We start from the raw sequence: 230686 nt of genomic DNA, 5'->3' as shown, positions 1-230686 counted from the left end.
TTTTATATTAGAGGATTTAACTGGAAAAGATGTATAAATAGTATCAGATTTATGATCTTGATACTCTACTTCCGCATCTGCAAGTGCAGTCTTTTCAACTGTTGACCATAAAACCGGTTTGAACCCTCTATATAAACTTCCTTCTTTAAGAAATTTTCCTAATTCTCTTACAATTTGTGCCTCAGCATCAAAACTCATTGTAGAGTAATAATTTTCCCAGTCGCCAATAACACCTAATCGTTTAAATTGACTTTTATGAACTTCAATCCATTTTTCTGCAAATGATCTGCATTCTTTTCTAAATTCAACGATTGGTACTTCATTCTTATTTTTTTTATTTTTTTTATATTGTTCCTCTATTTTCCATTCAATTGGTAAACCATGACAATCCCACCCTGGGACATATATAGAGTCCTTGCCATCCATTTGATGAAATTTTACTATTATATCTTTCAAAATTTTATTTAAAGCCGTACCCATATGAATATTACCATTTGCATAAGGAGGGCCATCGTGAAGAACAAATTTTTCTTTTCCTTTGCTAGAGTTTCTTAATTCATCATATAGATTAATCTTATTCCAATATTCTAAAATTTCAGGTTCTCTAACTGGTAGATTTGCCTTCATGGAAAAAGCAGTTTTAGGAAGATTTATTTGTGATTTGCTCATTTTGTTTTTTTTGCAATGCTTAAATCATTTTTGATTTGATTTTTTAACTGATTGACATTTTTAAATTTCTTCTCTTTTCTAATAAATTTTAAAAATTCAACTGATAAATACTTATTATATAGATTGCCAGAAAAATTAAATAAATGGACCTCTAATAATATTTTTTTTTGATTAAATGTAGGTCTATAACCTAAATTTGCTATTCCTTTTATATATTTAGTATTATTTTTTCTCAAAACTTTTACTGCATATACTCCGGGTTTAGCTAAAACATAATCCCCAATATCTATGTTGCATGTCGGAAAACCAATCTTTTTTCCAATTTGTCTTCCTTTTTGAACGATTCCTTCAATAGACCAATTCCTGTTTAAAAGCTTATTAGCCTCTTTTAAAAAACCTCTTTCTAAATAACTTCTTATTAAAGATGATGAAACTATCTTTTTTTTTAACAAAAGAGGCTTTGGTTTAACAACTTTAAAATTAAATCTTTTCTCATTTTGAATTAAAAGATTTACATCCCCTTCTCTTTTATTTCCAAATCTAAAATTATTACTCACAAATATAAATCTTGCATTTAATTTTTGCGATAAAATATTTTTTACAAAATTGATTGATTTTGTTTTAGAAAAAATTTTGTCAAATTGTTTTGTGATTATAAAATCAACACCTTGATTATTTAATAAAACTAATTTTTGATCAATGCTCGATAATCTAAAATTTGTTAGAGACCTATTAAAAAACATTTTTGGCATTGGATCAAAATTGATTACACCAATTTTTAAATTATATTTTTTTTTATATGATTGAGCTAATTTAAATAATTTTTGATGTCCTAAATGTACGCCATCAAAATTACCAATTAAAATTATTGATTGTTTATGATTTTTATTAATATTAAAATTTTTATATAGCTTTACCATTTCAAATCTGACTGAATATAGTTAACAACCGTCTCATATTCCTTTGCTATTTGTTCTATACCTTGATTCATTATCTCATTTCTATGAACACCATTAGATATTAACAATGAATCATAATTTAAAAGATTTGCACCTTTTATGTCTGTGTTCAAATTATCTCCAATTGATAGAATTTTTTTATTTTTATTATCTATAGATTGATTATAAACCTCAGCATAAGGTTTGCCAAAATACACAACTTCTCCACCCATTTTTTCAAATACCATTGCAACAGATCCTGCACATAATTCTCTTTCATTTCCTCTATCAACTATTAGATCTGGATTAGTGCAAACCATCTTTTTATTGATATGTTTTTCTAATAAATCTTTATAATATTTTAAATCCTCATCATATTCATCAAACAACCCTGAGCATAACAAATATTGACTATCATTTAGATTTATTGATTGATTGTTTTTAAAATCTTTAAACAAATCAAAATCTCTTGGTGGTCCAATATGAAAAAACGTATCATGATTGTGAAATTTTTTTAAATAATTAAGAGATGCTTCGCCTGATGTAAAAACATGATCTCTTAATTCGTTGTCCATCCCCATTTTTTCTAAAAAAATTTTTACAGCTTCGTTGGGTCTTGGTGCGTTTGTTAATAGAATAAATTTTTTGTTCAATTTTGATAACTCTTTTAAAACAAAGATTGCTTTTTCATGAAGTTTAATTCCATTATGCACCACCCCCCAAAGATCAATATAGAATAGGTCATAATTCTCAGCAATTGACTGTAAACCCTCATTATCTAAATTTTTTGTCATATTTTAAGGTATAAACCATAAAATCCTTAATTTCCTAGGATTTTTAGTAACTTATTTTTCAAATTATCTTGAAATAGCTTGGTCAGTATCTATATGAAGCTCATATTTAATAAGGAGAATTTATGAAGTTTAAACCGTTACATGACAGAGTATTAATCGAAGTTTTAGACAGCAGTGAAAAAACTGCTGGTGGAATCATTATCCCAGATACAGCACAAGAAAAACCACAAGAAGGTAAAGTAGTTGCTGTAGGTGGTGGGGCTAAAACAGAAGATGGCAAATTAATTCCAATGGATGTTAAAGTTGGTGACAAAGTTTTATTTGGCAAATGGTCAGGAACTGAAGTCAAAATTGATGGTAAAGAATACAGCATAATGAAAGAGTCTGACATTATGGGTATTTCAGGTAAATAATTTAATTTAAAGGAGAAAGTAAAATGGCAAAAATAATTAAATTTGATGCAGAAGCAAGAGCATCAATGATGAGAGGTGTCAATATTTTAGCTGATACCGTTAAAGTTACTTTAGGTCCAAAAGGAAGAAATGTCGTAATGGATAAATCTTACGGTGCGCCTAGAATTACTAAGGATGGTGTTTCTGTTGCTAAAGAAATAGACCTTGAAGATAAATTTGAAAACATGGGTGCTCAAATGGTGAAAGAGGTTGCTAGCAAAACTAATGAAGAAGCTGGTGATGGTACGACTACTGCAACTATTTTAGCTCAAGCTATTGTTAAAGAAGGTGTTAAGTATGTAACAGCAGGCATGAATCCAATGGATGTAAAAAGAGGAATTGATGCTGCTGTTGAAAATGTTAAAGAAAATTTAATTTCTTCAGCAAAAAAAGTAAAAGATAGTGATGAGATTGCCCAAGTAGGAACAATTTCTGCAAACGGTGATAAAGAAATTGGTACAATGATTGCAAAAGCTATGCAAAAAGTTGGTAACGAGGGTGTAATTACTGTTGAAGAGGCAAAAGGAATTGATACTGAACTTGATGTTGTTGAAGGTATGCAGTTTGATAGAGGTTATTTATCTCCATACTTTATTACTAACAGTGATAAAATGACAACTGAGTTAGATAATCCTTATATCTTATTACATGAAAGTAAATTAACTAACTTACAACCAATGGTTCCATTATTAGAAGCTGTTGTGCAATCAGGTAGACCTTTAATGATTATCTCCGAAGATGTTGAAGGAGAAGCATTAGCTACTTTAGTTGTAAACAAGCTAAGAGGTGGTTTAAAAGTTGTTGCTGTTAAAGCTCCTGGATTTGGTGATAGAAGAAAAGCTATGCTTGAAGATATCGCTATACTAACTGGTGGCCAAGTAATTTCACAAGATCTTGGAATTAAACTTGAAAATGTTAAACTTGAAGACCTTGGATCTTGTAAAAAGATTAAAGTTGATAAAGATAACAGTACAATTGTTAGCGGTAGTGGTAAAAAATCAGATATCGCAGCAAGATGTGATTCAATTAAAAAACAAGTTGAAGAAACTACTTCTGACTACGATAGAGAAAAACTTCAAGAGAGACTTGCTAAATTAGCAGGTGGTGTTGCAGTTATCAAAGTTGGTGGTGCAACTGAAGTTGAAGTTAAAGAAAGAAAAGATAGAGTTGAAGATGCTTTAAATGCAACAAGAGCCGCTGTTGAAGAAGGTATTGTAACAGGTGGTGGATGTGCATTGTTGTATGCTGCTCAAGATCTTGAAAAACTTAAAGTTAAAGGTGAAGATCAAAAAGCAGGTGTAGAACTTGTAAGAAAAGCACTTGAAGCTCCTATCAGACAAATTACTAAAAATGCTGGAGTAGACGGTTCAGTGGTAGTTGGTAAATTGTTAGAGCAAAAGAAAACTTCATACGGTTATGATGCTCAAAGTGAAGAGTATTGCGATATGTTTGCTAAAGGAATCATTGACCCAGTTAAGGTTGTGAGAACTGCTCTACAAGATGCTGCTTCTATTTCTGGACTACTAGTAACTACAGAAGCTATGATCGCTGACAAACCAGAAGAAAAAGATGCTGCAGGCGGAATGCCTGGTGGTATGCCTGGTGGAATGGGCGGTATGGGTGGAATGGGTGGAATGGGAATGTAATCCCACTCTTTTCTGAAAAGAATTTTAAAGGCCATCTTTTTAGATGGCCTTTTTTTTTGATTGAATGCTATAATTATAAAATGTCAAAAAGATATAGTGGAAAATCATTCAAAGACTCTAGTGTAAGTAAAAAACCAAAATTAAGTCTTAAGGAAAAGAGAAAACAAAAAAAAGAAAAGACTAAAAAATCTTAAGATTTAACTCTTTTTTTACTATGTTTTTTAAAGCTAAAGCTTTTAGGTCGGCTATTTCTACTTTTAAATTTTTTCTTTCCCTTAAAACCGAAGCTTTTTTTCTCAGAGTCTGAAGATGTATTTTCTGAGGGTTTTCTTCCAAAATATTTCGGATTATTTGTAAAGCCAGATGGTTTGGAATTATTTTTTTTTGTAAAACTTGATTTTGCTTTAAAGCCAAAACTTTTTTTCTCTCCATCTCTTGATGGTCTTTGTGATCTGTCCTTACTATAAGATTTTGGTTTATCTCTAAAACTTGATTTTCCTTTAAAGCCAAAACTTTTTTTCTCTCCATCTCTTGGTGGCTTGCCTGATCTACTTTTGTCATAGGATTTTGGCTTGTTTCTAAAACTCGAAGATCGATCTTGTCTTCCTTTTCCAAAAGATCTTTTTTCCTCTCTGGCTTTTCTTTTTTTGTTATTTGGACCCTTACCTCTTCTTTTGTTTTTTGAATCTCTTCTTAAGCCACTAGGTACTGCTTTAAAATTTGGATCAATTAACTTATTTATAGAATTCCACATTGATCTATCATCAGGTGTTAAAAAAGTTAAGGCAGATCCTTCAGATCCTGCTCTAGCTGTTCTTCCAATTCTGTGAACATAATCTTCTGGAACTTGTGGAAGATCATAATTAATTACATGTTGAATTAAAGGAATATCAAGACCTCTAGCAGCTACATCTGTTGCAATTAAAATTCTTTTTAAACCTTTTCTAAAAGAATTTATAACACGATCTCTTTTACTTTGACGTAAATCACCATGTATTCCATCTGCAGAATGACCTTCTTCCTTTAGACGTTTTACCATTTTATCCGCACTTCTCTTAGTTTTGACAAAAACTAAAATTGATCCTTTCCTTGCTAAAAATTGATCAATCAATTCATCATATTTATTCTCTTTAAAGACTTGGAGTGTTTCTTGTTTAATTTTAGCAATTGGAACTGAAGTTGCTCCAGTAGAAATTCTTTCAGGTTTATGTAAATATCTCTCAGAAATTCTTAAAATATTTTGAGGTAAAGTTGCGGAAAAAAGTAATGTTTGATGATCTTTTGGTACAAATTTTAAAACCATTTCGATTTGTGGAGTAAAGCCCATATCCAACATTCTATCAGTCTCATCTAAAACTAAATATTTTGTTGCTGATAAATTAAGGCTTTTTCTTTTTAAATGGTCATTAATTCTTCCAGGAGTACCAACTATTATTCTTGATCTATTTCCTAACTGTCTAAGTTGTTTTTGCATGGATTCGCCACCGATAAGTAAGGCTGTTTTAATATTTATCTTATCACTAATAATACTTTTAATTGCCTCCATCACTTGAGTAGCCAACTCTCTTGTTGGACACATTACTAATGCAAATGCATTTTTATCTAAAATTAATTTGTTAATTAATGGAATACTGAAGGCTAGTGTTTTTCCTGTACCTGTTTGTGCTGTTCCAAGTATATCTTTACCCTCCAACGCAGCTGGTATCGCCATACCCTGAATAGGTGTAGGTTTCGTAAAGTTCATTTTATTTAATGAATTTTTCAATGATTCTTCAATTTTTAATAATTTAAAATTTTCCATTTATTGATTAAAGGGTCAGGATATTGATTCTCTGTTATGTCTAACTTTAATTGGATATCTATATGTTTTTAAAACAATCACAAGCAATGAATTTTTAATTAAAGCCAATTTGTTAAGTAAATACTGACTTTTTTTAAGTTTTCAAATCAAAGAATTAATGTATAAGAGCCAGAATTTATGAGCAACAATATCAGAAACATCACCATCATTGCCCATGTTGACCATGGCAAGACTACTCTTATTGATAATTTAATGAAACAAAGTGGATCATTTAGAGAAAATGAGGTTGTTGACGAAAGATTAATGGACTCAGGAGAGCTTGAAAAAGAAAGAGGAATCACAATTTTGGCAAAACCCGCTTCTATAAATTGGAAAAACTCTAGGGTTAATATCATAGATACGCCTGGACACAGAGATTTTGCTGCGGAAGTTGAAAGGGTATTAAGTATGGCTGATGGTGCCTTATTGCTTATAGATTCAGCTGAAGGTGTAATGCCTCAAACAAAATTTGTACTATCTAAGGCGTTAAAACAAGGTTTAAAACCAATTGTAGTAATTAACAAGCTAGATAAAACAGATCAAAGAGCCAATGAAGTTTTAGATGAAACTTTTGATTTATTTGTAAGCCTAGATGCAAATGAAGAACAATTAGATTTTCCTGTATTATATGCAAGTGGTAGATCTGGATGGGCTGATACTGAGGTCGATGGTCCAAGAACAAATTTAAATCCCCTTTTAGATTTAATTGTAGAACATGTTAAGCCAGCTCAACTTGATAGAACTAAACCATTTGCAATGCTATCAACGCTTCTTTATGCAGATAGTTTTTTAGGAAGAAGCTTAGTTGGTAGAATCACTCAAGGAACTGCTAAAGCAAATCAATCAATTAAAGCAATTAATTTAAATGGTAAAAAAGTTGATGAAGGAAAATTGACTAAAATTTTTAGGTATGAAGGAACTAAAAAAGTTCCAATTGAAGTTGGTGAAGCTGGAGATATTGTGGTTGTGGCTGGATTGGAAAAAGCAAATGTCGCTGACACAATTTGTGATCCTGAAGTAGTTGAACCAATACCCGCAACACCTATAGACCCACCAACAATGTCAATTACAATAACAGTAAATACTTCCCCTCTAGCAGGAACTGAAGGTAAGAAATTAACTAGTACTCAAATAAGAGATAGATTGTTACAGGAAGCTCAAAACAACGTGGGTATTTCTTTCTCAGAAAATAATGGTAATGACTCTTTTGTTGTTAGTGGACGTGGTGAACTTATGTTGGAAATCTTGCTCACTCAAATGAGAAGAGAAGGATTTGAAATGACCGTAAGTCCTCCTAAGGTATTATATAAAACTGACGATAATGGAAATAAACTTGAACCAATTGAAGAAATAACAATGGATTTAGACGAAGAACATTCTTCAAAAGTTATAGATTCAATGAATAGAAGAAAAGGTAAACTTATAGATCTAAAAGATACTGGTAAAAATAAGAAAAGATTAATATTTCACGCACCAACTAGAGGATTAATGGGATACACAAGTAGATTTTTAACTCTCACAAAAGGAAATGGTGTAATTAATAGAATATTCCATAATTATGGTCCTTTTGAAGGAGATATGGAAGGAAGAAGAAACGGTGCTTTAATATCAATGGAAAAAGGTAAAGCAGTTGCTTTTGCTATTTTTAATTTACAGGCTAGAGGGGAGATGTTTGTGACTCACAATGATCCTGTTTATCCTGGTATGATAGTCGGTCTATCTCCAAAACCTGGTGATATGATAATCAATGTTATGAAAGGTAAAAAATTAACCAACATGAGAACGCAAGGAACAGATGAAAATGTTGTGTTAACCCCAGTTAGAAAAATGTCTATAGCAGAACAATTGAGTATGCTGAATATTGACGAAGCATTAGAAATAACGCCAGACTCGTGTCGATTAAGAAAAGCGATTTTAGATCCTCATGAAAGAAAAAAAAGTGAAAAAACTGGCGCTGCAGCCTAATTATAAATTTTATTCACTAAATATAAACCTAAAGCAACACAGGGACCTATTCCAAAAGCAAATAATAAAGTTCCAACTCCAACTGTGCCTCCTAAGTACCAACCAATTGACATAACCGTTATTTCAAGAGCTGCTCTTACTGAGGCAATTGGAAAGTTAGTTTTTTTTTGAAGACCTATCATTAAACCATCTCTTGGTCCTGCTCCTAAATTAGCGACTAGATAAATTCCACCTCCTATACCTACAGTTAGCACTGCAAAAGCTCCAAGTAATATTTGTGAAATAAAATTTTCTGGTGTTGGAACATATCTAATGCAAACATCAATCATTAATCCTATTATTAAAGCATTTAAAATAGTACCAATTCCAGGTTTTTGTTTTAAGGGAAACCAAAGCAACAAAACCATAATGCTTATTAAAATAGTCATAAGGCCAATGGAGAAACCTATGTTTAAGTATAAACCTTGAGCAAATACACTCCAAGGTGATGCTCCAGATGCTGAGACAATTAATAAACCTTCACCTAAACCAAATAAGGTCAAACCAAAACAGAGAAAAAAGAATGTTGAAATTTTTGGTTTTAAATTTAGTGGTTTTTCAGAACTCCATGAAACCTTTGGTATATTTTTAATTTGTAAAAACATTTTAATAAAATACTTCTTTTATTATCAAAGTCTATTAAACTAATATTTTGATGAAACAATTTTTATTATTAATATTTTTCTTTTTATACTCTTTCAATAGTACAGCTCATATGGGTCACTATAATAAGTATAATAAGATTGAAATGGAAATTTTAAAAGATGGAGAAGTTATTGGATATAATTATTATTTTTTTAAAAAAAATAAAAATGAAACAATAGTTTCAAATCAAATAAAGTTTACTGTAAAATTATTAGGTGCAACTTTATTTGAAATAGAAGGTTATGGAGAAGAAAAATATTTAAAAGATAAACTAATTTCATTTAACTCAAAAACCCGTCAAAATAAGAAAGAAAAATTTGTTAATCTCAAATTAAATAAAGATACTAATGAATTTGAAATAAAGGGATCATCATACTCAGGGAAAGCATCAACAGATAATATAGTGGGAAATTGGTGGAACCATAAAATACTTCAATCTATCAGTCAAATAAGCCCCATATCTGGAAGTATTAAAGAGCAAGTAGTCACATTTATAGGTAAAGAAAAACTAGATCTTTACGGAAAATCTTATGATGTTGAGCATTTCAAATTAACATCCAAAGATATGTCTATTCCAAAAAATAAAAGATTAAACTTTGATATCTGGTTTGATAAAAAACATGCTTTAATTATGAAAGTTACATATTCTAGAATGGGTGATTGGGAATATAGAGTTAAAAATTTTGAGTAAAATTATTTAATGATTTTTTTATAAAGATCATTAGCACTTAACCAACCTGCCTCTAGTCTAGGTCCTACAAACCAATCTGCACAAACACCTAAATTTATTGAAGGATCCCAAAAACTCTTCATTTTTAACGGACTTGAATTTGAAGAGTATTTCCATCCATGATTAAGTGAATGTAATATTTTTGTTTTTTTTAAACCGGTAAGTTTAAAGAAATGATTAATTAAAACTTGTGAATTTAGATCTTTGTTTTCTTTGTTTTTATTAATTTTTTTGTTTGCCCAAGTGTATGTACTTTGCAAAGTCCATAAATCAAAATTACTTTTAAATCTTTTTTTACTATTTTCTTTACCAGCCCAACCTAAAATTTGATCATCAAAGAAGTAACTGCTGATTTTACTTTTTGTTTTTTTGATTACAATCATCACAGTTATATTTGCATCCATTTTAACTCTTGATTTGATAAATGGACTTTTTATAAATTTTTTAGATAATTTATATAATTGTTCAAATGGACAAGTTAAAATGAGCTTATTGTAAATTCTTTTCTCTCCATTGGAAAAAGTTAAAAACCATTTTTTTTGTTTATAATCAATTTTTTTAAGCTCATGGAAATAATTGCATCTGATATTTTTTAAAAGATATTTACTGATATCATTATTACCTTTGCGACCAATTATTTTTTTATGATTTTTAATCTCTTTTTTACTTTTATTTAAAAATAAATGTTTACCACTCCAGTTTTTTAAAACCTTTTTTTTGATTAATTTTTCTAAGAATTTTTTAAATGCTAAAGTTTTAGGTGAGATATATTGAGTCCCATGATCAAATCCTTTTGTTTTATCAAGCCTTTTAAAAGATGCTCTACCACCAGGACCTCTAGCTTTATCAAAAAGATCGACTGAATGTTTTTTGTTTAAAAGATTTGCAATTGTTGCTCCTGAAATCCCTGAGCCAATTACACAAAAATTACTCATTTTCCAGCAACAGTCATGCCTTCAATCATTATAGTAGGTGAGTTAACTGAATATTTAAACTCTAAATCATTCGCTAATGTTATGTTTTTAAACATGTCATTAAAATTTCCAGCTATTGTTATTTCATTTACAGGATATTTAAATTCTCCATTTTCAATTAAGAAACCTGTAGCGCCTATAGAATAGTCGCCAGTTACTAAATTTGTTCCATGACCGATTGTTTCTGTAATATATAAATTTTTAGAATTAATTTTTAATAATTCTTCAAAACTCATTTTGCCATTTTCTAAATAAAGATTAGTACTACCACCACTTCTGCCATTTGATTTTAATTCTAGTTTTTTGCCATTATAAGTATCCACAAGATATTCTCTAAGAAATCCATTTTCTACTAACTTTAGAGTTTCTGATTTAACGCCCTCTGAGTCAAAATATTGTGAGCCCAATCCTTTAACTAAGTCTGGTTTATCAAATATATTAATTGTGTCAGAGAAGATTTGTTGGTCAATTTTATCTTTTAAAAAAGAAGTGCCTCTTGCAATAGCTGATGAGGATATCGCACTTGCAAAAGAACTCAGCAACCCTTTTGCAATTCTCTTATCAAATATTAAACTTATTTTATCACTTCCAATTTTTTTTGGACTAAGTTTTTTTATCGTTTGTTCAGCAGCAATATTTCCTAAATTTTTTGGCTTTATAATATCGTTTAAATGACATCTGCTTGTAAATTCATAATCTCTTTCCATGCTTTTTTCATCTTTAGCGACTGTCACACACGATGCGGTAAATGACGAAGATTTATAACCATTACAAAAACCATCACTATTTGCTAAAATAAAATTTCCTCTATTTTCTGAAAAACTAGACTCTGTATTTATAATTTTTTCATCTTTTGATGCTGTGTCTTCTAATTCTCTTAAATAATCTATTTTCTTATCATTATCTAAATGTGTTTCATCGTATAAATCTAATTCTTGTATTTCTTTTGCTAGCAAATCTTGATCGGGTAAGGAATTAAATTTATCTTCAGGTGTAATTTTTGTTGTTTCAATACATTTTTCAATCAAAGTTTTTAAATTTTCATCTAATAAATTTGATGAAGATATTGAAGATTTTTTTTTACCTACAAATGTTTGGATGCTTATAGCTAGACTGTCAGATCTATTAGACTCATCTAAAGCCTTATTTCTAAAATTCACAGTCTCTGATATGGAATTTCCAACAGTTACACTTGCATCAGTTGCGCCTAATTTTTTTGCTAAATCTAGGCAATACGATGCTTTAGACTTCAAATATTCTTGATCTTTAATCATTATCTAGAGTTTGGTTCCGCCGACAGTCATTTTATCTATTAAAATTGATGGCTGCGCTACTCCTACTGGAACACCTTGGCCAGCTTTTCCACAGGTTCCAATACCAGGATCCATCATCATATCATTTCCAACCATTGATACTTCTTTTAAAATTGATGGACCATCTCCGATCAAAGTTGCACCTTTAATTGGTGAACCAATTTTACCATTATTAATCTCGTATGCCTCAGTGCAATTAAAAACAAATTTGCCAGAAGTAATATCTACCTGACCTCCACCAAAACTTACTGCAAAAATTCCCCTATCAACTGATTTGATCATCTCATCTTGAGTATGTTGACCACTCATCATCATGGTATTTCTCATTCTTGGTAGAACGATATGTTTATAATTTTCTCTTCTTCCACTTCCAGTAGATTTAGTATTCATCAATCTTGCATTTAATCTATCTTGCATGAAATTTTTTAAAATTCCGTTTTCAATTAATACTGTTTTTTCAGTAGGTGTTCCTTCATCATCAATTGTTAAACTTCCTCTTCTTTTTCCAATAGTTCCATCATCAACAATAGTAACACCCTCACTTGCAACCTTTTGACCCATTAAATTATGAAAAGCTGAGGTTTTTTTTCGATTAAAGTCTCCTTCCAAGCCATGACCTATGGCTTCATGAATTAAAATTGCTGGCCATCCAGGGCCTAACACTACTTTCATTTCACCTGCTGGTGCTGGTTTGCTATCCAAATTTACTGAAGCAATTCTTAATGCTTCTTCACAAACATTTTTCCAATTATCATTTTTTAAATATTCATCATAAGATTGTCTTCCGCCAATACCATAAACGCCAGTTTCTTTTCTTCCATTTTTTTCAAGCATCACAGAAACATTAAATCTTATTAACGGTCTAACATCTGTTAAAGCTTCACCACCTGAACGTATAATTTCAATTGATTTTTGTTCTCCACTAAAACTTGCTGTAACCTGTTTAACTGAAGAGTCTTTTTTACGTAAATAATCATTAACTTTATTTAAAACCTCAAGTTTTGAGTCCAGTGATTTTTGTTCTATTGGGTTAATATCTTCATAAAATTTATTGTTAGTTTTTGGGATCTCATGATTATAAGTTCCTTTGCTTGACTTAAGAGTTGATTTAAGATTTTGTGAAGAATTTCTTAATGACTCTTTTGAAATTTCATTGGAATGAGAGTACGCAACCACCTCATTTGAAATAGCCCTAAATCCAAAACCTAAATCAGAACTATAATTTGAACTTTTAATTTTATTATCGTCCAATAAAATTGACTCTGATTTTGTGTCTTCTAAATACAATTCGCCATCATCACAATTCTTAAGTGTATCAGAGACAATATTATCTACATCTTTTCTGTTTAAATCTGATTTGTCTAGAAAATTACTCATGGTAAATACATAGTTATTTAAATATTATTTTCAATGGATGATTTTACGCATGTACAAAATAATCTTTATAGTTACTTAAATAAATTATGAAAGTTTACTTCAATAATTCTTGTAAAATTTGTAGGGCAGAAATTAATTTATACAAGAAAGAAAATATTAAAGAAATTGATTGGGTTGATATTACTAATAATTTAACTGCAGAAAAAGAAACACGTAAAAATGATAAAGATCTTTTAAGAAGATTACATGTTAAAGAAGGTGAAAAAATAATTGAAGGTGCAGAAGCTTTTCTTTTTGTGTGGAAAAAAATTCCAAAATATAAATTTTTGTATAAATTTTTTAAACTTCCAATAATTTTTACTTTATTTAAATATGGATATGAAATTATTGCTTTTTTTTTATATCTAAAAAATAAACATCAACTTAAAAGCTAGTTAATAAAAAATAACATAAATTTACTAAGTAAAGACATAGAAGCAATAAACATAATCATTACTATTGAATACATAAATGTAATTATTTTATTTTTTTTTCTTCTTAACCTAATAAAAGATTTATCATCTAAATCAGAAATATCTCTTTTGCCGACTACTTGGTAATCATAACTCCATCTCCAAGTTGAGTCTCCAAGTCTAGTATCTAAATTATTAAAGTACCTTATCCATGCAAGAGTGTATTGAAGTATTAAATACAAAATTACCATCACTAGAGTTCCAAAAAACATCTTAAAATAATACTTAATTAATTATGAAATTTTAATTGGTATTTTTGGCTCTTTTTCTTGCAATTAATTGGGTTAAAGAATCAACCATTGTGTCTGAAGCCTTAAAAATTTCATTATTTTTAAATTCGTGAGAAATATTTTTTTCTGGATTTGTTTTATCCTCAATAACTATTCCTTCATTAGGTGAATTATTTTTTATATAAATTAATAATAACCATTCATCATCAACGGACTCGTCCCATTTTACAAAAATCTCTCCTGTTTCAAATCTTCTATCAATGCATCTAAAAATAGACATATGTCTTGTAATGTGTCTTTTATTTAATTGAAAAACTAAACTACTGGCACTTCTAAAAAAACTTTCAAGAGCAAATTCAATTTTTTGTCTTGCTAAAGTATATTCTTTTTCTTTTTTTAATAATGTTTCTCTATCTTCATCACCTTGAATTTTAACACCTAAAGCCTCTACTCTTTCTCTTATCTTTTGATCTCTTATTATTCGGTACTTTTCTTTTAATTGTTCTATTCTTTTTTGTAGACCAGCATAGTCGTCTCTTTTTTCTTTTAGAGATATTTTCTCAAGTTTTTCTAATTCTTTAACTTCTCTTACTCTAAATTTATCAATCTGTTTTTCTAATCTTAATTGTTTTAAAAATTGTTTTTGTTTTTCTGCTTGTTCAATTCTTAATATAGCCTGCTCTTTTCTGAGAAATAACTTTATGTCCTTAGCTCTTTGCTTTTCTAATTTAACCTCATCTTTTAAAGCTTGCTCTTTTAATTTAACTTTTAATTCTTGTTCTTTTTGCCTTTCTTTTGCAATTTCAATTTTTTCCTGTCTCTCTCTTTCTTGTTTTTCTAATTTTAATCTTCTCTCTTCGTCTTTTTTGAGAATTTTATACTGAAAAATCGTTGATGCAATTTTATCGAAAAATGCTTGAATATATTTTTCAAAACTAAAATTTATTTTAAAATTTATCTCAGGTTTTAAAGAATTTTGGAAATTAATTACTTTTAAAATGAAATTTTGTTTTTTTGGAACTTTAGGTTTTGTTGATTTTTTTTTTAATCTTTTATTATTTTTTTTTAATCTTGATTTGATTTTTTTTACTTTCCTACTTTTTGATTTTATCTTTTTATTAGTTTTGTTCTTTACTCGATTTTTTGATGTTTTTAATTTTTTCGATTTTTTTTTCTTTTTTTTCATTTTCAAGAAAGCTAGTTCTATCAATAAATTATTGATAAATATAGTCTCTTGTGACAGGAGTTGATGTATAATTTTTTGTTAGTTGAAATTGATATACAACCTGATCTCCCCATTTGAATGCCATCTCGCATCCTGCTAAATAAAATTCCCACATTCTAAAAAATTTTTCATCAAACATTTGAATAATTTTTTCTTTGTTATTCATACAATTTTCTTTCCAGTGTCTAAGTGTATGAGAATAATGAAGTCTCAATACTTCAATATCAGCTACTATTAACCCCGCTTTTTCAATAGGTGTGGTTACCTCGCTCAAACTTGGAGTATAACCACCAGGAAATATATATTTGGTGATCCATGGATGCGGGTCTCTTGGTGGATTAACAGATCCTATGGTATGAATTAAGGATATTCCATCTTCATTAAGTAATTTATCAATTTGTTTAAAAAATTTTTTATAAAACTTTCTGCCAACATGCTCAAACATTCCAACGCTTACAATTCTATCAAATTTTTCATTAAGTTCTCTATAGTCTATTAATTTAAAATTTAACTGATTTTCTAAATTAAGTTCTTTTGCTTTTTTCCTGCAATAGTTCAATTGATTTTCAGACAATGTGATTCCAGTAACCTCACAGTTAGCGCTTTTGGCAATATCAATTGCCAAAGACCCCCAGCCACAACCAATATCTAAAACTTTTTGATTAGTTTTAATGTTAAGTTTTTTTATTATATGTTGAATCTTATTATTCTGAGCTTCCTCAAGTGTATCTGTTTCTTTTTTAAAATATGCACAAGAATATTGTCTCTTAGGATCTAAAAATAAATCGTAAAGATCATCTGAAATATCATAATGATGTGAAACATTCATTTTAGATTTCTTAATGAAATTAAAATTGGTTAAATATCTATAAGAACCTCTTAATCTATTTATCAAATAACTAAAAAAGTTGAGTTCATTCCTTCCAAAATTCATTAGTGCCAAATCTAAGAATTCACTTAAACTTCCATTTTCAATTATAATATCGCCATTTGTATAGGCTTCTCCAAAATATAAATCCGGATGTAATAATAGTTTGTAATGAAGTTTTTTATCTAAAATTTTAACTTTGATTGGTTTATTGTTTTTTGGCGATCCTATAATATAATTTTTAGAATTTGCGTCGACTAAAATAAAACCATCGTTCTTAAAAACACTATTTAAGAATCTTGCTAATTGCATTTTATGCTGCCATTAATGATTTAATTGAAAAATTAAATTTTTCTAAGCTCTTTATCAATTCATTTTCATCTTGGGAATTTAAAGTATTTAGAGGTGGCAACACATTCAAATAAGATTGGTTATATTTACCAAAGTAAGTATGAAGTCCTGAAATTAAATTATATTTTTCAAATGAAATTCTTACGTCGCATAATTTTTGATTATCAGTTTGCTCATTTTGAGCAATAAAATCATCATAAACTTTTCTTGCTAATTCAGCGGTAGCATTACAAGTTGCAGTTATAATTCCAGAACACCCTAATTCAAGACCTTTTAATAATTTTGACTCAGAGCCAGGTAAAATTGAAAAATTTTCTAATTTTAAATTTTCAAAAAGATTATAAGAACTATCTTTTACTCCAACAATTTGATCAGGAAATCTTTTAACTAATTTTTCAACACATTCTATACTAAATTTATAACCACATAATTTTTCAAAATTATATAGAATTATTTCGCTTTCAGGAATTGACTCAACTATTTTTGAATAAAAATTTATGACATCATTATCATCATATTTATAATATGCTGGTGGCATAATTAAAAATCTTTTAAAATCTAAAGATTTAGCAACATTCATTAAATTAATTGTTTCACCTAACGAATTTAAGCCAGTACCAATTATATATTTTTCTCTATACTTACTTGTGGATAGCTCATTTAATAAATTAATTTTTTCTGCAACAGGTATTAATTGAGCTTGCCCCGTACTACCAAAAACTGCCACACCATGACATCCTTGATCGATAACCATTTCAGCATGGTTAATTGTTTCTTTAACGTTTAATGTCAAATTTTTATTAATTACTGACATCGAAGCTGCATATACACCCTTAATCTTACTCATAAATAAAATTAGTCTAAAAAAAAAATTTAGTAAAGATTAAATAATTTAAGATAAATCTTTTAAAACTACTTCTTTTGCTTCATTGACTATTGCTGAAAGTCTTGCAGTTTCAGGTGAAATGTCGGGATGAATTTTCTTTTGTATATTGACATAAGCTTTATTTACCATTTCTTTAGTTAAATTTTCTGAGGGTTCTAAATTAAGTATTTTATAAGCTTCTAAAGTTGTCATTGAAGAAACGTTAGAACTATTTTTATTATTAAATGAAAATCTTCCAGTATTTCTTAAAGTTTGTATCAATCTATATAATGAAATTAATTGAAACAAAGAAAGACCCTTTAATTTCAACAAGGCTAAACTTGCAATTGTTAATGGTAAAGTTAATAAAAATTTACCTGCAATAGCAAATAAAACTGCAAAAATAATTAATCCTATAAAAAGTAATATTCTGAGGCTTTTAGATATTTTTTTTGAGTTAATACTGGCAAAAAATCTTAGGAAAAAATATAAAATAGTCAAAATTAACACTGTATAAATAATGATATTCATATAATTCCTTATTACATGAAAATACCATATCTAAGAAAAAAACCAGAATTAAAATCTTGTCATAATGTTACATGGGAAGACAATTATAGCTGGATACATCAAGAAAATATCTTAGAAGTTTTAAGAGATAAAGATAAACTTTTGCCAGAGGTAAGAGAATATTTGGAAAAAGAGAATGAATATACCGATCATCATTTAAATAATACAAAAACTTTGCAAAAAGATCTGTTTAACGAAATTAAAGGTCGAATTAAACTTGATGATGAGTCCCTTCCATACAAAGATCATACTTATGAATATTGGACTAAAACTACTGAAACTGGAAATTATTCAATTAAATTACGAAAAAAAATTGGTAGTGACTTAATTGAAGAAATTTGGAACGGAGATAATGAAAAAGAAAAACTAGGCGTTGAATATTTTGGTGTTGGAGATTTAGAGGTTAGCAATAATGATAAATATCTGGGTTATTCTTTAGACACGAAAGGTTCAGAATATTACACAATTTTTATAAGGGAAATCAAAACTAATAATATTATTACAAAAGAAATTTCTGAAACATCAGGTGGTGTTACTTTTAGTTTGGATGATAAATATATTTTTTATTCTAAACTTGATGAAAATCATAGAGCAAGAAAAATCTTTAGACATGAAATTGGAAAATTTAATGATGAAGATGAATTAATTTTTGAGGAAAAGAGTGAGGCATTTACAGTTGGTATTAGTTTAAGTTCTGATGAAAAATATTACTTTATAAATACTTCAGATCATAATACCTCAGAACAATATTATTTTGGGGTTGATGAAGAAAAACCTTCACCAAAATTGATAATGCAAAGAGAAAAAGGGGTAATTTATTCAGTAAGCTCTTGGGATAACAAATTTTATAATCATACTAATAAAAATGCAGAGGATTTTAAAATCGATGTAACTGATAGTTTGTCAGATCAAAAATGGGAAACCTTCATTCCAGCTAGAAATGAAGTTTTAATTGGAGGATGTACTTTTTTAAAAAATTGGATTATTCGATCTGAAACTTCTAATGCATTAGATAAACTGTTTGTAAGAAACATCACATCTGGCATCGAAGAAGAGCTAAAATTTTCAGATGAAAATATTTATGTCCCTGGTATTTCTTTAACTCAAAAAGATAGAGATACAGATGAAGTACATCTTGGATATTCATCTCCAAAAACTCCTTCTAGAGTTTATAAATATAATTTATCTAATAAATCAAAAAAACTTGTAAAAGAACAAGAAATACCTTCAGGGCATAATCCTGAAGATTATATAGTTGAAAGAATAGAGTACGAATCTCACGATGGTAGATTGGTTCCGCTTACAATAACCCGGCATAAACATACCAAAACTGATGGTTCGGCAAATTTATTACTTTATGGATACGGTTCATATGGAAATTCAATGAGTCCTGGTTTTTCTTCTACGAGATTAAGTTTAATCAATAGAAATATTATATGGGCCACAGCACATATCAGAGGTGGTATGGAAAAAGGAATGAAATGGTGGAAAGAAGGAAAACTTACGAATAAAAAAAATACTTTTGAAGATTACATCTACGCAGCAAAATATTTGATAAAAAATAATTACACATCTAAAGGAAAAATAATCGGTATGGGTGGGTCAGCTGGTGGATTATTAATGGGTGCAGTTGTAAATCAGGCACCAGAATTATTTTTAGGAATTATTATGGCTGTACCATTTGTAGATTCTTTAACAACTAATCTTGATCATTCTTTGCCTTTAACAGTTGGCGAATTTGATGAGTTTGGCAATGCAAAAGATAACAAAGAGCACTTTGACTACATATTTTCTTATGCTCCATACAACAATATAAAAAAAATGGATTATCCACATATACTAATTACTACTAGCTTAAGTGATAATAGGGTTTTGTTTGATGAGCCTGCAAAATTTACAGCTAAATTGAGAGAATATAAAACTGACAATAATTTACTTCTATTAAAAACTGAAATGAATGCTGGTCATGGAGGAAAATCTGGAAGAGATGGGGCCATAGAAGAAATTGCTATTGATTATGCTTTTGCATTAAAAATTGCTGAAAAAATTTAATTTTTTTTCAATCTTGAAATTTTTAAAATAATTACCATATAACTTTTGTAAGTCGCCTAATGGGGTTTACATAAAATAAACTTGCTTAACAAAGGAGAATATTATGACAAGTAAGGATCTATCTATCTTTAACTCACTAAGACCTTTTTCAATTGGTTTTGACGACATGTTTGACCAATTCGAAAATATGTTAGGAAATGGGAATTTGACAATGCAGTCAAATTATCCTCCTTATAACATCAGAAAAACTGGTAAAGATAATTATGCTATTGAAGTGGCTTTAGCTGGCTTTAACAAAAATGATGTTGAGGTAGAGTTTGAAGATAATTTATTAACTGTAAGAACTAAACAAGTTAATAAATCAGAAGAAAGTAATGTTGATGGAGAAATTATACATAAAGGTATCTCTCAAAGACAATTTGTAAGATCATTTACAATCGCTGATGATGTAAAAGTAAATGGTGCTGCATTAAAAGATGGTCTTTTAACAATATCTTGTGAAAGAATAATTCCAGAACATAAAAAGAAAAAACTTATTGAAATTAAATAAGTTAAACCTTGCTTGCGGGGATTTTTCCTCGCAAGTAATATTTTTAAAAACAACCGTTAGATACAAACCCTATAACAATGTTATCTGAATTTATTTCAAATCTTCTCTCGCAAGGGATTCCATATTTTTTTGTATTATAAATTAATTCAAAATTACCTTTTGCATTTTTAAAATCCTCATCAGGTTTTCCTAAATCCATTTGTAAAACGCTTGCAGGCTTACTAATATATTTGCTAAGTTTTTCATTTTCTTTTTCAACGATTGCATCTGTTTTATCTTTGATCGTTTGACAACCAGTAATCATTAAAAGCATTAAAAATGAAAATAAAATAAATTTACAGTTTTGCATAAATAGATAATAACAACTCAATTATGGCATAATTATAAACTTCTCAGTTGTAATTTGTGAATAAACAATAGTTTTAAAGGGTATTTATTATCAGAATCGCTTATTTAACTCATATTAGGAGGAAAAATGCTTGATAATTATTTTAATTATAAAAAACACAAAACAGATTTCAAAACAGAAGTAATAGCTGGAACAACTACGTTCTTAACTATGGCTTATATAATGTTTTTAAATCCATTTATCTTATCGGGAGAATTTGCCGGACCCGAAAAAGGTTTCTTTGATTTCGGCGCAGTGTATACCGCAACAATATTAGCGACAGCGTTAGCATGTTTTATAATGGCTTTTTATGGAAAAACTTGGCCTATTGGACTAGCACCAGGTATGGGAATTAACGCCTTTGTTGCTTTTGGAGTTTGTGCAGGAATGGGCTACACTCCCCAGGAAGCTTTGGGTGCAGTATTAGTTGCTGGTGTATTATTTTTAATTATATCTCTTACACCTATTAGAGCTTGGCTAATTAACTCTATTCCTAAAAGTCTTAAATTAGGTATTGGAGCTGGAATAGGATTGTTCTTAGCAATAATTGGTCTTCAAATAATGGAAGTTGTTGTAGATAATCCAGTAACATTAGTTCAACTAGGAGACTTAAGTAACCCTTTAGTATTATTAGGTTGTGCAACTTTCATTGCAATTATCGTATTAGAAAAAATGAATGTAAAGGGAAATATTATTATAGGAATTTTAGTATTTAGTATCATTGCGTGGGCAACAGGTCTTGCTAAATTTAATGGTATAGCAAGTTCGCCACCACCAATGACATATTTATTTGAGTTTGACTTATCAGCAGCAATGACTGCTGGAATGTCTACTGTAATATTTACTTTATTGTTCATTGACTTTTTTGATACAGCTGGAACGTTAACTTCAGTTGCAAACGTTGCAGGTAAGGTTGACAAACAGGGAAAAGTTCAAGACATCAATAAAGCTATGTTGTCTGATAGTGTTGGTACAGTTGCGGGTGCAATGATGGGAACTACAACTGTTACAAGTTATGTTGAGTCTGGAGCTGGTGTTAAAGCTGGTGGAAAAACTGGGATGACATCTCTTGTAATTGGTTTGCTATTTTTAGCGTGTATATTTTTTGCGCCTTTAGCAACAAGTTTACCAAAACAAATTGATGGTGCAGCTTTACTTTTTGTTTCAGTTTTATTTATTAGAAATATTACTGACATTGAATGGAACGATATATCAGAGTCAGCCCCCGCTATACTTGCAATGATTGCAATGCCTCTAACTTACAGCATTAGTAATGGTATTGCTTTAGCTTTTGTATCTTATGCTTTAATCAAGTTATTTACTGGAAAGTTTTCAAGCACTTCACCAGCAATTTGGGTTATTGCGATACTTAGTGTTATGAGTTTTGCGGTTGCTTAAAAATAATTTAATAGGGCTAGTTCCTTCTAGCCCTATTAGTTAATTCTTTTTAATAATTTCTTCAATAGATAATTCTTCATAGTGTTCAGTTGGTTGAACAATCCATGGGTCTCCATCTAATTTTACAGGACAAAAATCTGGTTCAAATGTAGATGATTTTTTTTTCCATAAACAAGCTGTTTTAACTTCTTTGATATAATCTTTTGTTGGGGCATAATTTTTTAACCACTCTATACTTTTGTTTAACGTTAAACCTGTATCTGAAAGATCATCAATCAAAAGAACTTTATTGTAATCTTTATTCTCAGCTAAAGAGCTAATTTCCCTAGCAAACATTAATTGACCTTGTTTGTCCTCCATCCCTTCTCCTGAGTAACTTTGAATAACAATATACGCGATGGGTAATTTTAATATTCTTGATAAGATATCGAGTATTGGTGCTGCACCTCTCATGATACCAACAAGAACTGTTGGCTTATATTCATTGTGTATTTGTATTGCTAATTTCTCAACAATTTTAGTATATTCTTCAAAGCTAATAATTAATTTATCTGCCATGAAATTTATTAACATAATTAAAATATTTTAAAAAGGAGTTATCATGAAAGGATATTGGGTATGTATATATGAAAAAATTCATAATGAAGAAAAGCTGAAAGACTATGCTTTAAAAGCTAAGCCTGCAGTAGAAAAGTTTTCTGGAAAATTCATAATTAGGGGTGGAAAAAATAGAACTAATGATGGAATTAACTCACCAAGAACTGTCGTTGTAGAGTTTCCTGATTATAATACTGCTATAGAATGTTATGACTCTAAAGATTATAAAGAAGCACACAATATTCTGATAGGTCACGCTGAGAGACACCATCAGATAGTTGAAGGTAGTTAATATTAATACTATTAAAAGGATATATTATGAAAGCTTATTGGATCAGTTTATATACAAAAGTTAAAAATCTGGACAATTTAAAAAAATACTCAGAAGTTGCAATACCAGTTATTAAAAGCTTTGGTGGAGTTCCCATTATTAGAGGTGGAAAACACGAAACATTTGAAGGAGATGATTTTTCAAGAACAGTTGTTTGGGAATTTCCAAGTTATGAAAAAGCTATCGAATGTCATAATTCTAAAGAGTATTTGGCTGGTTGGGATCTAGCAAAAAATACAACTGTTAGACATATGCAGGTAGTTGAAGGATTTAGTACTGAATAGGTTCAGGATCTATACTTCTCCACAAATACCAAGTTGCAACAGAACAATATGGAGAAAATCTTTTGTATAATAAATTCACATATTTCTCTGGTGGTAAATATTCTTTTTTATAATTTTTAGAGATTGCTCGCAATAAACCAATATCTTGTATAGGCCAAATATTTGATCGATTGTAAGTGAATAATAAAATCATTTCTGCAGACCATCTTCCAATTTGTCTAAGCTTAGATAAATATATTATTGCCTCTTCATCTGACATTTTTGGAATAAGTTTTGAGTCAAATGTTTTATTCAATGTTTGTTTGGCTAAGCTTTTAATACCTTTTGCTTTTTGTCTACTTAATCCACAACTTTTTAATTGAGTAACTGTTAACTTATAAACTGTTTTAGCATTAATTTTATTTTTACATTTTTTTTTAAATTTTAAAAATACAGAATTAGCAGCAGCTACACTAATCTGTTGACCTATAATACTTTTACATAATGAATAGAAAATATCTTTTCTTGAAGTAAGGGTAACTTCAGATGGTTCAGAATATTTTTGAATTAAATATTTCATAACTTTATCATTTCTAGATAAATATTTTTTTGCTGAACTCCAATATTTTGGTACTTTACTCATGTCTTGTTGTTGATGGAATTTTTTCTTTATAATGGATTTCTCTTCTCAAGATAATTAATGAAGAAAAAACTACTAACATAGCTCCTAACAATGTTTTTATAGTTGGAACTTCATCCCATATGAAGTAACCAAAAATTATTCCAAAAACTAATGCTAAGTATTTAAGTGGAGACACAAGCGAAACCTCTGATAACTTAAATGACTGTCCAAGCCATAAGTTTGCAAAACCTCCTAAAAAACCAATCATACAAAGTAATATTAAATCTTTAATATTTGGCATTACCCAGCCAAATGGTACTGTGAAAAGGCTAGCTAAAGTAATAGCAGCTGAAAAATATAAAGAAATTAGCCAGACTGGTTCTGTTGTTGATAATTGTCTAATTGCAATAGCAACATAAGATAAACCTAAACAAAAAATTATTGGATATATGTAGTATATATTTAAAGAATCAAAACCTGGTTCCGTAATTACTATAATTCCAATAAAACCAATTAGCACTGCCAACCATCTGTAAAAACCTACTTTTTCACTTAAAAAAAAAATTGAAAAAATTGTTGTAAAAATTGGAGCTGCAAAAGAAATACTTACAACTGTAGCTAATGGCAAATTACGTAAAGCAATAAATATGGCAATTAAAGCTATTAGTCCAAAAAGACATCTTAAAAAATGTAAACCAATTCTTTTAGTTTGATAAAAATTTTTTATTCTTTCTCTTGGCATTATGAAAAAATATATAATTACTCCAAAAAAACCTCGAAAAAACAAAACTTGTCCCAATGGATAATGTTCAGACCATTTTACAATTAAATCCATGACTGAAAATGCACATACAGACATAAACATGTACAAAAAGCCTAATTGATTTTTAGAGAGCATAGAATAACTTATAGATTAATTTACAGAATAATAAATGGAAATAGCAATTTTAGGTTTGGGATGTTTTTGGGGTCCAGAAATAAAGTTTAGTAAACTGGATGGAGTGATTAAAACTGAAGTAGGATATTGTGGTGGTAATAATGTTCAAACTAGTTACAAAGAAGTTTGCACGGGTGAAACAAATCATGCTGAAGTAGTAAAGTTAGATTTTGATCCTGAAATAATATCATATGAAGAAATAATAAAATATTTTTTTGAATTTCATGATCCAACAACTTTAAACTCTCAAGGTCCAGATTTTGGGACACAATATAGAAGTGAAATTTTTTACTTAAACGATAAACAGAAGATAATAGCAGAAAAAATATTAAATGAAGAAAATAAAAAATTATCTGGAAAAGTTGTAACTAAAATTTCAGTAGTCAAAAATTATTGTCCAGCTGAAGAATATCACCAAAAATATTTAGAAAAAAGATAAGATGTCCTTAGTCAGTTCAGATTGGTTAGAGAAGAACATTGATAATGTAAAAATAATAGATTGCTCATGGCACATGCCAAAAGCTCAAAGAAATGGTTTTGAGGAATATAAAAAAGATCACATACCCAATGCAATTTTTTTTGATTTAGATAAAAATTCAAAGATAAATACAGATTTACCACATATGTTGACCGATATTAATTCCTGGGAATTAATTATGAATAGTATGGGTATTTCAAATGAAGATGAAATAGTAATTTATGATAATTCAGATGTAATAAGTTCTTGTCGATGTTGGTATAATTTAATTTATTTTGGGCATGATCCCAAACTTGTTCATGTTTTAGATGGAGGCTTAAATAAATGGAAAATTGAAAATAAAATTACAAATAATGAAATAATACCCACAACAGTTTCGAATTATAAAGCTATTGAAAATAATAAATTAGTAAAAAATAAACAAGAAATAGATAAAAATATTACTTTAAATGAATTTATAGTTGTTGACGCAAGAAGTAGGGAGCGATTTGAAGGAAAAGTTCCAGAACCTAGAAAAGGTCTAAGAAGTGGGTCAATAAAAAATTCTTTTTGCTTACCTTTTTCTGAATTAATAAATGATGATCATACTTTTGTAAGTAAAGATAAAATCAAAGCCCAATTTAGGTTATTTAATTTAGATCTAAATCAAAATATTGTATTTTCGTGTGGTTCAGGAGTAACTGCAAGTGTATTGGCACTAGCTTATTCATTAATAAATGATAAGTATATGCCGACTATCTATGATGGTTCATGGTCAGAGTATGGAAAAAGTTAAAATATGAAAAGATCAACCAAAATTATATCAATAATATTAATCTTCTTTTTTATCATTGCAGCAGTAATCATTGCTAGAACAATGATTGGTAATCACTTTAAAAAAAAATTTAGCAAAAGACCCCCTCCAGGAATAATTGTAAAGGTTGTTGAGCAAAAATTATTTCAAAACACAATTGAAACCTTTGGTACCGCAGTACCAGCTCAGATAAAATCTTATAATATTGAAAAATATGAAATTTTAGAACCTATTAAATATAACACAAAAGTTAAAGCTGGAGATGTAATTGCTAAACTTAAGAATAGAAACATAGTCACTCCATTTGATGGAATTATTGGTAAGAGAGATTTTTCCAATGATATTGATGTATCAAAAAGTTCTATCGTATTAAATTTAGAAGACACCTCTGTTCTTTTTATTGATGTTGATATACCTGAAACATTTGCACCTTTTGTAAAAAAAAATCAAAATGCTGATATAAAATTTTCTGGAAATAATCTTAAAAAATATTCTGGAGTGGTTGAATCAACTGCAAGCAGAATTGATACCAATAAAAGATCATTGCCCGTAAGAATTAGGCTTGAAAATCCAAACAATGAACTTTTATCTGGCTCATTATTAGAAGTATCTATTAACTATAATGAAAGAAATTCATTAAGCATTCTAGATACCAGTCTTCTTATGGAAGGTAATAATGTTTATGTATATAAAGTTAATAAAGAAAATATTGTAAATAAAACTGAAATAGAAATTGGTTTAAGAAAACAAGGAATTGTAGAAGTAAAAACTGGACTTAAAAATGGTGATACAGTAGTCGCCGAAGGTCTGAAAAAAACAAGACCTAACGGAAAAATAAATCCAATTAAATATGGTTCAAAACCACAGTCTTCAAATTGGAATAAAAAAGACAAGGCAGATAAAATAGAACAGAAAAAAGGTAAGTTTGATTGGATTAAAAAATTAAATATATTTAAAAAATCTGATTCAAAAAAAGAAGAGAGTAAAAATAAATAATTGAATGTATATAACTGAACTTAGTATCAGAAGACCAGTTGTAGCTTGGGTTCTATCTTTAATACTTATTGTATTTGGTTTATTTGTTTATTCTGAATTACCAGTAAGAGAATTACCTGATGGTTTACAGCCACCAGTAGTCCAAGTAAAAGTTAATTATAAGTCTGCATCAGCTCCAATTATTGATCAAGAAATAACTCAAGTAATAGAAGATGTTATAGGAGGTGCAGAAGGTATAAAGAATATCGACTCTAAATCTGAAAATGGAAGAAGTAGTATTAACATTGAATTTGACACAGATATTGAGCTTGACGATGCTGCAAACGATATAAGAGAAAGAGTAGCAAGAATAGTCGATAATCTTCCCTCAGAAGCAGATGCTCCTCAGATATTAAAACAAGCAGCTGGTTTTACAACTACAATGTGGCTTTCAGTTTCATCGTCAACCTGGTCTGATTTAGAACTTGGTGATTATGCAGATAGGTATTTAGTGGACGCTTTTTCAAGTGTAAAAGGTGTTGGAAGAATTCTACTAGGAGGACTTAGAGAGCTTAGTGTTAGAATTTGGATTGACCCTATCAAATTAGCTGCAAATGATATGACAATTCAAGAAGTAGAAAATGCACTTAGAAATGAAAATATAAGCTTACCAGCTGGGACCTTGGAAGCAGAAAATATAGATTTAACAATTAATTTAGATAAGTCTTATACAAATATTGATGAATTAAAGTTTTTACCAATTAAAAAAACAAAAGATCAAATTGTAAGATTGTCAGATGTAGCAAATGTGGAATTAGGTCCTGTCTCAGAAAAAACATTATTTAAATCTCAAAGCAAAAATAAATTAAATCAAAAGACAGTTGGAATAGGAATTTACGCAAAAAGTGGTGCATCAACAGTTGAACTATCAAATGAAATTCAAAAAAAAATTAAAGAAGTTAAAAAAACTTTACCTGATAGTTTAAAGCTAGATGTTTCATTTAATAGAGCGACATACGTTAAAGCAGCTATAGATGAAGTTTATAAAACTTTAGCGATTGCATTTGTTTTAGTTGTAATAATAATTTATTTATTTTTGGGAAATATAAAAGCAGTGATTGTTCCTGCTGTAGCGCTTCCGGTGAGCTTAATAGCATCATTTTTAGGTATCTATCTATTTGATTTATCAATAAATATTTTTGTACTTCTTAGTTTTATACTTGCAATTGGAATTATCACTGATGACTCTGTTATTATGACTGATGCAATATATAGAAGAATAGAAAATGGAGAAAGTCCATTGATTGCTGCATATAATGGATCTAAACAAATTACCTTTGCGATAATTGCAACAACTTTAATTTTACTTGCTGTTTTCATTCCATTAATTTTTATTAAAGGAATATCTGGAACTTTATTTAGAGAAACAGCTATAGCTTTATCTTTTTCTATAGTTGTCTCATCATTTGTTGCATTAACGCTTTCACCAATGCTAGGAAGTAAGTTTCTAAATAAAAAAACAAGCTCTGGTTTTTTTGTTAGAAAATTTAATGTTTTTTTTCAAGGTTTTTCTAATTTTTATAGAGAAACATTAGATTATTGGTTAAATAAAAAGAAAACGATAATAACCTTCATTATTTTAATTATTGCAGGATCTGTTGCTTTATTCATGTTCACAACCAAAGAACTTCTTCCAAAAGAAGACAGGGGCGTTTATTTGGTTATTGGATTTACCGATGAAGGAAGTTCTTTCGATTACACACAAGAAAAAGCCCAGGTAGTAGAAAAGAGATTGCTACCATTGCTTCAAGCTGAGAATAGTCCTTATGAAAAATTTATAATGAGAGTTCCAGGATTTGGAAGCTCTGCAAATTCATTTAATAGTTTTATTATTATTGCTTTACTTGAAGACTGGAAAAAACGAGATAAAGATACAATGATAATAATGAGACAAGCTATAGGTAAAATAGTAACTGTCCCTCAAACTTTAGCATTTCCAATTTCACCTCAAGCCATAAGGGTATCTAATTACAATAAACCAGTCCAAATGGTAATTTTGGGAAGTACTTATGAAGAACTAGAAAGTATTCAAAATGACGTAATTAGTAAACTTAGAAGAAATAGAGGATTATCAAGAATTGAGTCAGACTTTAATAGAAATAAACCAGAGGTAAAATTAGTTATCAATAAAAATAAAGCTAAAGATTTAGGAATATCGACTAGATCAATTGGCCAAACATTAGAGACATTATATGGTGGCAAAAGAGTTACCACATTTAATAAATTGGGTAAAGAATATCCAATTATTCTTCAGCAATATCTCATTGATAGAAAAGATAAAGATAGTTTAAGTAAATTGTTTGTAAGATCTGGTACAACTGGAGAATTAATCTCATTGTCTAACCTAGTTGACCTAAGAGAAGAAGGATCAGCAAAAGTATTAGCAAGATATGACCGACAAAGAGCTGTAACAATTTCTGCAAATATAAATGAAAATTATTCTTTATTTGAAGCAATTGAATATCTGGAAAATATAATGGCAGATGTGGCGCCCACTAATCAAATTACTTGGAAAGGTGAGTCTGAAGAAGTTAAAGAGACAACAAATGAACTTTATATAATTTTTGCACTTGGTTTACTGACTGCTTATTTGGTAATGGCTGCTACATTTAATTCTTTTATTCATCCGTTTATAATTATGTTAACTGTACCACTAGCTGTTTTTGGAGGACTGGTATTTATTTTATTTTTAAATAGTTCAATAAATATTTTTTCTCAAATTGCTTTAGTAATTCTGATTGGTATATCAACGAAAAATAGTATTTTGATTGTTGATTATGCAAATCAAATAAGAACCACAGGAAAGAAAATAGAAGATTCGGTTAAAGAAGCTTGTGAATTAAGATTTCGACCTATTATGATGACATCTATAAGTACCATGATAGCAATGATTCCTTTGGTAATTGGAAATATTGGACCAGGTGCTGGAGAAGCCTCAAGGTTAGCCGTTGGAGCAACTATACTTGGAGGGATGATAATTTCTACTTTCTTTACACTATATGTAACTCCTACAATGTATTTAACACTTGCTCAAAATACAAAAAGAATAGACTCCGTTGATTTAGAGTTAAAAAAAGAATTATCTAAAAAATAATATATTTATTTTTACTTAGTGAACCACTGCACTCTTTAAGTTGATTTTTATAAATATTAGATTGTTTCTCAACTCTTTTTGCTAAATTAATTATTTTTTTATTCTTTTTATAATGTTTATAATTTCCCCATCCTTCATGATAAGCAACATACTGTTTAAAAGCATCAGTTTTAGATATTTTTAAAATAGAACTAGATTTACTGGTGTACCATCCTATGAAATCAACGCTATCTTTGAACCTAGCTCTTACTGCAAGCTTATTTCCTGTCTCTTTTTTATATTGTTCCCATGTACCATTAACTGCCTGAGAGTATCCAAATGAACTTGAGGGTCTTTTGTATGGAATTACTTTAAAAAGTTTTTGTCTAGGAGGTTTGGCAAGCCAATCAAAATCTGACTCCATTTTAATAAAAGCAAGCTGCAAATAAACTGGGGTTCCCCATTTTTTTTCTGATTTATTAGCATGTTTAAACCATAAATACCTTTCATTAAATATTGAACAACTATTTGATGTGTTTGACGGTACTGAAGAGCAAGCTGAAATAAAAAACAATACTATAAATAATAAATTAATTCTAAAAATTTTCATATAATTTTATTAGTAGTTATATTTTATAAATTAAATTAAAAGATTAACAAATGAGTTATTTAATTTTAGTAAGACATGGCCAAAGTATATGGAATCTTGAAAAAAAATTCACAGGTTGGGTTGATGTAGACTTGACCGAAAATGGTAAATCTGAAGCTATAAAAGCTGGTGAACTAATAAAAACGAAAAATATAAATATTGATATTTATTATTCATCTTACCAATTAAGAGCAAAAAACACCTTAAAATTAATAAAACAAACACTGCAAGATACAAAAGTTTCAAAAGAGGCTTGGCAATTAAATGAACGACACTATGGATCCCTGACAGGTTTAAATAAAGATGAAATGAAATTAAAACTTGGTGAAGAAAAAGTTCATCAATTTAGACGTTCGTGGGATTTACGACCAGACCCATTAGATAAAAAAAATCCTCACCATCCTATCAATATTGATGCCTACAAAGAAATACCAATTGATAAAATTCCAGACACAGAGTCTCTTAAAGATACTTATGAAAGAGTATTAGAGTTTTATACACAAGAAATTGAAAATGAAATTTCAAAAAATAATATTTTAATTTCTGCGCATGGAAATTCAATTAGAGCATTATGCAAATACTTATTTAAATTAGATGAAAATCAAATCTCTAAATTAGAGATTCCAACTGGAAATCCACTATTAATAAATTTAGATAAAAAGAATAATATTACTGATTGCAAATACTTAGACAAAGAAAGAGCTAAAGACCTTGTAGTTTTCTAAAAGTTTCAAGATCAGTTAAATGATAAAAATTATTATTAGTCTCAAATCCAAATAATTCTTTTTTTTCAATTAGATCATTCCATACATTTGTTATGGAAAATTTTTTATCTTTATATTTAGAAAGAAGTTTTTTATTCATAATTTGGCATCCTGTATAAATAAATTTACTCTCATTATTTTTTATAATCAAATTTTCTTTTAGATCAAAATCACCCTTTAAATTTTTATCAAAACTTAATTCTTTTTTTACTAATAAAAGTATATTTTTAAGTTTTTTTGAAAAATATATATCTTCCATTTCAATAATTTCATTGGCATAATTTTTTCCCCATATTGTGTCAGGATTAAATATTAAAACATTTTCTTCATTTGTATGTTTCATCATATTGCTTATGCCACCTCCTGTATCAAGAATATTCTCTCCATCATCAATAATTGTGATTTTAGGATTAAACTTTTTATGATTTATAAAGTCATGAATTTGATCTTTTAAATAAAAAGTATTAAGAATAATTTGTTGTATACCTAAATTTTCAATTAGATTAATACAAATTTCAAGCACTGCAATATTGTTTAATTTGATTAAAGGCTTAGGAGTTTCTAGTGTTAACGGATTTAATCTTTTCCCAAATCCTGCACATAAAATTAAAGCCGTATTAATTCTCATTTTACTTAGCAATAAATTTAGGAAAATGTGATGCTAATAACAACTTCAAATTATTTAAGTCTTTGTTTTTACTTAACCTGTTATCAATCATCTTCCAAGCATATGGAATAAGTTTTAAATATTTTCTTTTTTTATCTCTTTCAGCCAACCTCATAAATATTCCAATAATCTTTAGATTTCTAAGAACTGACAAAATATCAAAATCGTTCTTGAATTTATCTGCATCAATTTGTTTATTAGTTTTTAAATAATATTTGTACACTTTGTCTTTTAATGAATTGGGTGTTTTATATCTAACATCATCAATTAAAGAGGCTAAATCGTAGGCTTTGTTACCAAAAAGAGCATCTTGATTATCAATTAATCCAATTTGATTTTTGAAGTTTATGATTAGGTTTGAAACATGAAAATCTCTATGAACAAAAGTATTATTTTTAAAATTTAAATTTGATAATAATTGCTTAATTTCTTTATTAAATTTGTATTTAAATGAGTTGATTTTTTTTTTATTTAATCTTTTTGGTACATACCAATAACTAAATAACTTTGTTTCATCAAATAAAATCTTATTTTTATAATCTTTGATTAGGTAAAATTTATTTCTGAAATTTTTAATTTTTTTATCTTTAATTAATTGAATTTTATTTAAAGCATTAATTGCTTTTTTAAATATTATATATTGATTTTTTTTATTTTTTGAAAATATTTGATAAACAGTTTTTTTTCCTAAATCCTGTATTTCAATATAATTTTTTTTATAATTTTGACTTATTAGTTTAGGAGCTATTATGTTATTTTTGATTAAGATTTTATTAATTGAGTCATAAATTAATAAATTTTTAATTTTTTCTCTATTTGCAAATACTATAATTGAATTTTTTTTGGTGTTTCTGTAAAATTTTCTAAAAGAAGCATCTCCTTTAATTTCCTTAAAATCTTTTGAAAGTTTCATATTAAAAAATCAGTCTAAACCATCGATTTTTACAGATCTATTATTTAATTCATTTTCATAGTTAAATATTAAATCTATAGTCTTATCAAAATTTCCTTTACTAATTAACTCAGGCCATTCAATAAGTGTTATTGTATTTTGATTTTTATCAAATAGATCTAAATTTTTAACCTCAGATTCATCTTTTAATCTAAATAAATCATAATGTTTAATAATTAAATCATCTGCCTCATATTCATTAAGTATGTTAAAAGTTGGGCTTGTTACTTCTGTTGCTTGTAATCTTTTTTTCATTTGAAATTGATTAATTAAATATTTTACAAAAGTAGTTTTGCCCACCCCCATTTCTCCATATAAAAAAATTACTTCTCCACCTTTAAGATAATTAGAAAAATTTTTCGCTAATTCTTTGGTCGTCTCTTCTGATGATATATCTATTAAGCTATTTTTAATAGCGATAGGCATCTGGTTTGAAAGGACCTTCTGTCCCGACACTTATATAGTCCGCTTGTTCTTTAGATAATTTAGTAAGTTTAGCCCCAACTTTTTTTAAATGAAGGGTTGCAACTTTTTCATCCAAATGTTTAGGAAGAACATAAACTTTGTTTTCATAGTTTTTATGATTATTCCAAAGCTCTATTTGTGCAATTACTTGATTTGTAAATGAAGCACTCATTACAAAACTTGGGTGACCAGTAGCACAACCCAAATTTACTAATCTTCCCTCTGCTAATAGAATAATTCTTTTTTTACTTGGCAATTCTATTTCGTGAACTTGTGGTTTAACCTCTGTCCATTTATAATTTTTCAATGCCTCAACTTGTATTTCGTTATCAAAATGACCAATGTTACATAAAATTGCTCTATCTTTCATATCTCTCATATGATCAGCTGTAACTATGTCTTTATTGCCAGTTGCAGTTACAACAATATCTGCTCGACTAATAGCTTCTTCCATTAAAACAACTTCATAACCTTCCATTGCAGCTTGAAGAGCACAAATTGGATCAGCCTCTGTTACTAAAACTCTTGCTCCACTTTGTCTTAATGATGCAGCACTTCCCTTACCTACGTCTCCAAAACCTGCAACAATTGCAATTTTTCCTGACATCATAACATCTGTAGCTCTTCTAATTCCATCAACTAAACTTTCTCTACAACCATACAAATTATCAAATTTTGATTTTGTTACAGAATCATTTACATTGATTGCTGGCACTAAAAGTGAGTTATCTTTTTCCATTTTATTTAAAGCTTTGATTCCAGTTGTGGTTTCTTCAGAAACACCTTTAATATCTTTCATCAAATCTTGATACTCGTTATGCATGATTGCAGTTAAATCACCACCGTCATCTAAGAGCATATTTGGTTTCCAATCTGGCTTTCCAATTATAGTTTGCTTAATACACCATAAATATTCTTCTTCAGTTTCACCTTTCCAAGCAAAAACTGGTATACCTGCTTTAGCAATTGCTGCAGCTGCATGGTCTTGTGTTGAAAATATATTACAAGAAGACCATCTAACGTCAGCTCCTAGAGCAACTAGTGTTTCTATTAGTACCGCAGTTTGGATTGTCATGTGCAAGCATCCAATAATTCTTGCTCCATTTAAAGGTTTAGACTCTGAATATTCCTCTCGTAATGCCATTAAACCTGGCATTTCACTTTCTGCAATTGAAATTTCTTTTCTACCAAATTCAGCAGACGATATGTCTTTTACTTTAAAATCTTCCATGAGAGAACTTATATAACTAAGTGTTAATTAATCAATAAGAGATTACGAGGTTGGAAAACTAATTTCCATAATTGCACCATCACCATCAAGACGGTTTGATGCTACAATTTTACCATCATGCAAATCAACTAAATTTTTCACAATATTTAAACCCAGGCCTGAGTGTTCTCCAAATTTTTCTGGTCTATTACTGTAAAATCTATTAAATATTTTTGACGTATCTTTCTCTTTAAAACCTTGACCTTCATCAATAATTTTAATTATGATTTTATTATCAGTCGATAAAGAGACATCCACTAAAATCTCTCCACCTTTTTTGGTAAAAGAGATAGAATTATCTAATAAATTCGCAATTATTTGCTCAATTCTATTTTCTATACCATTAATGAAATACTCTTTTTTACCATCATTTTTATATTTTATATTAATACCTTTCTTGACATTATAAATACTATTGAAGTCGTCTACGACCGACTCAATTATTGGTTCAACATTAATTTTCTCAATCTTTTCATTACTTAAAGCTACTTCATCTTTTAGCATTTGAGAATAATCTGTAATTAACCTTTCAATTCTAAGAACATCATGACTAAGTATATTTAATAATTTTAATCTTTGATCTGAACTATTGGTATCTTTTAAAATTTCAGAAGCACTTTTCAATGACGCTAAAGGATTTCTAATTTCATGCACAAGATCTGTTGAAAAATTTTCTGCATGAGCTACTCTTTTTTGAAGTTCAGTTGTCATATCTTCCAAAGAATTAGATAGAAGTCCTAATTCATCATTTCTATTTTTTAAGTTATCAATACTTAATTTTTCATGGCTTTTTTCTTTAATATTTTTTGTATAACTTACTAAATTTTGTATTGGTTTAATAAAATATCTACTTAAAACAAAAGAAAATATTAAGATTACAAAACCCACTGAAATCGCCGTCCTAATAACAAATGCTTTTCGTTCATCTATTGCAACTTTAATATCATTAGCATTTTCAGTGATTAAAATATAACCAATATTTAAATCTTCCTTTGTTACATTTTTTATAGTTGTTAATTTAAACTGATTAAAATCTTCTTTTGCAAAAGTAAAAGGATCTCCATATTCGTCTGAACTTACATATTTTTTTAAAATTAATTCAAAAGAAATAAATTTTTTCTCATCAACATTTTTACTTTTATCTTTATTTTCTTTATTAATTTTTTTTTCATTCAAACTTTCAAATTCAATATCATTTAATCTTGTTGAAAATGCTCTTGGATCAAGATCTAATGTATCTGTGTCTCCAATTAAATTAAGGTCATTATCAAAAAAAATTACTCTATCTAAGTTTTGAAAAATAAATCTTGTAGAAAATAAAAATTTTCTAATATCTTCAGTGACAAACTTTACCTCTAATCTAAGTAAATTATCGACAGTATTGTTAATAATATTTATATGATTAATTGATTTTTTTTTAATTAAATTTGGCTGAATATTATTTAAATATATAATTGTAAATAATCCAATAATTGTAAAAATGATAAAATTTATGAATAAAAATTTTTTTAAAATTGATAAACTTTTTAAGTATATACTAAACATTAGCTAACATTCCATCTATATCCACTACCATATCTAGTTTCAATAGCTGAAAAATCAGGGTCAACTTTTTTAAATTTTTTTCTTATTCTTTTAACGTGACTATCTATAGTTCTATCCTCAATATCAACGTCTTCTCTATAAGCAATATCCATTAACTGAGCTCTTTCTTTAATAATACCAGGTCTTTTAGCTAATTCTTTAACAATTAAAAATTCAGTAGTGGTTAATTTATCAGGTAATTGTTTATCATTCCATTCACATTCAAGTTGAGAAGGATCCAATTTTAATCGTCCATGTGCTATCAAACTTTTATTTTCTTCTAATGTATTATTGGTATCATTTTTTCTTAACTGAACTCTAATTCTTTCGATCAAAACTTTAATCGAAAAACCTCCAGATTTTTTTACAAAATCGTCAGCTCCTAATTTTAAACCTAATAATTCATCAATTTCATCATCTTTTGATGTTAAAAAGATCACTGGTAATGAAGTTTTTTTTCTAAGTTTTTTTAAAAGTTCCTCTCCGTCCATTTTAGGCATCTTAATATCAATTACAGCTAAATCAGGAGGGGTTCTAGTAAGACCAATCAAAGCACTTTCACCATCTATATACGTTTGAACTTTAAAGCCTTCTTTTTCAAGAGCAATACTTAAACTTGTTAAAATATTTCTATCATCATCAATTAAAGCTATGGTTTGTTTATTCATTATTTATTAATATAAAAATACTAAATTGTTCTAATTTGGGCAAACTTATAAAATTAATGAAGCATACCCCAATTATCACCAACATTTATATCAACAGTTAATGGTATTGAGAAAGAATGATGATCGCTTTTTACAACGCTAGCCATTTCATCTTTAATTAGTTTGATCATTGTTTTCTCATTATTTTTTGGAACCTCAAATATTAATTCATCATGTATCTGTAATAACATTTTAGATTGAATATTTTTTTTATCAGATAATTTTTTATTCAATCTAATCATCGCTAGACGCATAATTTCTGAGGCAGAACCTTGTATTGGAGCATTAATTGCTGCTCGTTCCTGAAAATTTCGCACATTAAAATTTTTATCATTAATTCCATTAAAATGAGATCTACGACCAAAAATGTTATTTACATATCCACTTTTTCTACAAAATTTAATAGTGTCATTCATATAAATTTTAATCTCAGGAAATTTCGCAAAATAGGCATCTAAAAATTCTTCAGCCTCATAATTAGAAACATTAATTTGCTTTGCTAAACCATATTGTGAAATCCCATAAATAATTCCAAAATTTATAGCTTTGGCTTTTCTCCTTTGGTCCTGATCTACTTTTTTAATATCAACATTAAAAATCTGACTAGCCGTCAAAGAATGAATATCTTCATCATTCTTAAAAGCTTTTTTTAATTCTTTAACATCAGCTAAATCAGCTAAAATTCTCATCTCTATTTGATTGTAATCTGCTGAAATTAACAAATGATTTTTTCGTGACGTGAAAGCTTTTCGAATATCTCTACCATCTTCTGATTTAATCGGAATATTTTGTAAATTAGGATCACTGGATGCAAGCCTACCCGTTGTTGTTGCTGCCAATAAAAATGAAGTATGAACTCTTTTAGTATTTGGATTTATGTGTTCTGGAAGTGAGTCTGAATACGTATTTTTCAGTTTTGAAACTTGTCTCCAATCTAATACTAATTTAGGAAATTTATGGCCTTTAAATGCCAGATCTTCTAGAACACTTGCACTTGTTGCAAAACTTCCTTTTTTAGTTTTTTTTAACTCTGCGATTTTAAGATCATTATAGATTATTTCACCTAATTGTTTGGGTGATGCAATATTAAAATCCTTTTTTGATATTTTAAAAATTTCTTTTTCTAAATTTTTAATTTTTTTTTCAAATTTAGAAGAAAGTGTTTTTAAAAATTTATTATCTACTTCAACTCCTTCCATCTCCATAAAAGCAAGAATTTTTATTAATGGCTTTTCAAAAATTTCATAAATATTAATCATTTTTTCTAATTTCAAATTTTTTGAAAATTTTTTATACAACCGAAAAGTGATATCAGCATCCTCTGCTGCATAATCTTTAGCCCTTTCAATTTCTACATCACTGAAATTTATCTCCTTTTTTCCAGTACCTACTATTTCTTTAAAAGAAATTGTTTTATGACCTAAATGAATTTCAGATAGCGTATCCATATTATGTCGGTTTTTGCCAGCATCTAAGACATATGACATCAACATAGTATCTTCCATTGATGTCATCTCTATGCCTTGTTTAAATAAAACAATGAAATCAAATTTTATATTTTGACCAATCTTTTTTACACTTGGATCTTCCAATAAAGGTTTTAATTTTTTAATTACATCATTTTTATTAATACATTTTGAGGACTTGTGACCAATTGGAATATAGCAAGCCTTACCAACTTTTGATGACAAAGAAATTCCTACTAAATCTGCTTGATGAGGATCTAGTGAATTTGTTTCTGTATCCACTGCTAACTCACCTGTTTCCTCTGCTTCTTTAATCCATTCATCTATTTGTTTTATATCAGTGATTAAAAAATAATTTTTGTTACTAATTGGTTTTTGCTTTTCTATTAACTTGTCTTCAACAGTTTCACTTGATAATTTTGGCTCACCATAAGCTGATATCGCGGAGCTCAATAATCTATTAAACTCCATTTCTCTTAAAAATTTATATAGTTTATCCTTATCTATTTTTTTTAATTTAAATTCACTTAGGTCTCTATTAACAGGAGAGTCTTGTTTTAATGTTACAAGTTGTTTGCTAATTATAGCCTTGTCTTTATTTTCAATAAGAGTTTCTCTTCTTTTATTTTGCTTTATCTCATTAGCAGACTTTAAGAGTTTTTCTAAAGTTCCATATTTATTAATTAACTCGGCAGCAGTTTTTACTCCTATACCGGGAACTCCTGGGACGTTATCACTACTATCACCTGCAAGAGACTGGACATCTATTACTTTTGATGCATCAACTCCAAATTTATTAATTATATCTTCCTCAGAAATAAATTTATTTTTCATCGGATCAAATATACGAACATCTTTTTTATACAATTGCATCAAATCTTTATCTGATGAAACAATAGTAACTTTAGCTCCTTTTTTTAATATTTTTTCAGCATAAGTGGCTATTAGATCATCTGCTTCATAATTAGGGAGATCAACTGAAGGTAAATTAAAAGCTAATACTGATTTTCTAATATATTCAAATTGAGGAGCAAGATCATCTGGTGCTTCAGATCTATTTGCCTTGTAATCACTGTAAATTTCATTTCTAAATGTTTTTCTAGCTGAGTCAAAAATTACTGCAAAATGTGTTGGTTTTTGTAAATTTTGATCTGATTTGGAATCTTCAAGAAGTTTGAACAACATACTACAAAAACCACTAACTGCACCAGTTGGAAGTCCATCACTCTTTCTAGTTAAAGGTGGTAATGCATAATATGCTCTAAAAATATATCCTGAACCATCTATTAAATAAAAATGATCAGTTTTTTGAATTTTATTCATTAATTTAATTAAATATTACAGTGGTAAAAAAATCTGTATATAAAAAAATTGATTTTAATTTAGAGTATTTTTTATTGCTAGATTATTATTAGTATTAAGAGTATTATTTGATATGCAATTAACTAAAAATATCTCACAAATATCAATAATAAAATCTTTATTAGCTATAATACTTGGCTCAATTGCTTTGACCATATCAGCAAAAATTAAGATACCTTTTTATCCAGTGCCAATGACTATGCAAACATTTGTTGTATTGTTTTTAGGAATAAGTTTAGGATACAAAATTGGATTAGCTAGTATTGGATTATATTTGTTCGAGGGAATAATTGGACTACCAGTTTTTTCAAATTCTCCAGAAAAAGGTGTGGGATTAATTTACTTTACTGGACCTACAATGGGATATTTGATTGGTTTTCTAAGTGCTGGCTTTTTAGCCTCAAAAATAAATAATAAAGATAGTTTTTTATTAGTTTTAGGAAAGCTTATAATTGCAACTTCTACTATTTATCTTTTTGGATTGTTATGGCTTGGAATGCTTATTGGTTGGGATAAACCAATCTTTGAACTGGGAGCTAAACCCTTTTTATTAGCTGAAGTATTTAAAATTGTACTTTTAGCCCTAATTACAAAACAAATAGTAAAAATTAGAAATTTTATTATCTAGGTGATCTTTTAGATAGAATTCTTTGAAGAGTTCTTCTGTGCATTTTTAGTCTTCTTGCTGTCTCTGAAACATTTCTGTTACATAGTTCAAACACTCTGTGAATGTGTTCCCACTTTACTCTATCTGCAGACATTGGATTTTCTGGTGGAGCAGCTTTCTTATCAGGATCTGCTAATAAGGCTCTTTCAACATCTTCAGCATCAGCTGGTTTAGCAAGATAGTCTATTGCACCTTCTTTAATTGCAGCAACTGCTGTTGGAATATTTCCATATCCAGTTAACATAATTATTCTACTGTCATTATTCGTCATCTGGATTTGTTTCACTACCTCTAATCCATTACCATCGCCCAATCTTAGGTCTACTACTGCAAAACCTGGTTTCTTAGCTTTAACTGAATCCACACCTTTTTGTACACTTTCAGCTTGAAAAACCTCAAATCCCTTTTTTTCCATAGCTCTAGCTAATCTTTCTCTAAAAGGATTATCATCATCAACTATAAGAAGAGATTTATTATCAAAATCACTAAGGTTTTTAAGGGCAATTTGTTCTTTCATACCTTCTATATGGCTACTAACTTCTAAAATACAATACCTATTATTTGCTTTACTTTATTTACCTATAGGCTTAATAGGGGGAAATTTTAAAGTTTTTTCTAATAAAAGACTTTTTTTTGTTAAATTTTTTTTGGAGGCATTAATAATGCAAAAATTTAAATCAGTTGAAGAGTTAGTAAATCAACTGAAACCTGAAAAACCTGTATACTGTATCAGAAAGAATTCTATTCAATCTGCAACTAAATTTTTCAAAAATAAATTCCCAGGTAAAATATTGTATGCGGTAAAAACTAATCCTCATCCAGTAGTTATCAAGCAAATAATTGAAAGTGGGGTAGATCAATTTGATGTCGCATCTATTGAAGAAATCAAAGCTATCAGAAAATATAGTCAAACTGCCAAATGCTCCTACATGCATACTGTTAAAAGTAGAGAAAGTATTAAAGAAGCTTACTTTAAATATGAAATTAAAACTTTTTCACTAGACACTAAAGATGAATTAATAAAAATTATTGAAAGTACAAATAATGCTAAAGACTTAGAGTTATTTGTAAGAGTAGCAGTTTCCAATGAACATGCCGAAATAGATTTATCTAAGAAATTTGGTGCTTTGAGTTCTGAAGCTGCAGGTTTGTTGAGGCTTGTTAAACAATATTCTAAAAAGATTGGTTTAAGTTTTCATGTCGGATCTCAATGCATGCATCCAATTTCTTACGCTAAAGGAATTAGTGATATAGGAAATATAATAAAAAAAACAAAGATTATACCAGACTATATTAATGTTGGTGGTGGATTTCCAACTATTTATCCAGACTTAATACCTCAAACTATGGAAAACTATTTTAATGAAATTAAAAAAAGTTTAGATAATTTAAAACTTGAAAATTTACCAGAAATTATTTGTGAACCAGGAAGAGCTTTAGTGGCTGAAAGTGGTTCTACTATTATAAAAGTAAATTTAAGAAAAAAACAAAAACTATATATAAATGATGGAACTTATGGGACATTGTTTGATGCTGGTACTCCGAATATTGTATTTCCATCTAAGATGATTAAAGAGAATACAAACAAAATAATTTCTAAAAAGCTTACAGCTTTTGATTTCTTTGGACCAACATGTGATAGCATGGATTATATGAAGGGTCCTTTTTTGTTACCTAACAATATAAAAGAAAATGATTATATCGAACTTGGTCAACTTGGTGCTTATGGATTAACATTTAGAACTCAGTTCAATGGTTATTATTCTGATGAAATATATGAAGTGGAAGATCAACCTATTTTAACAATGTACGATAAAGACAGTAACAAAGCTACTTTGGTTGCTTAATGTCTGATAACAAAAACCTAGGTCATAACAGTAAAAAAGACTTTTTAAAAAATCCAGTTGAACATATTGATATTACTTCATTCGATGCTAGGAAGATAATTTCCTCAATGGAAAAAATGTCTTTTGTTTCAAGAGAAACGGCCAATGCTGCAAATATTTATAACGAAATGCTAAAAGATAAAGATTGCACTATATTTTTAACATTAGCGGGATCTACATCTGCTGCGGGCTGTATGAATATTTATAAAGATTTAGTTAAATACAATATGGTAGATGCAATAGTTGCAACTGGAGCTTCTATTGTTGATATGGATTTTTTTGAAGCACTTGGATTTAAACATTATCAAGGTTCTCAATTTCAGGATGATACCGAATTAAGAAATAATTATATTGATAGGATTTATGACACTTATATTGATGAAGAAGAGTTACAAATGTGTGATAAAATTATTTGTGAGATTGCAGATACATTAGAACCAAAAAGTTACACATCAAGAGAATTTATATTTGAAATGGGCAAATATTTAAAAAAAAATTCTAAGAAGAAAGACTCTTTAATTGAAATAGCTTACGACAATAATGTCCCAATTTTTTGTCCTGCTTTTACAGACTCTAGTGCTGGATTTGGTTTAGTAATACATCAAGAAAAAAACCCTAAAAAACATATGACAATCGATTCTATTAGAGAATTTAGAGAACTTACAGAAATCAAAATTCAATCTAAAGGCTCAGGATTATTTATGATTGGAGGAGGTGTTCCAAAAAATTTTATTCAAGACACTGTAATATGTGCTGAACTTTTAGGTAAAGAAGTTGATATGCATAAATATGCCGTTCAAATTACAGTTGCTGATAGCAGAGATGGTGCGTGTAGCAGTTCAACTTTAAAAGAAGCAAGTTCTTGGGGTAAAGTAGATATTACTAAAGAACAAATGGTATTTGCTGAAGCAACAAGTGTTTTGCCATTAATAGCTAGTGACGCTTACCACAAAGGTGAATGGAAAAACAGAGATAGAAAAAACTTTACAAAAATATTTAGATAAAATTGAAATATCTTTCTAATAAAAATGGATTTCTAGGAATTGATAACAAGGTCAATTTTAAAGAGAAAGTAGTTGTTGTTCCATTTGGCCTTGAAAAAACTGTCAGTTATGGTGGTGGAACTAAAAATGGACCAAAAGAAATTATTAAAGCATCACATCAAGTTGAGCTTTATGATGAAGAGCTAAATTGTGAACCTTACAAAAAAATTGGAATTAAAACTTTAAAACCATTTAAAATTGATAAAAATATCAAAAAAGCTCTAAATAAAATGTCCAAAATTAATCAAGAGATTTTGGATAAAAATCTTTTTCCAATTACTTTTGGTGGTGAACACTCAATTACCCCAGGATGTATTGATCCTTTTACTAAAAAATTTAAAGATATTTGTCTTTTACACTTTGATGCTCATGCAGATTTGCGTGAAAGTTATAATGAGGAAAAATTTTCACACGCTTCCGCTATTAGAAGGTGTTTGGATTATTCAAATGTTTCAGTAATTTCATTTGGAATAAGAAATATTTCACAAAGTGAAATTCCTTTTTTAAAAAAAAATTCCTCTAGAATAGATATATTTTGGGCAAAGGATAAAAGTAAATGGAATTTAAATAAATTTAAAAAATTAATTAAAAATAAAACAGTTTATCTTACTTTTGATGTTGATGGATTAGATTCGAGTATTATGCCCGCAACTGGTACTCCTGAACCAGGTGGATTACTATGGGATGAAACTTTAAATATTATTAAAATAGCCGCTAAAAATTCAAAAATTGTTGGAGCAGATATTAATGAACTAGCTCCTATAAAAGGATTCAATTCATATAACTTTCTTGTAGCAAAATTAGCTTATAAAATCTTATCGTATAAATTTTTACTTTAAGCTTTAACAGTTTTAAGAGTACCCAATAATAATCTAAAAGGTATTAGCATTATTAAAGCTACAAATATTTTTACCATTAAATCACCTAGAGATAATGTGATCCATGGAATTCCTGTTCCATAAAAAGATATAGAAAAAAATAAAAAAGTATCAACTGTTGATCCAATAAATGATGAAGTGAGTGGTGCAACAAACCAACTTTTTTTTCTTAGTTTATCAAAAATTTGTACATCTATTAATTGTGCAACTAAAAAAGCTGTTCCAGATCCAATTGCAATTCTTACAGAAATTAAATCTGTAAAATTAGTTGAAAATAGAAGAGTAAAACTAACACCTATCGCAAAACCAATATAAACAATTTTTCTAGCTATAAATTTTCCATAAGATCTATTTGCTAGATCAGTAATTAAAAATGCAATTGGATAAGTGAAAGCACCATAAGTTAGTATTTCTTCAAGACCATAATATTTAATTGGGAACTGAACTAAATAATTAGAAGATAAAACAACTACTCCCATAAAAAATGAGAGTAATAAAAACAGTTTATTCATTATGCAGTTTTAGCTACCGGTTTTTTCTTAAATGGTGATTTAATTAAAATCCCTTTTTTTAATTTTTTAAGTCTTGGCGATAAGTTTTTATTTTTAACAACTTTAAGATACTCATCAAAACTACCTTTTTTATCAACTGATCTTACACCTGCGTTGCTGACAGTTAGCTTTAAGCTTCTTTTCATTAGCTCACTTGTAAATTTTACTTTTTTTAGATTAGGCAAAAATCTTCTTTTAGTCTTATTGTTAGCATGACTAACATTATGACCCTTCATTGGGATTTTTCCCGTTAATTCGCATTTTTTTGACATAATAACAGTGCCTATATAAGGTGAGATCTTGAATGCGTCAAGTTTAATAGATTTAAGATAAGGTTTTATTTCCTATAATTTCTGTGAAATTCTTAACTCCATCTCTCAATAACAAATCTTTTAGATCTTTTTTTATAATACCAGCAACATTTGGACCTTTAAAAACCATTCCGGTGTACAGCTGAATAAGATCTGCACCAGCAATAAATTTATCGTATGCTGCCTGTCCAGAGTCAACACCACCTACTCCTATAATTTTTATTTTACCTTTCAATAATTTGTAAAATTTATTAATTAAAATATTTGATTTTGTCTCAATGGGTTTTCCAGATAATCCTCCCTTTTGATGTCTTTGAATATCAATTAGTATATCTCTTGAAGCTTCCGAAGTATTAGAAATAATAATAGCATCTATTTTATTTTCCAAAAGAATTTCTGAAATTAAGTTAATTTGGCTTTCATCTATATCTGGTGAAATTTTTACTGCTACTGGAATATCTGAATTTAAATCATTTTTTTCTTTTAGAATTGATTTTAATAATTCCTGTAATTTATTTTCTTCGTGAAAAGTTCGCAAATTTTCTGTATTTGGAGACGAAATATTTACTGTTACATAATCTGCAACTTCATGAAAAGTTTTTAAACCAATTAGATAGTCATTCAACCTATCATTTGAGTCTTTGTTGGGTCCTATATTAACACCAACTAATCCCAATTTATCTTTTGATTTTATACGATCATAAATAATTTTTGCTCCATGATTATTAAATCCTAATCTATTAATTAAAGCTTCATCTTCTACAAGTCTAAAAACTCTCGGTTTAGGATTTCCATACTGTTTTAAGGGAGTGATAGTGCCGACTTCTACAAAACCAAAACCCAGTCTAAATAAAGCATTATAAACTTCAGCATTTTTATCAAAACCAGCTGCCATTCCTATTGGATTATCTATCTCTTTATTAAATATTTTAGTTTTAAAAAGTGGATCATTTTTATGGTCATCAAATATATTTGAAACTAAATTTAATTTTAATGATTTAATTGCTAAAGTGTGTGCTTTTTCAGGATCTATTTTAAATATTAAAGATCTAATCTTTGAGAACATTATTTAAGTTTATTTATTAACAGCTCTTTAGTTTCTTTAACACCAAAAAAACTAATAAAAAATCCCATTCGAGGTCCATTTTCATCTCCAAAAACCACCTCATAAATCAATTTAAACCAATCTCTTAAATTTTCAGCATAACCATTTTCTTTACCAGTTGAATAAATCAGAGTTTGTATATCTTCTGGAGACATTTCATCTGTACATTTTTCTAAAGTTTTTACTAAAGCCTGCAAAGCCAATTTTTCATTTTCACTTGGTGATTTGTATTTTTTTTGAGCTTTAATAACGTCATTAAAATACTTAATTGCATGTCCAACAAGTCCATCAAAAATTGGAAATTTTTTTTCATCAATATCTGACTTGTATTTTTTAACAAATTTCCATAATAATTCTTTGCTATCAGCATTACTGGTTTCAACTAAGTTGAGTAGCATTGAAAATGTCATAATTATATCTTCATTTGGAATATTTCCATTATGCACGTGCCATACGGGATTCATTAATAACTGCAGTTCATTTTGTTTTTTTGATTTTTCAATACAGTCTAAATAATCATCAACAGCCTTGGGTACTATTTCATTATATAGTTTTTTAGCTCTCTTTGGATTTTGATACATATATAAAGACAAACTCTCTGGAGAAGCATAATTTAACCATTGATCAATGGTAATACCATTACCTTTTGATTTAGAAATTTTCTCGCCTTTTTCATCTAAAAATAACTCATAAGCAAATCCAGATGGATTTTTCTTACCGATTAAATTAATAATTTTTGTCGATAAAATTGCACTCTCAATTAAATCTTTACCATACATTTCAAAATCTATATCGAGTGCATACCATCTCATTGCCCAATCGACTTTCCATTGTAGTTTACAATTTCCATCTAAGATACTAGCTTCTAATTTTTTTCCTTTATTATCAAAAATAATTCTAGATTTTTCTTTATCGATTTCTAATAGAGGTATTTCTAAAACATGCCCTGTATCAGGACATATTGGTAGAAATGGGCAATAAGTTTGCTGACGTTCTTTGCCTAAAGTGGGAATTATAATATTCATAATTCCTTCATAATTATCTAAAATAATTTTTAATGTTGGATTAAAGAAACCACTATTATAGAGATCTGTAGAACTTTGAAAATTATATTTAAATTTAAAACTATCTAAAAAATTTTTTAACATTTCATTATTATGCTCTCCAAAACTATTAAATTTTTCAAAAGGATCTGGGACCTGCGTTAATGGTTTATGAAGATTATCATTTAGTAGTTTTTGATTAGGAACGTTTTCTGGAACTTTTCTTAATCCATCCATATCATCTGAAAATGTTATTATTTCAGTTGGTAAATCTATTAATTGATTTAAGGCATTAACCATCATTGATGTACGCGCTACCTCTCCAAATGTCCCTATGTGAGGAAGTCCGCTTGGACCATAACCTGTTTGGAGTGTGATCTTACCTTTTTTTTCAATAAAAGACTTTCTTTCACGAAGCATTTTTTTTGCTTCCACAAAAGGCCATGCACTTGTTTTGTCTAAATTTTCTTTTTTAATCATGAATAATTCTTATAAAAAATCTTAAATTAGCGATTTTATTAATTCTTATAGAGTTGAAATTTATTTACCATAAAATAATGTTCTTTCAAAATGTCTAATTATAAAACTGTTTTTTTTACACTTGGAATTTTGCAAATAATTCTAGGTGTATCAATGTTCATACCTATAATAGCTCAGTTTGTTTATTCTGAAGTGGACTCCTCATTCTTTGGTGCCTCAATAGTAACAATTGTCTTTGGAACTTTATTTTTTTTATCAAATCTAGATCATGATAAAAAATTAAATTTACAACAGGCTTTTTTATTAACAGCTCTATCATGGCTAAACATAGCAATTTTTGGATCTCTTCCTTTTATATTTTCAACTATTGAACTTACAATTACTGATGCTTTTTTTGAGAGTATGTCTGGTATTACTACCACTGGTTCTACAATTATCTCTAATTTAGAAAATACACCTAAAGGAATTTTATTATGGAGAGCTATCCTTCAATGGCTAGGCGGCATTGGAATAATTGTAATGGCAATTACACTTATGCCAATAATGAACGTTGGAGGTATGCAATTATTTAAAATATCAAGTAATGATTCATCTGAAAAGATACTTCCAAAGTCTAAAGAAATAGCATTAAGATTAATTTATATCTATTTTGGTCTAACTGTACTTTGTGCATTTACCTATTGGATATTTGGAATGGGAAAATTTGATAGTTTAACCCACTCTATGACTACAATAGCAACTGGCGGTTTTTCTAATTACAATCAATCTATAGGTTATTTTAATAGTGTCCCAATAGAAATATCATCAATGATATTTATCATTTTAGGAAGTTTACCTTTTATTGCCTATATTAAATTTATAAGTGGTGATAAAAAAATTTTTTTAAGAGATATTCAAATAAAAACTTTTATTAAAATTATCATTACAACTATTATTATACTTTCAATTTACCTATTACTAACTAATGGCAATGAATTTAGTTTAAGATCAATTTCTTTTAATACAATTTCAATTTTAACTGGAACAGGTTATGTAAGTGCTGAATTTGATGGATGGGGAAGCTTTCCTTTGACATTATTTTTTGCTTTAATGTTTATAGGTGGGTGTGCAGGATCAACTACCTGCGGAGTTAAAATTTTTAGAGTTCAAATTTTATATTTATTCATAACTAATCAATTAAAAAAAATTATTTATCCCAAAGGAGTTTTTGTGATTAAGTATGATCAAAATTCAGTTGATGATAAATTTATTGCATCCATAATTTCATTTATATATTTTTATTTCGTAATTTTCTTTATACTTGCTGCTATATTGTCATTAACAGGGCTTGATTTTATCACAGCAATTTCTGGAGCAGCTACTTCAATTTCAAATGTTGGTCCTGGTTTAGGGCCTATAATTGGTCCTAATGGAGATTTTTCATCATTACCAGATATCTCTAAATGGGTTTTAACGGTAGGAATGATTTTAGGTAGACTTGAGTTGTTTGCAATATTAGTGTTGTTTTTACCCTCATTTTGGAGAAATTGAATATGTCTAAAACAATATCATGGGTTGACTCTCTTTCTGTTTATAAAGACATTCGAATGCTTAGAATTTTACTTCTAGGCTCTATTAGTGGTTTTCCTTGGGTTCTAATTGCAAGTAGTTTGAGTCTTTGGTTAAAAGAAGAAGGACTAAGTAGATCTACAATAGGATGGGCAGGATTAATATTTGGTGTTTATGCTTTTAATTATTTATGGGCTCCGATTATAGATAGAATTCAAATACCATTACTAACAAAGAAACTAGGTCATAGAAGAGGATGGATAGTTTTAATGCAAATCATTATTTTACTAAGCTTGATAGTTTGGAGTGTAATTAATCCTACGGAAAATTTAGCGTTATTAATAAGTGTTGGATTAATCATTGCAATTGCCTCAGCAACTCAGGATATAACAGTTGATGCATTAAGAATTGAACAAATTAATGAAAATGAAGGAAAATCTATGGCGGCAGGAGCTGCAATGGCAGTTGTCGGTTGGTGGACAGGTTATAAGTTAGGTGGAGTTGTTGCATTATTCACAGCTGAGTATTTTGAAAATTTAGGTATCATAGATTATTGGCAGGCTACTTTTTTAATTTTAGGTGTTTTAATTATTTTAATGAATATTGGTTTGATGTTTGTGCATGAACCAATTGAAACAGATAGACAGGCAAAGCAAAAAGAAACTGATGAGTTAATTGGCAGAAAACTTGGTTCAAGTAATGTTATTACTAACTTTATTGCTTATATTACTGGAACTATTGGTGGTCCGATTATAAGTTTCTTTAGAAAAAATGGTTTTGCTATAGCTGCAGCAATCCTAGGTTTTGTTTTTTTATTCAAAATTGGTGAAGCATTCATGGGAAGAATGTCTATTGTATTTTATAAGGAAATTGGTTTCTCTAAAGGGCAAATTGCACTTTATTCTAAAGGACTTGGTTGGATTACGACAGTAGTTTTTACATTATTGGGAGGTTTGATGGCTATGAGAGCTGGAACGATAAAAACGATGTTCTTTGCTGGAGGATTAATGGCAATAACAAATATTTTATTTGCAGTTTTAGCTTGGACAGGAAAATCAGAAATTTTGTTTGCAATTGCAGTAATTGCTGATGATATAACAGCTGCATTTGCAACAGTAGCTTTTGTTGCATTTATTTCATTACTAGTAGATAGGACTTATACAGCAACGCAATATGCACTTCTAGCATCAATAGGTACTGCTGGAAGAACTACTTTAGCATCTTCATCAGGCGCATTGGTCGATTGGTTGAATGGAAACTGGGGTACATTCTTTATTTTAACAACAATAATGGTCATTCCATCTCTAGTTTGTTTATGGCTCATTAAAGATAAAATTAAAATTGGTGCAAAGTAATTTTTATTTCATAGGTAATTATTCTAATATCTATAAAAAACCTTCAAAATTATCTGAAGTTACATCTCAAATAATATGTGGTGAAGAATTTAAAATTTTATCAAAAAATAAAAATTGGATTAAAATTAAATTACTATTTGATAATTATGTTGGATATATTCAAAATAAACAATTCATTCAAAAAACTAATCTCAATTATAAAGTAAGTAATCTCAAAGCAAAAATTTTTAAAAAACCTAATATAAGAACAAAAAGTTATCTTACATTTGGATCAAAAGTATCAGCTTTAGATGAAAATAAAAATTATATCAAAATTCAAAAAAATAAATGGATAAAAAAAACAGATGTTAAAAAAATAAATCATAAAGAGAAAAATTTTATAAAAATTTTTAAAAAGTTTTTACAGGTTAAATATGTTTGGGGAGGTAAATCATATAAAGGTATTGATTGTTCAGCTTTATTACAAATATTTTTTTATTATAATAACTTATTTTATCCAAGAGACACCAAAGATCAAATAAAGTATTCGAGAGGAAAACTAAAAAAAAGAACATTTAAAAAAGGTGATATTATATTTTGGAAAGGACATGTTGCGATATGCTTGAATTCAAAAAAACTTATTCATGCTTATGGTCCTGAGAAAAAAGTTCTTATGATGCCAATAATAAAGACAATAAATAGAATTAGAGAAACAGCAAATTTAGAAGTAAAAAAAATAGCTAGAATTAATTTTTAATTTCTACCAAAGTCTGGTTTATCAATATCTTGTTTTAATTTAATAATTTTTGATCTAACTTTTTTAGTTTGAACAAGTTTTTTTAAAATAGACTTATCATTTTTAGTATTTATATCTATCTTAAATGCACTCAAATTTTTTATAAATAAATCAATTGCTTTTGAAATATTCTTCTGATTATTAAAAAATATATCTCTCCACATAATTTCATTTGAAGCTGCTATTCTGGAAAAATCTCTCAATCCTCCAGCACTATATTTGATTAGTTCAAAATTTTGTTCTTTTTCAAAATCTTGCGCTGACTTAACTAAATTATATGCAATCAAGTGAGGAAGATGGCTAGTTATTGAAAATATTTTATCATGTTTTTCAGTTGTCATCACTACAACTTTTGAGCCAATTTTTTTCCAAAATTTACTTAAAATATTTAAATGATTTTTTCTAGTATTTTGTTCTTTTATTAATACACACCATTTATCGACAAAAATATTTTCTTTACCGTGTTCTGGACCACTCACTTCAGAACCTGCTATTGGGTGACTTTGTATCCAATTCAAATCTTTCTTCAAAAATTTTTTAATAATTTTTGTAGTTTCAATTTTAGAGGAACCAACATCTGTAATTAATGTGGTTGGTTTTATAAATTTATTAATCTTAATTATAAGTCTCTTATATTCACTCATTGGAGTACAAAAAATTATAAGATCTGATTTAATTACCCCTTCTTTTAATGTTTTTACAATTGCTCCTGGTAGCTTCAATCTTTTTATTTTAGCAATATTTGATATCGATTTTTCATAAACAAATATTTTTTTTGCTAATTTTTTTTTATGAATACGTCTTAATAATGAAGAGCCTAATAATCCACACCCAATAATCAAAATATTTTTCATTTAATTTAAAACCTCTTTTACAGCACTTAAAAACTTTAAATTTTCTTTTTTAGACCCAATAGTTAATCTTAATTTATTATTAATATGATATCCATCTTTGGTTGACCTTAAAATTATTCCTTTATTTTTTAATTTTTCATATAAAAATTTTGCCGAATATTTACACTTTTCAAAATCAAGAAACAAAAAATTTGCAGAAACAGGATTTGAATAAATTTTATAATCCTCTAAAAATTTTTTAATCTTTTTAGCATATAATAAATTATGCTTAATTGATCTATTGATAAATTTTTTATCCTTTAATGACTCGGCTGCAGCTAATTGAGCAACTCCATTAATATTGAAAGGTGGTTTAATCACATTTAAAGCATTAATTATTTTTTTTGAACCATATCCCCATCCTACTCTTAAAGAAGCTAACCCAAACATTTTTGAAAAAGTTCTAAGAATGAAAACATTTTCTTTATTTTTAAATAAATCTAAACCTGAAACATAATCAGAATTCTTCATATATTCAGCGTAAGCATCGTCAATTACTAATAATATCCTTTTATTTAGCTTTTTTCGTAATTCTAAGACTTCTTTTTTTGTCAGATAAGTTCCTGTTGGATTATTTGGATTGGCAATAAAGACTACCTTCGTTTTTTTTGTAATTTTTTTTAAGATTTCTTCAATTGAAATTTTGAAATTTTTTTCTTTAGCAAATACAACTTTTGCGCCAACTATTTTAGTGTAAATCCTGTACATTAAAAAACTAAATTCTGGAAGCACTACCTCATCTTTTGGATTTAAAAATAACTGACAAATCATCTGGATAACCTCATCCGATCCTGCTCCACAAATAATTTTGTCTTTATTGCACTTATAAGATTTAGATATTGCTTCTTTTAAACTTTCAGATTTTCCATCTGGATATTTATCTAAAGTAAATTTCTTATTTGATATTAATTTTTTAGCTCTAGGACTCATACCTAAAGCAGATTCATTTGCTGATAATTTTATTACTTTTTTAAGTTTTTTAATTTTTGATTTACCAGGCTTATAAGCTTCAATATTAAATTTTTTAAACTTTAGAGTGCTCATTTTTTTATTTTATGAGCTCTTTATAGATAAAATTACAAATTTTTATAGAGAATAAGAGAATATTTTAAAAAATTGACATAATTATCAAGTTCTTGTAAAAAAATTATGCGCTGATTTAACTGAATTGCGAGCGCTTAAAAAAAACCGCTAAAATAGTTTTTTTTCTCTCAATTCAAATAAGTCTTTATTATGAACATTAAAAAAAATTTAAAAACATTAATTGTTAAAAATCCACTTAAATTAGATTGTGGAAAAACTATTAAAGATTTCCCAGTAGCTTACGAAACTTATGGTTCTCTAAATTCACAAAAAGATAATGCAATATTAGTATTTCATGCATTAACAGGTGATCAATATGTATCTGGCACAAACCCAGTAACTAAAAAAGATGGTTGGTGGAGCTATGCTGTAGGCCCTGATAAAGCTATAGATACAAATAGATATTTTGTTATTTGTTCAAACGTAATTGGAGGATGTATGGGTTCCTTTGGGCCTAGTGATTTAGATCCTGAAAATGGTAATATCATAGGAACGAATTTTCCTGTCATTACTATTAACGATATGGTTAACGCTCAGTACAATTTACTTGATCATTTTGGGATTGATAAATTATTTTCTGTAGCAGGTGGCTCTATGGGTGGAATGCAAGTTTTGCAATTTATAAGTAACTTTCCAGATAAATCGAAAACAGTAATACCGATTGCAACAACTTCAAGTCACTCAGCTCAAAATATAGCTTTTAATGAATTAGGAAGACAAGCAATCATGGCTGACAGCAATTGGAAAGAAGGAGATTATGGTTCTAATAATTCAAATCCAGGTAAAGGGTTAGCTGTTGCGAGAATGGCAGCACATATTACATATTTATCAAAAAAAGGTTTGCAGGAAAAATTTGGCAGAAAATTACAAGAAAGAGAAGATTTAAAATTTGGTTTTGATGCAGACTTTCAGATTGAAAGCTATCTAAGATATCAAGGCTCAGTCTTTGTTGATAGATTTGATGCAAATAGTTATCTTTATATAACTAGAGCTATGGATTATTTTGACCTAGCTAAACAATTTAATGGGAATCTGTCTGATGCATTTAAATTAACAAAAGCTAAATTTTTTATAATTTCTTTTACCTCAGATTGGCTTTACCCAACTCAAGAAAATAAAGATATTGTTATAGCTCTAAATTCTATCGGGGCTGATGTGGGATTTGTTGAAATAGAGTCGGATAAAGGACATGATTCATTCTTGTTAGATGTCCCAGATTTTTTAAATGCACTTAAAAACTTTTTGGATAAGTCATATGAAGAAAATTAAATATGAAAAATGAATTTAAAGTAATTGCTGATTTAATTGAAAAAGACAAAAAAGTTTTAGATGTTGGTTGTGCTGATGGAATTCTGATGAAATTTCTAAAAGATAACAAAAATGCAAATATAAGAGGATTGGAGATCTCAAAAGAAAAGGTTCAAGAATGTATTGCTAAGGGTTTAACTGTAATAGAAGGAAATGCTGAAAAAGACTTAAAGCAATTTCCAGATAAGTCATTTGATTATGTTATTTTAAGCCAGACACTTCAAGCTTTTTTAAATCCTGAGTTAGTTTTAAATGAACTTTTAAGAGTTGGTAAAAAAGCAATTATTACAATTCCTAATTTTGGTTACTGGAAAGTGAGACTTCACTTGCTGCTTAAAGGTACAATGCCAATTACCAAAACATTGCCTGATGAATGGTACAACACACCAAACTTACATATGTGCACCATTAAAGATTTTGTTCATTTTGTTAAATCTAGAAATATAAAAATTTTTAGGTCAATAGCACTAAATAAACTAAATGCGTCATTAATAAACGAAAGAAACTTAGAAATTAAAAATTTATCTGCAGATCTAGGAATATTTTTAATAGAAAAATAATATGCGAGTTGAAATCATACCGTGTCTAAAAGACAATTATAGTTATTTAATTATTGATGATAGCAACAAATCTGCCTGTGTAGTGGATCCAAGTGAAGCTGAGCCAATTATAAATTATTTAAAAAACAAAGACATTAATTTAAAATATATTCTAAACACACATCATCATTTTGATCATATTGGTGGTAATGAAGATTTAAAAAAAGAATTTAGTTCTATTGTAGTTGGTTTTAAAAAAGATTCAGAAAGAATTCCTGGTATAGATATTTTTTTAGAAGATGGCCAAATATGGGAAGCTGATAATTTTAAAGCTAAAATAATTCATGTTCCAGGACATACCACAGGTCATATATGTTTTAATTTTTTTCAAGAAAAGTTAGCTTTTACAGGGGACACTCTTTTTTCTCTTGGTTGTGGCAGGATATTTGAAGGAACTTATGAACAAATGTATGAGTCTCTTAATAAGATTAAATCTTTGCCTAAAGAAACTAAAATTTATTGTGGTCATGAATACACTCTCAGCAATTCAAAATTTTGTATGGAAAATGATCCTGATAACCAAAATTTACAAAAAAAAATTGAACAAATAAAAAAATTGACCTCGAATGGGCTCCCCACAATCCCAACTACAATAAAAGAGGAATTAGATTGCAACATATTTTTAAGAGCAAAAAACCTAGAATCTTTCTCAAAATTGCGCGATTTAAAGGATAATTTTTAGTTAATTCGACTTGACTAAAAACTTGCCAGAACTATATTGCGATAACTTAAATATAAATTCATACTATGTCTTACGCAGTAATAAAAACAGGTGGAAAACAGTACAAAGTTAAAGCTGGTGAAATTTTAAAAATTGAGAAATTACCAGATTCAAAACCTGATTCTAAAATAGAATTTAATGAGATACTTGCATATGGAGATGATAAAACTATAGAAATAGGTTCTCCAAATGTTGAAGGTGCAAAAGTAGAAGCTGATTTAATTAAAAATGGTAAAGATAGAACTATATTAATCTTCAAAAAAAGAAGAAGACATAATTCAAGAAGAAAAAATGGTCATAGACAAGAACATACAATGATTAGAATTAATAAAATTTTTTCTAAAGATGGTAAAGTTTTATCTGAAGCAGAAAAAATAGTTAAACCAACTAAAAAGGTTGAGGCTGAAGTTAAACCAAAAACTGAGGCTACAAGTAAATAAATTAGGTAAATTATGGCAACAAAAAAAGCAGGTGGATCATCGAGAAACGGACGAGATAGTGCAGGTCGAAGACTTGGTGTTAAAAAGTACGGTGGAGAAACAGTAATACCTGGAAATATAATTGTAAGACAAAGAGGAACTAAAATTTTTCCTGGTGAAAATGTAGGAATGGGAAAAGATCATTCAATTTTTTCAGTTGTAAAAGGCAAAGTTGTATTTAAAAAATCTAAAGCAGATAGAACTTTCGTATCAGTAAAACCCAATTAATAGTACAACTTAAATAGATGTTGTATTATGAAATTCCTAGATCAAGTTAAAATTTATGTTAAAGCCGGAGACGGTGGTGATGGTTCGCCAAGTTTCAGAAGAGAAAAATATGTCGAATACGGTGGACCTGATGGTGGAGACGGTGGTAAGGGTGGATCCATAATTTTGAAAGCTGAAGAAAATCTCAACACATTAATAGATTATAGATATCAACAACATCATAAAGCTCAACGAGGAGAAAATGGAGCTGGTCAAAATCGTACAGGTAAAGGAGGAAACGATTTAATACTAAAAGTACCTCTTGGTACTCAAGTATTTGAGGAAGATAATAAAACTCTAATATATGATTTTAATAAAAAAGGAGAAGAATTTGTTGCTGCTATTGGAGGTAAAGGTGGACTTGGAAATACAAGATTTAAAAGTTCAACAAATAGAGCTCCTAGAAAATTTACAAAAGGAACTATTGGTGAAGAGTTTACAATTTGGCTACAATTAAAAACTATAGCTGATATTGGTATAATTGGATTACCAAATGCTGGAAAATCAAGTTTGTTATCTGTTATAACAAATGCAAATCCTAAAATTGCAAATTATCGATTTACAACCCTTAATCCTAATTTAGGTGTAGCATCTTATGATGATAAAGAAATAACTATAGCTGATATTCCTGGCCTAGTAGAGGGGGCTCATGAGGGTGTCGGTCTTGGAATTCAGTTTTTAAAACATATTGAAAGATGTAAATCACTATTACATTTAATAGATATTACCAATTTAGATTTAAATGAGTCTTATAAACAAGTAAAAAATGAATTGAAGAATTACAGCTCAAAATTAATGGAAAAAAAAGAGCTTGTAGTGCTGAATAAAATAGATCTAATAGATGAAGATACAGTGAAAGTTGTTATTGATCATTTTTCTAAAGACAAAAATTGTGAGGTAATGACAATGACAACTTTAGACAAAGAATCTGTATCGAAGATTAAAGCAAAATTATTGTCATATGTATCTTAAAAATTCAAAAATAATTGTTATTAAAATTGGTTCTTCGCTTCTTGTTGATAGTAACAAGAGAATAAGAAAAAAATGGCTTTCTAGCTTTGCTAGCGATATTAAAAAATTAAAAAATAAAAATCAAAAAATTGTCATTGTAAGCTCAGGAGCTATAGCGCTTGGTTGTAAGAAAATGAACTTTAATAAAAAAACTATTAAACTTGATAAAAGTCAAGCCATAGCCTCTATAGGACAAATTGAGTTAATGAATCTTTTTTCTGAAACATTTACTAAGTTTAAATTGAATATCTCACAAATTTTACTAACTCTTGAAGATACAGAAGAAAGAAGAAGATCTTTAAATGCAAAAAGAACTTTTGAAAATTTATTTGATTTAGATTTTATTCCAATCGTTAATGAAAATGATACAATAGCTACGACTGAAATAAAATATGGTGATAATGATCGACTAGCATCAAGAGTTGCTCAAATAACTGATGCTGATACTTTAATACTTCTTTCTGATGTAGATGGATTATACACAAAAAACCCAAAAATTTTTAAAGATGCAAAATTAATAAGGAAAATAAATAATATAAAAAAAGACTTAAAAGAAATCTATATTAAGGGTGTAAATGAGTATGGAAGTGGTGGTATGCAAACAAAAATTGAGGCAGCAAAGATATGTCAATTATCTGGATGTAGTATGATTATAGCTAACGGATTATATCTAAATCCAATCTCAAGAATAATTGAAAAAAATAATTTTACTATGTTTAAACCTAAAGTTTCAAAACTTGATGCCAGAAAAAAATGGATAATTAGTTCGATCGCCCCAAAAGGAGCTATCATAATTGACGATGGTGCTAAACGAGCTTTAAAATCTGGAAAGAGTTTATTAGCAGCAGGTATTAAAAAAGTATCAGGAAAATTTAAGAAGGGTGACCATATTAAGGTTTTAGATAAAAAAAATTCTGAATGTGCCAGAGGTTTGAGTTCCTTCACATCTGATGAAGTCATAAAAATTATGGGTCATCACTCTAATGAAATTGAAAAATTATTAGGGTATGTTTCAAAATCAGAAGTCATTCATAAGGATGATATGGTTGAGATTTAAAATGAATAAATTTATGAATTTAATTGGAGTTAAAGCTAGAAATGCTTTGAAGATAAAAATAGATACTAAAATTAAGAATAAAGTTTTAAACGACTATGCTTTGTTACTTGATAAAGAAAAAAAAAATATTCTAATTCAAAACAAAAAAGATGTTAATCTTGCAAAGAAAAATAAGATTAAAGAAAATTTGATAAATAGGTTGAGCATCAATCCAATAAAGCTGAAGGGAATTCAAGTCTCTATTAAAAAAATTGTAAAATTAAAAGATCCTGTCAATGTAACTTTAGAAAAATGGAGAAGACCTAATGGACTAAATATTAAAAGAGTATCAGTTCCAATAGGTGTCATTGGAGTTATATATGAAAGTAGACCAAATGTTACGTCAGATATAGCTAGCTTATGTTTTAAATCTGGAAATCCAGTAATTCTTAAAGGTGGATCTGAGGCTATTAATACTAATAGAATTTTGGCAAATCTATTTCGTAAAGCTCTAAAGAAAAATAAAGTAAATGAAAATTATATTCAATTTATTGACTCCAAAGATAGAAAAATGGTCGACATAATGCTTTCTAAAATGGATAAATTTATTGATGTGATAATTCCTAGGGGAGGAAAAAATTTAGTTAAAAGAGTTCAAGATTTTTCTAAAGTTCCTATTATCGGTCATTTGGAAGGTTTGTGTCATACATACATTGATAAAGAAGCAGAATTAAAAATGGCTACAAATATCGTTTATAATGCGAAATTAAGAAATACAAGTATTTGTGGTGCAACAGAAACAATTCTAATGCATGAAAAGATTGTTAAAAAATTTTGTAATCCAATATTAAAAAAGCTAGAGGATAACAATTGTAAAATTTATGGAGATAATTTTATAAAAAAAAATTACTCAGGAACATTATATCCAGCTAAAGAAAAAGACTGGTCTACTGAATATTTAACTGCAGCCGTATCTGTTAAAGTTGTAAAAAATTTAAAACAAGCAATTAACCACATAAATCGATATGGGACTATGCACACAGATTCTATTGTTACAAAAAATAAAAAAACTGCTGCACAATTTATGACAAATATTAAAAGTTCTATTGCAATGCATAATACTTCTACTCAATTTGCTGATGGCGGTGAATTTGGTTTTGGAGGTGAAGTTGGTATATCAACAAATACTTTGCCACCAAGAGGTCCTGTCGGCCTAGAACAATTAGTTTCTTATAAATATGAAATTTCAAGTCAAGGAAAGATAAGAGATTAGGTTGAAAAAAAAAGTTAAAATTGGAATTTTAGGTGGATCTTTTGATCCAGCACATAAGGGGCATTTAGCAATCTCTAAAGAAGCAAAAAGAAGATTTGATTTAGAAAAGATTATTTGGGCGATAACTAAAAAGAACCCTTTCAAAGACGAAAGTAAAACAAATCTCTCAAAACGAATAAAAGATTGTAAAAAAATTATTAGACTAAATCCATTTATTAAAGTTAAATTTTATGAAGATATAATTAAATCAAATAAAACTATTGATCTTATCAACTATCTTAAAAAAAATGACGGTATTGAAATTTATTTTTTGATGGGAGCTGATAATTTGATAAATTTTCATAAATGGCATAAATCAAAATCAATTTTACAAAATTGTAATATTATAGTTTTTGATCGTCATGGATATAAAAAAAATTCTTTAAAATCAAAGACATTTAAAAGTTTAAACAAAGACAGCCTTACATTTGTTGAATTTAAAAAAGTCAACATTTCATCTTCTCAATTAAGAAAAATTTGATAGTCTGAACTCAATTAATGGATAAAATTTCAGATTTAAAAACAATCGTAATCAATACACTAGATATAAATAAAGCTGAAGATATTGTGACGATTGATCTTAAAGATAAAAGCTCAATGGCTGATTATATGATTATTGCTAGCGGAACATCTTCAAGACACATTCAATCTTTGTCAGAACAAGTTTTAGAAAAATTAAAAGATAGTGGTGTTAAGAATTCTAAAATAGAAGGTAAAGAAAGTAATGAATGGAAATTAGTTGATGGAATTGACTTAATTGTTCACATTTTTCATCCTGAAAAAAGAAAGTTTTATGAGCTTGAAAAAATTTGGTCTGAACTAATACCAAAAGAAAAAGTTAGTATATGAAAACTATTCAATTTTATTTAATTATTTTTCTTACTCAGTTTCTTTTTTTAAAACAAATAAATTCAGCTGAAATTGATATTTATAAAAAAATAGATTTATTTGGCGAGGTTTTAGAAAAAATAAACAAAGAATATGTTGATGAAATAAATCAGTCAGAAAGTATGGACTCTGCAATTAATGGACTTCTTCAGTCACTTGATCCTTATTCAGCTTACATGTCACCAGAAATTTTTCAGGAAATGCAAACAGAAACTAGTGGAGAGTTTGGTGGGCTGGGAATTGAAGTTAGTATGGAGGCAGGTGTTGTAAAAGTTATATCGCCTATAGATGATACTCCTGCATCAAAAGCTGGTATAAAAGCTGGAGACTATATTGTTAAAATTAACAACATTCAGGTTCAAGGAAAATCTTTAAGTGAAGCTGTTGATTTAATGAGAGGTCCAGTGGGTTCTGCAATTGAACTTACTGTTAGACGAAGAGGAGTTAAAAAAGCCCTAACATTTAATATAACAAGAGAAATAATTGAAGTGCAGTCTGTTAAGTCTGATCTATTAGACAATAATATCGGATATATTAGATTAACTTCTTTTAATGACAATAGTAGTCAGCAAATTAAGAAACAAATTAAAAAATTAAAAAAAAATGAAAACCTAAAAGCATTCATTCTTGATTTAAGAAATAATCCCGGTGGACTTTTATCTCAAGCTATTAAAATTTCAGATTTTTTTCTTGAAAATGGAGAAATTGTATCAACAAAAAGTAGAAAAAAATCAGAGAACAAAAGATGGTTTGCAAAAAAAGGTGACATTACAGATGGCAAAACTTTATTGGTATTGATTAATTATGGTTCTGCATCTGCATCTGAAATTGTTGCTGGAGCTCTGAAAGACCATAAAAGAGCTATTATACTTGGAGAAAGTAGCTATGGAAAAGGATCTGTGCAATCGATAATTCCTCTTAAAAACAAGGGGGCTATTAGATTGACTGTTGCAAAATATTACCTTCCTTCTGGAGACTCTATTTCTGAAGTTGGAGTAAGACCTGATATTGAGGTTAATGAAGAAGGTGATAATTTTAGAATTAAAACTGAAACCGATAATCAACTTAATTACGCAATAAAGTTATTAAACGGATAATATGAAAAAAAAATTAAGCGAATTACCGCTTAGAAGTGGTGTAGGAATTGTAGTTCTAAATAAACAAAATAAAGTATTTGTTGCTAAGAGAATAGATAATCCAAAAAATTTTTGGCAAATGCCTCAAGGAGGTGTAGATGAAGGTGAAAATTTTTTAAATGCTGCTTACAGAGAGCTAGAGGAAGAAACTAGTATAAAGAAAGTAAATCTAATTCAAGAATTAGAAGGAACTATAACTTACGAACTTCCTGATCGTTTATTAGGTATTATTTGGAAAGGTAAGTATAGAGGTCAAAAACAAAAATGGTTTCTGATGAGATTTAATGGTGAAGATAATGAAATAAATATCAAAACTAAAAATCCAGAATTTTTGGATTGGAAATGGATTGAGATTGATCAGCTAACCGAAGTTGTAGTTGATTTTAAATTACACGTTTACAAAGAAGTAAAGGAACAAGTTAAAAAAATTATTAATTAAGAGATTTTAATACTTCAATTTTTTGATCAACTAAATATTTAGATTGGTCATTAATTTCAGACTTGCTAGCCTCTTCTTCTGCTTGTTTAAGAAGATCTTGCTGTTTAGATTTATCTAAATCATTAAGATTAAATATTGAGCTTGTTAAAATAGATAAATTATTATTTTTGAATTCAACTATCCCATCTTCTACATAATAATTTTCATCACCCGATTTAGATAAAATTTTAATTATGCCTGGTTTTAAAAATGAGATTATTGAAATATGATCCTTAAGTATTCCCATTTCACCTTCAAAAGCAGGTACAACTACTTCCATCACATCTTCTTTAACTAAAAAAGATTTTTCCGGATTTACTATCTCAACTTTAAACTCTTCGCTCATTAAGCAGCTGCTTCTTTCTCCATTTTTTCAGCTTTTTCTATCGCTTCCTCAATAGTTCCTACCATATAAAAAGCGGCCTCTGGTAAGTGATCGTAATCTCCTTTACAGATTGCAGCAAAACCTTTTATAGTTGAGTCTAAATCAACTAATTTTCCTGGTGATCCTGTAAATACCTCTGCTACAAAAAATGGTTGAGATAAAAATCTTTGGATTTTTCTAGCTCTTGCTACTACAAGCTTATCTTCCTCTGAAAGTTCATCCATACCAAGAATAGCGATAATATCTTGTAAAGACTTGTAAGTTTGTAATACTTTTTGTACCTCTCTAGCGACTCTATAATGCTCATCTCCTACTATTCTTGGGTCCAAAATTCTTGAAGTAGAGTCAAGTGGGTCAACAGCTGGGTAAATACCAATCTCTGCAATCTGTCTTGAAAGAACGGTAGTCGCATCCAAGTGAGCAAATGAAGTTGCTGGTGCAGGATCAGTCAAGTCATCGGCTGGTACATAAATTGCTTGTACTGATGTGATTGATCCTTTGTTTGTTGTAGTAATTCTTTCTTGAAGGTTACCCATATCGGTTGCTAATGTAGGCTGATAACCAACAGCTGAAGGTATTCTTCCTAGAAGTGCTGATACCTCAGAACCTGCTTGAGTAAATCTGAAAATGTTATCAACGAAGAAGAGTACGTCTTGACCTTCTTGATCTCTAAAATATTCAGCTACAGTCAGTCCAGTTAAAGCAACTCTAGCTCTAGCTCCTGGAGGCTCATTCATTTGTCCATAAACTAATGCTGCTTTTGATCCCTCTCCATCAGTTTTTATAACTCCAGAGTCTATCATTTCATGGTAAAGATCATTTCCTTCTCTTGTTCTTTCACCAACACCAGCAAAAACTGAAAATCCACCATGTGCTTTTGCGACGTTGTTAATTAACTCCATAATTAAAACTGTTTTTCCAACACCAGCTCCACCAAATAATCCAATTTTTCCACCTTTTGCATAAGGTGCCAGTAGATCAATGACTTTGATACCTGTAACTAATATTTCAGTTTCAGTAGATTGATCATTAAATTCCGGTGCAGATCTGTGAATAGGCCAAGTTTCTTTTGTTTTAACTTCTCCTTTTTCATCAATCGGCTCTCCAATTACATTTATAATTCTTCCCAAAGTTTCAGGACCAACTGGTACTTGAATTGGTGCGTTGGTATTAGTAACCTCATCTCCTCTTTTTAATCCTTCAGTTGCATCCATTGCAATAGTTCTAACTGTAGACTCTCCTAAATGTTGAGCAACTTCTAAAACAAGTCTGTTGTCACCATTTTTACATTCTAATGCTGTTAAAATTTCTGGAAGATCTCCATCGAATTTTACGTCTACTACTGCTCCAATAACCTGTGTAATTATTCCTTTGCTCATAATTATAAACTCTCTGCTCCTGATATGATTTCTATTAGTTCTTTAGTAATTGCTGCTTGACGGCTTCTATTATACTCAATTGTCAACTTGTCAACCATTTCACCTGCGTTACGGGTTGCATTATCCATTGCACTCATTCTAGAGCCCTGTTCGCTAGCTGAATTCTCTAACATTGCCTTAAATATTTGTGTTGAAATATTTTTAGGTAATAAATTGCTTAAAATCTCATCCTCGTCTGGTTCAAATTCGTAACTATCCTCAGACTTGTCTTCTTCTGAAGTTTCTGTATTTAGTGGTATTATCTGTTGTGCCTGTGGAATTTGGGTTATCACATTTTTAAATTGGTTATAAAAAATAGTACATACATCAAATTCCTCATCTTCAAATTTTTCAATAACAATTTTTCCAACTTTCTCTGCATCAAAATAATTAGCATTTTTAGACTCTTTAAAAGATATATGAGAGATTATTTTATCACCATAAGCTCTTTTTAGCTGATCATTACCTTTGGAACCTACTGTTATAATTTTTAATTCTTTTCCCTCTTCAGATAATTTAGCAAAATAACTTTTAGCTTTTTTAATTATATTTGAGTTGAAACCACCGCATAAACCTCTATCTGATGTCATAACAACACAAAGATGTATTTGGTCTTTACCAGACCCTGATAGTAATTTTGGAGCATTTTCTTTATCTGAAATTCCACTAGACAAGTTTAAAATTATATTATTCATTTTTTCAGAATATGGTCTTCCTTTTTCAGCACTTTCTTGGGCTCTTCTAAGTTTCGCTGCTGCCACCATTTTCATAGCTTTTGTAATTTTTTGTGTAGATTTTACACTAGCTATTCTTTTTTTGAGGTCGTCTAGACTTGCCATAGTTTATTAAGATTTAAAATTTTCCTTTAATTGAGTAATTACTTCTACAAGTAAATTTTCCATATCGTCCTCAAGTTTTCCTGAAGCTAAAATAGAATCTATAATTTCAGGTTTATCAGACTTACATTTCTCAATTATTTTATTTTCAAACTCAGCAATATCTTTAAGTTCAATATCGTCTAAGTAACCTTTTACTCCACAAAAAACTGAAATAACTTGTTCAGCTACTGTCATTGGAGAGTATTGTTTTTGTTTAAGAAGCTCTGTTAATTTAGAACCTCTATTTAATAGTTGTTGAGTTGATGCATCTAAATCAGAACCAAATTGAGCAAATGCTGCCATTTCTCTATATTGAGCTAGCTCTAACTTCATAGATCCTGATACTTTTTTCATGGCTTTAGTTTGCGCTGAAGAACCTACTCTTGATACAGATAATCCAACGTTAATTGCAGGTCTAATACCTTGGTTAAAAAGTTCTGTTTCTAAGAAAATTTGACCATCAGTAATTGAAATTACATTAGTAGGAATAAATGCAGATACATCTCCACCTTGTGTTTCAATAATCGGAAGTGCAGTTAAAGAACCTCCGCCGTGCTCATCACTTAATTTAGCCGCTCTTTCCAGTAGTCGGCTATGCAGATAAAATACATCACCAGGATAAGCCTCACGTCCTGGAGGTCTTCTTAAAAGAAGGGACATTTGTCTGTAAGCAACTGCCTGCTTAGATAAATCATCATAAATTATTAAAGCATGCATACCGTTGTCTCTAAAATATTCACCCATTGCGCAACCTGTGTAAGGAGCTAAAAATTGTAATGGCGCGGAATCTGAGGCTGTAGCAGCAACAATTGTTGTATATTCCATTGCTCCAGCTTCCTCTAAAGTTTTTTGAATTTGTCTTACAGTTGATCTTTTCTGACCAATAGCAACATAAACACAATAAAGTTTTTGTTTTTCATCTCCTGACTCATTAATTTTTTTCTGATTAATGATTGCATCAATTGCAACTGCAGTTTTACCTGTTTGTCTATCACCAATAATTAATTCACGTTGCCCTCTTCCAACTGGAACTAAGCTGTCGATTGATTTTAAACCCGTTTGCATTGGTTCACTTACTGATTGTCTTGGAATAATTCCTGGAGCTTTAACTTCAACTCTACTTTTTTGAACACTTTTATCAAGTGCTCCTTTACCATCAATAGGATTACCTAGACCATCCACAACCCTTCCTAATAATTCTTTTCCAACTGGAGTGTCTACAATATTTCCAGTTCTCTTAACAACATCTCCTTCTTTAATATTTCTATCGTCACCAAAAATTACAACCCCAACATTTTCGCTTTCCAAGTTTAATGCCATACCCTTAGAACCATCTACAAACTCAACCATCTCACCCGCTTGAACATTGTCAAGACCATAAATTCTTGCAATACCATCTCCAACAGAAAGTACTTGGCCAACTTCGGTCACTTCTGCTTTATCACCAAAATTTTTGATTTGTTCTTTTAATATTTTTGTAACTTCTGAAGGATTTATTTCCATTTATGCCTCTATCATTCTATTTTCGATTTGTTGTAATTTATTTTTAATTGAGGTGTCCACCATAGTACTACCTACCTGTACTATTAAACCTCCTATTAAACTTTCGTCATGTTTGTAGTTTAATTTTATTTTAGAGCTAAAATTTTCTGTAAGCTCATCTGTAATTTTTGTAATTTCTTCACTAGTTAATTCTTTTGCAGATTTTAATTCTGCTTTAAGTTCACCTCTTTTTTTAGAACATGTTTCTAAAAAACTCTTTAATATTTGTTCCACATAAAAAAAACGTCTTTTAATAACTAGAAAACTTAAAAAATTTTTTAGTAAGTTTTCAAATTTATTATTGTCAGAAAAATTATTTATGAATTTTAAAAGATCTTCTTGGTTATTTGTTGGATCTTTAATTAAATCTGAGAAATCTTTACTTGCTGAAATTAAATCCAAAATAGATAATGATTGTTCTTCTACTTTTTCAAGCACATTATTTTCACTTGAAAGCTCGTATAAAGCTAAAGAATATCTTTCGCTTGAAGTTATCGAAAATCCTTTATTTTTGCTCAACTTATTACCTTTGTTATGTAGAAGATTATTTTAAAATCACGCTCTAATTAGCATATGAGTATAATGTCTTCAAGTAACACATTTGTTTAAAACACTATTTTTTATAAGGTTAATTGAAGTTTATTGGGTCGACATCAACTGAAAGTTTTATTCCTGATGAAAATTTGTAATTTGCGATAATTTTAGCGATTGAGTTCTGTAAATTAAGGGATTTTGAACCCCTAATTAGCATTCTTATTCTAAATTTTTTTTTAAGTCTAAAAATTGGTGCACTAACTGGTCCTAAAACTCTTCCCTTAATTTTTTTTTCAATAAAGTTTTTAAAATAAAAAGCTTCTTTTTCTAATCTTGCTTCATTGTCTCCTGTTAAGATTAATGAAATAAATCTTTGAAATGGAGGAAGATTGTTTTGTCTTCTAATATCTAATTCTCTATCAAGAAAAATATCAGGATTACTATTGGTCAAATCAGAGATCATTTTAGTATTTGTATTATAAGTTTGAAAATACACAGTTGCAGGTTTTCCTGTTCTTCCTGCTCGACCAGAAAGTTGATGGTATAACTGTAAATTTTTTTCAGCTCCTCTTAGATCATGTCCTTGTGAAGAAAGATCAATATCAACTACAACAATACAATTAAGGCTAGGAAAATGAAAACCTTTTGAAATTAACTGAGTTCCAACTAAAATTTGAACTTCATTATCAATTATTTTTTCTAATTTATCACTAGAACTTTTTTTATTCATTGTATCACTAGAAAAAATTTCAATTTTTTTTGATGGAAAATTTTTTTTAACTTCTTCAGATATTCTTTCAACACCAGGACCGCTAAAAATAAATTCACAATCACCCTCTTTTACGCAAGTTCTTTTTAAAGATGATTTAAAACCACAATAATGGCACAACAAATTATTCTTTTTTTTATGATAAACTAAATTAATTGAACAATTGGGACATGAGTAACTATTGAAGCATTTGTTACAAAGTACGTGTGGAGAAAATCCTCGTCTATTCAAAAAAAATAATACTTGATCGTTTTTATCAAGATGAAAATTTACTTTTTCAATAATTTTTTTTGATAACCATGATTGTTTTTCTAATTTTGTTTCATTGAGATTTATAATTTCATAATTAGGTAGTGATGCATTTTTATATCGCTTTTCTAATTTTGAGATAGTAAATTTACCCTTTTTAATATTTTCATAAGTTTCAATTGACGGAACTGCTGTTATTAAATTGATAGGGATATTTTCAAATGATGCTCTTGAGATTGCCATATCTCTTGCATTATAGGTAACACCTTCATCTTGTTTGTAAGATTGATCATGTTCCTCATCAACAATGATTAATCCTAATTTTTTAAATGGTAAAAATAATGATGATCTAGCACCTATGACAACTTTAATTTCTCCATTTGTAATTCCACTCCAAATAATTTCTTTCTTTTTCTTAGTAATACCTGAGTGCCAAACTGCTGGAGTGAAACCAAAGAATTCTTTGAATTTTTTTTCAAATTGACCTGTTAAGCCAATCTCAGGTAATAAAATTAATCCCTGAAATCCTTTATTTATAATGGCTTTTAGGGCCTCAAAATAAACCATTGTTTTCCCTGAACCAGTTGTTCCTTGAAGAACATGAACTCTAAATTTTTGATTGGAAACATTCATTTTTCTAAGAGATTTTTTTTGTTCCTCAGAAAGCTCAATTGCATTTGTTTTAATATTAGACTCAAAAATTTTGTATGCATCTTTTTGAATTTTCTCTATAGCATTACTACTTAACAAAACTAACTTTAGCGCCATTCCTTTTGGAATTATATTGTATTCAGAAAACCAGTTAAGAAATTTAATAGTTGTTTTTTTTAATGGAACTACATCTAATTTTTTTAAAACACTTTTGATTTTGAAATGTCTATTATTTTTTTTTTCAAATTCATCCCAAACAACACCTGTAATTTTAGATTTACCAAAAGGGACAACCACATAATCACCTATTTTTAAATCAAGATTACTTTCATAGGTAAAAGGATGGTTAAATATATTTGGTAAAAGAATCGGTACTTTCATATTTTAATAATATGAAAAAAAACTAAGAGTGTATCGCTCTTTTATCTACTGATAATGCTGCTTCTTTAACAGCTTCTGAAAATGTTGGGTGAGCATGACAAGTTCTTGCAATATCTTCAGAGCTAGCACCAAACTCCATTGCAACACCTATTTCAGCAATTAGTTCTCCTGCATGAGGGCCAATAATGTGTGCACCTAAAACTTTATCTGTAGTTTCGTCTGCTAAAATTTTAACAAACCCTTCTGCATCATCTATAGCTTTTGCTCTAGAGTTTGCCATGAATGAAAACTTACCAATTTTATACTTTATATTTAATTCTTTTAATTGTTCCTCTGTCTTACCAATTGATGCAACTTCAGGTGTTGTATAAACAACTCCAGGAATTGTATCATAATTAACATGGCCTGATTGGCCTGCAATATTTTCTGCAACAGCAATTCCTTCATCTTCTGCTTTATGAGCAAGCATTGGACCGCTTATCACATCGCCAATTGCATAAATATTATTAATATTAGTTTTAAATGTATTATCTGTTTTAATTCTTTTTCTTTCATCCAGTTTAACTCCAGCAGCTTCTAGGTTTAAACCATTCGTATTTGCTTTTCGACCAACTGAAATAAGAACAACATCACAATCAAAATTATTTTTATTTCCATCTTTGTCAACTGTTGAGACAACAGCGCCTGATTTATTATTTTTAATAGCTTCAACTTTATTTTGCATATTAAATTTGATACCTTGTTTCTTTAAAATCTTCATAAATTCCAATGAAATTTCTTTGTCCATGCCAGGAGTAATATGATCTAAAAATTCTACCACCTGCACTTCAGATCCCAATCTTGACCAAACTGATCCCATTTCTAATCCAATGTAGCCACCCCCTACTACAACCATCTTTTTTGGAACTTTGTCCAATTTCAATGCACCTGTTGAAGATACAATTACTTTCTCATCAATTTCTATACCAGGCAAAGATACTGGTACAGAACCTGTTGCTATCACAGTTTTTTCAGCTTCAATAATAGTCTCTTTATTTTGATCATCTTTAATTATGATCTCATTTTGAGATTTGAAGCTTCCAGTTCCTTTGTAATAAGTTACCTTGTTTTTCTTAAGCAAAAACTCGACTCCCTTAGTAAGTATAGTTACCGCTTTATCTTTACTTTTCATCATTTTTTCAAGATTTAGCCTAACTTCTCCAACTTCAATTCCTTTATTAGATAAATTTTGAACTTTATGAAATTCTTCAGACAAGTTTAGTAAACTTTTTGAAGGTATACATCCTACATTTAAACATGTTCCTCCAAGAGATCCTCTAGACTCAATGCATGCTGTTTTTAATCCAAGCTGAGCAAGTCTAATAGCACAAACATATCCGCCAGGCCCCCCACCAATTACAACTGCTTGAAATTTTTCCGACATTTAAATATCCAAAAATAACCTTCTAGGGTCCTCTAAATTTTCTTTTACCATTTTTAAAAATGAAACTGATTCTTTACCATCAATTATTCTATGATCATATGACAAAGCCAAATACATTATTGGTCTAATTTTAATTTCACCATCAACAACTATAGGTCTGTCGACAATATTATGCATTCCAAGTACACCTGATTGAGGAAGGTTTAATATTGGAGTTGATAACATCGATCCGTAAACTCCACCATTACTAATAGTAAATGTTCCACCTTGAAGATCTTCGATTGTTAATTTACCATCTCTTGCTTTTTCTGAAATATTTTTAATATTTTTTTCAATATCAGCAAACGATAGCTCATCTGCATTTCTCAATACTGGTACAACTAAACCCTTTTCTGTTCCAACCGCAAAACTAAGGTTGTAATAATTTTTATAAATTATTTCATCACCGTCTATTTCAGCATTAACTGCTGGGAAGTTTTTTAATGCTACAACACATGCTTTTACAAAAAATGACATGAATCCTAACTTTATTCCATATCGACTTTGAAAATCTTGTTGGTTCTCTTTTCTCATTTCCATGATATTGGTCATATCAACTTCATTAAAAGTTGTTAATAAGGCTGCATTTTCTTGAGCTTGTTTTAATCTTTTAGCTATTGTTTGTCTTAGTCTGGTCATCTTAATTCTTTCTTCTTGACCATACTTAACTTTTCTTTCTGCAGGCTGAGGATTAGCTCCCATTAAACTTATAAGATCACCCTTTAAAACTCTTCCATCTTTTCCTGAGCCTTGAACTGAATTAATATCTATTTTGTTTTCTATAACAATCTTTCTAACTGCTGGTGAAAGTGTTTGGCTTTCCGTATTAGTTTTAGGTTCTGATTTTTCTATTTTAGGCTTTGGAACTTCTTCCTCTGTAATTTCTTCAGTTAAGATTAAAGGTTCATCCTCTGTATTTTCTGTCTTTTTTTCCTCAAAAATTTTTGGCTCTTTTTTAGATGGATCTAATTTTATTACGTTGTCTTCTTTTTGATTGGGTTCTATTTTTTTAATTTCCTCTTTTTTAACCGAACCCACCGATCCATTTTCAGACACCAAGCCAAGCAATGCTCCAACTTCCACCACTGAACCATCTTTTGAATTTATTTCTGTTAATACTCCTTTAACTGGAGATGGCACTTCAAGATTAACTTTATCTGTTTCAAGCTCTACTATCGGCTCATCTGCTTCAACAGTATCACCAGTATTTTTAAGCCATTTTGCTACTGTTGCCTCAGTAATACTTTCTCCAAGAGCAGGAACTACAATTTTTTCACTCATTTATAATTATTCAAATACCTTATCAATTATTTCTTGTTGTTGAGAATTATGCCTCTTTGCATATCCAGTCGCTGGAGTTGCATCAGGGCTTCTTCCTATATAAGAAATTTCGTTATTTTTAGCCTTAATAGTGTCTAATGTCCATTGGATATAATCCCTTACTGAGAACCATGCACCCATATTTTTAGGCTCTTCTTGGCACCAAAAAAATTTAGCATTTTCTGCGTATGGTTTTAACTCTTTAACAAGTGTTTTTGCAGGAAATGGGTAAAGTTGCTCTATTCTAAACAAAATTACATCATCTTTTTTTAATTTTTCTCTAGCTTCTAATAAATCAAAATAAACTTTTCCTGAACATAAAATTACTTTTTTGATTTCAGAACTTTCTTTTAATTTTATAAAACCTTGAGTTTGTGGATCTATTGCATGGTCCCAAAGTATTCTGTGAAAAGTATTTGATTTGCTTAAGTCTTCTAAATTTGAAACACAATATTTGTTTCTAAGTAAAGATTTTGGAGTCATCATAATTAAAGGTTTTCTAAAATCTCTATGCATTTGTCTTCTAAGAGCATGAAAGTAATTTGCGGGAGATGTGCAATTCATCACTTGCATATTATCGTTTGAGCACAATTGTAAAAATCTTTCTAATCGAGCTGATGAATGCTCCGGTCCTTGACCTTCATATCCATGTGGCAATAACATTACTAATCCAGAAGCTCTTCTCCATTTTCTTTCTCCTGAAGCAATAAATTGATCTATCACAACCTGAGCACCATTTGCAAAATCTCCAAACTGTGCTTCCCATAAAGTAAGTGTGTTAGGCTCAACTAAACTATAACCATACTCAAACCCTAGAACAGCCAATTCAGATAAAAAGCTATCTACAACTTCAAATTGTTTTTGATTATTAGAAATATTATTTAAAGGGACATATCGAGTGTTATCCTTTTGATTTCTTAAAACTGAATGTCTTTGACTGAAAGTTCCTCTTCCAGAATCTTGTCCAACTAATCTTACTGGATAGCCTTCTTCTAATAGAGATCCAAACGCTAAAGCTTCAGCTGTTGACCAATCAATATTAGATCCACTTTTAACAGCTTCTTTTCTATTATTTAATATTTTTACTATAGTCTTGTGTAAATTTAATTCATCAAAAGATGAATTTATTTTTTCTGAAATCTCTAATAGCTTTTTGGTATCCGCACCTGTTACACCTCTTTTATCTTTCCCTTTTTCTGGTTTGTAAGCTGACCACGTACCTTCAAACCAAGCAATTTTTGGTTTATAATCTTTTGCATTTTTAAACTGATCATCAAGTAAGTTTTTAAAAATCTTAATTGAATTGTCTAGGCTTTCGCTTGATATAACATTTTCTTCAATAAGTTTTTTTCCATAAACTTTAGTTGTTGAGGGATGTGATCTAATTTTTTCATACATCAAAGGTTGAGTAAAAGATGGTTCATCTCCTTCGTTATGACCAAATCTTCTATAACAAATTAGATCTACTACTACATCTCTATTGAATTTTAATCTAAACTCTGTTGCTATTCTAGCCGCATAAACAACTGCTTCTGGATCATCTCCATTAGCATGGATTATTGGAGCATCGACCATCTTTGCTATATCAGAAGGATATGGAGAAGACCTAGCAAATCTTGGGCTAGTAGTAAACCCTATCTGATTATTTACTATTATATGAATTGTGCCACCAGTGTTATGTCCTGGTAGTCCAGACATCGCAAAACATTCAGCCACAACACCTTGACCAGCAAACGCTGCATCACCGTGAATTAAAATTGGTATTACCTTATTTCTCTCTTTATCTTTATGGAAATATTGTTTTGCTCTAGTTTGACCAAGCACAACAGGATTAACTGCTTCTAAATGTGATGGGTTATCAGTTAAACTTACATGAACCGAATTTCCATCAAACTCTCTATTAGATGAGGCACCTAAATGATACTTAACGTCTCCTGCCCCCTCGTCTGATGAAGTTCCAAACTCACCAGCAAACTCATTAAATATTCTTTTGTAAGATTTTTGTAATACGTTAGCTAAAACATTCAATCTTCCTCTGTGAGACATGCCAATCTTAACTTCTTTAACTTGAGACTGACCACTAATTTTAATTATTTGCTCTAAAGCAGGTATTAGACTTTCTCCTCCATCTAATCCAAATCTTTTAGTTCCAACATATTTTGTATGAAGAAATTTTTCAAAGCCCTCTGCTTGAATCAATTTATTTAAAATAGCTTCTTTACCATTTTTAGTAAAATTTAAATTATCATCTGATTTTTCAATTCTATCTCTAAACCATTTTCTCTCTGTTGGATTAGAAATATGCATATATTCATAACCAACTGGTCCACAATAAGTTTTTTTTAAAAAGGCTAACAATTCTTTAATGTTTGAGTTTTGTCTATTAGTTACTCCACCTAAATAAATATTTTTTTGATAATCTTTTTTTTTAAAACCAAAAGACTCTGGGTGAAGCTCATCTAAATAGTCTGATTTCATCAATTCAAGTGGATCTAGTTTGGCTATAAGATGTCCACGTTGTCTGTATGATCTGATCATTGAAACTGCTTTAATGGAGTCTTCATTAGATTTTGAAGAACTTGAACTTATGCCATTATTATTTGCAGCAATATCATTAGAATTTTGTTCTTCTTGGTCAATTTTTTTTTGAAGTTCATCAATATCTACTGTATTTTTTTTGGGGCCCCATGAAGGACCATTAATTTCTTTTGCAATAATATTTAACTCATCTCCAATACCTTCAAAATAATCTTTCCAACTATCTGGTAAATCAGCCTCCTTGTTTACAAACTTAAGATACATTCGCTCAATAAATGCACTATTAGATTTGTTTAAAAATGAAGTTTTTTCGTATTCAAGGTTTTTTGATGCTGACATCTGTTTATTTAATATAATCCTCTAATATTAATTTTCAATTTGACAATTTATTAAATAAAGTTTTTCCAATTATTGAAGGCGATTTTGCAACTGTTATGCCAGATTCCTCCATTTTTTTAATCTTATCTTCAGCGCCACCCTTTCCTCCTGAGATAATGGCTCCTGCATGTCCCATTCTACGTCCTGGAGGGGCTGTAATTCCAGCAATAAACCCAACTATTGGTTTTTTGATTTTATGATTTTTTACAAATTCTGCAGCTTCTTCTTCTGCAGTACCTCCAATTTCTCCTATCATTAAAATAGATTTGGTCTCTTCGTCGTTTAAAAACAAATCTAAACAATCAATAAAATTTGTTCCATTAACTGGATCGCCACCGATACCAATACAGGTTGATTGACCTAAACCATTCTCAGTTGTTTGCGCTACCGCCTCGTAAGTAAGAGTTCCTGATCTTGATACAATTCCAACCGATCCTCTTTTGTGAATATTTCCTGGCATAATTCCAATTTTACATTCGTCTGGAGTAATTATTCCTGGGCAATTTGGTCCAATCAATCTACTTTTAGAACCATTTAATTTTTGTCTTACTTTAAGCATATCCTGAACTGGGATACCTTCAGTAATACAAACAATTAATTCTATTGATGCATCAATCGCTTCTATAATTGCAGCTGCAGCAAATTTAGCAGGTACATAAATCATTGTTGCATCTGCACCAACGCTATCTTTTGCTTCGATAACGCTATTAAAAACAGGTCTATATAAGTGTTTTTGACCACCTTTTTTTGGAGTTACACCACCAACTAAATTAGTTCCATATTTAATTGCTTGTTCAGAGTGAAAGGTGCCATGTGCACCTGTAAAGCCTTGACAGATTACTTTTGTATTCTTGTTTACTAAAATAGACATTTTATTTAATTGCCTCTACAATTTTTTTCGCTGCATCATCTAAGTTCTCAGCTGAAATTAACTTTAATCCTGAGTTATCTAATATTTCTTTACCTTCTTTGAAATTTGTCCCAGCAAGTCTAACAACTAATGGAACACTAATATTTATTTCTTTAGCGGCATCTACCACTCCTTGAGCAAGTACATCGCATCTCATTATCCCTCCAAAAATATTAATTAAAATTCCTTTAACATTTTTGTCTGATAGAATTATCTTCAAGGCTGCTGAAACTTTTTCTTTTGAGGCACCGCCGCCAACATCTAAAAAATTAGCTGGCTCTTTTCCATATAATTTAATTATGTCCATAGTTGCCATAGCTAAACCTGCCCCATTAACCATACAACCAATACTTCCATCCAATTTTATATAAGCTAGATCGTGTTTGCTGGCCTCTATTTCTGTTGGATCTTCTTCATTTAAATCTCTTAACTCAACAATCTCAGGATGTCTAAATAAAGCATTTGAATCAAAGTTTACTTTTGCATCTAAACAAATTACTTTTTCTTCCTTGGTTAAGATTAATGGATTAACCTCAACCATATTTGCATCTGTGCTTATAAACATTTGATAAATTGATTTAATTAGCGAAATTGCTTGTATTTTTGCACTATCATTTAAGTTAAAAATTTTAATTATCTCTTCACAATCTTTGTCGGAAATTTCATTACCAATATCAACTTTAGTTGTTATGATTTTCTCAGGCAAGTTACTTGCTACTTCTTCAATGTCCATTCCACCCTGGTCACTAGATATGAAAGCTATTTTAGAACTAGCTCTATCGACTAAACAAGACAAATAAAACTCTTTATCAATATTTGATGACTCTTCGACATATAGTCTTTTTACTTCTCTTCCTTCAGGACCTGTTTGATGAGTAACTAAGATTTTTCCCATCATCTCTTTTGCTGCCTCACTTAAATCTTCAATAGTATCTAATATTTTTACTCCCCCTGCTTTTCCTCTTCCACCTGCATGGATTTGAGCTTTTAAAACATATTTTTTTGTATTTAGTGATTTTGCTTTTTCAACAAGATCTTCAACTGTAAGACTAAATACTCCTTCTGGTACAACTGCCCCATATTTTTTTAAGATTTGTTTTGCTTGATGTTCGTGAATATTCATTATTACTTAGAAAGATCAGGATCAATTTTAGATGCTGCTTCCCAAAGAGCTTTAACTGCATCTATTGAATGCATAAACTCTTTTTTTTCTCTATCGTCTAAGTCAATTTCTTCTATCTTTTCTACACCATCTTTTCCAATTATGACTGGAACGCCTGCATAAACGTTACTCACACCATACTCTCCATTTAATTGAACTGCGCATGGAAGTAATTTTTTTTCATCTTTTAAGTATGCCTCTGCCATCTGAACTCCTGAAGCTGCAGGTGCGTAAAAAGCAGATCCTTTTTCAAGATATTTGACTATCTCAGCACCACCATCTCTAGTTCTCTGATTTATTTCTTCTAATCTTTCTTGAGAAATTTTTCCCTCTTTTACTAAGTCAAGCAAAGGTTTTCCCGAAACTTTTGTAAATCTAGGCATTGGTACCATTGTATCTCCGTGTCCGCCCATCACCATTGCGTCTATTTCTTTTACTGGAACGTTTAATTCTAAAGAAAGAAATAATTTAAATCTTGAGCTATCTAAAATTCCAGCCATCCCAACAACTTTATTTGCTGATAAACCAGAAAATTTCTGAAAAGCCATTACCATTACATCTAATGGATTGGTAATACATATAACAAAAGCATTAGGAGCATTTTGCTTAATTCCTTCTGCTACCTGTTTAATTATTTTTAGATTTATCCCTAATAAATCATCTCTGCTCATACCTGGTTTTCTAGGAACACCAGCGGTTATAATGATCACATCAGAATCTTTGATATCTTTATAGTCATCAGTACCTGAAAATTTCACATTAAAGCCATCTACTGATGAAGATTGCGCAATATCAAGCGCTTTTCCTTTCGCTATTCCGCTTGCAACATCAAATAAAACTACTTCATCTACCAATTCTTTTGTTCCAATTAAGTGGGCTAGAGTTCCTCCTATTTGACCTGCACCAATCAAAGATATTTTGCTCATTTTTTTCCTTATTTCATTGTTGGCATTACAAATTCCGCATTTGAACGGATACCTGATGGCCATCTTGAGGTTACTGTTTTTAATTTTGTATAAAATTTAATTCCTTCCATACCATGCATTGCACTATCTCCAAATAAAGACCTTTTCCATCCTCCAAAGCTATGAAACGCCATTGGAACTGGAATTGGAACATTAATACCAACCATACCTACTTGAATTTTGCTTGCAAAAGTTCTGCCTGCATCTCCATCTCTAGTATAAATACTTACACCATTTCCATACTCATGATCATTAATCAATTTAGCTGCTTCCTCAAAAGTTTTTACTCTAACTACTGATAAAACAGGACCAAATATTTCTTCTTTGTAAACTCTCATATCTTTTGAAACATGATCAAATAAACATCCACCGATATAGAATCCATTTTCATAACCTTGAAGTTTTAAATTTCTTCCATCTACAACTAGTTTTGCTCCCTCTTCAACACCAAGGTCCACATAACTTTTCACTTTTTCTAAATGTTCCTTAGTAATCAAAGGTCCCATTTCAGATGTTTTATCCATTCCTGGGCCAACTTTTAAAGCTTCAGCTTTTTTTGATAATCTTGATACTAATTCATCACCTATATCTCCAACCGCGACAGCAACTGATTGAGCCATACATCTTTCACCAGCAGAACCATATGCTGCACCCATCAAACCATTTACAGCACCATCTAAATCACAGTCAGGCATAACTACTAAATGATTTTTAGCTCCACCTAAAGCTTGGACTCTTTTTTCATTTTTAGCTGAATTTTCGTAAATATATTTAGCAATAGGTGTTGATCCCACAAAACTTAATGCTGTTATATCTTTATTTTCTAAAATCGCATCAACAGACTCTTTATCACCATTAACAACATTAAACACTCCATCTGGAAGTCCTGCTTCTTTTAAGAGTTCTGCTAACTTAATAGCGCATGAAGGATCTTTTTCTGATGGTTTAAGTATGAATGTATTTCCACATGCTATAGCAAGTGGGAACATCCACATTGGTACCATTGCAGGAAAGTTAAAAGGTGTTATTCCAGCAACAACACCTAGTGGCTGTCTCATTGACCAGCTATCCACATTTGTTCCAACATTTTCTGAAAATTCACCCTTTAATAAATGAGGAATGCCACACGCAAACTCAACGACCTCTAGTCCTCTTGTTAATGAACCTTGGGCATCTTCATAAACTTTACCATGTTCAGAAACAATTAATCTTGTGAGCTCATCAGAGTTTTTTTCAATTAATTCTTTAAATTTAAACATTACTCTTGCTCTCTGAAGAGACGGTTTCGATGACCAAGTTTCAAAAGCTTTTTTTGCAACTTCAACTGCTTGATCTAGATCAGATTTTGAAGCAAGTCTTACTTCGGATTCTTGCTCACCAGTTGCTGGGTTATAGACTTTACCTTTTTGATCTGATGAACCAGGAATAATTTTTCCACCTACAAAGTGTTCTATTAATCTCATGAATACGGTCTTTTAAATCAAAAATTCTTGTTAGTCTATTTAAACATTGGCTGTAGCAATCATTTTTTTAATTTCTGCAATTGCTTTTGCTGGATTCAAGCCTTTTGGACAAGCACTTGTGCAGTTGAGAATAGTATGACATCTATAAAGTTTTAATTCATCAGCAACCTTCTTTAACCTAGCTTTTCTTTCCTCGTCTCTACTATCAATAATCCATCTATATGCTTGAAGCAAAACTGCGGGACCTAAATATTTATCTCCATTCCACCAATAACTTGGACAAGATGTTGAACAGCATGCGCACATTATACATTCATATGCACCATCAAGTTTTGCTCTTTCTTCCTTTGATTGGAAAATTTCAGTTGTATCTTTTGTTGAATTATTTTTTAACCAAGGTTCGATTGACTGATATTGTTTATAAAGACCATCAAGATCTCCAATTAAATCTCTTTTAACCTTTAAGTGTGGTAATGGATAAATATCTATATCACCATCTATTTCAGCATGTGGTGTTGTGCAAGCAAGACCATTTTTACCCCCCATATTCATCGCACAAGATCCACAAACTCCATGTGCACAAGATCTTCTATAGGCTAATGTTGGATCAATTTCATTTTTAATTTTATTTAAAATATCTAAAACTTTTGATGGACAATTATCCATATCAACTTCATATGTATCAATTCTAGGATTTTCTTCTGTAGAAGGATCCCATCTATAAACATTTACTTTTCTTATGTTTTTTGATCCAGTTTTGTCTTGATAGTATTTACCTTTAATTACTTCAGAATTTTTAGGTAAATTTATTTGAACCATTAATACACTCTTTCTTGTGGTGGAAAGTATTGTACTTCATTAGTTAACGTAGATTTGTGTACTTCTCTATAACTTATTTTTGTATTCTTGCCATCACACCAAGCTAGTGTATGTTGCATAAATTTTTCATCATCTCTTTTTGGATAATCATCTCTTGCATGAGCTCCTCTACTTTCTTTTCTGTGGTAGGCAGAATCAACTGTAGCTACAGCTTGTCTAATTAAATTGTCAAACTCTAAAGTTTCTACTAAATCTGTGTTAAATACTAACGATCTATCTTTAACTGAAATAGAGTCCATTCCATCATAAGTTTTTCTGATTTCATCAACACCTTCTTTAAGATTTTTTTCAGTTCTAAAAACTGCACATTTTGATTGCATTGTTTTTTGCATAGCAAGTCTTAGATCTGCTGTACTATTTTCACCATTTGCATTTCTAAGTTTATCAAACCTATCCAAACATTTTTGAGTTTCAGTTTCTCCAATTTCTTCATGGGGAGTTCCTGGTTTAATTAATTCTGCGGCCCTTTTAGCTGCTGCTCTTCCAAATACAACTAAGTCAATTAAAGAATTAGATCCTAATCTATTGGCTCCGTGAACGGAAACACACGCAGCTTCTCCAATTGCCATCAATCCAGGAACAGTTTTTTCAGAACCATTTACTGTCATAACTTCTCCTTTATAATTTGTTGGAATACCACCCATATTGTAGTGAACAGTAGGTACTACTGGAATTGGCTCTTTAGTAACATCCACATTTGCAAATAATCTTGCAGCATCAGTAATTCCTGGCAATCTACTTTCAATAATTTCTTTATCCAAATGACTTAAGTTCAAATGAACATGATCTTGATCTTTACCAACTCCTCTTCCCTCATTGATTTCAATTGACATTGATCTACTTACCACATCTCTTGACGCTAGATCTTTTGCACTTGGGGCATATCTTTCCATGAACCTCTCACCTTTTGAATTTGTAAGGTAACCTCCTTCGCCTCTAGCCCCTTCAGTAATTAAAGTACCGTGACCATATATTCCTGTTGGATGAAATTGTACAAACTCCATATCTTGTAATGGAAGTCCAGCTCTTAAAACCATAGCATTACCATCACCTGTGCACGTATGTGCAGAAGTTGCTGAGTAATAAACTTTTCCATACCCACCAGTAGCAATAATTACTGTATGCGCCCTAAATCTATGAATTGTTCCATCATTTAAATTCCAAGCTATTAATCCTTTGCACTCACCATCTTTCATTAATAAATCCAATGCAAAATATTCTATAAAAAACTCTGTATTGTGTTTTAAAGCTTGTCCATAAAGAGTATGTAGAATTGCATGACCTGTTCTATCAGCGGCAGCACAAGTTCTTTGAACTATCCCATTACCATAATTTTTTGTCATTCCTCCAAATGGTCTTTGATAAATCTTTCCTTCCTCTGTTCGACTAAAAGGCACACCATATTTTTCTAACTCAATTACTGCTTGCGGTGCTTCTTTACATAAATACTCAATGCTATCTTGATCACCTAACCAGTCTGCACCTTTTACGGTATCATACATGTGCCATCGCCAATCATCTTCTCCCATGTTTCCAAGGGCAGCTGAAATACCTCCTTGAGCTGCAGATGTATGGCTTCTTGTTGGAAAAACTTTTGAGATACACGCAGTTTTTAAACCTGCCTCACTCAAGCCAACAGCAGCCCTTAGGCCTGATCCTCCAGCACCTAATACTACAACGTCATATTCGTGATCTATAATTTTATAAGTACTCATTAATTTAGATTAAATAAAAATATAATTGTTAATAATGGGATAACTATAGCAGATAAAAATAATAGTCTGTTTGCGACATTTTTGATTTTATCATCACCAATATAGTCTTCAAATACCTCACTTATACTAAGTGCCGAAAAAAAATATGCAAAAATTATAAATAAGCTAAATAAAAATTTACTAGTTGAATTTGTAAAAAATTTTAAAACTTCTAAATAATTTTGATTATAAATTGCTATAAAATTCAAAATAAACCAAATCATTAAAGGTAACAAAATGATTGATGAGATTTTTAAGAAAATCCATTTTTTTGTAGCTAAATTCATTTAAATAAAATTTTTACCTATTAAATAAATTAAAATAGTCAAGGCAACAGAGCCAAAAATAACAGCTATTCCTGTTATTCGAGTTGTTTTTAATTCAAATCCATAACCCATGTCCATTATTAAATGTCTTATTTCACTTAGAATTTGAAAACTAAATGACCAAGCTAAACCAATAGCAAAAAACTTTCCTAATAAAGAATTAAAAAATAAATTTATAGTACTGTAACTTGAATCTCCTAAAATTAACATTGATGCCCAGATACAAATTAAAGTTATTGCTATAATATTGATTATACCAGTTATTCTATGAGAGATAGAAACTAAAGATGAAATGTGCCATCTATATATTTGTATATGAGGAGATAATGGGCTTTTATTTTCCATAGAAGTTATTTTTAATTAAATTTTCTGCTATCTCAACTGCATTTAAAGCTGCGCCTCTTAAAAGATTGTCTGAAACAATCCACATATTTAATCCATTATTTACAGTTTTATCTTCTCTTATTCTTGAAATAAAAGTTTCATCTCTTCCTTCGGCTTCTAATGGAGTTATATAGCCTCCGTCTGATCTTTCATCTACTACTCTACAACCCTTAAAGTTATCAAGAGCCTCTCTCACTTTTTCTAAAGTAAAAAGCTTTTCAAATTCAATATTAACTGACTCTGAATGAGAAACTAAAACAGGAAGTCTAACGCAGGTAGCTGTTAACTCTATTTTGCTGCCTAAAATTTTTTTTATCTCATTAGTCATTTTAAGCTCTTCTTTTGTATAACCATCGTCTGCAAAAACATCAATTTGGGGAATTGCATTAAATGCAATTTGCTTTGTAAAGTTTTTAGACTCAACTTTTTTTTTTTCTAAAATTAATTTTGTCTGATCAATAAGTTCATCCATTTGTGCTTTACCACCACCTGAAACTGATTGATAAGTCGACACAACTATCCTTTTAATTGTAAATAAGTCATGTAACGGTTTGAGCGCAATTACTAATTGTGCAGTTGAACAGTTTGGGTTTGCAATAATATTTTTTTTTATATTATTTAAATGATCCGAATTAACTTGAGGTACAATTAAAGGAACATCTGGATCCATTCTATAAAAACTGGAATTATCTATTACTAAAGAATGTTTGGCAGCTTTTTCAGCAAATTTTTCTGAAATTTTTCCTCCCGCCGCAAAAAAAGTTATTTTTGCTCTAGAAAAATCAAAAGTTTCAAGATTTAAAACTTCATGTTCATCACCAAGAAAATTTATCTTTGATCCCGCGCTTCTAGAAGATGCTAACAAGTATAAATTATCAATTGAAAGCTCTTTCTTTTCAAGAACTTCAAGTATTTTTCTACCCACATTACCAGTGGCACCAACGATCGCTATATTCATGATTATGTTAAAACTTATACTAAATGAAGGGTAAATCGCAAATATTTCCTAAATGAATTTTTTCATTTATCTCTATTTTAAATGAATTCTTTGAATTCCAATAAGGTTTATTGATCATTGCTATGCCAATAACTTTTTTAAATGTTGGAGAATAAGTGGCCGATCTAACAAAGCCAATGATATTATTATTGTCATCAAAAAGAGTTTTTTCACAATACATATCAATTTGATCATGATCAATTTTAACTCCCATTAGTTTTCTTTTGACACCTTTATCTCTAATTTTTTTTAATCTATCTTTTCCCAAAAATTCTACTTCACTATCTAAATTAGTGTATTTTTCAAAATTTGCTTCAAGAGGATTGTCTCTATTATCAAAATCATTTCCATATGAAAGAAGTGCTCCTTCAATCCTTTCAATCAGATTTGGACATCCTGGTTTTACATTAAATTCCAAACCAGCTTCAAACAAATAATCATAAAGCTCTTTTCCTGCTTCAGCATTTTCAACATAAATTTCAAAACCACCTTGCTTTGACCATCCTGATCGAGCGATAAAATGTTTCATACCTTTAAATTCAAAATAATCAAAATTAAAAAATTTTAACTGAGATATTTTTTCTCCAAAAACTTTTGACATTAATTTATCTGAAAGAGGACCTTGAACAGCTAAAATATTTACATCAGGTTCTTTTATATCAACATCAAATTTATTACCTGAAGCAAGTCCTTTTGCAAAAAAAATAACATCAGAGTCAGCAATAGATAACCACCATCTATTTTCAGCTAATTTGTTAATAATAGGATCATTAACTAAATTTCCTTGTCCATCAATTATGGGAGCATAGTAACATTTACCAACCTTTGATTTTGAAAGATCTCTACATGTCATCAATTGAACTAACTGAGCGGAGTCTTTTCCTGATATCTCAACTTGCCTTTCAGCGGCAACATCCCAAACTTGAACAAATTCTTTTAAATGATGATAATCTGCCTCTACCGAAACAAATGAAGCAGGCAGTAACATATGATTGTATACAGTGTAAGAGCTTACCCCTTGTCTTTCTATTCTATCTGTATAAGGAGTACTTCTAAGTCTTCGAGATTTAGCTATTGGAAATTTTTTCATTTTTTTAAAAATTCTAGGATCTTCTCTCTCATTTCAAAAGCTTTTTCAATCATTATCATATGACCACAATCATCTATCACACAGGTAATTGAATTATTAATTAAATTCGCAAATTTTTTTCCTACCTCAAAATTAACCATTTTATCATCAGATCCAAAGACTAACATTGAGGGACAATCTATTTCCTTTGCTGCAATTGAACCATTTGAATAATTATTGCATGCAACAAGATCGACTGCTAAAATTTCACTTATGTCTCTAGGAGACTGAATTATTTTTTCGACTGGATTACCTCCTATGAATTTTTTAGAGTCTTTAAATCCCCATTTCATCATTAGTTTAACAGATTCTGAATCACCATTTTTTGCAAGATCTATAAGATCTTGATTAACTGGCATTCGATATGACCCTCCGATAAAAACTAACTTTTTAAGCCTATTTTTGTATTTATGAGCATATTCTAATATTTCTAAACATCCTTGGGAGTGGCCAATAAGTATTACTTTTTTTAAATCTAGTTTTTTAAGTACATTTTCTATCCAATCAGCAATTTTTTCAATTGTATCTAAACAAGGGCCGTCTGAATTACCATGACCAGGTAAATCAAGTGATAAAACATTAAAATTTTTATTTGAAAAAAATTGTTCAGCTAAAGACCACACAATATGCGAAAGACCACTTCCATGAAGAAATATTATAGTATCCTTTTTACTATCAATACCTTGCCCAGCATCTGATGCATGAACATTTTTATTTTCTATCTGAAATATCAAGTAATTACCTAGAATTGTTTTCTTAATTCAAATTTTTGAATTTTTCCTGTGGATGTCTTTGGTAACTCACAAAAAATTACTTGTTTAGGTACTTTGAAACCAGCCAAAGTTTCTTTACAAAAATCAATTAATTCTTTTTCGGTAGTAGGCTTATCAGTGACCATTTCAATAAAAGCACATGGTACTTCTCCCCATTTTTCATCAGGTTTAGCAACTACTGCTGCAATAGAAACGGATGGGTGTTTTGAGAGTGTATTTTCTATCTCAATTGAAGATATATTTTCACCTCCTGAAATAATTATATCTTTTGACCTATCTTGTATTTTAACGTACCCATCTGGATGCATAACTGCTAGGTCTCCTGAGTGAAACCAGCCACCAGCCATCGCTTTGTCAGTAGCTTCTTTGTCCTTAAAATATCCTTTCATAACAACGTTTCCTCTTATCATAATTTCACCGATGGTTTTGCCATCACTTGGAACTTCTTTCATAGTTTCAGGATCCATAACTGTTACACCTTCTGTATTTGGATATCTCACGCCTTGTCTTGCCTTAATTTCATTTTGTTTATCCTCATCATATGCATTCCACTCTTCATTCCATGCGCATTGAGTAACATGACCATAAGTTTCTGTTAAACCATAAACATGCATTACTTCAAATCCAAGATCTTTCATTTTTTTAAAAATTATACTTGGTGGAGGAGCCCCAGCGGTCAAAACATGAACTTTTTGTTTTAATTTTTTTCTATCACTCTCAGGTGCGCCCGTAATCATATTTAGTACGATCGGTGCTCCACCAAAATGCGTAACGTTATATTTGTCGATTAATTCAAAAATTTTTTTAACGTCTATATTCCTTAAACAAATAGTTCTTCCATTTAGCATTGCAATTGTCCAAGGATAACACCAACCATTACAATGAAACATTGGAACTATAGTTAGAAAATTTAATCTGTTGGGCATATTCCAAGCAACTGCACTACCTGTTGACATTAAATACGAGCCCCTATGATGATAAACAACTCCTTTAGGATTTCCTGTAGTTCCTGAAGTATAACTTAACGATATTGCCTGCCATTCATCATCTGGCATTTTATAAAGATAATTTTCATCACCAGTGTTCAAAAAACTTTCATACTCTAAATCACCTATTTTTTCTAATTTAGACTGATCCGCATGTTTATCATTTATATCTATTACAATAATTTTTTTGTCTAAAATCTTTAATGCTTTTTTTACTTCCACATGCAGTTGTCTATCTACGACTAAAACTTTTGCCTCACTATGTTCTAAAATATAAGCAATTGTATTAGCGTCTAATCTAATATTTATTGTATTCAATACACCACCAGTCATCGGAACTGAGTAATGTGCTTCAAAAATTTCTGGCGTATTAAAAGCTAAAAAAGAAACAGTATCTCCTTTTTTAATGCCAATTTTTTCCAAGGCACTAGCAAACTTAGTGGCTCTTTTACAAACTTCGCTCCAAGTATAACTTCTATCTTCATAAACTATAGCCTCATAATTAGGATAAACATCTTTAGCTCTCTCTAAAAATGTTAAAGGAGTAAGAGGCACATAATTTGCAGAATTTTTATCTAAGTTTGTATCGTAACTACTCATAACTAATTAAATTTGAAATTCATTATATTTGAACTTCCAGATATTGCAGTTTTATAGTGATGTTCAGCTCTGGGCAAAACCTTATCAAAAAAGAATTTTGCAGTATTGATTTTATCTTCATAGAAATCTTTGTTTGTATCATAATCATTAAAACTGACTTCTAAGATTTTAATCCAAGAATAAGCTAATGAAACAAAACCAAGCGTTTTTAGATAATCATTTGCTGCTGCACTAACATCATCTTTTTCTTCTTTGCTCTTATCATTAATCCAATCAGTAAATTTTGATAAAATATCTAAATAATAGTTTAATTCTTTTGTAAAGATTTTGACCTTTTCATTTTTACTTTCACACTCCATCTTAATCATATTTAAAAAATTACCAATTATGTTACCGTTTTTATTTGATAGTTTTCTAAATACCAAATCCGCTGCTTGAACTGAATTTGTTCCCTCATAAATTGGAGTAATTCTATTATCACGATATAGTTGTTCAATACCTTGATCTTTTGTAAAACCATATCCACCATGAATTTGCATCGCATCACTTGTAATTTCAGTCGCTAGGTCAGTAAATAAAGATTTCACTACTGGTGTCATTAACGAAACATAATCAGAAGCTTCTTGTTTAATTTTTTCATCTGGATGATTAAGGCTGACTTCTGTTTGCTGAGAGAGCCAAAAACATAAAGCTCTTTCACCTTCAATGATAGATTTCATATTTAATAGAGATCTTCTTATATCTGCATGCTCAATAATAAAGTCTGCACCATTAGTTGATTTTGAATTATTTGTCTTTCCTTGTTTTCTTTCTTTGGCATAACTAAGTGAATTTTGATATGCTATTTCTGAAATTCCTAATCCTTGAACTCCAACTATTATTCTTTCTAAGTTCATCATAGTAAACATTTGGCTTAGACCCTTATTTTTAGGTCCAATCATATAGCCCACAGCTTCATCAAAATTTAAAACGCATGTTGCAGAACCTTTAATTCCCATTTTGTGCTCCACAGATCCAGTGCTTACCCCATTTCTAGGTCCAATAGTGCCATCTTCATTTACTATAAATTTAGGAACAAGAAACAAACTAATCCCCTTAGTTCCAGGGGGTGAGTCCGAAGCTCTAGCAATAACTAAATGAATAATATTTTCGGTAAGATCTTGATCACCTGAAGTAATAAATATTTTTTGTCCACTAATCTTATAAGTACCATCAGATTGTTCTACTGCTTTTGTTTTTAACATTCCTAAATCTGTCCCACAGACTGGTTCCGTTAAACACATTGTTCCGCTCCATTTACCCTCAACCATTTTTGGAAGATATTTATCTTTCATGTCTTCGGCTGCATGTCTTAAAATACAATTGTAAGCACCTATAGTTAGTTCACTATAAAGTTTAAAAGAAAGAGAAGTTGCAGACAACATTTCATCAAAAAATGCGCTAACTGTTTTAGGCATGCCTTGTCCACCATATTTAGGATCACATGATAAAGATACCCATCCATCTTCAATATATTTGTTATATGCCTCTTTGTATCCTGGAGGAGTTCTAACAACTCCATTTTCTAATTTAGCTGGATTTTCATCTCCAGCTACTGCTAATGGTAATATAAGATTTTGATTTATTTTAGCTGCTTCCTCTAAAATATCTTTAACTAAATCTAGACTAACTTCGTTGTATTTTTCCAGTTCATTATAGTTCTTGTTATCTCTTAATTTTTCATAGAGAAATAACATGTCTTCTACTGGAGCAGTATAATTTGGCATTCCGGGACCTTAGAATAATTCTAGAATTATTGCAATTTTGAAATTATCGCATCACCCATCGCTGATGTAGATGTCTCTTTCATTCCTTCTGACAAAATATCTTTAGTTCTTAGACCTTCATTAAGTACTGCTTGAACGGCTTTTTCCAGACTATCAGCTTCGTTATCAAGGTCTAATGAGTATCTTAGTGCCATTGCAAAACTTAATATTGATGCAATTGGATTAGCAATTCCTTTACCGGCAATATCTGGTGCTGAACCATGAATAGGCTCATACATCGCTCTCATTTCTCCGTCCTTGTTTTTTGCACCTAAAGATGCAGAAGGTAACAGCCCTAAAGATCCCGTTAGCATTGAAGCTTGATCTGAAAGCATGTCACCAAACAAATTATCAGTTACAATAACATCAAATTGTTTTGGATTTCTTAAAAGCTGCATTGCGCAATTATCTGCAAGCATATGACTTAGCTCTACATCTTTATATTCTTTATCGTGAAGTTCTTGGACTTCTTCTTTCCAAAGTTGACCTGCTTCCATTACATTTGATTTTTCACATGAGGTTACTTTATTAGATCTTTTTTTTGCTAAATCAAAAGCAATTCTAGCTACTCTAGTAATCTCACTAGTCGTATAAGTATGTGTGTTTATTCCTTTTCTTTCACCATTGTCTATTGGTTTAATTCCCCTTGGTTCACCAAAATAAATTCCACCTGTCAGCTCTCTAACTATCATTATATCTAAGCCTGATACAATTTCAGGTTTGAGAGTTGATGCATCAACTAATTGTTCAAAACATATTGCTGGTCTTAAATTTGCGAATAATTTTAATTCTTTTCTAAGCTTTAATAGTGCTCTTTCAGGTTTTTTTGAAAATTCAATATCATCCCATTTGGGGCCTCCAACAGCTCCTAGCATTACCACTTCACTTTCAAGAGCTTTATAAAAAACCTCATCAGTAATCGGCGTTCCATGTTTGTCATACGAACAACCGCCAACAAGAGCCTCATCTATTTCAAAATCTAAAGATTTTTTATCATTAAACCAATTAATGATTTTTTTAACTTCATTAATAACCTCAGGACCTATTCCGTCACCTGGCAATAAAAGTATTTTTCTTTTTCTTACTTTAATCATTAAAAATCCATGGTTTCTTATTTTTTAAGTTTGATTCAAAATTTTCAATTTTATCTGATTTCTTTAAAGAAAGAGCAATATCATCAAGACCTTCTAATAAACATTTTTTTTTAAATGGATCTACTTGAAATTTAATTTCATTATTTCCATAAACTATTTTTTCTTCATTTAAATCAACAGAAATTTCTTCTTTTCTATTTGCGTATTCTGACAATTCTTTAATTTTTTCTTCCTCTAAAATAATAGGTAAAATTCCATTTTTAAAACAATTGCTAAAAAAAATGTCTGCGTAGCTAGAACTAATAACACAAGTTATTCCAAAATCTAATAATGCCCATGGCGCATGTTCTCTTGAAGAACCACATCCAAAATTTTTACCAGTAATTAAGATTTTTGAATCATTGTATGGACTTTGGTTTAATACAAAATCACTAATTTCTTTACCTTGGTTGTCATATCTCATTTCAAAAAATAAATTTTTTCCAAGCCCCGTTCTTTTGATAGTTTTTAAAAATTGTTTTGGAATAATCATATCTGTATCGATATTTACTATTGGTAAATACGCAGGTATGCCTTTTAATGAATTAAATTTTTTCATTTAATTTTGATACTTTCTAACATCGTCTAAGCTTCCAGAAATTGCTGCGGCAGCCGCCATTCCAGGACTTACTAGATGAGTTCTTCCGCCTCTACCTTGTCTACCTTCAAAATTTCTATTTGAAGTAGAAGCACATCTTTCCTCAGGTTTCAATTTGTCGGCGTTCATTGCTAAACACATTGAGCATCCAGGCTCTCTCCACTCAAATCCAGAGGCTAAAAATATTTTATCTAAACCTTCTTGTTCTGCTTGTTCTTTAACTAATCCAGAACCTGGAACAACCATTGCATTTACATGTGATGATATTTTTTTATCTTTTAAAATTTTAGCAGCTTCTCTTAGGTCTTCTATTCTTCCATTTGTACAACTTCCTATAAATACTTTATCAATTTTAATATCTTTAGCTGCCATATCAGGTTTTAAACCCATATATTTTAAAGCTCTCTCGATAGAATTTTTTTTATCTTCGTCGTTTTCGCTCTGTGGATTAGGAACCTTACCATCGATTGTAATCACATCTTGAGGAGAAGTTCCCCAAGTAATCATTGGTAAAATTTCATTGGCGTTTAAGTTTATTTCTTGATCAAAGCTTGCATCAGTGTCAGTTTTAAGAGTATTCCAATAGCCAACAGCCTTTTCCCAATTATCTCCTTTTGGTGACATTGGTTTTCCTTTTAAATAATCAAATATCTTTTCATCAGGTGCTATTAACCCTGCCCTTGCACCACCTTCAATTGTCATATTGCAAATTGTCATTCTTTGTTCAACACTTAAAGACCTTATTAAATCACCTGAATATTCTATTACAGAACCTGTTCCTCCGGCTGTTCCTATTTTACCAATAATTTGAAGAATTACGTCTTTGGATGTAACTCCAAGAGGTAATTGACCATTAACATTTATTCTAAAATTTTTTGCTTTTTTTTGAACTAATGTTTGTGTAGCTAAAACATGTTCAACCTCAGATGTACCAATACCGAATGCTAAAGAACCAAAAGCACCATGTGTTGCTGTATGACTGTCTCCACAAACAATCACTGTTCCTGGTTGTGTGAAACCTTGCTCAGGTCCTATGATATGTACTATCCCTTGCCTTTTATCATCCATTCCAAAAAGTTGAATACCAAATTCTTTACAGTTAGCCTCTAAAGTATCTACTTGTATTTTTGACTCTTCATCAGCTATTCCTTTTGTTCTATTTGTTGTGGGTACATTGTGATCAGCTACAGCTAAAGTTAAATTAGGTCTTCTTACTTTTCTGTTTGTATTTCTTAAACCTTCAAAAGCTTGTGGACTAGTTACTTCATGCACTAAATGCCTATCAACAAAAAGTAATGCTGTTCCATCATCTTGTTGATCTACTAAGTGATCATTCCAAATTTTATCGTAAAGAGTAGTGGACATTGAAAAAAAATTATTTTTTTTCTGAAGTGCTTTCTGATTGTTGTTCTTCTTTAGTAGCTTCTGCTGCTGGAGCTTCTGCTGTTGGTGCTGCTTCTACTGCTGGAGCTACATTCTCCTCTGTGACAGTTTCTGGTTTTACGTCAACATCAATCCCGATTTTTTTTCTAATCTTTTCTGCAATTCTTGCTGATTTACCTGTTCTATCCCTTAAGTAATATAATTTAGCTCTTCTAACTTTACCTGATCTAATAACTTTAATTGAATCTATTAATGTTCCATATAAAGGAAAAGTTCTCTCAACACCTTCCCCAAAAGAAATTTTTCTGACCGTAAAAGAAGAGTTTAAATCTCTACTTTTTTTAGCAATACAAACACCTTCAAAATATTGAATTCTTTCTTTTTTACCCTCTGTTATTCTAACTCCAACTTTTACAACATCCCCTGGATAAAAATCTGGAATTTTTTTCTCAGAAAGTATTTTCTTAACATTGTGCTGATTTATTTCTTCAATTGTTTTCATAGCTATATTTATCAAATTAATTCTTCTTATATTTTTCCCATAAATCTGGTCTTCGGACGCGTGTTATAGCCTCAGATTGAGATAAACGCCAGTCTTTAATTTTGCTGTGATCACCTGATAATAGGACCTCTGGCACAGCTTTTTCCTCCCAAATTTGAGGTTTTGTGTACTGTGGATACTCTAATAACCCGTTTTCAAAACTTTCATCAACCTTAGAATTTTCATTACCCAAAATGCCAGGCAAAAGTCTAAGTACACTATCTATTACAACAAATGCAGCTGTTTCACCGCCTGACAAAACATAATCTCCAATACTTATCTCTTCAATATTTCTAGTAGCAAGCACTCTTTCATCAACTCCCTCAAAATGCCCACAAATTAGAGATATTGATTTTTCATCAGACAATTCTCGAGCATAATTTTGATCAAACTTTTTACCTCTTGGTGATAAATAAATTATTCTTCCACCTTTAATTTCATTTTGATCTAGTGATTTTGCTAAGACATCAGGTTTTAAAAGCATACCAGAACCACCGCCGTAAGGAGTATCATCAACCGTTTTATGTTTATCCTCAGCTGCGTCTCTAATGTTTACAATATTCAAGTTCCACAATTTTTTAGATAAAGCTTTTCCATAAAGTCCTTTTGATAAAGGTCCAGGAAAAACTTCTGGGTAAAGTGTAAATACTTGAGCTTGCCACATAAATAAAGTTTAAATTATTTTTGTTCCTCTTTAGGAGCTTCTGCTGCTGGTGCTGCTGCTGGTGCTGGTGCTGCTTCTGCTGCTGGTGCTGCTTCTGCTGTTGGTGCTGCTTCTGCTGCTGGTGCTGCTTCTGCTGCTGGAGCTTCTTCTTTAGGAGCTTCTGCTGCTGAAGCTTCTGTTTTTGGAGCAGCTGCTGGTGCTTCTTCACCTTCTTTTTTTCTTTCTTTTTTTGGAACTGCTTTTTTTGGATTGTTACCATTAGCAGGCATAGGCATTAATTCATTTTCACCTAGAATTCTTGCAACTCTTGTAGTTGGTTGAGCACCTTGACCTAACCAATACTTTATTCTTTCAGCCTCAAGACCTACTCTTTCTTTTTTATCTTTAGGCAAAAGTGGGTTAAAGAAGCCTACTTTCTCTATGAATCTTCCGTCTCTTGCAAACCGACTGTCTGCTACAACTACTTTGTAAACAGGACGTTTTTTTGTTCCCCCTCTTGATAATCTTAATTTTAACATTTGTTCTCCTTTATATTATTTTAATTGGTTAAATAGCTCTGGCGGTATTCCTTTGTCAGACATACCTTTCAGATTTCCTTTTGACATCTTTTTCATCATTTCAGACATCATTTTAAATTGCTTAAGCAATTTATTGATAGTGGCTGGATCTGTGCCAGAGCCATTAGCAATTCTTTTTTTTCTAGAACCTCCTATAATTTTTGGGTTCTCTCTCTCTTTTTTAGTCATTGATAAAATTATAGCTTCATTTTTTGTAATAATACTTTCATCAATTCCTGCTGAGTCCATTTGAGATTTCATCTTAGAAACTCCTGGCATAAAAGACATTATACCCTCGATACCACCCATTTTTTTCATTTGTCTAAGCTGTGTTAAATAATCTTGCATAGAAAATTGACCTTTTTTTAAATTCTCCTCTGCTTTTTTTATGTTTTCTTCACCTAGATCTTGAGCAGCTTTTTCAACAAGAGACACTATATCTCCCATTCCAAGAATTCTATTTGCTATTCTATCTGGGTGAAACACTTCAAGATTATCTATTTTCTCTCCAATACCTAAAAATTTTATTGGAACATTTGAAACATATTTCATACTTACAGCTGCTCCACCTCTTGCATCACCATCTGCTCTAGTCAAAATTATTCCAGAAAGACTAACTGTATTTTTAAATTCTTTTGCAACTGCTGCTGCCACTTGTCCTGTTAGCGAGTCAGCAACTAAAAACGTTTCTGTGGGTTTTATAACGCTTTCAATTTGTTTTATTTCACTCATCATTTGTAGATCAATTTGAGTTCTGCCAGCTGTATCAAATAAAATTATTTCAGCTCCATTAAGATTTGCTGCACTTATTGCTCTTTGACAAATGTCGGTTGGTTGTTGACCTTCTATTATAGGAAGAGTTAAAATATTATTTTGTTCTCCAAGTGATCTAAGCTGTTCTTGTGCGGCTGGTCTGTAAATATCAAGACTAACCATCATTACTTTTTTCTTTTTATTTGTTTCTAAATATTTTGCTAATTTAGCAGTAGTTGTTGTTTTTCCTGATCCTTGAAGCCCGACAAGCATCATAGGTACAGGTGGTACCGCATTAAGGTTTATTTCATTATTAGTTTCACCTAATAAATTTACCAACTCGTCATAGACAATTTTAACAACCATATCTCCAGGAGAAGTTGATCTAATGATTTCTTGTCCTAGAACCTTTGGTTTTACATTCTCAATAAATTCTTTAGCCACCTCAAGAGTAACATCGGCCTCCAACAAAGCCTGTCTAATACTTCTCAAACCCTCATCTACTTGTGCCTCATTAAGTGAAGGAGCCTTTTTTAAAGAAGAAAAAATTTCTTCGAATTTATTTGTTAAATTTTCAAACATATTTATTACGCACAGCAGTAATCGCACTAGTGGGCGAAGCCTCGCTGACTAGTGTCGATCTCTTTGTTTCCAAAGACACCGCAAAGTTAATGTTTTTGCGGAAACGACGACAACCTATAATAGAGGTTCAAAAAGTCAATAAATAAGTTAAATATCTATATATGGATATTAAAGCTTTTAAAATGGACGGTTTAGGTAATGATTTTGTGATCATAGACCAAAGAAGTCAAAATTATAATCTAAGTAAAGATCAAATAATTAAAATATGTGGTCGAGATTTCATTGGATGTGATCAGTTAATTTTCATTAAAAATAGTGGCAAAAAAGATGCTGAATTAGAATTTTACAATTCAGATGGTAGTATTTCTGGTGCTTGTGGGAATGGCACAAGATGTGTTGCTGAATTGTTGTCAAAAGAAAGCGATGATAAAGAAATTATACTTTGGACATCTTCTGGAACACTTAAATCAAAAATTTTAGGCAATAATTTAGTAGAAACTGAAATTGGTGTTGCAAAAACTAACTGGGATGAAATTCCGCTTAAAAAAGATTTAAACACAAAAAATTTGAATATTAAAATTATTAGTAAAAATAATAATGAGCATATTGGGGGAACTTCAATTAATGTTGGAAACCCTCATGTTGTTTTTTTTATAGATGATATCGAAGATTATGATTTAAAAAAAATTGGTCCTGAAATAGAAAATCACAATTATTTTCCAGAAAAATGTAATGTAACTCTTGCAAAAGTTATTAATAGAAATTTGATTAAAGTGAAAGTTTGGGAGAGAGGAGCAGGACTTACAAAAGCTTGTGGTACTGCAGCGTGTGCTACAGTTGTAGCTGCAAATATAAATGGATTAACAGATAAACAAGCTGATGTTGAATTTGCATTGGGCAAACTAACAATTTCTATTGATAAAGATAATAGTATCCATATGAAAGGGCCAGTCTCAGACATTAAAAATATTGAGATTAAAATTTAATGGGAATTTTTGATAACTTCAAATCTGGTTTTAAAAAAAGTGCATCAGCTTTTACATCCGGTTTAAGAGATATAGTTGTAAAAAAAGAAATTGATGACAAAACTTTAGATAGAATAGAAGAGTATTTAATTCAATCTGATGTTGGTGTTGTTGCAGCATCCGAAATTAAAGAAATAATTACAGATAGTAAAATTGATCCAAACAAAGATATTGCTGACGAAATTAGGACTATCTTAAAAGATTATATAATTTCATTGATGAAACCTCTTGAAAATAATAATTTTTTTAACAAGAAAGAAAAAATTTCTGCCACATTAATTTCAGGTGTAAATGGCGTAGGAAAAACTACGACTATTGGAAAAATCAGCAAAATATTAAAAGCAAATGGGAATAAAGTTATGCTTGCTGCATCGGATACTTTTAGAGCCGCAGCTATCGAACAATTAGAAAATTGGGCAAACAAAGTAGATGTTGAAATAACAAAATCTTCACAAGGTGCAGACCCTGCTTCAGTTGCTTTTAAAGCTATAGAGGAAGCAATTGCTAATAATTTTGATCAAGTTTTAATTGATACAGCAGGACGATTGCAAAATAAAAAAAATTTAATGGAGGAATATAAAAAAATTGCGAATGTTACAAAAAAAATGGACCCTGAGGCACCTCATGATGTAATTTTAGTTTTAGATGCAACTTCCGGCCAAAATGTGATTAATCAAGTTGAAGAGTTTAATAAAATTATTCCAATTACTGGTCTCATAATGACAAAATTAGATGGCACAGCAAAAGGAGGAATTCTTTTGGCTGTTGCTAAAAAATTTAAACTTCCAATTATAGCTTTAGGTTTAGGAGAAAAAGAAGATGATCTTCAAATTTTCGAGGCTGAAAAATTTGCTGAAGCATTTACACAAATTACTTAATCAAAGTGCTTGAAATTAAAGGTTTATAGAAGCTACACTTGTAATTATCATTAAAATTGTTGTGACCACAACTTTTAGCAATAGACGAAATTATAAAATTAAATTTTCCATTTTTTGGATAAAGTTCTAATTTTTTTTTACTAATATCAAACTTAAAGTTTTTATTTAAACTTTTTACTGCACTAATCATTACCAATGTCCTATTATCCTCTAAAAGATAATAGGCAAAATCATCAGGAAAAACTGGAAAACTATATTCTTTTAAAAAATATTTTGCTCTAGCCGGAAACCATTCGTAAGAAATTAAAGGAGAAGAGCTTTTTGTTTTATAATCATATATAAATAAGTCTTTAGGAAAATCATTTATATAGTTACTATTTTCACCTCTTGCTAAAATTGCTTTTTCTCTTGATTTAAAATACAAAGCGAAATTTTCATCATGTGAATTCATTTGGTCGATATGAAATAAATTATCAACCATAAGTTTATTATCTTGAGCAAATAGAGAATTTTTAAACAAAAATAAAATAACTGAAATTAAAAGTAATTTTTTCACACTTAAACATTAAAAAAGATTTTGTGTTATATTTGTTTAGAATGTGGCTTAATTTAAACTCTTAAAAAATACCTTTAAAGCTAATACAAGCTTTTCATCATATTCCATCATATGATCATCAAATTTTGTGAAATAAGAATATTTAGGTTCATTAGCTATTTCAAAAATTCTTTTACCCATCCAAAAAGGTACTATCTGATCAGCTTCACCATGCATTACTAGTACTGGAATATTTATGTTTTTAATTTTATTTTGATTATCATATTTATCTTTCAATAAAAGAGACACTGGAATATATGGATAAAAATTTTTTGCTGCATCAATCATTGAGGTAAAGGGTGTCTCAAGAACTAAACCCGCAAAGTTACTATTTTGAGCTATCTCTGTTGCAACTCCAGAGCCAAGTGACTCTCCATAAATCACAATATCTTTTTCAGTTAAGCCTAATTTCTTAAGCCATATAATTGCACTTTTAGCATCATTATAAAGCCCTTTTTCAGTAGGTTTTCCTGAATTACCACTAAAACCTCTCCAGGCTATTATTAAAAAATTAACATCCATATCTTTAAAATGATTTAATTTATAAATTCTATTTTTAAGATTCCCCGCATTGCCATGAAAATAAACAATTGTTTTAAAGTTCTTCAGATCTTTTTTATGAAACCAACCTAGTAAATCTATATCGTCTGAAGTTTTGATCTTAACTTTTTCTATTTCTACTTCCAACTTATCGCCAAAATAATTATTTTCTTGGGGGTGATACATTAAACTTCGCTGAAAAATAAAAAGTAAAATTAATACAGAAGCGTAAATAACAATAATTCCAATAATTAATTCCAAAAAAAAGTTCCTACGTTTTAGTTTCATAATTTTTTTTAGCTAGATAAACACCAATGAACACTAATACTGTACCTATATAATGAAAGGTTTCTAGTTTTTCATCAAAAAATATAAAACCATAAATTGCAGCGTAAATTGTAAAAACGTAAAGGGTGAAACCGGTTAATGATGCTCCGAGACTTTTTTGTGCTTGAGTATAAAGAGTAAAAGCAATTATTCCCGGAGATATTGCTGCAAAAACAACCCATAAAAAAAACTGTAAATTAAATGAAGTTCTCTGAACAACTACTTCTTCAATTATGTAAAAAGGAAGCAAACTAATTGCTCCAAAAAAAGCCACTAATGTAAATCTTTGAAATATCGGTAGCTCTGATTTCCAGTAAAATAGATATATTGAATAAAGAGCCCAACCAATAGCAGCAGCCAACATCCATAAATCACCAATAGTAAAATTCAGATTTAATAATAAATTTAAGTCACCTTTTATAATGATTGCAAAAACACCTATCAAACATGATATCAATCCAATAATTTTCATAAAATTAATTTTTTCATTAAAAAATATTGCTGAAATTAAAATGATGAATATAGGTGAAGAGGTATAAATAATTCCCATGTTTGTAACTGTTGTTGTTTCTCCTGCTAAAAATGGAAATGCACCACACACACCACAACCCATAGAACCTAAGAAGAATAATTTTTTAAATTCTTTTTTAATTATCTTAAAATTATTTATCAGAAGTGAAAAAGTAAAAGGCAGAAGTATTAAAACAACGACAGCCCACCTCCAGAAAGCTAATGAGATAGGAGGCACATATTCAACTCCTCCTCTAGCAACTATTAAATTAGATGCCATAAATATAGGTTGAATAAGTAAAAGTGAAAAAGCTAAAAAATTATTTTTTTTATTAAGCAACTTTTTATCAATTAAGAACTATTTTCTGTCAAAGAAAGCTTCATAGACCATCATAAAGATTGCAATAGCCATTAATATATAAACAGGCAATACATCAAAGAAACCTATCATTGAAGATCTAGTTAAAGTTGTTGCTAAACCAATTAGAAAAGATGCTGCAAGTATAGTGCCTAATAATGTTGTAAATTTTTGCATTTTATTTATTACATTCCTTTTCTAGCCAATTAGCAACACCTAAAAATCTATGATCATCGTAACGGGCTCCAACAAGTTGTACTCCTAAAGGCATATTATTTTCGCCTTGAAGCAGTGGTAAAGAAATACAAGGAGTGCCAAGATACGACCAAACCTTATTAAATTCTGCCGTGCCAGTACTTTTTAAACCTTTTGGGGCAACACCTGGACTAGAAGGTGTTAAAACACCGTGATAATCTTCGAATACTTCTTCATAAGAATCGTAGCTTCTTTTCATAAAATCTATTGCTTCAGCATAATCTTTAGCGGAATGTTTATTTCCTTTTACAATTGCATCCTGCATATACTTAGATAATTTTTTTTTATATTTTTTATAATAGAGACCAAAATTATTTGCTAAATCCGTTTCATGAATTATTTGATGATATTTATGGATATCTTTAAAATAAGATGGTGTATCAAAAACTTCTATATTCTTTTTAAATGATTTTATGAAATATTCAAAAGCGTCTCTAGATTTTTTTTCTATCAACTTCCAATTATCAGTTTTATAAAAAATAAATTTTGGTTCAAACAATGGTCCTTTTTTAGTTTCAATCAACATATCTTCACTTGAATAATGAATTGTGGCTTTATCCTGATTATCTTTTTTGATTAGAACTTTTGCAAGCAAGGCAACATCTTCTACTGATCTTCCAAAAACTCCTATGTGATCTAATTTTTCAGACGTTTTTAAAACACCATTTCTAGAAATTAATCCATATGTTGGTTTATATCCAACAACGCCACAATAAGATGCAGGTCTAATAACTGAGCCTCCAGTTTGAGAACCAATTGATAATGGTGCCATAAAAGATGCAACAGAAGCTGCAGATCCACTCGATGAACCTCCGGGAGTTCTAGTGTAATCATGAGGATTGGTAGTTTTTGAAGGGCCTAAAAAAGCAAGCTCTGACGTTGCTGTTTTACCCATAACAATTGCCCCCGCTGATAAAAGTAAATCTATTATTTCAGCATTTTGAGAATAAGATTTACCTTTTCTAATTGGTGTACCACACTCTGTTGGCATATCTATTGTGCCGATTATATCTTTTAGAGCTATAGGTATTCCATGCAATGGACCTGTTGGTTTTCCAGCTCTTCTATGATCGTCTGCCTCTTGTGCTTTTTCTAATAAAAGCTTTTTATCGAAGTAAACCCAAGCTTTTACATCTTTTTCAAACTTATTTATTCTTTCAATATACTTTTCACAAATTTCTACAGAAGTAAGTTGAGCATCTTTAATCTTAGATACAATTTCTTCAACTTTTAACGAAAATATGTCTGTCATTTTTAATCAGCAAATAATGTTTCTGGTAGCCATAAAGCTATACCTGGAAACATATACATTAAAAACATTGCAAAAATTACAATTCCTAAAAATGGCATAATTCCTCTAAATATTTCCATCAACTCAACATTAGTTTTTTGCACACCTTTTAAGTAATAGGCTGACATAGCCATCGGTGGAGTTAAAAAAGATGTCTGTAAATTTAGAGCAATTAACATTGCGAAAAAATATGGATTTACATTAAATACTTCTAATAGAGGTAAAAATATTGGAACAAAGATAATTAAAATCTCAGTCCATTCTAGTGGCCAACCTAAAAGAAAAATTATTATTTGAGTGATAACCAAAAATTGCCAAGTTGTAATATTAATTGAAGTAAAAAAATGTTCAAATACTTCGTGACCACCTAAATAAGAAAACACAGATGAGAATGTCCAAGATCCAATAAATAACCACATAATCATTGCGGTAGTTTTAGCAGTTAAAAAAACTGACTCTTTAAAATTTTGCCACTTAAGTGTTTTATAAAACCAAGACAAAAGTATTGCGCCAAAAGCCCCTGCTGCTGCTGCTTCTGCAGGTGTAGCAATTCCAGCTAAAATAGTACCTAAAACCAACATTATTAACCCAAATAATGGAACAAATGAAACTAATACTTCCTTCAAAATTTCTGATCTTGGTGGAATATCTTCTGCAGGCGGCCTAGGAGCTAGTGATGGATTTAACCATGCCCTTGTAACAGCATAAGCTATATAAAGACCTGCCAACATAAGGCCTGGAAAAATTGCTGCAGCAAATAATCTTAATGGAGATAATTGTGCGATTACTGAATAAACAATTAACATAATACTCGGTGGAATTAAGATGCCTAAACATCCACCAGCACAAATTATTCCTGAAGCAAACTTTTTATCATAACCAGCTTTAACCATTGCTGGCCATGCAAGTAGCCCCATTAAGGTAACTACCGCGCCAATAATTCCTGTTGCTGTTGAAAATAATGTACACGTAATTAATGCAGCAACTGCCATTGATGCTGGAAGTCTGTGAGCTGCTAATCTTATTGCAAAGAATAATTTTGCAACTATTCCGGCTCTTTCAACAAGATAACCCATAAATAAAAATAGAGGTACCGCTGTGAGCACGTTGTTATCCATTACCGTGTAAGTGTTTTGAACAAATAATTGGAAAATTCTATTATCAAATATGTGCTCCATCATGGTAGCATCGTAATAAGCGTAATAACCAAAACCAATTCCCATTGCCATTAAAGTAAAAGCAATCGGGAATCCTAAAAGCACAGCAAACAGGAATATTCCCATCATTAAAATTGCTACTTCTGGATTGGTTAGACTAATTAACATTGTTTTTATCCTCATCTTGAGCTGCTCTCATCAGTACTTGCTCAGTTTCTTCTGCAACAACCATCCTTGCTGGCCATTGACCTTCTTGAATACATATTATTGATCTGCACACTTCACTAATGCCTTGAATAATTAATAAAGTACCTGCAGCTGGTATCATGGATTTAACCATGTAAATTTGAATTTGTGCTGGGCTACTCCAGCTAGTTTCTTTGATTTTCCATGCAAGCGCCGCGTACTCGTATCCATAAAATGCTAAAGCAACAACACCTGGGAAAAAAAATATGAAATAAAGAACTAGATCTATCCATGCTTGGGTTCTTTGACTAAACAACCTATAAATAACATCACCCCTTACATGAGCTTCTGTTGCTAAACAATATGCACCAGACATCATAAGAATTGCACCATACATTTGCATGCTAAAATCAAAATTCCACAAAGTTGGCTTATTAAAAGCATAAGCCATAACTACTTCATAAACTGTTCCTCCCATCAAAATTACAATACACCACGAAAAAGCTTTTCCCATCGAGGTGCTTAATGTATCTGAAAATTTAATGAAAGATTTCATCATAGGAAAGTATATTAAGTTAAGCTAAAAAAAAAGGGGGTTTTCAACCCCCTTTTCTAAATATTTAAAAGTTAATTAAATTTTAACTTTTGCAATTGGACCAAACTCATTTTCATAAGCTAATTTGTAGTTCGGTTGATTCATCAACAGATACTTCATAGTTCTCTTAGCGTATGCTTTTTGCGAGTCTACTACCTTCTTAAAGAAAGCATCTTTACCTGAGAACTCAGCAATGATTTTATCCCAACCTTTTAATTGTTCTGCTAGGATAGCATCAGATGTTTGGTAAACATTTACCTTATGCTCATTCATCAATTTACCTAAGTCAGTAGAATATCTAACTAGTGCCTTAAAGTAGTTATCTGAGTTTGCGGCATAAGCAGCATTTTTCAAGATAGCTTGATGTTTAGGATCAAGGCTGTTTAGTCTCTTAGTATTCATAGGAATTTCAAACATTTCCTGAGATTGGTGGAAACTTCCTAAGTGATAATGTTTAGAGACGTCTTGCATTCCAAACTGTGAGTCTGATGTTGGGTTGTTAAACTCTGCAGCATCAATCAAACCAGTTTTCATAGCCGGCTGGATTTCACCACCAGGTAATTGTCTTACGACCATTCCCATAGCAGTTAAAACGTTAGTCGCTAGACCAACAGTTCTATACTTCATGCCTTTAACATCAGATACTTTTGTTACATTCTTTTTAAACCAACCAAATGGTTGTGCTGGCATCGGCATATGGAAGAAACCAGTATAGTTAAATCCTACACTTTTAACTGCTTCTTCGTATAATGCTCTTCCTCCACCATACTCCATCCATCCCATAACTTCTTGAGATGACATTCCGTATGAAGGACCAGTTCCAAAAAGTGAAGCTGCAGCATTCTTACCGTACCAATATGCAGTCACCCAGTGACCCATATCAACTACACCTGAACTTACTGCTTGTCCAATTTCTGAAGTTTTTACAATTGCTCCAACAGGTTGAAGATCAATTTTTAATTCTCCTCCTGACATGTCGCTAACCATTTTTGCGTAGTCTCCTGCCATTTCAAAAAAGATGTTTGCGCCTGAAGGCCAAGCTGCTTGCATCTTTAAAGTTAATGGAGCACCAAAAGCCACATTTGGCATTGCTACAGCTGTTGCTGCTGCTGCACCTGTTGCTGCTGCTGCTTTAAAGAACTTACGTCTTGAAGGTGTTTTTGCACCTTTTAATGATTTTTTACTTTTAATCATTTGTTCTCTCCTCTTTAATAGTTAATTAACTTCGAGAATAAAACATAGATTTTAAATAGAGTCCCTCTAAAAAGTTGGTCACATTGACCACATATAAACTTTTATACAATTTAGGGTTGAAATAAACTATCTGTTTACTTTATTTTTACAATTTCCAGTTTTAAAAAACTCATCAATATTATCTATTGCTAGATTGGCCATTGCTGTTCGAGTTTCTTTAGTTGCGCTACCTAAATGTGGAAGAATAAATGCACTTTTGTGTTTCAAATATCCAGGATTTAAATTTGGCTCATTTTTATAAACATCTAACCCAACTGCATAAACTTTTCTCCTATTGAGAGCGTCAATTAATGCTTCATCTTCAATTATATCGCCTCTTGCGACGTTCGTTACTACTGCACCTTTAGGTAGATATTCAATAGTATCCTTATTAATCATATCAACAGTTTCCTTAGAAGCTGGACAACAAACTGATAGAACATCCGACACGGAAAGAAGATCTTTCAAATTGTCATGATAAGTTGCACCATCTTCTTTATCCGCACTAAGCTTAGATCGATTGTGATAATGAATTACCATTCCTAAAGATTTTGCAACTTTTGCAATTTTTTGACCAATTCTACCCATACCTAGTATTCCAAGTCTCGCGCCAGTTAATTGTTTTCCTATTAAGTAATCTGCTGACCATTTCCATCCACCTTCTTTTGCACTATCAATTCCCTCTGCAGCTCTTCTACAAGCACCCAATATTAATAATACACCAATCTCTGCTGTAGCATCAGTAAGCACATCTGGAGTATTTGTTACTGCAATACCTCTATTTTTTGCTGCCTCTAAATCTATATTTCCAAATCCAACCGCAAAATTCGAAATGATCTTAATAGTGTCTGGAAGTTTTTTAATTGTATCGCTGTCTAATTTGTCTGTTAAAGATGACAATATTCCATCCTGACCTGCGCTTAACTCAATTAATTTTTTTTGAGAATATAATTCATCATTTAAATTAAAATTAGCCTCAAATGTTTCTTTGGCTTTATCTTCACAAGTTCTTAATAATTTTCTAGTTATTAGAATTTTTTTCATAAATTTAAGATTAATTTAAATCAAAAATCTTACCTGGATTCATGATGTTGTTAGCATCCAAGGTTCGTTTTATAGATTTCATAACAGGGATATTATCTGCATGTTGTTCTAGTAAATATTTTTTTTTATGAAGTCCAACTCCATGTTCACCCGTAATAGTTCCATTTAATTCTAGCCCTTTCTTAATCAACAAATCATTAAATTCTCTTATTTTATCGTACATCTCTTTTTTTGCTGGATCGTAAGGTAAAATTACATGAAAGTTACCATCACCTAAATGACCTACCATTGGAGCTCTAAGCCCAAATTTTTCAGCTTGTTCTTCCGCAAAATTCACACATTCTGTTATATTTGAAATAGGAACACATATATCTGTCGAATAAACTCTTCCATTTTTAATCAGAGCTTTAACGGAATAATATACGTCCCATCTCGCTTTCCAAAGTTTATTTCTTTCCTCTAAATCTTTAGCCCACTTGAACGAACTTCCACGATTATCTTTTGAAATTTCTTCTACAATTTTAATATTCTCTTGATTTGAAAGTTCTGAACCATGAAATTCAAAAAATAATGTTGGTACTTCTTCAACACCTTTTAAGTTTGAATAATTAATACTTATACCCATTTGTTCCTTATTAAGCATCTCAATCCTTGCTATTGGAACACCATATTGAATAACTTGTTGAGCAGTTTGAACAGCATTTTCTAAAGTTGGAAAATGACATACTGCAGCCATTATACTTTCTGGTATAGGAGATAATCTTAATTGAACTTCAGTAATTATACCCAATGTACCTTCTGAACCAATAAATAAATTTGTAAGATTATAACCTGCAGAGGTTTTTTTAGTCCTAGTTCCAGTATTTATAATATCACCATTTGCAAGTACAACTGTAAGTCCACTTATGACTGTTTTCATAGTGCCATACTTAACTGCCATGGTTCCTGAGGCAGAAGTTGCTGCCATACCTCCAAGCGCTGCATTTGCTCCAGGATCTATTGGGAAAAAAACTCCGTCTTCTCTCAAATAATCATTTAATTGTTCTCTTGTTACACATGCTTGTACCCTACAATCAAAATCTTCTACGTGTACACTTAAAATTTTGTTCATCTTTTCTAAACTAATAGTGATCCCTTTATCATTACCAACAACATTTCCCTCAAGTGAGGTTCCAGTACCAAATGGTACTACCGGAATTTTATTTTCATTACATAAACTTAATATCTTTGAAACTTCCTCGTTACTTTCTGGGAAAACTACTGCCTTAGATAAAATTGGGTCATAGGTATCTTCTCCTCGCGCATAAGTAGTTCTAGTTGACTCAGAAGTTGAGATTCTTTCATGAAGTAATTTTTTTAACTCTAATTGAACCTGTTCATTCATAATTTTTTAATATTAATAAATATAATTAAAAAATACAGCTTATTTAGAAAGCATCTTGCCTATATTTTCTAAGGCCTGCTGTATGTTTTCTCTAGATGCAGCAAAACTAAATCTTACATAATCTTGGCAAGTTTTACCAAATGCTGTTCCTGGAACTATAGCAACTCCAGCTTCATGCATAGCTTTTTTACAAAATTCAGCACCAGTCATACCTGTACCTTTTACTTTTGGAAATGCATAAAAAGCACCACCTGGTAAGCTACACTCTATGCCGGGTAGGTCATTTAAGCCTTTATGAATTAAATTTCTTCTTAAGGTGAATTTATCTAACATATCATTAATAGAGTCATCTGGACCATCTAGTGCTGCTATTCCTGCAAATTGTGCAGCTGCATTTACGCAAGATACGCTATTAATTAATAATTTATTTACATGTGCAACCATTTCTTTAGGCCAATAACTCCATCCTAATCTCCAACCAGTCATTGAGTAAGCTTTACTCCATCCTTCTAAAACTATTAACCTATCCTTTAATGCTTCATAATGAAAAAATGATGGCATTTCTTTATAATCAAAAATTTGTCTACTATAAATTTCATCACTTAAAATAGTAACATGTGGATGTTTTTCTAATTCTTTTGCAAAATAATCTACTACAGGTTTCTCAACAAAACTTCCTGTTGGATTGTTTGGGTTAATTAAAATTAACAATCTAGTTTTATCAGTAATAAGAGATAATATTTTGTCTGGATCAAACTTAAGATCTTTATCTTCAGTAAGATCATATGGAACCGGTGTTGAGCCAGTATAATTAATCATTGATTCATAAATTGGAAAAGCTGGCGTAGGATGAATTATTTCAGCACCTGGCTCTCCAAAACATTGAATTGCATAACTCATAGTTGGTTTTCCACCTGGCATAATTAAAATTCTTTCAGCGTCAATATCAGCGTTATATCTTTTTTTAATCCATCTTGTTACTGCTTGCCTACATTCAGGAATACCATTAGACATTACATACCCGTGATGTCCATCATCTAACGCTTTTTTTGCTGCTTCAACAACATGTTTGGGTGTTTTGAAGTCTGGTTGACCAAGACCCAAATGTATCATTGGATTACCTTTGGCCTCTAATGCTTTTGCTTCAGCTAATACACTAAACGCAGACTCTGTTCCTAAGTTTTCTAAATTTTTAGCTAATTTCATTTTAGTGTACCTCCTTTACTTTCTATAAATTAATTTTGAACTGTTTAATTCTTTTAAATTTTTACAGCCCATCAATACCATATTTCTATTAATTTCATCATGCATGTTTTGCAATAAATGTTCAACTCCTTGCTGCCCTCCTGCGGCCAAAGAGAACAGAAACATTTTACCAAAACTACATGCTGTAGCACCAGCAGCTAAGGCCTTTAAAACATGGGTCCCTCTCCTAACCCCTCCATCTAATATTATTTCCAATTTATCTCCCACAGCATCAGAAATAGCTTTTACTTGATCAAAAGGTGATCTAGATCCATCAAGTTGTCTTCCACCATGATTTGATATCATTATTGCTGTACACCCAATATCTATTGCTTTTTTTGCATCCTCAACTGACATCACACCTTTTAAAGCAAAAGGTCCATTCCATTTTTTTGCACAATACTCTGCATCTTTCCAGCCCATTGCAGGATCATATTGCTCATTTATGTATTCAATTACGGACTTTGCAATATTAGTTCCTTTATCTGTCTTTTTTTTAACATTAGATAATTCAAATTTTTTTCCGGTTAAATAATTAAAAACCCATTTTGGTCGCATAGCAAAGCTCATTAAGCTCTGAAGTGTAAGTTTTGGTGGAGTAGTAAATCCTGTTCTATGATCTTTTTCTCTATTACCTGCAACTAAAGTATCTACTGTTAAACACATAGCATCAAAACCAGATCTTCTAGATCTATCAATTAAATCGTCAGAAATTGATCTATCTTTATGAACATAAAGTTGAAATAATTTTGGACCACTAGAAATATTTGAAACCTCCTCAATAGTATTATTTCCCATAGATGACATACTATAAAATGTATTAAACTTTTCTGCAGCTCTTGCTGATGCTTGGTCTCCATCTGGATGATAAAGTCTTTGCATGGCTGCAGGCGAAAGAAAAATTGGCATATCTATTTTTCTTCCAAATAAAGTTGTAGATAAATCAGGTTTTCCAACACTAGCCAAAATATTTGGAACTAAATCACAGTCATTAAATGAGTCTGTATTTCTTCTTAATGTCGACTCGTCATCTGCACCACCATCAATATAATGAAAAATTGGAGAAGGTAATTTTTTTTTAGCTAATTTTCTAAAATCGCTAAAATTGTGACAATCTTTTAAATTCATTACTATCTTCTAAATCTTAGATTGTTTCTGTTTAGATCACTAATCTTTGTACAACCCATTAATTTCATGTCTCTTACTAATTCAGTTTTGTACTTTTCAATAGCTCTTTCAACACCTGCTTGTCCTCCAGCAGCTAATGCATAAAGATATAATCTACCACCAGAACAAGCCTTGGCCCCTAATGATAAGGCTTTAAGCATGTGTGTTCCTCTATGTATTCCACCTTCGCAAATTACATCGAGTTTATCACCTACAGCATCAACAATTTCAGCAAGTTGGTCAAAAGGTGACCTTGATCCATCAAGTTGTCTTCCACCATGATTTGAGACCATTATACCTGTGCAACCTATATCAACTGCTCTTTTTGCATCTTCAACACTCATAACACCTTTTAAAGCAAAATGACCTCCCCACTGAGAGCAGAGTTTTTCTGCATCTTTCCAGTTCATAGATTGGTCCAACATTGTAGAAAAATAATTTCCAATAGAAGTGTTAGTGTCGGTACCTTCTTTTACATAATCTTGAAGATGAGGTAATTCAAATTTTCCTTTTGTTAAATAATTTATCCCCCACATTGGCTTTGTGGCAAAACTAAATAAGCTAGATAATGTAAGCTTAGGTGGTGATGTAAATCCAGTTCTTAAATCTCTTTCTCGATTTCCTCCTGTTATAGTATCCACCGTTAATGCCATAACATCAAATTTAGCTGCTTTAGCTCTTTCTAAACAAGAGTCGTTTAAACCTCTATCTTTATGAAAATAAAACTGAAACATCTTTGGTGTATCAATCATGGAAGATATTTCTTCAACACTAACTGTGGCTAAAGCTGATACTCCAAACATAGTATTAAATTTTTTTGCAGCTTTACCAACTGCTCTCTCACCATCATAGTGAAATAATCTTTGCAAAGCAGTAGGTGCTAAATAAAATGGCAAATCTAATTTTTTTCCAAATATTGTTGTTGATAAATCAACGTTTTCCACACCTCTTAAAACATTTGGAACTAAGTCAACATCATCAAATGCACTCGTATTTCGTGCATAAGTTATCTCATCATCTGCAGCACCATCAATATAATGAAATATGGGTGATGGTAATTTTTTTTTAGCTAATTTTCGAAAATCACTAAAATTATGGCAGTCATTAAGATTCATAAATTTCTATTAGAAGTTTTTCAAAAAATTAAACATATAACTATTTGCCCCAGGGTTTTTATCTCCTAAACTTGCATTAGACAAATGATTATAAGAAAAACCAAATTTAGAGCTATCTGATAAATTAAGAGATAGTTGGACTTCACTTTTAAATTCAAGCATATGTCCAAGATCTTTACCTTCTCCTTCATGGTATAAACCTGGCGTAAAACTTGGTGTGATATTTAATGCCCCAATTTTATATTGAGCTTGTACACCGGTATAAACGTAACCTGCACTATCTTCTGTAATTAATATACCCGTGATAGGCGAAAGATTTCCTAAAAATGTATCTCTATTTAGATTTTCGTTTTGATGCTGGAAACCAACTAATGTTGATTGCTTACCATCGTCACTAAAATCAAACATGCCTGTATAAACATTATACTGATTATTTTGAATATTATTTTTCATTTCTTCAGCACTTATCGAAGAAACAAAAAATAAAATACAAATACTTAAACAAATTCTTTTAAACATCATAACATTTAAATTATTTTCTAATTTTAAAATTTTTAACAACTATTGCACCCCCAATTAAAAATATCAATATTGGTAATAACCACAAAATATAAGTATTTTTATTAAGTTCAGGATCATACAAAATCCATTCTCCATATTTTTCTTTAAAAAAGTCATATATTTGTTTTTCAGAGAAACCATCATTTAATTTTTTATCTACTAAAACTTTCATGCTATTCGCAAATTCAGAATCTGAGTCATAAACAGACTGACCCTGACAAATTAAACAACGTAAATTTTTTGTAATTTTAATTTTCATATCATCTGTATTTGCTCCAAAATGATTAAAAGAAAAAATTAAAAAAATGATAAAAAATAATTTTAATATCTTCATTTTATTAATAAATTAATTTCTTCAACTAGTTCTTTGTTAAGAGGTCCAATATATTTTTTAATTACTATTCCATTGTTGATTAAGAATGATTCAGGTACTCCAAAAGCGCCCCACTCTATTGCGTTAATTCCCTCTTTATCAAAAATTATTTCTTGGTATGGATTTCCAAGTTCATTCAAAAAATTCTCAGCATTCTTCTTTTTATCTTTATAATTTAATCCAATTATTTCTATCTTTTTATTTTTAGTTAAATCCATTAACAAAGGATGCTCAGTTCTACATGGAACACACCATGATGACCAAATATTCAATAAATAAAATTTATCTAATTTAAAAAGTTCAGATGAATTAATTTGTTTGTTCGAATAAAATAAGTTTGCAGAAAATAATGGAATTTCGTTATTAGATTTTTTTTTTGGAGTATAAATATTTGTATCCTGTAAAGCTTTATAAAAAACTACAAAAATAATTATAAATATTGCTGTTGTAGTTATTTTTAATATTTTATTATTCATAATTTTTTTTAAATAAGCTTAACAATCCACCAAAACTAATTAGCAAAACTGAAAGCCATATCCATAGCATAAATGGTTTAACTTGATATCTAACATTAAAATAATCTTGATTTTGAACGATATTAATCACTATAAATTTATCTGACATCATTGTTGTTTTAATATCTGCTTCACTAGTTACAATATTGGGCTGATTATAAATTCTTAATTCAGGAGATAAATTTTCTATAATACCCTTTGAATTTTCTATATTAAAATTTGCAATAATAGATTTAAAATTTTTTTCCTCTTTTTGCTCGATGCTTTTCAAAATTATTTTTGTGTTTAAATCTTCAAAAGTTTCACCAACTTTTAAGTTTGTAATGATTTCACTTGAAAATAAGCTGTTAAATAAAATACTTAAAATTAATAAACTAAATCCAAAATGAGCAATATTTTGAGAAATATTATTAAATTTCTTTATAAAAAAATCTCTAAAAGTAGTGAAAAATAGATAGGCGGCACTAGAAATTAAAATTGTATTGATAAGAAAGTTTGCCTCAAAAATTTTTAAGATAAAAAAAGATATTAAAACTGAAATTATAAGTAACAATATCAAAGAAAATTTATCCTCTAAATTTGACTTTACCCATTTCAATTTAGGCCCAATGGCCATTGCCAATAAGAATGGTATTAGAAAAGGTACTATTAACTTATGGTAAAATGGCGGTCCAACAGATATTTTTTGAGATGATAAAACATCAAGAAAAATTGGATAAACCGTACCAATTAAAACCACAGATAAAAAATACATCATAAACCAATTATTAATTATTATTGATGTTTCCTTGCTAAGCCATGAAAAATTATTTAATTCATTTTGTGTAGATTTATGAAAAAAGAAAAAAACAAAAAGTGAAATCAAGATTAAAGAGAATAGAAAAACTAAGATAAATAATCCTCTTCCTGGATCATTTGCAAATGTATGAACAGAATTTAAAATCCCTGATCTCACTAAGAATGTGCCACACATACTTAATGTGAATGTCGAGATAGATAAAATTATTACCCATGATGTTAAGATTTGTTTTTTTTCTAATACCAAGATACAGTGTAAAAGTGTTGTTAATGCTAACCAAGGCATTAATGATACGTTTTCAACTGGATCCCAGAACCAGAAACCTCCCCAACCTAATTCATAATAAGCCCAAATTGATCCTAACAAAATTCCTAATGTCAGAAAAATCCAAGAAATAAGAACCCATTTTTTTATATGTGATGCCCATTTCTTAGATACAATATTTAGGCAGGTAGCAGCTAAGGCTGAAGAAAAAATAATTGATGAACCGACATATCCTAAATACAAAATTGGTGGATGAATTGCTAAAGCTGGATCTTGTAAAATAGGATTTAACCCTAAGCCTTCTTCTGGTGTTGGGTATATATAATTAAATGGATTTGATGTTTGTATTAAAAAAATAAAAAAACCAATAATTATGATTTGCTGAAATAATAAAGTTAAAATCTTATATTTTACTGGTTGTTTTTTTGTTTTAACTAAAAATAAAAATATAAATAAAGTTAAAACAAGTAACCAGAGTAATAGACTGCCTTCATGATTTCCCCATGTACCTGATATTTTATAAAAAAGTGGTTTCGTTGTATGCGAATTATTAAATACTGTTTCGTTACTAAAATCAGAAAATACAAATGAAAAAACCAGACATAAAAAGCTTAAAGAAACTAAAATAAATTGTAAGAAAGTAAATGATAAAATTTTTGCATCTAAGTGTTCAGAAATTTGAAAATTTTTTATAGAAAAAAAAATTATAATTAAACCAACACATAATCCTGCAACTAAAGAATAATGACCAATAACACTTAATAACATTTATTAATTTCCTAGCGCTTCTTTTACTTCTGGAGGCATATAATTTTCATCATGTTTTGCTAAAATTTTAGTAGCAGAAAAAAAATTTCTGTCTTTTAAAAACCCTTCAGCAACAACACCTTTACCCTCTTCAAATAGATTTGGTATTGCACCTGAATAAGATACATTTATTTCATTTTTAAAGTCTGTAATAATAAATTTAACCTCATCAGCTTTGATTAGAATAGAGCTTTTTTTTACCATTCCTCCAACTCTAATTTTTTTATTTTCCAATTCAGATAATACTTTTATCTCCGAAGGTGATTGAAAATAAACTACATTTTCTTCTAAAGATTTTAAAATAAGAAATACCGTTAATATTAAAGTAATTAAAATAAGAAATATAAACAAGAACCTTAATTTAACTTTTCGACCATACATGGTTTAAAAGTTAATTCTTAATTGCGCCAGCTAAAATTTCTTTGTTTATTCTTTGAGTTTTTGCAGATTTAGCTTTTTTAGAGTTTAAAGATCCAAATTTAGCTACAAATTTATTTTGTTCCTTAACAAACTGAATTTTTGTAATTAAATATAAAGCTGAAAAACTTAAAAGAGTAAAACTGAATGCTGATAGCACATAAACTCCGTATCCATTCATAAAAAGTAATTCATTTATCATAGTCTATCTAGGCCTTTATTTTTAATTTTTATCAGTTCTGTATTATATTTCATTAAGAAAATTAGCAATGAAAAAAGAGCAAATGCCGCAGTCATTATCAATAGAGGAAAAAGCATTGATGTATGAATTGTACTTTTTGACAAAATATTGATTGATGCTGGTTGATGAAGTGTGTTCCACCAATCTACAGAATATTTTATAATTGGAACATTAATTATACCTAATATTGTAATAAAAGTTGTAATCTTAAAAACCTTTTCCTCAGTTTCATAAATTCTCCATGAAATTAAATACATTGCATAAAATAATGCCAAGATTAACATAGAAGTAATTCTGGCATCCCAAGCCCACCAAGTTCCCCATGTTGGTTTACCCCAAATTGCTCCTGTAACCAGTGCTATGATATTAAAAACAAATCCAGAAGGAGCTAAACTTTTTGCTATTAAAAAAAAATTCTTATTTTTAAAAATAAAACCACCAATTGAGAGCAAAGTAATAGATGAAAAAATTCCAAGAGAAATCCATGCAGAGGGAACATGCACATACATAATTCTAACTGCATCACTTTGTTTATAATCTTCTGGAGATAAAAATAATGCCTCAGTTAATCCAATAGAAAGAACAATTATAAATAAAAGTAAAACATATTTTGGTGCTTTAGATGTTATCTTAAAAATCTTATTAGGTTCAAAAAATTTAAACATATTTTTTTTTAATATTATTTGAGAGATATCTATTATGAAAAGGATTTCCGATCAAGAATGCAGAGGGATATAATGAATTGAAATTAACTTTTAACACTCTTGATCAGAATATGGATTAAATTTAACTAATTTGTGTGGCCTAGATTTGAACTAAATGTGGTTGAATAGTGATTTGCTTAATTTGAAAGCTTGAAATAAGTTGAGCCTTTTTTGCCAGAAAAAATCTCTTCAATTAAAGGGTGTTTTATTGGTTCATCAGAGTCATCCATTAACAAATTTTGCTCTGAAACATACGCTTCATAAGTAATTTCATCATTTTCAGCAAGCAAATGATAAAAAGGTTGATCTTTTCTAGGCCTAACATTTTTTGGTATAGACTGATACCATTCCTCAGAATTATTAAATTCGAAATCTACATCATATATGACACCTCTAAACTCAAAGTGTTTGTGCTTAACGATATCTCCTATTGAGAATTTTGCTTTTTGAATTGGCATTGATATTAGTATGGGTATTTAAATATAAAAATCAATGCTAAAAATATTAATGTTTTGTGATGTGGCAATATGTTAGTATTTTTAAAGTGAATAAATCTTTTTTAAAATTTGTTACTGATTTTGGACCTTTGGCTATATTTTTTTTCTACTATTATAATAGTGATAAAAATTTGTCAGTTGCAATTCCTCCACTTATAGTTGCAACTTTAATCGCTCTAGCCGTTGTTTGGTTTTTTGAAAAAAAAATTCCAACTATGCCGTTAGTCAGTGGAATATTAATAACTTTTTTTGGTGGGCTTACTATTTACTTTAATGATCCAGTTTTTATTTATGTAAAACCTACGATTATAAATATTTTATTTGCTTTAGCGTTATTTTTTGGAAAATATTTTACCAAAGAACCAGTCTTAAAAAAGATAATGGGTAAATCAATTCCTCTATCAGATTTAGGATGGGAACTTTTAAATAGAAGATGGATGTTTTTTTTCTTTGGTCTTGCAATTTTAAATGAGTGCATTTGGCGTACTCAAACTGAAGAATTTTGGGTTAACTTTAAAGTGTGGGGAATGTTGCCAATAACTATTATTTTTACAGGTTTTCAAATACCTTTAATTAATAAATATAAAATCGATGCGTAGTAATTTAAAATTAGTAGTAAATAACCCTCACAATCAGACTGAAGAAAAACAATTTTTTGAAAAAAATGAGCTTAAAATTATTTTAGATTTATACGCCAAAATGGTATCTGAAGGATCATGGAAAGATTATGGTTTAAGCATTTCAAGCAAACAGGTGAGTTTTAGTGTGTTTAGGAATGCAGCAGAGAATGCTTTATATAAAATTTGTAAAAATTTTAGGCCAAAAAATAAAAATCTTAAATATTTAATTACAGATACAAGTGGTAAAATTTTAAAAAATTCTTTTGATCTTAAAATATTATTAAAAAATACTAACTGGAAAAAATTACCAAAATAAAATTATCTTCTTTGACCAAATAATCTCAATAACATTATAAATAAATTAATAAAGTCTAAGTATAGAGTTAAGGCTCCCATTACGGCTTTTTTACCCATAATCTCACCCGTATCACTTACTGCATACATATTTTTTATCTTTTGAGTGTCATAAGCGGTTAAGCCTACAAAAATCAAAACACCTAAAATAGATATTACAAAGTACATCATTGAAGATTTCATAAAAATATTAACTATAGATGCAATTATAATTCCAATTAATCCCATCATTAAAAAAGAGCCTAGTTTCGTAAGATCTCTTTTAGTTGTATAACCATAAATGCTCATTGCACCGAAAGTTGCTGAACAAATAAAGAAAACTCTTGTAACACTCATTCCTGTGTAAATTAATAAAATGGATGATAAGGATAAACCCATTAATGCTGCAAAAACCCAAAAAGTTGTTTGAGCTTTTGATGCACTCATTTTATTAATTCCAAAACTCATATAAAACACAATTCCTAAAGGAGCTAACATCACTAACCATTTTAATCCCGACATATAAATTGCATTACCAACTGATGTTAGGCCCACAATAGATCCCGCATCATTTGTTACTACTGACATTTTAAATGTAAGAAGCGCAACTATTCCTGTTAATAAGATCCCAGTTGCCATGTAATTATATACTTTAAGCATGTAGGCTCTTAAGCCTTCATCCATTACAACTGCTGTTTGTTGAGCTGCTTTTGCTCTGTTTAATATTCCGTTTTTATCAAATTTCATAATGAGTAATATATAATAGTCTTTTACTAATTATTCAAGATGCCTTAGAAGATTAAAAATATCTGAATTATGCAAAAAGCTTTATGAATTACAAAAAACTAGGGAATACTAATCTTGATGTAAGTACAATTTGTCTCGGTACAATGACATGGGGAGAACAGAACACTCAAGAAGAAGGTTTTGAGCAAATGGATTATGCTTTAGATCAAGGAGTAAATTTTTGGGATACTGCAGAACTTTATGCTGTTCCACCTAAAGCAGAAACATTTGGTCACACAGAAATTATAATTGGTAACTGGTTTAAAAAAACGAAAAAGAGAGATCAAGTAATTTTAGCATCAAAAGTTGCAGGACCTATGAGAGCTTATTTGAGAGGTGGCGGAAATAATTACGGTTTAGATAAAATGACCGAAGCAGTAAATGATAGCCTTAAAAGACTACAAACAGATTATATTGATCTCTATCAACTTCACTGGCCGGAGAGAAATACTAATATGTTTGGAAGATTAGGTTATGAACATAAAGAAAATGGAAATTGGAATAAATTTGAGGATGTTCTTGGAAACCTAAAAAGGTTTGTAGATGACGGCAAAATCAGAGAAGTTGGATTATCAAATGAAACTCCATGGGGTGTTTCAAAATATTTGGAGCTCTCAAAAGATAAAAATTTGCCAAGAATGATGTCTGTACAAAATCCTTATAGTTTACTCAATAGAACTTATGAAGTTGGATTAGCTGAAATATCAATTAGAGAAGAAATTGGCCTGTTGGCCTACTCTCCTCTAGCAAGTGGATACTTATCAGGAAAATACAGAAATAATCAAATACCAAAGAATTCAAGAATAGAGCGAGATCCAAATTTTTGGACAAGATATGCAAAGCCTAATACTGAAAAAGCTGTAGATGCTTACTATGAAATAGCTAATAAGTACGATGTTAATTTAGCACAAATGTCGCTCAAATTTTTAGAAATCCAACCATTTGTAACTTCAGTTATCATTGGTGCAACTACAATGGAGCAGTTGAAAACTAACATAGAAAGTGTAAATGTTAATTTGTCTGATGATATCATTAAAGAAATTAATAATGTACAAACAATATATCCAAACCCATGTCCATAATTAAAAAAATTATTATTATTTTACCAATATTTTTTCTTAGCTTACTCGCACAATCATCTGCAGATGAAATAAAGAAAATCGGTAAATTTAAAGATTGGGAAGCAATGGTTGTTACTGAGGCAACTGGAAAAGTTTGTTTTGCACAATCATCACCCATCTTACAAGCACCGAAATCAAATAAAAGAGATGCTAAATTATTTATTGCTTTTAGACCTGCAGAAAAAATAATTAATGAAGTTAGTGTAACCGCTGGTTATGAATTTAACAAAAACAACTCGATAACAGCTGCTTCTGGTAAAAATAAATTTAAGTTTGATATTAAGGAGCAAGGTTTCGCATGGATTGCAGACACCAAGATTGAAAATAGAATGATCAAAAGAATGAAAAAAGGATCTAGAATTATGATTACCGGCTACAATCAAAAAGGTTCTCAAACAATAGATCATTATTCTTTATTAGGTTTTACAAAAGCTTATAACGCTACAAAAAAAGCTTGTAGTTAATTAATGAAATCAAAAAAGAAAATAGTGTTAGCCTATTCTGGGGGGCTAGATACCTCTATAATTTTAAAATGGCTTCAAGAAAATTATGATGCGGAAGTTATTTGTTATACCGCAGATGTTGGCCAAGAAATTAACAGAAAAAAAATTATCAAAAATGCAAAAAAATTTGGTGTTAAAAATATTATTATTAAAGATTTAAAAGATATATTTGTAAAAGATTATGTTTATCCAATGATTAGAGGCCACGCAATTTATGAAGGTGTTTATTTACTTGGAACATCAATTGCAAGACCACTAATCGCAAAAGACCAAATAAAAGTTGCAAAAAAATATAAAGCTTATGCTGTTGCACATGGAGCAACTGGAAAAGGTAATGACCAAGTTAGATTTGAGTTAGGTTATCATTATTTTGGACCAAAAATAAAAATTATTGCGCCTTGGAGAATTTGGAAATTAAAATCAAGAACAGACCTAATTAATTATGCGAAAAAACATGGGATAGCTATCCCTAAAGATAAAAAAGGAGCTCCTCCATTTTCAGTTGATGACAATCTGTTTCACACATCGACTGAGGGAAAAGTTTTAGAAAACCCAAAAAATTCTGCGCCTGAATTTATATTTCAAAGAACTACTTCACCAGAAAAAGCACCTAATAGACCAAGCTATGTAACTATCAATTTTAAAAATGGTGACCCACTTGGAATAAATGGGAAAAAATTATCTGCATCAAAACTATTAGAAAAACTTAATCAGCTTGCAGGTAAAAATGGAATTGGAAGAGTTGATTTAGTTGAGAATAGATTTATTGGAATTAAGTCTAGAGGCGTATATGAAACACCTGGAGGAACATTATTAATTCATGCACATAGAGCAATTGAATCTGTAACTCTTGATAAAGATACGATGCATAAAAAAGATCAAGTAATGCCAAGATATGCAGAACTTATCTATAATGGTTTTTGGTACTCTAAAGAAAGATTTAAACTTCAAAAAATTGTAGATCTTAATAAAAATAAAGTTAATGGGTCAGTTAAACTGAAACTTTATAAAGGAAATATTATCATTGAGTCGAGACAAACTAAAAGTTCGGCTTACTCAATGAAAAAAGTGTCTTTTGAAGAAAACAAAACATTTAACAAATCAAATGTTGAAAGATTCATAAATTTTAACAAGAAAAAACTGTAATTATTAAACTTAGGACAATTTGACATTTGTCCATAATATCAAATATTATAGTTATAAATGATGAAATCATTAAAAAACTGGATGATAGATGCTGCAAATATATTATTTGATGACAGCAAGAATGACCTTAGGTCTCTTCCTAAAACTGTAAGACTCCAAATTCTATTAGTTTTAAGTTTTATTTGGACAACAGTTTTTAGTTTATATGTTTTTTCATACACAACTTTTGCATTCGGCTGGGCAGGTCTTTATATTGCACATATTGGTTTAATATTTGCAGTTTACATGACTTTTAAAAATTTCCACAAAGCTGAGGCACAATCGAATAGTGTTTTTAAAACAAAAAATTTTGACCCATTTAAAATAATGGTAATTGTCTTCGTAATAGTTTTTATTTTTGTTTTCTCTAAGGGAATTGAAGTTTTAACAAGTCCTAATCCTAGCTCATACTCAATACCTTATGATGGACCATCAAAATCAGTATTTGAAAAGTGGCTACCATTTAGTAAAGATAAGTAATGGAAAAAATAGCAAAAAATTTACAGCTAATTTTAATGTGTATTATTTTAATAAGCACTGTAATTGCAGTTGGTATCGAAATTAAAAATATGTTTCTTAATCAATCGGTAACACTAGCTGATTTGCTTTTAATGTTTCTATATTTAGAGGTTCTTGCAATGGTCAGAGTATTTTGGGATCAACAATCAATTAGTATTACTCTACCCCTTTTAATTGCGATCACTGCTCTTGCTCGATTTATAATACTTCAAGGCAAAGAGATGGATCCAACTGCATTGGTGTATGAGGCTGTAGCTATAGTTCTTATTGCAGCTGCAATCGTCATATTAAGACTAAGACATAGTGATAAATTAGGTCTTAAAAAAAAAAAATCAAGATAAAATAGTATGATATTTGAAGCTTCGAGGGCTAAGGCCCTTGATAAATTAAATCATTTTGTTGAAAGTAATCTTTCTCAATATTCTAAATTAAGAAATTTTGATTTTGGTCCTGATAATAGATCAAATATTTCATGTTTATCTCCCTACATTACTCACGGGATTATAAGTGAATTAGAAGTTATCGATAAATCACTTAAAAAATTTTCATTTACAAAAAATGAAAAATTTATTCAAGAAGTTTTGTGGCGTGTTTATTGGAAAGGTTGGCTAGAATTAAGACCAAATGTTTGGTCAGATTTTTTAATGGAACTAAATAATCTTAGAAATGAATTTAAAGATAAACAAAATTATCTAGATGCAATTGAAGGAAAAACTGACTTAGAATGCTTTAATCAGTGGGTAAATGAGCTTAAAGAAAACAACTATCTTCATAATCACACTAGAATGTGGTTTGCAAGTATTTGGATATTTACTCTGGAATTACCCTGGCAATTAGGTGCTGAATTTTTTATGAAACATCTTTACGATGGGGATGCTGCATCAAATACTCTTGGATGGAGATGGGTGGCTGGAATTCAAACTCAAGGTAAACATTATTTGGCAAGTGAGTGGAATATTAAAAAATTTACTAATAATAGATTTAAAAATATTAAGTTAAATGAAAATGCTTTTCCTAAGATATCTGAGAAATCTTATTCTTTAGTTAAAAAAGAATTTAATAACCCACGAAATATAGATGAAAAAAATCTGTTAGTTTTTGAAAACAATCTATCTTTTGAAATCACTGACTTTAAGGAAAATAAATTTGAAAAAATTTATATAATTTCAAACAAAAATGAAAATAGATGCATAAAACTCAGTGAAAAATTAGTAAAATTTAAATCCCTTTTAATAGAGGATCAAAAACAAAGGTTAAAAGATAGATCTATTAATTGTGAAGTTATCGATATAAGTGAAATTAAAAATATTGAAAATTATTATTGTTTATATCCAACTGTTGGTGAAAATTTAGATTATCTAAGTTCAAATAATTTAAAGTTAAATTTTTTGTACAGAGATCTTGACCAACTTGCTTGGCAATTTTGCAACAAAGGTTTTTTTAATTTCAAAAATTATATTCCAAAAATAATTTCGAGCTTTAATTAAAACGAAAATATATTGTTCAAAAGTTTTCTACTATCCAATTGATATTAAAGTAAGATCATCACTTAATTTTCCAGGCCCAGAAATTTTAATTATTTTTTTAGTAATATCTGATAAGTGTCTTTTCGAGTCCTTTGTATAATTATCCTCAATAATCTTAATTGAACCATCTATGCCTATTTCTTTTCCTTCTTCATCTAAACTCTCTGATAACCCATCTGTGAAAACATAAAATTTATTTCCATTTAAAACTTGTTTATTGATTTTATAAATTGATTTATCTTTTTGAGAAATAACCCCCATTGGTGGTGCGTCACTACCAAAACTTTGGTATTCACCCTTCTCATTCCTAATTATAGCTGGTTGATGTCCACCATTTACCCATGTGATTTCATCTGAAATTAGATCATATTTTCCAAGCACACAGGTAACAAACATACCAGAAGTTTTAGTGATAAATAAATCATTGTTCATATGAAACATCATTTCATCTGGATCAACCTGGTCTCTTGACATTACTTCAAATAAAGTTGAAGCTTTTGCCATTACCATCCCTGCATGAACACCTTTACCAGCAACATCGGCTATAATAAAATAAATACTGTCATTGTGAGGATAAAAGCTAAAGAAGTCTCCTGAAACTTCTCTAGCAGCAATATTAATTCCATGTACAGGGTAATTTTGTAAATCTCTTTTTGGTAAGAAATTTTCTTGAACTTTTACTGCTAAATTTACTTCTTTAGATATTCTACTTCGCCATTTTTCTTTTTCTTTTTCACTAATCTCAAGCTTATTCATCAATTTATTATAATAAAGTCCAATTACACCTCCTGCTGTAAATGGATCTTGAGGCCCTCTAATAGCAAGATCTCCACTTTGAGATTGTTTTTCTAAAATTGAAATTAAATCATGTTCTACTGAAACCGCATTATGCTCAGCTATATTCAATCCTAACTCTTCTTGTAGAGGAGTAACTCTCAATGGATAAAAATAATTTAAAATTCTTAAAATTATATATGATCCGAAAAAAGAAAAAGCTCCTATTGTTAAAACTCCAATAAATTGTGCTTTTATTTGTTCTAGTCTTGTTAGATCTGTTCCTAAAATATTTAAATCACTAAAAAAACCTACCGCTAGAGTTCCCCAAACACCTGCTCCTAAATGAACTGGTACTGCTCCTACTACATCGTCAATTTCATATTTATTTAAAATCTCTGTAATTAGCACTGCTACTAGTGCTCCAATTATTCCAACAAAAATTGCAACTACGGTTGTCATTGAATTACACCCTGCGGTTATAGCTACTAATCCCGCTAAAGGACCTAGAACAACATAAAAAGGGTCTGGTTTTTTATAAATTATAAATGAAGTTCCTAAACCTGTTAACAAGCCAAACGCTGCAGCAAGAAAAGTATTTATTAAAATTAATGGAACAGCCTCATCCATTGCACCATTACTACCACCATTAAATCCAAACCATCCAAACCATAAAATTAAAGTACCAAGAACGGCTAAAGGAAAACTTGAGCCAGTAAATTTTCCTTTATTTGACTCAGAATATTTGCCAATCCTAGGACCAATAATTATTACCGCTGAAAGAGCAATCCATCCACCAACTGAGTGAACTATTGTGCTACCTGCAAAATCTACAAATCCTAAATTAGTTAACCAACCTGTCGACGTAACCTGATCTACTTCATTCAATAATTCTTTAGCACTATCAATATTACTTAAATAGCTCGAAGACCAAGCCCAATGACCTACAATTGGATAAATAATTCCAGTTGCTAAAATTGTAATTATTAAATAGCCATTAAATTTCATTCTCTCTGCAACAGCTCCTGAAATAATTGTAGCTGCCGTTGCAACAAACATTGCTTGGAAAACAAAATAAGTCATATATTCAGCGTTGGTTGTTTTAAAAAAGAACAAATCAGTTCCAAACAAACCATTATAACTTGAACCAAACATCAGACCGAAACCGAAAATCCAAAAAATAACGACTGAAACTCCAAAATCGGCTGCATTTTTTAATGCAACATTAATACTGTTTTTATGTCTAGAAAGTCCAGTTTCCATGCACATAAAACCTGCTTGCATAATAAAAACTAATATAGCGCAATCAATAACCCATAAGGTATCTACATAAGATTTTACATTTTCTAAATTTAAATTTTCCATAAAAAAAATATTTTATAATTTAATTTTTAATTTTATCATGTCCATATCTAAAACCATCTAATCATTCCAACAATTCCTGCTGTTGCATAAAAAAATTGTAATAATAATATTCCTTTGTGACCACCCCTATAAGCCCAAATACCAATTAAAATTGCTGATAAAAGTAATAAGCAGAAACCTAAAAATTCTATTCCAATATTTAGTGCAACAAATAATGAATATAAAATAGCAGTAACAACTCCTGCCCATTCAAAAAATTTATTCTTCATAATATTTTTTTAAAATTTTGATACAAGATCTTAGAATAGCTATTCATATCGGACATATTATCTTTTGCTGCGTTATCAAATTTTTCTAGAGCACCATCTCCCAACTGATCCTCAAGAGCTTTTTTATATTCTGGAACACATCCCCATTCATTGACTGTAGTATCTTTAATTTCTATATGAAATTGAATTCCATATGCGTGATCTTGATATTTAAAAATTTGATATTTAGTTATAGGTGATGAAGCCAGTAAAGTTACATCCTTATTATTTTCAATACCCTGAACCTCATAGGAATGCCATTGCAAACTTTTAATCTGATTTGGAAATTGTGAAAATAATCTATCTTCATCTTTTTGTTGTGAGAAATGAATGTCCATAATACCGATCTCTGCTGGAGTTGATTTCACTACCTTGCCTCCGACAACTTCACCTAATAACTGGCAACCTAAACAAAAACCAAGATAAGGTTTTTTTAAATTTATCACAAAATCTTTAATTGTTTTTTTTTCTTCAATTAACCAAGGATATTCTTTCTCCATAAAAGTATCCATTGGACCTCCCATGCAAAACATCCCGTCAAACTTACTAAGATCGTTTGGAATTTTTTCACCTTCGTCTAATTCTATGGTGGTTAAGTTGACCCTATCTGTTAACATCAAATCTTTAATGTAGCCAGGATCTTCAATTTTAATGTGTTGCAATACAATTATATTCACGAAAATCAGCTTAGCTCAGATCAATTCTCTAAACAAATTAAATAATATTATCTTGCGAGCTTTATAAAAATATCGCCCATACCTCCTTTTAGACTTTCTAAAGGAGTGTTGTTTCTTAATTCGCAAAATTTTCCTGTGACTTGATGACTTTTGACAAAATCTATCTCCTCTTTGTTACAATCTCTGCCTTTATGTAATAAACCTATAACTATTCGACCATTAAGATTATAAACTTGATCATTGTTTATTTTTTCTCCATCACAAAAATAATTCTTATTTACTTTATCTGGAAAATTTTTCTTGTTACAAGGATTTTTAATTGTGAATACGTAAAATTCTTTAAAACCATCTAAAAATTTATATTTCATTTTTTCAACTTCAGAATATTTCATGACATCACATGAACAAGGAATACAACATTTGTAGTAATCGCCACAAATTTTTTTGTTAGTTTTGCTTTCTTTGGCAAATAAAAAATCAGGTTCACTGTCAGGATCAATTAATGATCCTGAAACTGCACAATATAACTTATTAAATTCAGTAAAATCCTTAAAAGTAATTTCTTTGTCTATGATATATTTAAAAAACTTCGGCCCAGCAGCATTTCTATTTTGATCTGGAAATATTCTTGACCAGTCAGTTATTAATTCTTTATAATAATTTTTTTCATTTGCGAATGTTTCAAATTGAATTAATGCAAAAATAATTATAGTAAATTTAAACAAAGTTTTTTTCATTTTTGCTTAATAGTGATTGTTTGATTTAACGAAGTTATTTTAATTAAATCTTTAGTACCATTTGTCCATTTTACTTCTACTTTAAAATTATTTTCATTTTTTCTAATTCCATAATGTGCCACAGGCTCCATTTGGCACAGATAACCTGATCCAGCATCTATAGTTTTTGAATGTTTTCTTTGATTACTAATCAACGTAACAGTTGCTCCTCTTGCTGGAGCACCAAATAGATTAATCGGTTTTATTCTCAAATATTTGCTTTGTTTATCAACTTTTGCTTTATATAAAGTTAAAGGTTGTTCTTTACTTTCACCACGAGACACTATCAATTCTAGAATTCCATCATTATCGATGTCAGCAACTGCAGCACCTGTTCCATATCCATCAGCTTCAAGAGCTACTTCAAGTTTAATTTCTTCAAATATTCCATTCTCTTTTATCCTAAATAACTTGTTGGGCTCAGCTATATTATTCATAAAAATTTCATCATAACCATCATTATCAAAATCAGCAGAAATAATTGTTCGAATTCTAGAGGGTTTATCAAATTTACTGCTCCCTACATCTTTGAATTGATTATTTTCTAAAACATAAGCTCTGTGATATCCCTTCCAGTTTCCACTTATTATATCTAACCTACCTCTGTATAAAATATCTGAAAGTACAGTTCCTCTACCATTCTGAATCACATCATCTACACGAAAATCAAATGCTACATCTTCAAATACACCATCATTATTTTTTAAAAGATAATTTGCACCCCGCTCATTTGCTGCAAAAATATCAGATTTGTCTGTTAAAATATGACCTGAAACAACTGCCCTTCCACCCGTAACATTATTTAAATTTAAATTTTCTGCTTTATCTTTTATCTTTCCATCTTCAATTTCATAGAATCTTGTTGGTCCACCATAATTTGATACATAAAGACCATATCTTCCATTACCTTCTCTATCTACGCAAGCCACTGATCTTCCTGCTGTTAAATTTAAATCTTCCTTATTTTTTTCAATTTCAAACATATCTAAAAACTTATTTTCTTCAAAATCAATCAGTCTATCAGAATATTTTTTTTTTCCGCTGTAGGTATCAGTATTAAGAAAATATATTTCTTCATATCCATCTCTATCAACGTCACATGCAGCAACACCAATAGTTTTTCTAAATTTATCAGAAAATACATTTTTGTTTGCGATATTAATTAATTTTCCATTATCATAAGATAAAGCTAAATTAGCATAACCAAATCCAGTAACTAAAAATTCGTATTTGCCATCTTGATCCATATCTGTGACCGAGACTCCATAACTAAGTCTTTTAGAATTATTCTCAATTTTATAAGTTATATCTTCAAAAAAATCAGCATTAACAGTATTGGGCAATGATAAAATCGACAAAATTATTATTTTTTTAAAAAAACTTTTCATTTTTTATTTGAGCATCTTTTTGAGCAATATTTAACTTTATCCCAATTGATTTTCCATTTTTTTCTCCATTTAAATGGCCTATGACATACTAAACAAATTTTTGATGGCAAATGTTCTTTTTTCACTAAATTGTATTATGTTTAATAAATTTATCAGCTTCAGATAAAATCATTTTTTTTCTGTCATTTTTCATTTTATCAAAAATACGAACCATCATGGATAATCTTGGATTTGTTAAAAAAAATTTTCTATTTCGATCTATAAATCTCCAATACAATCCATCCATAATGTTGCACCACTCACCCTTTTTAAAATCCATCATCTTCATAAAATAACTTGAACCACAGATATATGGCTTTGTCGCAAAAATACCTCCATCGCTAAATAATCCCATTCCATAAACATTTGGAACCATTACCCAGTCAGATGAGTCAACAAACATTTCCATAAACCATTTGTAAACAATTGTGGGCTTAATCTCACAAAGGTTCATTATGTTAGATAAAATCATTAACCTTTCAATATGATGAGACCAACCGTGATTAACTGCATTTTTAATTGCATAATCTAATGGTGGTAGACCTGTAGTTCCTACATACCAAGAATTTTTCATTTTTCTATTTTGTTTGAAAAAATTTCCAGTTTCCATTTTTTCAGAATATCCTTGGTAAATACCTCTCATAAATTCTCGCCACCCAATGACCTGACGAATATATCCTTCAAGCGAGTTCATTCTAATTTTATTCTTTTTATGAAAATCTAAAATTTTTTGAATAATTAATTCAGGAGTGATCAAACCCAAGTTAATATAAGGACTAAGAGCGCTATGAAATAAAATATTATCTTTTTGGTTAACTGCATCTTCATAATCGCCAAATAAATTAGATTTTTCTTTTATAAAAAAATTTAAAAGTTTAACAACATCATCATATTCTGTTGCTAACCAAAAATTATCTGTACTTCCAGGATGATCTTTAAATATTTTTTCAATTATGGGTTTTAATTTTTTTGTATGGGTAGTCTCGTTTATTTTTGGAAATTTTGGAATTGAAATATCTTTAGGAAGTTTATTTCTGTTATCTTCATCAAAACTCCACTTACCCCCAATTGGGTTTCCATCTGCACCCATTAGTATTCCAGATTTTCGTCTGACTTCTTTATAAAATGTTGCCATAAAAGGTTTTTTAGATTTTCCTAAATAATTTTTAAACTCATCTCTAGAATTTAAAAACATGGGTGTTTGAACAATATTCCAATTGATTTTTTCTTTTTTTAAAAATTGTGTAATTTTTTTTTCAAAAAATTTGTCTTCTACTTCAAAACTTGAAATTTCAGTTATTTTTTTTTGAGTAATTTTTTTTTTTAATTTTTTTAAATAATCATCCTTAAAATCCTTATCTTCAATTTTAAGATAATCTAATTTAAAGTTATTTTTCTTTAAATTATCAGCATAAGAGCGCATAGAGGACAAAAATAATAAGATTTTTTGCTTATGATGTTTTTCATAAGTACATAATCCGTTATCTTCCGCCATAAAAAACACATGATCCTTTTTGAAGCGGTCTATGTATTTTAATGGAAATAATTGATTACCAAGTATAAAAAATAATTTCATAATTAAATATAGCTAATTAAATAATTTATGTCAGAAAAATATCTAATCTTTGGTGCGACAGGTTCTATTGGTTCAAGTCTAGCTGAACAATTAAAAAATTCTGGAAATGATATTCACTTAATTGCAAGAAATGAAAGTGAAGTAAGTTCTATTGCAGAAAAATTAGGATGCACATTTACAGTTGCTGATGTTTTGGAAGAAAGTTTTATTGAAAAAGTTAAAGCAGATGTCGCTGAAATAAAAGGAATAGCATATTGTGTTGGTTCAATTGATTTAAAACCATTAAGGATGGTGACCGAGCAAGATTTTAACAAATGTATGAAATTAAATCTTTATTCCGCTGTAGAAGCTATAAAAGGTTATCAAGAAAGTTTGAAAAAGAATAAAGGTTCAATCGTTCTATTTTCAACGGTAGCTGCTCAAAGGGGATTTACAAATCACGCAATAATTGCCTCAGCTAAAGCTGCTGTTGAGGGATTAACAGTGTCATTAGCTGCAGAATTTGCTCCTAATATTAGAGTAAATTGTGTAGCTCCAAGTTTGACAAAATCAAAAATCGCAGAACCAATGTTAAAAAATACAACTATTGCAGAAGGAATAGCCAAAGCCCATCCATTAAAAAGATTGGGAGAAGGAAAAGATTCAGCGGCACTTGCAAAATTTTTAATTACTGAAGATAGTTCATGGGTAACTGGCCAAATTATCGCTGTAGATGGAGGAAGATCAAAATTATCTTAAAAGAAAATGTATATTGCAATGAATAGATTTAAAATTGTTTTGGGTAAAGAAAATGATTTTGAAAATGTTTGGAAAAATAGAGACACTCATCTAGATGGTGTGAAAGGTTTTAAAAATTTTAATTTGATTAAAGGAGATACCAATGAAAATTATTCATTGTATTCTTCGCACAGCACTTGGGACTCTAAAGAAGATTTTATAAATTGGACTAAATCTGAAGCATTTCGCTTAGCACATAAGAATGCTGCACAACATAGGGACTTATATCTTGGTCCTCCAGACTTTGAGGGTTTCAAAGTTATCTTTTAACTTTTATGAAAATTTTTTTCATATTAGTTTTTTTTATTATTAACTTTCAATCTTTTGGTCTATCTGATGATTTTAATTTTAAAAAAATTGTCAATCTTAATAATCCTTGGGGATCCTCTTTTATTAATAATGAAGAAATAATAATCACTGAAAAAAGTGGAAAGATAAAATTAGTAAATGTTGTCTCAAAAAAAATAATAGAAATAAAACATAATCTTAATTTTCTTGAATACGGACAAGGTGGGCTATTAGATATTATCTATAAAGAAAATAAACTTTGGATTTCATATACTGAGGATAGAGGAAATTGGAAAACAAGTACTTCAATTGCAAAAGCAAAATTCCATAAAAAGGAATTAATTTTTGAAAATATATTTCAATCAAATCCACCTATAGACTCTGGTTACCATTTTGGCTCAAGATTAGCTATTAAAGATGATTATCTTTTCGCAACAACTGGTGAAAGAGGACAAGGTATGATTGCTCAAGATGGAACCAAACATCCTGGGAGTATAATTAGAATTCACACAGATGGTAGTATACCAATAGACAATCCAAAGTTTGAAGGTAAATCTAAATGGTTACCTGAAATTTATCAAATAGGCGTTAGAAATCCACAAGGTTTAACTATATCACCTTATGATGAAAAAATTTACATAAGCAATCATGGGGCAAAAGGTGGAGATTGGTTCGGTGAAGCAAAAAAAGGAGAAAATTATGGATGGAAAATTTTAGGATGGGGTGGAACAAATTATTCTGGAACCAAAATTGGACCAAAATGGAAACCAGGTTTTACTAAAGCAATTCAATATTGGGTACCTTCAATTGCTGCTAGTGCAATTACAATTTATAAAGGTAAAGAGTTTAGTGATTGGAATGGTCATGCTTTGGTAACATCACTTAAAGATAAATCTTTAAGAAAATTAATTATAGGTGACATCGAAAACGTAAAAGAGAAAATTATTTTTAAAAATGAAATTGGAAGAATAAGAGATATACAAGTTCATCCAAAAAATGGAAAAATTTATTTTTTAGCTGGGAACTATCTATGGTTAATGGAAAAAAAATAATGTTGGATAATATTGATATTAATTACTTATATTTATCCTCAATTTTATAATACTCATTAAATCCTACAATATCTCTTAATTCAGAAAATTTAGTTACATTTGTATTATAAACTTTATTTTTCATATTCTTTAAACATTCTTGCATTGTTTTTACTGAAGCGCTCATCAGCGTTAAAGGCATTACTGCAATCTTGTAACCAATTTGCTCTAGTTCATTTATTTCTAATAACGGTGTATCTCCATCTTCAATTAAATTTATCATGTGATGTCCAGGAACTTCTTTTATAATTCTCTTCATATCATCTTTAGATTTTACAGCTTCAATAAATAAAATATCAGCTCCAATTTCAGAAAATATCTTCATTCTGTTAATTGCATCATCCAGTCCTCTTGTTGCAATAGCATCTGTTCTAGCCATAATTAAAATGTCATTATCGCCATAATTTCTTGCATCTACAGCAGCTTTAATACGCGATTTTGCTTCATCTAAATCCACAACATCTTTTCCTTTAGTGTGTCCACATTTTTTTGGCCATTTTTGATCCTCTATCATTACTCCAGCTGCACCAGCGTCTGCGTAACCTCTAACAGTTCTAAATACGTTTACTGAATTACCATAACCCGTATCGCCATCAAAAATAATTGGAATGGATGTTGAGTTACAAATATTTCTTACTTGATCTACCATTTCAGAAAAAGAGATTAAACCAGTGTCAGGCATACCTAATCTAGTTGAAGAAACACAAAAACCTGACATAAAACCAACATCTAAACCCTCTTTTTCAATTAGTTTTGCAGATAAAGAGTCGAAGCATCCAGGCATTACAATCACGCCTTTTGCGTTAAGTTTCTCTCTTAATTTAGATGCCTTATCTTTTGATTTAATTTTAGAAAACATAACTATAATTTAAAAGGTATATATAAAGCTAAATCAGGAAATAAGTAAATAACAAAAACGGTGAACAACATTATTATTACAAATGGTATCACTCCTTTTGCAATTTCAGACATTTTAGCTTTTCCAATTGCTTGTAAAACATAAATATTTAAACCAACTGGTGGAGTAATTAAAGCACATTCAATCATTAAAGTAAAAATTATTCCAAACCAAATTAAATCTATATTCATCGCCGCTATTGAAATAGAAAAAATCGGCATCATAATTAATATTAACGATAAAGTTTCCATTATAAATCCAAGAATTAAAAGTGTTATGCAAACTACAAGTATAAACAAGCCTTGTTCATTTATATTTGTAACTATAAATGAAGATAACTCTTGAGGAATTCTATAAAGTGAAATTGCTTTTCCAAATATTTTAGCGCCAGCTATAATTATGAAAATAGTTACAGTTGTTTTCATTGTTTCAAGACCAGCCTCAATAAATCCTTTAAAACTTAATCTTTTTTTCGCAACCACATAAATAAATGATATCAAAAAACCTATACCACCAGCCTCAGTTGGGGTGTAAATACCAGCATAAATACCACCAAGCATTATGAATGCCATTAATAAAATTGGTAAGCCCTTTTTTGTATATTTTATTTTTTCTTCAAGAGTACTTTTTACATTAACAACTTCTTTATTAAAAAATTTTACATAAATTATTGAAAATATAATAAAGAATAATGCCAGAACAATTCCAGGTCCAATTCCTGCAAGAAACATGCTTAAAACTGACTCTTCTACGACAAAAGCATAAACAATCATTGGTATAGAAGGCGGAATTAATATCCCAAGTGTACCGCCAGCTGCCAATATGCCTAAGGTGAAATTTCTATGATAACCACGACTTATCATTGCTGGAAAAGCAACTGTTGAAATTGTGGCAGCGGTTGCAACAGATGATCCTGAAATTGCAGCAAAAATACTGCAAGAAACAATTGTTGCAATGGCTAATCCTCCAGGAAAATTTCCTACCCAACTTTGAGCAAATTTGAATAAATCTTCACCAACACCTGCTTTTAATAAGATATTTGACATCATTAAAAACATTGGAACTGCTAACAAGATGAAATTATCAGCAACACTATAAAAAGTTTGTGGGACCATTAAGGGAGAAATGTCTCCAAAAATCATTAATCCTAGACCGATAGTTCCTAATCCAAATGCAATTGGAACTCCCAAAAAAAGAATAAAAAATAGCAAAAATAAAATTAATGCTACAGTCATTTAAATAAGTCCTTTAAGAACAAATATATTTCCACAATCACTCGGATAACCAAAAAACCAAAACATAAAGGTATTGCAAATTCAGTTAAAAAAGATGGCACATCTAAAATTGTTGAGCTAGTTCTTCCTACTTTAAAAGAATCGTATGCAATTAACCACCCAAAGTACAAAACAAATAAACTAAATATTAAAACAAAAATAGCACTTATAAAATCTAAAACTTTTTGACCTTTCTCATTAAGCCTATCATACAAAACCGTTATTCTAATAAAATCCTTTTTATGAAATGTATATGTTAATGCTAAATATGTTGCCCATATTTGAAGAAATCTTGAAATTTCATTTACCCAAACAGTTGGTGAATTAAAAATATATCTCATTATTACTTCGTATGAAACTATGAAGCCAATAGTTATGAACAAAGCAGAAGCTAAGTAACCGGAATATTTTATAATTTTGTCGTAAATTTCCATATTAAAAAACCCCACATAAGAAATATGTGGGGTTTAATTTTGAATTAAAGTTTATTTGCTGCTTTTACAAGCTTATCTCCTACACCTCCAGAACCACCAGTTCTTGAAATATAGTCTTGTATTACTGATGATGAAGCTTTCTTAAGTGCTGATACTTCTGAGCTAGATAATTCAACAATGTTCATACCATTAGCTTTAGCTTCTTTGTAAGCGCCAGCTTCGATATTTGCCATATCATCTCTTACTGCTTTTTCAGCTACCTTTGATGCCGCTGCAATCGCATCTCTTTGTTTTTGAGTTAAAGATTTTAACCACTTATCATTTGCAACTACTATGAACTCAATATCACCATGATTAGTAACTGTTAAAGTATCCATCACCTGATAAAGTTTTCTAGATTTAACACCAGATACACCAGTCATACCTGCATCAACCGTATTTCTTTGATACGCTAAATATTGCTCTGATCCAGATATTAAAGCAGGTTTTCCACCTAGAGAGCTTACGAAAGCACCAAGCGTTTTACCAAAAACTCTAATTTTTTTATCTTTAAAATCTGCAGGCGATTTCATTGGTCCTCCATTAGAAAGCATAATCGCAGATCCATATGCTTGATAATATAAAGGCACAGCCCCTGTATTAGCTATTGCTGGATCTAAAATTTTTCTTATGTCTGATCCTGCACTAGTTGCTTTTCTAATTTTAGCTTCAGAGTCGAACAAGAACGGTAAATAAAAAATATCTACTTCAGGATTAGTTCCAGCAAATCTTGTTATAGATGCAACACCTGCTTCAATTGCTCCTGATCCCACAGCTTGTGGAACTTCTTTATCTTTGTAAAGTTGTGCAGAGTCATAAATTTCTACCGTTATGTCTGATCTAGCTTCTAACTCTTTTTTAAACACTAATAAATTTTGACCTAAGTGTGCTTTTAAAGGTAACTGAAGCGTTATTCTCATTTTTGTTTCAGCAAAACTTACGCTTGCTATAGATACAAAAATTAAAGAAAACATTATTTTTTTTAATATTTTCATATTTATCTCCTCATCGATTGTTAATTCTGACTATTAAAGTCGACTTTAAAAATAAATACAATAATAATAATTATCTATGAATTGGATAATTGTTACTATATTTGGGGCTTTTTTTCAGAACCTTAGATCGTCTTTACAAAAAAAATTAAATAAAGATCTTTCTACAGTTGCATCAACCTATGTAAGATTTGTATTTGCTTTACCTTTTGCTTCATTATTATTTTTTATTTATTTTAAAAATTTTGAAATAATTAATGAGATCTTATCCCAGACAAATTTTCTTTATTATGTAATTTTAGCGTCTATATTTCAAATTATATTTACCTTCGTCTTACTATATCTTTTTAAATTTTCAAATTTTGTAGTTGGAACCTCTTTAAGTAAAACCGAAGTAATACAAGTTGCCATATTCGAGTATATTATTCTAAAAGATAAATTAAATATTTTAGGTATAACTGGAATTATAATTGCTACCCTGGGAGTGATTATAATTACAATTAAAGATCTAAAATTATTTTTTAATAATTTTTTTTCTAAGACAACTCTTATAGGGTTAATATCAGGTTTATTTTTAGGTCTGAGCGTAGTTTATTTTAGAGCGGCCGCATTATCTCTAGAGAACTTTTCATCTAATTTTGAAAAAGCATTAAGCACTTTGTTTTTAGGTTTAGTAATTCAAACTTTTATCATAACGGTATATCTTTTAATTTTTGAAAGATCAGAATTTAAAAAATTATATAATAACAAATTAGAGAGTTGTTTAGCAGGATTTGCAGGATTTATGGCTACGATGTCGTGGTTCTATGCTTTTACTTTAATGCAAGCCTCTTTTATAAGAGCTTTAGGTCAAATTGAAATTTTTTTTAGTTATTTATCCTCAAAATATTTATTTAAAGAAAAACCAACATTTAGTGAGATTTTGGGAATTATAATATTTGTTAGCGGAGTTATTTTAATGTTAATTACTAAAGTAGATTAATCATTTAATAATTAGTTAAAGATATGGAAAAAAAACCTTATCATCACCTTCCAAATGGAACTTTCAGAAACCCTGAGGGATCTCCAATCTCAAGATCAAGTTCTGGAAAGTTTTCTTATAGAGATTTTAATAAAGAAAAAAAGAAGCTTGATATGACAGTACCAAAAGAACATATAATAAATAAACAAGAAGTTTTAAATAATTTAGAAAAATTTAAAAATGATGATTATATTGCTTGGATTGGTCATGCTACCTATTTAATTAAATTAGGCAATACGACATTTATAACAGATCCTGTATTTTCAAAAAATGCAGGACCATTAATTTTTGGTCCTAAGAGATTTACTGAACCAGCTTTAAATCTTAATGAAATTCCAAAAACAGATGTATTTCTATTAACCCATAATCACTATGATCATCAAGATATGTCTACAATCAGAAGATTTCCTTTCAAGGATGCAAAAGTATTAGTTCCTTTAAAGCTAGGAAAGTATTTTAAAAAATACAAAGATGTCAATGAAATGGATTGGTATGAGGAAATTAAAATTAACGATCATTTAAAAGTAACCTTCTTACCTGCAGTACATTGGTCAAAAAGAACTCTAACTGATACCAACAAAACTTTATGGGGTAATTTTTTAATACAATATAAGAATATGAAAATTTTATTTGCATGTGACACGGGTTATGGAAATATTTATAGAGAAATTGGTGAAAAATATGGTCCAATTGATATTACAATGATTAATATTGGCGCTTACGATTTTAGACCAATGTTTGATAAATCTATTTATCACACAACTCCTGAAGAAGCTCTTAATGTTGCACAAGATTTAAAAAGCAAAAAAGTATTGGGAATGCATTGGGGAACTTTTGTTTTATCTCTTGAACCTATAATGGAGCCTCCTATTCGATTTAAAGAAAATGCTGAAAAATTTGGGTTTAAAAAAGAAGATGCAATTACATTTAAAATTGGTGAAATTAACTCTTTAAAATCAATTCTTAAAAATTGATTTTAAGTTCCTTAAACATGCTTAAAAAATTAATCATTTAATAATTTATTTTTAGCTTTATCAAATTCTTCTTGTGTCAGTACTCCACTTTGACGAAGGTCATTAAGTTTAGTTAATTCGTCACTTAAATTATTATCTTGTGATGTTAAATTTTCATTATCTTTGGATTGTTCAGCTTCTTTTTCAGCTCTATTAGCTTCTTTTGATTTAAAACCATTCATAATAGCCATACCACCCAAATATAAAACAAAGGCCATAATAGGAATAACTAATACAAAAAAAATTATTTTTTCCATAAATTAATCTTCGTCTTCCTCTCTCCACTTTTTTTCATACATCAGATAGGCGGCATATATTACTGACACTACTCCTACTATCATACCATAATCAAATCCAGTTTGCATATCATACAAATACCAACCTAGTTGGGTTGCACCAATTGGTGGTATAGTAAGAAGCAAAAATATTAAACCGATTCTGTATGGATATTTAGGTTTTTTCATAACCTAAGTTAACAGATTTAATCAGTAGATTTAATTATTAAATTTGCGCTCTTTTGAAACAGTCAATAGTATTTTTCAGCAAACAAGCAATTGTCATTGGACCTACACCTCCTGGAACTGGAGTTAAGGCTTTAGCATTTTTTGAAACTTCGTCAAATGCAACATCTCCTACTAAGCCATTTTCTGTTTTATTAATTCCAACATCGATTACTATTGCATCTTTTTTAACCCAGTCACCTTTGACAAGTTCTGGAATACCTACAGCTGCAACAATTATATCTGCCTCTAAACATTCAGCTTTTAAATCTTTTGTTCTTGAATGAGTAATAGTTACAGTACAATTCTCTTTAAGTAGAAGTTGAGTCATTGGTTTACCGTTCAAATTTGATCTTCCAACTACAACTGCTTTTTTACCACTTAAGTTTGGTTCAATTTTTTTAATCATTAAATAACATCCAAGTGGAGTACAAGGAACTGAACTTTCATAACCTGATGATAAATTTCCAACATTCATTGGATGAAAACCATCCACATCTTTTGAAGGAATTATAGTTTCAATAACTTTTTGTTTATCTATGTGTTTTGGTAATGGAAGCTGAACTAAGATTCCAGAAATACTCTCATCGTTGTTTAGTTCTTCAATTTTTTCTAAAATAGTTTTTTCTTCAACTGTATCAGGATATTTTATCACCTCTGATTTTAAACCAACTTCGTTAGCTGATTTTTCTTTGTTACGAACATAAATTTGACTAGGAGCCATATCTCCAATTAAAATTACTGTCAGTCCAGGAACTTTATTATATTTATTTTTTAACTCAGATACTTCTAGTTTTAATTCTTCTCTAAGTTCTGCTGCTATTTTTTTTCCATCTATTAAAATCATATCTCTTTTTTTAAAAAATCATTGGTGCAATGTACAGCTTCATACACATTTCAATAAACCAAATCAATAAAAGAAGGATAATTGGTGATATATCAAGTGAACCTAAATTAGGTAAGAAACGTCTGATTCTGTATAAAATTGGGTCAGTAAACCGATAAGTAAATTCTAAAATTGAGTAAACAAATCTATTTTGAGTATTCAAAACGTTAAAAGCTATTAACCAGCTTATTAAAACGTTTGCAATTACAACATAAGAATAAAGTTTCAAAATTTGTAAAACTAAATAAAAAATTGCGATCATTTTTTTTCGACGTAAATCGACTGACTTGGAAATGCAAAAGATGCATTGTTATTTTCTACAATTTGTTTAATTTCAATCGCAAGTCTTTCTTTTACAGCAAGCATTTCATTCCAACTATCAGTTTTTGTAAAGCTACGCACATACATATCAATAGAGCTATCAGAAAATTTATCAATTCTAACTGCTACACCAATTTTTGTATCAAAGTCCTCACTTTTATTGATATATTCTTCAATTTCATTTCTTACAGTTTTTAATTGATCAACTGTTGTGTCGTACTGAAGGGTAATTATCCAACTGATTAACCAATTAGAAGTTTCGCTTACATTAACAACAGCATTTTCAGCAAATTGAAAATTTGGAATAATTGCAAGTGATTTATCAAATTTTCTTATTGTGGTTGATCTAAAACCGATTTTCTCAACAATACCCTCTATAATTCCTTCTACAGCAATCCAATCACCTATTTTAAATCTTTTTTCAACTAGTACTAAAATTCCAGAGATTAAATTTTTAAATAAATCTTGTGCACCCAACGCAACAGCAACACCAAACAATCCAAGTCCGGCAATAATTGGACCAATTTTTATTCCCCACAATTCAAGTACAGCAGCAAGCCCCAAAATGAAAATTAGAATTTTTAGAGATTTAATAATCCACCCAATTAACTCTCTTGTTAAAAGTTTATCTAGTCCACTTAAAATGTAGGAAATTGGTTCAATGATTTGATGAATTACCCAAAAAATTAAAATTGTGATTAAAGTTCTATTTATGGTATCTATAAATTCACGACTTTCGATAGAAAATGTCATATAATAACTTGCAATAAAAAAACCAAGAACTATTGGTAAAAATCTTGCTGGACCTTCTAAAGCACGAACAAAAGTATCGTCTAATTTATTAGTAGTTCTCTTAGAAATTATCTCTAATTTTTTTATAATAAGCTTACTTATTAACCCTCTGAAAATTAAGAAAATAAAAAAAATTCCAATTCCAATTAGTATTTGAAAAAAGTCAAGACCCAGAATTCCTTTATTCCAAACTGATAAAAATATATCTGAAAAATTATTTATTATTCCCATAGCTAAATTTTATATAACAAAAACTCCTCTTCTCCAGGATTAAAAAGAAAAATCTTCTTCCATTTAATTTCATTCAATATTGATGAGGTTTTTTCCCCAATACACATTAAATTTGTATTCATCCACAGGCTTTCTAATTGTTGTAACTTAATATAATTTAAGAAGCTTGCGGCACTATTTTGAGAATAAACATAAACAATATCAGGCATTTTTAGCTTTAATTCCTTAACAAATTCCTCATTAAAATTTTTATTATGCGAAGTTCTATAATTAACAATTCTTTTTACATTATACCCTACTTTCAACAATTGTTGATCAAGATCTGTAGAAACTGTTTCACCACTTATATAAATCAAGCTTCCATCTTTTTTGTCAAAATTTTGTAAAATTAATTCTTTTAAATTTTCAACGTTACCTTCGGCAGCAATCACATTCTGAAATCCATTATTTCTAGCTGTTTTTTCGGTAGCTTCTCCTACACAAAAACATAAAATTTTTTTATCAATACCTTTTAGATCTAAAAATTTAATAGCATTAGCACTTGTAAATATAATACCGCCAAAACTTGGGAAGTTTACTGAATCATAATTTACTTTTTCAACCACTAACAAAGGTAGATGTGATACTTGATGACCTAACGATTTAAATTTTAATATCATTTCTGAACAATCTTCTAACGGTCTTGTTAATAAAATATGCATATTATCTTTTATAAGAATTATTTGATTTTGTTTTCAATATTTCACCAAGTTCTTTACCAAGTTCCCTTGCGTCATTTATTTTTGATGATTTTTTTTCAAAGAATCTTTGTTTTCCATCTAAAGAAAAAAGTTCGGCCTGAAGAATAATTTTATCTTCTTCAATAATAGCATGTGTTCCAATAGCTGTTTCACAATCACCCTCTAAAACTTTTAAAACATTTCTCTCAGCATGAGCCATTGAAGAAGTCTCTTTATCATTAATCTCATCTAAAACCGAGATAATTTCGATATCGTTATTACGACACTGGAGAGCGATAATACCTTGTCCTGCACTTGGAATTATTTCCTCTATCGAAAATATTTCTGTAATTTTATCCTCAATTTCTAAAGACTTAATTCCTGCATAAGACAATATTATTGCATCATACAAACCATCATTAAGTTTTTTAATTCTCGTATCCACATTGCCTCTAATGAGTTTGCAATTAATATCTGATCTAATTTTTTTTATTTGAAATTCTCTTCTATAAGATGAAGTTCCTATTATTGAATTAATTTTTAATTCATTAAGTTTTTTTCCACTTTGCGCAATTAAAATTTCTCTTGGATCGTTTCTTTTTAGAAACGTATTGGTTCTTAAACCAACTGTCTCAATTGCCGGCATATCTTTAAGTGCATGAACAGCAATATCAATTTTTTTATCTTGCAGTTCTTTTTCTATATTTGTTGAAAATAGACCTTTTCCACCCACTTCAGATAATCTCATATCCTGAACTTGATCACCTTTTGTGGTTATTTCTTTAATAATAATATCTTCGTCTTTTATATTTGTGTTTTGTATAATTTTATCTTTAGCTTTTTGGGCATAAATTAAAGCCAACTTACTTCCTCTTGAACCAATGGTTATTTTTTTATTCATAAATAAATTTATTTCTTACTTGTATTGAGATTGTACAATTAATAAAAACTATTTGAATGAGTAAAAAACCCTTAATTTTAGGAATAGAGTCGAGTTGTGATGAAACGGCTGCATCTTTAATTACTGAAAATGAACAAGGAATTCCAATAGTTTTATCAAATATTATTTCTAGCCAAGTTGAGGTTCATAAAGAATTTGGTGGCGTGGTCCCAGAACTTGCGGCTCGATCACATATGGAAAAAATAGATTGGATTGTTGAAAAAGCAATTAATGATAGTGGAAGAAAGATTGAAGAAATTGATGCTGTAGCTTCAACAGCTGGTCCAGGGCTAATAGTTTGTTTATCAGTTGGTTTAAGTTTTGGAAAAGCTTTTGCTAGCGCATTAAATAAACCCTTCATTGCTGTCAATCATCTAGAAGGTCATGCATTAAGTCCAAAACTTAATTCAAAATTAAACTATCCATATTTGGTTTTATTAATTTCTGGTGGTCATTCACAATTTTTAAATGTTCAAGATCTTGGAAAGTACAAAAGATTAGGGACAACTATTGATGATGCTCTTGGTGAAGCATTTGATAAAACTGCAAAACTTTTAGGAGTTGAATTTCCAGGTGGACCACAAATAGAAATCATGGCTGAAAAAGGTGACTCAAATAAATATGACTTACCAAAACCAATTTTTAATAAAGGAGGTTGCAACTTATCTTTTGCAGGACTTAAAACTGCAATTTTAAAAATAACAAAAAATATTAAAACCGACCAAGAAAAATTTGACCTTGCAGCTTCTTTTCAAAAAACAGTTGAAGAAATATTATATAAAAAAACTAAAATTGCCTTTAATGAGTTTGAAAAACAAAATAAGTTAAAAGATAAAATATTTGTTGTAGCGGGCGGTGTTGCAGCTAATAAGAAAATTAGAACTATGTTAATTAATTTATGTAATGAGAACAATTATAAAGGTATATTTCCACCAATTGAATTATGTGGTGATAATGCTGCAATGATTGCTATGGTTGGATTAGAAAAGTTTAAGTTAAAACAGTTTAGTGCTTTGGATCACCCAGCAAAACCAAGATGGCCACTTGACGAAAAGGCAGCATTTCTAAAAGGTGCGGGAGTTCAGTTGTAATGCAATATTGGCTAATGAAATCTGAGCCCGATGTTTGGTCAATTAACCAACAAATAAAGGCTGGTTTAAAAGGTGCACCTTGGGATGGAGTAAGAAATTATCAAGCAGCTAAAAATTTAAAAAGTATGAAGAAAGGTGATCTTTGTTTTTTTTATCATTCAAATATTGGTAAAGAAATTGTAGGGATTGTAGAGGTAATTAAAGAAGCGTATTTAGATAAAACAGATAAATCTGGTCGTTTTGTTGCTGTAACGGTACGATTTAAAAAAAAATTATCTAATCCTGTGACTCTCGAAGATATTAAAAAAAACAAGGAATTAAGCCATTTATCACTAATAAAGCAAAGCAGACTATCTGTAATGCCTATAGACTCTAAAAGCTGGAAAATTTTAAATAACATGAGTAAAATTTGATTATAAAATTATCTCATGCCAACAAAAAAAAAGAAAAAAACTAAAGCTAAAAAGAAAGTTACAAAAAAAGTAACAAAAAAAACTAAAGTAAAAAAAAAAATAACTAAAAAAAAATCAAGCCCAGAATTAGTTATCAAGACAAAAAGTGAATGGGTAAAAAATAGCTTAGCAAACAAAAAACAATATCAAGATAAATACTCTAAATCGATTAAAAATAATGATGATTTTTGGAGAAAAGAAGGAAAAAGAATTACTTGGATTAAACCATACAAAAAAATTAAAGATGTAAAATATAGTAAAAAAGAAGTTAAAATTAATTGGTTTCAAGATGGAACTTTAAATGCTTCAGCAAACTGTATTGATAGACATCTAAAAGATAAAAAAGATAAAACGGCAATTATTTGGGTAGGAGATAATCCAAAAGATAGTCAAAAAATTTCATACAAAGAATTACATCAAAAAGTATCGAGAGCCGCAAATGGACTTAAAAAATTAGGTATTAAAAAAGGTGATCGAGTTACAATCTATTTAACAATGATTCCTGAGTTAGCAATATTGATGCTTGCTTGTGTTCGAATCGGAGCAGTGCATTCTATTATTTTTGGAGGATTTTCTGCAGAGTCGATTTCTGGTAGAGTTAATGATTGTAAATCAGAATACATCATCACAGCTGACGAAGGTGTTAGAGGTGGAAAGACTATTCCTCTAAAAGATACAACTGATGAAGCGTTAATGAGTTGCCCCAAAGTTAAAAAATGTATTGTTGTAAAACGAACTGGAAATTACATAAATTGGGATAATAAAAGAGACGTTTGGTATCATGAATTAATTAAAGATGTATCAAATAATTGTGAACCAGAAGAAATGAACGCTGAAGATCCTTTATTCATTTTATATACTTCTGGCTCTACAGGAAAACCTAAAGGTGTTTTACATACTACGGGTGGGTATATGGTTTACGCTTCAATGACACATCAATATATTTTTAATTATAAACCTAAAGATATCTATTGGTGTACAGCTGATATTGGTTGGGTAACTGGACATAGTTATATTATTTATGGTCCACTTGCTAACGGTGCAACCACAATAATGTTTGAAGGTATTCCAAATTATCCTGACACCTCAAGATGGTGGCAAATAATAGATAAATTTAAAGTTAATACTTTTTACACAGCTCCCACTGCCATCAGAGCTTTAATGAGAGAAGGAGACAAACCAGTTAAGAAAACATCTCGAAAATCTCTAAAATTATTAGGAACAGTTGGAGAACCAATTAATCCTGAGGCTTGGATGTGGTACTACAAAACAGTTGGAAATTCAAAATGCCCAATTGTTGATACTTGGTGGCAAACAGAAACAGGTGGAATAATGATTTCTCCACAAACCGGCGCAATTCCTTTAAAGCCGGGTTCGGCTACAAAACCATTTTATGGAATTAAACCAGTGTTAGTTGATAAAAATGGTAAAGAAATTAAAGGTGCAGGTGAAGGAAGACTTTGCATTGCTCAATCATGGCCAGGCCAAATGAGAACCGTGTACGGAGACCATCAAAGATTTATTGATACATATTTTTCTCAATTTGATGGAAAATACTTTACAGGTGATGGATGCAGAAGAGATAAAGATGGCTACTATTGGATTACTGGAAGAGTTGATGATGTAATCATAGTTTCAGGACACAATTTGGGTACTGCTGAAATTGAGAGTGCTTTTGTTGCTCATCCAAAAGTAGCTGAAGCTGCTGTGGTTGGATATCCACACGATATAAAAGGAAACGGTTTATATTGCTACGTAACTTTAAATGCTGGAGAAAGAGAGACAGGTGATCTTGAAAGAGATCTTAAGCTTTGGGTCAGAAAACAAATTGGACCTTTAGCTACTCCTGATTTGATTCATTTTACGCCAGGACTTCCTAAAACTAGGTCGGGCAAAATAATGAGAAGAATTTTAAGAAAAATAGCTGCAAACGAACATGAACAGTTGGGCGACACAACAACTTTAGCAGACCCAAGTGTTGTTGAAAGTTTGGTTGATAATAGAAAAAATATTTAGAACTGTATTAAATTTTTAAATTCATCTTTAATAATATCCCATTTTAATATCATCGAATTAAGAACAATCTTTCTATCTAAACTTTTAAGCTCTTCAGCAATAGGTGCCCATTTATACAATGATAAAGCACTTGGGTTAAATGGCAAATCTTTATAATAATTTTCAAAATTAATTTTTTGTAATCTTTCGTCAAAAGATTTTTTTGCTTCATAAATTATATCAAGAGGCATATTGTTAGATGTTTCGTCATCTAAAATTTTGTAAAAAATTTCTTTTGCTTGATTAGTATCGTTATAATTAAAATTAACTCTTAAATATGAAAATGTAAAAAAAGTAAGATCTTGTAATGCAACATAATAGATATTCCATTTAGCAAGATTAACGGAAGACATAAATACATCATTATCAAAATGCAGAACATATCTAGTTCCCATTCTAGTTTTTAAATAATTATATAGTGTTACTTGTGTAACCCAGGCGGATTTAGTTTGTATGAAATGCTCAAGATCATCTAAATTTTTAATTTTTTTTTTTGGAATAAACGCTTTAAATAAAGCAAACAAATAAACTTTAAAATCTTTAAAAGACAAGTCTTTTAATGATAATTTATATTTTTGCATAAAGATTTTATAAAAATTCCATTATACTCCAAAAAATGCCTAAATAATTCACTATTATGAACAATTTTTACACTTCCCAAAAGCTTCATAATGGTTATGGTTTTGATTAGTTATAACTAAAAAGAGAGGTTTAAATGTCAAACGCACAAAAACACTGGGAAAAATCCAGGTCATTGTTATTTATAACACTGATTATCTGGGCTGTTTTCTCAATGGGCATCTTCCTTTTCGGAGCTGAAATGAATGAGGTCACTGGACCTTTCGGTTACCCATGGACATACTGGTTTACATGTCAGGGTTCTCTTGGAATATTTGTAATTCTAATTTTCTGGTTTGCAAATAGACAAGAAAAGATCGATGAAGAGTTCGGCTTTACTGAGAGAGGAGATGATTAATGATTAAAGGTAAATTTATAGACAATTTGCCTAAGGTTTATGGAATCTATACCGGTGGATTTATAGGTTTTATAATCTTAATGGCAATTGGTGAGCAGATGGGTATGACTGCTAAAGCAATAGGTATCGCTTTTGTAGCTTTCACAATATTCATCTATGCATTAATCGGTTATCTATCAAGAACGGCACAAGCAGATGCTTATTACGTAGCTGGAAGGCAAGTTCCAACAGTATTTAATGGTATGGCAACAGCAGCAGACTGGATGTCTGGTGCATCATTCGTTGCAATGGCAGGTGGAATTTACTTTAAGGGTTATGGTTATATGGCTCTACTTGTTGGTTGGACTGGTGGTTATATATTAGTTGCAACTTTATTAGCACCATACTTAAGAAAATTTGGCTGTTACACAGTTCCAGATTTTATTGGTACAAGATACGGTGGTAATTTAGCAAGATTACTTGCTGTAGTAGTTTTAACAGTTGCTTCATTCACTTACGTGACTGCACAAATTAACGCTACAGGTACTATTGCATCTGTTGCCCTAGATATCGACTTTAAATACGCTGTATATGTTGGACTAATAAGTATTTTACTTTGTTCAATGTTGGGTGGTATGAGAGCGGTAACTTGGACACAGGTTGCACAATATATCGTACTAATCATAGCTTACTTACTTCCAGTATTCTGGATCAGTAACAAAATGGGTGCAGGTTTCTTCCCTCACTTTATGTTAGCTGATGAAGTGGCTAGAATTGGCGAGTTAGAACAACAGTTTGGGTTTGTTAAAAACTCTGCTGCTGATCTTGCAACAGTACCTAAAGGGTTAGCTGGAATAACTAAAGCGCACTCTGCAGTAAACGCTACACCTTGGGCATTTATTTCATTAGCATTAGCGATGATGATGGGAACAGCTTCATTGCCTCACGTTATGATGAGATACTTTACTACCCCAAGTGTAAAAGCAGCTAGAAAATCAGTAGGTTGGTCATTATTCTTTATCTTCCTTCTGTATTCTTCTGCGCCGATGTTAGCAACTCTATCTAAACTATCACTGATTGATCCAACATTATCTACTGGTATTATTGGTAAATCATTTGCTGAAGTTCAATCAATAGACTGGTTCCAAAATTGGAATCAAGCAAACTTGATGTTCATCAGTGACTTTAACGGCAATGGAACTCTTGAATTAAATGAGTTCTTTATGGGCGGTAAAGCAGTTGTGTTAGCGACTCCAGAAATAGCTGGATTACCATATGTAATCTCGGGTCTGGTTGCTGCTGGAGGTATGGCTGCTGCCATGTCAACTGCTGATGGTTTGATCTTAGCAATTGCTAATGCGATCTCTCATGACGTTTATTACAAAATGATAGATCCAAAAGCAGAGACTGCAAAAAGACTACTTGTAGCAAGAGCATTACTTGTTGTAATTGGTTTTGCTGGAGCAACTATTGCAGCAATGGAGATCCAAGGTATCTTAGGTTCAGTTATTTGGGCTTTTGACTTTGCGATGTCTGGATTGTTCTTCCCACTTGTACTAGGTGTATGGTGGAAAAGAGCTAACAGACAGGGTGCTATTGCTGGTATGGCTTTAGGTCTTGCATCTTCTATTTGGTACCTAGTTTGGGTGCGAAGTGGTGGAAGTGGATTCTTAGGTCTTACTCAGTTAACATTCGGTATCTTCGGAGCTGGTGTGAGTTTAGTATCTATGGTGGTTGTAAGTTTAATTACATCTGCACCAGATGCTGCAACTCAGAAAATGGTTGATGAAGTTCGTATACCAAGTGGTAAATCAATACTTGGTAAACAACACTAATAAATCTTAATTCTAGGGGCGATTAATTTCGCCCCTTTTAATTTGACATTTATTCCAATATAAATTTCTTAATGTCAGCAAATTTTCATCCTATTATTTATTTTATAGATTATTTTCTTGGAATAATTATGTGGACCCTAATAGGAAGAGTTGCAATGAATATTTTTCAAAAAGAAGACTCTGAGTTTTTTTTTATGAAAATATTCGTCAGATACACAAACCCTTTAATAAAATTATTTAATCCAATTACTCCATCTTTTATTATCAGACCATTGGTACCTCTATACGTTGCCTGGTTCTTCTATATGATAAGATTTTACTTTATGCCCTGGGTTTTAGGATATTCTGTGATGGGTATGTTGTCATTTCCTCTTGAAAGTGAAATTTCTAGACAAATTTATCAATTATTTAATTCAATTAGATTTTAAAAATTGATAATAATAAATTTATTAATCAATGAAAAAAATACAAATTTCACCTTCAATACTATCTGCTGATTTTAGTCAATTAGGTGTTGAAATTAAAAGACTTGAAGAAGGTGGTGCTGATATGATCCATGTTGATGTTATGGATGGTCACTTTGTTCCAAATCTTACAATTGGACCACCGGTTATTAAAGCTCTAAGAAAACAATGTGATCTCAAGTTTGATGTCCATTTAATGATTTCTCCAGTCCATAAATATATTGAGTCTTATGCTGATGCTGGAGCTGATATTATAACCATTCATCCAGAAGCAACTGATAATCTAGAAGCTTCAATTTTAAAAATTAGAGAGTTAAATAAAAAAGTTGGTGTTTCCTTGAACCCTGAGTCTAAAATTGATTTAATTAAAGGCTTTCTTGATAAAATTGATTTAATTTTAATAATGAGTGTCAATCCTGGATTTGGTGGTCAAAAATTTATGCCTGAAGTTTTAGAAAAAATTAAAGAACTTAAAAAAATTCAAAATAACAATAATCTTGATTTTGATATTGAGATTGATGGTGGAATTAATTTTGACAATTGTAAAGATGCAATTGAAGCGGGTGCAAATATTCTTGTTTCAGGAACAACAATATTTAAAAGTAATAATGGAGATATAAAAAAGAATATTAATTTATTAAAATTAAAATAAGTTAATGATTGTCAAAAAATTCTTAGATAGCTTTGTTCAAATCTATTTTAACCTTAAAAATTATATAAATAGAATTTATCAAAATTCTAATTTATATGACAAAAAAATTTCTAAAACTTACAATAATACTTTCAATTATAAGCCAAGTCCGCATCTATTATCATCAATAGTTAAATATCAAAAAAAAAAATATAAAATTGAAGACTTTTCACTAGAATCTATTTGGACCAACAATATTAATTTAAAAGATTATGAGAAATTAAATAATTTTTTTTGGTTTTTTAGCTTAGATTTAAAATCTTCAAAAAAAGCTGTACAATCCTTAATTGTTAATTGGATAAATAATAACAATAAATATAATAATAAAAGTTGGGACTTTGATCTTACTTCAAAAAGAGTGATATCCTGGTTATCAAATCATGAGTTAACATATGACGATGATGATAAAGAATTTAAAATAAAATTTGACTCTAGTATTCAAAAACAAACAAACCACCTTTTAAATGAAATAAAAAATTCAAAGGTGTTTGAAAATAAAATGATTGGATGCTCAGCAATTATTTTAACAGGTTTAGCTTACCAAAATAATAAAATTTACCTTGATAATGGTTTATCGTTTTTAAGAAAAATTATAAAAACTTCAATTGATAATAATGGATTTCCAAAATCAAGAAACATTAAGCAGCTGATTTATTATTTAAAGTATTTTATTTTAATTAGAGAATGGTTTAAGGAATCACAAAATACAATTCCAGAATTCATAGATGAAACAATTTATTATCTTGGTATAAACTATGCCTCTATATGGCAAAATATCAAACATGATATTTTATTTAATGGAAATTATATATCTAACAACGATGAATTTGATCAATATTTAAAAAGATTTAATTATACATTTAAAAATGAGAATAAAGAGACTGCTGGTTATGCAATTCTTAAAAATAAAAAAATTATATTAGCAATGGATATAGGACCAAGTCCAATTGGACCTCAATCAAATGATTATCAATCTGGTGCTTTATCATTCGAGATAATATCAAGTGGTAAAAAATTAATTAGTAATTCAGGCTACTTTTCCAATAAACAAAATAAACTTAATAAACTCTCAAAAAGCACCGCATTACAGAACACTTTAATAATCGAAGATTATTCTTCCTGTAGTTTTAAAAAATTAAAATCACTAGGCTATTTAGTTGATCAAGGTTTAAAAATTATGAATAAAAATATTGTGTTTGAAGATAATTATTGGAAAATTTCAGCTTCACATGATGGTTATCTTAAAAAATTTGGTTCTATTCATAATAGAGAAATAGAATTTTATCCCGAACAAACAAAATTTATCGGTACCGATAAAATAGTAAGAAAAAATAAAGATAAAGATGTAAAATTTGATATTAGATTTCATTTAAATCCTGACTCAAAAGTGATGAAAACACAAGATAATAAGTCAATACTAGTTGAATTAGAAAATGAAGGTTGGAAATTTAGCTGCGATAAATTTAATATAAATATTGATAATGGATTATATTTCGGTAATAAAAATTCATATAAAGAAAACCATAATATTTTTATATCAGGAATAACTCATGAAACAGAGCAGGTTATCAAGTGGGAGATTACACGGTTGTAATGAAAAAAATTAAAACAGCTTTAATATCAGTTTCGGATAAAAAAAATTTAAAACCACTTCTCAATATTTTAAAAAAAAATAAGATAAAAATAATTAGTTCTGGTGGTACCTATAAAGAAATAAGAAGATTAAAATATAAATGCTTAGAAGTTTCTGAATTTACAGGTTCACCAGAAATTTTAGATGGGAGAGTTAAAACACTTCATCCTAAAATTCATGCTGGAATTTTAAATAAAAGAAATAACAAAAATCACTTAAAAGATTTAAGTAATAATAATTTTGAAAATATAGATTTAGTTATTGTAAATTTTTATCCATTTGAAAACACTTTAAAAAGTACCAAAAATCATAATAAAATAATTAAAAATATAGATGTTGGTGGACCAACAATGGTCAGATCTGCTGCTAAAAATTATATGGATGTAGCAGTTGTTACATCTTCAAATCAATACGAAGAATTAATTGAAGAATTAAAAAAAAATAATGGATCTACAACACTAGAGTTTAGAAAAAAATTATCAAGAATTGCGTTTACAGAAACTGCTTATTATGACTCAATTATTTCAAATTATTTGAATAAAATATCCAATATAACTTTTCCTGAAAAAAAAACTTTTCACGCAAACTTAATTGAAATACCAAGGTATGGTGAAAATCCTCACCAAAAAAGTGCTGTCTATTCGAAAGACTCCATCCTAAATATTAAACAAATCCATGGAAAACAATTAAGCTACAATAATTATAATGATATTTTTGCGGCATTAACAATTTCTAAATCATTACCAAAAAACAAAGGTACTGTAATTGTTAAACATGCAAATCCATGTGGGGTATCTATCAAAAAAAATCATCTTGAAAGCTATATTTCAGCTTTAAAATGTGATCCTGTAAGTGCTTTCGGTGGAATAGTATCTTGTAATTATAAAGTCAATAAGACTATCGCAAAAGAATTAAGTAAGCTTTTTCTTGAAGTGGTAATTGCAAATGATTTTGATGCTGATGCAATTAAAATTCTTAAAAGAAAAAAAAATATAAGGCTAATAGATGCATCAAACTATACATTAAAAGATGAGCTAAAATTTACATCTAAAAATGATGAAATATTAGTTCAATCTGAAGACGCAAATAGATTTAATATTAAAGATTTTAAAGTTGTATCCAAAAGAAAGCCGAGTCAAAATCAATGGATAAATCTTATTTTTGCTTTTAATATTTGCAGATATGTCAAATCAAATGCAATTGTTTTAGTAACTAATGAAACAACAGCTGGGATTGGTTCTGGTCAACCAAGTAGATTGGATAGCTGTCAAATTGCAATTGATAAAATGAATAAGTTTGTAAAAATAAAGGACGAAATGGTTGCTGCATCTGATGCTTTTTTCCCTTTTGTAGATGGTATAGAAAAATTAGTACAATCAGGTGTAACTGCAGTCATTCAACCCTCTGGATCTATAAGGGATAAAGAAATTATTAAATTTGCAAATGAAACCAATACCATATTAGTTTTTTCAAAAACTAGACACTTTAGGCATTAGTTAACTGATCAATTTTTGCAGCTAAAATAAAATCGTTTTCAGATAAACCTTCTATTGCGTGAGTAGTTATTTTAATTTCTGCATATCCCCATCCAAATGATATATCGGGATGATGCCCCTCATTCTCTGAGATTTCTCCTACTTTATTAATAAATTCTTGACTTTCTATAAAGTTATTAAAATTAAACCTTTTATTTAAAAAAAAATTTTGCTTATTATCTTTTGAAACATCCCACCCATCTACTTTCTTTTGATATTTGTGAATTTCCGATATATCGAAAGGAATAACGCCTCCTTCACACGGAACACACTTCTTATCTTTCAAATTACTCATATTTTAGCTCTTTAAGTTCATTAAAAAATTTATTCTTAATTTTATTTGAAATTTCCTCAGGTAAATTTTGTTGCCATTTATTTTTAAAACCTAAATTAAAAAAATTTGTTTTATTATCCTTTTTAAATATAGGACTTTCTTTAAATCCATGCAATTTCTCTTTTTGTTTGAGATTAGAAAAATTCGTTGAATTAATTGAATTCTCAAATTTTTTTTTATTTATTGGCTCATTTTTACCAGTTAGCTCCTCTATAAATGTAAGTATTTTCCAAAATTGATTATGTACGTCTTCTTCAAGATCTTCATATCTAATAAATAAAGTTTTAAATTCAAAATTATTTTTCCATGATTTATAGTGATTAGACCAACTTCCCAAAAATGAAAAATTACTTAAATTGCCATCAGGGTTTTTTATAGATAAAGAAGCATTTTCATCTATCATTTTACCGTACATCTCATTAAAATTCATCGTATAATGGTTGCACATTGAAGAAAGAACATTTCTTGGGTCTCTTACAATGTAAATTGCTCCTAGGGTTTCTGAAGATTTAGTAAATCTATAACCAAAGTATTCCTGTAAGGAATTATGAGTTTTTAAAAAAAAAATTTTTTCTTTATTAAAAAATTTCTTTTGATCGATTATCCAATTTTTTGCCGCTTCAACATAAGTATAAGATTTATTATCAGAGTATCTCAATGCTGGAAATTGATTAATGTTTAATAAAAGATCAAAATCAAATTTACCATCTTTAGAATAATAATAAGATGATAAAAATGATCTCAAGTAGGTATTTCCACTTTTGGGGTATGAGGATATCCATATTATCATAATCTATAATTTAGTGGAGCGGGCAAAGGGGGTCGAACCCTCGACCTTCTCGTTGGCAACGAGACGCTCTACCACTGAGCTATGCCCGCATATTTAAAGCTATTGTTAGACGTTTTTTTTTATTCAATCAATACAAATTAACATAGATATGATATATTTTTTAAAATTATGAAAAAAAATGAACTACCAAAAAAAATACCTATTTTCCCGTTAAGTAATTTTATTATATTTCCCAGAACAAGCGTTCCGTTAAATATTTTTGAGCCAAGGTATATTGATATGATCAACGATAGCATGAAATCAAACAAATTAATTGGTATGATTCAGCCTATGAGCTCAGTTAGTTCTGATAACATAAAACCAGATGTATATAAAATCGGTTGCTTAGGAAAAATAACTAGTTTCAAGGAAACTGAGGATGGTCGATATTTAATCGAGCTAAAAGGATTGATTAGGTTTGAAACTATTAATGAATTAAAAACAGATAAAAAATATCGAGAATTTGAGATAACTTTTGAAAAATTTGAAAATGATTTAGATGTAAAAAAAGAAGAACTTAAATTTACAGATTTAGAATTAATTTTTAAGGATTTAAAATTACTATTTGAAAAAAGGGGTTTTATAATTAATTGGAAAGAACTTGAAAAACAAAGTTTAGATGAGACCATAAACGCTTTAGCTATGGCTTCTCCTTTTTCTTTGGAGGAAAAGCAAGTTTTATTAGAGGCTAAAAATCTTGATATTAGAAAAAATAAAATAGCTGAAATTTTAAGTACTTATACATACGACTTATTTAATAATACTACCTTACAATAATTTAAAAAAATATTCCTTCATCTGCAATTTTTATGAACGCTTTATTTGCAGAAGAATTTTTTCCCAAAATTTGAATTGATTTACTTAAAACTGAATTTTTAGTTTTCCTTTCATAATTAAAAAATTCATGAATTAGATCAACCCCATTAGAAAAAATAAAATTTTTATATTTTACTTTTTTTTCAAATTCTTTATTTACAGAACTATCCAATTCTAATCCTAGATCTAATTTATTTTTAATTATGTTTAAAAGCATCTTTATATCTCTCATTGTCATATTAAAACCTTGTCCTGCAAGAGGGTGAATTTTATGAATTAAATCACCAAATGCTAAGATATTTTTGTAATAATAAGATCTCAAGTTGAGAGACTTTAATTCAAAATTTTCGATTTTATCAATTTTGTTTATTTTATATTTAAAATTATATTGTTTAATTAATTCATTTATATCATTTAATTTTTTAACTGAGTTATGGATAGAATATACAATCGAAGTTTCTTTATTTGATATTGGTAAAAATGCTATAGGTCCTCTTTTAGTAAATATTTGTATAGCTGTATTATTTAAAATTTTCTCATGACTAATAATAGTCGTATAAGCAGTACTGTCATATTCTTTTATAATTTTTTTACCAAAATATTTATTTGTAAAATTATTAAAATAATTACAATTAATAATTATATTATAATCTTTTAAAATAAATGAATTAACATTCTTAAAGTATCTTTTTTTAAAATATTTACTTTTTAGTAAATCTTTTTCTATTATTAGATTTAATTCATGATTTTTAATAATGGAAAAAATTTGATCATTATTTTTTTCAAAATTTAATAATTTTTCGTTTTTCAAATTATCTGAATATATTTCAATCTTTTTTAACTTCCAAAGAAGCTTATTGATATTAATGATATTTTTATTGAAAAAATTAATGTTACTTTTTGAAATTCCTAGAGTTCTTGAAAGACTTATTTTTTGATTTTTTTTTTGACATATAAGTTCAACATAAATATTTTGATTAACTAAAGCTTTAGCTAAAGTTAAGCTTGAAAGACCATGTCCAAGTATACAAACTCTCATATTATTTTTAATTTTAACAATAAAAATTAGATGATACAAAGTGATTAAATCGATTCATTTATATGAATATAAAAAAAACAGCAGATTTAGTGATTAATTTCACTATTAATAGACTAGCGGAGATTCTTGGGATTATTATTTTCATTTCAGGAGTGCTGTTGTTAGTTGCTTTAGTAAGTTATTCACCTGAAGATCCTAACTTTATTTTTCCAGAAAACACTGAAATAAAAAATTTGTTAGGTTTTCACGGTAGTTTTGTTTCTGATTTATTTTTTCAGTCTGTAGGGCTAATAGCATATTTACTATCATTTACTCTAATTTTTACTGGCATAAATATATTTATTAAAAAAGAATTTTTTTTAATGATCGAAAATATTTTTTTTGGAATTCTTTATTCTATTTTTGGTACACTTTTTTTATCTTTTTTTTATTCAAAAGATTTTGCTTTTTATATTAATGGTAATGGTGGATTTGTTGGTAATTACTTTAATCAAACGTTCTTAAATTCATTAATTCAAATTAATGAGAATATTTTTTATTATATTTTAATTTTGTTAGTCATATTTTTATTTTTAATAAGTATAAATTTTAGACCTATAATTTTTTATAATAATATTAAAAAAATCATAAGTTTTTTAACTAAAAGTAAAATTAAAAACTATACTGATAAAAGCGAAATAATTAATGAATATATACCACAAGATGAAATTAAAAATTTAATCCAAGAAGATCTGCCATTTATTAGAGCTGAAAATAAAAGTGAAAATAAGATTAAATTTAAGCTACCAGGAATAAGTTTGCTCAAAGAGCCTTCAAAAAAAGAAAGAGACAATTCAAGTAAAAACGAAACTCATGATCCAGAATTTCTAGAAAAAATATTAATGGATTTTGGTGTTAGTGGTAATATCAAAAAGGTTAGTCATGGGCCTGTCGTTACTTTAAACGAATTTGAACCCGCTGCTGGGGTAAAGGTTTCTAAAATTATAAATTTGTCTGATGATATAGCTAGGAACACTAGTTCAGAGTCAGCAAGAATAGCAACGATACCTGGAAGCAATACAGTCGGGATTGAGCTTCCAAATAACTCTAGAGAAAATGTTTATCTAAGTGAGATTTTAAATAATCCTGATTTTAAAAAAAGAGAAATTAAATTACCCATCGCTCTTGGAAAAAGTATTTCAGGTAAGCCAATAGTTGGAGATTTAGCATCTATGCCCCATCTTCTTATTGCTGGTACGACTGGTTCAGGAAAGTCTGTTTGTATTAATACTATTATTTTATCTCTACTCTATCGACACACACCAGAAAAATGTAAATTTATTTTAATAGATCCAAAGATGCTTGAACTTTCTACTTATGAAGGAATTCCTCATTTGTTATGTCCGGTAATTACTGAAGCTAAAAAAGCAGCATCTGTACTTGGTTGGGTAGTTAAAGAAATGGAGAGTAGGTATCGTTTAATGACAAAAGAAAGTGTCAGAAATATAGACGGTTATAATACTAAACACAAACTACCTATGCCCTATATTGTAGTGGTTGTTGATGAAATGTCAGACTTAATGTTAGTTGCTGGAAAAGAAATAGAAAACTATATTCAAAAACTATCACAAATGGCAAGAGCGGCTGGAATACATATTATAATGGCAACTCAAAGACCAAGTGTTGATGTAATTACTGGTACTATTAAAGCTAATTTTCCAACAAGAATTTCATTTCAGGTTACATCTAAAATAGATAGTAGAACAATTCTTGGAGAACAAGGAGCGGAACAATTACTTGGTAAAGGAGATATGTTATATATGTCTTCTGCAAATCGTATCGTAAGAATCCATGCCCCGTTCGTATCAGACAATGAAATAGAAAAAATAAACGCCTCCCTTAGATCTCAAGCAGAACCTGATTATGTGGATGAAATTTTAAACTTTGCTGATGAGAAAGAAATTGGTGATAGTCATAGCCAAGGTGATAAAGATGAACTTTATCAGCAAGCATTGGAAATTATTCGATCAGAAGGTAAGGCATCTACCTCGTTTCTACAAAGAAAGCTTCAAATTGGATATAACAGAGCTGCGAGAATTATTGACATGATGGAAGCTGATGGAATTGTTAGTAAAGCAAATCATGTCGGTAAAAGAGATGTACTTTAATGTTTAAGTACATTTTAATTTTAATTTTTTTTGTTTTAATTTCAAATTCTAAAGCAGAAATAAAAGAAAAAATCATTGAAAATTTACAAAATGTTGAAAATTTAAAATTTAAATTTGAACAAAATATTAATGGAAAAATAGAAAATGGAATTTGTACAATTAAATATCCAAAAAAAATTTATTGTAAATATTCAAAAAATAACAAAATTTTAGTTTCTAATGGAAAATCTTTGGTAATTAAAACTGAAACAAGTTTTTATAGGTATTCTCTTAAGAAGACACCATTAAATTTAATATTAGATAAAAATTTTTTAATTAAGAAAATAAATTTTTTAAAAGAAAATATAATAGATAAAAATTTGATAAACTATACTATTGTAGAAAATGATAATGAAATTGATGTATTTTTCGATATCAAAACATTTAATTTAGTCGGATGGAAAACAAGAGATATTTATCAAAATACTAATATTACTTACCTTTCCTCAATAGAAACAAACAAAGAAATTACAAAAAATTTATTTAAAATTCCTAGTCAAAACTAAATTAATATAGTTTCAGATTTAAAAATTTTCATGCCTCTTGCAATATAATTTTTTAAAGCATTTTTATGATCTAAAGAACAAGTATGAACCCACACTCTATTTATTTTAATATCAAAAGATTTTCTAATTGCTTGTGATAGCAAATATGAACCTAGTTTTTTGTTCTGAAACTCTTCTAATAATCCAAAATAAGCAATCTCTACTTCTTTTTCATCACTATGAAATATTAATTCAAAATAACCTGCTAGATCATTTTGATATTTCAAGATATAGGTTTTTACTTTTTTACTTGAAACATAATCTATCCATTGAGCTTCTGTCCATACCAATCGGTCAGTCCATTTATGTTTCTTTCCTATGTTTTTGTAAAAAAATTTATTTAACTGAAAATTAATTGGTTCCAATAAATTTAAAGAACAATCTTTGTTAGGTTTTACAACCTCATTCAGATCTCTGATTGAATGTATTTCTAAATAATTTCTTTCAACTTCTTCTGTCACTCGACCATTTTTCCAACTTTTTCACCACCAAACAAATGAAAGTGTAAATGAGGAACCTCTTGACCACCATGATCGCTTATATTGGCTAAAGCTCTATATCCTTTGCCTACTTCTGTTGAAATACCTAGCTTTTTTGCCACTATATTGATGCCCTTTAGCAATCCAACCATCTCCTCTGATGAGGCTTTTAAAGTAAAATCATCAAGATCAATATATTTCCCTTTTGGAATAACTAATGCATGTATTTTCTTTTGAGGATTAATATCATGAAATGCTAAAACAAAATCATCTTCGTAAATTTTATTGCAAGGAATTTCTCCACGTAAAATTTTTGCAAAAATATTATTATCGTCGTAACTCATTTTTTTCTATTTTCTAATTCTTGCATTACTTCTTCAATTTTCACATCGTTAGCTTCCAGATACATTAGTAAATGGTAAAATACATCTGCAGCTTCATGTATTTTATTAGAATTTTCCTCTACTGCTTCGATCAATTCATTAACTTCTTCTAAAACTTTTGCCTTACTTAACGATTTGTCTGTAAGCAACTTATTAGTATAAGAACCTTCAACAGGAGAAGATTTTCTGTCTCTTGCAAGTTTAATTAAGTTTTCTAATGTATTAAGCATATTAAATTCTAACAGGAATTCCTTTTGAATCCAAATACTCCTTAGCCTCTTTTACAGAATGTTTGCCATAATGAAATATCGATGCTGCTAGAACTGCGCTAGCATTTCCAAATTTAATTCCGTCAACCAAATGATCTAAATTACCAACTCCTCCAGATGCAATTACCGGAATGTTTACTTCTAATGATATTTTAGACATAAGTTCAATATCATATCCAACTTGTGTGCCATCTCTATCCATAGAAGTAACTAAAAGCTCACCTGCCCCACTATCTTCCATTTTTTTTGCAAATTCTATGGCGTTAATCCCTGAATTATTTCTTCCACCATGAGTAAAGATTTCCCATCTATCTCCATTTTTTTTTGCATCTATAGCAACAACTATGCATTGTGAACCAAATTTTTTTGAGCTTTCTACTACTACCTCTGAATTTTGAACCGCCGCTGTATTAATTGATACTTTATCAGCCCCACAGTTTAATAATTTATTAATGTCATCAATGCTTCTAACTCCACCTCCTACTGTTAACGGAACAAAACATTTCTTTGAAGTTTTCTCTACTACATTATAGATAGTATTTCTGTTTTCATTTGAAGCTGTAATATCTAAAAAACAAATTTCATCAGCCCCTCCATCAGAATAAATCTTAGCTTGCTCAACAGGATCTCCGGCGTCCTTTAAATCGACAAAGTTTATTCCTTTTACAACTCTTCCATTTTTAACGTCCAAACACGGTATTATTCTATTTTTAAGCATCTAATTCCTTAGCTAATTCATCTAATTTAATATCTCCATCATATATAGCTTTTCCAACTATAATACCCTCAATGTTATTATTGTTTAATTCTCTAGCTTTTTTAATGTCATCTATTGAAGATACGCCACCTGATATTATCACTGGACAATTAGATGTATCAGCAACCTTAGTAGTTTCTTCAAAATTAGGACTTTGCTTCATCCCATCTCTATTAATATCAGTGTAAATCAATCTACTTGCTCCATATTGGTTCACTTCTTTTAAGTAGTCTAAAGTTAATTGATTAGAATTTTCCTTCCAACCAGATACGGATAAGTAACCATCTTTAGCATCTAAACCCAAAGCAATTTTATTTTGAAATTTCTCACACGCTTTTTTTAAAAAGTTTTTATCCTTAATGGCTGCACTTCCTAAAATAACTTTTTCTACGCCAGTATCAGTGTATTTTTGAATACTTTCAAAGTTTCTGATACCTCCACCTATTTCAATTTTAAGATCAAATTTAGCCACTATTTCTTCAATAATATCTAAATTCACTGTCTTTCCAGTTAAAGCACCATCTAAATCAACTATATGCAGGTTTTTAAAACCATGATCTTTATATTTGCTTGCTTGCTCAACTGGAGACATTTCATATTCAGTTTTATTTTCAAAATCTCCTTTGACCAACCTCACACATTTTTTATCTTTAATATCTATAGCTGGAAATATTTTCATTTATAATTTTATAAAGTTATCAATTATTTTTAATCCAATTTTATCACTCTTCTCTGGGTGAAATTGTGTTCCAAATATATTTTCTTTTTCAACAGAGCAAACAATATTTGATGAATAATCTGTTGTTGCTGAAATTACACTTTTATCTTCAGGTATAAATTCATAACTATGTACAAAGTACATATGAGAATTATTTTCTATATCTTTAAAAATTTTACTTTCCTTAACAATATTTATTTCATTCCAACCAATATGAGGAAGTTTGTATTTTCCATTTTGATTATCTATTTTTAAGACTTTTCCTGAAATCCAACCCAAACCTCTAGTTTCTTTTTCTTCATAACCAATGTCTGCAAACATTTGCAATCCAACACAAATTCCAAATAAGGGTTTTTTTTCGCTAATTACAAAATTATTTAATGTATCAACTAAACCGTCGATACTATTAAGTGCATCAACACAACTTTTGAATGAGCCCTGACCTGGTAAAACTATTTTATCGCTAGATTTAATTTTGTTTAAATCTGAAGTTACCTCTAAATTAACTTTATCTTTAGCAACTTCTTGAAAAGAGTTTATTACCGAGCTTATATTGCCCGAATTATAATCAACAATTGTGACATTCATTAAACTTATAGTGAGCCTTTAGTTGATGGAATGCTTTTTTTATTTCTAGGATCCATCTCTAAAGCATCTCTTAGAGATCTCGCTAAACCTTTATAACAAGACTCAATAATATGATGACTGTTATCCCCATAAATATTTTCAACGTGTAAAGTAATACCAGCAGATTGTGAAAAAGCTTGAAACCATTCTTTAAATAATTCTGTGTCCATCTCACCAAGTTTTTCAACTTTTAATTTTACTTTCCAAATCAAATAAGGTCTGTTTGAAACATCAATTGCCACTCTAGTTAAAGTTTCATCCATTGGAATTACTCTATGTGCATAACGTTTGATGCCAACAAATTTTTTAGCTGCTTTTTTTAAAGCTTCTCCAATCGCAATTCCTGTATCTTCTGTAGTGTGATGAAGATCAATGTGAGTATCTCCTTTAGCTTTAACTTTTAAATCAATTAAAGAATGCTTTGATAACTGTTCAAGCATGTGATCTAAAAAACCTATACCAGTGTCAATTTGGTATTTACCTTTTCCATCAATATTAACCTCAACATTGATGCTGGTTTCTTTAGTTTTACGAGATACTTTTCCTTTTCTAGCCATATATTTTAAGAGGTATACATATATAATCTTAGTATATCAATATCCCTATGAACACTTGAAGTATCAAAAATAGTTACCATTTATTGAATATGACAACGATTGTTTTAGTTAGAAAAAATAATGAAGTAGTTGTGGCTGGAGATGGACAAGTAAGTATGGGAAATACTGTAGTTAAAAGCACAGCTTCAAAGGTTAGAAAAATTGAAAAAAGAGATGTGGTTGCAGGATTTGCAGGATCAACAGCAGATGCATTAACATTATTCGAAAGATTAGAGGCTAAAATAGAAAAACATGCAGGAAATTTATCAAGAGCAGCTGTTGAATTAGCAAAAGATTGGCGAACTGATAAATATTTGAGAAGATTAGAGGCCCTTATGGCGATTGGAGATAAAGAAAATAGTTATATTATTTCTGGAACTGGAGATGTTTTAGAACCTGAAGGGGATGTCATAGGGATAGGATCAGGTGGGAACTATGCTTTAGCAGCTGGAAAAGTTTTAATAGAAACTGATATGAGTGCAGAAGAAGTTGCAAAAAAAGCTATCAAAGTTGCATCAGAAATTTGTGTTTTTACAAATGATAATATTAAAGTTTTAAAAATATAATGGAAAATTCAAACGTAACACCTCTAGTTCCAAAAGATAAAAATGCTAAAGAAGAGAGCTCTTTAGTGAGCTCATTATCTCCAAGAGAAATCGTATCAGAATTAGATAGATTTGTTGTAGGTCAAAATAAAGCAAAAAAAGCAGTTGCTGTTGCTTTAAGAAATAGATGGCGAAGACAAGCGCTTACAGGTGAAATGAAAAATGAGGTTTTGCCAAAAAATATTCTTATGATTGGACCAACAGGAGTTGGTAAAACAGAAATTTCAAGAAGACTATCTAAATTAGCTGAAGCACCATTTGTAAAAGTTGAGGCTACAAGATTTACTGAAGTTGGCTATGTTGGAAGAGATGTAGAACAAATAGTAAGAGACCTAATTGAAATTGCCATCTCAATGGAAAAGGTAAAAATGAGAAAAGGGGTTCATGCCCAAGCTCAAAAAGCAGCTGAGGAAAAAGTTTTAGATGCATTAGTTGGTAAAAAAGCAAGCCTTGCAACTCGAGAAAGCTTTAGAAAAAGACTTCGAAATGGTGATCTAGATGATAATGAAATTGAAATAGCTGTTAGTGATACTGGATCTGGTAACACTTCTTTTGAAATACCAGGAATGCCTGGGGCAAATGTTGGGATGATTAACATTGGTGAAATGATTGGAAAATCAATGGGTAATAAAGAAAAAAAGAAGAAAATGACAGTAAAAGAATCTCATGAAATTTTAATAAATGATGAGTCTGATAAATTAATAGAACAAGATAAAATTGTTAAAGCTGCAAAGTTATCAACTGAAAATAATGGAATAGTTTTCTTAGATGAAGTAGATAAAATTTCAGCCAGAACAGATCGTGTTGGTGGCGATGTATCCCGTGAAGGTGTGCAAAGAGATTTATTGCCTTTAATTGAAGGAACCACAGTAAATACCAAACATGGTCCTATTAAAACAGATCATATTTTGTTTATAGCATCTGGAGCATTCCAGCTTGCAAAACCATCTGATCTACTTCCTGAACTTCAAGGAAGGTTACCTATAAGAGTTGAGCTAGAAGCATTGACCAGTGAGGATTTTAAAAGAATTTTAAGAGAACCTGATTTCAGTCTAATTAAACAATATGTTGCTCTTTTAAAAACAGAAAATGTAGAACTTGAATTTTCAGATGATGGAATTGATGCAATTGCTAATATTGCATCAGAAGTTAACACTACTGTTGAAAATATTGGAGCTAGAAGACTTCACACCATTATTGAAAAAATTTTAGATGAGATTAGTTTTACAGCTACTGACAGGTCTGGTGAAAAAATTATTATCAATAAAGAATATATTGATAAAAACTTAGATAATTTAATTAAAGATACCGACCTTTCAAAATTTATTTTATAGATTTATGTTTTTTTAATAAAATATAAAAAGCCCCCTCACCACCATCCTCAATTTTTGCATCTTTCATTTCATAAATGATTTTCATCAAACTTTGATTATTTGAAATAAATTCAGGAACTGAATACTTGAGAATACTAAGATTTTTAGAAACATAAGGATCTTTTTCATTTTGTGAGTGAAGACCTTTGCCAGTGACAACTATTAGCTTATTTATTCCATCCTCGTACGATTTAGTTATAAAATTTTCAATAGATCTATTTGCTTCTTCAAGTGTATATCCATGTAGGTCTATAGATTTTGTTTTTAAAATTGTTTTTCTTTTAAATTTATTATCTTTATTGGGTAATCTTTCATCACCAGATATAAATTTTTCCCAGGCTTTTTTATCCTTGTCTGAGATATTATCTGTCAATTAAGTTAAAGTATTTACAAGTTGCCAGTTTGGATTTGGCGAAGTTACATCTCTTGAAAAGACCCAGGTATCATATATTTTTTTAATTTTTTCTGGATCACCTGAAATAATTTTTTTATCTTTATCTTTAATGCAGGTAATTACTTCTGCAATAAAATCCACCGTAACATTTAAAATTTTATCAATCTTTTTATGTTCTTTAATAGTTGCTGAATTAATACCTATAAAAGTTATTTCAGCATAATGCCCTCTTTCACTTCTTTCTTTCAGTGCATCATTAAATTGATCGTAAATTTCTTTATTTAAAAGAGGTTTGCTTGTTGTTAACTTATTATCATTGTCACTAAAATCGGTGATTATAGTTTCATAAGCTATTTTTGCGCCTTTAATAAATTCTTTCTGAGCATTTTCATCAAAAGTTTCATTATTAACTGGAGCTTGTTTCGCAACAGCTTCTTTTAAAATTTTATCAAATTGTGGAGCGGCTTTTCCCTCAAAACCAGTTCTTTTTCCAAGTATTCCTCTTAATCTTAAAAAAATAAACCCAGCAATCATTGCTAAAAGAATTATATCTATGTATTCAAAGCTGTAACTCATGACCTTATAGTAATTACTATGTTGATTAATTTCAACTGGCAATTTAGATTACGGACAAATGAACCCAATTTTATTATCTATAATACTAATACCTATTATTGAGATTTACCTTTTTATTAAAATTGGATCACAAATTGGTGCGATAACCACAATTTTGTTAATTTTTATAACAGCTGTAGTAGGTGTTTATTACGCAAAATACGAGGGTCTAAATACTCTCAAAGCCGGATTTTTACAATTAAGTAGAAACGAAGCCCCTGCATATGAGATAATTTCAGGTGCTGCAATTGCATTTGCAGCAATATTGTTAATTATCCCTGGTTTTGCGACTGATATTTTTGGATTCCTATTAATTTTTCCAATTAGTAGAAAATTTTTTTTTAGCAAGTTTGCAAAAAGATTTAATCATAAGAAAGAAAAAAATAATTTTATAGATGGAGACTTTGAAGATATAGAGGATGAAAATGACAAAAAATTATAAAATTCTAGGAAAATTTATTAAAGACATGTCTAGTGAAACGCCAGATGTAGAAACCTATATTTTTGTCAAAGACTATATTTCTAAATATCAACTTAACATAGATATAAAATCAAAAGCATTAAAAAATAAAATGGTTGAAATAAACACAATATTTAAATTTGAAGATAAAGAAGAAAATAAAAAAAAATCTTATTTTGAAATCAATTTTGCAACAATTATAAAAGTAGATGATGAAGTAAAACAAAAAAAAGAATTAGAGAAAATTATATTATGTGATGTTCAGGTTGAAATATATCCAGATCTCGAAAAATCATTTTTAAATCTTATAAATAATTCTGGTTATCCGGGTGTTAAATTTGAAAAAAAAATCAATTTTGAAGAACTTTATAATCAAAGATTCAATTAAAAATAATTTTTTTTTAAATGATTTTTTAAATATTCATTGTGTTTAAAAATTTCATCTTCGCTTGGTTTTACTACTTTTTTAAAATATGAAACTTTAGAACTATTTGAATTATCTGTTTCCGTATCAAGATTTTGAAAATTTAAAGTTGGTTCTTTTTGATCGATTAAATTGATATAAACTTTAGATAATAAATCACAGTCAATTAATGCTGTGTGTTGTGTTCTAATTGAATTGTCAATTCTATATCTTTTACAAAGAGCATCTAAGCTTACAGGAGAGCCTGGAAACTTATCTCTAGCTAAAATTAATGTATCTACTATCTCATTATTTATCTTTTTTTTTCCAAATATAGACAGTTCATTATTTAAGTGACCCAAATCAAACTCTGCATTATGAATTATTAATCTTTTATCTTTAATAAAAGCAAGAAACTGTTCACCAATATCGCTAAATTTTTTTTGTTCAGACAAAAATTCATCAGTATAACCATGTACTTCTAAAGCTTTTTCAGAAACTTTTCTCTCTGGGTTTAAATAACAATGAAACCTATTTTTTGTTGGTATTAAATTATCTAGTTCAATACATCCAATTTCAACTATTCTATGACCTTCTTTAACCGATATACCTGTCGTTTCTGTATCTAATACTACTTCTTTCATTTATGTTATTCTCTCAAGAACATTGTTTATTCCAGTTTTAACAGATTTTTTTCTAAAATCATTTTTAATAATAAAATGAGATTTCTTTTTTTTGTAATTAGAAGATAGCTGAATATCTTTGAACTTTTTAAAAATCTTTAAATTAAAATTTTTTCGTTTTTTTAATCTTTTTAAAATTTCAGATTTCTTTGATTCTACAAAAACTAAAATATCATTTTTATCATTTATCTTATTTTCTAACAAAAGAGGAATATCTAATATGACAATTTTGGCTTTATTGTTTTTTTTTAAAAAAAGTAACATTTTTTTTCTTACTTCTGAATGAACTATTTTAACAATCTTTTTTAAATTATTTTTATGATCTAAAATTGCAGTTGATATTTCTTTTTTATCAATAGGAAATTTGGATATATATGTTGGTAAAATTTTTCTTAATTTGTAAAATATTTTTTTATCTTTCTTATATAGTTCTGCTACTTCATAATCTGCATTAAAAACTGGATAACCAAAATTTATTGCCACATAACTTTTGCCTGAACCAATTTCACCTAGAATTCCAATTTTAATCATTAGTCTAAAAATTTAATAACCTCATCATTTACTGTTGGTCTAACTCCATGCCAAATATTAAAGGCTGAGATAGCTTGATAAATAAACATTAATTTGCCATTTTCAGTCATATTACCTAGTTTTCTTCCTGCCTTTAAAAAATTAGTTTCTTTCGGATTATAAATAACATCATAAAAAAATTTATTTTTACCAATTGATGAAAAATTCAGATTTATTTCATCATTTTTTCTAAGTCCTATGCTTGTTGCATTAATAATCATATCAAAGTCTGGGATCTCTCCCCATTCAACTATTTTTAATTCATCAAATAAGTTTTTTAAATTTTCAGCTTTTTCTCTAGTTCTATTTGCAATCGTGATTTCTGAAACCTTCATTTTATTTAAAGCATAAACAATAGATGGCACCACCCCTCCAGCTCCAAGGATAAAAATTTTTTTATCAGAAATATTATAATTTATCTTATTTATTCCTAGTTCAAATCCATCGATATCTGTATTGTGTCCAATTATCTTATCGTTTTCCAAATAAATAGTATTGACGGATTGAGTGCTTTCTGCTTCTGCACTAAGTTTGTCTAAAAAAGGAATTACAGCTTTTTTAAAAGGAACTGTAACATTTGCTCCATTAATTTTTTTATCTCTTATATTTAAGAATAATTTTTCTAGCTTATCTTCATTAAATTTTTCTTTTTCATAAATAGCATCAATATTATGATTTTTTATCCAATAATTCTGAAGTTTCGGCGACAGGGAATGTTCAATTGGATTTCCTATAACTAAATATTTTTTCATTGATTTGTTTTTAAATATTCTCTAATTTTTTTAACTGGTAAACCCATTATTGTGTCTTCATCTCCATTAATACTAACAAACAAACTTCTTCCCTCTCCTTCTATTTGATAAACATTATAAGCATACAGGGCTTCATCAGATATTTTTGACAAATATATTTTTAAATCTTCTTCTGTAAAATTTTTCATCGCGAGCTCAGCTTTATCAGTATAATTCCAGATCATTGATCCATTTTTTGAAATACAAACTGAGCTTATTAGATGATGTTTCTTTCCATTAAGTTTTTTAAGAATTACCAATGCTTGTTCTCTATTCACTGGTTTTGAAATTAATTCACCATCTAAATCGATAACACTATCGGCTCCTAACACAAGCTGGTCGCTTTGATTTAAACTGACTTTATTGGCTTTAAGCTCAGCTAAATTTTTCGATATAATTTCTGGCGAAGCCTTTTCTTTAATAAGGCTATCTTTAACTACATCTTCATCAACATTTGAAGGTTTGACCTCACAATTTATGTTATTTTTATCTAATATTTCTTTTCTAACTTTGCTTTTAGAAGCAAGAATAATTTTATTTTGCATTATTTAGATATATCTCATGTATTTTAATTATAGAAGCAGCTGTTTCTTCAACAGATTTTCTTGTAACATCTATTGATGGCCATTTATATTTTTGAAATGTTTTTTTTGCGTCTATAATTTCTTTTTTAATATTCTCAATACTTGTATATGTTTTGTTTTCGTTTTCTCTAAGAGAGCTCATACGATTTTTTCTAAGGTCAACTAACCTATCGGGTTCTGTATTTAACCCAACGACACAAGTTAATCCCGGATTGTCTTTAAGCTTTTTTGGCAATGAATTTTCATTTACCAAGGGAATATTAGATGTTTTAAATCCTTTGTTTGCTAAATAAATTGATGTTGGTGTTTTGCTTGTTCTACTAACACCGACTAATATAATATCGGATTTTTCTATATCATTAATCATGTTTCCATCATCATGATTCATTGTAAACTGAATAGCCTCTATCTTTTTATAATATTCTTCGTTTAAAATATATTGTCCGCTTGGCTCATGAGATGCTTCTTGATTTAAAATTTTAGAAAAGTTTACAATTAGATTTCCTAAAACACCGAAACAAGGAATTTTTTTTTCATTGCTTAAATTTGCCAAATGTTTTGCTAGGTTGGTGTCAACAATTGTATAAAGAATAACTGAATTTTTATTCTTTTCTGCATCCTCTAATATTTTTAAAATTTGATTTTCTGTTCTCGTGAAAGAATAGGAATGAACATTATATAGAATGTTAGTGAATTGTGCCTTTAAGGCTAAAAAAATTCTATCAAGAGTTTCTCCTGTTGAGTCTGAAATAAGATAAATTTGATATGTATTACTCATTAATAAATTGTTGATAAATTTGTAATATTTTAATTAAATTACACAATTTAAATATTGATTAATTATTGTTGTAAATTAAGGGTTTTATTAACATTTATATTCTTAAAGATAATATTATACATTAAATTTTATAAAAACTTAAAAAGCTTCAATTTGAATGATTTATCTTAATTTTAAATGTGATTAAGTTGTTAATAAAATGTTAATAAATACTTATCATCAATATTCACAAGACATAATACTAATAAAATAAATATATATAACTTTAATATGACACCTCTTCATCAAGTAATAAAAAATAAAAATACAAAAATAAAGCCCATCTGGATAATGAGACAAGCAGGAAGATACCTGCCTGAGTTTAGAGAAATTAGGAAATTAAATCCAGATTTTATAAAATTGTGTCTTAATGAGGATTTGTCGTCAGAAATAACCTTACAACCTTTAAAAAGATTTGATCTTGATGCTGCCATAATATTTTCAGATATTTTAATGTTACCATATGGATTAAATCAAAAGGTTGAATTTAAAAAAAATTTTGGACCAATACTTGGTCAAATCAATATCAACGAGATTTCTAAAATAAGTGAAACAGATTTTGTTGAAAAAATTTTTCCTGTTTATAAAGCCTTAGATAAAGTCAGCAACAATCAAATTACTAGCAACAAAAACACTATTGGATTTGTCGGTGCACCTTGGACTCTATTGGTTTATATGATTAATCAACAATCCCCAAAAAAAGATTTAAAACATGATTTTTTTGAAGACAAAAACTTAATTAAAAAAATTTTATCGATTTTGGAAAAATTTCTAATGATACATATCAAAAACCAAGTAAAAAATGGTGCTAACGTAATACAAATTTTTGATAGTTGGGCCGGTTTATTGCAAGGCAAAGATTTAGAAAATTATATTTATTTCCCAACTCTTAATTTAGTTAATTATGTTAAATCTTTAAATGTTCCTGTTATCTGTTTTCCAAGAGAAATAAAAAATTATAAAAAATTTTGTGAAGTTGTAAAGCCCGATGCGGTTAGTATTGATTATAACGTTGATCCAAAACAAATTCTAAAAGATATACAAATTCCAATTCAAGGTGGTTTAGATCCCAAAGTATTACTATCAGATAAAGAGAATCTTAAAAAAGAAACAATTAAATATCTAGATATTTTCAAAGATCACCCTTATATTTTTAATTTAGGGCACGGAGTTTTACCTGAAACAGACCCGAATATGATGGACCACTTGGTTAAAATAGTAAAAGATTATTAAGTGAAAAATAAACTAGATCATCCCTCGATAAAATTTGGTAAAACAGGAGTCTTAATTGTAAATTTGGGCACACCCGACTCAACTAGTTGGCTGGATATAAGAAAATATCTTAAAGAATTTTTATCTGATAGTCGCGTGATAGAAGTAAACCCTATTATTTGGCAAATTATACTTAACTTATTTATTTTAACTTTTAGACCATCAAAAACTGCAAAAGCTTATAAAGAAATTTGGATGAAAAAAGAAAATATTTCTCCATTGTTATATTATACAAAAAAACAAGCAGAAAAACTTTCCTCTTATATAAAAAAAGAAAATACAGTAATTGATTTTGCAATGAGATATGGAAACCCAAGTATTAAAAGTAAAATCTCAAAATTACACGAACAAGGTTGTGAAAATTTAGTTATTTTACCGTTATATCCTCAATATGCTGCTGCAACTACAGCAACTGTTTGTGACGAAGTGTATAGAGTGTTAATGAAAATGAGGTGGCAACCATCTCTTAAAATAATTCCTCATTATGAGTCTGATTCTTTATATATCGATGCACTTGTAAATTCTATTAACAAAAAAATTAGAGAGATAAATTGGAAACCAGATTTAATAATTGCTTCTTATCACGGTATTCCAAAAAAATATTTTGATAAAGGTGATCCTTATCATTGTTATTGTCATAAAACGACTAGACTCATTTCAGAAAAGTTTAATTCTATAGAAATAAAAACAACGTTTCAATCTAGGTTTGGACCACAAGAGTGGCTACAGCCTTATACAGACAAAACTTTAGAAAATTTACCCAAAGAAGGTAAAAAAAACATTCTTACAATATGTCCTGGTTTTTCTTCAGATTGTGTTGAAACTTTAGAAGAAATATTAATACAAGGCAAAGAAAGTTTCATTAATTCTGGTGGCAAAAATTTTGATATGATACCTTGCTTAAATGATAGCGATGATCATATTCTTTTACTAAAATCTTTAATTGAAAGAAGTATTTAATCATGAATACTTATCTACTTTTTAAATCACTTCATTTAATCTCAGTAGTTTCATGGATGGCAGGACTTTTGTATTTGCCAAGAATTTTTGTTTATCACGTAGAAAATATAGAAAAAAAACAAGCCACAGATATTTTTGAGGTGATGGAAAGAAAATTATATAATTATATCATGAGACCAGCAATGATACTAACCTGGTTATTTGGTATTGTCCTGATCTATTTAAATGGATTGGAGATTTTTTCTCAAATGTGGATGCAATTAAAACTTTTTTTAGTAATTTTATTATCAATCTTTCATGAACATTTGGGTAAATGTATGATTTCTCTAAAAAATAATACTAATAAAAAGTCAGCAAAATATTTTAGAATTATTAACGAAATACCGACAGCAACACTTATTTTTGTTATATTTCTTGTTATTTTTAAGCCAATCTAGGGTTGAAATAACATTTTGAGTATATATATTAGCTCTATCTATTTAGTCCTTACAAAATTTAATCATGAATATCCAAGAATTAAAATTAAAATCATCTGAACAACTTATTGCGCAAGCTGAGGAGCTTGGAATTGAAAACGCCAGTACATTAAGAAAACAAGAAATTCTTTTTGCTATCCTAAAAAAAGTTGCAGAGAAAGAGGAAATAACAGGCGCTGGTGTTCTTCAACTATTACAAGATGGATTTGGTTTTTTAAGAGCGATGGAATCTAATTATCTTCCAGGGCCTGACGATATTTATGTTAGCCCAAGTCAAATTAGAAAATTTGGTTTAAGAACGGGCGATACTGTTGAAGGACCTGTTAGAGCTCCTAAGGAAGGTGAAAGATATTTTGCGTTACTTCAGGTTAGTAAAATTAATTTTGAAGAACCAGAGAAAGCAAGACATAAAATTGCATTTGATAACTTAACGCCTTTATATCCAGATAAACAGTTGGTAATGGAAGTTGAAACAACAAAAGTTGAAAAAAAACCAGATTTGACACCAAGGTTAATTGATCTTGTTAGTCCGATTGGCAAAGGTCAAAGATCAATTATTATTTCACCCCCTAAAGCTGGTAAAACAATGATTTTACAAAGTATAGCAAATTCTATAGCTAAAAATTATCCAGAGTGTTACCTAATCGTTCTTTTAATTGATGAACGCCCGGAAGAAGTAACTGATATGCAAAGAACAGTGAATGGTGAAGTTATTAGTTCTACGTTCGATGAACCAGCACAAAGACACGTAGCTGTTGCAGAAATGGTTATTGAAAAAGCAAAAAGATTAACCGAACATAAAAAAGATGTAGTTATATTATTAGATTCTATCACGAGATTAGGAAGAGCTTACAATGCAGTTATACCAAGTTCAGGAAAAGTTTTAACTGGTGGTGTAGATGCTAATGCCCTTCAAAGACCAAAAAGATTTTTTGGTGCTGCGAGAAATATTGAAGAAGGTGGATCTTTAACAATTATTTCAACGGCCTTAATTGACACTGGTAGCAGAATGGACGAAGTTATTTTCGAAGAATTTAAAGGAACGGGTAACAGTGAAACAGTTTTAGATAGAAAAATTGCTGATAAAAGAATTTATCCAGCAATTGATATTACTAAGTCGGGAACGAGAAGAGAAGAGCTACTTTTTGAAAAAAATGACCTTCAAAAAATGAATGTACTTCGAAGAATAATTGCTCCTATGGGAACTATGGATGCTATTGAATTTATAAGTTCAAAACTAAAAGATACAAAAAACAATGCAGAGTTTTTTAACTCAATGAATAAACCAGCTTAATTTCAAATTAAAGTCATGAACTTTGTTGAAAAAGTAAAAAAACTTCAAAACTATTTTGCTGATGGTAATTTTAAAAGAGTAATCGAGGGTTGTGAAATATTAAATAAAAAATTCCCAGATAACTCATTCATTTTAAATTTATCCGGGATGGCATATCAAAGACTTAATAGAGATCAGAGAGCTATTAATTTTTTCGAGTTAGCCTTGAAAGCAGATAATAACAATATATCAGCAATGAATAACCTGGCTAACTCTCTTAAAAATACAGAACAATATTTTAAAGCAGAACAAGTTTATAAAAAAATTATAAAATTAAACCCAAGCTACATAAATGTTTATAATAATTACGGTAATTTAAAATCATCCATTAATGATATTGAGAAAGCTATAAATTTGTACAATCAAGGAATAAATATTGCTAAAGAAAAAAATATTAATTCTTTAGTTTTTTTAAATCACTTAGCAGTAGCATTTCAAAGCCTTAATAAATTAACAGAGACAATTGAGACTGTTAACAAAATTTTAAAAATAGACCCAAATAATGTTAATGCCCATCAAATTCTGAGCTCAATTAAAAAGTATTCTTTAACAAACGAAGAAACAATGAACCATATATCTCAAATGAAAAAAATTTTATCAGAAGAAAATTTTGGTGACGATCAAAAAGGAATAATTTCTTTTGCACTTGGTAAGGCATATGATGATTTAAAAGATTCAGATGAGGCTATAAAATTTCTTTCCATAGGAAATAAAATGATGCACAAAATAAGAAATTCAAATATTGCTGAAGAAATTAATACTATAAATGATATGAAAAACGCATTTGAAAATATTGATTTAAGCATTAAACATAAAAGTTTTTCAAATAAAAAAATCATATTTATTTGTGGAATGCCAAGGTCTGGCACAACTTTAGTTGAACAAATTATCTCTTCACATAAAAAAGTTTATGGAGCAGGTGAACTTCCATTCTTATCAAGTGTTGTTCATAATAATTTTTTTAACGACAGTAAACTAGATAAACGAAAAATTGCTGAACTTCAGAATTCTTCAAAAAATTTAGTTAATGATCAGTATTTTGAAAACATTTCTTTATTCAATTTCGATGAAAATGTATTAACAGATAAAGCTCCATTAAATTTTAAATGGATAGGTTTTATTAAGATTTTTTTTCCTAATTGTAAAATTATTCATTGTAAAAGAGATCCAAAAGATAATTGCTTATCTATATATAAAAATAACTTTTCATCACCCAAAATGAACTGGGCTTTTAACCAAAAAGACATCTCTAATTATCACAATAATTATAGTTCTTTAATGAAATTTTGGTATTCAAAAATACCAGAATTTATTCATACCATTGAATATGAAAAACTTGTATCTGACAAAAAAAATGAAATAGAAAAATTATTAGAGTTTTGCGAACTAGAATTAGATGATAATTGTTTTAATCATCATAAAAATAACAAAACACCAATTAAAACAGTTAGTATATCTCAAGCCCGTGAACCTGTTTATAGTTCTTCAGTACGTTCTAGTGATAATTACCAAGATCATTTAAAGGAAATGTTTGAAAATTTAATTTAAGTTTAGCCTTAGTTAACTTATAATTAAATTATAATGACAATTTATTCTCTATCAAGTGGTCCAGGTATTTCTGGTATTGCGATTATAAGGGTTTCAGGACCAGATACTTCAAATGTTTTAAAACTATTAACCAATAAAAGTTTGCCTAAACCACGAGTAGCAACATTAAGAAAGATCAATAAAATCAATACTTCTGAACTAATTGATGAGGGTATATTATTGTGGTTTCCTGCGCCTGAGAGCTACACAGGTGAAGATATGGCTGAAATACAGGTACATGGAAGCAAGGCAGTAATAGACGCTATTCATTCCTCTATTTCTAAAGTTGAAAATTGTCGCTTAGCAGAACCTGGTGAGTTTACGAAGCTTGCATTTCAAAATGGAAAAATAAATTTACTTAAAGCAGAGAGCATAGCTGATTTAATTTCAGCTGAAACTGAAATTCAAAGAAAGCAAGCAATTAAAATTATGAATGGAAAATCTGCTGATCAATTTAATTTTTTAAGAGAAAAGCTTTTGAAAATATTATCACATGTTGAGGCTAAAATAGATTTCCCAGACGAAGATCTGCCCAATGATATTTTAAAAGAAATTAAAAAAAGTTCAGATGAAGTTTTAATAAATATTAAGAAAATTTTAGATGATCAAAAAGTTGGAGAAAGAATAAGAGAAGGTTTTAAGATAGCAATTCTTGGACCAACCAATGCAGGTAAATCAAGTCTCCTTAATCATCTATCAAACAGAGATGTTGCAATAGTTTCAGAGATTGCGGGAACAACAAGAGATGTAATTGAAACACACCTAAACATAGATGGTTATCCAGTAATCGTTTCTGATACTGCCGGGATAAGAGATTCTAAAAACGAAATTGAAAAAAAAGGTATCAAATTATCTTTAAATAGAGCTGATGAAGCTGATCTAAAGTTGGTAGTTGTTGATGTTAAAAACCTTGATTTTACTGATGTTTTGATGGGATTGTTAGACCAAAATTCAATTTTGGTAATAAATAAATCAGATCTTTTAAAGGGAGATATCGATCCTGAAATAAAAAAATTTAATCATATATTAATTTCAATTAAAGAAAATTTAAATATTGATGAATTAATTTCAAAAATAAAAAAAAATTTAAAAAATAAATTTATAACAAGCGATGATATTTTAATTACCAGAGAACGTCATAGACAACATCTTGAACAGTGTTTAGAGCATCTAAATAATTTTAATAAAAAAAATGAAGTTGAGGACTTTGATAAAGCTGCAGAAGATTTAAGGTTGGCCACTAGGCATCTCGGTATGATTGTTGGAAAAGTAGATGTCGAAGAGATATTAGGTAGTATTTTTAACGATTTCTGTATAGGTAAATAATACTCTATTTTAATTACTTTAAGCTCACTTTTATTAAAAAACGTTTAAAATTTGAGCTTATTTGGACAAAAAATATACGCTCCTTGTAAATCTCATAATCAGTTATAAATTTAGCTTATGAAAAATGATTTATCATTTGATGTTGTAATAATAGGTGGTGGCCATGCAGGATGTGAGGCAGCTGCAGCTTCTGCACGACTAGGAGTTAACACTGCCCTATTCACTCATAAGAAAGAAACTATTGGAGAGATGTCTTGTAACCCAGCAATTGGTGGTTTGGGTAAAGGACATTTAGTACGAGAGATAGATGCCCTTGATGGTGTTATGGGTGAGGTTGCAGATAAATCGGGTATACAATTTAGATTATTAAATAGAAGTAGAGGTCCAGCAGTAAGAGGACCAAGAACTCAATCAGATAGATCATTATACCGCAAATATATGCAAGAAAAACTTGCAAACTACTGTAATTTAAACATTTTTTCTGATCCTGTAATAAAGTTTATTTTTGATAAAAATACAATAACTGGCTTTATGACTAAAAAGGGTAAGAAAGTTTTATGTTCTAAGTTAATACTAACAACGGGCACTTTTTTAAATGGTTTGATACATATAGGTGATGAAAGAACACCAGCTGGAAGGTATGATGAAAAACCCTCAACAGGATTAAGTGAACAATTAGAAAAATACAATTTTAAAATAGGTAGACTAAAAACAGGTACCCCTCCCCGACTTGACTCAAGAACAATTAATTATGAAAATTTAGAAGAACAGTTTGCGGATGATAATCCTTATTTTTTCTCTTTCCTAACAAAAAAAAATATCAATAAACAAGTTTCATGTCGTATGACTTATACTAACGATAAGGTTCATAAAATTATTGAAAAAAATTTATCTAAGAGTGCAATGTACTCTGGTAGCATTCAAGGTGTAGGACCCAGATACTGCCCATCTATAGAAGACAAGATAGTAAAATTTGCTGATAAGGGTCGACATCAGATATTTTTAGAGCCTGAAGGGCTAAATGACCATACAATTTACCCAAATGGCATCTCTACATCACTTCCAGCTGATGTTCAACAAGAAATATGTAATAATATCAATGGTTTAGAAAATGTATCTATTATAAGACCAGGATATGCCATAGAATATGACTATATAGATCCGCGAGAACTGTTTTTAACGCTTGAGGCCAAGAAAATTAGCAACCTTTACCTTGCAGGTCAGATTAATGGAACAACAGGTTATGAAGAAGCAGCAGCTCAGGGCCTTATAGCAGGGATAAATGCTGCTCTATCTCATAAAAAATTAGAACCCTTTATATTAGATAGATCTGATGCTTACATAGGGGTAATGATTGATGATTTAGTGACTAAAGGAGTGGCTGAACCATACAGAATGTTTACATCAAGAGCCGAATATAGATTAAGTCTGAGATCTGACAATGCAGATCAAAGATTAACTGCAAAAGGAATGGAAATTGGATTAATTGGCGATGTAAGAAAGACACTTTATCTAGATAAATTCGACAAAATTAACCAAATTAATGTAAAAATGGGTCAATCAACTATCTCACCTAATAAAGCAGATCAATTTGGTATAAAAATAGCAAAAGACGGTATTTTAAGATCTTCTAATGAAATATTAACCCAAAAAGGGGTTGATATGAATAAAATTAGAGAAATATGGCCTGATATACCTTATTTTAGCAAAGAAATTGATGAACAGGTTGAAATTAATGCTCATTATAGGGGTTATTTGAAGAAGCAAAAAGCTGATATTTTAGCATTTAAAAGAGATGAAAACCTTATAATTCCTGATAAAATAAATTATGACGGACTTTCAGGTCTTTCAAATGAGGTAAAAGCTAAATTTAAGGAAATAAGACCAAAAACAATGGGTCAAGCACTAAGAATTGATGGAATTACTCCAGCTGCCGTATATATTTTGTTGTCACACGTTAAAAGAAAGTCTATTAAGCATATAGCTTAATGGATCAAGAAATTTTAAAATCATATTCAAAATTAAATGACCTAAATGTTTCACGTGAAACATTTTTAGACTTTGAAAACTATATATCTATGATTATTGAAAAAAATAAAAAAATTAACATAATTAGCCAAAATACATCATCAAAAAAAACTATAATTGAGCGTCATATTATTGATTCAGCGCAAATAATTGATTTTGTTGATTTTAATTGCAATAGAACTACAGATTTAGGATCTGGGGGTGGCTTACCCGGAATTGTAGTAGCAATTTTACTCAAAAACATGAAAAATAAAATGGATGTGCATCTTTACGAAAAAAGCTACCATAAAAGCCATTTTTTAGAGGAAGTTTCAAAAAAACTAAATTTAAATACAAAAGTTTTTCAAAAAAATATTTTTGAAATAAAAAATTTAGAAACAGGTACGATTATGTCGAGAGCTTTTAAGCCAATGCCTGTGGTTCTAGATTTAGTTTATGAAAATTTTTCTAAATATAAAAATTTAATTTTTTTTATGGGCAAGAGCGGAAAAAAAATATTTGAAAAATCTAAAGATGATTGGAACTTAGAGTACAAAGAAAGAAAAAGTGTAACGAGTGAAGACTCATTTTTATTAAACATAAAAAAAATTAGTAAGAAAAATAAAAAAAGATATAAGAAAAACTAAATGCAAATTATTTCAGTAATAAATCAAAAGGGTGGGGTAGGAAAAACAACAACCGTTATAAATTTAGCTGCTGGTTTAACTCAACTAAATAAAAAAATTTTAATTATTGATTTAGATCCTCAAGGAAATGCCACTACAGGGCTTGGATTATCAAACGTGGACAACTCAAGTGATACAATTTATGGTGTACTGAATGGAACTAGACAGATTAATGAGATAATCAAAAGGACACAGTTTGAAAATTTAGATATTATCACCTCTAATGTAGATCTATCAGGACTTGAGGTCGAAACAGCTGACGATAGTAATAGAGCTTTCATATTAAAGGCTAAATTAACCTCTTATTTAAACAATTCTAGAGGATTATACGACTATGTTCTAATTGATTGTCCTCCTTCCTTGAGCCTTCTTACAGTTATGGCACTTGTCTGCTCAAACTCACTTCTGGTACCTTTACAGACAGAATTCTTTGCTCTTGAGGGTCTAACCCAACTCATGAAAACTATTGAGAGGATAAAAGTAAGCTTAAATCCAGATTTAAAAATTAGAGGGATCCTTTTAACTATGTATGACAAAAGAAATAAGCTTTCTTCGCAAGTTGAAAAGGAAGCTAGAGACTATTTCAATGAAAAAGTTTACTCAACAGTAATTCCGAGAAATGTAAGATTATCAGAGGCACCCTCTCATGGAGTGCCAGTTTTAATTTATGACAAATCTTGTCCTGGTAGTAAGTCTTATTTTAATTTTACGGATGAATTTATAAATCAAGAGTCGACAATCGGGAGCGCTGCTTAATGGATAAAATTAAAAAAGGTCTTGGAAGAGGTTTATCATCACTAATTGGTGAAACCAGAGTAGAAGTTCAAAAAAATTTACTACCAGTAAGTGACTTGGTTCCAAACAAGTATCAACCAAGAAAGAATTTTGATGAGGCAAACCTTGAGGATTTAACTAATTCTATAAAAGAAAGAGGAATGATACAGCCGATCATAGTTAGAAAATCAAATAATAAAAACTCAAAATTTGAAATTATTGCAGGTGAGAGAAGGTGGCTGGCAGCGCAGAAGGCAGGGATTTATAAAGTTCCTGTAGTGATCACGGAGGCAGATGATTTAAAATCTTTAGAATTTGCAATAGTTGAAAATGTTCAAAGACATGATTTAAATCCGTTGGAAGAAGCACAAGGTTATAAAAGGTTGATTGATGAATTTTCTTATGATCAAGAAAAAGTATCAAAATTTATAGGTAAAAGCAGAAGTTATATAACTAATTCATTAAGAATTTTAACTCTACCAAACGAAGTTATAAAATTAATAGAAACAAATAAATTGTCGACAGGACATGCTAAGATTTTAGTAGGCCTAGATAATGCAAGTTTTGTTGCTAATAAAATTATAGAAAATAAACTTTCAGTAAGACAGGCAGAAAATTTTGTTCAATTATTTAAAAAGAAAAGACAAAAATCAAAGATCACAAAAGATGCAAATATTATTGCTCTCGAACTTTCAGTATTAAATAAAATTGGATTAAATGTAGAAATTAAAAATAACAATAGAAATAAAGGAAAAATTTCTTTTGAATATAAAGACCTGGATCAATTGAATAAAATAATAGATATTATTAAGTCTAACTATTAGTATTTGAAGAAGATTGATCTAAAATAAAATCTGTAATTAAATTAATCGAATTATTTATATTTTTTTTAATTAACAGCTCTATTTCATTTAATTTATATATTAATTTTTTAATATTCTCAGGTGTCCATTTGTAAATTTGTTGTTTTGTTATTTCTTTATCCTTCCAAAAAATTGGAGGTTTTGCGGATGATATTGTTAAATCTATATTTTTATTTGATTTAAATTCACTACAAAGTTTAAGTATTTTCTTTGATTTTAATAAAAAAGTCCTTGTGATTATAATGCAGTCTTCATTTCCAAAATTATTTTCATTTAAGATGTTAATAATTTTCTTTTTATTTTTTGCCAAACAATTATCAATAAGGTCTGATATACTGTGATTTTCAATTAAATTAGTTAATTTTATTATACTTTCCTCTGTAATTTTTTTTCCACTTTTGCTGAAATATTCTATTTTATCTAGTTCGTTAAATAAGGTTTCTCTATCTCCATTACACTTATTAACTATCAAGTTAATATTTGCAGGTGATATAGAAATTTTCTTTTGATTAAAAAAATTATAAGTTAACTTTGAAAGTACTTGATTTGTATCTGGATAAAAAGCAACACAAACATGTTCTCTACTTTTTTCAAAAAACGATCTTAATTTTGATTTTTTTTCTAGAATATCAGCATTAATAATAATTTTGAGATCTTCAATTTTTTTTTCTTCAATTTCTTCAATAATTTTTAATATTTTGTCTGTAACTCTTTTAATTATTATTATTTTTTCATTTTCAAAAAGAGATTTACAAAATACATTTTCTAAAAAAATATTTGTATTCTCTAAAATTTCTTTTTCTTCATATTTTGAAATATTTTCTTTATTTTTTAGTAAATTATTAGTTGAGTCATTTTTTAAACCCTCATTTTTACCGTAAAATAAAATCAATTTATTTTGATCAAAATTTATTTTATTTAACTCATAAGATTTAATTATCATTTAAACTCAAGATAGCAGAAATTAGTTTTTCCCTAATAGAAGATGCAAAATTTCTTTTAATATTTTTTTCATATGTATTTTGTTCAAAAGTATCTGATTGATTTTTAATATTAATACTTTCTTCAAATTTGAATATTTTAGTTTGATCTTTTATATCTATTGAAAATTCTGAGATAGCAGAAAGATTATAATCTGTAATGACTCCAGTCGAATTCTTTGTAAGAATTTTTTTTTCATATGCAGTGTTTATCTTCAAATTATAAATATTTTTTGAATCTTTATTTGAATATAGTCTAATTTCATTTTTAATAAGATTATTCATTTCGTCATTACCTTCTTCTGATTGGAAATTAATTTTAAAATCAATAGATTTTTGATTTTTGTAAATAGATGAATAACCACAGGCAGTTAAAAATAATAATAAAAAAATTAATGTTATATTTTTCATAATCAATTTATATAATTATATTTATAAGTTTATTTTCAATATAAATCTGTTTTTTTATTTTATTATTTACAAGGTACTTAGCTATTTTTTGATCTTCATAAACTAGTTTCATTATTTCAGTTTCAGATGATCCAGAGTCCGTTGATATTAATCCTCTTTTTTTTCCATTTATTTGAATAACAATGATACTGGAATCTTCCTTAATTTGTTTTTCATCATAACTTGGCCATTCAACTTTATCAGTATTTTCAATGATTTTTAGACACTCATTAGAAAGATGAGGTATTATTGGGTTCATTGTTATTAGAATTTTTTTATAATTATCAAGAATTGTTGACTTTTTGTAACCCTTACCAATTTCATTTATTAAAAAGGAATACATTTCGTGAAGATTTGCTACAATTATATTGTAGCTAAAGTTCTCTAAATTATTGCTAATTTTTTTAATAAATTTGTTGGTGAATTTTATCAATTCATCACTTGCATCTTCTGAATAATCTTTACTAATTTCTTCAATAATTTTTCTATGCAAAGTCCATAATTTTTGAATAAACTTATGTGATGCAGCAATACCTTCCTCTGACCACTGAACATCTTTTTCTGGTGGACTATCTGATAAAATAAATAATCTGACAGAATCTGCTCCATAATTGTTAATTATATTTTCTGGATCTATAGTATTTTTTTTTGATTTTGACATTGACTCTGATGGTCCAACCTTCACCTCTTGCGATGGATTATTTTTAAGATATTTTTTTCCATCTTTTGAAATTATCTCATCTGGACTTACCCAATTGTTTTCTGAGTCTTTGTATGTTTCATGACAAACCATTCCTTGAGTAAATAGTCCTTTAAATGGTTCTGTAATATTGAACTTATCATTCTTGTGTGTAATAGCTTGCATGAAAAATCTTGAATATAATAAATGCAAAATAGCATGTTCAACACCTCCAATATATTGATCAACTGGCATCCAATAGTTGATATCTTCATAAGAAAATCCATACTGACTGTTTTTTGGAGAACAAAATCTTAAAAAATACCAAGAAGAGTCTACAAAAGTATCAAGTGTGTCTGTTTCTCTGGTATATTTTTTTCCATTAATTTTTAAATTTTTCCATTCATTTTCATTATCAAGAGGATTACCAGTTGCTTGCAACTTATCTATTTGAGGAAGCTCAGCAGGCAACATTTCTTTAGGGAGTTTATGTGGATTTTTATTTTCATCGTATATTATAGGAATAGGACAACCCCAATATCTCTGTCTTGAAATACCCCAATCTTTTAATCTAAAATTAATTTTTTTTTCACCAAGTCCATTTTTTTCAAGATGTTCGATGGTTTTAATAATAGAGTCCTCTGGACATTTAAGACCATCCAAGAAACTAGAATTAAATATATATCCAGGACCAGTATAAGCTTCATTAGCAACTTTAAATTTTAAATCATCTTTTTTTGGAGTAACTACAGTTTTAACATTAAGTTTATATTTATTTGCAAAATCTAGATCTCTTTGATCATGTGCAGGACAGCCAAAGACGGCACCTAGTCCATAATCCATTAAGACAAAATTGGCAAAGTATACTGGAACTTTTATACTTTCATCTAAAGGATTAATTGCAGTAAGGTCAGTCTTGAACCCTATTTTTTCTGCATTTGCAATTGACTCTTCAGTTGTACCAGTTTCAGAACATTTCTCCTTAAATTTTATAAACTCTTTATCGTGTTCATAAAATTTAGATAATGGATGGTCAACTGATAATGCTAAAAAAGATAGGCCAAACAATGTATCTGGTCTAGTTGTAAAACATTTAATTTCTCTAACATCTTTTGATGAAGATATTGGAAATTTTACTTCACAACCAAAAGATTTTCCAATCCAATTCTTTTGCATTATCTTAACTTTATTAGGCCATTGATCGAGAGTATCTAAACTTTCAAGTAATTCATTTGAAAATTTAGTTATATTAAAAAACCATTGATTTAACTTTTTTCTTTCAACTTGAGCACCTGATCGCCAACCTTTGCCGTCAATTACTTGCTCATTGGCAAGAACAGTTTGATCTACTGGATCCCAATTTACATCTTGTTCTTTTCTATATACAAGACCCTTATCATATAACTCTAAAAAAAATTCTTGTTGATGTTTATAGTAATCTACTGAACAGGTTGATATTTCTCGATCCCAGTCTATTGAAAGACCGAGCCTTTTAAGTTGAGATTTCATGTTTGAAATATTTGACTCAGTCCAATCCTTAGGACTTAAATTATTTTGTCTAGCAGCATTTTCTGCAGGCATACCAAATGAGTCCCAGCCCATGGGGTGTAAAACATTATACCCTTGAAGAGATTTGTATCTAGCTAGAACATCACCTATAGTATAATTTCTTACGTGTCCCATATGAATTTTTCCGGATGGATATGGAAACATTTCTAAACAATAAAATTTTTTTTTGCTTTTATCTAGTTTTGTAGAAAAGGTTTTATTTTTTTCCCAATATTTTTGCCAGTTTTCTTCAACAGTTTTAAAATTATATCTTTCCACAAATTTTAAAAATAATTTATAGGTTAATCTTTTTTGTCTTTTTTAGCTTTAGCTTGTTGTTTATAGATGGTTGCTTTTTTTAAAATTTCTTTTTTCAACTCTTTAGATAAATTACCTTCTTTTTCTATAATTTTACATTTATTTGAAGAGTCGCAATTTCTATAGAATATTTTTAAATCCAAAGCATCAGATCTAATTTCATTAGTTAAAAATCTAACTGTGATTTTTATATTTTCATTTAAATTTTGATTATCAGAATACCAGTCTGTTACAATTATACCTCCACTATAGTTAGCGGTTGTTAATGGCATAAAATCAATTGTATCTAAAGTTGCACGCCAAAGTTCGTTGGAACTAGCAAACTCATAATTAGTAGTTCCTCCTACGCCAAATCCTTTTTCGGTATCAAAAAGTCTAAATGATTTACCCTCCTCGATATTTTTTCTTACTCTTTCATCTGGATCAGTGGATATTTGTTTAGAATCAACTTTTTTATAAGCTAATGGCCCACATGAATTTAATGAAATAAAAAGTTGCAACAGCAATAATATTTTTATGAATCGCATAATAATTTGATATAATTTTAAAAAGGTTTACAGGTTTTTTTCTAAATTACATAATTGATATTTTAAAGATATCACTATATTAGTGTTGTAATTATGCAACACTATCTAACTAATATTCAATAAAAAGCATTAATTTAACTAAAAAACTAACATTTTGTTAAAAACACACTGTTTGTAATTACAACAAAAACAAAAGGAGTAATAATGACAAACTTTAAAAAAATCGGTTTGACTGCTTTAGCAGGAACACTGGCTGCAACAGCATATGCGCAAGCAGGTGCTCTTTCAGTAAGTGGTACAGCTAGAATGGAATACCAATCTACTCAAGCATCAGCAACTGCTAAATCAGACGCTTTTGCTCAAAACACGACAATTTCATTTACTGGTTCAGGTGAATTAGATAATGGAATGACTGTAAGTTACTTACAAGCTCAAGCTGGATCAAATGTTCTAACATCTCAAGGTGTAACACTTGATATGGGTGATATGGGTTCAGTAGCTATTACTAACTATAACTTTGGTGGTATCGGTATTATTCAAGATAAGGTTCCAAACGGTGGTGAACAACCATGGGATGATTTAGGGACTCACGGTGCGCCGGAACAAGGTATAGCTGCACCTCACGCTGGAAACAGACTTGGTTATAAAAATACATTTGGTGGTGCAACTGTTTCAGCATCAATGGATTATCAACAAAATAGTCCTACTACATCATTAGCAGTTTCTATGCCACTTATGGAAGGTTTAGAAATTGGTGCTGGTATTGCAACTGACCAAGACTCTGCAACTACAGAACAAGATATCGAAACTATGTATGTAAAATACTCTATGGGTGGAATATCTGTTGGTTATCAAGTTACAGATGTTGAAAGAACAGCTGCAAACTCAGATATCGAGAGAACTGCTTACGGAATCAGTTTTGCTGTAAACGATAACCTAAGTGTTGGTTATGGTATTTCAGATACTGAATTTGAAGAGTTTACTCCAGATGAAGAAAACACAGGTATTGGTATTGCTTATACTTCAGGTGGTATGAAACTTGGTATAATTAATAATACTAAGGACAATGCTGGTGGAACTGCTGGAGAACAAGAAATGACTGAGTTCCAATTAACTTTTGCGTTTTAATTAATAGTTAATTTAAATTTTAAAACGGCCTAAGTTTTCTTAGGCCGTTTTTTTTTGCCCAACTAATAGAGGCAAATCCATTTGTTCTTAATAATTTTATCATTTTATAATTTCTTTCATTAATGCCTCCAAGTGCAATAAAATAAGCTTTTTTATTTAAGGACATCAAATTAAATCTATTTATACCTAAAAATTTTCTTGATTTATTTACTTTAAATAATGGTGATAAAAAAATTTCACTACACTTTTGTTTAAGCTTTGTATTTATTTCAGGTATATTGTGTGCAGACCCAATTATATCAAAATTTTTAGGTAAACTGTAATTTTGAACATAATTGGCTTTATTATTAAATGAAGGAATATAAACACCATCTAATCTTAATTTTATTGAAAGTTTAATATCATTTGAAAGATAAAATTTAGTTCTTATATTCTTACAATAATCCTTGAGCTTCAAAATATTTTCTAGGTGATTAATATCGTCATAATTTCTATAAATTATGCATATATCTTTACTTAATTGATGCAAATCTGATAAATTAAATTCATTAACAAAACTGTAAATTTTAAAGGAATTTTTTTGCATAAAAGTATCGATAACTTAGCTCTAATAAACGACCAGATAAAGTCAAAATTTGGTTTAGTAAAAAATCTTAAAATTATAGCGGTAAGCAAAACGTTTCCAATGTCTGAAATTAATCCATTAATTGAAAATGGTCATTTACATTTTGGTGAAAATAAAGTTCAGGAGGCTGTTGATAAATGGTCTGATATTAAAAAATTAAAAAAAAGTTTGAAACTTCATATGATAGGAAAACTTCAAACAAATAAAGTAAAGTATGTAGTTCCTTTGTTCGATTATATTCATTCTCTAGATAATATTAAATTAGCAGAAAAAATAGCGTCAGAACAAATAAAAAAAAATAAAAATTTAAAAATTTTTATTCAGGTGAATATAGGAAACGAGTCTCAAAAATCTGGAATAAATATTACTGAATTAAAAAATTTTTATGAAAAATGTACTCGAGAGTTAAATCTTAATATCATAGGATTGATGTGTCTACCCCCTCAACATGGATCAGTAAAAAACTATTTTAATGAAATGGTAGAATTAAAAAAAATACTTAATGTTGAAGATTTAAGCATGGGAATGTCAGAGGATTATCTAGAGGCTGTTGGTTGTGGTGCCACTTATATACGAATTGGCTCTAAGATATTCGGTGACAGATCTTAAATAATTTTAATTTTAGTTTTTTTATTAATTAACTTCAGCAATATTAACATATCCTTTTCCTTAATTGCCACACAGCCTTGTGTTTTTTTATAGTTAGTTGTTAAGTGTATAAAAATTGCACTACCTTTATTTTTTTTAGGTTTTTTTGTATTATATTTAATTGGAATTAAAAGATCGTATTTTTTATCATTTCTATAAAGTTTCTCGTGCCTAATTTTATTATTTGTTATGATAGGTTTGTTGTAAAATTTGCTTTTTACATCATCACACCACCCAAAATTTTTCTTTATTTCTATTTTTCTAAGTTTGGTAGATATTTGGGAAACTCTATCTTTTCTAAAATATAATGGGCCCAATGCATAAAGACCCTTAGGTGTTTTATTATCACCTTCAATTTTTTTTGTAGTTCTTCCATTTTTACCTATCGAACATTTAAATTTAAATTCGTCATATAAAAGTGTATCTTTCTTTATAATTATAATTTTCATATAAACATTATGATTAAAAAAACTCTATTTGTATATAATTCGTTAAATCTATTTAATATAATAAATGAAATTAAGGAAAATTTTTATTTCGAATTGGAATATATTGATACAAAAAGTCATAAAAAAATTAATTTTGAAAAATATAAAAACTATTTAATTATCAGTACCAGATTTGATGAAAAAATTAAAAACTGTACCATAATTGACAATTTACCTATAAAAATTTCAAAATTAGTTGAAATAATCAATTTAAATTTTCTAAAAAAACAATTTCAAGCTCAATCAGAGCATAAAATTACAAAATATACTTTAGATTTGAATTCAAGGAAAATATCTTTTGAAAATAAAAGTTTAAATTTAACCGAAAAAGAGAGTGATTTAATTCTATTTATTAATTCTCATAAAAGGGCAGATCTTAAAACAATACAAAAAACAGTTTGGGGTCATTCTAATGATTTAGAAACACACACAGTAGAAACACATATTTATAGGCTTAGAAAAAAAATGATTAAAAATTTTGAAGATCATAATTTTATTAAACATGATCAAGATGGTTATTTTATAAATTAAATTCTAGCACCAATTTTTTGTATAATTTTAGACGATAATTCTGTGCCTTTAATTAAGCACTCTTTAATTGATAAGTTATTGATTATTCCATGGAGATATCCAGCAGCAAATAAGTCACCAGCACCAGTTAAATCTTTGATGTTGAGATTTTTTTGAGCATCACACTCAATTAGTTCATCATTTAGTATAGATAAAGCACCTTTTTCACCTCTTGTAATGACAACATTTTTTTTAATTTGTTTTGAAAAATTTACTATTTCTTCAAAAGAATTAGCATTAATTAGTGAAGTAATTTCTTGTTCATTGGCAAAAATAATATCTAGTTTATTTTTAGCTAGTTCTAAAAAATGCTCTTTGTGTCTTTCAACGCAAAATAAATCAGATAATGACATTGCAACTTTATTTGAATTAACTATTGCTTTATCAAAAGCTTTTTTGGGCTCCCCTTCATCCCAAAGATATCCTTCTAAAAAAGTTATCTCACTATTTTTTACAATTGATTCATCTATATCTGTGTCATTTATTTTACCTGCTGTACCTAAGAAAGTACACATTGTACGTTCCGAGTCTGGTGTAATTAAAATTAAACAACTTCCTGTAGGAATAGTTTCTTTTTTTTTTTTATAAAAATAATTTACTTTCTCTTTTTTTAATCCTTCTTCATATTTTTGACCCAAATTATCATCACTAACTTTACCAATAAAACCAACATCATTTCCTAATTGAGATAATCCAACTATAGAGTTAGCAACTGATCCACCTGATACAGTTTCTTCAATATTTATAAGGGATAAAAGAGTTTTAAATTCATCCTCATCTATAAGCTTCATAGTACTTTTTGTTAATGAATTTTTAATTAAAAAATCATCATCCACTTTACACAGAACATCTACAATTGCATTTCCAATTCCTAAAATTTTCATATTATGCTTTTTTGGTTATTACAGGTTTTTTTCGATTAGGATAACAAGTGTTGCAAATTTTACAAGTTAAACCATAGCATTCTCTTGCTTTACAATATTCTCTTCCATAATAAATAATTTGTAAGTGAAGTTTGGACCAAGTATTTTTTGGAAATATTCTTTTCAAATCTTTTTCTGTTTGAACTACATTTTTACCATTAGTTAATCCCCATCTCTGTGCTAGTCTATGTATATGAGTATCAACAGCAAATGCTGGATACCCAAACCCTTGAGACATAACAACACTTGCAGTTTTATGTCCAACTCCAGGTAATTTTTCAAGTTCTTCAAAAGTCTTTGGTACTTTACCGTTATGCTTTTCCAAAAGTTGTTTAGACATTAAGTAAATGCTCTTAGCTTTAATTCTAAAAATACCGATTTTTTTTATTAAATTTTCTATTTTTTTTCTTCCTAATTTTACAAAATGTTCTGGTTTATTATATTTTGGATATATATTTTTTGTAACATTGTTTACATTTAAATCAGTACATTGTGCCGACAAAAGAACAGAAACCAAAAGTGTAAATATATTTCTATGTTTTAATGGAACTGGTGCCGCAGGGTAAATTTTATTTAAAATTTTTAATATATTTTTGGCTTTTTCTTTTTCATTCATTATGAGAAGTTCAATAAATCTCTCATAGAATAAAGGCCTGGTTTTTTTTTCATTAGCCATTTTGCTGCCGTTAAGGCGCCATCTGAATAAAGTCTTCTATCAAATGCTTCATGATTTAAAGTGATTATTTCTTTACCACTTGAAAATTTAACCTCATGTTCTCCAATAATTTCACCTTTTCTTATTGAATTAAAATTAATTTTTTTTCCATATGGAATATTTTTTTTATTTAGAAATTTTTTTCCTATTAAATTGTAGAGATCTTTGTTTTTTCCAACGGCAATACCTTTACCCAACATTAATGCAGTCCCTGATGGGTAATCTTTTTTATGTTTGTGGTGAATTTCAAATATTTTACTCAAATAATTATCACCTAAAGATTTTGAAGCGATCTCAGTTAAATACATTAATAAATTAACTCCAAGACTCATATTTCCAGCTTTAAGTATTGGTATTTTTTTTGAATAGTTTTTTATTATTTTATCCTCTTTTTGAGTAAAACCAGTTGTTCCAATTACTACCCTTTTTTTGAGTTTTGATGCAATTTTAAGAACTTCCATAGTGCATTTTGGTATTGTAAAATCGATAATTATATCTGATTTTTTAAATGCGACTTCAGTATTAGGCTCAGGCTTAATCCCATTAAATTTTTTATTTATCTTTATGTTCTCAGTAAGACTAACTAATTTGAAATTACTATTAGATTTTGATGATTTAATAAGCTGTCGACCCATTCTTCCCATGCATCCAGTGACAGCTAAATTTATTTTTTTCATATTAATCTAAAAACATTCTTTTTTTGTAAATGGGCAAGTGCTGTAGTGTACAACACCTTTTACAGTATTAATAGCAACTGAAGCAGTAGTATCAACTACCGTTACAGCAGTTGAGCAACTTTGAGTAAAGATTACCAATATTAATAGTAAGAAAATCTTTTTTATCAAATTATTCATTAAATTTATATTATAGCGAGAATTTAATCAAAGATAAGTTATTTTTTAATATTTGCAGTTAATTTAGCCCAAATTATTTCATAAATTACATAAACAAAAATACTTACGATCATTACTATAAAACTAAATAAAAAAGATTTGTTCCAATTACCAAACCACATATAGGAAAATACCGTTATCCATACAATCCCAACGATTTGCCAAATAATTGCTTTGTAAAAAAGCATTTTTTTACTCATAAAAACTCCTTAAATTTAAAATTATTTTTATTTTAGACTTTAAGAAGAGATTTACTTATCGTTACTATATATTGTTTTGATGAATAAATTACAGTTCCAGTTTTTCCAAAAATTAAAAATTAAAAATTTCATCATTAATTTTTCCAGAAACTTTTAGCTTTTTGAAAGAATTTTTTAATACTTGGATTTGATTTTTCATTTTCAATTTCTCTAAACTTTTCAAGCAATTCTTTCTGCTGTTTATTTAAATAAATAGGAACCTCTGTATTAACCTGCACGTATAAATCACCAAAATCACCTCTTCTCATGAATGGCATTCCTTTGCCTTTCAATCTAAATTGTTTTCCACTTTGAGTTCCATCTGGTATTTTTAATTTTGCTTTACCACCATCAATTGTTGGTATTTCAATTACTGTACCAAGAGCTGCATCTGCTATAGAAATTGGAAATTCAAAAAACAAATTTTCATCAGATCTTTTAAAAAGTTCATGAGAGTTAACATTAATAAATAAGTATAAATCACCTGTTGCTCCACCTCTTGTACCTGCCTCACCTTTTCCAGCCAATCTAATTCTAGTTCCATCATCAACACCCTTTGGAATTGTAACTGATATTTTTTTTGAAGCTTGTTTTTTACCTTGACCATTACAATCATTACATGGGTTTGTAATTTCTTCTCCATTTCCATTACATTGAGGACAAGTTTGTTGAACCGTGAAAAAGCCCTGATTAGATCTTATTTTCCCATTACCACCACAGTATGAACATCTGTCAGGAGAATGACCAGGTTTAGACCCATTCCCATTACATGTATTACATTTTTCAGTTGTAGAAAACTTTATATCTTGTTTTTTTCCTTGGTAAGCTTCTTCAAGGGAAATTGATAAATCATACCTTAAATCTGACCCTCTATTATTTGAGTTTCTATTACCTCTTGATCTTCCTCCACCTCCAAAGTCTCCAAAAAAATCTTCAAAAATATCTGAAAAGTCAGCTCCACTAAAACCACCAAAGCCACCACTTTGTCTTCCACCTCCACCTTCAAAAGCAGCATGTCCAAAATTATCGTAGTTTTGTTTTTTTTCTTTATCAGAAAGAATGCCATAAGCTTCACTTGCTTCTTTAAACTTATCTTCAGCATTCTTATCACCTGGATTTTTATCAGGATGATATTTGACAGCGAGTTTCCTGTATGCTGATTTTAGTTCATCGGGACTTGCACTTTTGCTAACACCTAAGACGTCATAGAAATCTCTTTTAGCCATTGGTTACCCTAAGATGATAGTTGTTGAGTGTCTTAAGCGCTTTTTTCTTTTTCTTCTTCTTTATCTTGGTCTTTATTTTCCTCTTTTACTTCCTCAAAATCTGCATCAACTACATTATCGTCTTTTTTCCCTTCATCATTTTTATCACCATCGTTAGATGAATCTGGTTTTTTTTCTTGAGACTTATAGATAGCCTCACCCAACTTCATTGAGGCTTGAACTAAAGCTTCTGTTTTTTTCTTGATATCCTCATTATCAGTTCCTTTTAATGCTTCTTTTAAGCTTGAAGATGCATCTTCAATTGCTTTCTTTTCAGCATCAGAGATTTTAGATCCATGTTCTTTTAGATTTTTATCAGTTGAGTGAATTAGAGTATCTGCTTGATTTCTTATATCTACAGACTCTCTCTTCTTTTTATCCTCTTCTTTATTAGCTTCAGCATCTTTAACCATTTTTTCAATCTCTTCCTCACTTAGTCCACCAGATGCTTGAATTTGAATTTTTTGTTCTTTACCCGTTCCTTTATCTTTTGCAGAAACACTAACTATCCCATTAGCATCTATATCAAAAGTAACTTCGATTTGTGGAACTCCTCTTGGAGCAGGCGCAATTCCAACTAATTCAAAATTACCTAACATTTTGTTATCAGTCGCCATTTCTCTTTCACCTTGAAGAACTCTAATAGAAACTGCTGGTTGATTATCTTCAGCAGTAGAGAATACTTGGCTTTTTTTTGTTGGTATTGTTGTATTTTTTTCAATTAATTTTGTTGATACACCGCCTAAAGTTTCAATCCCTAAAGAAAGTGGTGTTACATCAAGAAGCAATACATCTTTTACATCTCCTTGAAGAACTCCTGCTTGGATGGCTGCACCCATAGCAACAACTTCATCTGGATTAACACTTTTATTTGGGTCTTTTCCAAAAAAGTTCTTAACTTCAGCAATAACTTTTGGCATTCTAGTCATTCCACCAACCATTACTATCTCATCAATCTCACTTGCAGTAATACCAGCATCTTTTAAAGCTGTTTTACATGGTGGTAGAGTTTTTGATATTAAATCTTCTACTAAAGCTTCAAGTTTAGCTCTAGTCATTTTAAGATTAATATGTTTTGGGCCAGTTTTATCAGCTGTTATAAATGGTAAATTAATATCAGTCTGTTCTGCTGAAGATAGTTCAATTTTGGCTTTTTCAGCAGCTTCTTTCAATCTCTGAAGAGCAAGTTTATCTGACGTAAGATCAATTCCATTATCTTTTTTAAATTCTGCAATTAGATAATCAACAATTGCATTATCGAAGTCTTCACCACCTAAAAAAGTATCTCCGTTAGTTGATTTAACTTCAAATACACCATCACCTAATTCAAGAATAGAGACATCAAATGTTCCTCCACCTAAATCGTATACTGCAATTTTCTTATTTTGTTTTTTGTCTAAACCATATGCTAATGAAGCAGCAGTCGGTTCATTAATAATTCTTAAAACTTCTAAACCTGCTATTTTACCAGCATCTTTTGTTGCTTGTCTTTGTGCATCATTAAAGTATGCAGGAACTGTAATTACAGCTTTGGTAACTTCTTGACCTAAATATTTTTCAGCTGTCTCTTTCATTTTTTGGAGAATAAATGCTGATATCTGAGAAGGTGAGTATTTCTCTCCTTTGGCTTCAATCCAAGCATCACCTTTTTCGGAATTAATAATTTTAAATGGAGCTGCAGCAATATCTTTCTTTACAGTAGGGTCTTCGAAATTTCTTCCAATTAATCTTTTTACAGCAAATATTGTATTTTCAGGATTAGTTACAGCTTGTCTCTTAGCTGGTTGACCAACTAATTTTTCTCCATCATCAGTAAACGCTACAACAGAAGGAGTTGTTCTTGCGCCTTCAGCGTTTTCTAAAACTTTAGGCTGGCTTCCTTCCATAATTGATACACAAGAATTTGTAGTACCAAGATCTATTCCTATAATTTTGCTCATAATTTAATTACCCTCTTTCATATATGTGTTAAATTTGTTTCTACAAGTTCATCAAATGCAATTATTTTTCTGAATTTTCCTTATTTTCCTCAACTTTTTCATCTTTTTTTTCTGATTTTTTTGATACCCCAACTAGCGATGGTCTTAACAACCTGTCTTTAATCATAAAACCTTTTTGCACTTCTTGAATAATTGTACCTGGTTCTTTTTGATCATCTTCAATCTCCATCATTGCCTGATGTAAATTTGGATCTAATTTTTTATTAAGGCAATCAATTGGTTTAATGTTATTTTTATTAAAAGTTGAAATAAGATCTTTTTCAATAATATCAAAATGCTCTAATGTTTTTTTTAAGGCTTCAGTATTTTTTAAAGTTTCGTCATTCTCTAAAATTAATTTTGATCTTGTAAGATTATCAATTAAATTTAAAGCTTCCTTAGCGAATGCAAAACCACCATAATCAAAGGCATCATTTTTTTCTTTTTCAAACCTTCTTCTTTGATTTTCCATCTCTGCAAAAGTTCGCGCAAGCTTATCCTCTAACTCACTAATTTTTTCTTCTGGAGAAATTTCTTTTTTTTCTTCAGTGCCGGAACTTTTTTCAACTTTTTCAGTTTGATCTTCAGGCTTATTTATTTCTTCTAAAGATTCTTTTAATGCGTTTTCTTGGTTTAGGTTTTCCTCTTTTTCCATGAGAGCATATATGGTAAGAAATCCAAAAATTGCTAGGTATTTATGAAAAAAATCTCAAAATTACTTATAGGAACTAATAATAAGGGTAAATATAAGGAAATTAAGGATTTATTACCAAAACATATTAAAACTTATTCAACTAAGGAATTTAAACTTAAAAGCCCTAAAGAGGATGGGCTAACATTTAAGGAAAATTCCATAATTAAATCAAAATATTTCTCAAAAAAAACAAATTTAATATGTCTTGCAGATGATTCAGGACTTGAAATAGATCTTTTGAATAAAGCTCCAGGGATTTATTCCGCAAGATGGGGTGGAAAAAACGGTGATTTTAAAAAAGCTATAAATAGAGTTTACAGAAATCTTTTTAGAATTGATAAAAATTGGCAAAGTAAAAAAATTAAAGCAAGATTTATTTGTGCTTTATCAATTTATAATTTAGATAAAAAAATTGCTTCTGTTCAAGGTAAGGTTGAAGGCTTTATTTCAAATGAGCCAAAGGGAAATAATGGTTTTGGATATGATCCAATATTTTTACCAAAAAATAAAAAAGAAACTTTTGGTGAAATGAAATCTTTAGAAAAATATAAAATAGATCATCGTTTTGATGCTTTTAAAAAAATTAAAAAATTTCTATAATTTTTTTATCTTCAATTTTATAAAAATTTAGCCGATGATTAATTTTATTATTTTTAATATCAAAAATTCCAATTTTACCTTTGAATGAGTTTTTCTTTTTAAATAATTTATTCAAATTAGATAAGTTTGTCTTCAAAGACAAATAATAGACTAGACCAACAAGGTCGTAACTTAGCAAAGTTAAGTGTGAAGGATATTCCTTAAACTCTTTATAAAACTTATCTTTATAATTATTAAAATTATTTTTGTTAATTGATGGATAATATACTGGTTGAATATCAGTTTCATTCAATAAGCTTTGGTCAAACCATTGATTTAAAGTTATAAAATATTTATTTTTTGGTGATACATCGGTGTAAAGAAGAGAAGTTGCTACACTTTTTAAGCTTTCATCAAAATCAGCAATTATAACTGCATCAAAATTTAATCCACCTAATGAATATCTCTTTTCCAATTTTTTGATTTTTTTTTCTTTATTTGTTTCATTTGATTTTTTGATTCTATAAATTTCATCTTCTAAATTTTGTTTTCTTATCTTATAATTAGTGATTTCTTCTATCTGGCTAGTTAATTTAGTTGGATCTGAATTGTATACATAATCTTTAAAAATTTTAATTTTAGAATTTTTAATACCTCTTTTTACTTCAAATTCAAAATCTTGTATTGGTGTTAAAAAAATAGTTCTTTGAATATTATTTTTTTCTAAAAATTTTTTTATTGTATTTAATTGTGAGGTAGAATTAATTCCTGCAGAAATTACATTTTTTGGAAGGTCTAAAGTTTTATTAGTTAAAGATAAAAATGTAAGATCCTTCATTTCGTCAAGGTATGTAATGCTTTCATAAAATATTGGGCCAATTACAACTTTTACCCCCATTTCTTTTAATTCAAATGCAGATCTTAAAGTTTGATTTGGTTTAGTCGCTGTATCTTTTGGAATGATTTCAATTAAATCACTATCTATATCTTTTACAGCCAATGATACCGCTTTAATAATTGATTGGCCTAAATCTTTATTTTTACCAGTCATTGGCACAAGCAGACCAATTTTAATTTTTTCTGACGCTGTAACTGTTTTGAAAAATAGTAAAACTAAACTTATAAAAGTTATAAAAATAATTTTGGTAAGTTTATTCATTTTAATGTTAGTATAATGCTTTTTAAGCATAAATATGATCATAAAATTGCAATCTCAAAAAAAAGATAATGAAAATGGTCTTTATATAGTTTCGACACCAATTGGAAATTTAAAAGATATAACTCTAAGAGCTATTGAAACATTAAAAAAATCATCTTTTATTCTTTGTGAGGATACAAGAGTTTCAAAAAATTTATTAGATAGATATGAAATAAAATCAAAATTGATTCCAAATCATAAATTTAATGAAACTAAAAACTTAGATAAAATTATTAATCTTTTAAAATCAGGAGAAATTATTTCTTTAATTTCTGACGCTGGTACACCTAGTATTTCAGATCCAGGATCAATTTTAGTCAATGAGTGTGTTAAAAATAATATAAAAATTATTCCTATACCCGGAGCATCAGCAGTTTCAACAGCAGTATCAATAAGTGGTTTTTCAGAAAAATTTTTTTTTAATGGATTTTTACCTGATAAAAAGCAATCCATTATTAATGAGTTAAAAAAATTGTCTGTATTAGATCAATCTGTTGTTTTTTTTGTTTCAGCTAAAAAAATTAATAGAATAATACCTGAGTTAAAGAATTTTTTTAGTGATAGAAAAATTGTTTTCTGTAGAGAAATTTCAAAATTATATGAAGAATATATAAGAGAAAATATTAATGATTTAGAGCCTTTTAAAAAAGAACCAAAAGGAGAGCTTACAATAGTAATTTCTGAAAAAAATGATGATAAAAATTCCTCACAAGATCTGAGTGAATCAGATAAGAATCTTATTAATAAAATGATTAAAAAATTAAGCATAAAAGAAATAATTGATATAATTAGTCAGTATAAAAAAATTTCAAAAAAAACAATTTATAATTATTGTTTAAAATTAAAAAATGAAAATTAAATTAATAATAGTTATTTTAATTGGTATAATTTTATCAGGTTGTGTAGGTGTATCCTCACAGGGTATTTTTGGAACAGGAGTGTCTATTGCTCTCGATCCCCGTACAGTAGGAACTCAAATCGATGACTCAATAATGCATAAAAATTTAACTGGAAAAATGATTGTTAAAGATAAAAAATATCTTCTTTCAGTGAAATCTAAAGTGCTTGATGGTAGAATTTTTTTAACTGGTAAGGTTGATAATCCTGAAGAAAAATTACAGTTAACAAAGTTAGCATGGGAAATTAAAGGTGTTAGATCAGTGCGTAATGATATAAAAATAAAAGAAGAATTTAACTTTCAAAGATCTGCAAAAGATATTTTAATCACTTCTCAATTAAGAACAGCTCTAATTTTTAATAAAAATATTAAAGCTACGAATTACCAAATCGACACATATAAGAAGAAAATTTATGTTTATGGGATCGCACTTACATCCGAAGAAAAAGATTTGGTCATAAGCGAGGCAAATGAAATACTTGATGTTGAAGATGTAATTGCAAGCATTATGCTTGTTGAAGATTTAAGAATTCAAAAAGAATAACTATTTTTTGTAATCAATAACATCTGCAGAATAAGCAGCTATCGATGCTAGATTAATAAGTTCTGAAGTTGAAGATCTTAGAGGAGCAATTTCTATAGGCAGACCGAGTCCAATTAACAAAGGCCCAATAACTTTTGTATCTCCTAATGTCTTCATCATTTTGTAGGATATTGCTGCACTATGTTGTCCAGGCATAATTAATATATTTGCTTTACCAACAATTTTTGAGAAAGGATAAAGTTCTTCGTATTCAGCATCTAAAGCAACGTCAGGCTGCATATCTCCATCAAATTCAAAATCTACATTCTGTTCTTTCAAAATTTCTACTGCTTTTCTTATATGTTTTGTTCGACTTGTTAAAGGTTGGCCAAATGTAGAGTGAGATACAAATGCCACCTTTGGCTCAAATCCAAATAATCTAACCACTCTAGCAGTAGAAATTGCTATCTCAGCCATTTGCTCAGAAGTGGGATATTCATGAACGCTAGTATCACCTACAAAAATTGTTTTACCTTTATGAACTACCATGTTTAGTCCAAACATGATTTCCCCTTCCCTTACATCTACGACTTGTTTTATTTTATCAAAAGAAGCACCAAATCGTCTTGTATTACCAGTAACTGCACCATCAGCATCACCACAAGCAACCATGCTAGCAGCCCATACAACTCTATCATTTCGAACCATTCTATCACAATCTCTTTCTAATAAACCCTGCTCTCTTTGTAATTTTTGAAAAAGGTAGTTTACATATTTTTTTCTTTTTTCTTCATCTTTAGAGTTAACAATTTCAATGTTAAAGTTTTCACTGTAACCAATATTTTTAATTTGCTCTTTAATTTTTTCTTCCTTACCGATTAATATAGGAATACCCAATTTAGAATTTTTAAATGCAATTGCAGCTTTAAGTGTATTTTCATCTTCTCCATCAGCAAATACAATTCTTTTTTGATTTTTTTTAATATAAGAATTAATACCCTGCATAATAGTAACTGTAGGATCTAATCTTTGTTTGAGTTGTTCTTTATATAAATCAAAGTCATCAATATTTTTTCTTGCAACCCCACTATCCATTGCAGCTTTTGCAACAGCTGCTGGGATTATGCTTATTAATCTTGGATCAAATGTAGAAGGTATTATGTAATCCTTCCCATAATGTGGTCTTTCTCCACCCATAGCAGCAACAACTTCATCAGGAACATCCTCTCTTGCAAGTTTAGCAATTGCTTGAGCAGCAGCAACTTTCATTTCCTCATTAATTGTTTTTGATCTAACATCTAGAGCTCCTCTAAAGATATATGGAAAACCAATTAAATTATTTACTTGATTAGGATAATCAGATCTTCCTGTTGCAATAATAGCATCATCCCTTACATCATAAATTTCTTCAGGAGTGATCTCTGGATCAGGATTAGCACAGGCAAAAATTATAGGATTTTTTGCCATCTTTTTTACCTGTTCTTTATTTAAAGCTCCTTTTGCAGACAAGCCTATAAATACATCTGCACCAACTATTGCTTCATCTAGAGTTCTAAGTTTTGTTTCATTTGCATGTTTAGACTTCCATTGATTTACACCTTCAGATCTTCCTTTATAAATTACACCTTTTCTATCAATCATAATCAAATTTTCATTAGGCACTCCTGAATTTTTAAATAAATCAGCACAGGCTTGAGCAGAAGCTCCCGCTCCATTAACTACGACTTTTATTTCTTTTATTGATTTACCACTAATATCCAATGCATTTATTAATGCAGCAGTTGTAATTATTGCAGTCCCATGTTGATCGTCGTGAAAAACGGGTATATCTAAAATTTCTTTTAATTTTTCTTCAATTATAAAACAATCTGGTGCTGCGATGTCTTCCAAGTTAATTCCACCAAAGCTGGTAGCAAAATTTTTAATTGAATTAATAATTTCATTTGCATCTGAGCAGTCTATTTCAAGATCTATCGAGTCGATATCTGCAAATCTTTTGAATAATACAGCTTTACCTTCCATAACTGGTTTTGAAGCAAGTGCTCCTAAATTTCCCATTCCAAGAATTGCAGATCCATTGCTAATGACAGCTACCAGGTTCCCTTTACTAGTATAATCATAAGCATGGTCTGGGTTTTCACTAATCTTTCTTACAGGAGCCGCAACACCCGGAGAATAAGCTAAAGCTAGATCTCTCTTAGTAGTCATGTTTTTAGAGGAGATAACTTCTATCTTTCCAGGCTTTTTATATTTGTGAAAATCTAAAGCCTCTTTATCCGTGTAGTGATCAATCTTTGTTTTTTTCATTTGGGTTAATTAGGTATACAATTAAGGTATAATTAAGACTAATATGATTTATGAACTTACTTAAGTCAACAGGCACATTTGGATTTTTTACCTTAATAAGCAGAATACTTGGATACTTAAGAGATATTCTTATTGCAATTTTTCTTGGTACTGGAGTTTTAGCAGATGCTTTTTTTGTTGCTTTTAGAATTCCTAATACTTTTAGAAGATTATTTTCAGAGGGAACTTTTAATGCAGCGTTTGTTCCTAGTTACACTTCTGAAATTGTAAAGGGGAAAAAATCATCTAATAAATTTGCTAATGATATTTTTAATTTATTATTTTTAGGTTTATTTTTTTTATTACTTGTTGTGCAAATTTTTATGCCAGCATTTGTATCAATTATTGCCCCTGGTTTTGTTGATGACAATGAAAAGATGGAGTTAGCAATAAATTTAACAAGAATAACATTTCCATTTTTATTTTTTATCTGCTTAGCTTCATTTTTTTCAGCGATTTTAAACTCACATAACAAATTTGGAGTAGCATCAGTGGCTCCAATGATTTTAAATATAGTTTTAATTGGTATTTTGTTGTTTTCTAAAACACTAGGAGATGAGCTTGTTTATTATTTATCCTATGGTGTTTCATTATCAGGTTTTTTTCAATTAATTTTTTTAAGTAGATTTGTAAGAAAATATTATAGTTTTAAATTTAACTTTAAGATTAAAGTAAATGAAAAAGTAAAATTTTTTTTTAAAAAACTTTTGCCCAGTGTTTTTTCATCAGGTGTTACTCAAATTAATATTTTGGTTGGAACTATTATTGCTTCTTTTCAAGCAAGTGCAGTTTCTTATCTTTATTATGCAGATAGAATATATCAAATAAACTTAGCTATAGCTGGAATTGCAATAGGTGTTGTTATTCTTCCTCAGCTCTCAAAGCATGTTAAAGCAAAAAGAAAAGATAAAATTTCATTAATTCAAAACAAAGCTTTAGAATTAAGCTTACTTCTTAGTCTGCCAGCAGCCGCTGCTTTGTTGATTGGTTCTGAGGAAATCATTTCAGCTTTATTTGGATATGGTTCATTTGATGAGTTGTCAGTATTCAACTCTAGTAAAGCTTTATATTATTTTGCATTAGGCTTGCCTGCTTTTTCTTTAATCAAAGTTTTTTCAAGCTTCTTTTTTGCTAATCATGATACTAAAATACCATTTTATATTTCTCTTATTTCTGTTTTAGTTAATATTGTAATTAGTATTTCTTATTTTAATGAAATCGGTTTCATCATCATTCCAATTGCCACAACAATTTCATCATGGCTAAATGCGTTTTTACTGTTTATTTTTCTAAAAAATAAGAATCTATTTTCTTTTAATAATATATTTTTAATTAATCTAATTAAAATATCTGGAGCATCTATATTAATGGCTTTATTTTTTAATTTTTTAATTTCATATTTTCAAAAAGAACTAGCATTTGATCAAAATATAAAATCATTTTATCTAATCTTAACTGTTGTATTAAGTCTTTTATTTTACTTAATAATTTCATATTTGATCAAAGCTTTTAAAATGAATGATTTTAAATTAAAGTATTAGCGACATGGGTAAAAAAATTTTTTCAGGTGTACAGCCTACAGGAAACTTACATTTAGGAAACTATTTAGGGGCTATTAAAAATTTTGTAACACTAAATAATGATACTGAAAATGAATGTATTTTTTGTGTTGTTGATCTTCATGCTATTACTGTTAAACAAGATTCAAAAGAATTAAGAAATAATATTAGAGAAACTGTTGCTACTTTTATTGCAAGTGGAATAAATCCTAAAAAAAGTATAATTTTTAACCAATCGCAAGTCTCAGCCCATGCAGAAGGTGCTTGGATTTTAAGTTGTGTTGCAAGAATGGGTTGGTTAAATAGAATGACACAATTTAAAGAAAAAGCTGGCAAAGATAAAGAAAAAGCTAGTATAGGCCTATATTCATATCCTGTCCTTATGGCATCTGATATTTTATTATATGATGCAACCCATGTACCTGTTGGAGATGACCAAAAACAACATCTAGAATTATGTAGAGATATTGCACAAAAATTTAATAATGACTTTGAAGTAGATAATTTTTTACAAGTCCCAGAACCTTTAATACAAAAAGAGTTTTCTAGAATTATGAGTTTAAAAGATGGATCAAAAAAAATGAGTAAATCTGAACTATCTGATTTGAGCAGAATAAATTTAACAGATAGTAAAGATCAAATAATTAATAAAATTAAGAAAGCTAAAACAGATCCAATGCCAATGCCCAATGGTTTGCAAGAGCTAGATGAAAGACCGGAAGCTAAAAATTTATTGGGAATCTATGCAAGTCTTACTAATACTACTTTAGAAAAATCTATAGAAAATTTTTATGGAAAAAATTTTTCTGAATTTAAAGAGAGTTTATCTGAAATCTTAGTAAATAAAATTGAACCAATATCAATTGAAATTAAAAAATTGTTAGCGGATCAAAAATATTTAGATCAAATTCTTCTAGAAGGAGTTGAAAAAGCAAATTTAATTGCTTCAAAAAAAATACAAAAAATCAAGGAAATAGTAGGTTTTTAGTAAATTCTATTATCAAGTTTAAATTTTTCAAATATTAACTATAAACATTCTTATGTTCGTTCAAACTGAAGTTACTCCTAACCCAAATTCTTTGAAATTTTTACCGGGAAAAAAGGTTTCAAATAGTGGTCCATTCGAAATTACAAAAAAAGATGGTATTAAAAATGATTTAGTAAGGAATATCCTTTCAATTAATGGTGTTGAGGGAATTTTCTTGGGAGAAGATTTTATTTCGGTTAATAAAAATGATGAAATAAATTGGGATGAAATAAAACATATAGTAATTTCATTAATTAATGACTTTTATTCTGATGGAAAAGAATTTGTAATAGATGAAGATGCAGAACAGTCAGATGATAATTTAGATGAAATTGAGCAAAAAATAGTCAAAATTTTAGATCAAAAGATAAGACCAGCTGTAGCTAGAGACGGAGGAGATATTAAGTTTAAAGAATTTAAAGATGGTGTAGTAAAAGTTCAGCTACAAGGAAGCTGCTCAGGATGTCCTAGCTCTACAATGACATTGAAACAAGGTGTTCAAAATCTTCTTTGTCATTATCTGCCTGAAGTTAAAGAAGTAATAGCAATTTAAAGTTTGTTTATGAAAGTAAAATCAACCAAAAAAATAACATCAAAAACAAAATCTAAAAATATTAATCAATTGGAATTAAAGTTTAGAGAAAACATAAAAAATAAAAAAAATACTAATAGTGAATATAATAAAAGTTTTAATGCTATTTCTAGAATATTTTTAAGTAGCTTTGTAATAATTTCTTTTTTCTACATCACACCAATATTTATTAATTTTGCTGATAAAAATTTTAATAAAAAAGAATTTACAAATAATTCGAAAAAAATTTTAGCCTACACTTTAAATAACAAAAACCAAAAAACAAAAGATAATGAAAATTTAACAGAGGAAGATTTATTATTTGATATTTTTAGTTTAAATGATTTAGAAACAGATTCAGTAAGACTTAGTGCTGCTACGATAAAACAATTATTTGAGGACACCAATTATAGTCTGAAAGATGTTAGAAAAAATAAACTGGTAAAACCTGTAGCCTTAACTTTATTACCTCAAGAAATTAAAATGATTGAAAATACCAAAAAAAGAAAAGAATTTTTTATTCAAATCGTTTTACCTTTGATAGTTAAAGAAAATAACAATATTAGAATAGATAGAAAAACTCTTTTCAGGGTAATTAACAAAAGTAATAATAGTGTTGCTGAGAAACAGTGGCTTGAAAAAAAATACAAACAATATGGAGTAAAATCAGGAGATTTATCATCATTAAAGGTTAGAATGGATGAAATACCTGTTTCATTGGCTATAGCTCAAGCTGCAAAAGAAACTGGATGGGGTACATCAAGATTTGCTCAAGAGGGTAATGCTCTATTTGGACAATGGACATGGTCTGGAGAAGGGTTGAAACCTAAAGATGCTGACGCAGATAAAGGACATAAAGTAATGAAATTTAACGTTCTGCAGGCTTCTGTTAGAGCGTATCAAAGAAATTTAAACACACATAGAACTTACAAAGAATTTAGAAAAGCAAGAGCAGAACTAAGAGATCTCAATAAACCACTAGATAGTATGGAGCTTTCAAAATATTTAAATAAATATGCTGAAACAGGCAATCAATACGTTGAAGTATTACAAAAAATCATAAAGCAAAATAATTTAAAAGATTTTGATGATGCCAGATTGTTACCATCAAGTGGTGATCTTGAAAGTCTTATTTAATTTTCTTTAATTGGAAATTGAATACCAAACCATCTCCATTTACCATTATCGTTTAAAGAGCAATTTATTCTTCCTCTTCTTGGCACAAAAGGTTCTCTAAATTTAATAGTTAAAGTATAATTAGAAAAATTAGTCTTTGATTTTTCCCATTTGTTTCCTTCATTAGAGTAACAATTAATATTATCTAATTTTTTTTGTTCTTTAAAAAATTTTACTTCAAATTTAGGTGGATTATTTTCTTGAGATAAATATTTTTCCTTTGGAAAAATTTCTTTATACTCTAACGGAAAATAATTTATTATTGATTTAAATCTTTTTAGCTCTCCATATTTTTCGTTAATTGGAAACCTTGGTAATTCGAACTTGTCTTTGTTAAGATCTATTACTCCTGAATGTTGTCCAAAAGCAAATTTAAAGTTTTTAGAGATATAATTTCTCATAAATTTTGAATATTCACCAAATGGGTAGGAAAATAAATTTGGAATATAACCCAATTCTTTTAAAAATATTTTGTTAGCTTTCTCAATATCTGAAATAAATTGATCGTTAGTTTCATTAATTAAATAATCATGAGTGTGAGAATGATGACCAATAAAAGCAAAATCTTCAGACTCAACCTCTCTTATTTGACTCCAAGTCATATATCCTCTTTTACCAACTGGTTCGGTTGAAACGAATAAGATAAATGGAATTTTATTTTTTTTAAGAAAAGGCCAGGCTTCTTGATAAAAAGAAAGAAATGCGTCATCAATAGTTATAAGTATTTCTTTTTTTATTTTTGGAGTACTAAACATTTTTTCAAATTCGCTAGGGTTATTAAATTTATAATTAGAATCTTCGATTATCTCTATTTGTTGTTTAAAAATATCCATCTGAATATTTGTTGAAGGATACTTAGACTCATTAAAACGATGATACATTATTGATAAAATACCCTCATCATTTGAATAATATTTGATATTATTTTCATCTGAATTAGAACTTAGATTAGAAAATAAAATAAAAATGAATAAACTTATAATTGATGTTGTTAATGAAAAAATATTTTTGATGCTCATTACTAATAAGAATATTTATAATATTACTTACGATAATACTAAAATTAATTTTGAAAAATTAACCATGATTATTGATGATTTCTTAAAAACCAAAAGTTTAAAAATAGATGATATTAGTAAGATTTACATCAATATAGGGCCAGGAAGCTTTGCAGGCATAAGAAACTCCTTATCAGTGGTAAAAGCTTTCAATATTGCAAAAAAGATAGATTATTATTGTTATAGTTTTGAAGATTTTAAAGGTGAAAAGAATATTAGTTATGAAAACATCCCTAATTTATGTGATAAATTTAAAATAAAAAAAAATTTGATTAATCCCATTTATATAAGTTAAAATTAAATATGTCTGAAACAATTGAACAAAAGTGTTTGTCAAAAGGAGTGAAATTAACTGATCAAAGGAAAGTAATAGCTCAAGTCATATCAGAGTCAAAAGAGGCTTATGGTGAATCTGATCATCCAGATGTAGATGAATTGTATAATAGAGTTTCAAAAATTGATCCAAAGATTAGTATTGCCACTGTCTATAGGACAGTAAAGATATTTGAAGAAGCTGGAATATTAGCAAAACACGATTTTAAAGGTGGTAAAGCTAGATACGAAGCAATGATAGAAAGTCATCATGATCATTTAATAGACGTCAAGACTGGAGAAATAATAGAATTTGTGGACGATGAAATTGAAAAACTTCAAAAAAAAGTTGCAGAAAAACATGGTTATACTTTAGTTGATCATAAGCTTGAATTATATGGGATAAAAAAAAAATCCCAATAAAATGAATCAAAAAATATTTATTAAAACATTTGGTTGTCAAATGAATGAGTACGACTCTAATAGAATTTATGACTCTGTTAAAAAAATTGGTTTTCAAAAAACTGAAAAATACGAAGAAGCAAATTGTTATTTATTAAATACGTGCCATATAAGAGATAAGGCAAAAGAAAAAGTTTATCATGAAATTGGAAGAGTAAAAAAAATTTTTAGATCAAAACAAAAACCACTTGTAATTATAGCTGGTTGTGTTGCTCAAGCAGAAAATCAAGAAATGCTTAAAAGGGAACCTTATATTGATTTAGTTATAGGGCCTCAATCTTATCATAAAATAAATGATACAATTTTAAACCATATTGAAAAAAAGAAAAAAATAGAAGAAACAGAATTTGATGCGATATCTAAATTTGATTATCTGAATAAAATAAATAATGACTCAGGAAAAATCTCATCATTTTTAACTATACAAGAGGGATGCGATAAATTTTGTCATTTTTGTGTAGTGCCATACACTAGGGGTCCAGAATATTCCAGACCACTTGAACAAATATTAGATGAGGCAAAATACTTAGCTGATAATGGTGCACAAGAAATTGTTTTGCTTGGACAAAATGTAAATGCTTATAGTTATGAGCAAAATAAATTATCAAATCTAATTTTTGAAATAGAAAAAATCCCACAAATAAAAAGAATTAGATATACCACTTCACATCCAAAGGATATGTCTGATGATTTAATAAAAGTTTACAAAAGTTCAAAAAAATTAATGCCTCTTGTTCACTTACCAGTACAAAGTGGATCAAATAAAATTTTAGAGCGCATGAATAGAAAACACACCATAAGTGAGTACCACAAAATATTTGATAAACTGAAAGATATTAACCCCAATATAGAGTTCTCAAGTGATTTCATAATTGGTTATCCAGGAGAAGAAGAAGAGGATTTTCAAGCAACTTTTGAATTGATTAATAAAATTAAATTTATCAATTCTTTTTCATTTATTTTTAGTCCAAGACCTGGAACAGTAGCTGCAGATTTAGAATTAATTGATAAAAAAATATCTATGGAAAGATTAGAAATAATTCAAAATCAATTATTTGAAAATCAAATTAACATGAATAAATCCCTAGAAAATAAAACAATTAATGTTCTAGTAGAAAATTTAACCGATGATAAAACACAAGTTTTTGGAAGGTCAGAATATATGACATCAGTTATTTTTAATGGTAAGAAAGAAGATATTGGAAAAATTTTGCCAGTCAGAATTATTAAAAGTAACAGAAGTACATTATTTGGAGAAATTATTAATAACTCTAATCAAAAGGTGGCATAAAAATTGAGCGGTTTAAGTAAAAAGAATATCGAAACTTCTTTAAAATTTGTTTATTCAGACAATAACTCACTTAGTGTTATCTTTCATGACAATGATTTATTGATGGGTGTTGTTGGAGAATTTAACAAAAATCTAAAAGAATTAGAAAATATCACTGGCTCTAGCTTATATTCAAGAGGAAATTCTATTTTGATAAAATCTAACCCTCAAAAAAATGAAATTGTTAAAAATGCTATTCAATTTCTAGCTAATCAATATGTTAATAATGGTAGTATTGAAAATAAAGATATAGTTTCATCTGTAGATAAATTCATGATTAATGAAAAAGTTAAAAATAATAATGTAACAGATATAATTAAAACTCCAAAAAAATCTATTATACCAAGATCTGAGAAGCAAAAAGAGTATGTTAGAGCACTAAGACAGAGTGATATTATAATATCAGCTGGACCAGCCGGAACTGGAAAAACTTTTTTAGCTGTGGCTGTGGGCCTTACTATGTTGTTAGAAAAGAAAATCGAAAGAATAATTTTATCTAGACCAGCAGTTGAAGCTGGAGAGAGATTAGGTTTTTTACCTGGAGATATGAAGGAAAAAGTAGATCCTTATTTAAGGCCTTTATACGACTCTCTTTACGATTTATTTGATTTTGAAAAGATACAAAGGATGATTGAAATTGGTGATATTGAAATTGCACCTTTGGCATTTATGAGAGGAAGAACATTAAAAAATTCATTTGCTATTTTAGATGAGTCTCAAAATGCAACTGAGACTCAAATCAAAATGTTCTTAACTCGAATTGGAGAAAATTCAAAAATAGTTGTAAATGGTGACCCAACACAAATAGATTTACCAAATAAAAATATGTCTGGCTTAGTTAGATCAAAAGAATTACTGGGTCATTTAAATGAAATCTCAGTAGTCGATTTTGATCATTCTGATGTAGTTAGACATCCTCTAGTTTCAAAAATAGTCAAAGCTTACTCAAATAATGATTAAAATTGATGTTCTCTCAGATGAGAGGGCGTGGTCAAAAAAAATAAGAAAAAAAAAGTTTTTTTTTAATAATCTTTGCAAGCTTTTTCCAAAGAAATATCAATATTTAAATAAAGAAGTTAGTCTTACTTTGTTACTTTCAAACAACAAAGGTATTAAAAAATTAAATAAAGATTTTAGAAATAAAAATAAATCCACTGATATTTTGTCTTTTCCATTCAATAATAAAATTAAAATTAGTAAAAAAACTTATCTTGGAGACATCATCATAAGTTATAATTTTATGAATAAACCAAGAACTCAAAACTTAAAAAGTTTTCAAGATAAAGTAATAAAAATATTTATTCATGGTTTTTTACACCTGCTTAACTTTGATCATATTAAAAATAAAGATTATAAAAATATGTTAAGAGAAGAAAATAGAATATATAAATCGATAATTTCTAAAAAAAATTAAATTGAATAAAAAATTTTATATTGAGTTAATATTTTTAATTTTACTAGGTATCGTAACTTCTCTTAGTTTACCTCCTTACAATTATGTAATTATAAATTTTTTTACACTTAGTTTTTTTTTTATTTTTTTAATTAAAAGATCTAAAACGACCCATAATAAAAAACTTTTCTTTTTATATGGCTGGTTATTTGGCTTTGGATATTTCATTTCTAACATTTACTGGGTAACTATTTCTCTCACTTTTGACGAAAGTTTTAAATATTTAATTCCTATAGCGTTAATTGTGATTCCTGCCTTCTTAGCAATTTTTTATGGCGTAATTACCTATCTTTTTATCATTTTTAAACAAAAGAAATTAATAAGTTCATTCTTATTTTTTTCATTAATTTTTGGAATTATAGAATTCATAAGAGGCTTTATTCTTACTGGTTTTCCTTGGAATTTAATCGCTTATAGTTTTTCTAATCAATTAAAAATCATAAGTATAACCTCAATAATAGGAACCTATGGATTTAATTTATTTTGTATTTCCTTGTTCATAAGTCCTGCAATTTTTTTTCTAAGAGAAACAAAAAAAGATATTTTGGTAAGTGGAGTTTTTATTATTATGATTTCAATTTTTTATATTTATGGCTCTTCTTATGAAAATAAATTTAAAGCATCAGATATTGACACTAATTTTTTTAAGATAAGAATAATTGGATCTAATATAAGCCTAGATAGATTTTATAAAGACATTGACTCAGCATCAGTCATTAAGGATTTAATTGAAATAAGTGATCCAAAAAAAGAGGAAAAAACAATTTTTGTTTGGCCAGAAGGAATTCTTCCAGACATATTACAAAAGGAATTAGTTACATATAATTGGCTATTTAAAGAAAGATTTAATGATAATCACCTTTTAGTCATAGGTATAAATAGTAAATCTAAAGATCAAGAAGTTATTAATTTTTATAATACATTATCAATTTACGATCATAATCTTAAATTAATTAAATTTTATAATAAAATTAATTTAGTTCCTTTTGGAGAATTTTTACCTTTTGAAAATGTTCTTAAAAAAATTGGTTTAAAGTCAATTACTAACAATTATCAATCATTTTCTAAAGGAGACAGTAGAGATATCATAAAAATTAATAATAAAAATTTTTCATTAAAATTTTTACCTCTAATTTGTTACGAAATTATTTATTCTGGTAAAATATTTAACGATAATAATTTTGATTTTATCATTAATATTTCTGAAGATGGATGGTTTGGTAAATCAGTAGGACCGAAACAACACTTTGCTCACAGTATATTTCGAAGCATAGAAAGTGGTAAATATATATTACGTTCAGCAAATAATGGAATAGCAGCAATAATTAATCCTTTGGGTGATATAGAACAAAAGATTGATTTTGGAAAATCAGGATATATAGACTTTTATGAAAGTAGAAAAATACAACCAACGATATTCTCACAACATGGTAATAAAATTTTTGGAATATTAATTTTAATGTATATTTTTTTGATAATTTCATTTAATAGAAATAAAAATGAGTAATTTAAAAAATTATCTATTCACTAGTGAGTCGGTTTCTGAAGGACATCCAGATAAAGTAAGCGATAGAATTTCAGATATGGTGGTAGATAGTTATATATCTGGAGATCCGTTTTCTAGAGTTGCATGTGAAACTCTTACAACGACTAATAAAGTTGTGCTAGCTGGTGAAGTAAGAGGGCCTGAAATTAAAAAAGAAGATTTAATTGAAAAAGTAAGAAGCTGTATAAAAGATATTGGTTATGATCAAGATGGATTCACTTGGAAAGATGCTACAAAAATTGAATGTCATCTTCACTCACAATCTTCAGATATTGCTATGGGTGTAGATTCATCAGGGAATAAGGATGAAGGAGCTGGAGACCAAGGAATTATGTTTGGATATGCTTGCAATGAAACAGATGTTTTAATGCCAGCCCCAATTCATTACTCTCATAAAATTTTGAGGCTAATGGCTGAAGATAGAAAATCTGGAAAGTTAAAAAATATAGAACCGGATAGTAAAAGTCAGGTTACATTTGAATATGTAGATGGAAAACCTACTAAAGTTAAATCAGTAGTAATATCTTCTCAACATTCAGCTGATATAAATCAAGCACAAGTTAGAGATTTATTAAGACCATATATGTTAAATTCTATTCCAGGAAATTTTATTGATGGTTTTAATGAGGATGAATTCTATGTTAATCCGACAGGAAATTTTGTAATTGGTGGTCCAGATGGAGACTGTGGTTTAACTGGAAGAAAAATTATAGTTGATACTTATGGTGGTGCAGCCCCTCATGGAGGAGGAGCTTTCTCAGGAAAAGATCCAACTAAGGTGGATAGATCAGCAGCTTACGCAGCTAGATATATTGCAAAAAATGTTGTTGCTTCAAAAATATCTGATAAATGTTTAATTCAACTAGCTTATGCAATTGGAGTTTCAAAGCCTTTATCAATTTATGTAGATTTATTTGATAACGATTTAGAAAAAAATAAATTTGTAGTAGAAAAGATAAATGAAAATTTTGATCTAAGCCCTAGAGGAATAAGAGAAATGTTAAATTTAAATAAGCCAATATATGAAAAAACAGCTGCTTATGGCCATTTTGGTAGAGTTCCAGAAAATGACGGCTCATTTTCATGGGAAAAAACAGATAAAACTAATGTTTTTTCTAAATAGTTTCTGTTGAATTAAAATTTTTTTTTACTATATTCCCCTTACATTATTGAATTTACAAAATGGGCTTTAGCCCATTTTTTTTTGGAGCTAACAAAAATATGTTAAATAAAAGAGCAGATAAACTTGAATTATTAAGAATTGCAGAAGCTGTAGCATTAGAAAAGTCTATTGATAAAGAGCTTATCATTAGTTCGATGGAAACAGGCATTGCAAAAGCTGCAAAGTCAAAATTTGGTCAAGACAACGAAATTAAAGTTTCTATTGATAGAGACAGTGGTGATATAGAGATATTTAGAAAATTAATTGTTGCAGAAAATCCAGAAAATTCAAATACAGAAATTAAATTAGAAGATGCAATTATTCTAAATGAAATTAACAAAGATAAAGCTGTTGGGGATGAAGTTTTACAACCATTACCATCATTTGATTTTGGAAGAATAGCTGCACAGACAGCAAAACAAGTAATAAGTTTTAATGTTAGAGAGGCTGAAAGAGAAAGACAGTACAATGACTTTATCGACAAAAAAGATACAATATTAAGTGGTATTGTAAAGAGATTAGAATTTGGAAATGTAATAGCTGACCTTGGAAGAACTGAAGCAATTATCCAAAAAAATGAAATGATACCAAGAGAAAATATTAAAGCTGGTGATAGAATTAAAGCTTATTGCTATGATGTAAGAAGAGAACCAAGAGGACAGCAGATATTTTTATCAAGAGCACATCCAAAATTTATGGAAAAGCTTTTTGTTCAAGAAGTTCCAGAGATATATGATGGTTTAATTGAAATTAAATCTTCTTCAAGAGATCCAGGTAGCAGAGCAAAAATTTGTGTTAAAGCAGTAGATACTTCTTTAGATCCCGTTGGAGCTTGTGTTGGAATGAGAGGTTCAAGAGTTCAAGCTGTTGTAAATGAATTACAGGGAGAAAAAATTGATATTGTAAATTGGTCTGAGGATCCTGCAATATTAGTATCTAACGCTCTATCACCAGCGGAAGTTCAAAGAGTAAATGTAGATATTGAAAGGAAAAAATTAGATGTAATACTTACTGAAGAAAATCTAAGTAAAGCAATAGGAAGAAGAGGTCAAAACGTTCGGCTAGCAACTAAGTTATTGAATTATGAAATTAATATCATGACTGATGCAGAAGACTCTGAAAGAAGACAAGTAGAGTTTAAAGAAAAAACAGAAAATTTTGTTAAGAACTTGGAATTAGATGAAACATTAGGTCAATTATTGGTTGCTGAAGGCTTCTCTTCAATTGATGATATTAAAGATACCACTGCAGAAAATTTAATGAAGATAGAAGGAATTGAAGAAGATACTGCAATAGCTTTAATAGAAAGAGCAAAAGAATTTCATCAAAAAGATCAAGAAGATATTTCAGAAAGAATTAAAGAATTAGGTCTTCAGGATAGCTTAATAAATCTAAAAGGATTAACTCCTGGAATGCTAGTTACATTAGGTGAGCAAAAAATTTTAACTTTAGAGGATTTTGCTGACTTAGCATCTGATGAACTAACAGGTGGATATGATGTAGTAAAAGGTGAAAGAGTTAAAATTCAAGGTTATCTTGAGGATTTTGCTTTATCAAAAGAAGAAGCTGATGAATTAATTATGTCTGCAAGAAAAATTGTTTATAAAGATTGAGTGATGAGCTATGGAAAAAAAAACAAAATTAACAATATCTGGCACTGCCAAAAAATCATTCAAAAATATTGAGATTGCCAAAACTCAAAATAAAAATTCAGTAGTAATCGATAAGCAATCAAATAAATTTCCGAATAGAAGTGGTTCATCTAGACCTGGTAGTTTTAAACCTAAAACTGGATCTACATTTAATAGAGGCGCTCCGCTAAAACCAACTTTTGCTCCTAAATCACCCCCGATAACAAATGATTTTGAAAGACGAAAATTAGCTGAACAAAGAGCAACAAAAAGACTTAAGGGTGATAATGAAAGTAAAGACAGAAAAACTTTAAAAACTGGAACAAAAAAAAGAGAATTAAAATTAACAGTTTCAAGAGCTTTAAGTGATGAAATAGAGGCAAGAGAAAGAAGTTTAGCTTCTGTTAAAAGAGCAAGGTTAAAAGAAAATAAAAATTTGGCCAAAGGAGAAGCTCAAGAAAGTTTAAAGCCCGTTAAAAGAGATGTAAATATTCCTGAAGCAATCACTGTTAGGGAGCTTGCAAATAGAATGGCAGAGCAATCAAGCAATGTTATTAAATATTTGTTAGGAATGGGTGTAACTGTAACCATTAACCAAACGTTAGCGGCTGATACTGCTGAGTTTTTAGTCAAAGAATTTGGCCACAATCCAATTAGAGAAGAAAAAGCTGAAGAGATTATAGAAAAAATTAAAGCGACAAGAGTAGAAAATTTAAAGAACAGACCACCAATTGTAACAGTGATGGGGCATGTTGATCATGGTAAAACTTCTGTGCTAGATGTTTTAAGAAGTGCAAATGTAGTGTCAGGAGAATTTGGTGGAATTACTCAACATATTGGCGCTTATCAAATAGAGAGCCAGTCAAATAAATTAACCTTTATTGACACCCCTGGTCACGCTGCTTTTACAGAAATGAGAGCAAGAGGATCAAAATTAACTGATGTAGTTGTGTTGGTTGTAGCTGCAGATGACGGAGTGAAACCTCAAACAGTTGAATCAATTAAACATGCAAAAGCTGCCAATGTTCCTATTGTAGTTGCAATTAATAAATGTGATTTGCCAGATGCAGACCCTCAAAAAATAAAAAACCAATTACTAGAACATGAGTTAATAGCTGAGGATTTATCAGGTGATACTTTAATGGTTGAAATATCAGCTACTACAAAAATGAATTTAGATAAATTAGTTGAAGCAATAATTTTACAAGCAGAAATATTAGATTTAAAAACAGATTTTGAGTCTAAAGCCACAGGTATTGTAATTGAGTCTAAAATTGATGTTGGTAGAGGACCAGTTGCAACTATCATTGTAACAACGGGAACTCTCAAAAAGGGCAACTTTTTTGTAAGTGGCTTGAGATGGGGAAAAGTTAGGGCAATAATTGATGACAAAGGAAAAAATATTAATGAAGCACCACCATCTACACCTGTTGAAATTTTAGGAATTAATGGCGCTGCAAAAGCAGGAGATGATTTTATTGTTGTAGATAACGAAAAAAAAGCGAAAACTTTAAGTGAAAATAGGGCTCAAGAAAGTAAAGATGGAAAAAATCCTTTAACTTTTGCATCACAAGACTCAGCATTTTCAGATAAATCTACAGAAGAATTAAATCTGATAATCAAATCTGATGTACATGGTTCATCTGAAGCAATTAAAAATGCAATCAGTCAGATCAAACATGATGAAGTTAAACCAAAAATAATTCTTGCAGATATTGGAATGGTAACAGAAACAGATGTTACTCTTGCAAAAGCTTCTAATGCAGTTTTGATAGCTTTTAATGTTAAGCCAAGCAAAGAAGCAAAAAAACTTGCTGAAAATGAAAAAATCAAAATTTCATCTTACAATATAATTTATGAGGTTTTGGATTTTGTTAAACAAAAAATGTCAGGCTTATTATCTCCTGATATTCAAGAAACAGTTACAGGTACAGCTCAAATTTTAGAAATCTTTAAGGTTTCGGGTGCAGGAAAAGTTGCAGGCTCAAAAGTAATGGAAGGTGAAATTACTAGTGCCTCAGATGTTAGAATAATTAGAGATGGAGCAATTATTTACACTGGTAAAGTTGGAACCCTATTTAGAGAAAAAAACCAGGTAAAACAGGTCAGTAATGGTCAAGAGTGTGGAATAACAGTTAAGGACTATATGGACTTTCAAAAAAACGACACAATAGAGGCTTTTAGTGTTACATCTACAGATAGGATGATTTAATGGCAGATAGAATTGGAAAACCGATTTCACAAAGGCAGCTTAGAGTTGGGGAGATGATTAAGCAGTCTTTAAGTATGATTTTTATAAGAAATGAGGCTAAGGTGCCGAATTTAGAAACCAACACTATAACGGTTACTGAGGTAAGAATGAGCCAAGATTTGAAAATTGCTAAAGCCTACGTGCTTCCACTTGGTGGAAAGGATGCAGATGAGGTGATTAAAGTATTAAAAGAATACTCATTTTTAATTAGAAAAATTTTATCACAAAAGGTGGTTATGAAATTTTTACCAAAATTACTTTTTAGAAAAGACGAGTCTTTTGAGTATGCGGAAAAAATAGAAAACTTAATAAAACAAACAAATAAATAGGAAAAACGAGGCATGAATAAAAAGGCACAAGAATTAGCAATGCACGATAAAGACACTGGATCTTCAGAGATACAGATTGCTTTGCTAACAGAGAAAATTGAAACTCTCTCTAAACATATTAAACAATTCAAGAAAGATAAACATTCATCTGTTGGATTGTTGAGAGCGGTAAATAGAAGAAAGAAATTGTTAGAATACTTAAAAAATACAAAAATGAATTCTTACAAAAATGTACTGTCGAAATTGGGATTAAGAAAATAAAGATCAAGATAGATAGAACGGAATGGAACGAAACGAACGAAACGAAATGGAAATGAAATGTTTAAAGTATACAAGAAGGAAATAGAAGTAGCAGGAAAGAAAATAAGTTTAGAAACAGGTAAAGTAGCAAGACAGGCAGACGGAGCAATCATTGCTTCATGTGGTGAAACAGTTATTTTAGCAACAGTAGTAGGAGCAAAAAAAGTTAATCCAGATATGGATTATTTTCCTCTATCAGTAAATTACCAAGAAAAATATTATGCAGGTGGAAAAATACCTGGTGGATATTTTAAAAGAGAAGCAAGACCAACTGAAAGCGAAACTTTAATCTCAAGATTAATTGATAGACCAATCAGACCTTTGTTTCCAGATGCATTTAAAAATGAAGTACAGTTATTACCAACAGTAATTTCATATGATAAAGAAAACCAACCAGATATTCTAGCAATCACTGCTTCTTCAGCAGCATTAGCCATCTCAGGAATGCCATTTATGGGTCCTGTAGGAGCATCTAGAGTGGGTTTTGTTGATGGTAAATATATTTTAAACCCATCAAAAGCTGAATTAGAAAACTCGAGTTTAGATTTAGTAGTAGCAGGTACGAAAGATGCTGTGCTTATGGTTGAGTCTGAAGCTAACGGTTTAACAGAAGAAGAAATGTTAAACGCAGTTAAATTTGGACACGAAGGTTTTGTTCCAGTTATCGAGATGGTAGAGGAACTTGCAAAAGAATGCAGAAAACCTGAGTGGACTGTTGAGAAAAAAGATTTATCTGAAGTTAAACAAAAACTTGAGGAAACCTTTACTAAAGATTTAACAAAAGCTTTTGCTACCAGAGATAAGCAAGATAGATCAAATCAAATTTCAGAAATCACAGATAAAGCTAAAAAGCTTTTTGAAGAAAATGAAAATTATTCTGATCTTGATGTTAACTCAGAGCTTAAAAACTTAGAGAAGAAAATTGTAAGAACTGACATTCTTAAAAACAAAAACAGAATTGACGGTAGAGGATTATCTGATGTGAGACCTATTGAATGTGAAGTTGGTGTTTTGCCAAGAACTCACGGTTCTGCTTTGTTTACTAGAGGAGAAACACAAGCGATTGTCGTTGCTACTTTAGGTACATCTGATGATGAGCAAAGAATTGAAAGTTTAGACGGTCTTCAAAGGGAACGATTTATGCTTCACTACAATTTCCCTCCTTTTTCAGTGGGAGAAACTGGAAGAATTGGGACTGGAAGACGAGAAATTGGTCATGGTAAATTAGCGTGGAGAGCAATTAACTCTTCACTACCTTCAAAAGAGGCGTTTCCATACACTTTTAGAATAGTATCGGAGATTACAGAATCAAATGGTTCATCTTCAATGGCTACTGTTTGTGGAACATCTCTTGCATTAATGGATGCTGGTGTTCCAATTAAAGAGCCAGTTGCAGGTATTGCAATGGGATTAATTAAAGAAGGTGATGATTTTAGTGTTTTATCAGACATTTTAGGTGATGAGGATCATTTAGGAGATATGGACTTTAAAGTTGCTGGAACTAAAGATGGAATAACTTCTCTTCAAATGGATATCAAAATTACAGGTATTACATTTGAAATCATGGAGCAGGCATTAAGCCAAGCCAAAGATGGAAGAGTTCATATCTTAGGTGAAATGAATAAAGCATTATCTGCCTCAAGAGAAGATGTTGGAAAACACACTCCAAAAATGGAACAAGTAAATGTTGATAAAAAAGATATTGCTGCTGTAATTGGAAAAGGTGGAGCAACAATCAGAGAGATCGTTGAAAAATCAGGTGCTAAAGTTGATGTAAATGATGAAGGAGTTGTGACAGTTGCTGCTCCTGATGAAGAGTCTAGAAACATTGCAATGCAAATGATTAAAGACATCACTGCAAAAGCTGAACTGAATAAAATTTATTCAGGTAAAGTTATGAAGATTATGGAGTTTGGTGCATTTGTTAATTTCTTAGGAAAACAAGATGGACTTGTTCATATTTCAGAACTAGCAGATAAAAGAGTTGCTAAAGTAACTGATGTTGTTAAAGAAGGCGATGAGGTAAAAGTCAAAGTTATTGGTTTCGATAGAGGTAAAGTTAAACTTTCTATGAAACAAGCTGCTGAATAATAAATAATTTAAATTAAAATTTAACCCCTGGAATGAGAATTCTGGGGTTTTTTTTATAGGGCACCTGGTAATAGAGTCCCCCCTAATATTTTTAACTAAATTTAACTATATTTTAGGTGATATTCTTAGGATCTGGCATTCCAACCTTGTTATACCCAGCATCTACGTAGTGAATTTCACCGGTTACACCGTTTGCAAGGTCACTTAGAAGGTATAATGCTGAATTTCCAACATCATGAATATCTACGTTTCTTTTAAGCAAAGAATGGTCTTCATTCCATTTATACAGGAATTTTGCATCTCCAATAGCAGAAGCAGCTAATGTTTTAATAGGTCCTGCGCTTATAGCATTTACTCTCATGCCTTTTGCACCCAAATCTCTGGCTAGATATTTAACACTAGATTCTAATGCTGCCTTACACACACCCATTACGTTATAATTTGGAATAGCTTTGTTTGCTTCATAACTTAAGGTGATTAAACTTCCACCTTCTTTCATAATTTTAGAAGCTTCTTTTGCAACTTCAGTAAATGAAAAACATGAAATCAACATACTTCGTAAAAAATTTTCTCTAGTTGTATCTAAATATTCACCTGATAATTCTGATTTGTCTGAGAAAGCAATCGCATGAACTACAAAATCAATTTCTCCCCATTGAGATTTTACATCTTCAAATAATTTTATTACGTCTTCTTTTTTTTCAACATCACAGCTAAACGTAGTTTTTGAATTTAATTTTTCTGCTAAAGGAACTACTCTTTTTTTCAAAGCATCGCCTAAATATGTAAATGCTAGTTCAGCTCCTGCTTCTGCAAGTTTTTGTGAAATACCCCAGGCAATAGATCTTTCATTGGCAACGCCCATGATTAATCCTTTTTTACCTTTCATCAAATTCATAAATTAAATCTTCTCAAAAATTAATGCAGCATTAGTTCCACCAAAACCAAAACTATTAGACATTACAGTATTTAATGTTGCATTAGTTTCAGTTTTTGCAACTATTGGAAATTTTTTAGCTTCTTCATCCATCTCATTAATATTTGCTGAGCCAGCAATGAAATTATTTTTCATCATTATTAAACAATAGATTGCTTCATGAACAGAGGCAGCACCAAGTGGATGTCCAGATAAAGATTTTGTCGAACTAATCTTTGGAATATTGTCTCCAAAAGTATTTTTAACTGCATTTAGTTCTGTAATATCTCCAACTGGAGTAGAAGTTCCATGGGTATTGATATAATCAATTTTATTTTTAGCCGTAGACATTGCCATTTGCATACATCTTACAGCTCCTTCACCAGATGGAGCCACCATATCGTATCCATCTGAAGTCGCTCCATAACCAGTTAATTCCGCGTATATTTTAGCACCTCTTGCTTTAGCATGTTCGTATTCTTCAAGCACTAAAACACCTGCACCACCAGCTATTACAAAACCATCTCTTGTTTTATCATATGCTCTAGATGCTGTTTCAGGAGCATCATTATATTTTGATGATAAAGCAGTCATTGCATCAAACATTGCAGTCATTGCCCAGTGAACTTCTTCACTACCCCCTGAAAAAACAACGTCTTGTTTGCCCATTTGAATTAATTCCATTGAATTACCGATACAGTGACCACTCGTTGCACAAGCCGAACTCATTGTGTAGTTGGTACCTTTTATTTTAAAAGGGACAGCAAGAGTTGCTGAAGCTGTACTTGCCATTGTTCTTGGAACAATAAATGGTCCCATTAATTTTGGAGTTTTAGCTCTAGTTTTATCTGCTGCCAATATGACGTTTTCGATTGAAGGTCCTCCTGAGCCCATAATAATTCCAGTTTTAAAATTGCTTACTTCAGTTTCTTCTAATCCTGAGTCTTCAATTGCTTCTTTCATTGCAATGTAATTATAAGCTGAACCTGAACCCATAAATCTAATTGTTTTTCTATCTATATGATCTTCAAGCTTTATATTTGGTTTGCCATGAACATGACTTTTAAGATTATGTTCTTTATACTCTTCAGCATAAGAAATTCCTGACTTCGAATTTAATAGTGATTTATGGACTTCTTCTTGATTATTACCTAAGCAAGATACAACTCCTAAACCTGTTATAACTACCCTTCTCATTATTTAAATAACCCCACTTTTAAGCTTTCTGCTGAATAAATTTTTTTATCGTCTGCAAATACTAAACCATTTGCAAGACCGACTGTTGTTCCTCCTGGAGACATAATTTTTTTCATATCTATTTCGTATCTTACATTCTTTACACTTTGTAAAACTTCACCTGTAAATTTTACAGTACTGACTCCTAAAGCTCTTCCTTTTCCAGGATTTCCTAACCAACCTAAATAAAACCCAACTAACTGCCACATAGCGTCCAATCCTAAACAGCCTGGCATTACAGGGTCAGCTTTAAAATGACAGTCAAAAAACCATAGATCATTTTTAATATCTAACTCAGCTTTTAGAGAACCTTTGTTAAATTCTCCATTATTCTCATTAATTTCTGTTATTCTATCAAACATCAGCATTGGAGGAAGTGGTAATTTAGCATTTCCAGGCCCAAAAAGATCACCATTTCCACATGTTATGAGATCATCATAGGAGTAAGAATTTTTTTTCATAATTTTTGAGTTCCCTTAGTACTTGATTTAATGATAATATAATATAATAAAACAATATAATTTTTATTCTTAGTTTAGAATTATTATAAAAAACTATGGCAAAAAACTGTAATTTCATTGAAAAATTAAGAGAAACGGGACTAAGACCTACTAAGCAAAGAGTTAAAATTTGTGAGGTTTTATTCAAAAGAGAGAAAACTTTTCACTTTACAATTAATGAATTGGTAAAAAAAATTTCTGAAGAAAATAATGAAAAAATATCTTTAGCTACAGTTTACAACACTGTTCATGCTTTCAAGAAAAAAGGTTATTTAAAAGAGATTACTTTAAATAATGACAGCACTTATTTTGACACAAATACTTCTCATCACCATCATTTTTATGACAAGACTACTAAAGAGTTGATCGATTTAAACGATGAGGATGTGGAAAAAATTCAAATAAATAAAATTTTGCCAGGGAAGAAAATTAGTTCAGTTGAAATTCTTGTTAAAGTTGATAATGAATAATTGTCACAATTAAAGACAAAATAGTCTGAATTACTTGACTACCTATTTAGAATCATTATAAACTAAATCACAATAAAAATGGTAATTAATAAAAAAAGGTAATCAAATGAGCAGTGAAATAAGAAACGAAATAAGCAAATGTCCATATCACGGAGAAGGAATTCCTCAAAAACATCCAACTGGCAAAGGTCAAACTAATAGAGACTGGTGGCCAAATAGCTTAAATCTAAAAGTCTTAAGTCAACACTCAGAACTAGTAAACCCTTTTGATAAAAAATTTGATTACAAAAAAGAATTTAAAAAACTTAATTATAAAGCTTTAAAAAATGATCTTAAAAAGCTTATGACCAACTCTCAAAGTTGGTGGCCTGCTGATTATGGTCATTACGGTCCTCTAATGGTTCGACTTGCATGGCATGCAGCTGGAACTTACAGAACTGGAGATGGTAGAGGTGGAGCTGGAACCGGAAATCAAAGATTTGCACCATTAAACAGTTGGCCGGATAATGTTAACTTAGATAAAGCAAGATTACTACTTTGGCCTATTAAGAAAAAATATGGAAAAAGAATTTCTTGGGCTGATTTATTTGTATTAGTTGGCAACGTTGCAATCGAGTCTATGGGATTAAAAACTTTTGGATTTGGTGGTGGTCGAGAAGATATTTGGGAACCTGAAGATGATATTTATTGGGGTTCAGAAAAAGAATGGTTAGGGAATAATCGTTATAATAAAAAAAGAGAACTTGAAAATCCATTAGGTGCTGTTCAAATGGGATTAATTTATGTAAATCCTCAAGGACCAGATGGGAATCCAGACCCACTTAAAGCTGCAAGAGATATAAGAGAAACTTTTGGAAGAATGGCTATGAATGATTACGAAATAGTTGCATTGGTAGCTGGCGGTCATACTTTTGGTAAGTCTCATGGAGCTGCATCTGAATCTTATAAAGGTCCAGAGCCAGAAGGATCAAAAATTCAAGAACAAGGAACTGGTTATAACAGTAGTTACAAAAGTGGAATTGGAGCAGACACAATAAGTAGTGGTATTGAAGGAGCATGGACTTCTAATCCAATTAAATGGGATATGGGTTATTTTGACAATTTATTTGGGTATAATTGGCAGTTGACCAAAAGTCCTGCAGGAGCATATCAATGGAAACCAAAAAGAAATGGTAAAGCAATTGAGATGACGCCTGATGCACACATTAAAGGCAAGAAGAATATGCCAATGATGCAAACAACTGACTTATCAATGAGAATGGACCCAGGCTTTGGAAGAATTTCAAGACATTTCCATAATAACCCAGACGAGTTTGCTGATGCTTTTGCAAGAGCTTGGTTCAAGTTAACTCACAGAGATATGGGACCTAAAGTAAATTATCTAGGACCTGAAGTGCCAAAAGAAAATTTAATTTGGCAGGATCCAGTTCCTAAAAATAATTATAAACTAAAAAATAGTGAAGTTGAATCTTTGAAGAGAAAAATTGCAAGCTCAGGATTATCAGTATCAAAACTTGTTTCAGTTGCATGGTCTTCAGCATCAACTTATAGATCTTCTGATAAAAGAGGTGGAGCAAATGGCGCCAGAATAAGATTAGCTCCAATGAAAAATTGGAAAGTTAATAATCCAACCGTATTATCAAAAGTAATTAAGGTTTATGAGAAAATACAAAAATCGTTTAATACCAAGTCCAAATCAGTATCTATAGCAGATTTGATTGTTCTAGGTGGATCTGTTGGAATTGAACAAGCGGCTAAAGCAGCTGGTAAAAAAGTAAAAGTTCCTTTTAGACCAGGAAGAGGTGATGCTACTCAAGATCAAACAGATATTCATTCATTTGGTTTACTTCAACCTGTTGCTGATGGTTTTAGAAATTATGCTAAGGGAGAGAACTCAACAATAGCTGAAGAATTACTAGTAGATAAAGCTCAACTATTACAATTAACTGGTGCAGAGATGACAGTTTTGGTTGGAGGTATGAGAGTTATGGGAGCTAATTTTGATGGTTCTAGTCATGGAGTGTTTACTAAAAAACCAGGAAAACTTACCAATGACTTTTTTGTTAATCTTTTAGACATGAACATAAAATGGAAAGAAACTTCAAGCAAAGAAGATATCTTTAAAGGCAAAGATCGTAAAACAAATAAAGTTAAATGGACTGGAACTAGAGCTGATTTGATTTTTGGATCAAATTCTCAACTAAGAGCTTTAGCTGAAGTCTATGCAACAGATGATTCACTTGACAAATTTGTTAATGATTTTATATCTGCATGGACAAAAGTTATGAATGCAGATCGTTTTGATCTAAATTAACAAAATAAGACATTATGGCTCAAGTAAGTTTTGAAGACTTTTATAAGGTCCCTGAATTAAAATTTGATATTTCAAAATTAAGAAATGATTTAGATTCAATTCTTGAAAATAAAAAGTTTAATTCTCCAGGTGTCACCCACTTTGGTGCTATTTCTTTAAATCAAATTCCTAATGATGAGAGCTCTATTAAAGGAAACAATATACGAGGAAAATATTGGACCATAGCAGATGAAACTGGCAAGGAAGTATCAAGAGATATTGATATTGACGAGTCTAAATATACACAATTAGTGCCAGAATTTAACAACACGTACTTTAGCGAAGTTTATGAGGTATTAAGCAAAAGGTTTAAGCTTGGAAGGGTAAGACTTTTATTAAAGGAACCAAGATCAACTTTAAGTTGGCACAAAGATCCTGAATGTAGATTACATATACCAATCGTAACTAATGCTGGATGCTCAATGGTTATAGAAAATGTTGCAAAACATTTGCCAGCAGATGGAAGTGTATGGATTACAAATAACACTAAATACCATAATTTTTTTAATGGTGGTGAACAAGCACGCGTTCATCTTGTAGCTTGTGTTCTTGACAATCCTTTTAAAAACTAATTACTTAGATATTCCCCAAAGATTTTCTTTATCCACCCAACCAGTAAATTTTCCAGTTTCTACACTACACCATTTTTTTTTACATTCTTTTACAATAAGCAACCTACCCTTTTTTAATTGAGCAATTGGTTTTGCAAATGATGATGGTTTTTTAAATAAAATTTTTAAATCAGTTGAGATGACAGAATTATTATTTTTTAATTGAGAAACATGAATCCAACCACTGTTATTTTTCATGTCAATTATTCTTCTAAAATTTTCTTTTTTATCTATCTGTTTAAGTGGAAGATTAATTTTTTTATAAACATATTTAACATCAGAGTCAAAACTAGGACCATACCGAACATTAACTTTATTTTTTTTCAAAGACAAAAAAGTTTCAGCCGTAGCGTTACAAGAAACAAAAAATATTAAAAAAAATAAAGTATAAATTTGTTTTTTCATTATCTGCATTCACATTTTTTTCTTTTATTTATTTTTACTTTTCTAAAATTCAAATTTAATAAGTCTATAATTAATATTGAGCGTTCTAAATTTTGACCAATATTAAGTACCTTTTTTAATATCTCATTGGCCTGCATTGTTCCTATTATACCAGCTACAGTTCCTAAAATTCCTTCATATTCACAGTTTAAAATATCGTCCGAAATACTTTCTTCCTGATAAAAACACCTTAAACAAGGATCTTTTTTGTTTTTAAAGTTAAAAGTGAAAATATGACCATCAAATTTACTAATAGCTCCAGTAACAAGAAATTTTTTATTTTTAAGGCTTAAATCATTAATTAAAAACTTACTTTTAAAATTGTCTGTACCGTCAACAATATAATCATAATTTTTGATTATTTTATCTGCATTTATATTGTTTAATTTAACAGCGAAAGCATTAACTTTGGTTTTTGGATTAATATTCTTTAATTTTTCCTGGGCTACTTTAACTTTTAGCTTATTCAAATCTCTTTCATCATATAAGCTTTGTCTATGAATGTTAGATGCACCAACAATATCATGATCTATAATTCCTAATGTACCAATTCCAGATCTAGTTAAAAATTCTGCAACTGGGCAGCCTAACCCTCCCATACCAATTATAAGAACTTTGGAATTTAGAATTTTTTTTTGGCCTAAAGCTCCAATATTTTTTAGAATTATTTGTCTTGAAAACTTTTCAATTTCTTTTTTACTTAGTTTTAAAGTCATTTCCCTGTTGAACCAAAACCACCTTTGCCTCTTACTGTATTAGGAAGATCATCAGTTTCCTCAAGATCTATTTTAACAACCGGTGTTAAAACCATTTGGGCAATTCTATCTTTATTATTTATTAAAAAATCATTACTCCCATGGTTATATAAAATTACTTTAATTTCACCCCTATAATCACTGTCAATTGTGCCCGGTGTGTTTAAAACACTAATACTACTTTTAGCAGCTAAGCCAGATCTAGGTCTTATTTGAATTTCAAATTCACCAGAGAATGCTAAAGAAATGCCTGTTGGAACCATGCAAGATGTATAAGGTTTTAAATTTATAGGCTCTTTAATAAATGCCATTAAATCCATACCTGATGCTCCATCAGTTTTATACGAAGGTAGCTCTACAGATGAATCTAATTTCTTTAAAAGAACTTTTACCATTAATTTAATTGATAAATTATTCTATCAACTATTTCATCAGATATTTCAGATTTTTTTTTATATGAAAGGTTTTCTGGTTTTATATCTTTATTTCTGTAATGAATTGTTACTTCATTATAATCAGAATCAAAACCAATTTTTCTATTAGATACGTCATTAGAAATAATCCAATCACAATTTTTATTATTCAATTTCTCTTTTGCATTTAATTCAATTTCATCAGTTTCAGCTGCAAAACCTATTACAAGATTTGGTCTCATTGAGTTGTGATTAGAAACATAACTCAAAATGTCTACATTTTTTTCCAAATTTAATTTTAAAAAATCTTGTTTTTTAATTTTGCTTTTAAATTTTTTATTGACTTTAAAATCAGCAACTGCAGCTGAAAATATTGCTACATCAGCTGGTAAATTTTCTTGTGTAGCAACCAACATTTGGTTAGCTGTTTCTACTTTAATTAACTTAATATCTTCATCAATATTTAAATTTGTTGGTCCAGAAATTAGAGTTGTATCAAAACCTTTTTTAAATAAAGATTTAGCAATCTCATATCCTTGCTTACCACTTGATTTATTAGTTAGAAATCTAACAGGATCTATATATTCATTTGTTGGGCCTGCAGTGACTATTGCTTTAAGTTTTTTATTGTTTTTTTGTTTTAAAAAATAATTATCTATTTCCGTAGAAATAGTAAGTGGATCTGACATTTTGCCCTCTCCATATTCTCCACAAGCCATTTCCCCAATTTCTGGTCCAATTGTTTTATAACCAAAGCTTTTAAGTTTTTTTAAATTTTGTTTTGTAGATTGATGTTCCCACATCCTAACATTCATCGCTGGAGCTAAATAAATATCTTTATCTGATGCTAATACTACGGTTGAAGCAAGATCATCAGTTGTACCCTGCGCTAATTTAGAAATAGTGTTGGCTGTTGCTGGAGCTATTAAAATTATATCTGCCCATCTCGATAGAGCGATATGATCCATTTCTGTTTCATTTTCAACATTGAACAGTTCACTGTAAACTTTTCCTTGTGAAAGAGAGGCAACAGAAAGAGGAGTAATGAATTCTTTAGCACTACTAGTAAGTATAGTTTTAATTACTGCTCCATTTTTTTTAAAAAGTCTTATTGTTTCAAGACTCTTGTAAGCAGAAATTCCTCCACATATAATTAATAGAATTTTTTTATTTAACACATTTTTCATTTTGAAGAATTAAAATACTAATAGTCCAATAATTACAAGACCTAATAAGCCAATAATAGTTTGATTTCTAAATGCAATCATTTCAGATTTCTTATCATTTAATGCAGTAAAAGAGTTTGAATTTTGAGGAATTTGGCCATTTGCTAAAAATGTTAAGGCTTGATTGGCTTTATCCATAATTTCAGGAAATTCAGGCAATCTTTTAATAACTTCGGATGTATTTTTTAATGTTTCATTTAAATTATTAATAGGATCCTTTGTTTCTCTTAACCAACTTTCAAGGACTGGTTTTGATGTTGTCCAGATATTAGTGTTAGGATTTAATTTTCTTGCAACACCTTCAACTACAACCATTGTTTTTTGTAACATCAAAAGTTGAGGTTGTGTTTGCATATTAAATTTCTCAGTCACATCAAATAATTGTTTGAGTAATTTGCCACCCGAAATATCTTTTACGGCTTGTCCAAAAATAGGCTCTCCTATTGATCGTAATGCTTGTGCTAAATCATCAATTGGCACGTTATTTGGCACTAATCCCGCAACTAAATGGACTTCAGCTACTTTTTTATAATCTCTCTGTATAAAACCGAATAGGATTTCAGCCAAAAACCTTTTACTAACTTTATCTAATCTTCCCATGATACCAAAATCAATAGGTGCTATTTGACCATTGTTATCAATAAAAATGTTTCCTTGGTGCATATCAGCGTGAAAGAAACCATCTCTTACAGCATGTCTTAAGAAATGTTGGATTATATCTTCAGCAATTTTATTTGTATCCAGATTTCTTTTTTTTAGTTCTTCAGTCTCTCTTATTGAAACACCATCTATCCAATCTAAAGTCATCACATTTTCACTGGTAAAATTCCAGTATATTTGTGGTACTTGAAACCCAACATCATTTTTCGTATTTTCAGCATATTCATTTGCTGCTGCTGCCTCAAACCTTAAATCCATCTCAAGATTAGTTATTTCTTTTAATAAAAAAACAACCTCAACAAGTTTTAATCTTTTTGTTTTTTTTATAAACGACTCGATGATGAAAGCAAATAACATCATAGCATCGATTTCTTCATTAAATATTTTTTTAATATCTGGTCTTAAAATTTTAATAGCCACATCTTTAATCGTTCCGTTGTCATTAATTTTTGCTTTGTGTACTTGCGCAATAGAAGCAGCCGCTACAGGTTCACTTAAATCTATAATTGAATTATACGTGTCATTACCTAAATCATTTTTTATTATTTCTTTTGCATAATTAATAGGAAAAGGAGGAAGTCGATCTTGTAAATTTTCAAGCTTGGTCGATAATTCTTCTCCTATTATGTCCGGCCTTGTCGCTAAAAATTGTCCAAGTTTAATAAAAGTAGTTCCCATTGACTCTAATGAGCTTGAAAGTCTTTCCCCTTCATTTTTGTTAAAATTATTTTGTTCTTTTTTAGAAAATGAAAAAGACAAAATTTGAAAAATAATTTTTACAGCTAAAGGTGGTTTTTTAAATTTCGAAGTTATATTTAAAATGTCAGATTTAGCAATTTTCCTTCCTAATTTAAAAAGAGTTATTAGCTTTCTGATCATTATAACTTCCATCCAGTATGAATTGAAACAATTCCTCCAGAAAAATTTCTATATGCGCATTTATGAAAATTATTTTTTTTCATTAAATCAATCAACTCCTCTTGATTAATAAATTGTTCAATACTCTTCACCAAATATTCATACGGCTCTTTTTCACCAACAACAAATTCACCAATAATTGGAATTAATTTTGAATAATTTTTATAGATAAAATCTAAATTTGAATTCTGAATTTTAGAAAATTCAAGGCACAGATAACGTCCACCTGGTTTTAAAACCCTGTAAGCCTCCGACAGAGCTTTATTTAAGTTTTTGGTATTTCTAAGACCAAAACTTATAGTATAAAAGTCAAAAGTATTATCTGGCAACGGTAGTTTTTCTGCTGGTGAAATTATCCATTTTATATTTTTATACTTTGACAATTTTTTTTTACCTTGTTCCAGCATTCCTCTATTTGGATCAACACAAGTGACCCTCATATCTTTATCAGTACTATCTAAAAAAAGCTTACCAATGTCACCGGTACCACACGCAACATCTATTAAATTTTTATTTAAAGAGGGGTTCATCATATTAATTAGACTTTTTTTCCAAAATCTATGAACACCCAAAGACATAAAGTCGTTCATCAAGTCATATTTATTGTATACCTGATCAAAAACACCATCTACTAGCCCTTTTTTATTTTGAAGATATTGTTGCATAAAAAAAAAATTATATTCAATATAGTATCAAATGCCAGAATTACCAGAAGTAGAAATTGTAAGACAGTCATTAAATAAAAAAATTAAACAAAAAAAGGTAAAAAAGGTAATAGTTAGAAATAGAAATTTAAGATTTAAAATCCCATTGAATTTTAGCAGCTATTTTGAAAATAAGAAAATAATTAAAGTGGAAAGATTTTCTAAATACTTAATTTTATATCTTTCAAAAAGTATCTATTGTTTAATTCATTTAGGCATGTCGGGTACTATTCATATC

246 protein-coding genes and 1 tRNA gene (2 of these 247 cut by a window edge) are annotated in these 230686 nt (G+C 29.4%); 101 read left to right on the top strand and 146 right to left on the bottom strand.

Annotated elements, in window-relative coordinates:
• The 3 genes in view from ileS to PB7211_RS02095 are tightly spaced (each overlapping or abutting the next) and all read right to left on the bottom strand, a layout consistent with a single transcriptional unit that may run on beyond the window.
• Window positions 1-669, bottom strand: partial view of an isoleucine--tRNA ligase gene (gene ileS, locus PB7211_RS02105; protein ID WP_034398832.1) — the 5' end (the start) only. The gene continues 2064 nt to the left of window position 1, outside the view; 669 of the gene's 2733 nt are visible here — the first part of the coding sequence; it begins with the start codon at window positions 667-669; the stop codon falls past the left edge of the window.
• Complete coding sequence (locus PB7211_RS02100; RefSeq protein WP_008545871.1) at window positions 666-1589, bottom strand: bifunctional riboflavin kinase/FAD synthetase; 924 nt, start codon at window positions 1587-1589, stop codon at window positions 666-668. Before PB7211_RS02100 ends, ileS begins: the two co-directional genes overlap by 4 nt.
• Window positions 1583-2401: a TIGR01459 family HAD-type hydrolase gene (locus PB7211_RS02095; RefSeq protein ID WP_008544466.1), complete on the bottom strand. Its 819-nt coding sequence runs from the start codon at window positions 2399-2401 to the stop codon at window positions 1583-1585. Before PB7211_RS02095 ends, PB7211_RS02100 begins: the two co-directional genes overlap by 7 nt.
• A 122-nt stretch (window positions 2402-2523) precedes the next feature.
• On the opposite strand from PB7211_RS02095, the gene groES reads away from it, so the two are divergent.
• Together groES and groL are read left to right on the top strand one after the other, a co-directional pair.
• Window positions 2524-2814, top strand: a complete 291-nt coding sequence (gene groES, locus PB7211_RS02090; protein ID WP_008546060.1) for a co-chaperone GroES — start codon at window positions 2524-2526, stop codon at window positions 2812-2814.
• Window positions 2815-2837: 23 nt separating this feature from the next.
• Window positions 2838-4499, top strand: a complete 1662-nt coding sequence (gene groL / locus PB7211_RS02085) for a chaperonin GroEL (protein WP_008545738.1) — start codon at window positions 2838-2840, stop codon at window positions 4497-4499.
• Window positions 4500-4689: 190 nt separating this feature from the next.
• On the opposite strand, the gene PB7211_RS02080 is transcribed toward groL, so the two are convergent.
• Window positions 4690-6300 carry a DEAD/DEAH box helicase gene (locus PB7211_RS02080; RefSeq protein ID WP_008545264.1) on the bottom strand — a complete coding sequence of 537 codons (1611 nt, stop codon included), beginning with the start codon at window positions 6298-6300 and terminating at the stop codon, window positions 4690-4692.
• A gap of 177 nt (window positions 6301-6477) precedes the next feature.
• Between PB7211_RS02080 and typA the strand changes: the two genes are divergently transcribed.
• The gene (typA, locus tag PB7211_RS02075) at window positions 6478-8304 is read left to right on the top strand and encodes a translational GTPase TypA (protein ID WP_008545321.1); all 1827 of its coding nucleotides are present in this window, start codon (window positions 6478-6480) and stop codon (window positions 8302-8304) included.
• On the opposite strand, the gene yczE is transcribed toward typA, so the two are convergent.
• A complete protein-coding gene (gene yczE, locus PB7211_RS02070) occupies window positions 8301-8948 on the bottom strand; it encodes a membrane protein YczE (protein ID WP_008545701.1) in 648 nt (215 codons plus the stop codon). The two genes, typA and yczE, sit on opposite strands and share 4 nt — an antisense overlap.
• A gap of 50 nt (window positions 8949-8998) precedes the next feature.
• Here yczE and PB7211_RS02065 point away from each other — a divergent pair, with 50 nt between their 5' ends.
• Window positions 8999-9679: a DUF6134 family protein gene (locus PB7211_RS02065; protein ID WP_008544178.1), complete on the top strand. Its 681-nt coding sequence runs from the start codon at window positions 8999-9001 to the stop codon at window positions 9677-9679.
• Between the two features lie 2 nt (window positions 9680-9681).
• On the opposite strand, the gene PB7211_RS02060 is transcribed toward PB7211_RS02065, so the two are convergent.
• Genes PB7211_RS02060 through tldD form a run of 3 tightly spaced genes read right to left on the bottom strand, consistent with a single transcriptional unit; the run spans window position 9682 to window position 13382 of the window.
• Window positions 9682-10653, bottom strand: coding sequence for an NAD(P)-binding protein (locus PB7211_RS02060; protein ID WP_008544984.1), 972 nt, complete (start codon window positions 10651-10653; stop codon window positions 9682-9684).
• Window positions 10650-11966: a TldD/PmbA family protein gene (locus PB7211_RS02055; protein WP_008546114.1), complete on the bottom strand. Its 1317-nt coding sequence runs from the start codon at window positions 11964-11966 to the stop codon at window positions 10650-10652. The genes PB7211_RS02060 and PB7211_RS02055 overlap by 4 nt, the downstream gene beginning before the upstream one ends.
• A 3-nt stretch (window positions 11967-11969) precedes the next feature.
• Window positions 11970-13382, bottom strand: coding sequence for a metalloprotease TldD (gene tldD, locus PB7211_RS02050; protein ID WP_008544581.1), 1413 nt, complete (start codon window positions 13380-13382; stop codon window positions 11970-11972).
• An 86-nt stretch (window positions 13383-13468) separates the two neighbouring features.
• On the opposite strand from tldD, the gene PB7211_RS02045 reads away from it, so the two are divergent.
• Window positions 13469-13816 (top strand): thiol-disulfide oxidoreductase DCC family protein, encoded by a 348-nt coding sequence (locus PB7211_RS02045; RefSeq protein WP_008544676.1) that lies wholly within the window; start codon window positions 13469-13471, stop codon window positions 13814-13816.
• Here the strand turns inward: PB7211_RS02045 and PB7211_RS02040 are convergent.
• From PB7211_RS02040 to PB7211_RS02020, 5 genes are read right to left on the bottom strand one after another with little or no spacing between them, the layout of a single operon-like run.
• On the bottom strand, window positions 13813-14106 hold the full coding sequence (locus PB7211_RS02040; RefSeq protein WP_008544074.1) for a hypothetical protein: 294 nt from the start codon (window positions 14104-14106) through the stop codon (window positions 13813-13815). The genes PB7211_RS02045 and PB7211_RS02040 overlap by 4 nt on opposite strands.
• A 31-nt stretch (window positions 14107-14137) precedes the next feature.
• Window positions 14138-15310 (bottom strand): hypothetical protein, encoded by a 1173-nt coding sequence (locus tag PB7211_RS02035; protein WP_008544651.1) that lies wholly within the window; start codon window positions 15308-15310, stop codon window positions 14138-14140.
• A gap of 28 nt (window positions 15311-15338) precedes the next feature.
• Window positions 15339-16529 (bottom strand): SAM-dependent methyltransferase, encoded by a 1191-nt coding sequence (locus PB7211_RS02030; RefSeq protein ID WP_008546029.1) that lies wholly within the window; start codon window positions 16527-16529, stop codon window positions 15339-15341.
• 1 nt (window position 16530) lies between these two features.
• Complete coding sequence (locus PB7211_RS02025; protein ID WP_008544113.1) at window positions 16531-17415, bottom strand: dihydrodipicolinate synthase family protein; 885 nt, start codon at window positions 17413-17415, stop codon at window positions 16531-16533.
• A gap of 45 nt (window positions 17416-17460) precedes the next feature.
• Window positions 17461-17964 (bottom strand): J domain-containing protein, encoded by a 504-nt coding sequence (locus tag PB7211_RS02020; RefSeq protein ID WP_034398827.1) that lies wholly within the window; start codon window positions 17962-17964, stop codon window positions 17461-17463.
• A gap of 15 nt (window positions 17965-17979) precedes the next feature.
• On the opposite strand from PB7211_RS02020, the gene PB7211_RS02015 reads away from it, so the two are divergent.
• Together PB7211_RS02015 and PB7211_RS02010 are read left to right on the top strand one after the other, a co-directional pair.
• Entirely contained in the window at window positions 17980-20055 is a 2076-nt protein-coding gene (locus tag PB7211_RS02015) for a S9 family peptidase (RefSeq protein ID WP_008543999.1), read from the top strand.
• A 103-nt stretch (window positions 20056-20158) separates the two neighbouring features.
• Window positions 20159-20605, top strand: coding sequence for an Hsp20 family protein (locus PB7211_RS02010; protein ID WP_008544908.1), 447 nt, complete (start codon window positions 20159-20161; stop codon window positions 20603-20605).
• Window positions 20606-20648: 43 nt separating this feature from the next.
• Here PB7211_RS02010 and PB7211_RS02005 read toward each other — a convergent pair whose 3' ends face one another.
• Complete coding sequence (locus PB7211_RS02005) at window positions 20649-20954, bottom strand: hypothetical protein (RefSeq protein ID WP_008544808.1); 306 nt, start codon at window positions 20952-20954, stop codon at window positions 20649-20651.
• 126 nt (window positions 20955-21080) lie between these two features.
• Here PB7211_RS02005 and PB7211_RS02000 point away from each other — a divergent pair, with 126 nt between their 5' ends.
• Window positions 21081-22391, top strand: coding sequence for an NCS2 family permease (locus tag PB7211_RS02000; RefSeq protein WP_008545682.1), 1311 nt, complete (start codon window positions 21081-21083; stop codon window positions 22389-22391).
• A gap of 39 nt (window positions 22392-22430) precedes the next feature.
• Here PB7211_RS02000 and PB7211_RS01995 read toward each other — a convergent pair whose 3' ends face one another.
• On the bottom strand, window positions 22431-22964 hold the full coding sequence (locus PB7211_RS01995; protein ID WP_034398824.1) for a phosphoribosyltransferase: 534 nt from the start codon (window positions 22962-22964) through the stop codon (window positions 22431-22433).
• Between the two features lie 28 nt (window positions 22965-22992).
• On the opposite strand from PB7211_RS01995, the gene PB7211_RS01990 reads away from it, so the two are divergent.
• Together PB7211_RS01990 and PB7211_RS01985 are read left to right on the top strand one after the other, a co-directional pair.
• Window positions 22993-23280, top strand: a complete 288-nt coding sequence (locus PB7211_RS01990; RefSeq protein ID WP_008545642.1) for a DUF1330 domain-containing protein — start codon at window positions 22993-22995, stop codon at window positions 23278-23280.
• Window positions 23281-23306: 26 nt separating this feature from the next.
• Complete coding sequence (locus PB7211_RS01985) at window positions 23307-23603, top strand: DUF1330 domain-containing protein (protein ID WP_008545288.1); 297 nt, start codon at window positions 23307-23309, stop codon at window positions 23601-23603.
• Here the strand turns inward: PB7211_RS01985 and PB7211_RS01980 are convergent.
• Window positions 23590-24225, bottom strand: a complete 636-nt coding sequence (locus tag PB7211_RS01980) for a DNA-3-methyladenine glycosylase family protein (RefSeq protein ID WP_008544989.1) — start codon at window positions 24223-24225, stop codon at window positions 23590-23592. The genes PB7211_RS01985 and PB7211_RS01980 overlap by 14 nt on opposite strands.
• A complete protein-coding gene (locus PB7211_RS01975) occupies window positions 24218-25102 on the bottom strand; it encodes a DMT family transporter (protein WP_034398821.1) in 885 nt (294 codons plus the stop codon). Before PB7211_RS01975 ends, PB7211_RS01980 begins: the two co-directional genes overlap by 8 nt.
• 34 nt (window positions 25103-25136) lie before the next feature.
• Here PB7211_RS01975 and msrA point away from each other — a divergent pair, with 34 nt between their 5' ends.
• Genes msrA through PB7211_RS01955 form a run of 4 tightly spaced genes read left to right on the top strand, consistent with a single transcriptional unit; the run spans window position 25137 to window position 30541 of the window.
• The gene (gene msrA, locus PB7211_RS01970; RefSeq protein ID WP_008544692.1) at window positions 25137-25580 is read left to right on the top strand and encodes a peptide-methionine (S)-S-oxide reductase MsrA; all 444 of its coding nucleotides are present in this window, start codon (window positions 25137-25139) and stop codon (window positions 25578-25580) included.
• Window position 25581: 1 nt separating this feature from the next.
• Window positions 25582-26394, top strand: a complete 813-nt coding sequence (locus tag PB7211_RS01965) for a rhodanese-like domain-containing protein (protein WP_008544854.1) — start codon at window positions 25582-25584, stop codon at window positions 26392-26394.
• A gap of 3 nt (window positions 26395-26397) precedes the next feature.
• A complete protein-coding gene (locus PB7211_RS01960; protein ID WP_008544216.1) occupies window positions 26398-27408 on the top strand; it encodes an efflux RND transporter periplasmic adaptor subunit in 1011 nt (336 codons plus the stop codon).
• A 4-nt stretch (window positions 27409-27412) separates the two neighbouring features.
• Window positions 27413-30541 carry an efflux RND transporter permease subunit gene (locus tag PB7211_RS01955; RefSeq protein ID WP_008546033.1) on the top strand — a complete coding sequence of 1043 codons (3129 nt, stop codon included), beginning with the start codon at window positions 27413-27415 and terminating at the stop codon, window positions 30539-30541.
• Here the strand turns inward: PB7211_RS01955 and PB7211_RS01950 are convergent.
• The gene (locus PB7211_RS01950) at window positions 30531-31130 is read right to left on the bottom strand and encodes a transglycosylase SLT domain-containing protein (protein WP_008546001.1); all 600 of its coding nucleotides are present in this window, start codon (window positions 31128-31130) and stop codon (window positions 30531-30533) included. The genes PB7211_RS01955 and PB7211_RS01950 overlap by 11 nt on opposite strands.
• Window positions 31131-31180: 50 nt before the next feature.
• Here PB7211_RS01950 and PB7211_RS01945 point away from each other — a divergent pair, with 50 nt between their 5' ends.
• Entirely contained in the window at window positions 31181-31894 is a 714-nt protein-coding gene (locus PB7211_RS01945) for a 2,3-bisphosphoglycerate-dependent phosphoglycerate mutase (RefSeq protein ID WP_008545586.1), read from the top strand.
• On the opposite strand, the gene PB7211_RS01940 is transcribed toward PB7211_RS01945, so the two are convergent.
• Genes PB7211_RS01940 through polA form a run of 7 tightly spaced genes read right to left on the bottom strand, consistent with a single transcriptional unit; the run spans window position 31872 to window position 40367 of the window.
• Entirely contained in the window at window positions 31872-32561 is a 690-nt protein-coding gene (locus PB7211_RS01940) for a nucleotidyltransferase family protein (RefSeq protein WP_008545931.1), read from the bottom strand. The genes PB7211_RS01945 and PB7211_RS01940 overlap by 23 nt on opposite strands.
• Window position 32562: 1 nt before the next feature.
• Window positions 32563-33513 (bottom strand): phosphotransferase, encoded by a 951-nt coding sequence (locus PB7211_RS01935; RefSeq protein ID WP_008544349.1) that lies wholly within the window; start codon window positions 33511-33513, stop codon window positions 32563-32565.
• Between the two features lie 9 nt (window positions 33514-33522).
• Window positions 33523-33978: a bifunctional tRNA (adenosine(37)-N6)-threonylcarbamoyltransferase complex ATPase subunit type 1 TsaE/phosphotransferase gene (locus PB7211_RS01930; protein WP_008545668.1), complete on the bottom strand. Its 456-nt coding sequence runs from the start codon at window positions 33976-33978 to the stop codon at window positions 33523-33525.
• Complete coding sequence (gene ahcY, locus PB7211_RS01925) at window positions 33962-35248, bottom strand: adenosylhomocysteinase (protein ID WP_008545544.1); 1287 nt, start codon at window positions 35246-35248, stop codon at window positions 33962-33964. The genes PB7211_RS01930 and ahcY overlap by 17 nt, the downstream gene beginning before the upstream one ends.
• Before the next feature lie 42 nt (window positions 35249-35290).
• Window positions 35291-36832, bottom strand: a complete 1542-nt coding sequence (locus PB7211_RS01920; protein WP_008545665.1) for a sensor histidine kinase — start codon at window positions 36830-36832, stop codon at window positions 35291-35293.
• Window positions 36832-37539 (bottom strand): response regulator transcription factor, encoded by a 708-nt coding sequence (locus PB7211_RS01915; protein WP_008545925.1) that lies wholly within the window; start codon window positions 37537-37539, stop codon window positions 36832-36834. Before PB7211_RS01915 ends, PB7211_RS01920 begins: the two co-directional genes overlap by 1 nt.
• A gap of 53 nt (window positions 37540-37592) precedes the next feature.
• A complete protein-coding gene (polA, locus tag PB7211_RS01910; protein ID WP_008545306.1) occupies window positions 37593-40367 on the bottom strand; it encodes a DNA polymerase I in 2775 nt (924 codons plus the stop codon).
• A 112-nt stretch (window positions 40368-40479) separates the two neighbouring features.
• On the opposite strand from polA, the gene PB7211_RS01905 reads away from it, so the two are divergent.
• Window positions 40480-41034: a biotin transporter BioY gene (locus PB7211_RS01905; RefSeq protein ID WP_008544168.1), complete on the top strand. Its 555-nt coding sequence runs from the start codon at window positions 40480-40482 to the stop codon at window positions 41032-41034.
• On the opposite strand, the gene PB7211_RS01900 is transcribed toward PB7211_RS01905, so the two are convergent.
• Window positions 41027-41590, bottom strand: a complete 564-nt coding sequence (locus PB7211_RS01900) for an ActR/PrrA/RegA family redox response regulator transcription factor (protein WP_008544568.1) — start codon at window positions 41588-41590, stop codon at window positions 41027-41029. The genes PB7211_RS01905 and PB7211_RS01900 overlap by 8 nt on opposite strands.
• A gap of 145 nt (window positions 41591-41735) precedes the next feature.
• Between PB7211_RS01900 and PB7211_RS01895 the strand changes: the two genes are divergently transcribed.
• The 3 genes from PB7211_RS01895 to speB are packed head-to-tail and all read left to right on the top strand — an operon-like array spanning window position 41736 to window position 44841.
• Window positions 41736-42920: a type III PLP-dependent enzyme gene (locus PB7211_RS01895; protein ID WP_008545219.1), complete on the top strand. Its 1185-nt coding sequence runs from the start codon at window positions 41736-41738 to the stop codon at window positions 42918-42920.
• Complete coding sequence (locus tag PB7211_RS01890; protein ID WP_008544911.1) at window positions 42920-43963, top strand: 1,9-bis(guanidino)-5-aza-nonane synthase; 1044 nt, start codon at window positions 42920-42922, stop codon at window positions 43961-43963. The genes PB7211_RS01895 and PB7211_RS01890 overlap by 1 nt, the downstream gene beginning before the upstream one ends.
• A 2-nt stretch (window positions 43964-43965) precedes the next feature.
• Window positions 43966-44841: an agmatinase gene (gene speB, locus PB7211_RS01885; protein ID WP_008545573.1), complete on the top strand. Its 876-nt coding sequence runs from the start codon at window positions 43966-43968 to the stop codon at window positions 44839-44841.
• Here speB and PB7211_RS01880 read toward each other — a convergent pair.
• From PB7211_RS01880 to PB7211_RS01865, 4 genes are read right to left on the bottom strand one after another with little or no spacing between them, the layout of a single operon-like run.
• Window positions 44838-45392 carry a queuosine precursor transporter gene (locus PB7211_RS01880; protein ID WP_008544882.1) on the bottom strand — a complete coding sequence of 185 codons (555 nt, stop codon included), beginning with the start codon at window positions 45390-45392 and terminating at the stop codon, window positions 44838-44840. The two genes, speB and PB7211_RS01880, sit on opposite strands and share 4 nt — an antisense overlap.
• Window positions 45392-45703 carry a 50S ribosomal protein L28 gene (gene rpmB / locus PB7211_RS01875; RefSeq protein ID WP_034398806.1) on the bottom strand — a complete coding sequence of 104 codons (312 nt, stop codon included), beginning with the start codon at window positions 45701-45703 and terminating at the stop codon, window positions 45392-45394. Before rpmB ends, PB7211_RS01880 begins: the two co-directional genes overlap by 1 nt.
• 52 nt (window positions 45704-45755) lie before the next feature.
• Window positions 45756-46808 carry a quinone-dependent dihydroorotate dehydrogenase gene (locus PB7211_RS01870; RefSeq protein WP_008544847.1) on the bottom strand — a complete coding sequence of 351 codons (1053 nt, stop codon included), beginning with the start codon at window positions 46806-46808 and terminating at the stop codon, window positions 45756-45758.
• Complete coding sequence (locus PB7211_RS01865; protein WP_008544190.1) at window positions 46808-48370, bottom strand: lysine--tRNA ligase; 1563 nt, start codon at window positions 48368-48370, stop codon at window positions 46808-46810. The genes PB7211_RS01870 and PB7211_RS01865 overlap by 1 nt, the downstream gene beginning before the upstream one ends.
• A gap of 90 nt (window positions 48371-48460) precedes the next feature.
• Here PB7211_RS01865 and PB7211_RS01860 point away from each other — a divergent pair, with 90 nt between their 5' ends.
• Genes PB7211_RS01860 through PB7211_RS01850 form a run of 3 tightly spaced genes read left to right on the top strand, consistent with a single transcriptional unit; the run spans window position 48461 to window position 52009 of the window.
• Window positions 48461-49900, top strand: coding sequence for a TrkH family potassium uptake protein (locus PB7211_RS01860; protein ID WP_008545046.1), 1440 nt, complete (start codon window positions 48461-48463; stop codon window positions 49898-49900).
• Between the two features lie 2 nt (window positions 49901-49902).
• Window positions 49903-51273: an AmpG family muropeptide MFS transporter gene (locus PB7211_RS01855; RefSeq protein WP_008545904.1), complete on the top strand. Its 1371-nt coding sequence runs from the start codon at window positions 49903-49905 to the stop codon at window positions 51271-51273.
• Window positions 51263-52009 carry a C40 family peptidase gene (locus PB7211_RS01850; protein WP_008544507.1) on the top strand — a complete coding sequence of 249 codons (747 nt, stop codon included), beginning with the start codon at window positions 51263-51265 and terminating at the stop codon, window positions 52007-52009. The genes PB7211_RS01855 and PB7211_RS01850 overlap by 11 nt, the downstream gene beginning before the upstream one ends.
• Here the strand turns inward: PB7211_RS01850 and PB7211_RS01845 are convergent.
• Together PB7211_RS01845 and hisC are read right to left on the bottom strand one after the other, a co-directional pair.
• On the bottom strand, window positions 52006-52902 hold the full coding sequence (locus PB7211_RS01845) for a prephenate dehydrogenase (RefSeq protein WP_034398799.1): 897 nt from the start codon (window positions 52900-52902) through the stop codon (window positions 52006-52008). The two genes, PB7211_RS01850 and PB7211_RS01845, sit on opposite strands and share 4 nt — an antisense overlap.
• A complete protein-coding gene (gene hisC / locus PB7211_RS01840; RefSeq protein WP_008545551.1) occupies window positions 52903-53985 on the bottom strand; it encodes a histidinol-phosphate transaminase in 1083 nt (360 codons plus the stop codon). It abuts the gene before it with no gap.
• Window positions 53986-54174: 189 nt separating this feature from the next.
• Here hisC and metX point away from each other — a divergent pair, with 189 nt between their 5' ends.
• The 12 genes from metX to PB7211_RS01780 all read left to right on the top strand — a co-directional run bounded on the left by metX (window position 54175) and on the right by PB7211_RS01780 (window position 63220).
• Window positions 54175-55293, top strand: a complete 1119-nt coding sequence (gene metX, locus PB7211_RS01835; protein ID WP_008545034.1) for a homoserine O-acetyltransferase MetX — start codon at window positions 54175-54177, stop codon at window positions 55291-55293.
• A 2-nt stretch (window positions 55294-55295) separates the two neighbouring features.
• Window positions 55296-55892 carry a methionine biosynthesis protein MetW gene (metW, locus tag PB7211_RS01830; protein ID WP_008544255.1) on the top strand — a complete coding sequence of 199 codons (597 nt, stop codon included), beginning with the start codon at window positions 55296-55298 and terminating at the stop codon, window positions 55890-55892.
• A 1-nt stretch (window position 55893) separates the two neighbouring features.
• Window positions 55894-56613 (top strand): hydroxyacylglutathione hydrolase, encoded by a 720-nt coding sequence (gene gloB / locus PB7211_RS01825; RefSeq protein WP_008544846.1) that lies wholly within the window; start codon window positions 55894-55896, stop codon window positions 56611-56613.
• A 65-nt stretch (window positions 56614-56678) separates the two neighbouring features.
• Window positions 56679-57092 (top strand): 50S ribosomal protein L21, encoded by a 414-nt coding sequence (gene rplU, locus PB7211_RS01820; protein ID WP_008544599.1) that lies wholly within the window; start codon window positions 56679-56681, stop codon window positions 57090-57092.
• Between the two features lie 12 nt (window positions 57093-57104).
• On the top strand, window positions 57105-57359 hold the full coding sequence (gene rpmA / locus PB7211_RS01815) for a 50S ribosomal protein L27 (protein ID WP_008544325.1): 255 nt from the start codon (window positions 57105-57107) through the stop codon (window positions 57357-57359).
• 27 nt (window positions 57360-57386) lie between these two features.
• Complete coding sequence (cgtA, locus tag PB7211_RS01810) at window positions 57387-58370, top strand: Obg family GTPase CgtA (RefSeq protein WP_008545592.1); 984 nt, start codon at window positions 57387-57389, stop codon at window positions 58368-58370.
• Window positions 58360-59466: a glutamate 5-kinase gene (gene proB / locus PB7211_RS01805; RefSeq protein ID WP_008546112.1), complete on the top strand. Its 1107-nt coding sequence runs from the start codon at window positions 58360-58362 to the stop codon at window positions 59464-59466. The genes cgtA and proB overlap by 11 nt, the downstream gene beginning before the upstream one ends.
• 1 nt (window position 59467) lies before the next feature.
• Complete coding sequence (locus tag PB7211_RS01800; protein ID WP_008544936.1) at window positions 59468-60718, top strand: glutamate-5-semialdehyde dehydrogenase; 1251 nt, start codon at window positions 59468-59470, stop codon at window positions 60716-60718.
• Window position 60719: 1 nt separating this feature from the next.
• Window positions 60720-61238: a nicotinate (nicotinamide) nucleotide adenylyltransferase gene (nadD, locus tag PB7211_RS01795; RefSeq protein ID WP_008546111.1), complete on the top strand. Its 519-nt coding sequence runs from the start codon at window positions 60720-60722 to the stop codon at window positions 61236-61238.
• Window positions 61239-61255: 17 nt separating this feature from the next.
• Entirely contained in the window at window positions 61256-61606 is a 351-nt protein-coding gene (rsfS, locus tag PB7211_RS01790; protein ID WP_008545635.1) for a ribosome silencing factor, read from the top strand.
• Complete coding sequence (locus PB7211_RS01785) at window positions 61603-62742, top strand: S41 family peptidase (protein ID WP_008545498.1); 1140 nt, start codon at window positions 61603-61605, stop codon at window positions 62740-62742. The genes rsfS and PB7211_RS01785 overlap by 4 nt, the downstream gene beginning before the upstream one ends.
• A 1-nt stretch (window position 62743) precedes the next feature.
• On the top strand, window positions 62744-63220 hold the full coding sequence (locus tag PB7211_RS01780) for an RNA pyrophosphohydrolase (RefSeq protein WP_008545670.1): 477 nt from the start codon (window positions 62744-62746) through the stop codon (window positions 63218-63220).
• On the opposite strand, the gene atpC is transcribed toward PB7211_RS01780, so the two are convergent.
• The 29 genes from atpC to ffh form a co-directional block, all read right to left on the bottom strand.
• Window positions 63213-63605 (bottom strand): ATP synthase F1 subunit epsilon, encoded by a 393-nt coding sequence (atpC, locus tag PB7211_RS01775; RefSeq protein WP_008545667.1) that lies wholly within the window; start codon window positions 63603-63605, stop codon window positions 63213-63215. The genes PB7211_RS01780 and atpC overlap by 8 nt on opposite strands.
• Complete coding sequence (gene atpD, locus PB7211_RS01770) at window positions 63605-65023, bottom strand: F0F1 ATP synthase subunit beta (RefSeq protein WP_008544811.1); 1419 nt, start codon at window positions 65021-65023, stop codon at window positions 63605-63607. The genes atpC and atpD overlap by 1 nt, the downstream gene beginning before the upstream one ends.
• Window positions 65024-65025: 2 nt before the next feature.
• Window positions 65026-65901 (bottom strand): F0F1 ATP synthase subunit gamma, encoded by an 876-nt coding sequence (locus PB7211_RS01765; protein ID WP_008544299.1) that lies wholly within the window; start codon window positions 65899-65901, stop codon window positions 65026-65028.
• A gap of 6 nt (window positions 65902-65907) precedes the next feature.
• Window positions 65908-67443 carry a F0F1 ATP synthase subunit alpha gene (atpA, locus tag PB7211_RS01760; protein ID WP_008545656.1) on the bottom strand — a complete coding sequence of 512 codons (1536 nt, stop codon included), beginning with the start codon at window positions 67441-67443 and terminating at the stop codon, window positions 65908-65910.
• The gene (atpH, locus tag PB7211_RS01755) at window positions 67444-68001 is read right to left on the bottom strand and encodes an ATP synthase F1 subunit delta (RefSeq protein WP_034398792.1); all 558 of its coding nucleotides are present in this window, start codon (window positions 67999-68001) and stop codon (window positions 67444-67446) included.
• Between the two features lie 109 nt (window positions 68002-68110).
• Window positions 68111-70066, bottom strand: a complete 1956-nt coding sequence (priA, locus tag PB7211_RS01750; protein WP_008544954.1) for a replication restart helicase PriA — start codon at window positions 70064-70066, stop codon at window positions 68111-68113.
• 22 nt (window positions 70067-70088) lie between these two features.
• Window positions 70089-71489, bottom strand: coding sequence for a dihydrolipoyl dehydrogenase (gene lpdA, locus PB7211_RS01745; RefSeq protein WP_008544322.1), 1401 nt, complete (start codon window positions 71487-71489; stop codon window positions 70089-70091).
• Window positions 71490-72809, bottom strand: a complete 1320-nt coding sequence (gene odhB, locus PB7211_RS01740) for a 2-oxoglutarate dehydrogenase complex dihydrolipoyllysine-residue succinyltransferase (protein ID WP_034398789.1) — start codon at window positions 72807-72809, stop codon at window positions 71490-71492. It lies immediately after the preceding gene.
• Between the two features lie 6 nt (window positions 72810-72815).
• The gene (locus PB7211_RS01735; RefSeq protein WP_008545806.1) at window positions 72816-75725 is read right to left on the bottom strand and encodes a 2-oxoglutarate dehydrogenase E1 component; all 2910 of its coding nucleotides are present in this window, start codon (window positions 75723-75725) and stop codon (window positions 72816-72818) included.
• Window positions 75726-75759: 34 nt separating this feature from the next.
• Window positions 75760-76635, bottom strand: a complete 876-nt coding sequence (sucD, locus tag PB7211_RS01730; protein WP_008544437.1) for a succinate--CoA ligase subunit alpha — start codon at window positions 76633-76635, stop codon at window positions 75760-75762.
• 1 nt (window position 76636) lies between these two features.
• On the bottom strand, window positions 76637-77797 hold the full coding sequence (gene sucC, locus PB7211_RS01725; RefSeq protein WP_008545223.1) for an ADP-forming succinate--CoA ligase subunit beta: 1161 nt from the start codon (window positions 77795-77797) through the stop codon (window positions 76637-76639).
• 2 nt (window positions 77798-77799) lie between these two features.
• Complete coding sequence (gene mdh, locus PB7211_RS01720; protein WP_008544690.1) at window positions 77800-78762, bottom strand: malate dehydrogenase; 963 nt, start codon at window positions 78760-78762, stop codon at window positions 77800-77802.
• A gap of 8 nt (window positions 78763-78770) precedes the next feature.
• Window positions 78771-80264, bottom strand: a complete 1494-nt coding sequence (locus tag PB7211_RS01715; RefSeq protein ID WP_008545311.1) for a CoA-acylating methylmalonate-semialdehyde dehydrogenase — start codon at window positions 80262-80264, stop codon at window positions 78771-78773.
• Window positions 80265-80303: 39 nt separating this feature from the next.
• A complete protein-coding gene (locus PB7211_RS01710; RefSeq protein ID WP_008544055.1) occupies window positions 80304-81083 on the bottom strand; it encodes a succinate dehydrogenase iron-sulfur subunit in 780 nt (259 codons plus the stop codon).
• Entirely contained in the window at window positions 81083-82858 is a 1776-nt protein-coding gene (sdhA, locus tag PB7211_RS01705) for a succinate dehydrogenase flavoprotein subunit (protein ID WP_008544378.1), read from the bottom strand. The genes PB7211_RS01710 and sdhA overlap by 1 nt, the downstream gene beginning before the upstream one ends.
• Window positions 82858-83184 (bottom strand): succinate dehydrogenase, hydrophobic membrane anchor protein, encoded by a 327-nt coding sequence (sdhD, locus tag PB7211_RS01700; RefSeq protein WP_029453884.1) that lies wholly within the window; start codon window positions 83182-83184, stop codon window positions 82858-82860. The genes sdhA and sdhD overlap by 1 nt, the downstream gene beginning before the upstream one ends.
• Window positions 83185-83568 (bottom strand): succinate dehydrogenase, cytochrome b556 subunit, encoded by a 384-nt coding sequence (gene sdhC / locus PB7211_RS01695; protein WP_008544159.1) that lies wholly within the window; start codon window positions 83566-83568, stop codon window positions 83185-83187.
• A complete protein-coding gene (locus PB7211_RS01690; RefSeq protein WP_008544976.1) occupies window positions 83558-84565 on the bottom strand; it encodes an aspartate-semialdehyde dehydrogenase in 1008 nt (335 codons plus the stop codon). The genes sdhC and PB7211_RS01690 overlap by 11 nt, the downstream gene beginning before the upstream one ends.
• Window positions 84566-84584: 19 nt before the next feature.
• Entirely contained in the window at window positions 84585-85694 is a 1110-nt protein-coding gene (locus tag PB7211_RS01685; protein ID WP_008545132.1) for a dimethylsulfoniopropionate demethylase, read from the bottom strand.
• A complete protein-coding gene (locus PB7211_RS01680; protein WP_008544714.1) occupies window positions 85691-86467 on the bottom strand; it encodes an alpha/beta fold hydrolase in 777 nt (258 codons plus the stop codon). The genes PB7211_RS01685 and PB7211_RS01680 overlap by 4 nt, the downstream gene beginning before the upstream one ends.
• Window positions 86468-86475: 8 nt before the next feature.
• On the bottom strand, window positions 86476-88092 hold the full coding sequence (locus PB7211_RS01675; RefSeq protein WP_008544814.1) for an acyl-CoA synthetase: 1617 nt from the start codon (window positions 88090-88092) through the stop codon (window positions 86476-86478).
• Window positions 88093-88094: 2 nt separating this feature from the next.
• Window positions 88095-89858: an acyl-CoA dehydrogenase family protein gene (locus tag PB7211_RS01670; RefSeq protein ID WP_008544379.1), complete on the bottom strand. Its 1764-nt coding sequence runs from the start codon at window positions 89856-89858 to the stop codon at window positions 88095-88097.
• A gap of 26 nt (window positions 89859-89884) precedes the next feature.
• Window positions 89885-90991, bottom strand: a complete 1107-nt coding sequence (gene leuB / locus PB7211_RS01665) for a 3-isopropylmalate dehydrogenase (protein ID WP_008545023.1) — start codon at window positions 90989-90991, stop codon at window positions 89885-89887.
• Entirely contained in the window at window positions 90984-91589 is a 606-nt protein-coding gene (gene leuD / locus PB7211_RS01660; protein ID WP_034398784.1) for a 3-isopropylmalate dehydratase small subunit, read from the bottom strand. The genes leuB and leuD overlap by 8 nt, the downstream gene beginning before the upstream one ends.
• Entirely contained in the window at window positions 91590-92993 is a 1404-nt protein-coding gene (leuC, locus tag PB7211_RS01655) for a 3-isopropylmalate dehydratase large subunit (RefSeq protein ID WP_008545194.1), read from the bottom strand.
• A gap of 10 nt (window positions 92994-93003) precedes the next feature.
• Window positions 93004-93513: a 50S ribosomal protein L19 gene (gene rplS / locus PB7211_RS01650; RefSeq protein WP_008545216.1), complete on the bottom strand. Its 510-nt coding sequence runs from the start codon at window positions 93511-93513 to the stop codon at window positions 93004-93006.
• 16 nt (window positions 93514-93529) lie between these two features.
• Window positions 93530-94216, bottom strand: a complete 687-nt coding sequence (trmD, locus tag PB7211_RS01645) for a tRNA (guanosine(37)-N1)-methyltransferase TrmD (RefSeq protein ID WP_008544483.1) — start codon at window positions 94214-94216, stop codon at window positions 93530-93532.
• Window positions 94217-94230: 14 nt separating this feature from the next.
• Window positions 94231-94734, bottom strand: coding sequence for a 30S ribosomal protein S16 (gene rpsP, locus PB7211_RS08095; RefSeq protein WP_008544480.1), 504 nt, complete (start codon window positions 94732-94734; stop codon window positions 94231-94233).
• 15 nt (window positions 94735-94749) lie between these two features.
• Window positions 94750-96108 carry a signal recognition particle protein gene (gene ffh / locus PB7211_RS01635; protein WP_008544281.1) on the bottom strand — a complete coding sequence of 453 codons (1359 nt, stop codon included), beginning with the start codon at window positions 96106-96108 and terminating at the stop codon, window positions 94750-94752.
• A 161-nt stretch (window positions 96109-96269) separates the two neighbouring features.
• Between ffh and dapF the strand changes: the two genes are divergently transcribed.
• Both dapF and ftsY read left to right on the top strand, forming a co-directional pair.
• Window positions 96270-97094 (top strand): diaminopimelate epimerase, encoded by an 825-nt coding sequence (gene dapF / locus PB7211_RS01630; RefSeq protein ID WP_008545610.1) that lies wholly within the window; start codon window positions 96270-96272, stop codon window positions 97092-97094.
• Window positions 97094-98011, top strand: a complete 918-nt coding sequence (gene ftsY, locus PB7211_RS01625) for a signal recognition particle-docking protein FtsY (RefSeq protein ID WP_008545590.1) — start codon at window positions 97094-97096, stop codon at window positions 98009-98011. Before dapF ends, ftsY begins: the two co-directional genes overlap by 1 nt.
• Here the strand turns inward: ftsY and PB7211_RS01620 are convergent.
• The 21 genes from PB7211_RS01620 to hspQ form a co-directional block, all read right to left on the bottom strand.
• On the bottom strand, window positions 98004-98567 hold the full coding sequence (locus PB7211_RS01620) for a hypothetical protein (RefSeq protein ID WP_034398779.1): 564 nt from the start codon (window positions 98565-98567) through the stop codon (window positions 98004-98006). The two genes, ftsY and PB7211_RS01620, sit on opposite strands and share 8 nt — an antisense overlap.
• A 48-nt stretch (window positions 98568-98615) precedes the next feature.
• The gene (locus PB7211_RS01615; RefSeq protein WP_232208815.1) at window positions 98616-99332 is read right to left on the bottom strand and encodes an alpha/beta hydrolase; all 717 of its coding nucleotides are present in this window, start codon (window positions 99330-99332) and stop codon (window positions 98616-98618) included.
• 85 nt (window positions 99333-99417) lie between these two features.
• Window positions 99418-100323: a DMT family transporter gene (locus tag PB7211_RS01610; RefSeq protein WP_008545746.1), complete on the bottom strand. Its 906-nt coding sequence runs from the start codon at window positions 100321-100323 to the stop codon at window positions 99418-99420.
• Window positions 100324-100341: 18 nt separating this feature from the next.
• Window positions 100342-100518, bottom strand: coding sequence for a hypothetical protein (locus PB7211_RS08005; protein ID WP_008544338.1), 177 nt, complete (start codon window positions 100516-100518; stop codon window positions 100342-100344).
• A gap of 1 nt (window position 100519) precedes the next feature.
• Window positions 100520-101848, bottom strand: coding sequence for an amidase (locus PB7211_RS01600; protein ID WP_008544427.1), 1329 nt, complete (start codon window positions 101846-101848; stop codon window positions 100520-100522).
• A 2-nt stretch (window positions 101849-101850) separates the two neighbouring features.
• Window positions 101851-103212 (bottom strand): TRAP transporter large permease, encoded by a 1362-nt coding sequence (locus PB7211_RS01595; RefSeq protein ID WP_008544547.1) that lies wholly within the window; start codon window positions 103210-103212, stop codon window positions 101851-101853.
• Window positions 103202-103789, bottom strand: a complete 588-nt coding sequence (locus PB7211_RS01590; protein WP_008544615.1) for a TRAP transporter small permease subunit — start codon at window positions 103787-103789, stop codon at window positions 103202-103204. The genes PB7211_RS01595 and PB7211_RS01590 overlap by 11 nt, the downstream gene beginning before the upstream one ends.
• Before the next feature lie 72 nt (window positions 103790-103861).
• Window positions 103862-105019, bottom strand: a complete 1158-nt coding sequence (locus PB7211_RS01585) for a TRAP transporter substrate-binding protein (protein ID WP_008544429.1) — start codon at window positions 105017-105019, stop codon at window positions 103862-103864.
• A 126-nt stretch (window positions 105020-105145) separates the two neighbouring features.
• Window positions 105146-106102, bottom strand: a complete 957-nt coding sequence (locus PB7211_RS01580; protein WP_008544775.1) for a 2-hydroxyacid dehydrogenase — start codon at window positions 106100-106102, stop codon at window positions 105146-105148.
• A 10-nt stretch (window positions 106103-106112) separates the two neighbouring features.
• Window positions 106113-107486: an FAD-binding oxidoreductase gene (locus PB7211_RS01575; RefSeq protein ID WP_008545703.1), complete on the bottom strand. Its 1374-nt coding sequence runs from the start codon at window positions 107484-107486 to the stop codon at window positions 106113-106115.
• A 39-nt stretch (window positions 107487-107525) separates the two neighbouring features.
• Window positions 107526-108692: a pyridoxal phosphate-dependent aminotransferase gene (locus tag PB7211_RS01570; RefSeq protein WP_008545159.1), complete on the bottom strand. Its 1167-nt coding sequence runs from the start codon at window positions 108690-108692 to the stop codon at window positions 107526-107528.
• Between the two features lie 15 nt (window positions 108693-108707).
• Window positions 108708-109859 carry an alpha-hydroxy acid oxidase gene (locus tag PB7211_RS01565; RefSeq protein ID WP_008545395.1) on the bottom strand — a complete coding sequence of 384 codons (1152 nt, stop codon included), beginning with the start codon at window positions 109857-109859 and terminating at the stop codon, window positions 108708-108710.
• Between the two features lie 2 nt (window positions 109860-109861).
• Window positions 109862-111013, bottom strand: a complete 1152-nt coding sequence (locus PB7211_RS01560) for an alpha-hydroxy acid oxidase (protein ID WP_008545164.1) — start codon at window positions 111011-111013, stop codon at window positions 109862-109864.
• A 9-nt stretch (window positions 111014-111022) separates the two neighbouring features.
• Complete coding sequence (locus PB7211_RS01555) at window positions 111023-111574, bottom strand: acyloxyacyl hydrolase (RefSeq protein ID WP_232208812.1); 552 nt, start codon at window positions 111572-111574, stop codon at window positions 111023-111025.
• Window positions 111546-111908, bottom strand: a complete 363-nt coding sequence (locus PB7211_RS01550; protein WP_008545192.1) for a cytochrome c-type biogenesis protein — start codon at window positions 111906-111908, stop codon at window positions 111546-111548. Before PB7211_RS01550 ends, PB7211_RS01555 begins: the two co-directional genes overlap by 29 nt.
• Window positions 111905-112423, bottom strand: coding sequence for a DsbE family thiol:disulfide interchange protein (locus PB7211_RS01545; RefSeq protein WP_008544668.1), 519 nt, complete (start codon window positions 112421-112423; stop codon window positions 111905-111907). Before PB7211_RS01545 ends, PB7211_RS01550 begins: the two co-directional genes overlap by 4 nt.
• Window positions 112416-114293, bottom strand: a complete 1878-nt coding sequence (locus tag PB7211_RS01540; protein WP_008546084.1) for a heme lyase CcmF/NrfE family subunit — start codon at window positions 114291-114293, stop codon at window positions 112416-112418. Before PB7211_RS01540 ends, PB7211_RS01545 begins: the two co-directional genes overlap by 8 nt.
• Window positions 114294-114296: 3 nt before the next feature.
• On the bottom strand, window positions 114297-114713 hold the full coding sequence (gene ccmE / locus PB7211_RS01535; protein ID WP_008546088.1) for a cytochrome c maturation protein CcmE: 417 nt from the start codon (window positions 114711-114713) through the stop codon (window positions 114297-114299).
• 10 nt (window positions 114714-114723) lie between these two features.
• Entirely contained in the window at window positions 114724-114951 is a 228-nt protein-coding gene (locus PB7211_RS01530; RefSeq protein ID WP_008546034.1) for a heme exporter protein CcmD, read from the bottom strand.
• Window positions 114948-115655 (bottom strand): heme ABC transporter permease CcmC, encoded by a 708-nt coding sequence (ccmC, locus tag PB7211_RS01525; RefSeq protein ID WP_008544770.1) that lies wholly within the window; start codon window positions 115653-115655, stop codon window positions 114948-114950. The genes PB7211_RS01530 and ccmC overlap by 4 nt, the downstream gene beginning before the upstream one ends.
• Before the next feature lie 176 nt (window positions 115656-115831).
• Entirely contained in the window at window positions 115832-116152 is a 321-nt protein-coding gene (gene hspQ / locus PB7211_RS01520) for a heat shock protein HspQ (RefSeq protein WP_008545572.1), read from the bottom strand.
• 86 nt (window positions 116153-116238) lie between these two features.
• Here hspQ and PB7211_RS01515 point away from each other — a divergent pair, with 86 nt between their 5' ends.
• Both PB7211_RS01515 and PB7211_RS01510 read left to right on the top strand, forming a co-directional pair.
• Complete coding sequence (locus PB7211_RS01515; RefSeq protein ID WP_034399208.1) at window positions 116239-116790, top strand: septation protein A; 552 nt, start codon at window positions 116239-116241, stop codon at window positions 116788-116790.
• Window positions 116783-117127 carry a DUF2794 domain-containing protein gene (locus tag PB7211_RS01510; protein ID WP_008545237.1) on the top strand — a complete coding sequence of 115 codons (345 nt, stop codon included), beginning with the start codon at window positions 116783-116785 and terminating at the stop codon, window positions 117125-117127. The genes PB7211_RS01515 and PB7211_RS01510 overlap by 8 nt, the downstream gene beginning before the upstream one ends.
• A gap of 2 nt (window positions 117128-117129) precedes the next feature.
• Here PB7211_RS01510 and PB7211_RS01505 read toward each other — a convergent pair whose 3' ends face one another.
• On the bottom strand, window positions 117130-117891 hold the full coding sequence (locus PB7211_RS01505) for a Bax inhibitor-1/YccA family protein (protein ID WP_008544301.1): 762 nt from the start codon (window positions 117889-117891) through the stop codon (window positions 117130-117132).
• An 83-nt stretch (window positions 117892-117974) separates the two neighbouring features.
• On the opposite strand from PB7211_RS01505, the gene PB7211_RS01500 reads away from it, so the two are divergent.
• Genes PB7211_RS01500 through PB7211_RS01475 form a run of 6 tightly spaced genes read left to right on the top strand, consistent with a single transcriptional unit; the run spans window position 117975 to window position 122745 of the window.
• The gene (locus tag PB7211_RS01500) at window positions 117975-119012 is read left to right on the top strand and encodes an aldo/keto reductase (RefSeq protein WP_008545841.1); all 1038 of its coding nucleotides are present in this window, start codon (window positions 117975-117977) and stop codon (window positions 119010-119012) included.
• Window positions 119003-119515: an invasion associated locus B family protein gene (locus tag PB7211_RS01495; protein ID WP_008545749.1), complete on the top strand. Its 513-nt coding sequence runs from the start codon at window positions 119003-119005 to the stop codon at window positions 119513-119515. The genes PB7211_RS01500 and PB7211_RS01495 overlap by 10 nt, the downstream gene beginning before the upstream one ends.
• A gap of 3 nt (window positions 119516-119518) precedes the next feature.
• Window positions 119519-120700 (top strand): argininosuccinate synthase, encoded by a 1182-nt coding sequence (locus PB7211_RS01490; RefSeq protein ID WP_008544678.1) that lies wholly within the window; start codon window positions 119519-119521, stop codon window positions 120698-120700.
• Window positions 120701-120760: 60 nt separating this feature from the next.
• Window positions 120761-121219 (top strand): UbiA family prenyltransferase, encoded by a 459-nt coding sequence (locus PB7211_RS01485; protein WP_029455881.1) that lies wholly within the window; start codon window positions 120761-120763, stop codon window positions 121217-121219.
• Window positions 121219-121599: a phosphate-starvation-inducible PsiE family protein gene (locus PB7211_RS01480; RefSeq protein WP_008545488.1), complete on the top strand. Its 381-nt coding sequence runs from the start codon at window positions 121219-121221 to the stop codon at window positions 121597-121599. The genes PB7211_RS01485 and PB7211_RS01480 overlap by 1 nt, the downstream gene beginning before the upstream one ends.
• Before the next feature lie 6 nt (window positions 121600-121605).
• A complete protein-coding gene (locus PB7211_RS01475) occupies window positions 121606-122745 on the top strand; it encodes an FAD-binding domain-containing protein (RefSeq protein ID WP_008545230.1) in 1140 nt (379 codons plus the stop codon).
• A gap of 30 nt (window positions 122746-122775) precedes the next feature.
• Here PB7211_RS01475 and amt read toward each other — a convergent pair whose 3' ends face one another.
• The 7 genes from amt to PB7211_RS01440 are packed head-to-tail and all read right to left on the bottom strand — an operon-like array spanning window position 122776 to window position 129687.
• The gene (gene amt, locus PB7211_RS01470; RefSeq protein WP_008544303.1) at window positions 122776-124923 is read right to left on the bottom strand and encodes an ammonium transporter; all 2148 of its coding nucleotides are present in this window, start codon (window positions 124921-124923) and stop codon (window positions 122776-122778) included.
• 47 nt (window positions 124924-124970) lie between these two features.
• Window positions 124971-125192 carry a hypothetical protein gene (locus tag PB7211_RS01465; RefSeq protein ID WP_029453933.1) on the bottom strand — a complete coding sequence of 74 codons (222 nt, stop codon included), beginning with the start codon at window positions 125190-125192 and terminating at the stop codon, window positions 124971-124973.
• Entirely contained in the window at window positions 125189-125908 is a 720-nt protein-coding gene (locus PB7211_RS01460; RefSeq protein ID WP_008544647.1) for a type 1 glutamine amidotransferase, read from the bottom strand. Before PB7211_RS01460 ends, PB7211_RS01465 begins: the two co-directional genes overlap by 4 nt.
• 47 nt (window positions 125909-125955) lie before the next feature.
• Window positions 125956-126645, bottom strand: a complete 690-nt coding sequence (locus tag PB7211_RS01455; RefSeq protein ID WP_198001870.1) for a hypothetical protein — start codon at window positions 126643-126645, stop codon at window positions 125956-125958.
• Window positions 126642-128072, bottom strand: coding sequence for a CRTAC1 family protein (locus PB7211_RS01450; RefSeq protein WP_008544715.1), 1431 nt, complete (start codon window positions 128070-128072; stop codon window positions 126642-126644). The genes PB7211_RS01455 and PB7211_RS01450 overlap by 4 nt, the downstream gene beginning before the upstream one ends.
• Window positions 128069-128197: a DUF2256 domain-containing protein gene (locus PB7211_RS07890; protein WP_008545243.1), complete on the bottom strand. Its 129-nt coding sequence runs from the start codon at window positions 128195-128197 to the stop codon at window positions 128069-128071. The genes PB7211_RS01450 and PB7211_RS07890 overlap by 4 nt, the downstream gene beginning before the upstream one ends.
• Window positions 128197-129687 (bottom strand): cryptochrome/photolyase family protein, encoded by a 1491-nt coding sequence (locus PB7211_RS01440; RefSeq protein ID WP_034398771.1) that lies wholly within the window; start codon window positions 129685-129687, stop codon window positions 128197-128199. Before PB7211_RS01440 ends, PB7211_RS07890 begins: the two co-directional genes overlap by 1 nt.
• Before the next feature lie 27 nt (window positions 129688-129714).
• On the opposite strand from PB7211_RS01440, the gene PB7211_RS01435 reads away from it, so the two are divergent.
• The 3 genes from PB7211_RS01435 to PB7211_RS01425 are packed head-to-tail and all read left to right on the top strand — an operon-like array spanning window position 129715 to window position 131804.
• On the top strand, window positions 129715-130425 hold the full coding sequence (locus tag PB7211_RS01435; protein ID WP_008545146.1) for an SDR family NAD(P)-dependent oxidoreductase: 711 nt from the start codon (window positions 129715-129717) through the stop codon (window positions 130423-130425).
• A gap of 6 nt (window positions 130426-130431) precedes the next feature.
• Window positions 130432-130734 carry an antibiotic biosynthesis monooxygenase family protein gene (locus PB7211_RS01430; RefSeq protein WP_034398768.1) on the top strand — a complete coding sequence of 101 codons (303 nt, stop codon included), beginning with the start codon at window positions 130432-130434 and terminating at the stop codon, window positions 130732-130734.
• Between the two features lie 5 nt (window positions 130735-130739).
• Entirely contained in the window at window positions 130740-131804 is a 1065-nt protein-coding gene (locus PB7211_RS01425; RefSeq protein WP_008544841.1) for a PQQ-dependent sugar dehydrogenase, read from the top strand.
• 22 nt (window positions 131805-131826) lie between these two features.
• Here the strand turns inward: PB7211_RS01425 and PB7211_RS01420 are convergent, their stop codons facing one another.
• The 4 genes from PB7211_RS01420 to PB7211_RS01405 are packed head-to-tail and all read right to left on the bottom strand — an operon-like array spanning window position 131827 to window position 135483.
• Window positions 131827-132702: an isocitrate lyase/PEP mutase family protein gene (locus tag PB7211_RS01420; RefSeq protein WP_008544363.1), complete on the bottom strand. Its 876-nt coding sequence runs from the start codon at window positions 132700-132702 to the stop codon at window positions 131827-131829.
• Window positions 132703-132704: 2 nt separating this feature from the next.
• Complete coding sequence (locus PB7211_RS01415; RefSeq protein WP_008545037.1) at window positions 132705-133976, bottom strand: TRAP transporter large permease; 1272 nt, start codon at window positions 133974-133976, stop codon at window positions 132705-132707.
• Entirely contained in the window at window positions 133973-134449 is a 477-nt protein-coding gene (locus PB7211_RS01410; protein WP_008545650.1) for a TRAP transporter small permease, read from the bottom strand. Before PB7211_RS01410 ends, PB7211_RS01415 begins: the two co-directional genes overlap by 4 nt.
• Before the next feature lie 44 nt (window positions 134450-134493).
• Window positions 134494-135483, bottom strand: coding sequence for a TRAP transporter substrate-binding protein (locus tag PB7211_RS01405; protein ID WP_008545839.1), 990 nt, complete (start codon window positions 135481-135483; stop codon window positions 134494-134496).
• Window positions 135484-135559: 76 nt separating this feature from the next.
• Here PB7211_RS01405 and PB7211_RS01400 point away from each other — a divergent pair, with 76 nt between their 5' ends.
• Together PB7211_RS01400 and PB7211_RS01395 are read left to right on the top strand one after the other, a co-directional pair.
• Window positions 135560-136462, top strand: coding sequence for a DMT family transporter (locus tag PB7211_RS01400; RefSeq protein ID WP_008546028.1), 903 nt, complete (start codon window positions 135560-135562; stop codon window positions 136460-136462).
• A 23-nt stretch (window positions 136463-136485) separates the two neighbouring features.
• Complete coding sequence (locus PB7211_RS01395; protein WP_008545963.1) at window positions 136486-137475, top strand: MBL fold metallo-hydrolase; 990 nt, start codon at window positions 136486-136488, stop codon at window positions 137473-137475.
• 29 nt (window positions 137476-137504) lie between these two features.
• Here PB7211_RS01395 and PB7211_RS01390 read toward each other — a convergent pair whose 3' ends face one another.
• From PB7211_RS01390 to hemC, 7 genes are read right to left on the bottom strand one after another with little or no spacing between them, the layout of a single operon-like run.
• The gene (locus PB7211_RS01390) at window positions 137505-137771 is read right to left on the bottom strand and encodes an SHOCT domain-containing protein (RefSeq protein WP_008544921.1); all 267 of its coding nucleotides are present in this window, start codon (window positions 137769-137771) and stop codon (window positions 137505-137507) included.
• 3 nt (window positions 137772-137774) lie between these two features.
• Window positions 137775-137978 carry a hypothetical protein gene (locus PB7211_RS01385; RefSeq protein ID WP_008545427.1) on the bottom strand — a complete coding sequence of 68 codons (204 nt, stop codon included), beginning with the start codon at window positions 137976-137978 and terminating at the stop codon, window positions 137775-137777.
• Between the two features lie 37 nt (window positions 137979-138015).
• On the bottom strand, window positions 138016-138861 hold the full coding sequence (gene folD, locus PB7211_RS01380; protein ID WP_008544688.1) for a bifunctional methylenetetrahydrofolate dehydrogenase/methenyltetrahydrofolate cyclohydrolase FolD: 846 nt from the start codon (window positions 138859-138861) through the stop codon (window positions 138016-138018).
• A gap of 10 nt (window positions 138862-138871) precedes the next feature.
• A complete protein-coding gene (locus tag PB7211_RS01375; protein WP_034398764.1) occupies window positions 138872-139162 on the bottom strand; it encodes a YggT family protein in 291 nt (96 codons plus the stop codon).
• On the bottom strand, window positions 139159-140244 hold the full coding sequence (locus PB7211_RS01370; RefSeq protein ID WP_008545241.1) for a mechanosensitive ion channel family protein: 1086 nt from the start codon (window positions 140242-140244) through the stop codon (window positions 139159-139161). The genes PB7211_RS01375 and PB7211_RS01370 overlap by 4 nt, the downstream gene beginning before the upstream one ends.
• Before the next feature lie 2 nt (window positions 140245-140246).
• Entirely contained in the window at window positions 140247-140945 is a 699-nt protein-coding gene (locus tag PB7211_RS01365; protein WP_034398760.1) for a uroporphyrinogen-III synthase, read from the bottom strand.
• 1 nt (window position 140946) lies between these two features.
• Window positions 140947-141864, bottom strand: coding sequence for a hydroxymethylbilane synthase (hemC, locus tag PB7211_RS01360; RefSeq protein ID WP_008544084.1), 918 nt, complete (start codon window positions 141862-141864; stop codon window positions 140947-140949).
• Window positions 141865-141920: 56 nt separating this feature from the next.
• Here hemC and tsaD point away from each other — a divergent pair, with 56 nt between their 5' ends.
• Genes tsaD through acs form a run of 3 tightly spaced genes read left to right on the top strand, consistent with a single transcriptional unit; the run spans window position 141921 to window position 145462 of the window.
• Entirely contained in the window at window positions 141921-142994 is a 1074-nt protein-coding gene (gene tsaD, locus PB7211_RS01355) for a tRNA (adenosine(37)-N6)-threonylcarbamoyltransferase complex transferase subunit TsaD (protein WP_008545867.1), read from the top strand.
• Window positions 142994-143407, top strand: a complete 414-nt coding sequence (locus tag PB7211_RS01350; protein WP_034398757.1) for an EVE domain-containing protein — start codon at window positions 142994-142996, stop codon at window positions 143405-143407. The genes tsaD and PB7211_RS01350 overlap by 1 nt, the downstream gene beginning before the upstream one ends.
• Before the next feature lie 15 nt (window positions 143408-143422).
• Window positions 143423-145462, top strand: a complete 2040-nt coding sequence (acs, locus tag PB7211_RS01345) for an acetate--CoA ligase (protein WP_008544528.1) — start codon at window positions 143423-143425, stop codon at window positions 145460-145462.
• On the opposite strand, the gene PB7211_RS01340 is transcribed toward acs, so the two are convergent.
• Window positions 145459-146082 (bottom strand): hypothetical protein, encoded by a 624-nt coding sequence (locus PB7211_RS01340; protein ID WP_008544456.1) that lies wholly within the window; start codon window positions 146080-146082, stop codon window positions 145459-145461. The two genes, acs and PB7211_RS01340, sit on opposite strands and share 4 nt — an antisense overlap.
• 134 nt (window positions 146083-146216) lie before the next feature.
• On the opposite strand from PB7211_RS01340, the gene PB7211_RS01335 reads away from it, so the two are divergent.
• The 6 genes from PB7211_RS01335 to purH all read left to right on the top strand — a co-directional run bounded on the left by PB7211_RS01335 (window position 146217) and on the right by purH (window position 152575).
• Window positions 146217-146477 (top strand): DUF4212 domain-containing protein, encoded by a 261-nt coding sequence (locus tag PB7211_RS01335; protein ID WP_034398750.1) that lies wholly within the window; start codon window positions 146217-146219, stop codon window positions 146475-146477.
• Window positions 146477-148291, top strand: a complete 1815-nt coding sequence (locus PB7211_RS01330; protein ID WP_008544795.1) for a sodium:solute symporter family protein — start codon at window positions 146477-146479, stop codon at window positions 148289-148291. Before PB7211_RS01335 ends, PB7211_RS01330 begins: the two co-directional genes overlap by 1 nt.
• Window positions 148292-148362: 71 nt before the next feature.
• Window positions 148363-148719 (top strand): hypothetical protein, encoded by a 357-nt coding sequence (locus PB7211_RS01325; RefSeq protein ID WP_034398747.1) that lies wholly within the window; start codon window positions 148363-148365, stop codon window positions 148717-148719.
• A gap of 28 nt (window positions 148720-148747) precedes the next feature.
• Entirely contained in the window at window positions 148748-149407 is a 660-nt protein-coding gene (gene rpe / locus PB7211_RS01320; RefSeq protein WP_008544790.1) for a ribulose-phosphate 3-epimerase, read from the top strand.
• A 4-nt stretch (window positions 149408-149411) separates the two neighbouring features.
• On the top strand, window positions 149412-151040 hold the full coding sequence (locus PB7211_RS01315; RefSeq protein WP_008543998.1) for a heparinase II/III family protein: 1629 nt from the start codon (window positions 149412-149414) through the stop codon (window positions 151038-151040).
• Window positions 151040-152575, top strand: coding sequence for a bifunctional phosphoribosylaminoimidazolecarboxamide formyltransferase/IMP cyclohydrolase (gene purH / locus PB7211_RS01310; protein WP_008544183.1), 1536 nt, complete (start codon window positions 151040-151042; stop codon window positions 152573-152575). The genes PB7211_RS01315 and purH overlap by 1 nt, the downstream gene beginning before the upstream one ends.
• On the opposite strand, the gene PB7211_RS01305 is transcribed toward purH, so the two are convergent.
• The 3 genes from PB7211_RS01305 to PB7211_RS01295 form a co-directional block, all read right to left on the bottom strand.
• The gene (locus PB7211_RS01305) at window positions 152565-152909 is read right to left on the bottom strand and encodes a 4a-hydroxytetrahydrobiopterin dehydratase (protein ID WP_008545727.1); all 345 of its coding nucleotides are present in this window, start codon (window positions 152907-152909) and stop codon (window positions 152565-152567) included. The two genes, purH and PB7211_RS01305, sit on opposite strands and share 11 nt — an antisense overlap.
• Window positions 152902-153738: a sulfotransferase domain-containing protein gene (locus PB7211_RS01300; protein ID WP_034398743.1), complete on the bottom strand. Its 837-nt coding sequence runs from the start codon at window positions 153736-153738 to the stop codon at window positions 152902-152904. Before PB7211_RS01300 ends, PB7211_RS01305 begins: the two co-directional genes overlap by 8 nt.
• Before the next feature lie 14 nt (window positions 153739-153752).
• Window positions 153753-153827, bottom strand: a tRNA-Gly gene (locus PB7211_RS01295).
• Between the two features lie 79 nt (window positions 153828-153906).
• Here PB7211_RS01295 and PB7211_RS01290 point away from each other — a divergent pair.
• Window positions 153907-154554 carry an LON peptidase substrate-binding domain-containing protein gene (locus PB7211_RS01290; protein ID WP_034398740.1) on the top strand — a complete coding sequence of 216 codons (648 nt, stop codon included), beginning with the start codon at window positions 153907-153909 and terminating at the stop codon, window positions 154552-154554.
• A 1-nt stretch (window position 154555) separates the two neighbouring features.
• Here the strand turns inward: PB7211_RS01290 and PB7211_RS01285 are convergent, their stop codons facing one another.
• Window positions 154556-155632, bottom strand: a complete 1077-nt coding sequence (locus PB7211_RS01285; RefSeq protein WP_008544153.1) for a ubiquinone biosynthesis monooxgenase — start codon at window positions 155630-155632, stop codon at window positions 154556-154558.
• A 62-nt stretch (window positions 155633-155694) separates the two neighbouring features.
• On the opposite strand from PB7211_RS01285, the gene PB7211_RS01280 reads away from it, so the two are divergent.
• Together PB7211_RS01280 and PB7211_RS01275 are read left to right on the top strand one after the other, a co-directional pair.
• Window positions 155695-157779 (top strand): DNA translocase FtsK, encoded by a 2085-nt coding sequence (locus PB7211_RS01280; protein WP_034398737.1) that lies wholly within the window; start codon window positions 155695-155697, stop codon window positions 157777-157779.
• Window positions 157779-158324, top strand: coding sequence for a LolA family protein (locus PB7211_RS01275; RefSeq protein ID WP_008545182.1), 546 nt, complete (start codon window positions 157779-157781; stop codon window positions 158322-158324). Before PB7211_RS01280 ends, PB7211_RS01275 begins: the two co-directional genes overlap by 1 nt.
• Here PB7211_RS01275 and PB7211_RS01270 read toward each other — a convergent pair.
• From PB7211_RS01270 to hisB, 7 genes are read right to left on the bottom strand one after another with little or no spacing between them, the layout of a single operon-like run.
• Window positions 158321-158824: a GNAT family N-acetyltransferase gene (locus PB7211_RS01270; RefSeq protein WP_008544718.1), complete on the bottom strand. Its 504-nt coding sequence runs from the start codon at window positions 158822-158824 to the stop codon at window positions 158321-158323. The two genes, PB7211_RS01275 and PB7211_RS01270, sit on opposite strands and share 4 nt — an antisense overlap.
• The gene (locus PB7211_RS01265; RefSeq protein ID WP_008544614.1) at window positions 158821-159186 is read right to left on the bottom strand and encodes a histidine triad nucleotide-binding protein; all 366 of its coding nucleotides are present in this window, start codon (window positions 159184-159186) and stop codon (window positions 158821-158823) included. Before PB7211_RS01265 ends, PB7211_RS01270 begins: the two co-directional genes overlap by 4 nt.
• Entirely contained in the window at window positions 159183-159455 is a 273-nt protein-coding gene (gene hisE, locus PB7211_RS01260; RefSeq protein WP_008544525.1) for a phosphoribosyl-ATP diphosphatase, read from the bottom strand. The genes PB7211_RS01265 and hisE overlap by 4 nt, the downstream gene beginning before the upstream one ends.
• Window position 159456: 1 nt before the next feature.
• Window positions 159457-160212 (bottom strand): imidazole glycerol phosphate synthase subunit HisF, encoded by a 756-nt coding sequence (gene hisF / locus PB7211_RS01255; RefSeq protein ID WP_008545303.1) that lies wholly within the window; start codon window positions 160210-160212, stop codon window positions 159457-159459.
• Window positions 160205-160930: a 1-(5-phosphoribosyl)-5-[(5-phosphoribosylamino)methylideneamino]imidazole-4-carboxamide isomerase gene (gene hisA, locus PB7211_RS01250; RefSeq protein WP_008544879.1), complete on the bottom strand. Its 726-nt coding sequence runs from the start codon at window positions 160928-160930 to the stop codon at window positions 160205-160207. The genes hisF and hisA overlap by 8 nt, the downstream gene beginning before the upstream one ends.
• Entirely contained in the window at window positions 160931-161557 is a 627-nt protein-coding gene (gene hisH / locus PB7211_RS01245; RefSeq protein ID WP_034398734.1) for an imidazole glycerol phosphate synthase subunit HisH, read from the bottom strand.
• A gap of 5 nt (window positions 161558-161562) precedes the next feature.
• On the bottom strand, window positions 161563-162153 hold the full coding sequence (gene hisB / locus PB7211_RS01240) for an imidazoleglycerol-phosphate dehydratase HisB (protein ID WP_008545768.1): 591 nt from the start codon (window positions 162151-162153) through the stop codon (window positions 161563-161565).
• An 89-nt stretch (window positions 162154-162242) separates the two neighbouring features.
• On the opposite strand from hisB, the gene hslV reads away from it, so the two are divergent.
• Window positions 162243-162758, top strand: coding sequence for an ATP-dependent protease subunit HslV (hslV, locus tag PB7211_RS01235; RefSeq protein ID WP_008545660.1), 516 nt, complete (start codon window positions 162243-162245; stop codon window positions 162756-162758).
• A gap of 65 nt (window positions 162759-162823) precedes the next feature.
• A complete protein-coding gene (gene hslU / locus PB7211_RS01230) occupies window positions 162824-164131 on the top strand; it encodes an ATP-dependent protease ATPase subunit HslU (protein ID WP_034399206.1) in 1308 nt (435 codons plus the stop codon).
• On the opposite strand, the gene PB7211_RS01225 is transcribed toward hslU, so the two are convergent.
• The gene (locus PB7211_RS01225; RefSeq protein WP_232208811.1) at window positions 164121-164543 is read right to left on the bottom strand and encodes a Smr/MutS family protein; all 423 of its coding nucleotides are present in this window, start codon (window positions 164541-164543) and stop codon (window positions 164121-164123) included. The genes hslU and PB7211_RS01225 overlap by 11 nt on opposite strands.
• Window positions 164544-165140, bottom strand: a complete 597-nt coding sequence (locus PB7211_RS01220; RefSeq protein ID WP_008544822.1) for a Tim44/TimA family putative adaptor protein — start codon at window positions 165138-165140, stop codon at window positions 164544-164546.
• Window positions 165141-165198: 58 nt separating this feature from the next.
• Here PB7211_RS01220 and PB7211_RS01215 point away from each other — a divergent pair, with 58 nt between their 5' ends.
• Both PB7211_RS01215 and PB7211_RS01210 read left to right on the top strand, forming a co-directional pair.
• Window positions 165199-165621, top strand: a complete 423-nt coding sequence (locus PB7211_RS01215) for an FxsA family protein (RefSeq protein WP_008545214.1) — start codon at window positions 165199-165201, stop codon at window positions 165619-165621.
• Entirely contained in the window at window positions 165605-166027 is a 423-nt protein-coding gene (locus PB7211_RS01210; protein ID WP_008544671.1) for a protein-export chaperone SecB, read from the top strand. The genes PB7211_RS01215 and PB7211_RS01210 overlap by 17 nt, the downstream gene beginning before the upstream one ends.
• Here the strand turns inward: PB7211_RS01210 and dnaQ are convergent.
• The 5 genes from dnaQ to PB7211_RS01185 are packed head-to-tail and all read right to left on the bottom strand — an operon-like array spanning window position 166024 to window position 169448.
• Window positions 166024-166686: a DNA polymerase III subunit epsilon gene (gene dnaQ / locus PB7211_RS01205; protein WP_008545250.1), complete on the bottom strand. Its 663-nt coding sequence runs from the start codon at window positions 166684-166686 to the stop codon at window positions 166024-166026. The two genes, PB7211_RS01210 and dnaQ, sit on opposite strands and share 4 nt — an antisense overlap.
• A complete protein-coding gene (gene coaE / locus PB7211_RS01200; protein ID WP_034398729.1) occupies window positions 166687-167256 on the bottom strand; it encodes a dephospho-CoA kinase in 570 nt (189 codons plus the stop codon).
• Window positions 167256-168047, bottom strand: a complete 792-nt coding sequence (gene aroE, locus PB7211_RS01195) for a shikimate dehydrogenase (protein ID WP_008545566.1) — start codon at window positions 168045-168047, stop codon at window positions 167256-167258. The genes coaE and aroE overlap by 1 nt, the downstream gene beginning before the upstream one ends.
• Entirely contained in the window at window positions 168044-168631 is a 588-nt protein-coding gene (locus tag PB7211_RS01190; RefSeq protein ID WP_008544695.1) for a Maf family protein, read from the bottom strand. Before PB7211_RS01190 ends, aroE begins: the two co-directional genes overlap by 4 nt.
• On the bottom strand, window positions 168621-169448 hold the full coding sequence (locus PB7211_RS01185; protein WP_008544057.1) for a pyruvate, water dikinase regulatory protein: 828 nt from the start codon (window positions 169446-169448) through the stop codon (window positions 168621-168623). Before PB7211_RS01185 ends, PB7211_RS01190 begins: the two co-directional genes overlap by 11 nt.
• Before the next feature lie 270 nt (window positions 169449-169718).
• Between PB7211_RS01185 and hemE the strand changes: the two genes are divergently transcribed.
• The 10 genes from hemE to PB7211_RS01135 all read left to right on the top strand — a co-directional run bounded on the left by hemE (window position 169719) and on the right by PB7211_RS01135 (window position 180732).
• Window positions 169719-170720, top strand: coding sequence for a uroporphyrinogen decarboxylase (gene hemE / locus PB7211_RS01180; protein WP_008545876.1), 1002 nt, complete (start codon window positions 169719-169721; stop codon window positions 170718-170720).
• Window positions 170721-171719 (top strand): ferrochelatase, encoded by a 999-nt coding sequence (gene hemH / locus PB7211_RS01175; RefSeq protein WP_034398724.1) that lies wholly within the window; start codon window positions 170721-170723, stop codon window positions 171717-171719. It abuts the gene before it with no gap.
• 2 nt (window positions 171720-171721) lie between these two features.
• Window positions 171722-172156 (top strand): protoporphyrinogen oxidase HemJ, encoded by a 435-nt coding sequence (gene hemJ / locus PB7211_RS01170; RefSeq protein ID WP_008544196.1) that lies wholly within the window; start codon window positions 171722-171724, stop codon window positions 172154-172156.
• Between the two features lie 64 nt (window positions 172157-172220).
• Entirely contained in the window at window positions 172221-173489 is a 1269-nt protein-coding gene (rho, locus tag PB7211_RS01165; protein ID WP_008546066.1) for a transcription termination factor Rho, read from the top strand.
• A 15-nt stretch (window positions 173490-173504) separates the two neighbouring features.
• Window positions 173505-175076, top strand: a complete 1572-nt coding sequence (locus tag PB7211_RS01160; RefSeq protein ID WP_008545860.1) for a tetratricopeptide repeat-containing sulfotransferase family protein — start codon at window positions 173505-173507, stop codon at window positions 175074-175076.
• Window positions 175077-175109: 33 nt separating this feature from the next.
• Window positions 175110-176441, top strand: coding sequence for a tRNA uridine-5-carboxymethylaminomethyl(34) synthesis GTPase MnmE (gene mnmE / locus PB7211_RS01155; RefSeq protein ID WP_008545639.1), 1332 nt, complete (start codon window positions 175110-175112; stop codon window positions 176439-176441).
• A gap of 117 nt (window positions 176442-176558) precedes the next feature.
• Window positions 176559-178430, top strand: coding sequence for a tRNA uridine-5-carboxymethylaminomethyl(34) synthesis enzyme MnmG (gene mnmG, locus PB7211_RS01150; protein ID WP_008544169.1), 1872 nt, complete (start codon window positions 176559-176561; stop codon window positions 178428-178430).
• On the top strand, window positions 178430-179095 hold the full coding sequence (locus PB7211_RS01145; protein ID WP_034398721.1) for a 16S rRNA (guanine(527)-N(7))-methyltransferase RsmG: 666 nt from the start codon (window positions 178430-178432) through the stop codon (window positions 179093-179095). Before mnmG ends, PB7211_RS01145 begins: the two co-directional genes overlap by 1 nt.
• A complete protein-coding gene (locus PB7211_RS01140) occupies window positions 179096-179890 on the top strand; it encodes a ParA family protein (RefSeq protein WP_008544558.1) in 795 nt (264 codons plus the stop codon). It abuts the gene before it with no gap.
• Window positions 179890-180732, top strand: a complete 843-nt coding sequence (locus PB7211_RS01135) for a ParB/RepB/Spo0J family partition protein (protein WP_008544741.1) — start codon at window positions 179890-179892, stop codon at window positions 180730-180732. The genes PB7211_RS01140 and PB7211_RS01135 overlap by 1 nt, the downstream gene beginning before the upstream one ends.
• On the opposite strand, the gene holA is transcribed toward PB7211_RS01135, so the two are convergent.
• Genes holA through PB7211_RS01115 form a run of 4 tightly spaced genes read right to left on the bottom strand, consistent with a single transcriptional unit; the run spans window position 180722 to window position 185273 of the window.
• Window positions 180722-181714 carry a DNA polymerase III subunit delta gene (holA, locus tag PB7211_RS01130; protein ID WP_008545731.1) on the bottom strand — a complete coding sequence of 331 codons (993 nt, stop codon included), beginning with the start codon at window positions 181712-181714 and terminating at the stop codon, window positions 180722-180724. The two genes, PB7211_RS01135 and holA, sit on opposite strands and share 11 nt — an antisense overlap.
• Window positions 181704-182162 carry a hypothetical protein gene (locus tag PB7211_RS01125; RefSeq protein ID WP_008544604.1) on the bottom strand — a complete coding sequence of 153 codons (459 nt, stop codon included), beginning with the start codon at window positions 182160-182162 and terminating at the stop codon, window positions 181704-181706. The genes holA and PB7211_RS01125 overlap by 11 nt, the downstream gene beginning before the upstream one ends.
• 7 nt (window positions 182163-182169) lie before the next feature.
• Window positions 182170-184707: a leucine--tRNA ligase gene (leuS, locus tag PB7211_RS01120; protein ID WP_008544932.1), complete on the bottom strand. Its 2538-nt coding sequence runs from the start codon at window positions 184705-184707 to the stop codon at window positions 182170-182172.
• A 23-nt stretch (window positions 184708-184730) separates the two neighbouring features.
• On the bottom strand, window positions 184731-185273 hold the full coding sequence (locus PB7211_RS01115; RefSeq protein ID WP_034398719.1) for a DUF3576 domain-containing protein: 543 nt from the start codon (window positions 185271-185273) through the stop codon (window positions 184731-184733).
• A gap of 204 nt (window positions 185274-185477) precedes the next feature.
• Here PB7211_RS01115 and PB7211_RS01110 point away from each other — a divergent pair, with 204 nt between their 5' ends.
• Window positions 185478-186401, top strand: coding sequence for a porin (locus tag PB7211_RS01110; RefSeq protein ID WP_008544659.1), 924 nt, complete (start codon window positions 185478-185480; stop codon window positions 186399-186401).
• Between the two features lie 19 nt (window positions 186402-186420).
• On the opposite strand, the gene PB7211_RS01105 is transcribed toward PB7211_RS01110, so the two are convergent.
• Complete coding sequence (locus tag PB7211_RS01105; RefSeq protein WP_008545239.1) at window positions 186421-186987, bottom strand: thiamine phosphate synthase; 567 nt, start codon at window positions 186985-186987, stop codon at window positions 186421-186423.
• Here PB7211_RS01105 and PB7211_RS01100 point away from each other — a divergent pair.
• Entirely contained in the window at window positions 186982-187635 is a 654-nt protein-coding gene (locus PB7211_RS01100) for a YggS family pyridoxal phosphate-dependent enzyme (protein WP_034398717.1), read from the top strand. The two genes, PB7211_RS01105 and PB7211_RS01100, sit on opposite strands and share 6 nt — an antisense overlap.
• On the opposite strand, the gene PB7211_RS01095 is transcribed toward PB7211_RS01100, so the two are convergent.
• Window positions 187632-188123 carry a L,D-transpeptidase family protein gene (locus PB7211_RS01095; RefSeq protein ID WP_008545494.1) on the bottom strand — a complete coding sequence of 164 codons (492 nt, stop codon included), beginning with the start codon at window positions 188121-188123 and terminating at the stop codon, window positions 187632-187634. The genes PB7211_RS01100 and PB7211_RS01095 overlap by 4 nt on opposite strands.
• A 9-nt stretch (window positions 188124-188132) precedes the next feature.
• Between PB7211_RS01095 and PB7211_RS07820 the strand changes: the two genes are divergently transcribed.
• Window positions 188133-188693 (top strand): winged helix-turn-helix domain-containing protein, encoded by a 561-nt coding sequence (locus tag PB7211_RS07820; protein WP_008545741.1) that lies wholly within the window; start codon window positions 188133-188135, stop codon window positions 188691-188693.
• Here the strand turns inward: PB7211_RS07820 and PB7211_RS01085 are convergent.
• The 8 genes from PB7211_RS01085 to PB7211_RS01055 all read right to left on the bottom strand — a co-directional run bounded on the left by PB7211_RS01085 (window position 188690) and on the right by PB7211_RS01055 (window position 195401).
• A complete protein-coding gene (locus PB7211_RS01085) occupies window positions 188690-189616 on the bottom strand; it encodes an adenosine kinase (RefSeq protein ID WP_008545928.1) in 927 nt (308 codons plus the stop codon). The two genes, PB7211_RS07820 and PB7211_RS01085, sit on opposite strands and share 4 nt — an antisense overlap.
• A 1-nt stretch (window position 189617) precedes the next feature.
• Window positions 189618-190271: an endonuclease III gene (gene nth / locus PB7211_RS01080; RefSeq protein WP_008544189.1), complete on the bottom strand. Its 654-nt coding sequence runs from the start codon at window positions 190269-190271 to the stop codon at window positions 189618-189620.
• Complete coding sequence (gene dapB / locus PB7211_RS01075) at window positions 190271-191047, bottom strand: 4-hydroxy-tetrahydrodipicolinate reductase (protein ID WP_008545622.1); 777 nt, start codon at window positions 191045-191047, stop codon at window positions 190271-190273. The genes nth and dapB overlap by 1 nt, the downstream gene beginning before the upstream one ends.
• A 6-nt stretch (window positions 191048-191053) precedes the next feature.
• Window positions 191054-191224: a hypothetical protein gene (locus PB7211_RS07935; protein WP_008544191.1), complete on the bottom strand. Its 171-nt coding sequence runs from the start codon at window positions 191222-191224 to the stop codon at window positions 191054-191056.
• Between the two features lie 38 nt (window positions 191225-191262).
• Window positions 191263-191463: a hypothetical protein gene (locus tag PB7211_RS01070; RefSeq protein ID WP_008544609.1), complete on the bottom strand. Its 201-nt coding sequence runs from the start codon at window positions 191461-191463 to the stop codon at window positions 191263-191265.
• A 134-nt stretch (window positions 191464-191597) separates the two neighbouring features.
• Window positions 191598-192728, bottom strand: coding sequence for a molecular chaperone DnaJ (gene dnaJ / locus PB7211_RS01065; protein ID WP_008546116.1), 1131 nt, complete (start codon window positions 192726-192728; stop codon window positions 191598-191600).
• A 32-nt stretch (window positions 192729-192760) separates the two neighbouring features.
• Entirely contained in the window at window positions 192761-194707 is a 1947-nt protein-coding gene (gene dnaK, locus PB7211_RS01060) for a molecular chaperone DnaK (RefSeq protein ID WP_008544218.1), read from the bottom strand.
• Window positions 194708-194768: 61 nt separating this feature from the next.
• On the bottom strand, window positions 194769-195401 hold the full coding sequence (locus PB7211_RS01055) for a nucleotide exchange factor GrpE (RefSeq protein WP_008545295.1): 633 nt from the start codon (window positions 195399-195401) through the stop codon (window positions 194769-194771).
• A gap of 42 nt (window positions 195402-195443) precedes the next feature.
• On the opposite strand from PB7211_RS01055, the gene rdgB reads away from it, so the two are divergent.
• Window positions 195444-196040: an RdgB/HAM1 family non-canonical purine NTP pyrophosphatase gene (gene rdgB, locus PB7211_RS01050; protein ID WP_008544534.1), complete on the top strand. Its 597-nt coding sequence runs from the start codon at window positions 195444-195446 to the stop codon at window positions 196038-196040.
• Here the strand turns inward: rdgB and PB7211_RS01045 are convergent.
• Window positions 196024-197178: an ABC transporter substrate-binding protein gene (locus PB7211_RS01045; RefSeq protein ID WP_034399203.1), complete on the bottom strand. Its 1155-nt coding sequence runs from the start codon at window positions 197176-197178 to the stop codon at window positions 196024-196026. The genes rdgB and PB7211_RS01045 overlap by 17 nt on opposite strands.
• Window positions 197179-197212: 34 nt before the next feature.
• On the opposite strand from PB7211_RS01045, the gene rsmI reads away from it, so the two are divergent.
• Window positions 197213-198076, top strand: coding sequence for a 16S rRNA (cytidine(1402)-2'-O)-methyltransferase (rsmI, locus tag PB7211_RS01040; protein WP_008544329.1), 864 nt, complete (start codon window positions 197213-197215; stop codon window positions 198074-198076).
• Window positions 198066-198659, top strand: a complete 594-nt coding sequence (locus PB7211_RS01035) for a BON domain-containing protein (protein WP_034398714.1) — start codon at window positions 198066-198068, stop codon at window positions 198657-198659. Before rsmI ends, PB7211_RS01035 begins: the two co-directional genes overlap by 11 nt.
• Here PB7211_RS01035 and PB7211_RS08090 read toward each other — a convergent pair whose 3' ends face one another.
• On the bottom strand, window positions 198660-200945 hold the full coding sequence (locus PB7211_RS08090) for an NADP-dependent malic enzyme (protein WP_008545736.1): 2286 nt from the start codon (window positions 200943-200945) through the stop codon (window positions 198660-198662).
• A gap of 50 nt (window positions 200946-200995) precedes the next feature.
• Here PB7211_RS08090 and murJ point away from each other — a divergent pair, with 50 nt between their 5' ends.
• From murJ to PB7211_RS01010, 4 genes are read left to right on the top strand one after another with little or no spacing between them, the layout of a single operon-like run.
• Window positions 200996-202525, top strand: coding sequence for a murein biosynthesis integral membrane protein MurJ (gene murJ / locus PB7211_RS01025; protein WP_008544994.1), 1530 nt, complete (start codon window positions 200996-200998; stop codon window positions 202523-202525).
• A gap of 4 nt (window positions 202526-202529) precedes the next feature.
• Window positions 202530-203531 carry a tryptophan--tRNA ligase gene (gene trpS, locus PB7211_RS01020; RefSeq protein ID WP_008544263.1) on the top strand — a complete coding sequence of 334 codons (1002 nt, stop codon included), beginning with the start codon at window positions 202530-202532 and terminating at the stop codon, window positions 203529-203531.
• Window positions 203532-203583: 52 nt separating this feature from the next.
• Window positions 203584-204123 carry a NifU family protein gene (locus tag PB7211_RS01015; protein ID WP_008544527.1) on the top strand — a complete coding sequence of 180 codons (540 nt, stop codon included), beginning with the start codon at window positions 203584-203586 and terminating at the stop codon, window positions 204121-204123.
• Between the two features lie 9 nt (window positions 204124-204132).
• Complete coding sequence (locus PB7211_RS01010) at window positions 204133-205278, top strand: glucosaminidase domain-containing protein (protein ID WP_008544119.1); 1146 nt, start codon at window positions 204133-204135, stop codon at window positions 205276-205278.
• On the opposite strand, the gene PB7211_RS01005 is transcribed toward PB7211_RS01010, so the two are convergent.
• Complete coding sequence (locus tag PB7211_RS01005) at window positions 205275-206336, bottom strand: polysaccharide deacetylase family protein (protein WP_232208809.1); 1062 nt, start codon at window positions 206334-206336, stop codon at window positions 205275-205277. The two genes, PB7211_RS01010 and PB7211_RS01005, sit on opposite strands and share 4 nt — an antisense overlap.
• On the opposite strand from PB7211_RS01005, the gene PB7211_RS01000 reads away from it, so the two are divergent.
• The 12 genes from PB7211_RS01000 to pnp all read left to right on the top strand — a co-directional run bounded on the left by PB7211_RS01000 (window position 206329) and on the right by pnp (window position 219242).
• Window positions 206329-206670 carry a peptidase M22 gene (locus PB7211_RS01000; protein ID WP_232208807.1) on the top strand — a complete coding sequence of 114 codons (342 nt, stop codon included), beginning with the start codon at window positions 206329-206331 and terminating at the stop codon, window positions 206668-206670. The genes PB7211_RS01005 and PB7211_RS01000 overlap by 8 nt on opposite strands.
• Before the next feature lie 8 nt (window positions 206671-206678).
• Window positions 206679-207110: a Fur family transcriptional regulator gene (locus PB7211_RS00995; protein WP_008545588.1), complete on the top strand. Its 432-nt coding sequence runs from the start codon at window positions 206679-206681 to the stop codon at window positions 207108-207110.
• Between the two features lies 1 nt (window position 207111).
• Window positions 207112-208440 (top strand): tRNA (N6-isopentenyl adenosine(37)-C2)-methylthiotransferase MiaB, encoded by a 1329-nt coding sequence (gene miaB, locus PB7211_RS00990; protein ID WP_008545726.1) that lies wholly within the window; start codon window positions 207112-207114, stop codon window positions 208438-208440.
• Between the two features lie 3 nt (window positions 208441-208443).
• Complete coding sequence (locus tag PB7211_RS00985; RefSeq protein WP_008545505.1) at window positions 208444-209439, top strand: PhoH family protein; 996 nt, start codon at window positions 208444-208446, stop codon at window positions 209437-209439.
• Window positions 209432-209893: an rRNA maturation RNase YbeY gene (ybeY, locus tag PB7211_RS00980; protein ID WP_008544639.1), complete on the top strand. Its 462-nt coding sequence runs from the start codon at window positions 209432-209434 to the stop codon at window positions 209891-209893. The genes PB7211_RS00985 and ybeY overlap by 8 nt, the downstream gene beginning before the upstream one ends.
• A gap of 1 nt (window position 209894) precedes the next feature.
• Window positions 209895-211439, top strand: a complete 1545-nt coding sequence (lnt, locus tag PB7211_RS00975) for an apolipoprotein N-acyltransferase (protein WP_083780103.1) — start codon at window positions 209895-209897, stop codon at window positions 211437-211439.
• Window positions 211432-212601, top strand: coding sequence for a methionine adenosyltransferase (gene metK / locus PB7211_RS00970; protein WP_008545167.1), 1170 nt, complete (start codon window positions 211432-211434; stop codon window positions 212599-212601). Before lnt ends, metK begins: the two co-directional genes overlap by 8 nt.
• A 98-nt stretch (window positions 212602-212699) precedes the next feature.
• Window positions 212700-214253 carry a transcription termination factor NusA gene (gene nusA / locus PB7211_RS00965; RefSeq protein ID WP_008545606.1) on the top strand — a complete coding sequence of 518 codons (1554 nt, stop codon included), beginning with the start codon at window positions 212700-212702 and terminating at the stop codon, window positions 214251-214253.
• A gap of 10 nt (window positions 214254-214263) precedes the next feature.
• Window positions 214264-216483 carry a translation initiation factor IF-2 gene (infB, locus tag PB7211_RS00960; protein ID WP_008544969.1) on the top strand — a complete coding sequence of 740 codons (2220 nt, stop codon included), beginning with the start codon at window positions 214264-214266 and terminating at the stop codon, window positions 216481-216483.
• Window positions 216483-216851, top strand: coding sequence for a 30S ribosome-binding factor RbfA (gene rbfA, locus PB7211_RS00955; RefSeq protein ID WP_008544088.1), 369 nt, complete (start codon window positions 216483-216485; stop codon window positions 216849-216851). Before infB ends, rbfA begins: the two co-directional genes overlap by 1 nt.
• A gap of 12 nt (window positions 216852-216863) precedes the next feature.
• Entirely contained in the window at window positions 216864-217112 is a 249-nt protein-coding gene (rpsO, locus tag PB7211_RS00950; protein ID WP_008545547.1) for a 30S ribosomal protein S15, read from the top strand.
• Window positions 217113-217169: 57 nt separating this feature from the next.
• Window positions 217170-219242, top strand: a complete 2073-nt coding sequence (gene pnp / locus PB7211_RS00945; protein WP_008545994.1) for a polyribonucleotide nucleotidyltransferase — start codon at window positions 217170-217172, stop codon at window positions 219240-219242.
• A gap of 112 nt (window positions 219243-219354) precedes the next feature.
• Here the strand turns inward: pnp and PB7211_RS00940 are convergent, their stop codons facing one another.
• The 3 genes from PB7211_RS00940 to fabA are packed head-to-tail and all read right to left on the bottom strand — an operon-like array spanning window position 219355 to window position 221855.
• The gene (locus PB7211_RS00940; RefSeq protein WP_008545359.1) at window positions 219355-220140 is read right to left on the bottom strand and encodes an enoyl-ACP reductase FabI; all 786 of its coding nucleotides are present in this window, start codon (window positions 220138-220140) and stop codon (window positions 219355-219357) included.
• 3 nt (window positions 220141-220143) lie between these two features.
• Window positions 220144-221355, bottom strand: coding sequence for a beta-ketoacyl-ACP synthase I (gene fabB, locus PB7211_RS00935; RefSeq protein ID WP_008544886.1), 1212 nt, complete (start codon window positions 221353-221355; stop codon window positions 220144-220146).
• A complete protein-coding gene (gene fabA / locus PB7211_RS00930) occupies window positions 221355-221855 on the bottom strand; it encodes a bifunctional 3-hydroxydecanoyl-ACP dehydratase/trans-2-decenoyl-ACP isomerase (protein WP_008545698.1) in 501 nt (166 codons plus the stop codon). Before fabA ends, fabB begins: the two co-directional genes overlap by 1 nt.
• A gap of 95 nt (window positions 221856-221950) precedes the next feature.
• On the opposite strand from fabA, the gene PB7211_RS00925 reads away from it, so the two are divergent.
• From PB7211_RS00925 to PB7211_RS00915, 3 genes are all read left to right on the top strand, one after another.
• On the top strand, window positions 221951-222364 hold the full coding sequence (locus PB7211_RS00925) for a Fur family transcriptional regulator (protein WP_008545492.1): 414 nt from the start codon (window positions 221951-221953) through the stop codon (window positions 222362-222364).
• A gap of 106 nt (window positions 222365-222470) precedes the next feature.
• The gene (gene katG, locus PB7211_RS00920) at window positions 222471-224678 is read left to right on the top strand and encodes a catalase/peroxidase HPI (RefSeq protein ID WP_008545966.1); all 2208 of its coding nucleotides are present in this window, start codon (window positions 222471-222473) and stop codon (window positions 224676-224678) included.
• 14 nt (window positions 224679-224692) lie between these two features.
• Window positions 224693-225289, top strand: coding sequence for an aspartyl/asparaginyl beta-hydroxylase domain-containing protein (locus tag PB7211_RS00915; protein WP_008545998.1), 597 nt, complete (start codon window positions 224693-224695; stop codon window positions 225287-225289).
• On the opposite strand, the gene PB7211_RS00910 is transcribed toward PB7211_RS00915, so the two are convergent.
• The 6 genes from PB7211_RS00910 to ubiE are packed head-to-tail and all read right to left on the bottom strand — an operon-like array spanning window position 225290 to window position 230409.
• Window positions 225290-225733, bottom strand: coding sequence for an SH3 domain-containing protein (locus PB7211_RS00910; protein ID WP_029455777.1), 444 nt, complete (start codon window positions 225731-225733; stop codon window positions 225290-225292).
• A complete protein-coding gene (locus PB7211_RS00905) occupies window positions 225733-226488 on the bottom strand; it encodes a HesA/MoeB/ThiF family protein (protein ID WP_008544638.1) in 756 nt (251 codons plus the stop codon). The genes PB7211_RS00910 and PB7211_RS00905 overlap by 1 nt, the downstream gene beginning before the upstream one ends.
• The gene (gene dut, locus PB7211_RS00900) at window positions 226485-226922 is read right to left on the bottom strand and encodes a dUTP diphosphatase (RefSeq protein ID WP_008544266.1); all 438 of its coding nucleotides are present in this window, start codon (window positions 226920-226922) and stop codon (window positions 226485-226487) included. Before dut ends, PB7211_RS00905 begins: the two co-directional genes overlap by 4 nt.
• Window positions 226922-228127 carry a bifunctional phosphopantothenoylcysteine decarboxylase/phosphopantothenate--cysteine ligase CoaBC gene (coaBC, locus tag PB7211_RS00895; RefSeq protein WP_008545379.1) on the bottom strand — a complete coding sequence of 402 codons (1206 nt, stop codon included), beginning with the start codon at window positions 228125-228127 and terminating at the stop codon, window positions 226922-226924. The genes dut and coaBC overlap by 1 nt, the downstream gene beginning before the upstream one ends.
• A 9-nt stretch (window positions 228128-228136) precedes the next feature.
• Window positions 228137-229705 carry a 2-polyprenylphenol 6-hydroxylase gene (gene ubiB / locus PB7211_RS00890; protein WP_008545873.1) on the bottom strand — a complete coding sequence of 523 codons (1569 nt, stop codon included), beginning with the start codon at window positions 229703-229705 and terminating at the stop codon, window positions 228137-228139.
• Entirely contained in the window at window positions 229705-230409 is a 705-nt protein-coding gene (gene ubiE / locus PB7211_RS00885) for a bifunctional demethylmenaquinone methyltransferase/2-methoxy-6-polyprenyl-1,4-benzoquinol methylase UbiE (protein ID WP_008544485.1), read from the bottom strand. The genes ubiB and ubiE overlap by 1 nt, the downstream gene beginning before the upstream one ends.
• A 31-nt stretch (window positions 230410-230440) precedes the next feature.
• Between ubiE and mutM the strand changes: the two genes are divergently transcribed.
• On the top strand, window positions 230441-230686 hold the 5' portion of the coding sequence (gene mutM, locus PB7211_RS00880; RefSeq protein ID WP_008544769.1) for a bifunctional DNA-formamidopyrimidine glycosylase/DNA-(apurinic or apyrimidinic site) lyase. Its footprint extends 618 nt past the window's final position; the window shows 246 of its 864 coding nt (coding positions 1-246); it begins with the start codon at window positions 230441-230443; the stop codon falls past the right edge of the window.

It is taken from the genome of Candidatus Pelagibacter sp. HTCC7211, assembly GCF_000155895.1.
Classification (GTDB): domain Bacteria; phylum Pseudomonadota; class Alphaproteobacteria; order Pelagibacterales; family Pelagibacteraceae; genus Pelagibacter.
The sequence above is the reverse complement of the archived record's forward strand: the minus strand, read 5'-3'. Positions and strand labels throughout refer to the sequence as shown.

What these genes read in the sequence shown, in the direction of transcription:
- PB7211_RS02100 (WP_008545871.1), bottom strand. Translation starts at nt 1,589, where the DNA reads ATGGTAAAGCTATATAAAAATTTTAATATTAATAAAAATCATAAACAA.
- PB7211_RS02095 (WP_008544466.1), bottom strand. Translation starts at nt 2,401, where the DNA reads ATGACAAAAAATTTAGATAATGAGGGTTTACAGTCAATTGCTGAGAAT.
- groES (WP_008546060.1), top strand. Translation starts at nt 2,524, where the DNA reads ATGAAGTTTAAACCGTTACATGACAGAGTATTAATCGAAGTTTTAGAC.
- groL (WP_008545738.1), top strand. Translation starts at nt 2,838, where the DNA reads ATGGCAAAAATAATTAAATTTGATGCAGAAGCAAGAGCATCAATGATG.
- PB7211_RS02080 (WP_008545264.1), bottom strand. Translation starts at nt 6,300, where the DNA reads ATGGAAAATTTTAAATTATTAAAAATTGAAGAATCATTGAAAAATTCA.
- typA (WP_008545321.1), top strand. Translation starts at nt 6,478, where the DNA reads ATGAGCAACAATATCAGAAACATCACCATCATTGCCCATGTTGACCAT.
- yczE (WP_008545701.1), bottom strand. Translation starts at nt 8,948, where the DNA reads ATGTTTTTACAAATTAAAAATATACCAAAGGTTTCATGGAGTTCTGAA.
- PB7211_RS02065 (WP_008544178.1), top strand. Translation starts at nt 8,999, where the DNA reads ATGAAACAATTTTTATTATTAATATTTTTCTTTTTATACTCTTTCAAT.
- PB7211_RS02060 (WP_008544984.1), bottom strand. Translation starts at nt 10,653, where the DNA reads ATGAGTAATTTTTGTGTAATTGGCTCAGGGATTTCAGGAGCAACAATT.
- PB7211_RS02055 (WP_008546114.1), bottom strand. Translation starts at nt 11,966, where the DNA reads ATGATTAAAGATCAAGAATATTTGAAGTCTAAAGCATCGTATTGCCTA.
- tldD (WP_008544581.1), bottom strand. Translation starts at nt 13,382, where the DNA reads ATGAGTAATTTTCTAGACAAATCAGATTTAAACAGAAAAGATGTAGAT.
- PB7211_RS02045 (WP_008544676.1), top strand. Translation starts at nt 13,469, where the DNA reads ATGAAAGTTTACTTCAATAATTCTTGTAAAATTTGTAGGGCAGAAATT.
- PB7211_RS02040 (WP_008544074.1), bottom strand. Translation starts at nt 14,106, where the DNA reads ATGTTTTTTGGAACTCTAGTGATGGTAATTTTGTATTTAATACTTCAA.
- PB7211_RS02035 (WP_008544651.1), bottom strand. Translation starts at nt 15,310, where the DNA reads ATGAAAAAAAAGAAAAAAAAATCGAAAAAATTAAAAACATCAAAAAAT.
- PB7211_RS02030 (WP_008546029.1), bottom strand. Translation starts at nt 16,529, where the DNA reads ATGCAATTAGCAAGATTCTTAAATAGTGTTTTTAAGAACGATGGTTTT.
- PB7211_RS02025 (WP_008544113.1), bottom strand. Translation starts at nt 17,415, where the DNA reads ATGAGTAAGATTAAGGGTGTATATGCAGCTTCGATGTCAGTAATTAAT.
- PB7211_RS02020 (WP_034398827.1), bottom strand. Translation starts at nt 17,964, where the DNA reads ATGAATATCATTATTTATACAGTGTTAATTTTGACTATTTTATATTTT.
- PB7211_RS02015 (WP_008543999.1), top strand. Translation starts at nt 17,980, where the DNA reads ATGAAAATACCATATCTAAGAAAAAAACCAGAATTAAAATCTTGTCAT.
- PB7211_RS02010 (WP_008544908.1), top strand. Translation starts at nt 20,159, where the DNA reads ATGACAAGTAAGGATCTATCTATCTTTAACTCACTAAGACCTTTTTCA.
- PB7211_RS02005 (WP_008544808.1), bottom strand. Translation starts at nt 20,954, where the DNA reads ATGCAAAACTGTAAATTTATTTTATTTTCATTTTTAATGCTTTTAATG.
- PB7211_RS02000 (WP_008545682.1), top strand. Translation starts at nt 21,081, where the DNA reads ATGCTTGATAATTATTTTAATTATAAAAAACACAAAACAGATTTCAAA.
- PB7211_RS01995 (WP_034398824.1), bottom strand. Translation starts at nt 22,964, where the DNA reads ATGTTAATAAATTTCATGGCAGATAAATTAATTATTAGCTTTGAAGAA.
- PB7211_RS01990 (WP_008545642.1), top strand. Translation starts at nt 22,993, where the DNA reads ATGAAAGGATATTGGGTATGTATATATGAAAAAATTCATAATGAAGAA.
- PB7211_RS01985 (WP_008545288.1), top strand. Translation starts at nt 23,307, where the DNA reads ATGAAAGCTTATTGGATCAGTTTATATACAAAAGTTAAAAATCTGGAC.
- PB7211_RS01980 (WP_008544989.1), bottom strand. Translation starts at nt 24,225, where the DNA reads ATGAGTAAAGTACCAAAATATTGGAGTTCAGCAAAAAAATATTTATCT.
- PB7211_RS01975 (WP_034398821.1), bottom strand. Translation starts at nt 25,102, where the DNA reads ATGCTCTCTAAAAATCAATTAGGCTTTTTGTACATGTTTATGTCTGTA.
- msrA (WP_008544692.1), top strand. Translation starts at nt 25,137, where the DNA reads ATGGAAATAGCAATTTTAGGTTTGGGATGTTTTTGGGGTCCAGAAATA.
- PB7211_RS01965 (WP_008544854.1), top strand. Translation starts at nt 25,582, where the DNA reads ATGTCCTTAGTCAGTTCAGATTGGTTAGAGAAGAACATTGATAATGTA.
- PB7211_RS01960 (WP_008544216.1), top strand. Translation starts at nt 26,398, where the DNA reads ATGAAAAGATCAACCAAAATTATATCAATAATATTAATCTTCTTTTTT.
- PB7211_RS01955 (WP_008546033.1), top strand. Translation starts at nt 27,413, where the DNA reads ATGTATATAACTGAACTTAGTATCAGAAGACCAGTTGTAGCTTGGGTT.
- PB7211_RS01950 (WP_008546001.1), bottom strand. Translation starts at nt 31,130, where the DNA reads ATGAAAATTTTTAGAATTAATTTATTATTTATAGTATTGTTTTTTATT.
- PB7211_RS01945 (WP_008545586.1), top strand. Translation starts at nt 31,181, where the DNA reads ATGAGTTATTTAATTTTAGTAAGACATGGCCAAAGTATATGGAATCTT.
- PB7211_RS01940 (WP_008545931.1), bottom strand. Translation starts at nt 32,561, where the DNA reads ATGAGAATTAATACGGCTTTAATTTTATGTGCAGGATTTGGGAAAAGA.
- PB7211_RS01935 (WP_008544349.1), bottom strand. Translation starts at nt 33,513, where the DNA reads ATGAAACTTTCAAAAGATTTTAAGGAAATTAAAGGAGATGCTTCTTTT.
- PB7211_RS01930 (WP_008545668.1), bottom strand. Translation starts at nt 33,978, where the DNA reads ATGCCTATCGCTATTAAAAATAGCTTAATAGATATATCATCAGAAGAG.
- ahcY (WP_008545544.1), bottom strand. Translation starts at nt 35,248, where the DNA reads ATGGAAGATTTTAAAGTAAAAGACATATCGTCTGCTGAATTTGGTAGA.
- PB7211_RS01920 (WP_008545665.1), bottom strand. Translation starts at nt 36,832, where the DNA reads ATGTTTAGTATATACTTAAAAAGTTTATCAATTTTAAAAAAATTTTTA.
- PB7211_RS01915 (WP_008545925.1), bottom strand. Translation starts at nt 37,539, where the DNA reads ATGAATAAACAAACCATAGCTTTAATTGATGATGATAGAAATATTTTA.
- polA (WP_008545306.1), bottom strand. Translation starts at nt 40,367, where the DNA reads ATGAATAAAATTCAAAAAACTGATCATTTTTATTTAATAGATGGTTCA.
- PB7211_RS01905 (WP_008544168.1), top strand. Translation starts at nt 40,480, where the DNA reads ATGCAATTAACTAAAAATATCTCACAAATATCAATAATAAAATCTTTA.
- PB7211_RS01900 (WP_008544568.1), bottom strand. Translation starts at nt 41,590, where the DNA reads ATGAAAGAACAAATTGCCCTTAAAAACCTTAGTGATTTTGATAATAAA.
- PB7211_RS01895 (WP_008545219.1), top strand. Translation starts at nt 41,736, where the DNA reads ATGCAAAAATTTAAATCAGTTGAAGAGTTAGTAAATCAACTGAAACCT.
- PB7211_RS01890 (WP_008544911.1), top strand. Translation starts at nt 42,920, where the DNA reads ATGTCTGATAACAAAAACCTAGGTCATAACAGTAAAAAAGACTTTTTA.
- PB7211_RS01880 (WP_008544882.1), bottom strand. Translation starts at nt 45,392, where the DNA reads ATGAATAAACTGTTTTTATTACTCTCATTTTTTATGGGAGTAGTTGTT.
- rpmB (WP_034398806.1), bottom strand. Translation starts at nt 45,703, where the DNA reads ATGTCAAAAAAATGCGAATTAACGGGAAAAATCCCAATGAAGGGTCAT.
- PB7211_RS01870 (WP_008544847.1), bottom strand. Translation starts at nt 46,808, where the DNA reads ATGTTCTCAAAGATTAGATCTTTAATATTTAAAATAGATCCTGAAAAA.
- PB7211_RS01865 (WP_008544190.1), bottom strand. Translation starts at nt 48,370, where the DNA reads ATGATTAAAAAAGAAAATTTAGACAAAACAAGTGCATGGCCTTTTGTG.
- PB7211_RS01860 (WP_008545046.1), top strand. Translation starts at nt 48,461, where the DNA reads ATGTCTAATTATAAAACTGTTTTTTTTACACTTGGAATTTTGCAAATA.
- PB7211_RS01855 (WP_008545904.1), top strand. Translation starts at nt 49,903, where the DNA reads ATGTCTAAAACAATATCATGGGTTGACTCTCTTTCTGTTTATAAAGAC.
- PB7211_RS01845 (WP_034398799.1), bottom strand. Translation starts at nt 52,902, where the DNA reads ATGAAAAATATTTTGATTATTGGGTGTGGATTATTAGGCTCTTCATTA.
- hisC (WP_008545551.1), bottom strand. Translation starts at nt 53,985, where the DNA reads ATGAGCACTCTAAAGTTTAAAAAATTTAATATTGAAGCTTATAAGCCT.
- metX (WP_008545034.1), top strand. Translation starts at nt 54,175, where the DNA reads ATGAACATTAAAAAAAATTTAAAAACATTAATTGTTAAAAATCCACTT.
- metW (WP_008544255.1), top strand. Translation starts at nt 55,296, where the DNA reads ATGAAAAATGAATTTAAAGTAATTGCTGATTTAATTGAAAAAGACAAA.
- gloB (WP_008544846.1), top strand. Translation starts at nt 55,894, where the DNA reads ATGCGAGTTGAAATCATACCGTGTCTAAAAGACAATTATAGTTATTTA.
- rplU (WP_008544599.1), top strand. Translation starts at nt 56,679, where the DNA reads ATGTCTTACGCAGTAATAAAAACAGGTGGAAAACAGTACAAAGTTAAA.
- rpmA (WP_008544325.1), top strand. Translation starts at nt 57,105, where the DNA reads ATGGCAACAAAAAAAGCAGGTGGATCATCGAGAAACGGACGAGATAGT.
- cgtA (WP_008545592.1), top strand. Translation starts at nt 57,387, where the DNA reads ATGAAATTCCTAGATCAAGTTAAAATTTATGTTAAAGCCGGAGACGGT.
- proB (WP_008546112.1), top strand. Translation starts at nt 58,360, where the DNA reads ATGTATCTTAAAAATTCAAAAATAATTGTTATTAAAATTGGTTCTTCG.
- PB7211_RS01800 (WP_008544936.1), top strand. Translation starts at nt 59,468, where the DNA reads ATGAATAAATTTATGAATTTAATTGGAGTTAAAGCTAGAAATGCTTTG.
- rsfS (WP_008545635.1), top strand. Translation starts at nt 61,256, where the DNA reads ATGGATAAAATTTCAGATTTAAAAACAATCGTAATCAATACACTAGAT.
- PB7211_RS01785 (WP_008545498.1), top strand. Translation starts at nt 61,603, where the DNA reads ATGAAAACTATTCAATTTTATTTAATTATTTTTCTTACTCAGTTTCTT.
- PB7211_RS01780 (WP_008545670.1), top strand. Translation starts at nt 62,744, where the DNA reads ATGAAAAAAAAATTAAGCGAATTACCGCTTAGAAGTGGTGTAGGAATT.
- atpC (WP_008545667.1), bottom strand. Translation starts at nt 63,605, where the DNA reads ATGAGCGAAGAGTTTAAAGTTGAGATAGTAAATCCGGAAAAATCTTTT.
- atpD (WP_008544811.1), bottom strand. Translation starts at nt 65,023, where the DNA reads ATGAGCAAAGGAATAATTACACAGGTTATTGGAGCAGTAGTAGACGTA.
- PB7211_RS01765 (WP_008544299.1), bottom strand. Translation starts at nt 65,901, where the DNA reads ATGGCAAGTCTAGACGACCTCAAAAAAAGAATAGCTAGTGTAAAATCT.
- atpA (WP_008545656.1), bottom strand. Translation starts at nt 67,443, where the DNA reads ATGGAAATAAATCCTTCAGAAGTTACAAAAATATTAAAAGAACAAATC.
- priA (WP_008544954.1), bottom strand. Translation starts at nt 70,066, where the DNA reads ATGAAAGTACCGATTCTTTTACCAAATATATTTAACCATCCTTTTACC.
- lpdA (WP_008544322.1), bottom strand. Translation starts at nt 71,489, where the DNA reads ATGTCGGAAAAATTTCAAGCAGTTGTAATTGGTGGGGGGCCTGGCGGA.
- odhB (WP_034398789.1), bottom strand. Translation starts at nt 72,809, where the DNA reads ATGAGTGAAAAAATTGTAGTTCCTGCTCTTGGAGAAAGTATTACTGAG.
- PB7211_RS01735 (WP_008545806.1), bottom strand. Translation starts at nt 75,725, where the DNA reads ATGTCAGCATCAAAAAACCTTGAATACGAAAAAACTTCATTTTTAAAC.
- sucD (WP_008544437.1), bottom strand. Translation starts at nt 76,635, where the DNA reads ATGTCTATTTTAGTAAACAAGAATACAAAAGTAATCTGTCAAGGCTTT.
- sucC (WP_008545223.1), bottom strand. Translation starts at nt 77,797, where the DNA reads ATGAATATTCACGAACATCAAGCAAAACAAATCTTAAAAAAATATGGG.
- mdh (WP_008544690.1), bottom strand. Translation starts at nt 78,762, where the DNA reads ATGAGCAAAATATCTTTGATTGGTGCAGGTCAAATAGGAGGAACTCTA.
- PB7211_RS01715 (WP_008545311.1), bottom strand. Translation starts at nt 80,264, where the DNA reads ATGAGATTAATAGAACACTTTGTAGGTGGAAAAATTATTCCTGGTTCA.
- PB7211_RS01710 (WP_008544055.1), bottom strand. Translation starts at nt 81,083, where the DNA reads ATGGTTCAAATAAATTTACCTAAAAATTCTGAAGTAATTAAAGGTAAA.
- sdhA (WP_008544378.1), bottom strand. Translation starts at nt 82,858, where the DNA reads ATGAGTACTTATAAAATTATAGATCACGAATATGACGTTGTAGTATTA.
- sdhD (WP_029453884.1), bottom strand. Translation starts at nt 83,184, where the DNA reads ATGAATTTAGCTACAAAAAAATGGATTTTCTTAAAAATCTCATCAATC.
- sdhC (WP_008544159.1), bottom strand. Translation starts at nt 83,568, where the DNA reads ATGGAAAATAAAAGCCCATTATCTCCTCATATACAAATATATAGATGG.
- PB7211_RS01690 (WP_008544976.1), bottom strand. Translation starts at nt 84,565, where the DNA reads ATGAATATAGCGATCGTTGGTGCCACTGGTAATGTGGGTAGAAAAATA.
- PB7211_RS01685 (WP_008545132.1), bottom strand. Translation starts at nt 85,694, where the DNA reads ATGAAAAAATTTCCAATAGCTAAATCTCGAAGACTTAGAAGTACTCCT.
- PB7211_RS01675 (WP_008544814.1), bottom strand. Translation starts at nt 88,092, where the DNA reads ATGAGTAGTTACGATACAAACTTAGATAAAAATTCTGCAAATTATGTG.
- PB7211_RS01670 (WP_008544379.1), bottom strand. Translation starts at nt 89,858, where the DNA reads ATGCCAAATTATACTGCTCCAGTAGAAGACATGTTATTTCTCTATGAA.
- leuB (WP_008545023.1), bottom strand. Translation starts at nt 90,991, where the DNA reads ATGATTAAAGTAAGAAAAAGAAAAATACTTTTATTGCCAGGTGACGGA.
- leuD (WP_034398784.1), bottom strand. Translation starts at nt 91,589, where the DNA reads ATGAAAAAATTTAATTCATTAAAAGGCATACCTGCGTATTTACCAATA.
- leuC (WP_008545194.1), bottom strand. Translation starts at nt 92,993, where the DNA reads ATGTCCACTACTCTTTACGATAAAATTTGGAATGATCACTTAGTAGAT.
- rplS (WP_008545216.1), bottom strand. Translation starts at nt 93,513, where the DNA reads ATGAAAACAATTGAAGAAATAAATCAGCACAATGTTAAGAAAATACTT.
- trmD (WP_008544483.1), bottom strand. Translation starts at nt 94,216, where the DNA reads ATGTGGCAAGCTCAAGTATTTACACTTTACCCAGAAGTTTTTCCTGGA.
- rpsP (WP_008544480.1), bottom strand. Translation starts at nt 94,734, where the DNA reads ATGTTAAAATTAAGATTATCAAGAGGGGGAACAAAAAAACGTCCTGTT.
- ffh (WP_008544281.1), bottom strand. Translation starts at nt 96,108, where the DNA reads ATGTTTGAAAATTTAACAAATAAATTCGAAGAAATTTTTTCTTCTTTA.
- dapF (WP_008545610.1), top strand. Translation starts at nt 96,270, where the DNA reads ATGGATATTAAAGCTTTTAAAATGGACGGTTTAGGTAATGATTTTGTG.
- ftsY (WP_008545590.1), top strand. Translation starts at nt 97,094, where the DNA reads ATGGGAATTTTTGATAACTTCAAATCTGGTTTTAAAAAAAGTGCATCA.
- PB7211_RS01615 (WP_232208815.1), bottom strand. Translation starts at nt 99,332, where the DNA reads ATGTATCACCCCCAAGAAAATAATTATTTTGGCGATAAGTTGGAAGTA.
- PB7211_RS08005 (WP_008544338.1), bottom strand. Translation starts at nt 100,518, where the DNA reads ATGCAAAAATTTACAACATTATTAGGCACTATACTTGCAGCATCTTTT.
- PB7211_RS01600 (WP_008544427.1), bottom strand. Translation starts at nt 101,848, where the DNA reads ATGACAGACATATTTTCGTTAAAAGTTGAAGAAATTGTATCTAAGATT.
- PB7211_RS01595 (WP_008544547.1), bottom strand. Translation starts at nt 103,212, where the DNA reads ATGTTAATTAGTCTAACCAATCCAGAAGTAGCAATTTTAATGATGGGA.
- PB7211_RS01590 (WP_008544615.1), bottom strand. Translation starts at nt 103,789, where the DNA reads ATGATGAAATCTTTCATTAAATTTTCAGATACATTAAGCACCTCGATG.
- PB7211_RS01585 (WP_008544429.1), bottom strand. Translation starts at nt 105,019, where the DNA reads ATGATTAAAAGTAAAAAATCATTAAAAGGTGCAAAAACACCTTCAAGA.
- PB7211_RS01580 (WP_008544775.1), bottom strand. Translation starts at nt 106,102, where the DNA reads ATGAAAAAAATTCTAATAACTAGAAAATTATTAAGAACTTGTGAAGAT.
- PB7211_RS01575 (WP_008545703.1), bottom strand. Translation starts at nt 107,486, where the DNA reads ATGAATGAACAGGTTCAATTAGAGTTAAAAAAATTACTTCATGAAAGA.
- PB7211_RS01570 (WP_008545159.1), bottom strand. Translation starts at nt 108,692, where the DNA reads ATGAAATTAGCTAAAAATTTAGAAAACTTAGGAACAGAGTCTGCGTTT.
- PB7211_RS01565 (WP_008545395.1), bottom strand. Translation starts at nt 109,859, where the DNA reads ATGAATTTAAAAGATTGTCACAATTTTAGCGATTTTAGAAAATTAGCT.
- PB7211_RS01560 (WP_008545164.1), bottom strand. Translation starts at nt 111,013, where the DNA reads ATGAATCTTAATGACTGCCATAATTTTAGTGATTTTCGAAAATTAGCT.
- PB7211_RS01550 (WP_008545192.1), bottom strand. Translation starts at nt 111,908, where the DNA reads ATGAAGATATTAAAATTATTTTTTATCATTTTTTTAATTTTTTCTTTT.
- PB7211_RS01545 (WP_008544668.1), bottom strand. Translation starts at nt 112,423, where the DNA reads ATGAATAATAAAATATTAAAAATAACTACAACAGCAATATTTATAATT.
- PB7211_RS01540 (WP_008546084.1), bottom strand. Translation starts at nt 114,293, where the DNA reads ATGTTATTAAGTGTTATTGGTCATTATTCTTTAGTTGCAGGATTATGT.
- ccmE (WP_008546088.1), bottom strand. Translation starts at nt 114,713, where the DNA reads ATGTATGGTCGAAAAGTTAAATTAAGGTTCTTGTTTATATTTCTTATT.
- PB7211_RS01530 (WP_008546034.1), bottom strand. Translation starts at nt 114,951, where the DNA reads ATGATAAATGAATTACTTTTTATGAATGGATACGGAGTTTATGTGCTA.
- ccmC (WP_008544770.1), bottom strand. Translation starts at nt 115,655, where the DNA reads ATGTTTAAATTTTTTGAACCTAATAAGATTTTTAAGATAACATCTAAA.
- hspQ (WP_008545572.1), bottom strand. Translation starts at nt 116,152, where the DNA reads ATGCCAATTCAAAAAGCAAAATTCTCAATAGGAGATATCGTTAAGCAC.
- PB7211_RS01510 (WP_008545237.1), top strand. Translation starts at nt 116,783, where the DNA reads ATGCGTAGTAATTTAAAATTAGTAGTAAATAACCCTCACAATCAGACT.
- PB7211_RS01505 (WP_008544301.1), bottom strand. Translation starts at nt 117,891, where the DNA reads ATGAAATTTGATAAAAACGGAATATTAAACAGAGCAAAAGCAGCTCAA.
- PB7211_RS01500 (WP_008545841.1), top strand. Translation starts at nt 117,975, where the DNA reads ATGAATTACAAAAAACTAGGGAATACTAATCTTGATGTAAGTACAATT.
- PB7211_RS01495 (WP_008545749.1), top strand. Translation starts at nt 119,003, where the DNA reads ATGTCCATAATTAAAAAAATTATTATTATTTTACCAATATTTTTTCTT.
- PB7211_RS01490 (WP_008544678.1), top strand. Translation starts at nt 119,519, where the DNA reads ATGAAATCAAAAAAGAAAATAGTGTTAGCCTATTCTGGGGGGCTAGAT.
- PB7211_RS01485 (WP_029455881.1), top strand. Translation starts at nt 120,761, where the DNA reads ATGAAATCATTAAAAAACTGGATGATAGATGCTGCAAATATATTATTT.
- PB7211_RS01480 (WP_008545488.1), top strand. Translation starts at nt 121,219, where the DNA reads ATGGAAAAAATAGCAAAAAATTTACAGCTAATTTTAATGTGTATTATT.
- PB7211_RS01475 (WP_008545230.1), top strand. Translation starts at nt 121,606, where the DNA reads ATGATATTTGAAGCTTCGAGGGCTAAGGCCCTTGATAAATTAAATCAT.
- amt (WP_008544303.1), bottom strand. Translation starts at nt 124,923, where the DNA reads ATGGAAAATTTAAATTTAGAAAATGTAAAATCTTATGTAGATACCTTA.
- PB7211_RS01465 (WP_029453933.1), bottom strand. Translation starts at nt 125,192, where the DNA reads ATGAAGAATAAATTTTTTGAATGGGCAGGAGTTGTTACTGCTATTTTA.
- PB7211_RS01455 (WP_198001870.1), bottom strand. Translation starts at nt 126,645, where the DNA reads ATGAAAAAAACTTTGTTTAAATTTACTATAATTATTTTTGCATTAATT.
- PB7211_RS01450 (WP_008544715.1), bottom strand. Translation starts at nt 128,072, where the DNA reads ATGAAAAGTTTTTTTAAAAAAATAATAATTTTGTCGATTTTATCATTG.
- PB7211_RS01440 (WP_034398771.1), bottom strand. Translation starts at nt 129,687, where the DNA reads ATGAAATTATTTTTTATACTTGGTAATCAATTATTTCCATTAAAATAC.
- PB7211_RS01435 (WP_008545146.1), top strand. Translation starts at nt 129,715, where the DNA reads ATGTCAGAAAAATATCTAATCTTTGGTGCGACAGGTTCTATTGGTTCA.
- PB7211_RS01430 (WP_034398768.1), top strand. Translation starts at nt 130,432, where the DNA reads ATGTATATTGCAATGAATAGATTTAAAATTGTTTTGGGTAAAGAAAAT.
- PB7211_RS01425 (WP_008544841.1), top strand. Translation starts at nt 130,740, where the DNA reads ATGAAAATTTTTTTCATATTAGTTTTTTTTATTATTAACTTTCAATCT.
- PB7211_RS01420 (WP_008544363.1), bottom strand. Translation starts at nt 132,702, where the DNA reads ATGTTTTCTAAAATTAAATCAAAAGATAAGGCATCTAAATTAAGAGAG.
- PB7211_RS01415 (WP_008545037.1), bottom strand. Translation starts at nt 133,976, where the DNA reads ATGACTGTAGCATTAATTTTATTTTTGCTATTTTTTATTCTTTTTTTG.
- PB7211_RS01410 (WP_008545650.1), bottom strand. Translation starts at nt 134,449, where the DNA reads ATGGAAATTTACGACAAAATTATAAAATATTCCGGTTACTTAGCTTCT.
- PB7211_RS01405 (WP_008545839.1), bottom strand. Translation starts at nt 135,483, where the DNA reads ATGAAAATATTAAAAAAAATAATGTTTTCTTTAATTTTTGTATCTATA.
- PB7211_RS01400 (WP_008546028.1), top strand. Translation starts at nt 135,560, where the DNA reads ATGAATTGGATAATTGTTACTATATTTGGGGCTTTTTTTCAGAACCTT.
- PB7211_RS01395 (WP_008545963.1), top strand. Translation starts at nt 136,486, where the DNA reads ATGGAAAAAAAACCTTATCATCACCTTCCAAATGGAACTTTCAGAAAC.
- PB7211_RS01390 (WP_008544921.1), bottom strand. Translation starts at nt 137,771, where the DNA reads ATGGAAAAAATAATTTTTTTTGTATTAGTTATTCCTATTATGGCCTTT.
- PB7211_RS01385 (WP_008545427.1), bottom strand. Translation starts at nt 137,978, where the DNA reads ATGAAAAAACCTAAATATCCATACAGAATCGGTTTAATATTTTTGCTT.
- folD (WP_008544688.1), bottom strand. Translation starts at nt 138,861, where the DNA reads ATGATTTTAATAGATGGAAAAAAAATAGCAGCAGAACTTAGAGAAGAA.
- PB7211_RS01375 (WP_034398764.1), bottom strand. Translation starts at nt 139,162, where the DNA reads ATGATCGCAATTTTTTATTTAGTTTTACAAATTTTGAAACTTTATTCT.
- PB7211_RS01370 (WP_008545241.1), bottom strand. Translation starts at nt 140,244, where the DNA reads ATGGGAATAATAAATAATTTTTCAGATATATTTTTATCAGTTTGGAAT.
- PB7211_RS01365 (WP_034398760.1), bottom strand. Translation starts at nt 140,945, where the DNA reads ATGCATATTTTATTAACAAGACCGTTAGAAGATTGTTCAGAAATGATA.
- hemC (WP_008544084.1), bottom strand. Translation starts at nt 141,864, where the DNA reads ATGAATAAAAAAATAACCATTGGTTCAAGAGGAAGTAAGTTGGCTTTA.
- tsaD (WP_008545867.1), top strand. Translation starts at nt 141,921, where the DNA reads ATGAGTAAAAAACCCTTAATTTTAGGAATAGAGTCGAGTTGTGATGAA.
- PB7211_RS01350 (WP_034398757.1), top strand. Translation starts at nt 142,994, where the DNA reads ATGCAATATTGGCTAATGAAATCTGAGCCCGATGTTTGGTCAATTAAC.
- acs (WP_008544528.1), top strand. Translation starts at nt 143,423, where the DNA reads ATGCCAACAAAAAAAAAGAAAAAAACTAAAGCTAAAAAGAAAGTTACA.
- PB7211_RS01340 (WP_008544456.1), bottom strand. Translation starts at nt 146,082, where the DNA reads ATGCAAAAATATAAATTATCATTAAAAGACTTGTCTTTTAAAGATTTT.
- PB7211_RS01335 (WP_034398750.1), top strand. Translation starts at nt 146,217, where the DNA reads ATGTCAAACGCACAAAAACACTGGGAAAAATCCAGGTCATTGTTATTT.
- PB7211_RS01330 (WP_008544795.1), top strand. Translation starts at nt 146,477, where the DNA reads ATGATTAAAGGTAAATTTATAGACAATTTGCCTAAGGTTTATGGAATC.
- PB7211_RS01325 (WP_034398747.1), top strand. Translation starts at nt 148,363, where the DNA reads ATGTCAGCAAATTTTCATCCTATTATTTATTTTATAGATTATTTTCTT.
- rpe (WP_008544790.1), top strand. Translation starts at nt 148,748, where the DNA reads ATGAAAAAAATACAAATTTCACCTTCAATACTATCTGCTGATTTTAGT.
- PB7211_RS01315 (WP_008543998.1), top strand. Translation starts at nt 149,412, where the DNA reads ATGATTGTCAAAAAATTCTTAGATAGCTTTGTTCAAATCTATTTTAAC.
- purH (WP_008544183.1), top strand. Translation starts at nt 151,040, where the DNA reads ATGAAAAAAATTAAAACAGCTTTAATATCAGTTTCGGATAAAAAAAAT.
- PB7211_RS01305 (WP_008545727.1), bottom strand. Translation starts at nt 152,909, where the DNA reads ATGAGTAATTTGAAAGATAAGAAGTGTGTTCCGTGTGAAGGAGGCGTT.
- PB7211_RS01300 (WP_034398743.1), bottom strand. Translation starts at nt 153,738, where the DNA reads ATGATAATATGGATATCCTCATACCCCAAAAGTGGAAATACCTACTTG.
- PB7211_RS01290 (WP_034398740.1), top strand. Translation starts at nt 153,907, where the DNA reads ATGAAAAAAAATGAACTACCAAAAAAAATACCTATTTTCCCGTTAAGT.
- PB7211_RS01285 (WP_008544153.1), bottom strand. Translation starts at nt 155,632, where the DNA reads ATGAGAGTTTGTATACTTGGACATGGTCTTTCAAGCTTAACTTTAGCT.
- PB7211_RS01280 (WP_034398737.1), top strand. Translation starts at nt 155,695, where the DNA reads ATGAATATAAAAAAAACAGCAGATTTAGTGATTAATTTCACTATTAAT.
- PB7211_RS01275 (WP_008545182.1), top strand. Translation starts at nt 157,779, where the DNA reads ATGTTTAAGTACATTTTAATTTTAATTTTTTTTGTTTTAATTTCAAAT.
- PB7211_RS01265 (WP_008544614.1), bottom strand. Translation starts at nt 159,186, where the DNA reads ATGAGTTACGACGATAATAATATTTTTGCAAAAATTTTACGTGGAGAA.
- hisE (WP_008544525.1), bottom strand. Translation starts at nt 159,455, where the DNA reads ATGCTTAATACATTAGAAAACTTAATTAAACTTGCAAGAGACAGAAAA.
- hisF (WP_008545303.1), bottom strand. Translation starts at nt 160,212, where the DNA reads ATGCTTAAAAATAGAATAATACCGTGTTTGGACGTTAAAAATGGAAGA.
- hisA (WP_008544879.1), bottom strand. Translation starts at nt 160,930, where the DNA reads ATGAAAATATTTCCAGCTATAGATATTAAAGATAAAAAATGTGTGAGG.
- hisH (WP_034398734.1), bottom strand. Translation starts at nt 161,557, where the DNA reads ATGAATGTCACAATTGTTGATTATAATTCGGGCAATATAAGCTCGGTA.
- hisB (WP_008545768.1), bottom strand. Translation starts at nt 162,153, where the DNA reads ATGGCTAGAAAAGGAAAAGTATCTCGTAAAACTAAAGAAACCAGCATC.
- hslV (WP_008545660.1), top strand. Translation starts at nt 162,243, where the DNA reads ATGACAACGATTGTTTTAGTTAGAAAAAATAATGAAGTAGTTGTGGCT.
- PB7211_RS01220 (WP_008544822.1), bottom strand. Translation starts at nt 165,140, where the DNA reads ATGAGTTACAGCTTTGAATACATAGATATAATTCTTTTAGCAATGATT.
- PB7211_RS01215 (WP_008545214.1), top strand. Translation starts at nt 165,199, where the DNA reads ATGAACCCAATTTTATTATCTATAATACTAATACCTATTATTGAGATT.
- PB7211_RS01210 (WP_008544671.1), top strand. Translation starts at nt 165,605, where the DNA reads ATGACAAAAAATTATAAAATTCTAGGAAAATTTATTAAAGACATGTCT.
- dnaQ (WP_008545250.1), bottom strand. Translation starts at nt 166,686, where the DNA reads ATGAAAGAAGTAGTATTAGATACAGAAACGACAGGTATATCGGTTAAA.
- coaE (WP_034398729.1), bottom strand. Translation starts at nt 167,256, where the DNA reads ATGATTAAAATTGGAATTCTAGGTGAAATTGGTTCAGGCAAAAGTTAT.
- aroE (WP_008545566.1), bottom strand. Translation starts at nt 168,047, where the DNA reads ATGAAAAAATATTTAGTTATAGGAAATCCAATTGAACATTCCCTGTCG.
- PB7211_RS01190 (WP_008544695.1), bottom strand. Translation starts at nt 168,631, where the DNA reads ATGCAAAATAAAATTATTCTTGCTTCTAAAAGCAAAGTTAGAAAAGAA.
- PB7211_RS01185 (WP_008544057.1), bottom strand. Translation starts at nt 169,448, where the DNA reads ATGAGTAATACATATCAAATTTATCTTATTTCAGACTCAACAGGAGAA.
- hemE (WP_008545876.1), top strand. Translation starts at nt 169,719, where the DNA reads ATGACACCTCTTCATCAAGTAATAAAAAATAAAAATACAAAAATAAAG.
- hemJ (WP_008544196.1), top strand. Translation starts at nt 171,722, where the DNA reads ATGAATACTTATCTACTTTTTAAATCACTTCATTTAATCTCAGTAGTT.
- rho (WP_008546066.1), top strand. Translation starts at nt 172,221, where the DNA reads ATGAATATCCAAGAATTAAAATTAAAATCATCTGAACAACTTATTGCG.
- PB7211_RS01160 (WP_008545860.1), top strand. Translation starts at nt 173,505, where the DNA reads ATGAACTTTGTTGAAAAAGTAAAAAAACTTCAAAACTATTTTGCTGAT.
- mnmE (WP_008545639.1), top strand. Translation starts at nt 175,110, where the DNA reads ATGACAATTTATTCTCTATCAAGTGGTCCAGGTATTTCTGGTATTGCG.
- mnmG (WP_008544169.1), top strand. Translation starts at nt 176,559, where the DNA reads ATGAAAAATGATTTATCATTTGATGTTGTAATAATAGGTGGTGGCCAT.
- PB7211_RS01145 (WP_034398721.1), top strand. Translation starts at nt 178,430, where the DNA reads ATGGATCAAGAAATTTTAAAATCATATTCAAAATTAAATGACCTAAAT.
- PB7211_RS01140 (WP_008544558.1), top strand. Translation starts at nt 179,096, where the DNA reads ATGCAAATTATTTCAGTAATAAATCAAAAGGGTGGGGTAGGAAAAACA.
- PB7211_RS01135 (WP_008544741.1), top strand. Translation starts at nt 179,890, where the DNA reads ATGGATAAAATTAAAAAAGGTCTTGGAAGAGGTTTATCATCACTAATT.
- holA (WP_008545731.1), bottom strand. Translation starts at nt 181,714, where the DNA reads ATGATAATTAAATCTTATGAGTTAAATAAAATAAATTTTGATCAAAAT.
- PB7211_RS01125 (WP_008544604.1), bottom strand. Translation starts at nt 182,162, where the DNA reads ATGAAAAATATAACATTAATTTTTTTATTATTATTTTTAACTGCCTGT.
- PB7211_RS01115 (WP_034398719.1), bottom strand. Translation starts at nt 185,273, where the DNA reads ATGCGATTCATAAAAATATTATTGCTGTTGCAACTTTTTATTTCATTA.
- PB7211_RS01110 (WP_008544659.1), top strand. Translation starts at nt 185,478, where the DNA reads ATGACAAACTTTAAAAAAATCGGTTTGACTGCTTTAGCAGGAACACTG.
- PB7211_RS01105 (WP_008545239.1), bottom strand. Translation starts at nt 186,987, where the DNA reads ATGCAAAAAAATTCCTTTAAAATTTACAGTTTTGTTAATGAATTTAAT.
- PB7211_RS01095 (WP_008545494.1), bottom strand. Translation starts at nt 188,123, where the DNA reads ATGAAAATTATAATTATAAAGAAAGATACACTTTTATATGACGAATTT.
- PB7211_RS07820 (WP_008545741.1), top strand. Translation starts at nt 188,133, where the DNA reads ATGATTAAAAAAACTCTATTTGTATATAATTCGTTAAATCTATTTAAT.
- PB7211_RS01085 (WP_008545928.1), bottom strand. Translation starts at nt 189,616, where the DNA reads ATGAAAATTTTAGGAATTGGAAATGCAATTGTAGATGTTCTGTGTAAA.
- nth (WP_008544189.1), bottom strand. Translation starts at nt 190,271, where the DNA reads ATGAATGAAAAAGAAAAAGCCAAAAATATATTAAAAATTTTAAATAAA.
- dapB (WP_008545622.1), bottom strand. Translation starts at nt 191,047, where the DNA reads ATGAAAAAAATAAATTTAGCTGTCACTGGATGCATGGGAAGAATGGGT.
- PB7211_RS07935 (WP_008544191.1), bottom strand. Translation starts at nt 191,224, where the DNA reads ATGAATAATTTGATAAAAAAGATTTTCTTACTATTAATATTGGTAATC.
- PB7211_RS01070 (WP_008544609.1), bottom strand. Translation starts at nt 191,463, where the DNA reads ATGAGTAAAAAAATGCTTTTTTACAAAGCAATTATTTGGCAAATCGTT.
- dnaJ (WP_008546116.1), bottom strand. Translation starts at nt 192,728, where the DNA reads ATGGCTAAAAGAGATTTCTATGACGTCTTAGGTGTTAGCAAAAGTGCA.
- dnaK (WP_008544218.1), bottom strand. Translation starts at nt 194,707, where the DNA reads ATGAGCAAAATTATAGGAATAGATCTTGGTACTACAAATTCTTGTGTA.
- PB7211_RS01055 (WP_008545295.1), bottom strand. Translation starts at nt 195,401, where the DNA reads ATGGAAAAAGAGGAAAACCTAAACCAAGAAAACGCATTAAAAGAATCT.
- rdgB (WP_008544534.1), top strand. Translation starts at nt 195,444, where the DNA reads ATGAAAAAAATCTCAAAATTACTTATAGGAACTAATAATAAGGGTAAA.
- PB7211_RS01045 (WP_034399203.1), bottom strand. Translation starts at nt 197,178, where the DNA reads ATGAATAAACTTACCAAAATTATTTTTATAACTTTTATAAGTTTAGTT.
- rsmI (WP_008544329.1), top strand. Translation starts at nt 197,213, where the DNA reads ATGATCATAAAATTGCAATCTCAAAAAAAAGATAATGAAAATGGTCTT.
- PB7211_RS01035 (WP_034398714.1), top strand. Translation starts at nt 198,066, where the DNA reads ATGAAAATTAAATTAATAATAGTTATTTTAATTGGTATAATTTTATCA.
- PB7211_RS08090 (WP_008545736.1), bottom strand. Translation starts at nt 200,945, where the DNA reads ATGAAAAAAACAAAGATTGATCACTACACGGATAAAGAGGCTTTAGAT.
- murJ (WP_008544994.1), top strand. Translation starts at nt 200,996, where the DNA reads ATGAACTTACTTAAGTCAACAGGCACATTTGGATTTTTTACCTTAATA.
- trpS (WP_008544263.1), top strand. Translation starts at nt 202,530, where the DNA reads ATGGGTAAAAAAATTTTTTCAGGTGTACAGCCTACAGGAAACTTACAT.
- PB7211_RS01015 (WP_008544527.1), top strand. Translation starts at nt 203,584, where the DNA reads ATGTTCGTTCAAACTGAAGTTACTCCTAACCCAAATTCTTTGAAATTT.
- PB7211_RS01010 (WP_008544119.1), top strand. Translation starts at nt 204,133, where the DNA reads ATGAAAGTAAAATCAACCAAAAAAATAACATCAAAAACAAAATCTAAA.
- PB7211_RS01000 (WP_232208807.1), top strand. Translation starts at nt 206,329, where the DNA reads ATGCTCATTACTAATAAGAATATTTATAATATTACTTACGATAATACT.
- PB7211_RS01005 (WP_232208809.1), bottom strand. Translation starts at nt 206,336, where the DNA reads ATGAGCATCAAAAATATTTTTTCATTAACAACATCAATTATAAGTTTA.
- PB7211_RS00995 (WP_008545588.1), top strand. Translation starts at nt 206,679, where the DNA reads ATGTCTGAAACAATTGAACAAAAGTGTTTGTCAAAAGGAGTGAAATTA.
- miaB (WP_008545726.1), top strand. Translation starts at nt 207,112, where the DNA reads ATGAATCAAAAAATATTTATTAAAACATTTGGTTGTCAAATGAATGAG.
- ybeY (WP_008544639.1), top strand. Translation starts at nt 209,432, where the DNA reads ATGATTAAAATTGATGTTCTCTCAGATGAGAGGGCGTGGTCAAAAAAA.
- metK (WP_008545167.1), top strand. Translation starts at nt 211,432, where the DNA reads ATGAGTAATTTAAAAAATTATCTATTCACTAGTGAGTCGGTTTCTGAA.
- nusA (WP_008545606.1), top strand. Translation starts at nt 212,700, where the DNA reads ATGTTAAATAAAAGAGCAGATAAACTTGAATTATTAAGAATTGCAGAA.
- infB (WP_008544969.1), top strand. Translation starts at nt 214,264, where the DNA reads ATGGAAAAAAAAACAAAATTAACAATATCTGGCACTGCCAAAAAATCA.
- rbfA (WP_008544088.1), top strand. Translation starts at nt 216,483, where the DNA reads ATGGCAGATAGAATTGGAAAACCGATTTCACAAAGGCAGCTTAGAGTT.
- rpsO (WP_008545547.1), top strand. Translation starts at nt 216,864, where the DNA reads ATGAATAAAAAGGCACAAGAATTAGCAATGCACGATAAAGACACTGGA.
- pnp (WP_008545994.1), top strand. Translation starts at nt 217,170, where the DNA reads ATGTTTAAAGTATACAAGAAGGAAATAGAAGTAGCAGGAAAGAAAATA.
- PB7211_RS00940 (WP_008545359.1), bottom strand. Translation starts at nt 220,140, where the DNA reads ATGAATTTGATGAAAGGTAAAAAAGGATTAATCATGGGCGTTGCCAAT.
- fabB (WP_008544886.1), bottom strand. Translation starts at nt 221,355, where the DNA reads ATGAGAAGGGTAGTTATAACAGGTTTAGGAGTTGTATCTTGCTTAGGT.
- fabA (WP_008545698.1), bottom strand. Translation starts at nt 221,855, where the DNA reads ATGAAAAAAAATTCTTACTCCTATGATGATCTCATAACATGTGGAAAT.
- PB7211_RS00925 (WP_008545492.1), top strand. Translation starts at nt 221,951, where the DNA reads ATGGCAAAAAACTGTAATTTCATTGAAAAATTAAGAGAAACGGGACTA.
- katG (WP_008545966.1), top strand. Translation starts at nt 222,471, where the DNA reads ATGAGCAGTGAAATAAGAAACGAAATAAGCAAATGTCCATATCACGGA.
- PB7211_RS00915 (WP_008545998.1), top strand. Translation starts at nt 224,693, where the DNA reads ATGGCTCAAGTAAGTTTTGAAGACTTTTATAAGGTCCCTGAATTAAAA.
- PB7211_RS00910 (WP_029455777.1), bottom strand. Translation starts at nt 225,733, where the DNA reads ATGAAAAAACAAATTTATACTTTATTTTTTTTAATATTTTTTGTTTCT.
- PB7211_RS00905 (WP_008544638.1), bottom strand. Translation starts at nt 226,488, where the DNA reads ATGACTTTAAAACTAAGTAAAAAAGAAATTGAAAAGTTTTCAAGACAA.
- dut (WP_008544266.1), bottom strand. Translation starts at nt 226,922, where the DNA reads ATGGTAAAAGTTCTTTTAAAGAAATTAGATTCATCTGTAGAGCTACCT.
- coaBC (WP_008545379.1), bottom strand. Translation starts at nt 228,127, where the DNA reads ATGAAAAATGTGTTAAATAAAAAAATTCTATTAATTATATGTGGAGGA.
- ubiB (WP_008545873.1), bottom strand. Translation starts at nt 229,705, where the DNA reads ATGATCAGAAAGCTAATAACTCTTTTTAAATTAGGAAGGAAAATTGCT.
- ubiE (WP_008544485.1), bottom strand. Translation starts at nt 230,409, where the DNA reads ATGCAACAATATCTTCAAAATAAAAAAGGGCTAGTAGATGGTGTTTTT.